Annotated in this window: 213 protein-coding genes, 1 tRNA gene, 1 pseudogene and 2 riboswitches (2 of these 217 running past the window's edge); of the genes and pseudogenes, 89 read left to right on the top strand and 126 right to left on the bottom strand. The window is 73.3% G+C overall.

Annotated features, from left to right (window positions below; genetic code table 11):
• Nucleotides 1-383 carry the 3' portion of a helix-turn-helix domain-containing protein gene (locus ABZ807_RS01595; protein ID WP_357151376.1) on the top strand. Its footprint begins 34 nt before the window's first position, so only the last 383 of its 417 coding nucleotides appear in the window; the start codon falls outside the window, past its left edge; it ends in the stop codon at nucleotides 381-383.
• A 94-nt stretch (nucleotides 384-477) separates the two neighbouring features.
• Here ABZ807_RS01595 and ABZ807_RS01590 read toward each other — a convergent pair whose 3' ends face one another.
• The 10 genes from ABZ807_RS01590 to ABZ807_RS01545 form a co-directional block, all read right to left on the bottom strand.
• Entirely contained in the window at nucleotides 478-1431 is a 954-nt protein-coding gene (locus ABZ807_RS01590) for a hypothetical protein (protein WP_357151374.1), read from the bottom strand.
• A complete protein-coding gene (locus ABZ807_RS01585) occupies nucleotides 1424-1651 on the bottom strand; it encodes a heavy metal-associated domain-containing protein (RefSeq protein WP_357151372.1) in 228 nt (75 codons plus the stop codon). The genes ABZ807_RS01590 and ABZ807_RS01585 overlap by 8 nt, the downstream gene beginning before the upstream one ends.
• Nucleotides 1652-1776: 125 nt before the next feature.
• On the bottom strand, nucleotides 1777-3897 hold the full coding sequence (locus ABZ807_RS01580) for a DEAD/DEAH box helicase (protein ID WP_357151370.1): 2121 nt from the start codon (nucleotides 3895-3897) through the stop codon (nucleotides 1777-1779).
• A 170-nt stretch (nucleotides 3898-4067) separates the two neighbouring features.
• Nucleotides 4068-4814: an SDR family oxidoreductase gene (locus ABZ807_RS01575; RefSeq protein ID WP_357151368.1), complete on the bottom strand. Its 747-nt coding sequence runs from the start codon at nucleotides 4812-4814 to the stop codon at nucleotides 4068-4070.
• Between the two features lie 80 nt (nucleotides 4815-4894).
• Complete coding sequence (locus tag ABZ807_RS01570) at nucleotides 4895-6022, bottom strand: branched-chain amino acid ABC transporter permease (RefSeq protein WP_357151367.1); 1128 nt, start codon at nucleotides 6020-6022, stop codon at nucleotides 4895-4897.
• Nucleotides 6019-6909, bottom strand: a complete 891-nt coding sequence (locus ABZ807_RS01565; RefSeq protein ID WP_357151365.1) for a branched-chain amino acid ABC transporter permease — start codon at nucleotides 6907-6909, stop codon at nucleotides 6019-6021. The genes ABZ807_RS01570 and ABZ807_RS01565 overlap by 4 nt, the downstream gene beginning before the upstream one ends.
• The gene (locus ABZ807_RS01560) at nucleotides 6909-7673 is read right to left on the bottom strand and encodes an ABC transporter ATP-binding protein (protein WP_357151363.1); all 765 of its coding nucleotides are present in this window, start codon (nucleotides 7671-7673) and stop codon (nucleotides 6909-6911) included. The genes ABZ807_RS01565 and ABZ807_RS01560 overlap by 1 nt, the downstream gene beginning before the upstream one ends.
• Nucleotides 7670-8413 carry an ABC transporter ATP-binding protein gene (locus tag ABZ807_RS01555; protein ID WP_357108487.1) on the bottom strand — a complete coding sequence of 248 codons (744 nt, stop codon included), beginning with the start codon at nucleotides 8411-8413 and terminating at the stop codon, nucleotides 7670-7672. The genes ABZ807_RS01560 and ABZ807_RS01555 overlap by 4 nt, the downstream gene beginning before the upstream one ends.
• Nucleotides 8414-8416: 3 nt before the next feature.
• On the bottom strand, nucleotides 8417-9622 hold the full coding sequence (locus ABZ807_RS01550) for a substrate-binding domain-containing protein (protein WP_357151361.1): 1206 nt from the start codon (nucleotides 9620-9622) through the stop codon (nucleotides 8417-8419).
• Between the two features lie 678 nt (nucleotides 9623-10300).
• The gene (locus ABZ807_RS01545; RefSeq protein ID WP_357151359.1) at nucleotides 10301-11422 is read right to left on the bottom strand and encodes a glycerophosphodiester phosphodiesterase; all 1122 of its coding nucleotides are present in this window, start codon (nucleotides 11420-11422) and stop codon (nucleotides 10301-10303) included.
• Between the two features lie 142 nt (nucleotides 11423-11564).
• Between ABZ807_RS01545 and ABZ807_RS01540 the strand changes: the two genes are divergently transcribed.
• Both ABZ807_RS01540 and ABZ807_RS01535 read left to right on the top strand, forming a co-directional pair.
• Entirely contained in the window at nucleotides 11565-12899 is a 1335-nt protein-coding gene (locus tag ABZ807_RS01540; protein WP_357151357.1) for a potassium transporter TrkG, read from the top strand.
• Nucleotides 12889-13557 carry a TrkA family potassium uptake protein gene (locus ABZ807_RS01535; RefSeq protein ID WP_357151355.1) on the top strand — a complete coding sequence of 223 codons (669 nt, stop codon included), beginning with the start codon at nucleotides 12889-12891 and terminating at the stop codon, nucleotides 13555-13557. The genes ABZ807_RS01540 and ABZ807_RS01535 overlap by 11 nt, the downstream gene beginning before the upstream one ends.
• Nucleotides 13558-13561: 4 nt before the next feature.
• On the opposite strand, the gene ABZ807_RS01530 is transcribed toward ABZ807_RS01535, so the two are convergent.
• The 7 genes from ABZ807_RS01530 to ABZ807_RS01500 all read right to left on the bottom strand — a co-directional run bounded on the left by ABZ807_RS01530 (nucleotide 13562) and on the right by ABZ807_RS01500 (nucleotide 22247).
• Complete coding sequence (locus ABZ807_RS01530; protein WP_357151354.1) at nucleotides 13562-15139, bottom strand: serine/threonine-protein kinase; 1578 nt, start codon at nucleotides 15137-15139, stop codon at nucleotides 13562-13564.
• 71 nt (nucleotides 15140-15210) lie between these two features.
• A complete protein-coding gene (locus ABZ807_RS01525; protein WP_357151352.1) occupies nucleotides 15211-16764 on the bottom strand; it encodes a fused MFS/spermidine synthase in 1554 nt (517 codons plus the stop codon).
• A gap of 35 nt (nucleotides 16765-16799) precedes the next feature.
• A complete protein-coding gene (locus ABZ807_RS01520) occupies nucleotides 16800-17768 on the bottom strand; it encodes a hypothetical protein (protein WP_357151492.1) in 969 nt (322 codons plus the stop codon).
• Nucleotides 17769-18039: 271 nt separating this feature from the next.
• Nucleotides 18040-18849, bottom strand: a complete 810-nt coding sequence (locus tag ABZ807_RS01515) for an inositol monophosphatase family protein (protein ID WP_357151350.1) — start codon at nucleotides 18847-18849, stop codon at nucleotides 18040-18042.
• Nucleotides 18842-19294 carry a response regulator gene (locus tag ABZ807_RS01510; protein WP_357151348.1) on the bottom strand — a complete coding sequence of 151 codons (453 nt, stop codon included), beginning with the start codon at nucleotides 19292-19294 and terminating at the stop codon, nucleotides 18842-18844. Before ABZ807_RS01510 ends, ABZ807_RS01515 begins: the two co-directional genes overlap by 8 nt.
• Nucleotides 19291-21048, bottom strand: a complete 1758-nt coding sequence (locus ABZ807_RS01505; RefSeq protein ID WP_357151346.1) for an ATP-binding protein — start codon at nucleotides 21046-21048, stop codon at nucleotides 19291-19293. Before ABZ807_RS01505 ends, ABZ807_RS01510 begins: the two co-directional genes overlap by 4 nt.
• Nucleotides 21045-22247, bottom strand: coding sequence for a fused response regulator/phosphatase (locus ABZ807_RS01500; protein ID WP_357151490.1), 1203 nt, complete (start codon nucleotides 22245-22247; stop codon nucleotides 21045-21047). The genes ABZ807_RS01505 and ABZ807_RS01500 overlap by 4 nt, the downstream gene beginning before the upstream one ends.
• A 284-nt stretch (nucleotides 22248-22531) precedes the next feature.
• Here ABZ807_RS01500 and ABZ807_RS01495 point away from each other — a divergent pair, with 284 nt between their 5' ends.
• Together ABZ807_RS01495 and ABZ807_RS01490 are read left to right on the top strand one after the other, a co-directional pair.
• Complete coding sequence (locus ABZ807_RS01495; protein WP_357151344.1) at nucleotides 22532-24922, top strand: M28 family peptidase; 2391 nt, start codon at nucleotides 22532-22534, stop codon at nucleotides 24920-24922.
• A 222-nt stretch (nucleotides 24923-25144) separates the two neighbouring features.
• Nucleotides 25145-25405: a hypothetical protein gene (locus ABZ807_RS01490; protein WP_357151342.1), complete on the top strand. Its 261-nt coding sequence runs from the start codon at nucleotides 25145-25147 to the stop codon at nucleotides 25403-25405.
• A gap of 117 nt (nucleotides 25406-25522) precedes the next feature.
• Here ABZ807_RS01490 and ABZ807_RS01485 read toward each other — a convergent pair whose 3' ends face one another.
• Nucleotides 25523-25651, bottom strand: coding sequence for a hypothetical protein (locus tag ABZ807_RS01485; protein WP_357151340.1), 129 nt, complete (start codon nucleotides 25649-25651; stop codon nucleotides 25523-25525).
• 949 nt (nucleotides 25652-26600) lie between these two features.
• Here ABZ807_RS01485 and ABZ807_RS01480 point away from each other — a divergent pair.
• The gene (locus tag ABZ807_RS01480) at nucleotides 26601-27737 is read left to right on the top strand and encodes a glycoside hydrolase family 5 protein (protein WP_357151488.1); all 1137 of its coding nucleotides are present in this window, start codon (nucleotides 26601-26603) and stop codon (nucleotides 27735-27737) included.
• Nucleotides 27738-28124: 387 nt separating this feature from the next.
• On the opposite strand, the gene ABZ807_RS01475 is transcribed toward ABZ807_RS01480, so the two are convergent.
• Together ABZ807_RS01475 and ABZ807_RS01470 are read right to left on the bottom strand one after the other, a co-directional pair.
• On the bottom strand, nucleotides 28125-29711 hold the full coding sequence (locus ABZ807_RS01475) for a glycosyltransferase family 39 protein (RefSeq protein ID WP_357151338.1): 1587 nt from the start codon (nucleotides 29709-29711) through the stop codon (nucleotides 28125-28127).
• Nucleotides 29701-30981: a glycosyltransferase gene (locus ABZ807_RS01470; RefSeq protein ID WP_357151336.1), complete on the bottom strand. Its 1281-nt coding sequence runs from the start codon at nucleotides 30979-30981 to the stop codon at nucleotides 29701-29703. The genes ABZ807_RS01475 and ABZ807_RS01470 overlap by 11 nt, the downstream gene beginning before the upstream one ends.
• Before the next feature lie 484 nt (nucleotides 30982-31465).
• Here ABZ807_RS01470 and ABZ807_RS01465 point away from each other — a divergent pair, with 484 nt between their 5' ends.
• Together ABZ807_RS01465 and ABZ807_RS01460 are read left to right on the top strand one after the other, a co-directional pair.
• Nucleotides 31466-31627 carry a hypothetical protein gene (locus ABZ807_RS01465; RefSeq protein ID WP_357151334.1) on the top strand — a complete coding sequence of 54 codons (162 nt, stop codon included), beginning with the start codon at nucleotides 31466-31468 and terminating at the stop codon, nucleotides 31625-31627.
• A 162-nt stretch (nucleotides 31628-31789) separates the two neighbouring features.
• On the top strand, nucleotides 31790-32713 hold the full coding sequence (locus tag ABZ807_RS01460; protein WP_357151332.1) for a transposase: 924 nt from the start codon (nucleotides 31790-31792) through the stop codon (nucleotides 32711-32713).
• 148 nt (nucleotides 32714-32861) lie between these two features.
• Here ABZ807_RS01460 and ABZ807_RS01455 read toward each other — a convergent pair whose 3' ends face one another.
• From ABZ807_RS01455 to ABZ807_RS01445, 3 genes are all read right to left on the bottom strand, one after another.
• Complete coding sequence (locus ABZ807_RS01455) at nucleotides 32862-33116, bottom strand: Smr/MutS family protein (RefSeq protein WP_030329768.1); 255 nt, start codon at nucleotides 33114-33116, stop codon at nucleotides 32862-32864.
• A gap of 133 nt (nucleotides 33117-33249) precedes the next feature.
• The gene (locus ABZ807_RS01450; protein WP_357151330.1) at nucleotides 33250-33618 is read right to left on the bottom strand and encodes a tetratricopeptide repeat protein; all 369 of its coding nucleotides are present in this window, start codon (nucleotides 33616-33618) and stop codon (nucleotides 33250-33252) included.
• A 91-nt stretch (nucleotides 33619-33709) separates the two neighbouring features.
• Nucleotides 33710-34480 (bottom strand): ROK family protein, encoded by a 771-nt coding sequence (locus ABZ807_RS01445; protein ID WP_357151328.1) that lies wholly within the window; start codon nucleotides 34478-34480, stop codon nucleotides 33710-33712.
• An 88-nt stretch (nucleotides 34481-34568) separates the two neighbouring features.
• On the opposite strand from ABZ807_RS01445, the gene ABZ807_RS01440 reads away from it, so the two are divergent.
• From ABZ807_RS01440 to ABZ807_RS01425, 4 genes are all read left to right on the top strand, one after another.
• Nucleotides 34569-36206 (top strand): ABC-F family ATP-binding cassette domain-containing protein, encoded by a 1638-nt coding sequence (locus ABZ807_RS01440; protein WP_357151326.1) that lies wholly within the window; start codon nucleotides 34569-34571, stop codon nucleotides 36204-36206.
• 94 nt (nucleotides 36207-36300) lie between these two features.
• Nucleotides 36301-37026, top strand: a complete 726-nt coding sequence (locus ABZ807_RS01435) for a methyltransferase domain-containing protein (RefSeq protein WP_357151324.1) — start codon at nucleotides 36301-36303, stop codon at nucleotides 37024-37026.
• 499 nt (nucleotides 37027-37525) lie between these two features.
• Nucleotides 37526-39211, top strand: coding sequence for a family 10 glycosylhydrolase (locus tag ABZ807_RS01430; protein WP_357151322.1), 1686 nt, complete (start codon nucleotides 37526-37528; stop codon nucleotides 39209-39211).
• Between the two features lie 173 nt (nucleotides 39212-39384).
• The gene (locus ABZ807_RS01425; protein ID WP_357151320.1) at nucleotides 39385-39924 is read left to right on the top strand and encodes a phospholipase; all 540 of its coding nucleotides are present in this window, start codon (nucleotides 39385-39387) and stop codon (nucleotides 39922-39924) included.
• Nucleotides 39925-39976: 52 nt separating this feature from the next.
• Here ABZ807_RS01425 and ABZ807_RS01420 read toward each other — a convergent pair whose 3' ends face one another.
• Together ABZ807_RS01420 and ABZ807_RS01415 are read right to left on the bottom strand one after the other, a co-directional pair.
• Complete coding sequence (locus tag ABZ807_RS01420; protein ID WP_357151318.1) at nucleotides 39977-42898, bottom strand: adenylate/guanylate cyclase domain-containing protein; 2922 nt, start codon at nucleotides 42896-42898, stop codon at nucleotides 39977-39979.
• Between the two features lie 149 nt (nucleotides 42899-43047).
• Nucleotides 43048-43269 (bottom strand): zinc ribbon domain-containing protein, encoded by a 222-nt coding sequence (locus ABZ807_RS01415; protein WP_357151316.1) that lies wholly within the window; start codon nucleotides 43267-43269, stop codon nucleotides 43048-43050.
• Between the two features lie 56 nt (nucleotides 43270-43325).
• Here ABZ807_RS01415 and ABZ807_RS01410 point away from each other — a divergent pair, with 56 nt between their 5' ends.
• The 3 genes from ABZ807_RS01410 to ABZ807_RS01400 all read left to right on the top strand — a co-directional run bounded on the left by ABZ807_RS01410 (nucleotide 43326) and on the right by ABZ807_RS01400 (nucleotide 49205).
• Nucleotides 43326-44744 (top strand): lytic murein transglycosylase, encoded by a 1419-nt coding sequence (locus tag ABZ807_RS01410; protein WP_357151314.1) that lies wholly within the window; start codon nucleotides 43326-43328, stop codon nucleotides 44742-44744.
• A gap of 72 nt (nucleotides 44745-44816) precedes the next feature.
• Nucleotides 44817-45833 carry a GNAT family N-acetyltransferase gene (locus ABZ807_RS01405; protein WP_357151486.1) on the top strand — a complete coding sequence of 339 codons (1017 nt, stop codon included), beginning with the start codon at nucleotides 44817-44819 and terminating at the stop codon, nucleotides 45831-45833.
• Between the two features lie 96 nt (nucleotides 45834-45929).
• A complete protein-coding gene (locus tag ABZ807_RS01400; RefSeq protein ID WP_357151312.1) occupies nucleotides 45930-49205 on the top strand; it encodes a lamin tail domain-containing protein in 3276 nt (1091 codons plus the stop codon).
• 60 nt (nucleotides 49206-49265) lie between these two features.
• On the opposite strand, the gene ABZ807_RS01395 is transcribed toward ABZ807_RS01400, so the two are convergent.
• The 6 genes from ABZ807_RS01395 to ABZ807_RS01370 all read right to left on the bottom strand — a co-directional run bounded on the left by ABZ807_RS01395 (nucleotide 49266) and on the right by ABZ807_RS01370 (nucleotide 55850).
• Entirely contained in the window at nucleotides 49266-49766 is a 501-nt protein-coding gene (locus ABZ807_RS01395) for a helix-turn-helix transcriptional regulator (RefSeq protein ID WP_357151310.1), read from the bottom strand.
• A gap of 381 nt (nucleotides 49767-50147) precedes the next feature.
• Nucleotides 50148-51131, bottom strand: coding sequence for a porphobilinogen synthase (hemB, locus tag ABZ807_RS01390; protein ID WP_357151308.1), 984 nt, complete (start codon nucleotides 51129-51131; stop codon nucleotides 50148-50150).
• A gap of 12 nt (nucleotides 51132-51143) precedes the next feature.
• On the bottom strand, nucleotides 51144-52724 hold the full coding sequence (locus ABZ807_RS01385) for a uroporphyrinogen-III synthase (RefSeq protein ID WP_357151306.1): 1581 nt from the start codon (nucleotides 52722-52724) through the stop codon (nucleotides 51144-51146).
• A complete protein-coding gene (gene hemC, locus ABZ807_RS01380; RefSeq protein ID WP_357151304.1) occupies nucleotides 52721-53716 on the bottom strand; it encodes a hydroxymethylbilane synthase in 996 nt (331 codons plus the stop codon). Before hemC ends, ABZ807_RS01385 begins: the two co-directional genes overlap by 4 nt.
• A complete protein-coding gene (locus ABZ807_RS01375; protein ID WP_357151302.1) occupies nucleotides 53713-55083 on the bottom strand; it encodes a glutamyl-tRNA reductase in 1371 nt (456 codons plus the stop codon). Before ABZ807_RS01375 ends, hemC begins: the two co-directional genes overlap by 4 nt.
• Entirely contained in the window at nucleotides 55080-55850 is a 771-nt protein-coding gene (locus tag ABZ807_RS01370; RefSeq protein ID WP_357151301.1) for a redox-sensing transcriptional repressor Rex, read from the bottom strand. Before ABZ807_RS01370 ends, ABZ807_RS01375 begins: the two co-directional genes overlap by 4 nt.
• 467 nt (nucleotides 55851-56317) lie before the next feature.
• On the opposite strand from ABZ807_RS01370, the gene ABZ807_RS01365 reads away from it, so the two are divergent.
• Together ABZ807_RS01365 and ABZ807_RS01360 are read left to right on the top strand one after the other, a co-directional pair.
• The gene (locus ABZ807_RS01365) at nucleotides 56318-57610 is read left to right on the top strand and encodes a sensor domain-containing protein (protein WP_357151299.1); all 1293 of its coding nucleotides are present in this window, start codon (nucleotides 56318-56320) and stop codon (nucleotides 57608-57610) included.
• 35 nt (nucleotides 57611-57645) lie between these two features.
• The gene (locus ABZ807_RS01360; protein WP_357151297.1) at nucleotides 57646-58299 is read left to right on the top strand and encodes a response regulator transcription factor; all 654 of its coding nucleotides are present in this window, start codon (nucleotides 57646-57648) and stop codon (nucleotides 58297-58299) included.
• Nucleotides 58300-58384: 85 nt separating this feature from the next.
• On the opposite strand, the gene ABZ807_RS01355 is transcribed toward ABZ807_RS01360, so the two are convergent.
• Genes ABZ807_RS01355 through ABZ807_RS01345 form a run of 3 tightly spaced genes read right to left on the bottom strand, consistent with a single transcriptional unit; the run spans nucleotide 58385 to nucleotide 60957 of the window.
• Nucleotides 58385-59035, bottom strand: a complete 651-nt coding sequence (locus tag ABZ807_RS01355) for an HAD hydrolase-like protein (RefSeq protein WP_357151295.1) — start codon at nucleotides 59033-59035, stop codon at nucleotides 58385-58387.
• Between the two features lie 19 nt (nucleotides 59036-59054).
• Nucleotides 59055-59309 carry a glutaredoxin family protein gene (locus tag ABZ807_RS01350; protein WP_357151293.1) on the bottom strand — a complete coding sequence of 85 codons (255 nt, stop codon included), beginning with the start codon at nucleotides 59307-59309 and terminating at the stop codon, nucleotides 59055-59057.
• Entirely contained in the window at nucleotides 59299-60957 is a 1659-nt protein-coding gene (locus tag ABZ807_RS01345) for an AMP-binding protein (RefSeq protein WP_357151291.1), read from the bottom strand. Before ABZ807_RS01345 ends, ABZ807_RS01350 begins: the two co-directional genes overlap by 11 nt.
• A gap of 431 nt (nucleotides 60958-61388) precedes the next feature.
• Between ABZ807_RS01345 and ABZ807_RS01340 the strand changes: the two genes are divergently transcribed.
• The 3 genes from ABZ807_RS01340 (at nucleotide 61389) to ABZ807_RS01330 (ending at nucleotide 64415) form a co-directional block, all read left to right on the top strand.
• Complete coding sequence (locus tag ABZ807_RS01340; protein WP_357151289.1) at nucleotides 61389-62324, top strand: ECF subfamily RNA polymerase sigma factor, BldN family; 936 nt, start codon at nucleotides 61389-61391, stop codon at nucleotides 62322-62324.
• A gap of 232 nt (nucleotides 62325-62556) precedes the next feature.
• Complete coding sequence (locus ABZ807_RS01335; RefSeq protein WP_357151287.1) at nucleotides 62557-63429, top strand: DUF5667 domain-containing protein; 873 nt, start codon at nucleotides 62557-62559, stop codon at nucleotides 63427-63429.
• 110 nt (nucleotides 63430-63539) lie between these two features.
• Complete coding sequence (locus tag ABZ807_RS01330; protein WP_357151285.1) at nucleotides 63540-64415, top strand: HAD-IB family hydrolase; 876 nt, start codon at nucleotides 63540-63542, stop codon at nucleotides 64413-64415.
• A gap of 34 nt (nucleotides 64416-64449) precedes the next feature.
• Here ABZ807_RS01330 and ABZ807_RS01325 read toward each other — a convergent pair whose 3' ends face one another.
• From ABZ807_RS01325 to ABZ807_RS01270, 12 genes are all read right to left on the bottom strand, one after another.
• The gene (locus ABZ807_RS01325) at nucleotides 64450-65307 is read right to left on the bottom strand and encodes a lysophospholipid acyltransferase family protein (RefSeq protein ID WP_357151484.1); all 858 of its coding nucleotides are present in this window, start codon (nucleotides 65305-65307) and stop codon (nucleotides 64450-64452) included.
• A 293-nt stretch (nucleotides 65308-65600) separates the two neighbouring features.
• Nucleotides 65601-66674 carry an NAD-dependent epimerase/dehydratase family protein gene (locus ABZ807_RS01320; RefSeq protein ID WP_357151283.1) on the bottom strand — a complete coding sequence of 358 codons (1074 nt, stop codon included), beginning with the start codon at nucleotides 66672-66674 and terminating at the stop codon, nucleotides 65601-65603.
• A 120-nt stretch (nucleotides 66675-66794) separates the two neighbouring features.
• Nucleotides 66795-66896, bottom strand: a complete 102-nt coding sequence (locus ABZ807_RS01315) for an AURKAIP1/COX24 domain-containing protein (RefSeq protein WP_007465623.1) — start codon at nucleotides 66894-66896, stop codon at nucleotides 66795-66797.
• 219 nt (nucleotides 66897-67115) lie between these two features.
• Nucleotides 67116-67325 carry a helix-turn-helix domain-containing protein gene (locus ABZ807_RS01310; protein WP_088960133.1) on the bottom strand — a complete coding sequence of 70 codons (210 nt, stop codon included), beginning with the start codon at nucleotides 67323-67325 and terminating at the stop codon, nucleotides 67116-67118.
• Nucleotides 67326-67579: 254 nt separating this feature from the next.
• Nucleotides 67580-68764, bottom strand: a complete 1185-nt coding sequence (locus tag ABZ807_RS01305) for an ABC transporter permease (RefSeq protein WP_357151281.1) — start codon at nucleotides 68762-68764, stop codon at nucleotides 67580-67582.
• The gene (locus tag ABZ807_RS01300) at nucleotides 68761-69672 is read right to left on the bottom strand and encodes an ABC transporter ATP-binding protein (RefSeq protein WP_357151279.1); all 912 of its coding nucleotides are present in this window, start codon (nucleotides 69670-69672) and stop codon (nucleotides 68761-68763) included. Before ABZ807_RS01300 ends, ABZ807_RS01305 begins: the two co-directional genes overlap by 4 nt.
• Nucleotides 69673-69727: 55 nt before the next feature.
• Entirely contained in the window at nucleotides 69728-71107 is a 1380-nt protein-coding gene (locus ABZ807_RS01295; RefSeq protein ID WP_357151277.1) for an efflux RND transporter periplasmic adaptor subunit, read from the bottom strand.
• Between the two features lie 94 nt (nucleotides 71108-71201).
• Nucleotides 71202-72503 (bottom strand): hypothetical protein, encoded by a 1302-nt coding sequence (locus tag ABZ807_RS01290; RefSeq protein WP_357151276.1) that lies wholly within the window; start codon nucleotides 72501-72503, stop codon nucleotides 71202-71204.
• A 628-nt stretch (nucleotides 72504-73131) separates the two neighbouring features.
• A complete protein-coding gene (locus ABZ807_RS01285; protein ID WP_357151274.1) occupies nucleotides 73132-73467 on the bottom strand; it encodes a YrdB family protein in 336 nt (111 codons plus the stop codon).
• Nucleotides 73467-74045, bottom strand: a complete 579-nt coding sequence (locus ABZ807_RS01280; RefSeq protein ID WP_357151272.1) for a WHG domain-containing protein — start codon at nucleotides 74043-74045, stop codon at nucleotides 73467-73469. Before ABZ807_RS01280 ends, ABZ807_RS01285 begins: the two co-directional genes overlap by 1 nt.
• A complete protein-coding gene (locus ABZ807_RS01275; RefSeq protein ID WP_357151270.1) occupies nucleotides 74038-74829 on the bottom strand; it encodes an alpha/beta hydrolase in 792 nt (263 codons plus the stop codon). The genes ABZ807_RS01280 and ABZ807_RS01275 overlap by 8 nt, the downstream gene beginning before the upstream one ends.
• 55 nt (nucleotides 74830-74884) lie before the next feature.
• A complete protein-coding gene (locus ABZ807_RS01270) occupies nucleotides 74885-75805 on the bottom strand; it encodes a proline dehydrogenase family protein (RefSeq protein ID WP_357151268.1) in 921 nt (306 codons plus the stop codon).
• Nucleotides 75806-75945: 140 nt separating this feature from the next.
• Between ABZ807_RS01270 and ABZ807_RS01265 the strand changes: the two genes are divergently transcribed.
• The 3 genes from ABZ807_RS01265 to ABZ807_RS01255 are packed head-to-tail and all read left to right on the top strand — an operon-like array spanning nucleotide 75946 to nucleotide 77984.
• Nucleotides 75946-76221 (top strand): hypothetical protein, encoded by a 276-nt coding sequence (locus ABZ807_RS01265; protein ID WP_357151266.1) that lies wholly within the window; start codon nucleotides 75946-75948, stop codon nucleotides 76219-76221.
• A gap of 1 nt (nucleotide 76222) precedes the next feature.
• Entirely contained in the window at nucleotides 76223-77389 is a 1167-nt protein-coding gene (locus tag ABZ807_RS01260; RefSeq protein ID WP_357151264.1) for a glutathionylspermidine synthase family protein, read from the top strand.
• 19 nt (nucleotides 77390-77408) lie between these two features.
• Nucleotides 77409-77984 (top strand): CGNR zinc finger domain-containing protein, encoded by a 576-nt coding sequence (locus ABZ807_RS01255; protein ID WP_357151262.1) that lies wholly within the window; start codon nucleotides 77409-77411, stop codon nucleotides 77982-77984.
• 19 nt (nucleotides 77985-78003) lie between these two features.
• Here ABZ807_RS01255 and ABZ807_RS01250 read toward each other — a convergent pair whose 3' ends face one another.
• Together ABZ807_RS01250 and ABZ807_RS01245 are read right to left on the bottom strand one after the other, a co-directional pair.
• Nucleotides 78004-78810, bottom strand: coding sequence for a sugar phosphate isomerase/epimerase (locus ABZ807_RS01250; protein WP_357151260.1), 807 nt, complete (start codon nucleotides 78808-78810; stop codon nucleotides 78004-78006).
• A gap of 76 nt (nucleotides 78811-78886) precedes the next feature.
• Nucleotides 78887-79831 carry a Ppx/GppA phosphatase family protein gene (locus ABZ807_RS01245; RefSeq protein WP_357151258.1) on the bottom strand — a complete coding sequence of 315 codons (945 nt, stop codon included), beginning with the start codon at nucleotides 79829-79831 and terminating at the stop codon, nucleotides 78887-78889.
• Nucleotides 79832-79905: 74 nt separating this feature from the next.
• Between ABZ807_RS01245 and ABZ807_RS01240 the strand changes: the two genes are divergently transcribed.
• On the top strand, nucleotides 79906-80715 hold the full coding sequence (locus ABZ807_RS01240; protein ID WP_357151256.1) for a hypothetical protein: 810 nt from the start codon (nucleotides 79906-79908) through the stop codon (nucleotides 80713-80715).
• 9 nt (nucleotides 80716-80724) lie between these two features.
• Here the strand turns inward: ABZ807_RS01240 and rraA are convergent, their stop codons facing one another.
• From rraA to ABZ807_RS01210, 6 genes are read right to left on the bottom strand one after another with little or no spacing between them, the layout of a single operon-like run.
• Complete coding sequence (rraA, locus tag ABZ807_RS01235; protein WP_357151254.1) at nucleotides 80725-81207, bottom strand: ribonuclease E activity regulator RraA; 483 nt, start codon at nucleotides 81205-81207, stop codon at nucleotides 80725-80727.
• On the bottom strand, nucleotides 81201-82439 hold the full coding sequence (locus ABZ807_RS01230) for an MFS transporter (RefSeq protein ID WP_357151252.1): 1239 nt from the start codon (nucleotides 82437-82439) through the stop codon (nucleotides 81201-81203). Before ABZ807_RS01230 ends, rraA begins: the two co-directional genes overlap by 7 nt.
• A 5-nt stretch (nucleotides 82440-82444) precedes the next feature.
• Complete coding sequence (locus tag ABZ807_RS01225) at nucleotides 82445-82837, bottom strand: universal stress protein (RefSeq protein WP_357151250.1); 393 nt, start codon at nucleotides 82835-82837, stop codon at nucleotides 82445-82447.
• Nucleotides 82834-84336, bottom strand: a complete 1503-nt coding sequence (locus ABZ807_RS01220; RefSeq protein ID WP_357151249.1) for a tripartite tricarboxylate transporter permease — start codon at nucleotides 84334-84336, stop codon at nucleotides 82834-82836. Before ABZ807_RS01220 ends, ABZ807_RS01225 begins: the two co-directional genes overlap by 4 nt.
• On the bottom strand, nucleotides 84336-85079 hold the full coding sequence (locus ABZ807_RS01215; protein WP_357151247.1) for a tripartite tricarboxylate transporter TctB family protein: 744 nt from the start codon (nucleotides 85077-85079) through the stop codon (nucleotides 84336-84338). The genes ABZ807_RS01220 and ABZ807_RS01215 overlap by 1 nt, the downstream gene beginning before the upstream one ends.
• Nucleotides 85076-86083, bottom strand: coding sequence for a tripartite tricarboxylate transporter substrate binding protein (locus ABZ807_RS01210; protein WP_357151245.1), 1008 nt, complete (start codon nucleotides 86081-86083; stop codon nucleotides 85076-85078). The genes ABZ807_RS01215 and ABZ807_RS01210 overlap by 4 nt, the downstream gene beginning before the upstream one ends.
• 99 nt (nucleotides 86084-86182) lie before the next feature.
• On the opposite strand from ABZ807_RS01210, the gene ABZ807_RS01205 reads away from it, so the two are divergent.
• A complete protein-coding gene (locus tag ABZ807_RS01205) occupies nucleotides 86183-87880 on the top strand; it encodes an ATP-binding protein (protein ID WP_357151243.1) in 1698 nt (565 codons plus the stop codon).
• Complete coding sequence (locus ABZ807_RS01200; RefSeq protein ID WP_357151241.1) at nucleotides 87877-88551, top strand: response regulator; 675 nt, start codon at nucleotides 87877-87879, stop codon at nucleotides 88549-88551. The genes ABZ807_RS01205 and ABZ807_RS01200 overlap by 4 nt, the downstream gene beginning before the upstream one ends.
• Before the next feature lie 4 nt (nucleotides 88552-88555).
• On the opposite strand, the gene ABZ807_RS01195 is transcribed toward ABZ807_RS01200, so the two are convergent.
• Together ABZ807_RS01195 and ABZ807_RS01190 are read right to left on the bottom strand one after the other, a co-directional pair.
• A complete protein-coding gene (locus tag ABZ807_RS01195) occupies nucleotides 88556-89239 on the bottom strand; it encodes a response regulator transcription factor (protein ID WP_357151239.1) in 684 nt (227 codons plus the stop codon).
• A gap of 20 nt (nucleotides 89240-89259) precedes the next feature.
• Entirely contained in the window at nucleotides 89260-90531 is a 1272-nt protein-coding gene (locus ABZ807_RS01190) for an ATP-binding protein (RefSeq protein WP_357151482.1), read from the bottom strand.
• Between the two features lie 232 nt (nucleotides 90532-90763).
• Between ABZ807_RS01190 and phoU the strand changes: the two genes are divergently transcribed.
• Complete coding sequence (gene phoU / locus ABZ807_RS01185; RefSeq protein ID WP_357151237.1) at nucleotides 90764-91417, top strand: phosphate signaling complex protein PhoU; 654 nt, start codon at nucleotides 90764-90766, stop codon at nucleotides 91415-91417.
• Between the two features lie 59 nt (nucleotides 91418-91476).
• On the opposite strand, the gene ABZ807_RS01180 is transcribed toward phoU, so the two are convergent.
• Nucleotides 91477-92244 (bottom strand): phosphoglyceromutase, encoded by a 768-nt coding sequence (locus ABZ807_RS01180; RefSeq protein WP_357151235.1) that lies wholly within the window; start codon nucleotides 92242-92244, stop codon nucleotides 91477-91479.
• Nucleotides 92245-92395: 151 nt separating this feature from the next.
• Here ABZ807_RS01180 and ABZ807_RS01175 point away from each other — a divergent pair, with 151 nt between their 5' ends.
• Nucleotides 92396-93799, top strand: coding sequence for an MFS transporter (locus tag ABZ807_RS01175; protein ID WP_357151233.1), 1404 nt, complete (start codon nucleotides 92396-92398; stop codon nucleotides 93797-93799).
• Nucleotides 93800-94159: 360 nt separating this feature from the next.
• Complete coding sequence (locus ABZ807_RS01170) at nucleotides 94160-95467, top strand: MFS transporter (protein WP_357151231.1); 1308 nt, start codon at nucleotides 94160-94162, stop codon at nucleotides 95465-95467.
• 394 nt (nucleotides 95468-95861) lie between these two features.
• On the opposite strand, the gene ABZ807_RS01165 is transcribed toward ABZ807_RS01170, so the two are convergent.
• The 3 genes from ABZ807_RS01165 to mshA all read right to left on the bottom strand — a co-directional run bounded on the left by ABZ807_RS01165 (nucleotide 95862) and on the right by mshA (nucleotide 98822).
• The gene (locus ABZ807_RS01165) at nucleotides 95862-96698 is read right to left on the bottom strand and encodes a hypothetical protein (protein ID WP_357151480.1); all 837 of its coding nucleotides are present in this window, start codon (nucleotides 96696-96698) and stop codon (nucleotides 95862-95864) included.
• A 186-nt stretch (nucleotides 96699-96884) separates the two neighbouring features.
• Entirely contained in the window at nucleotides 96885-97400 is a 516-nt protein-coding gene (locus ABZ807_RS01160) for a YbjN domain-containing protein (RefSeq protein ID WP_357151229.1), read from the bottom strand.
• Between the two features lie 57 nt (nucleotides 97401-97457).
• A complete protein-coding gene (gene mshA, locus ABZ807_RS01155) occupies nucleotides 97458-98822 on the bottom strand; it encodes a D-inositol-3-phosphate glycosyltransferase (RefSeq protein ID WP_357151227.1) in 1365 nt (454 codons plus the stop codon).
• Between the two features lie 179 nt (nucleotides 98823-99001).
• On the opposite strand from mshA, the gene ABZ807_RS01150 reads away from it, so the two are divergent.
• Both ABZ807_RS01150 and ABZ807_RS01145 read left to right on the top strand, forming a co-directional pair.
• Entirely contained in the window at nucleotides 99002-99769 is a 768-nt protein-coding gene (locus ABZ807_RS01150) for an SDR family NAD(P)-dependent oxidoreductase (protein ID WP_357151225.1), read from the top strand.
• Nucleotides 99770-99785: 16 nt separating this feature from the next.
• Complete coding sequence (locus ABZ807_RS01145) at nucleotides 99786-100580, top strand: class I SAM-dependent methyltransferase (protein ID WP_357151223.1); 795 nt, start codon at nucleotides 99786-99788, stop codon at nucleotides 100578-100580.
• Between the two features lie 18 nt (nucleotides 100581-100598).
• Here ABZ807_RS01145 and ABZ807_RS01140 read toward each other — a convergent pair whose 3' ends face one another.
• Nucleotides 100599-101690 (bottom strand): UDP-N-acetylmuramate dehydrogenase, encoded by a 1092-nt coding sequence (locus ABZ807_RS01140; RefSeq protein WP_357151221.1) that lies wholly within the window; start codon nucleotides 101688-101690, stop codon nucleotides 100599-100601.
• A gap of 70 nt (nucleotides 101691-101760) precedes the next feature.
• Here ABZ807_RS01140 and ABZ807_RS01135 point away from each other — a divergent pair, with 70 nt between their 5' ends.
• The 7 genes from ABZ807_RS01135 to ABZ807_RS01105 all read left to right on the top strand — a co-directional run bounded on the left by ABZ807_RS01135 (nucleotide 101761) and on the right by ABZ807_RS01105 (nucleotide 108983).
• Nucleotides 101761-102519 (top strand): maleylpyruvate isomerase family mycothiol-dependent enzyme, encoded by a 759-nt coding sequence (locus ABZ807_RS01135; RefSeq protein WP_357151219.1) that lies wholly within the window; start codon nucleotides 101761-101763, stop codon nucleotides 102517-102519.
• A gap of 268 nt (nucleotides 102520-102787) precedes the next feature.
• Nucleotides 102788-104095, top strand: a complete 1308-nt coding sequence (locus tag ABZ807_RS01130) for an extracellular solute-binding protein (RefSeq protein ID WP_357151217.1) — start codon at nucleotides 102788-102790, stop codon at nucleotides 104093-104095.
• A gap of 70 nt (nucleotides 104096-104165) precedes the next feature.
• Nucleotides 104166-105149 carry a sugar ABC transporter permease gene (locus ABZ807_RS01125; RefSeq protein ID WP_357151215.1) on the top strand — a complete coding sequence of 328 codons (984 nt, stop codon included), beginning with the start codon at nucleotides 104166-104168 and terminating at the stop codon, nucleotides 105147-105149.
• Nucleotides 105146-105979, top strand: a complete 834-nt coding sequence (locus tag ABZ807_RS01120; RefSeq protein ID WP_357151214.1) for a carbohydrate ABC transporter permease — start codon at nucleotides 105146-105148, stop codon at nucleotides 105977-105979. The genes ABZ807_RS01125 and ABZ807_RS01120 overlap by 4 nt, the downstream gene beginning before the upstream one ends.
• A 56-nt stretch (nucleotides 105980-106035) precedes the next feature.
• Nucleotides 106036-107418: a GH1 family beta-glucosidase gene (locus ABZ807_RS01115; protein WP_357151212.1), complete on the top strand. Its 1383-nt coding sequence runs from the start codon at nucleotides 106036-106038 to the stop codon at nucleotides 107416-107418.
• Between the two features lie 45 nt (nucleotides 107419-107463).
• Nucleotides 107464-108471 (top strand): LacI family DNA-binding transcriptional regulator, encoded by a 1008-nt coding sequence (locus tag ABZ807_RS01110; RefSeq protein ID WP_357151210.1) that lies wholly within the window; start codon nucleotides 107464-107466, stop codon nucleotides 108469-108471.
• A 110-nt stretch (nucleotides 108472-108581) separates the two neighbouring features.
• Nucleotides 108582-108983, top strand: a complete 402-nt coding sequence (locus ABZ807_RS01105) for a RidA family protein (RefSeq protein WP_357151478.1) — start codon at nucleotides 108582-108584, stop codon at nucleotides 108981-108983.
• Between the two features lie 66 nt (nucleotides 108984-109049).
• On the opposite strand, the gene ABZ807_RS01100 is transcribed toward ABZ807_RS01105, so the two are convergent.
• A complete protein-coding gene (locus ABZ807_RS01100) occupies nucleotides 109050-109844 on the bottom strand; it encodes an EI24 domain-containing protein (RefSeq protein WP_357151208.1) in 795 nt (264 codons plus the stop codon).
• Nucleotides 109845-109997: 153 nt separating this feature from the next.
• Between ABZ807_RS01100 and ABZ807_RS01095 the strand changes: the two genes are divergently transcribed.
• From ABZ807_RS01095 to ABZ807_RS01075, 5 genes are read left to right on the top strand one after another with little or no spacing between them, the layout of a single operon-like run.
• A complete protein-coding gene (locus tag ABZ807_RS01095; protein ID WP_357151206.1) occupies nucleotides 109998-110906 on the top strand; it encodes an ABC transporter ATP-binding protein in 909 nt (302 codons plus the stop codon).
• A 12-nt stretch (nucleotides 110907-110918) separates the two neighbouring features.
• Entirely contained in the window at nucleotides 110919-111653 is a 735-nt protein-coding gene (locus ABZ807_RS01090) for an ABC transporter permease (RefSeq protein WP_357151204.1), read from the top strand.
• Nucleotides 111654-111663: 10 nt separating this feature from the next.
• On the top strand, nucleotides 111664-112938 hold the full coding sequence (locus tag ABZ807_RS01085; RefSeq protein WP_357151202.1) for a sensor histidine kinase: 1275 nt from the start codon (nucleotides 111664-111666) through the stop codon (nucleotides 112936-112938).
• Entirely contained in the window at nucleotides 112935-113576 is a 642-nt protein-coding gene (locus ABZ807_RS01080) for a response regulator transcription factor (RefSeq protein ID WP_357151201.1), read from the top strand. The genes ABZ807_RS01085 and ABZ807_RS01080 overlap by 4 nt, the downstream gene beginning before the upstream one ends.
• Before the next feature lie 25 nt (nucleotides 113577-113601).
• Entirely contained in the window at nucleotides 113602-114594 is a 993-nt protein-coding gene (locus tag ABZ807_RS01075) for a YafY family protein (RefSeq protein ID WP_357151199.1), read from the top strand.
• On the opposite strand, the gene ABZ807_RS01070 is transcribed toward ABZ807_RS01075, so the two are convergent.
• Nucleotides 114585-115502, bottom strand: coding sequence for an SDR family oxidoreductase (locus ABZ807_RS01070; protein ID WP_357151197.1), 918 nt, complete (start codon nucleotides 115500-115502; stop codon nucleotides 114585-114587). The two genes, ABZ807_RS01075 and ABZ807_RS01070, sit on opposite strands and share 10 nt — an antisense overlap.
• Nucleotides 115503-115580: 78 nt before the next feature.
• Here ABZ807_RS01070 and ABZ807_RS01065 point away from each other — a divergent pair, with 78 nt between their 5' ends.
• Together ABZ807_RS01065 and ABZ807_RS01060 are read left to right on the top strand one after the other, a co-directional pair.
• A complete protein-coding gene (locus tag ABZ807_RS01065; RefSeq protein ID WP_357151476.1) occupies nucleotides 115581-116258 on the top strand; it encodes a nucleotidyltransferase domain-containing protein in 678 nt (225 codons plus the stop codon).
• Between the two features lie 54 nt (nucleotides 116259-116312).
• Nucleotides 116313-117272 (top strand): DUF4034 domain-containing protein, encoded by a 960-nt coding sequence (locus tag ABZ807_RS01060; protein ID WP_357151195.1) that lies wholly within the window; start codon nucleotides 116313-116315, stop codon nucleotides 117270-117272.
• Nucleotides 117273-117351: 79 nt separating this feature from the next.
• Here ABZ807_RS01060 and ABZ807_RS01055 read toward each other — a convergent pair whose 3' ends face one another.
• The 5 genes from ABZ807_RS01055 to ABZ807_RS01035 all read right to left on the bottom strand — a co-directional run bounded on the left by ABZ807_RS01055 (nucleotide 117352) and on the right by ABZ807_RS01035 (nucleotide 120224).
• Nucleotides 117352-117681, bottom strand: coding sequence for an alanine--tRNA ligase-related protein (locus tag ABZ807_RS01055; protein ID WP_357151193.1), 330 nt, complete (start codon nucleotides 117679-117681; stop codon nucleotides 117352-117354).
• A gap of 11 nt (nucleotides 117682-117692) precedes the next feature.
• On the bottom strand, nucleotides 117693-118580 hold the full coding sequence (locus ABZ807_RS01050) for an alpha/beta hydrolase (protein WP_357151191.1): 888 nt from the start codon (nucleotides 118578-118580) through the stop codon (nucleotides 117693-117695).
• Nucleotides 118577-118891, bottom strand: a complete 315-nt coding sequence (locus ABZ807_RS01045; RefSeq protein ID WP_088964374.1) for a DUF2516 family protein — start codon at nucleotides 118889-118891, stop codon at nucleotides 118577-118579. Before ABZ807_RS01045 ends, ABZ807_RS01050 begins: the two co-directional genes overlap by 4 nt.
• A gap of 71 nt (nucleotides 118892-118962) precedes the next feature.
• Nucleotides 118963-119643, bottom strand: a complete 681-nt coding sequence (locus ABZ807_RS01040; protein ID WP_357151189.1) for a hypothetical protein — start codon at nucleotides 119641-119643, stop codon at nucleotides 118963-118965.
• Nucleotides 119640-120224: a helix-turn-helix transcriptional regulator gene (locus ABZ807_RS01035; protein WP_357151187.1), complete on the bottom strand. Its 585-nt coding sequence runs from the start codon at nucleotides 120222-120224 to the stop codon at nucleotides 119640-119642. The genes ABZ807_RS01040 and ABZ807_RS01035 overlap by 4 nt, the downstream gene beginning before the upstream one ends.
• 116 nt (nucleotides 120225-120340) lie before the next feature.
• On the opposite strand from ABZ807_RS01035, the gene ABZ807_RS01030 reads away from it, so the two are divergent.
• A complete protein-coding gene (locus ABZ807_RS01030) occupies nucleotides 120341-121132 on the top strand; it encodes an alpha/beta hydrolase (RefSeq protein ID WP_357151474.1) in 792 nt (263 codons plus the stop codon).
• Between the two features lie 96 nt (nucleotides 121133-121228).
• Here ABZ807_RS01030 and ABZ807_RS01025 read toward each other — a convergent pair whose 3' ends face one another.
• The 4 genes from ABZ807_RS01025 to ABZ807_RS01010 form a co-directional block, all read right to left on the bottom strand.
• On the bottom strand, nucleotides 121229-122188 hold the full coding sequence (locus tag ABZ807_RS01025) for an asparaginase (protein WP_357151185.1): 960 nt from the start codon (nucleotides 122186-122188) through the stop codon (nucleotides 121229-121231).
• Between the two features lie 94 nt (nucleotides 122189-122282).
• A complete protein-coding gene (locus ABZ807_RS01020) occupies nucleotides 122283-123110 on the bottom strand; it encodes a 3-keto-5-aminohexanoate cleavage protein (RefSeq protein WP_357151183.1) in 828 nt (275 codons plus the stop codon).
• Between the two features lie 56 nt (nucleotides 123111-123166).
• Nucleotides 123167-124279 carry a folate-binding protein gene (locus ABZ807_RS01015; protein ID WP_357151181.1) on the bottom strand — a complete coding sequence of 371 codons (1113 nt, stop codon included), beginning with the start codon at nucleotides 124277-124279 and terminating at the stop codon, nucleotides 123167-123169.
• Nucleotides 124276-124704, bottom strand: a complete 429-nt coding sequence (locus tag ABZ807_RS01010; protein WP_357151179.1) for a Fur family transcriptional regulator — start codon at nucleotides 124702-124704, stop codon at nucleotides 124276-124278. Before ABZ807_RS01010 ends, ABZ807_RS01015 begins: the two co-directional genes overlap by 4 nt.
• Before the next feature lie 93 nt (nucleotides 124705-124797).
• Here ABZ807_RS01010 and ABZ807_RS01005 point away from each other — a divergent pair, with 93 nt between their 5' ends.
• Nucleotides 124798-125649 (top strand): aminotransferase class IV, encoded by an 852-nt coding sequence (locus ABZ807_RS01005; RefSeq protein WP_357151177.1) that lies wholly within the window; start codon nucleotides 124798-124800, stop codon nucleotides 125647-125649.
• Nucleotides 125650-125727: 78 nt separating this feature from the next.
• Here the strand turns inward: ABZ807_RS01005 and ABZ807_RS01000 are convergent, their stop codons facing one another.
• Both ABZ807_RS01000 and mtfM read right to left on the bottom strand, forming a co-directional pair.
• The gene (locus ABZ807_RS01000; RefSeq protein ID WP_357151175.1) at nucleotides 125728-126330 is read right to left on the bottom strand and encodes an FABP family protein; all 603 of its coding nucleotides are present in this window, start codon (nucleotides 126328-126330) and stop codon (nucleotides 125728-125730) included.
• Between the two features lie 3 nt (nucleotides 126331-126333).
• Nucleotides 126334-126438 (bottom strand): small membrane protein MtfM, encoded by a 105-nt coding sequence (gene mtfM / locus ABZ807_RS00995; RefSeq protein ID WP_357151173.1) that lies wholly within the window; start codon nucleotides 126436-126438, stop codon nucleotides 126334-126336.
• A 12-nt stretch (nucleotides 126439-126450) separates the two neighbouring features.
• Here mtfM and ABZ807_RS00990 point away from each other — a divergent pair, with 12 nt between their 5' ends.
• A complete protein-coding gene (locus tag ABZ807_RS00990; RefSeq protein WP_154941606.1) occupies nucleotides 126451-126825 on the top strand; it encodes a DsrE family protein in 375 nt (124 codons plus the stop codon).
• A gap of 47 nt (nucleotides 126826-126872) precedes the next feature.
• Here ABZ807_RS00990 and ABZ807_RS00985 read toward each other — a convergent pair whose 3' ends face one another.
• The 6 genes from ABZ807_RS00985 to ABZ807_RS00960 all read right to left on the bottom strand — a co-directional run bounded on the left by ABZ807_RS00985 (nucleotide 126873) and on the right by ABZ807_RS00960 (nucleotide 131392).
• The gene (locus tag ABZ807_RS00985; RefSeq protein WP_357151171.1) at nucleotides 126873-127718 is read right to left on the bottom strand and encodes a hypothetical protein; all 846 of its coding nucleotides are present in this window, start codon (nucleotides 127716-127718) and stop codon (nucleotides 126873-126875) included.
• A gap of 125 nt (nucleotides 127719-127843) precedes the next feature.
• Complete coding sequence (locus ABZ807_RS00980; protein WP_357151169.1) at nucleotides 127844-128173, bottom strand: DUF1416 domain-containing protein; 330 nt, start codon at nucleotides 128171-128173, stop codon at nucleotides 127844-127846.
• 1 nt (nucleotide 128174) lies between these two features.
• Nucleotides 128175-129050 (bottom strand): sulfurtransferase, encoded by an 876-nt coding sequence (locus ABZ807_RS00975; RefSeq protein WP_357151167.1) that lies wholly within the window; start codon nucleotides 129048-129050, stop codon nucleotides 128175-128177.
• A gap of 204 nt (nucleotides 129051-129254) precedes the next feature.
• On the bottom strand, nucleotides 129255-129332 hold the full coding sequence (locus ABZ807_RS00970; protein WP_323135737.1) for an Ms5788A family Cys-rich leader peptide: 78 nt from the start codon (nucleotides 129330-129332) through the stop codon (nucleotides 129255-129257).
• 118 nt (nucleotides 129333-129450) lie between these two features.
• On the bottom strand, nucleotides 129451-130239 hold the full coding sequence (locus tag ABZ807_RS00965; protein ID WP_357151165.1) for a DUF2993 domain-containing protein: 789 nt from the start codon (nucleotides 130237-130239) through the stop codon (nucleotides 129451-129453).
• A 106-nt stretch (nucleotides 130240-130345) separates the two neighbouring features.
• On the bottom strand, nucleotides 130346-131392 hold the full coding sequence (locus tag ABZ807_RS00960; RefSeq protein ID WP_357151163.1) for a hypothetical protein: 1047 nt from the start codon (nucleotides 131390-131392) through the stop codon (nucleotides 130346-130348).
• A gap of 250 nt (nucleotides 131393-131642) precedes the next feature.
• Between ABZ807_RS00960 and ABZ807_RS00955 the strand changes: the two genes are divergently transcribed.
• From ABZ807_RS00955 to pstB, 7 genes are all read left to right on the top strand, one after another.
• A complete protein-coding gene (locus tag ABZ807_RS00955) occupies nucleotides 131643-132356 on the top strand; it encodes a response regulator transcription factor (protein WP_357151161.1) in 714 nt (237 codons plus the stop codon).
• Between the two features lie 194 nt (nucleotides 132357-132550).
• Nucleotides 132551-133408, top strand: a complete 858-nt coding sequence (locus tag ABZ807_RS00950) for a polysaccharide deacetylase family protein (protein ID WP_357151159.1) — start codon at nucleotides 132551-132553, stop codon at nucleotides 133406-133408.
• Nucleotides 133409-133439: 31 nt separating this feature from the next.
• Nucleotides 133440-134366: a mycothiol synthase gene (gene mshD, locus ABZ807_RS00945; protein ID WP_357151157.1), complete on the top strand. Its 927-nt coding sequence runs from the start codon at nucleotides 133440-133442 to the stop codon at nucleotides 134364-134366.
• Between the two features lie 400 nt (nucleotides 134367-134766).
• On the top strand, nucleotides 134767-135867 hold the full coding sequence (gene pstS / locus ABZ807_RS00940) for a phosphate ABC transporter substrate-binding protein PstS (protein ID WP_357151155.1): 1101 nt from the start codon (nucleotides 134767-134769) through the stop codon (nucleotides 135865-135867).
• 39 nt (nucleotides 135868-135906) lie between these two features.
• A complete protein-coding gene (pstC, locus tag ABZ807_RS00935) occupies nucleotides 135907-136998 on the top strand; it encodes a phosphate ABC transporter permease subunit PstC (protein ID WP_357151153.1) in 1092 nt (363 codons plus the stop codon).
• Entirely contained in the window at nucleotides 136995-138083 is a 1089-nt protein-coding gene (gene pstA / locus ABZ807_RS00930) for a phosphate ABC transporter permease PstA (RefSeq protein WP_357151151.1), read from the top strand. Before pstC ends, pstA begins: the two co-directional genes overlap by 4 nt.
• Nucleotides 138084-138103: 20 nt before the next feature.
• Nucleotides 138104-138880, top strand: a complete 777-nt coding sequence (pstB, locus tag ABZ807_RS00925; protein ID WP_357151149.1) for a phosphate ABC transporter ATP-binding protein PstB — start codon at nucleotides 138104-138106, stop codon at nucleotides 138878-138880.
• Between the two features lie 325 nt (nucleotides 138881-139205).
• Here pstB and ABZ807_RS00920 read toward each other — a convergent pair whose 3' ends face one another.
• Nucleotides 139206-140039, bottom strand: coding sequence for an NUDIX hydrolase (locus ABZ807_RS00920; RefSeq protein WP_357151147.1), 834 nt, complete (start codon nucleotides 140037-140039; stop codon nucleotides 139206-139208).
• 71 nt (nucleotides 140040-140110) lie between these two features.
• On the opposite strand from ABZ807_RS00920, the gene ABZ807_RS00915 reads away from it, so the two are divergent.
• A complete protein-coding gene (locus tag ABZ807_RS00915) occupies nucleotides 140111-141079 on the top strand; it encodes a Gfo/Idh/MocA family oxidoreductase (RefSeq protein WP_357151145.1) in 969 nt (322 codons plus the stop codon).
• A 51-nt stretch (nucleotides 141080-141130) separates the two neighbouring features.
• Here the strand turns inward: ABZ807_RS00915 and ABZ807_RS00910 are convergent, their stop codons facing one another.
• From ABZ807_RS00910 to ABZ807_RS00900, 3 genes and pseudogenes are all read right to left on the bottom strand, one after another.
• Nucleotides 141131-142135 (bottom strand): inorganic phosphate transporter, encoded by a 1005-nt coding sequence (locus ABZ807_RS00910; protein ID WP_357151472.1) that lies wholly within the window; start codon nucleotides 142133-142135, stop codon nucleotides 141131-141133.
• Nucleotides 142136-142145: 10 nt separating this feature from the next.
• Nucleotides 142146-142772: a DUF47 family protein gene (locus tag ABZ807_RS00905; protein ID WP_357151143.1), complete on the bottom strand. Its 627-nt coding sequence runs from the start codon at nucleotides 142770-142772 to the stop codon at nucleotides 142146-142148.
• Nucleotides 142773-142902: 130 nt separating this feature from the next.
• Nucleotides 142903-143145 (bottom strand): annotated as a pseudogene (locus ABZ807_RS00900) (hypothetical protein); the annotation flags it as partial.
• Between the two features lie 148 nt (nucleotides 143146-143293).
• Between ABZ807_RS00900 and sigJ the strand changes: the two are divergent.
• Nucleotides 143294-144262 (top strand): RNA polymerase sigma factor SigJ, encoded by a 969-nt coding sequence (sigJ, locus tag ABZ807_RS00895; protein ID WP_357151470.1) that lies wholly within the window; start codon nucleotides 143294-143296, stop codon nucleotides 144260-144262.
• A gap of 6 nt (nucleotides 144263-144268) precedes the next feature.
• Here the strand turns inward: sigJ and ABZ807_RS00890 are convergent, their stop codons facing one another.
• Nucleotides 144269-144775, bottom strand: a complete 507-nt coding sequence (locus ABZ807_RS00890) for a DUF402 domain-containing protein (protein ID WP_357151141.1) — start codon at nucleotides 144773-144775, stop codon at nucleotides 144269-144271.
• Nucleotides 144776-144914: 139 nt separating this feature from the next.
• On the opposite strand from ABZ807_RS00890, the gene ABZ807_RS00885 reads away from it, so the two are divergent.
• A complete protein-coding gene (locus tag ABZ807_RS00885) occupies nucleotides 144915-147110 on the top strand; it encodes an ATP-dependent DNA helicase (RefSeq protein WP_357151139.1) in 2196 nt (731 codons plus the stop codon).
• 215 nt (nucleotides 147111-147325) lie between these two features.
• Here ABZ807_RS00885 and ABZ807_RS00880 read toward each other — a convergent pair whose 3' ends face one another.
• Nucleotides 147326-148678: an AI-2E family transporter gene (locus tag ABZ807_RS00880; protein ID WP_357151468.1), complete on the bottom strand. Its 1353-nt coding sequence runs from the start codon at nucleotides 148676-148678 to the stop codon at nucleotides 147326-147328.
• Between the two features lie 109 nt (nucleotides 148679-148787).
• On the opposite strand from ABZ807_RS00880, the gene ABZ807_RS00875 reads away from it, so the two are divergent.
• Nucleotides 148788-149135, top strand: a complete 348-nt coding sequence (locus ABZ807_RS00875) for a co-chaperone GroES (RefSeq protein WP_357151137.1) — start codon at nucleotides 148788-148790, stop codon at nucleotides 149133-149135.
• An 85-nt stretch (nucleotides 149136-149220) separates the two neighbouring features.
• On the top strand, nucleotides 149221-149388 hold the full coding sequence (locus tag ABZ807_RS00870) for a hypothetical protein (RefSeq protein ID WP_357151135.1): 168 nt from the start codon (nucleotides 149221-149223) through the stop codon (nucleotides 149386-149388).
• Between the two features lie 36 nt (nucleotides 149389-149424).
• Here ABZ807_RS00870 and ABZ807_RS00865 read toward each other — a convergent pair whose 3' ends face one another.
• Nucleotides 149425-150915 (bottom strand): PrsW family intramembrane metalloprotease, encoded by a 1491-nt coding sequence (locus ABZ807_RS00865; protein WP_357151133.1) that lies wholly within the window; start codon nucleotides 150913-150915, stop codon nucleotides 149425-149427.
• A gap of 23 nt (nucleotides 150916-150938) precedes the next feature.
• Nucleotides 150939-151060: riboswitch (SAM riboswitch) on the top strand.
• 50 nt (nucleotides 151061-151110) lie between these two features.
• Between ABZ807_RS00865 and ABZ807_RS00860 the strand changes: the two genes are divergently transcribed.
• Nucleotides 151111-152382 (top strand): aminotransferase class V-fold PLP-dependent enzyme, encoded by a 1272-nt coding sequence (locus ABZ807_RS00860; RefSeq protein ID WP_357151131.1) that lies wholly within the window; start codon nucleotides 151111-151113, stop codon nucleotides 152380-152382.
• A 37-nt stretch (nucleotides 152383-152419) separates the two neighbouring features.
• On the opposite strand, the gene ABZ807_RS00855 is transcribed toward ABZ807_RS00860, so the two are convergent.
• Nucleotides 152420-153682 carry an FUSC family protein gene (locus tag ABZ807_RS00855; RefSeq protein WP_357151466.1) on the bottom strand — a complete coding sequence of 421 codons (1263 nt, stop codon included), beginning with the start codon at nucleotides 153680-153682 and terminating at the stop codon, nucleotides 152420-152422.
• 66 nt (nucleotides 153683-153748) lie between these two features.
• On the opposite strand from ABZ807_RS00855, the gene ABZ807_RS00850 reads away from it, so the two are divergent.
• Nucleotides 153749-154384, top strand: a complete 636-nt coding sequence (locus ABZ807_RS00850) for a metal-dependent phosphohydrolase (protein ID WP_357151130.1) — start codon at nucleotides 153749-153751, stop codon at nucleotides 154382-154384.
• A 127-nt stretch (nucleotides 154385-154511) separates the two neighbouring features.
• On the opposite strand, the gene ABZ807_RS00845 is transcribed toward ABZ807_RS00850, so the two are convergent.
• Nucleotides 154512-154784, bottom strand: coding sequence for a DUF4031 domain-containing protein (locus tag ABZ807_RS00845; RefSeq protein WP_357151128.1), 273 nt, complete (start codon nucleotides 154782-154784; stop codon nucleotides 154512-154514).
• Nucleotides 154785-154819: 35 nt separating this feature from the next.
• Here ABZ807_RS00845 and ABZ807_RS00840 point away from each other — a divergent pair, with 35 nt between their 5' ends.
• Entirely contained in the window at nucleotides 154820-156220 is a 1401-nt protein-coding gene (locus tag ABZ807_RS00840; RefSeq protein ID WP_357151126.1) for an FAD-linked oxidase C-terminal domain-containing protein, read from the top strand.
• Nucleotides 156221-156285: 65 nt separating this feature from the next.
• Here the strand turns inward: ABZ807_RS00840 and ABZ807_RS00835 are convergent, their stop codons facing one another.
• Nucleotides 156286-158103 carry a glycerol-3-phosphate dehydrogenase/oxidase gene (locus tag ABZ807_RS00835; protein ID WP_357151464.1) on the bottom strand — a complete coding sequence of 606 codons (1818 nt, stop codon included), beginning with the start codon at nucleotides 158101-158103 and terminating at the stop codon, nucleotides 156286-156288.
• Between the two features lie 205 nt (nucleotides 158104-158308).
• On the opposite strand from ABZ807_RS00835, the gene ABZ807_RS00830 reads away from it, so the two are divergent.
• The 3 genes from ABZ807_RS00830 to ABZ807_RS00820 all read left to right on the top strand — a co-directional run bounded on the left by ABZ807_RS00830 (nucleotide 158309) and on the right by ABZ807_RS00820 (nucleotide 162105).
• On the top strand, nucleotides 158309-160732 hold the full coding sequence (locus ABZ807_RS00830) for a S8 family serine peptidase (RefSeq protein WP_357151124.1): 2424 nt from the start codon (nucleotides 158309-158311) through the stop codon (nucleotides 160730-160732).
• Nucleotides 160733-160779: 47 nt separating this feature from the next.
• A complete protein-coding gene (locus ABZ807_RS00825) occupies nucleotides 160780-161700 on the top strand; it encodes a GNAT family N-acetyltransferase (RefSeq protein ID WP_357151122.1) in 921 nt (306 codons plus the stop codon).
• 162 nt (nucleotides 161701-161862) lie between these two features.
• The gene (locus ABZ807_RS00820; protein WP_357151120.1) at nucleotides 161863-162105 is read left to right on the top strand and encodes a hypothetical protein; all 243 of its coding nucleotides are present in this window, start codon (nucleotides 161863-161865) and stop codon (nucleotides 162103-162105) included.
• A 59-nt stretch (nucleotides 162106-162164) separates the two neighbouring features.
• Here the strand turns inward: ABZ807_RS00820 and groL are convergent, their stop codons facing one another.
• The 3 genes from groL to ABZ807_RS00805 all read right to left on the bottom strand — a co-directional run bounded on the left by groL (nucleotide 162165) and on the right by ABZ807_RS00805 (nucleotide 165425).
• On the bottom strand, nucleotides 162165-163787 hold the full coding sequence (gene groL / locus ABZ807_RS00815) for a chaperonin GroEL (protein WP_357151118.1): 1623 nt from the start codon (nucleotides 163785-163787) through the stop codon (nucleotides 162165-162167).
• 277 nt (nucleotides 163788-164064) lie between these two features.
• Nucleotides 164065-165117, bottom strand: coding sequence for a hypothetical protein (locus tag ABZ807_RS00810; RefSeq protein ID WP_357151116.1), 1053 nt, complete (start codon nucleotides 165115-165117; stop codon nucleotides 164065-164067).
• A 104-nt stretch (nucleotides 165118-165221) separates the two neighbouring features.
• Nucleotides 165222-165425, bottom strand: coding sequence for a cold-shock protein (locus tag ABZ807_RS00805; RefSeq protein ID WP_088960044.1), 204 nt, complete (start codon nucleotides 165423-165425; stop codon nucleotides 165222-165224).
• Between the two features lie 222 nt (nucleotides 165426-165647).
• On the opposite strand from ABZ807_RS00805, the gene ABZ807_RS00800 reads away from it, so the two are divergent.
• Nucleotides 165648-166178, top strand: coding sequence for a GNAT family N-acetyltransferase (locus ABZ807_RS00800; RefSeq protein ID WP_357151114.1), 531 nt, complete (start codon nucleotides 165648-165650; stop codon nucleotides 166176-166178).
• Nucleotides 166179-166417: 239 nt separating this feature from the next.
• Here the strand turns inward: ABZ807_RS00800 and paaN are convergent, their stop codons facing one another.
• From paaN to ABZ807_RS00780, 4 genes are all read right to left on the bottom strand, one after another.
• Nucleotides 166418-168091 (bottom strand): phenylacetic acid degradation protein PaaN, encoded by a 1674-nt coding sequence (gene paaN / locus ABZ807_RS00795; RefSeq protein WP_357151112.1) that lies wholly within the window; start codon nucleotides 168089-168091, stop codon nucleotides 166418-166420.
• A 51-nt stretch (nucleotides 168092-168142) separates the two neighbouring features.
• Entirely contained in the window at nucleotides 168143-169162 is a 1020-nt protein-coding gene (locus ABZ807_RS00790) for a GNAT family N-acetyltransferase (protein ID WP_357151110.1), read from the bottom strand.
• Between the two features lie 494 nt (nucleotides 169163-169656).
• Entirely contained in the window at nucleotides 169657-170946 is a 1290-nt protein-coding gene (gene thrC / locus ABZ807_RS00785) for a threonine synthase (protein ID WP_357151108.1), read from the bottom strand.
• Nucleotides 170947-170956: 10 nt separating this feature from the next.
• A riboswitch (SAM riboswitch) is annotated at nucleotides 170957-171089 on the bottom strand.
• Nucleotides 171090-171109: 20 nt separating this feature from the next.
• Nucleotides 171110-171472: a DoxX family protein gene (locus ABZ807_RS00780; RefSeq protein ID WP_357151106.1), complete on the bottom strand. Its 363-nt coding sequence runs from the start codon at nucleotides 171470-171472 to the stop codon at nucleotides 171110-171112.
• 605 nt (nucleotides 171473-172077) lie between these two features.
• Between ABZ807_RS00780 and ABZ807_RS00775 the strand changes: the two genes are divergently transcribed.
• Together ABZ807_RS00775 and ABZ807_RS00770 are read left to right on the top strand one after the other, a co-directional pair.
• Nucleotides 172078-172530, top strand: coding sequence for a hypothetical protein (locus ABZ807_RS00775; RefSeq protein WP_357151104.1), 453 nt, complete (start codon nucleotides 172078-172080; stop codon nucleotides 172528-172530).
• A 13-nt stretch (nucleotides 172531-172543) separates the two neighbouring features.
• Nucleotides 172544-173338 (top strand): hypothetical protein, encoded by a 795-nt coding sequence (locus tag ABZ807_RS00770; protein WP_357151102.1) that lies wholly within the window; start codon nucleotides 172544-172546, stop codon nucleotides 173336-173338.
• A 103-nt stretch (nucleotides 173339-173441) separates the two neighbouring features.
• On the opposite strand, the gene ABZ807_RS00765 is transcribed toward ABZ807_RS00770, so the two are convergent.
• Nucleotides 173442-173681: a winged helix-turn-helix domain-containing protein gene (locus tag ABZ807_RS00765; protein WP_357151100.1), complete on the bottom strand. Its 240-nt coding sequence runs from the start codon at nucleotides 173679-173681 to the stop codon at nucleotides 173442-173444.
• Between the two features lie 282 nt (nucleotides 173682-173963).
• Here ABZ807_RS00765 and ABZ807_RS00760 point away from each other — a divergent pair, with 282 nt between their 5' ends.
• The 3 genes from ABZ807_RS00760 to ABZ807_RS00750 all read left to right on the top strand — a co-directional run bounded on the left by ABZ807_RS00760 (nucleotide 173964) and on the right by ABZ807_RS00750 (nucleotide 175084).
• Nucleotides 173964-174437: a hypothetical protein gene (locus ABZ807_RS00760; protein ID WP_357151098.1), complete on the top strand. Its 474-nt coding sequence runs from the start codon at nucleotides 173964-173966 to the stop codon at nucleotides 174435-174437.
• Nucleotides 174438-174593: 156 nt separating this feature from the next.
• A complete protein-coding gene (locus tag ABZ807_RS00755) occupies nucleotides 174594-174842 on the top strand; it encodes a DivIVA domain-containing protein (protein WP_357151462.1) in 249 nt (82 codons plus the stop codon).
• Nucleotides 174830-175084, top strand: a complete 255-nt coding sequence (locus tag ABZ807_RS00750; protein ID WP_357151096.1) for a hypothetical protein — start codon at nucleotides 174830-174832, stop codon at nucleotides 175082-175084. Before ABZ807_RS00755 ends, ABZ807_RS00750 begins: the two co-directional genes overlap by 13 nt.
• Nucleotides 175085-175088: 4 nt before the next feature.
• Here ABZ807_RS00750 and ABZ807_RS00745 read toward each other — a convergent pair whose 3' ends face one another.
• Nucleotides 175089-175997 (bottom strand): ABC transporter permease subunit, encoded by a 909-nt coding sequence (locus tag ABZ807_RS00745; protein WP_357151094.1) that lies wholly within the window; start codon nucleotides 175995-175997, stop codon nucleotides 175089-175091.
• A complete protein-coding gene (locus ABZ807_RS00740) occupies nucleotides 175997-178864 on the bottom strand; it encodes an alpha/beta fold hydrolase (RefSeq protein ID WP_357151092.1) in 2868 nt (955 codons plus the stop codon). Before ABZ807_RS00740 ends, ABZ807_RS00745 begins: the two co-directional genes overlap by 1 nt.
• A gap of 152 nt (nucleotides 178865-179016) precedes the next feature.
• Here ABZ807_RS00740 and ABZ807_RS00735 point away from each other — a divergent pair, with 152 nt between their 5' ends.
• Nucleotides 179017-181302, top strand: a complete 2286-nt coding sequence (locus ABZ807_RS00735) for an AAA family ATPase (protein WP_357151090.1) — start codon at nucleotides 179017-179019, stop codon at nucleotides 181300-181302.
• Between the two features lie 118 nt (nucleotides 181303-181420).
• On the opposite strand, the gene ABZ807_RS00730 is transcribed toward ABZ807_RS00735, so the two are convergent.
• The 8 genes from ABZ807_RS00730 to ABZ807_RS00695 all read right to left on the bottom strand — a co-directional run bounded on the left by ABZ807_RS00730 (nucleotide 181421) and on the right by ABZ807_RS00695 (nucleotide 188593).
• Nucleotides 181421-182560 (bottom strand): SRPBCC family protein, encoded by a 1140-nt coding sequence (locus ABZ807_RS00730; protein ID WP_357151460.1) that lies wholly within the window; start codon nucleotides 182558-182560, stop codon nucleotides 181421-181423.
• 2 nt (nucleotides 182561-182562) lie between these two features.
• Nucleotides 182563-182997 carry a hypothetical protein gene (locus tag ABZ807_RS00725; protein WP_357151089.1) on the bottom strand — a complete coding sequence of 145 codons (435 nt, stop codon included), beginning with the start codon at nucleotides 182995-182997 and terminating at the stop codon, nucleotides 182563-182565.
• A gap of 289 nt (nucleotides 182998-183286) precedes the next feature.
• Complete coding sequence (locus tag ABZ807_RS00720; protein ID WP_357151087.1) at nucleotides 183287-183796, bottom strand: GNAT family N-acetyltransferase; 510 nt, start codon at nucleotides 183794-183796, stop codon at nucleotides 183287-183289.
• A 164-nt stretch (nucleotides 183797-183960) separates the two neighbouring features.
• Entirely contained in the window at nucleotides 183961-184860 is a 900-nt protein-coding gene (locus ABZ807_RS00715) for a hypothetical protein (protein ID WP_357151085.1), read from the bottom strand.
• Between the two features lie 141 nt (nucleotides 184861-185001).
• Entirely contained in the window at nucleotides 185002-185529 is a 528-nt protein-coding gene (locus ABZ807_RS00710; RefSeq protein WP_357151083.1) for a DUF3263 domain-containing protein, read from the bottom strand.
• Nucleotides 185530-185663: 134 nt separating this feature from the next.
• Nucleotides 185664-186680, bottom strand: a complete 1017-nt coding sequence (locus ABZ807_RS00705; protein WP_357151081.1) for an ABC transporter permease subunit — start codon at nucleotides 186678-186680, stop codon at nucleotides 185664-185666.
• Nucleotides 186677-187687, bottom strand: a complete 1011-nt coding sequence (locus tag ABZ807_RS00700; RefSeq protein WP_357151079.1) for an ATP-binding cassette domain-containing protein — start codon at nucleotides 187685-187687, stop codon at nucleotides 186677-186679. The genes ABZ807_RS00705 and ABZ807_RS00700 overlap by 4 nt, the downstream gene beginning before the upstream one ends.
• Nucleotides 187688-187807: 120 nt before the next feature.
• Nucleotides 187808-188593: a DeoR/GlpR family DNA-binding transcription regulator gene (locus ABZ807_RS00695; RefSeq protein WP_357151077.1), complete on the bottom strand. Its 786-nt coding sequence runs from the start codon at nucleotides 188591-188593 to the stop codon at nucleotides 187808-187810.
• 198 nt (nucleotides 188594-188791) lie between these two features.
• Here ABZ807_RS00695 and ABZ807_RS00690 point away from each other — a divergent pair, with 198 nt between their 5' ends.
• The 3 genes from ABZ807_RS00690 to nagA are packed head-to-tail and all read left to right on the top strand — an operon-like array spanning nucleotide 188792 to nucleotide 191759.
• Nucleotides 188792-189721 (top strand): sugar isomerase, encoded by a 930-nt coding sequence (locus tag ABZ807_RS00690; RefSeq protein ID WP_357151075.1) that lies wholly within the window; start codon nucleotides 188792-188794, stop codon nucleotides 189719-189721.
• Nucleotides 189718-190650, top strand: coding sequence for an ROK family protein (locus ABZ807_RS00685; protein ID WP_357151073.1), 933 nt, complete (start codon nucleotides 189718-189720; stop codon nucleotides 190648-190650). The genes ABZ807_RS00690 and ABZ807_RS00685 overlap by 4 nt, the downstream gene beginning before the upstream one ends.
• A complete protein-coding gene (gene nagA / locus ABZ807_RS00680; protein WP_357151071.1) occupies nucleotides 190650-191759 on the top strand; it encodes an N-acetylglucosamine-6-phosphate deacetylase in 1110 nt (369 codons plus the stop codon). Before ABZ807_RS00685 ends, nagA begins: the two co-directional genes overlap by 1 nt.
• Nucleotides 191760-192170: 411 nt before the next feature.
• On the opposite strand, the gene ABZ807_RS00675 is transcribed toward nagA, so the two are convergent.
• Nucleotides 192171-193382 carry a DUF4032 domain-containing protein gene (locus tag ABZ807_RS00675; RefSeq protein WP_357151069.1) on the bottom strand — a complete coding sequence of 404 codons (1212 nt, stop codon included), beginning with the start codon at nucleotides 193380-193382 and terminating at the stop codon, nucleotides 192171-192173.
• Between the two features lie 111 nt (nucleotides 193383-193493).
• Here ABZ807_RS00675 and ABZ807_RS00670 point away from each other — a divergent pair, with 111 nt between their 5' ends.
• Nucleotides 193494-194261, top strand: coding sequence for a phosphatase PAP2 family protein (locus ABZ807_RS00670; protein ID WP_357151067.1), 768 nt, complete (start codon nucleotides 193494-193496; stop codon nucleotides 194259-194261).
• Between the two features lie 9 nt (nucleotides 194262-194270).
• Nucleotides 194271-195506 (top strand): APC family permease, encoded by a 1236-nt coding sequence (locus tag ABZ807_RS00665; RefSeq protein ID WP_357151065.1) that lies wholly within the window; start codon nucleotides 194271-194273, stop codon nucleotides 195504-195506.
• 26 nt (nucleotides 195507-195532) lie between these two features.
• Here ABZ807_RS00665 and ABZ807_RS00660 read toward each other — a convergent pair whose 3' ends face one another.
• Nucleotides 195533-197320 (bottom strand): NAD-binding protein, encoded by a 1788-nt coding sequence (locus ABZ807_RS00660; protein ID WP_357151063.1) that lies wholly within the window; start codon nucleotides 197318-197320, stop codon nucleotides 195533-195535.
• Between the two features lie 178 nt (nucleotides 197321-197498).
• Between ABZ807_RS00660 and ABZ807_RS00655 the strand changes: the two genes are divergently transcribed.
• Both ABZ807_RS00655 and ABZ807_RS00650 read left to right on the top strand, forming a co-directional pair.
• A complete protein-coding gene (locus ABZ807_RS00655) occupies nucleotides 197499-199025 on the top strand; it encodes an FAD-dependent oxidoreductase (protein WP_357151061.1) in 1527 nt (508 codons plus the stop codon).
• A 300-nt stretch (nucleotides 199026-199325) separates the two neighbouring features.
• Nucleotides 199326-199769, top strand: coding sequence for an HNH endonuclease (locus ABZ807_RS00650; RefSeq protein WP_357151059.1), 444 nt, complete (start codon nucleotides 199326-199328; stop codon nucleotides 199767-199769).
• Between the two features lie 115 nt (nucleotides 199770-199884).
• On the opposite strand, the gene ABZ807_RS00645 is transcribed toward ABZ807_RS00650, so the two are convergent.
• Together ABZ807_RS00645 and ABZ807_RS00640 are read right to left on the bottom strand one after the other, a co-directional pair.
• Nucleotides 199885-200652, bottom strand: coding sequence for an enoyl-CoA hydratase/isomerase family protein (locus ABZ807_RS00645; RefSeq protein ID WP_357151058.1), 768 nt, complete (start codon nucleotides 200650-200652; stop codon nucleotides 199885-199887).
• A 114-nt stretch (nucleotides 200653-200766) separates the two neighbouring features.
• Nucleotides 200767-203157 (bottom strand): M4 family metallopeptidase, encoded by a 2391-nt coding sequence (locus ABZ807_RS00640; protein WP_357151055.1) that lies wholly within the window; start codon nucleotides 203155-203157, stop codon nucleotides 200767-200769.
• Nucleotides 203158-203363: 206 nt separating this feature from the next.
• Here ABZ807_RS00640 and ABZ807_RS00635 point away from each other — a divergent pair, with 206 nt between their 5' ends.
• Nucleotides 203364-203870, top strand: coding sequence for a hypothetical protein (locus ABZ807_RS00635; protein WP_357151053.1), 507 nt, complete (start codon nucleotides 203364-203366; stop codon nucleotides 203868-203870).
• A gap of 108 nt (nucleotides 203871-203978) precedes the next feature.
• Here the strand turns inward: ABZ807_RS00635 and ABZ807_RS00630 are convergent, their stop codons facing one another.
• Together ABZ807_RS00630 and ABZ807_RS00625 are read right to left on the bottom strand one after the other, a co-directional pair.
• A complete protein-coding gene (locus ABZ807_RS00630) occupies nucleotides 203979-204404 on the bottom strand; it encodes an ASCH domain-containing protein (protein WP_357151051.1) in 426 nt (141 codons plus the stop codon).
• A gap of 29 nt (nucleotides 204405-204433) precedes the next feature.
• Complete coding sequence (locus ABZ807_RS00625; RefSeq protein WP_357151049.1) at nucleotides 204434-205048, bottom strand: histidine phosphatase family protein; 615 nt, start codon at nucleotides 205046-205048, stop codon at nucleotides 204434-204436.
• A 379-nt stretch (nucleotides 205049-205427) separates the two neighbouring features.
• On the opposite strand from ABZ807_RS00625, the gene ABZ807_RS00620 reads away from it, so the two are divergent.
• A complete protein-coding gene (locus ABZ807_RS00620) occupies nucleotides 205428-205877 on the top strand; it encodes a DUF1801 domain-containing protein (protein WP_357151047.1) in 450 nt (149 codons plus the stop codon).
• Between the two features lie 256 nt (nucleotides 205878-206133).
• On the opposite strand, the gene ABZ807_RS00615 is transcribed toward ABZ807_RS00620, so the two are convergent.
• Nucleotides 206134-206210 (bottom strand) — tRNA-Thr (locus ABZ807_RS00615).
• 367 nt (nucleotides 206211-206577) lie between these two features.
• Here ABZ807_RS00615 and ugpC point away from each other — a divergent pair.
• Nucleotides 206578-207669, top strand: coding sequence for a sn-glycerol-3-phosphate ABC transporter ATP-binding protein UgpC (gene ugpC / locus ABZ807_RS00610; protein ID WP_357151046.1), 1092 nt, complete (start codon nucleotides 206578-206580; stop codon nucleotides 207667-207669).
• Nucleotides 207670-207737: 68 nt separating this feature from the next.
• On the opposite strand, the gene rlmB is transcribed toward ugpC, so the two are convergent.
• On the bottom strand, nucleotides 207738-208865 hold the full coding sequence (gene rlmB / locus ABZ807_RS00605; RefSeq protein WP_357151044.1) for a 23S rRNA (guanosine(2251)-2'-O)-methyltransferase RlmB: 1128 nt from the start codon (nucleotides 208863-208865) through the stop codon (nucleotides 207738-207740).
• The gene (gene cysS, locus ABZ807_RS00600; protein ID WP_357151042.1) at nucleotides 208865-210280 is read right to left on the bottom strand and encodes a cysteine--tRNA ligase; all 1416 of its coding nucleotides are present in this window, start codon (nucleotides 210278-210280) and stop codon (nucleotides 208865-208867) included. The genes rlmB and cysS overlap by 1 nt, the downstream gene beginning before the upstream one ends.
• A 63-nt stretch (nucleotides 210281-210343) precedes the next feature.
• Between cysS and ABZ807_RS00595 the strand changes: the two genes are divergently transcribed.
• Together ABZ807_RS00595 and ABZ807_RS00590 are read left to right on the top strand one after the other, a co-directional pair.
• A complete protein-coding gene (locus ABZ807_RS00595; RefSeq protein ID WP_357151040.1) occupies nucleotides 210344-211111 on the top strand; it encodes a helix-turn-helix domain-containing protein in 768 nt (255 codons plus the stop codon).
• Between the two features lie 324 nt (nucleotides 211112-211435).
• The gene (locus ABZ807_RS00590) at nucleotides 211436-212443 is read left to right on the top strand and encodes a DUF559 domain-containing protein (protein WP_357151038.1); all 1008 of its coding nucleotides are present in this window, start codon (nucleotides 211436-211438) and stop codon (nucleotides 212441-212443) included.
• A 150-nt stretch (nucleotides 212444-212593) separates the two neighbouring features.
• Here ABZ807_RS00590 and ABZ807_RS00585 read toward each other — a convergent pair whose 3' ends face one another.
• On the bottom strand, nucleotides 212594-213283 hold the full coding sequence (locus ABZ807_RS00585) for an HAD family hydrolase (protein ID WP_357151036.1): 690 nt from the start codon (nucleotides 213281-213283) through the stop codon (nucleotides 212594-212596).
• A gap of 13 nt (nucleotides 213284-213296) precedes the next feature.
• A complete protein-coding gene (locus tag ABZ807_RS00580) occupies nucleotides 213297-214256 on the bottom strand; it encodes an EamA family transporter (protein ID WP_357151034.1) in 960 nt (319 codons plus the stop codon).
• An 84-nt stretch (nucleotides 214257-214340) separates the two neighbouring features.
• Here ABZ807_RS00580 and ABZ807_RS00575 point away from each other — a divergent pair, with 84 nt between their 5' ends.
• Nucleotides 214341-214886, top strand: a complete 546-nt coding sequence (locus ABZ807_RS00575) for a CGNR zinc finger domain-containing protein (protein WP_357151032.1) — start codon at nucleotides 214341-214343, stop codon at nucleotides 214884-214886.
• Here ABZ807_RS00575 and ABZ807_RS00570 read toward each other — a convergent pair.
• From ABZ807_RS00570 to ABZ807_RS00555, 4 genes are all read right to left on the bottom strand, one after another.
• A complete protein-coding gene (locus tag ABZ807_RS00570; RefSeq protein ID WP_357151030.1) occupies nucleotides 214846-215412 on the bottom strand; it encodes a GNAT family N-acetyltransferase in 567 nt (188 codons plus the stop codon). The two genes, ABZ807_RS00575 and ABZ807_RS00570, sit on opposite strands and share 41 nt — an antisense overlap.
• Before the next feature lie 226 nt (nucleotides 215413-215638).
• On the bottom strand, nucleotides 215639-216550 hold the full coding sequence (locus tag ABZ807_RS00565; RefSeq protein WP_357151457.1) for a 2-hydroxyacid dehydrogenase: 912 nt from the start codon (nucleotides 216548-216550) through the stop codon (nucleotides 215639-215641).
• A gap of 446 nt (nucleotides 216551-216996) precedes the next feature.
• Complete coding sequence (locus tag ABZ807_RS00560; RefSeq protein WP_357151029.1) at nucleotides 216997-217179, bottom strand: DUF397 domain-containing protein; 183 nt, start codon at nucleotides 217177-217179, stop codon at nucleotides 216997-216999.
• Nucleotides 217170-217982: a helix-turn-helix transcriptional regulator gene (locus tag ABZ807_RS00555; protein ID WP_357151027.1), complete on the bottom strand. Its 813-nt coding sequence runs from the start codon at nucleotides 217980-217982 to the stop codon at nucleotides 217170-217172. The genes ABZ807_RS00560 and ABZ807_RS00555 overlap by 10 nt, the downstream gene beginning before the upstream one ends.
• A 254-nt stretch (nucleotides 217983-218236) precedes the next feature.
• On the opposite strand from ABZ807_RS00555, the gene ABZ807_RS00550 reads away from it, so the two are divergent.
• Both ABZ807_RS00550 and ABZ807_RS00545 read left to right on the top strand, forming a co-directional pair.
• Nucleotides 218237-218593 carry a hypothetical protein gene (locus ABZ807_RS00550; protein ID WP_357151026.1) on the top strand — a complete coding sequence of 119 codons (357 nt, stop codon included), beginning with the start codon at nucleotides 218237-218239 and terminating at the stop codon, nucleotides 218591-218593.
• Nucleotides 218587-218859: a hypothetical protein gene (locus tag ABZ807_RS00545; protein WP_357151024.1), complete on the top strand. Its 273-nt coding sequence runs from the start codon at nucleotides 218587-218589 to the stop codon at nucleotides 218857-218859. The genes ABZ807_RS00550 and ABZ807_RS00545 overlap by 7 nt, the downstream gene beginning before the upstream one ends.
• Before the next feature lie 77 nt (nucleotides 218860-218936).
• On the opposite strand, the gene ABZ807_RS00540 is transcribed toward ABZ807_RS00545, so the two are convergent.
• Nucleotides 218937-220346 (bottom strand): class II fumarate hydratase, encoded by a 1410-nt coding sequence (locus ABZ807_RS00540; RefSeq protein ID WP_357151022.1) that lies wholly within the window; start codon nucleotides 220344-220346, stop codon nucleotides 218937-218939.
• Between the two features lie 156 nt (nucleotides 220347-220502).
• Here ABZ807_RS00540 and ABZ807_RS00535 point away from each other — a divergent pair, with 156 nt between their 5' ends.
• Nucleotides 220503-222041 carry a hypothetical protein gene (locus ABZ807_RS00535; RefSeq protein WP_357151020.1) on the top strand — a complete coding sequence of 513 codons (1539 nt, stop codon included), beginning with the start codon at nucleotides 220503-220505 and terminating at the stop codon, nucleotides 222039-222041.
• 52 nt (nucleotides 222042-222093) lie between these two features.
• Here ABZ807_RS00535 and ABZ807_RS00530 read toward each other — a convergent pair whose 3' ends face one another.
• Both ABZ807_RS00530 and ABZ807_RS00525 read right to left on the bottom strand, forming a co-directional pair.
• Nucleotides 222094-223761 carry a fumarate hydratase gene (locus ABZ807_RS00530; RefSeq protein ID WP_357151018.1) on the bottom strand — a complete coding sequence of 556 codons (1668 nt, stop codon included), beginning with the start codon at nucleotides 223759-223761 and terminating at the stop codon, nucleotides 222094-222096.
• 91 nt (nucleotides 223762-223852) lie between these two features.
• Nucleotides 223853-225120, bottom strand: partial view of a PQQ-binding-like beta-propeller repeat protein gene (locus tag ABZ807_RS00525; protein WP_357151455.1) — the 3' portion only. It continues 187 nt past the right edge of the window; the window shows 1268 of its 1455 coding nt (coding positions 188-1455); the start codon falls outside the window, past its right edge; its stop codon occupies nucleotides 223853-223855.

Genomic DNA, 225120 nt, shown 5'->3' with positions numbered 1-225120 from the left:
TCGCACGCTTCGTGCGACGTGCCATCGACGACGCCCGTGACGAGCGGGGTTGGACGGTGACCGACCTGGCGGCGCACACCGGGGTCGGCCGGTCCACCGTCTTCCGGTGGCTGGCCGGCGACTGGCAGGACTATCCGGAACTGGCCAAGGTGCGCGGCTTCTGCGCCGCGCTCGACCTTCCCGTCGCGGCGGCGTTCCGGGCGCTCGGGCTGCCCGACGCCGGACCGGCGCCGCGCCGACGCGCCGACGACGCCCCGGTCGAGGCGGACGTGCGGGTCATCCTGGAACGGCTGGCCGACCCGACCGTGCCGGCCGAGGAGAAGCACCACATCCGGGACCTGCTGCGCTACCTGGCCCGCCGGCCGGTCCGCCGAGCCGGCTGAACCGCGGATTTCGGGGGGCGCCGACATGATCGTCCGACTGGGGCCGCGCGCCTTCGCCGGCTTCCCCACCGGCTGACCGGAGGGCGGACCGCCGTCAGGGCACGGTGACGGTGAACTCGGCGGTCCGCACCACGCCCGCCACCTGGAAGTCCAGGTACATCCGGTAACGGCCCGGCCCGGGCGCGGTCACCCAGAAGGTGACCGTGTCGCCCGCCTGTGTCGCCACCGGGTGCACGTGCAGGTAACCCAGGTCGCCCTCACGGAGCGCGACCAGGTGGCCGTACGCGCCGAGGTAGCGCTCCAGCGCGGCGGGGGCACCACCGGCGCTGACGCGGAAGCGCAGCGGGAGGGCCCGACCGACCTCCGGGGAGCCCTCGTACCCGACGGTGAAGCCGTCCACGGTCGTGGTGGTGGCCGCGGCGGGCAACGGACGGGGGGTGTACCCGCCGGGCGCGACCAGGTCCACCCCGAGCGTCACCGCCGTCTGCCGGCCGTCGTCGGCGACCACGGCGAAGTCGGCGTACGCCCGCCAGACGCCCGGCTGCGCCAGGGTCAGCGGTACGGACCAGGTGCCGTCGGCCGCCATCGTCGGGTGCAGGTGCTGGTAGCCGGTGAGGTCCCGGCGCACCACGATCAGGTGCATCGGCTTGTCGTGCACGACGGCGAACCGGGTGACCGGCCGCCGCCGCTCGTCGCGTACCTGGAAGCGGAACTCGCCGGCCCGGCCGACGCCGAACTCCGCCGTCGACGGGGTGAGGGTGTAGCCGGCGGAGGTCACCGAGAACCCGCCGGCGCCGCTGTCGGCGGCCTGGTCGGTGCCGGCGCCGTGGTCGTGCGCGCCGGTGCCGGGGGCGTGGGTGTGGTCGCCGATGGCCGCGGCGGCCCCGGTCCCCGAGGGCGTGGTCGGGCCGGGGTTGGCCCGGCCGAGGCCGAAGCCGAGCAGCACGGCGAGCACCAGCCCGCCGACGGTCAGCGCCAGCCGCAGCGTGCTCCGGTCCGCCCCCGCCGGGTGCCCGTGGACCGGCGGGGTGGGCGGGTGCTCAGGCACCGTCGACGGCCAGTTCGTACCCCGCCTCGTCCACGGCGGCCCGGACCGACGCCTCCGGCAGCGGCGCGGCGCTGGTGACCGTCGCGGTGCCGGCGGCCAGGTCGACGCGCACCTCGTCGACGCCGGACAGCGCGGACAACTCCTCGGTGACCGCGCGCACGCAGTGCTCGCAGGTCATCCCGGTGACGGCATAGGTCTGCGTGACGGTTCCCTCGGCCATGCGCCCCACGGTACCGCCGACCCGGATACCGACCGCCGCCCGGACGGCGACCGTGGCGACGGTCGCATTCCGCCCACGCCGGGAACTTTCCCGCCCCGCGGGTGGCGAGCACCGGCAGCGAGCGCTCAGCCGGCGACGGCCAGGGCGATCGGCAGCACGTCCGGGGCGCCGGCCCGGCGCAGCAGCCGGCCCACCATGGTCAGCGTCCAGCCGGAGTCGACCAGGTCGTCGACGAGCAGCACCGGCCCGTCCAGTCCGGCCAGCGCGTCGACCAGCTCGTCCGGCACGGCGAACGCGTCGTGCAGCGCGCGTACCCGCTGGGCGCTGTTGCCGCGCGGGCCGCCGGCCCCGGCGGACCCGGTAGGGACCACCCGGCCGAGCAGCGGCAACCGGCCCACCGTGGCGATCCGCTCGGCCAGCGAGCCGACCAGCGCGGGGTGCGTGCGGGACCCGACGGCGACCACCCCGACCGGGCGGCGCGGCCACGGGTCGTCGCCGTGCGCCCACGCCTTCAGCACCTCCACCACGGCCGCCGCCACGTCGTCGGGGACTGGGCCGTCCGCCGCCTCCGGCCCGACCAGGCCGCGCAGCCGCCCACCCCAGCCCAGGTCCGACAGGCGTCCCACGGCCCGCCCGGGCAGCGCCAGCTCACTGGGCGGAATCCGCCCCTTGAGGGGTACGCCGACCGCGTCCAGCCCGGTCGGCCAGAGCTTCTTCGGCGGGATTTCCACACCGGGGCGGCCCAGGAAGGTCTGCGCGGCGGTCAGCGCGGCGTCGGAGACCTGGGGCGTGAACAGCGGCCCGGCGCACCGGTCGCACCGGCCGCAGTCACCCGCCCCGGTGTCGTCCAGGCACTCGCGCAGGTAGCGCATCCGGCAGCCGGGCGTGGTCGCGTACTCCCGCATGGCCTGCTGCTCGGCGGTGCGCGCCTGGGCGACGCGACGCAACCGGGCCTCGTCGTAGACCCAGGGCTCGCCGGTGGCGAGCCAGCCGCCGCGGACCCGGCGGACCGCGCCGTCGACGTCGAGCACCTTGAGCATCAGCTCCAGCCGGGCCCGACGCAGGTCGACGATCGGTTCGAGGGCCTGGGTGGAGAGCGGACGGTCGGTGTGCAGCGCGGCGAGCACCGCGCGGACCTGCTCCTCGGGCGGGAAGGCGAGCGAGGCGAAGTACCGCCAGATGGCCGCGTCCTCGACGCCGGGCAGCAGCAGCACCTCGGCGTGCTCGACGGCCCGGCCGGCCCGGCCGACCTGCTGGTAGTAGGCGATCGGCGAGGGCGGCGCGCCGAGGTGCACCACGAAGCCGAGGTCCGGCTTGTCGAAGCCCATGCCCAGCGCGGAGGTGGCGACCAGCGCCTTGATCTTGTTGTCCAGCAGGTCCTGCTCGGCGGCGCGGCGGTCGGCGTCGTCGGCCTGCCCGGTGTAGGAGGCCACCGACCAGCCGCGCGAACGGAGGAACTCGGCGGTCTCCCCCGCCGCCGCCACGGTCAGCGTGTAGACGATCCCGGAGCCGGGCAGCCGGTCCAGGTGGTCGGCGAGCCAGGCCAGCCGGTGCGCCGGGCTCGGCAGGTCAAGTACGCCCACCCGCAGCGACTCGCGGTCGAGGGTGCCGCGCAGCACCAGGGCGTCGCCCAACTGCTCGGCGACGTCGGCCGTCACCCGCTCGTTGGCGGTGGCGGTGGTGGCCAGCACCGGGGTGCGCTCCGGCAGGTTGCCGAGGAAGGTCCGCAGCCGGCGGTAGTCCGGCCGGAAGTCGTGCCCCCAGTCGGAGACGCAGTGCGCCTCGTCCACCACCAGCAGCCCGGTGGTGGCGGCCAGCTTCGGCAGCACGGTGTCCCGGAAGTCCGGGTTGTTGAGCCGTTCCGGGCTGATCAGCAGCACGTCCACCGCCCCGGCGTGGATCTCGGCGGTGATCTCGTCCCACTCGTCGAGGTTGGCGGAGTTGATGGTGCGGGCCCGGATGCCGGCCCGGGCCGCCGACTCCACCTGGTTGCGCATCAGCGCCAGCAGCGGCGAGACGATCACGGTCGGCCCGTGTTCACCGTGCTCCCGCAGCAGGGCGGTGGCCACGAAGTACACCGCCGACTTGCCCCAGCCGGTGCGTTGCACGCAGAGCACCCGACGCCGGTCCACCACCAGCGCCTCGATCGCCCGCCACTGGTCCTCGCGGAGTCGGGCGTGCTCGCCGGCCAGCCGGCGCAGCACCGCCTCGGCCCGCTCCCGTACCGCCGCCCGATCCTGGCTCATCCGGCATTTCTACCAGCGCCGCCGGACACCGCCGAACCGCCGGGCGGTTCTCCCGGTCACGGTGGCGCGGTCGACGGGGCCGGGGCGGGCGGGACGGGACTGATCGCGGACGATGGGCGGGGACGCGGCCACACGGGGAACCGCGTCCCCGCCCGCGTTCGCGCGGTGGGTCAGCGGCCGAGCACGGACCCGCCGTTGACCCCGAGCACCTGCCCGGTGACGTACCCGGCCGAGGGGCCGGCCAGGTAGCGGACCGCCCCGGCGATGTCGTCCGGCTCGCCGGCCCGCCCGACCAGGGTGGCCGCGACCCGCTTGGCGTGCCCCTCGGGGGTCATCCGGTCACCGAAGAACTCGGTGTCGGCGACGTAGCCGGGGCTGACCACGTTGACCGTGACCTGCTCCGGCCCGAGCTGGGTGGCCAGGTCGTACGCCCAGCCGTGCAGTGCCGCCTTCGCCGCCGAGTACGCCCCGCCGCCGCCCCGCTGAGCGGCGATCGAGCTGACCAGGATCACCCGGCCGCCGGGGCGGCGCAGCGCCGGTCGCAGCGCTTCGGTCAGCAGCACGGCGGTGAGCACGTTGGCGTCGAGGTTGGCGCGCCAGTGCGCCGCGACCCCGGCCAGCGTGTCGGTGTCCCCGCCGAGGTAGCCCCCGGCGTTGTTGACCAGCACGTCGACCGCCCGCTCCCCCACGGCCGCGCGGACCCGGTCGAGCTGCTCCGGGTCCGTGAGGTCGGCGACCAGCGGCGTGACCGCCCCGGCCCGCCCCACGGCGGCGTCGATCCGCCCGGCGGCCTCGGCGAGCACTCCCGCCCGCCGCCCCACGACGAGCACGTCGCACCCGTCCCCGGCCAGCCCCAGCGCCACCGCCGCCCCGATCCCGGTCCCTCCCCCGCTCACCACGGCCAACCGCTCGCCCACGCCACACTCCCTTGCTCAGACCCCGTCGATCATGAGGTTAGCGGCGGTCACGTCGGCGTGTCGCCCCGCCAGCTTCATGATCAACGGGGTGGGTGCGGGGAGCGGCCGGGGCGGAGGGCGGTCAGGAGGGGGGTCACGCGGGAGCGGAGGCTGGCCAGGCCGCCGGGGAAGAAGTAGACGGCCAGGATGAACATCGTGCCGAGGACGAACAGGGGCTGGCTCAGGGGGCGGCTGAGGAAGGCCGGGAGGCTCTCCACGGCGTCGCTGGTGCCGAAGGCGGTGAGCCGGTGGTCCAGGTACATGTAGAGGATGCCGCCGAGCACCGGACCCCAGCGGGTGCCGGGGCCGCCGAGCACCACCATCACCAGCAGCGACAGGGTCAGCTCCGAGGAGGTGATGTGCGGCGAGGCGCCACCGACGATCAGGCAGTAGACCGCCCCGCCGGCCGCGGCGAGGCCGCCGGCCAGCGTGAACGCCACCAGCTTGAACCGGTACGGGTCGAGCCCGAGCACCCCGATCCGCCGCTCGTCGTCGCGCAGCCCGGCCAGCACGCGGCCGGTGGGTGAGCAGGAGACCCGGTGCACCACGAAGACCACCACCGCCAGGTACGCCAGCGCCAGCCAGTACAGGTTAACCGTGTTGGTGACCCCGACCAGGGCCGGCGGCAGCCCGGAGACGTCCAGCGGCAGCCCCTCCTCGCCGCCGGTCCACCCGCCGAAGTCGCGGGCCACCAGGATCGCCCCGACCTGGGCAAAGGCGAGCGTCACCATGGCGAAGGCGATTCCGACGGTACGCAGCGCGATCGCGCCGAGCAGCGCGGCCAGGGTCGTCGCCCCGGTGACGGTGAGCAGCGCCGCCTGCCAGAGCGGCAGGTCGGCCCGGGTGACCAGGATGTCGGTGCCGTACACGCCGGCGGCGAAGTAGAGCGCGTGCCCGAAGGAGAGCATCCCGGTCCGGCCGAAGAGCAGGTCGTACCCGGCCGCCAGCCCGCCGAAGACCAGGCAGACGGCGAGCAGTTGCAGGGTGCCCGGCGAGTTCAGCGGCCCCTCGAAGATCCCCGGCAGGGTGAGCGTCGAGTACGGCAGGATCGCCGCCACCGCCAGCGCCACCAGCGGCAGCCACGGCCGCACCGCGTGCCAGCGCCGGGGCTGCGGGATCAGCTCGGCGGGGACCCGCGCCGGGGGCGCGTCGACCATGGAGTCGGTCATGCGTGTGCCACCTTTCCGGCGAAGCCCTGCGGACGCAGCAGCAGCACCACGGCGAGCAGGCCGACCACGCAGATGTCGCCCAGCCCGGACGTGCCGTAGTAGTTGACGAACTGTTGCAGCAGCCCCACCGCGACCGCCGCGTACGCGGACCCGAGCACCGAGCCCATCCCGCCGATCACCACCACGATGAACGCGAAGATCAGCAGCGAGCCGCCCTGGCCCGGCGAGACCGTGCCGTAGAAGGTGCTGCCCAGGGCGCCGGCCAGCGCGGCGGCCGCCCCGCCGATCGCGAAGACCAGGGTGAACGCCTTGCGCACGTCGATGCCGAGCGCGGTCACCATCTCCCGGTTCTCCACGCCGGCCCGGATCACCAGGCCGTAGCGGGTCCAGCGGAGGAAGGCGAGCAGCGCGCCGAGCACCACCACCGCGGCGACGATCAGCAGCAGCCCGCCGTTGGGCACGTTCGCGCCGAGGATCGAGGTCACCTGACGGGTCCACTCGGGGCGCGGGAACGGGCGGGCGTCGGCGCCCCACGTCGCCTGGAGCAGCGCCACCCCGGCCAGTGACAGGCCGACGGTGACCAGCACCTGCTCGATGGTGCGGGAGTAGAGCGGCCGGATCAGCACCAGCTCCACCAGCACCGCGACGAGCGCCCCGGCGAGCACGCCGAAGGCGACAGCCACCACGAACCCGAACCCGTCGGGGCCGGCGCCGGGCAGGTTGCCCGCGGCCCACCAGGTGGCGTACGCGCCGACGCCGAGAAAGAGCCCGTGCGCGAAGTTGAGCACGTCGGCCAGGCCGAAGACCAGGGAGAGCCCGGAGGCGACCAGGAAGTAGAGCGCCGCCAGGCCGAGCCCGGTCAGCGTCAGCAGAATGACCGTGTCCATCAGCGCCCTTCCTTCGCCGCCGCCGGGGCGGGTGCGGCCTCGTGTCCGCCGCCGGAGCCGACCCCGAGCAGCGACTTCGTCAGCCCGGTCTCCAGCAGCAGCTCCTTCGCGTCCCCGCTCCAGGCCACCTGGCCGGCGGCGAGCACCACCGCGTCCCGGGCCAGCCGCCGGACCACGGCCAGGTTCTGCTCGACCAGCAGCACCGGCACGGACTCGGCCACCCGTTCCAGCACCTCGGCCACCTCGGTCACCACCTTCGGCGCCAACCCCTTGGTCGGCTCGTCGACCAGCAGCAGCCGGTTGTCGTTGAGCAGCACCCGGCCGATGGCGAGCATCTGCTGCTGCCCGCCGGAGAGCGAGCCGGCCCGTTGCCGTCCGCGCCGGTCCAGCTCCGGGAAGAGCGCGAAGACCTTGTCGTACGCCGGGGTGGTGCCCCGCCGTTCGGCGAGCCGCAGGTTCTCCGCGACGGTGAGGCCGGCGAAGACGCAGCGGTCCTCCGGCACGTAGCCGAGCCCGCCGCCGACCAGCCGGTGGGTGGGGCGGGCGAGCAGGCTCTGCGCGCCCATCCGGATGGCACCCCGGACCTCGCCGCCCGGCGGCGTCAGGCCGACGATCGCGCGTAGCGTGGTGGTCTTGCCGACGCCGTTGCGGCCGAGCAGCACGGTGACCCCGGTCGGCGCGACCGTGAACGACACGCCCTGGAGGATGTGCAGCCCGGCGATCCGCACCGACAGGTTCTCGACGCTGAGCACCGGTTCACTCATAGCGACTCCCCCAGGTACGCCTCCTGGACGGTGGCGTTGGCCATCACGGTGTCCGGGGTGTCGCAGGCCAGCAGCGCGCCGTGGTGCATCACGGCGATCCGGTCGGCGAGTTCCAGGATCACATCCATGTGGTGTTCGACCATCAGCACCGCCCGGCTGCTGTCGCCGGTCAACGACTTGATCACCGCGACCAGCTCGGGCACGTCCTCGGCGCTGACGCCGGCCATCGGCTCGTCCAGCAGCATCACCCGGGGCTCCCCGGCGAGCAGCAGGGCGATCTCCAGCTTGCGCTTCTCGCCGTGGGCGAGGGTGCCGGCGAGCGCCGTACCCCGGTGGTGGAGGCCGACGCGGTCGAGCGCCGCGTCGGCGGCGGCGGCCACCTCCCGGTCGGCCGCCGCCCGCCGCCACAGCTTCATCGAGCCCCCGCGGTACGCCTGCACCGCAAGCCGGACGTTCTCCCGCACGGTGAGCGAGCCGAAGACCGAGGACGCCTGGAAGGTGCGTCCCAGCCCGAGGCGGGCCCGCCGGTGCGGCGGGAGGGCGGTGACGTCCTCCCCGTCCAGCAGGATGCGGCCCTCGGTCGGCCGGCGCAGGCCGGTGATCAGGTTGAACAGGGAGGTCTTGCCGGCGCCGTTCGGCCCGATCACGCCCAGAAACTCCCCGGGCGCCAGGTCGAGGTAGACGCTGTCGACAATGGCGACCTCTCCGATCCGCCAGGTCAGACCGCGGGTGGCGAGCACGGTTCAGCCCTTCATCTGGGTGACCGGCGGCGCGGTCTCGTCACCGGTCAGGCTCTTCTGGGCGGCGGCGGTGAACTCGGTGCCGCTGCCGGAGAGCTTGGCCTGGTACATCGGCTGGAGCAGGGCGTGGTCGGCGGCGCGGATGCTCATCGGCCCCTTCACCCCGTCGAACGTCCAGCCTTCGAGGGCCTTGATCATCTTGTCGACGTCGTCGCCGCCCTCCTGCGCGGCGCGGACGACCATCTGCGCGGCGGCGAACCCGTCCGGGTGGAACAGGTCGAGCGTCCCGCCGGGGATCTTCGCCTTGGCGGCCTTCGCGGCCTCGGTGTCGCTGGCCCCGTCGAAGTAGTGCGACAGGAAGGAGATCTTGCTGCCGGCGGCGCCGAAGGTCGGCCAGGAGGCGCGGATGTCCAGGCCGGTGACGACGGTGGTGGAGGCGAGCACGCCCTGCTGGTCCAGGGTCTGCCACATGGCCGGGGCGGTGGTGCCGGCCCAGGCGACGAAGAGCAGGTCCGGCTTGGCGGCCTTGATCTGGCTGGCGAACGGGGTGAACTCGGTGGCGCTGGCCGGGGCCCGGACGCTGCTGACGCTGGCCCCGGCGCCGCCGATGACGGCCTTGACCGCGGCCTCGTTGGCGTCGCCGAACGCGCCGTCCTGGGCGAAGACGACCACCTTCTTGCCGGACGGGTCGCCGATGAACGACTTGGCGGTCACCACGTCCTGGTAGGACTGCCGGCCCGAGCGGAACGTGTACTTGTTGGCGCCGGTGATCGCGTCGGTGGCGGCCGGGCCGGAAATGAAGAGCACCTTGTTCTGCGCGGCGATCGGGGCGACCTGGAGCGCCACGCCGGACGCGGTCGACCCAGCGATGATCTTCGTACCCTTGCCGATCAGGTCCTTGGCCGCGGAGACCGCCTTGGCCGGGTCACCCGCGTCGTCGACCTCGGTCACCTCGATCTTGCGGTCACCGACCTTGCCGGTGCCCTTGGTGGCGTGGTCGAGGCCGGCCTTGAACCCCTCGATGTACTGCTTGCCGTAGCTGGCCAGCGGGCCGGACTGGGAGTACACCAGGCCGACCTTGACCGGGGCGGCGGAGTCACCGCCGCCGGAGGCGGTGTCCTGCGGGCTGCCGCAGGCCGTGGCGGCGAGCGCCGCGGCCATCATCGTGGCGGCGGAGAGGAACGCCCGCCGCGTGTGCCGGACCGTCATCGCGACTCCAGGTGAGGAGGACAGTATGCATGTGTCGGCTCACGCTAGAAGTGACGTCACGCACGGGCTATGTGGTGCCGACACACAAGTGATACGGACCGGGTGGCCGTCCGTGACAATCACCGGGCGGGTCCGCCCGCGACACCGGTCCACGATGGCTGTCGCCGCCACCCTCCGACTCCACGCTGTGTCGCCCCCCACCATCGCCGCGTCAGCAGCAACACCGCCCAACCAGCGCTCGTCATCCTGCACGACCGCGGGCTCATCGTCGGCCAGCAGGGGCGCGGCACCTACGTCGCCGAGCGCCCAGCCCAGTAGGGAGCTCCGACGCTTTGGAGCTGATGACGTGAACGACTCAGGCCATCGGGTCCGACGCGGCCACCCCGAGATCACGCTGGTTCCTGGAAGTAGTGGCCTCGGCGGCCGGTGAGACCACTACTTCCAGGAACGAGCACGATCTCCGATGATCCCGCCGCCCTGCCGCGCTTGATGCGACGTGCTGAATCGTTTACGACATCAGCTCCAAAGGACTCCGACCACACTGCCCGGTCCCGGCCCCGGCTGATCGACTCCGTTGCGCCGGAACGGGGGTGCCCGGAGACCGGACACCCCCGTTCCGCGTACTCGCGGTCGGTCTTCAGCCACCGCGAGCCGTGCCGGCCCGACGCGGCGCTGGGGTCAGCGGGCGGCGAGGCCCGCGCGTGTGGCGACGGCGGTGTCGGGCTGGTCGGCGAAGACGCCGTCCAGACCGAGCCCGTAGAAGAGCTCGTACTCGGCGGTGATGTCGCCGCGGGCGTTCGGGTCGGCGCCGATCCGGAAGTCGGCCGGCAGGAACTGGTTCTCGGCGCGGAACGTCCAGGCGTGCACCACCAGGCGCTCGCGGTGCGCGTCCCGGATCACCGTGGTCGGCGCGGCCAGCTTGCCGGTGGCGTCCCGGGGGACGATCAGGTTCTTGTTCAGGCCGACGCCGTCGGCGTAGTCGGCGATCCACGCCAGCCCGGCCGAGGTGGCCAGGTCGGCGTAGGTGCGGGTGTCGCCGGCGGCGGCGAAGTCGTACGGGCGGCCGGCGGCGTCCATGAGCTGGACCAGCGGCACGTCGATCATCGTGTCGAGCTTGCGCAGGTTGGCGGTCTCGAAGGACTGGACGAACACCGGGTCGTGCCGGTGCGTCAGCTTGTTCTTCCGGAGCACCGCCACCAGCGGCTCCTCCAGCGCCAGCCCGATGGCGGCGAAGTAACTGGGGTGCTTGGTCTCCGGGTAGACACCGATGGTGCGGCCCCGCTGGCGGCTCTCGGTGCGGGCCAGGTCGATGACCTCCTGGAAGGTCGGCACCTCGAACCGGCCGTCGAAGGCGGTGTTGGCCACCCGCACCTGCGGCAGCCGCTCCTTCGCCCGCAGGGTCTTCAGCTCGGCCAGGGTGAAGTCCTCGGTGAACCAGCCGGTGACCGACACCCCGTCGATGGTCTTCGTCACCTTGCGGGCGGTGAACTCCGGCCGGGCCGCCACGTCGGTCGTACCCGAGATCTCGTTCTCGTGCCGGGCGACCAGCACGCCGTCCTTCGTCGAGACCAGGTCCGGCTCGATGTAGTCGGCGCCCATCCGGATCGCCAGCCGGTAGGCCTCCAGGGTGTGCTCCGGGCGGTAGCCGCTCGCGCCGCGGTGGGCGATCACGATGGGCCGGTGGGTGGCCCGGTCCGCGCGGTCCGCGTCGTCCTCCCGGGCGGATGCCGAGCCGGGCACGGCCACCGCCACCGCGAGCAGCGTGCCGGCCAGGCCGAGAGCGGAAAGGGTACGTCGCAACGCCGTCTCCTGTCGTCGATGGGTCGCGCCCAGCAGACCGGCCCCGGCTGACCACCAGTTGGTCGGCGGCTGGCCAGCGGATGAACCCTCCGGGATACGCGATTCACCGACCGGACGATGCCGGAAAACGGAAGATTGTCTGGTGCGCCGGTTCCTCCGCCATCCCGTCCGGCTGGTGCCGTTCGGCTTCCTGGTGGCGATCGCGATCGGCACCGGCCTGCTGATGCTGCCCTGGGCGACCAGCGAGCACCGCTACACCCCGCTGGCCACCGCGCTGTTCACCGCCACCTCCGCGGTGTCGGTCACCGGCATGGCGGTCAACGACACCCCGCACTACTGGAACGACTTCGGGCTCGCCATGATCACCGTGCTCACCCAGCTCGGCGGCCTCGGCATCCTCACCGGCGCGGCCCTGGTCACCCTCGCGGTGTCCCGGCAGCTCGGGCTGCGCAACCGGCTGCTGGTCCAGGCCGAGACCGCCGAGTACGGCGTCGGCGACGTCCGCTGGCTACTGGTGCGCATCGCCACCACGGTGGTCGTCACCGAGGCGCTGATGATCCTGGTCACCAGCGGGCGGCTCTGGCTGGCCTACGGCTACCCGCCCGGCCGGGCGCTCTGGTCCGGCACCTTCCACTCCGTCCAGGCCTTCAACAACGGTGGCTTCACCCTCTACTCCGACGGTCTGCTCGGCTTCTCCCGGGACCCATGGGTGGCGTTGCCACTGGCGTTCGGCGCGATCATCGGCGGCCTCGGCTTCCCGGCCCTCTTCGAGGCGGTACGGCACTGGCGCCGTCCGGGGCGCTGGGCCATCGCCACCAAGCTGACCATCTGGGGCAGCGTGGTGCTGCTGTCCGGCGGCTTCGCCGCCCTGCTGGCCACCGAGTGGACGAACCCCCGCACCATCGGCACGTACGGCGCGCCCGGCAAACTGCTCGCCACGTTCACGCAGATCGCGCTCAGCCGCACCGGCGGCTTTGATGTGATCAACACCGAGTCGTTGACCGAGGAGAGCTATCCCCTGCTCACCGGGCTGATGTTCATCGGCGGCGGCAGCGCCAGCACCGCCGGCGGGATCAAGGTCTCCACCTTTTTCCTGCTCGCCTTCGTCATCTGGACGGAGCTGCGCGGCGAGCCGGACGTCACCGTCGGCCACCGTCGGGTCGCCGAGGCCAGCCAGCGCCAGGCGCTCACCGTGGCGCTGCTCAGCGTCGCGCTGGTGGTCGTCGGCACGGTCGGGCTGATCGTGATCACCGAGGGGGTGCGGTTCAGGGACTCACTCTTCGAGGTGACCTCGGCGTTCAGCACCACCGGCCTCTCGGTGGGGCTCGCCCCGCGGCTGCCCGAGCCCGGCCAGTACGTGCTGACCATCCTGATGTACATCGGCCGGGTCGGGCCACTCACCCTCGGCTCGGCGCTCGCGTTGAACACCCGACGTCGGCTGTACCGCTACCCGAAGGAGCAACCCCTTGTCGGCTAGAGACGCGGGCGACGGGGACGTCGCGGTAATCGGGTTGGGCCGGTTCGGCTGCCACCTGGCCGAGGCGCTGACCCGGCTCGACCATCAGGTGCTCGCCGTGGACCGGAACCCGGACCAGGTCCAGCGCTGGGCGCCGTACCTGGACCGGGTGGTGCAGGCGGACGCGACCGAGGAGGCCGCGCTGCGCCAACTGGGCGTGAACGACTTCCGCCGGGTGGTGGTCGCGATCGGCGCCTCGGTGGAGGCGAGCATCCTCACCGTACTGGCGCTGACCGAGGTCGGCGTGCCGCAGATCTGGGCCCGGGCCACCTCGAACAAGCACGCCAAGATCCTGGGCTCGGTCGGCGCCCACCACGTGATCTTCCCCGAGGCGGAGACCGGGGAACGGGTGGCACATCTGATCGTCAGCCGGATGCTCGACTTCATCGAGTTCGGCGACGACTTCGCCATCGCCAAGGTGCCGGTGCCGCCGTCCCTGGTCGGCCGGTCGCTGCGCGAGCTGACCGTGCCCGAACGCTACGGCGTGATGGTGGTCGGCGCGAAGCTGCCCGGGGAACGCTTCCGGTACGCCACCCCGGACACCGTGATCAGCGCGCAGAGCGTGCTCATCGTCGAGGGCGCGATCGCCCAGGTGCAGTCGTTCGCCGCCCTCGGCTGAGGGCTCACTTGCCCTTGCCCTTGCCGGACTTCGCCGTGGTCTTCGCCGGGACCTTCTTCGGCGGGGCCTTCTTCGTCGGGGCCTTCGTGGCCGGCGCCTTCGCGGCCGGGGCGGTGCCCGGCGTCGCCCCGGCCACCCCGGAGACCCGTACCCCGCAAGCGTCCTCGCCGACCTTGAACTCCAGCGGCAGCGGGTTGCCCCCGGTGTACCGGCCGGACAGGGCGATCTTCTCGGACGCCCCCGGCGCCAGCGACTCCCGGCCCACGGCCGGGCCCACCCGCACCGTCCGGCCGTCCTGTCGCACCGTCGGGCCGGCGGTGGTGACGGTCTGCTGGCCGGGGAAGGCGAAGCTCATGATCCAGCCGCGGAGCTCGTGGGCGCCGGTGTTGGTGAGGGTGAGCTGGGCGGCGAAGTCCTTGCCGGAGTCGCTGCGCAACGCGTACTCGACCGCGCAGGGGCTCGGCTTCGCCAGACCCATCCGGGCCTCGGTGGGATGGTCGACGCCACCGCTGGCCGGGGTCCTGGAGGTCACCCCCCACATCGCCGCGGTGACCGCGACCAGGCCGGCGGCGGCCACCCCGGCCTCCACCCGACGCCGCCGGGTCGCCGCCCGCCGGGTGCGGGTCCGGCCGGAGAAGGGCAGCGAGTCGGTGTCGGCCGACCAGGGCAGGATCGTGGTGCCGGCACAGGCCAGCAGCGCCGGGTCGAGCGTGCCCGGCGCCGGGGACACCCGCACGGCCGCGATCATCCCGGCCGCCTCGGCCAGGGTACGGGCCAGCTCGGCGGTGGTCGGCCGGTCCGCCGGACGCTTGGCGAGGCAGCGGTGCGCCAGTTCGGTCACCTCGGCGGGCAGCCCCGGCACCTCGGGCATCGGCTCCGGGTCGTTGTACATGTGCGCCCGCAGCATCTCCGTGGTGGTGCTGGCCTGCCAGGGCAGCCGGCCGGTCAACATCCGGTAGAGCAGCAGGCCGACGGCGTACACGTCGGTGGCCGGGGAGACCTGGCCGTTGTCCAGCCGCTCCGGCGCCAGATAGGCGGGGGTGCCGAGCAGCGTGCCGTCCGGGCCCTTCTCGCTCTCCCCGACCAGCGCGGAGATGCCGAAGTCGACGACCTTCACCCCGGTCGGGGTCAGCATCACGTTGCCGGGGGTGACGTCCCGATGGACCACGCCACGGGTGTGCGCGGTGGTCAGCGCCGAGGTGACCTCGGCCGCGATGGCCACCGCCTCGCGCCAGGGCAGCTTCCAGTCCCGGCCGAGCCGGGCGGTCAGCGGGCCGCCGTCGACCAGCTCCATCACGACGTACGGCACGGTCAGCCCGGCCTGCTCGGACTCGCCGTAGTCGTACACGTTGGTGATGTTGGGGTGGCACAGCCGGGCCGCCGCCTGGGCCTCGATCCGGATCCGGTGCCGGAACGCCTTGTCGCTGGCGAGCCGGGAGGCGAGCACCTTCACCGCGACCTGCCGGCCGAGCACCTCGTCGTAGCCCCGCCACACCACGGACATGCCACCCGCGCCGAGCTGCTCGATCAACCGGTACCGCTCACCCAGCAGCTGTGCGCCGTTCCGGATTCCTCCACCCATGGTCGGACGTGTTGCCCCGGACTGCCCCGGCTACACCTGGCTGGTCGAAATCGGTCAGCAAAGTCACCCGTTCAGGCGGTCGCGAGCAGTTGGTCCACCGGGGCGTAGTCGTCGGTGAGGACCAGCGCGTCGTCGACGAACGCGGCCAGCTCGGCTCCGGCGAGCAGGTCCGGCACCGCGTCGAGGCGGCCCAGCCGCTGGGTGAGCGCGTCCAGCGGCAGCGGCGCGTCCGAGGCGACGATGAGGAAGTTGGAACCCTGCTGGCCGGCGATCGCGCCGGGCGGGGCGACCAGCGCGACGTGGCGGAACTCGGCGGCGACCGTGGCGAGTTCGCTGCGGATGAAACGGTCCGGCGGGTAGTCGATGACGTTCTGCACGTACATCCCGCCGGGCCGGAGCACCCGGCGGACCTCGGCGGCCATCTCCCGGGTGGCCAGGTGCCAGGGCACCACCAGGTGGCCGAAGGCGTCCCCGACGACGAGGTCGCGGCTGTCGGTGGCCTCGCCGCCGACCAGCATCCGGGCGTCGCCCACCACCGCCCGCAGCCCCGGCCCCGGCCGGACGCCCAGCAGCCGCCGGTCCAGCTCGACCAGCTCACCGTCGATCTCGAACACCACGTTGTCGGTGCCCGGGCGGGTGGCGCTCAGGTAGCGCGGCATGGTGAAGCCGCCGCCGCCGAGGTGCAGCGCGTCCAGCCGCCGCCCCGCCGGCGCGGCCACGTCCGCCGCCGCGCCGATCCACTGCGTGTACGCGTATTCCAGATGGGTCGGGTCGGCGAGGTCCACGTACGAGTGCTGGGCGGAGTTCAGGTAGAGCACCCGTCCGCTGGCGCGGGACGGGTCGTCGGCCACCCGCGCGCAGTGGTACGCGGTCTCCACGTCGCACGGGTTCGGGGCGACCGCGCCGAGCCCGGCCCCGACCAACCCGAGCACCGCCAGCGTCGCCTTCGTGCGGGTCGCGCCGGGCAGCCCGGTGCCCTCCCGCCGGCGCAGGTACAGCCCGAGCGCGAGGCCGGTGACCCCGAGCAGCGCCGCCAGCGCGATCAGGATGACCGTGCTGGGCAGCGCTGCCACCAGCACGAAGCCGGTGCCCAGGGTGGCGGTGATGCCGCCCAGCGTGCCGATACCGGAGAGCCGCCCAACCACCTGCCCGGTGCGGCGCAGGTCGGCCAGCTGAAGCTTCACCACCAGCGGGGTGACCGCCGCGAGCAGGGCCGCCGGGACGAAGACGGCGAGCGCGGTGAGCAGCAGGATGCCGCTGGTCGCGCCGCCGCGCAGCACCTCACCGGCATATCGGACCACCGGCAGGGTGACCGCCGAGGCGATGCCGGCCAGCACCAGCGCCGGGGCCAGCAGGCCGCGCGGGTCCCGCCGGTCGGCCAGCCAGCCGCCGGTCCACGCCCCGTACGCGATGGCGGCCAGCGCGATGCCGATCACCGAGCTGGTGACCTGGAGGGTCACCCCGACGTACGGGCCGACCAGGCGGAGCGAGACCGTCTCCAGCACCAGCACGGCGCCGCTGGAGAGGAAGACCAGGAACGCGGCGAGCCCATTGGGCAGCGCGCGGACGGTGGCCGGCGCGGCGGGCGCCCGGGTGACCGCGACGTCGGACGATGAGCTGCTCACCGTCGCGATGCTACGCAGCGTTCCCGGCGTTCCGGTCAGTACATCGAAAGATGAACATGGTTTGTGTGGTCGGCGGCCGGGCTGCCACCCCCGCTGTACGACCGCCAGCCGGTGTTCGGCATCCAGATCTGCCGGTACCAGATCACGTACATCACACCGAGCCGGCTGGCGTTGTTCTTGAGGTAGTTGGCCAGGCTGTCGCCGTACGCCTTGTCCCCGCCGGTGGCCGAGACGTCCTCGAATCCGCCGGTGGCGGCGGAGAAGTCGCAGGCCCGACCCTTGGGGTGTTCACCGTCGCCGCCGCTGCGGAAGCAGGAGACGTGCCGCTTGTAGCCGGCGGCCTGGGCCTGCTTGAGGGCGTGCAGAGTGCGCGGGGTGATGCAGCCGCTTGTGGTGGGGTCGCTGACCGAGCAGGACTCCGACGGCCAGGACCCGTCCGAGTTGCGCGGCGCCGGGCTCGCCGAACGCGACCCGCCGCTGAAGCCGGCGCTCGCGCCGGAGCTGACCGTGGCGAGCGCCCGCTCGGCGTCCCGCTTCCGCTTGGCCAGCGCGGCGAGCTGCTTCTGCTGCTCGCGCACCTCGTTGTCGATGGCCGCCTTGGCCTGCGCAGCGGTCTGCTTGGCCTCGGTGAGCTCGCGCAGCCGCCTGGCGTCCCGCTGGCCCATCACGTCCAGCTCGGCGGCGCGTTGCAGGAACACCTCCGGGCTGGCGCTGTTGAGCAGCGCCGAGGCCGCGGTGAGCCGACCCAGCCGGTACGACTGCGCGGCGACCTCGCCGACCTGGGCGTTCAGCCCGACCAGCCGCCCCTCGACCACCTTCAGCTCGCTGGTCAGGGCGATCTGGCGGCGCTTGGAGTTGTCCAGCTTGGCCTTGGCCTCGATGTGACCCTTGGCGGCGGCCTCCAGCGCCTCGCGGAGCTTCTTGGTGCCCCCCTCGTTGGGCTCCGCGGCGGCCGGCGCGACGCCGGCGCCGAGCAGCAGCGCCACGGCGGCGAGCAGCACGATCAGCGGCCGGCGGGCGCGCGGCCGGGTGAGGCTGGTCCTCGGCACGACAGTGTCCTTCCCTCGGCCGCCGGTCACCGGTGGACGGCGGCGCGGCGGCGGCCCCGCCGGCCCCGGTTGACGGGCCTGCGGGCGGCGACCGCCGGACACGATACCGGACTCAGACCGGTTGACCAGGCTCGCGACCACCGGAGGCATAGATCGTCGACACAGCGTGCCGGCCCGGTCGCGCAGCGCCGCGAGAGTTCAGCCGCCGCGGCGCGGCGGGCGGGGCTCAGCCGCCGAGCAGGGCGTCGCGGACCTCGTGCCAGGTCCGCTCGTCGGCGGCGACCAGCAGGCCCTCGTCGTCGTCGGCGGGGTGGTACTCGGTGCCGTCGAACCGGCGGGCCACCCCGCCGGCCTCGCGCACCAGCAGCACCCCCGGGGCGTGGTCCCAGGGCAGGGTCCGCCAGAAGAGCACGAACTGCTGGTCGCCGGTGAGCAGGTCGAGGTACTCCCGGCCCGCGCAGTGCTGCCCGGACAGCAGCTCACCGATCCGTTCCCCGCCCGCCTCGGCGGCCCGCCGCGTCGCCGGCGGCAAGAACCAGGTCATCGCGGTGCCGCGCAGCGCGCCGAGCGGCGGCACAACATCGGCGATGCGCACCGGCCGGCCGTCGAGCCGGGTGCCCTCCCCGGCGACGGCCGCCGCCAGCGTCTCCGCCAACGGGTCGAGCACCCAGGCGGCCGCCAGCTCCCCGTCGGTGAGCAGCGCGACCATCAGCGCGAACGGGCGCCGACCGGCGGCGAAGTTGCCAGTGCCGTCGACCGGGTCGACCAGCCAGACGTCGCCGTCGTCGCGCAGGTGGCGCAGCAGGGACGAGTCGTCGGCGACCGCCTCCTCACCGACCACCACCGAGCCGGGCCGCAGCCGGCGCAGCGCGTCGGAGATCTTCTCCTCCGCCCGCCGGTCGGCCACCGTGACCAGGTCACCGGGGGCCTTCTCGGTGACGTCGGCGTCGTCCAACCGGCGGAACAGGGGCAGCACGACCTGCGCCGCGGTCTCCCGCAGCAGGTCGCCGACGTCGTCCCGCAGCTGGTCAGCCACGCGGCGGGAGCTTGACCACGCTGACGAAGAACTCGTCGATCTGCCGGACCACCGAGATGAAGCGCTCGAAGTCGACCGGCTTGGTCACGTAGGCGTTGGCGTGCAGCTGGTAGCTGCGCAGGATGTCCTCGTCGGCCTGGGAGGTGGTGAGCACCACGACCGGGATGGGGCGGAGCTGCTCGTCCTCCTTGATCTCCTCCAGCACCTCCCGGCCGTCCCGGCGAGGCAGGTTCAGATCGAGCAGGATCAGGTCCGGCGTCACGGCGTCGGCGTACCGGCCCTCGCGGCGCAGGTAGGCCAGCGCCTCCGCGCCGTCGGAGACGACGGTGAGCCGGTTGCGCAGCTTGTGCTCCTCGAACGCCTCCTGGGTCATCAGCACGTCACCCGGGTCGTCCTCGACCAGCAGGACCTCGATCGGGCTCTTGCCGTCCGCTGGCGCGGTCATCTCGCCGTCTCCTTCATGCCACCCGTTGTAGCGTGCTCCGGCGCCGCCCCGGGCGCAGCTGTGCCCGGTGGCCCGTCCGGCTGCCGGCCCACCGTCGGCGCGGCGGTCTCCGGATCACCGGCGTCGGTCACCGTGGTCGAGGCGTCCCCGGTCGGCTCGACGCCGGCCGGCTCCTCGCCGGTTGCCGCGCCGGCCTCCGCCGTGGCCGCCTCGACGTCCGCCGGCAGGGTGAAGCGGATCGCGGTGCCCTCGGCGGTGTCGGTGTCCACCCAGACCCGGCCACCGTGGTACTCGACGATCTTCTTGACGATCGCCAGGCCGATGCCGGTGCCCGGGTAGGCGTCCTTCGCGTGCAGCCGCTGGAAGATCACGAAGATCTTGTCGGCGAACTCCGGCTCGATCCCGATGCCGTTGTCCTTGCAGGTGATCTCCCACTCGTCGTCGACCAGCCGGGCCGAGACGTGCACCTTCGGCGTGACGTCCGGGCGGCGGAACTTGATCGAGTTGCTGACGAGGTTGGCCAGCAGGTTGCTCAGCAGCGGCTCCTCGCCGCGGATCACCGGCAGGTCGTCCCAGGTCAGCTCGGCGTCGGCGTACTGGCGGGCGGCCTCGGTCTGCCCGGCCACGTCGCCCATCACCTTGTTGAGGTCGACCTCGGTGAAACCGGTGGTGAGCCGGCCGATCCGGGAGAAGGCCAGCAGGTCGTTGATCAGGCGCTGCATCCGCTGCGCGCCGTCGACGGCGAAGGCGATGTACTGGTCGGCGCGCTCGTCGAGCTGCCCGGCGTAGCGGCGCTGGAGCAGCTGGCAGAAGCTCGCCACCTTGCGCAGCGGCTCCTGGAGGTCGTGCGAGGCCACGTACGCGAACTGCTCCAGGTCGCGGTTGGAGCGGGTCAGTTCCTCGGCCTGCTTCTGCAGCTGGCTGTTGACCCACTCGATGCTCTCGCGCGCCTCGCGCACCTCGGCGAGCTCCCGGGCGATCTTCTGCCGCATCGCGTCCACGTCGCCGGCGAGCCGCTGGAACTCCGGCGGGCCGGAACCGGCGATGTGGTGCTGGTAGTCACCCTCGGCGACCTCCCGCACCTGCTCCGCCAGCCCGGTGAGCGGCCTGATCACCATCCGGTCCAGGGAGAGCAGCAGCACCGAGCCGGCCACCGCCACCACCACCGCCGCGACGATCAACAGGACCACCAGCATGTTGCTGCTCTGGTAGACCTTGTCGGCGCTGCGCTCCCGCTCGGCCAGGATCTCGGTCTGGAGCGCGTCGGCGGAGGCACGGATCTGCTCGAACTGCTGCCGGGCCTGATCGGTGATCAGCGCCTGGCCGGCCGCCGTGCCGTCCCGCTCGGTCGTGGTGATCACCGGCTGGGCGACGGCAGTGCGCCAGTCGGCCGCCTGCTGCTCCACGACCCGCAGCGCCCGCTGGACGTCCGGATAGTCACCGATCAGCTCGTTCATCCTGCCGACGGTGTCCCGCTCCTGCTGGACGCCGCTCTCGTACGGGGCCAGGTCGGCGCGGTCGGCGCTGACCACGTACCCCCGGACAGCGGTCTCCTGGTCGAGCAGGGCGTTGAGCAGTTCCTGGCCCTGCACCCGCAACGGACCGGTCTTCACCAGCACCGCGTCCATGTTCTGCCGGGTCTTGGCGGCGAGCGCGGCCTCGGCCCCGGCGAGCCCGAGCAGCAGCGCCACGACCACGGTGAGCAGCACGCTCACCCGCCGCCGCAGGGTCCAGCCCTGACGGTACGAGTTCACCAGCCACCGCCCCGGGTGACCAGCAGCATGGCGACGTCGTCGGCGAGCGGCCCGCCGTTAATCGCCTCGGCCCGGCCGACCAGCCAGGCCGGCAGCTCGGCCAGCGGCACCGCCTGGTTGGCCGGTTCCTCCAGCAGACCGACCAGCCCCGGCACGTCCAACCGGTCGTCGCCGTTGCCCACCCGTCCCTCGATCAGACCGTCGGTGTACATCAACAGGGACCAGTCATCGGTGTCGAACTCAAGGTCGAACGCCACGGGCCGGCGGGGTCGTACCCCGAGAAGCAGGCCACCGGGCGCCGGGACCGGCGCGACCTTGCCCCCGGAGAGCAGCAGCGGCGGCGGGTGCCCGGCCAGCCGGACGGTGGCCCGGTTGCCGTGCAGGTCAAGCCGGATCGTGGCGACGGTGGCGAAGATCTCCTGGAGCCGGCGCTCGCTCATCAGCACCTGCTCCAGGGCGGGCAGCACGTCGTCGTCGGCGACCCTGGCCAGGATCAGCGCCCGCCAGGCGACCCGCAGTTCGACGCCGAGCGCGGCTTCGTCGACGCCGTGCCCGCAGACGTCGCCGACGATCAGGTCGACCCGGTCGGGCCGGGTCTGCACGACGTCGAAGAAGTCCCCGCCGATCAGGGCCGCGTGCCGGCCGGGGCGGTAGAAGGTGTGCACCGCCACCTCGTCGGTGCTCATCAGCGGCTGGGGCAGCAGGCCGCGCTCCAGGCGGGCGGACTCGGCCTGGCGCAGCTCCACCTCGCGCAGCCGGCGGGCGTTCTCGTCGGCTCGCTTGCGTTCCACCGCGTAGCGCAGCGCCCGGGTCAGCAGTACCCCGTCGACCTGGCCCTTGACCAGGTAGTCCTGGGCACCCTCGGCGACCGCGACGGTGCCCAGGTGCTCGTCGGAGCGGCCGGTCAGCACGCAGACCGCCGCGCCGCTGGACATCTCCAGCACCTTGCGCAGCCCGTCCAGGCCCTGGGCGTCGGGCAGCCCGAGGTCGAGCAGCACGCAGTCGACGCCGGCCACTCGCTGCCGCGCCTCGCTGAGGCTGGTGGCGACCAGCAGGTCGATCATGGAATTGGTCTCGGCGAGCAGCTCGCCGACCAGGAAGGCGTCGCCCTCGTCGTCCTCGACCAGCAGGACCCGCAGCCGCTCGCCCGGCGGCAGGTTGGGGTTCGGCCCGAGGCCCCCCTGCGGGTACGGCACCACGGAGGGACCGGCCACGCCGGACCCCCGGTGCGGCCAGGTCACCGCCGCGAGACGCGGGAGTTCGCTGGTGATGTCGGGCTCCTTCCGAGTGCCCCGCTGATCCTGTATCAGACAACGGTCGCACACAACACGGCCGCAGCGGCACGGGCGTACCCGGACAAGGCCGTCATCCGGTAAGCGGTCGGGCGGGGGCGAGAGTCACGGATCAGTCCCGGGGTGTCGCGGCTCACCCGGGTCCGGTGCAGGATGGTGCCCACCCTCCGCCCCACCCCGAGGAGTCCGCCGTGGACGCACCCGGAGTCCCCGCCGCCGAGCGTGCGCTGGCCCGGCCGCGCCGCCGGCCGGTCGCCGCCGTCGCCGCGCTGGTCGCGCTGCTCGCGGTCGGCGCCGCCGTCCTGGTCGACCTGCGCACCCCGGCACCCCGACCGGCGGACGCCCCGGCCGGCGAGTTCAGCGCCGCCCGGGCGTACCGGACCGTGCAGACCGTCGCGGCCCGGCCGCACGTCGCCGGCAGCCCGGCCAACGACCAGGTACGCGAGCACCTGGTCGGCGCGCTGCGCGGCCTGGGGCTGGAGACCGAGGTGCAGGACACCGTCGCCGAGGAGGCGGGCCAGCTCAGCGGGGCCGCCGGCGGCACGACCCTGGCCCGGGTGCGTAACGTGGTGGCCCGGCTGCCCGGGACCGCCTCCACCGGGCGGGTCTTCCTGGTGGCGCACTACGACTCGGTGCAGTCCGGGCCGGGCGGCAACGACGACGGCGCCGGCACCTCGACCGTCCTGGAGGTGGCCCGGGCGCTGACCAACGGCCCCCGCCCGCGCAACGACATCATCTTCCTGCTCACCGACGCCGAGGAGGCGTGCCTGTGCGGCGCGCAGGCGTTCGCGTCCAGCCACCCGCTGGCCGCGGACGGCGGGGTGGTGCTCAACCTGGAGGCGCGGGGCGCCACCGGCCCGGTGATCATGTTCGAGACCTCGCGGGACAACGCGCGGCTGATCGACGTCTTCGGCCGCGCGGCCCCGCACCCGGTGGGCACCTCGTTCGCGGTGGAGATCTACCGGGCGCTGCCCAACGACACCGACTTCACCGCTTTCCTGGACGCCGACTTCGTCGGGTTGAACTCGGCGTACATCGACGGGGGCGCGATCTACCACACCCCGCTGGACACCCCCGCCGCGATGGACCGGGGCAGCCTCCAGCAGCACGGGGACAACGCGCTCGGGCTGGCCCGGGAGTTCGGCCGCACCGACCTGAGGGCCCTGCGCGCCGATCACGACGCCACCTACTTCCCGGTCCCCGGCGGGCTGGTCCGCTACCCGGGTTGGCTGACCTGGCCGCTGGCCGCGCTGGCGGTGGTGGCGGTGCTGGCGCTGGCCTGGCTGGCCCGGCGGCGGGGAAGGGTCGGCACCGGCCGGCTCGCCGCCGGCTTCGGGCTGGCGCTGACGCCGATCGTGGCCGCGCCGCTCGCCGCCCAACTGCTCTGGGCCGGGATCACCACGCTGCGCCCCGGCTACGCCGAACTGCTCGATCCGTACCGGCCGACCTGGTACCGGCTCGCCGTGGTGGCGCTCGCCGCCGCGATCCTCACCGCCTGGTACGCGCTGACCCGTCGGTGGGCCGGTCCGGCGGCGCTGGCCATCGGCGGGCTGGGCTGGCTGGCCCTGCTCGGGGTGCTGCTGGCCGCGCTGGTGCCCGGCGGGGCGTACCTGGCGACCCTGCCGGCCCTGGCCGGCGCGGTGGCCGGCCTGGTCGCCCTGCGCACCCGGGTCGACGGCCCGTGGCCGGTGCTGGCGGTGACCCTGGCCGGCGCGGTCGCCGTGGTGACCCTGCTGCCGACGGTGGTGCTGCTCTTCCCGGCGCTCGGCATGGCGATGGGTGGCGTCGCCGCGCTCTTCGCGGTGCTGCTCGGCCTGGCCGCGCTGCCCGTGCTGGACCTGCTGCACCCGGCCGCCGGCGGCCAGCGCGGGATGGTCGCCCTGCGCGCCCGCCGGCTGGGCGCGCTGCCGGCCGTCGCCGCCGGGCTCGCGGCGGTGGTGCTCGCCGGGGTCGGGCTGCGCGTGGACCGCTTCGACGCCGCGCACCCGGTGCCCACCCACCTGATGTACGCCCTGGACGCCGGCACCGGCCAGGCCCGCTGGCTCAGCCACGAGGAGGACCCGCAGCCCTGGACCGACGGGTACGTGGACGGGGTCGCCGACGTGTCCGACGACTTTCCCGGGCTCGGTGACGCCGAGCTGCGCGCCGGCCCCGCCCCGGCGGCGGACCTGCCGGCGCCGAAGCTGGACGTCCTCTCCGACACCACCATCGGCCAGCAGCGCACCCTGCGGCTGCGCCTGGTGCCGCAGCGGTCGGTCCGGCTGGCCTCGCTGCACGTGGAGACCGCCGGTCTGGGCGGCGCCGGCATCGAGGCGGCGACGGTGGCCGGGAAGCCGGTGGAGATCGAGGAGCGGCACCTGGACGACCGCTGGTGGGGCGTCGTGTTCCACGCACCGCCGCCGGAGGGCGTGGAGATCGCCCTCACCCTGGACCCGCGTGGCGGCCAGGTGCTCCTGCGGGCAATGGACGCCAGCGACGGCCTGGACGGACTGCCCGGCTTCCGGCCGCGCCCGGCGGACGTCGGCGTGGTCGGCTCGCACAGCTCGGAGATGCTGGCGGTGGCCCGCACGTATCCGCTGTAGTCCCCTCGGCCGGTCCGCTGTAGCCCCTCGGCCGGCGGGAGGGCCGGGTCTGCCGGTCAGGCTCTTTGGAGCTGATGTCACAGACGATTCAGGCAGCCCGCCGATCCGGCGACGTCGACCGACCACAAGGGACCGCGGACCGGAACGTCGCGTGGCACGATCCGCGGGACGTTGAGCGATACTTCCGGAAGGACCAGCGATCTGAGCGCGACGGCGCAAGTCGTGGATACCCGGATCTACCGCCATGCCTCCGGACTTTTCGACGGCAACCTGACCCTCGCCGCGTCTGCGCCGGATCAGGCAGACGAACGGACCTTCTACGCCGGTGTCGTGCGTACCCCGCGGGTGGTCGCCGGCGGCCTGCTGGCGCTGGCGGACATCGCGGGCGCGGACTTCCGGCAGAACCGCAGCACCACGCGCGGCCGCGACCCGGCGGTCACCGGCGATGGTGAACGGCTGCGGCACGCTCGGTGTCGACGGTGACCGACACCCGTGCGGCATGGCCTGCCATCAGGTCGACCGCGGCCAGTAACCCGGCGGCGGCCAGCAGCCCACCAGCCGTGGTGGCCGGTGTGGGGCTGGGCGGTGGTGTCTGCCGCATCAGGCCACCTCCGCCCACTCGGCCTGCTGCTCGTCGGTGATGCCGAACAGGCGGTCGTAGTCGGTCAGGTCCCGACGGGCCACCTCGTCCCCAGCGCGGGGGCGGGGAGCCTGGTATACCTTCCGCATCGCGGCGGATGGCCACCGTGTGCAGGTCGGCGGTGACCTCGACCCGGTGCCCGACCGCTGCGGGGTGCACCGAGTAGTCGCAGGAGTCCAGCCGCACGTAGTGATCGCGCGGCAGACGCCGCCTAACAGCTCATCGGCGAGCGACTCGTCCACCGGCGGCGGTTTCGACGCCGGCTCTCGATCGGAGTCGCCGGGGCACGGTCTTAGTGTCGGTCATCACGTGGTCCCTTCCCGAGTCGATCACGACTCAGAATCAGGCCACCACCACTTACACAGCCGATCTGAACACGCCCTGGCCTCCGCCTAGATTCACCAGCTGGGCGAACGCCTCGAAGTGCAGGGCCGACGAGCTCTCCCGGCGCGGGCGGCCCGTCGACGGCGACATCGAAGGGCTGCCGCTCTGATGCGAGAGATCGTCCCAGATTAGGGCCGCTTGGGGCGTTGAATGGTGCGGTTGTGCGGTGACGGTTGGGTGAGGGTCGTAGGCGGGATTAGTGCCAGGCCCGAGTTGGTTACATCCCTTAAGCGGGTCGGCTGGTGGTGCTCCTGTCGCCCACCCCCGCGGAGCCTGGCTGATGCTGTGCCCTGGATAGGTGGCACGGCTGCATGATGTCTGGCCGTTGAATTTGAGCACACCCGTCGAGACTCTGGAGGAGATATTGTAGGTAGCCCGATCGTCGTCGACAGCAATCCAGAACTCATGGAGCTGATCGCTCACGAAGTCGACCTTTTCTAATCCAAGAGCCGACTGATCGCATTGTCGAGCTACCACGACGGGGCGAGGGTCCGTTACACCTCGGTGTCGGATTTCACAACCACGCCCGCAAGGGTTCCGGCATCTCTGATCTACTTTTGATTCTTTTGGGGGATCATGTCTACGTGGCTTAGCACTCGATTCCGAAATACCCCCCGGCCCCGCCGGGTCGTCGTTATCCTCGTTTCTGTGCTGATGGTCGCCATGGTGTCACTTGCCGGTATCGTGGCCAGCGCTGGCAAGACACCGGACGGACCCCTGCGCAACGGACCCCTGCACACCGAGGGCGCGAACCTGGTCGACGCGCATGGCGATAAGGTCACCCTCACCGGGGTGAACTGGTTCGGGTTCGAGACAGGCACGTTCGCGCCCCATGGGCTGTGGACACGCAACTGGGAGAGCATGCTTGACCAGATCAAGGCATCTGGGTTCAACACGATCCGGCTGCCATACTCGAACGAACTCTTCACGCAGACCGCCCCGCCGACCGAGGGCATCGACTACGACAAGAATCCGGACCTCAAGGGCCTGTACGGGCGCGACCTGATGGACCGCATCGTCAACGGTGCTACCGATCGCGGCCTGATGGTGCTGCTTGACCAGCACCGCCCGGACTCGAATGGCCAGAGCGAACTGTGGTACACCAGCACCCTCAGCGAGCAGCAGTGGATCGACGACTGGACCATGCTGGCAACCCACTACCGGGGCAACCCGTTGGTGATCGGCGCGGACCTGCACAACGAGCCGCGCGGCCAGGCGACGTGGGGCGACGGTAACGAGAAGACAGACTGGCGGCTGGCGGCCGAGCGTGCCGGCAACGCGGTGCTCAAGGCGAATCCCGACTGGCTGGTCATTGTCGAGGGCGTCGAGAAGGTCGGCGACGACCAGTACTGGTGGGGTGGCAACCTGATGGGCGCCAAGGACAACCCGGTGCGACTATCCCAGCCCGACAAGCTCGTCTACTCCGCGCACGACTACGGCCCAGGGGTGTACCGGCAGAATTGGTTCGACGCACCCAACTTCCCCGAGAACATGCCTGATCTGTGGAACAAGCACTGGGCCTACCTGAACACCGAAGGCATCGCCCCGGTCCTGCTCGGCGAGTTCGGCGGGAAGTCCATCGATCCCAGCACCACCGAGGGCATCTGGCAGCGCAAGCTGTTCAGCTACCTCAAGGAGCACGGGATGAGCTACACCTACTGGTCGTGGAACCCCGACTCCGGCGACACGGGTGGCGTGCTGCAGGACGACTGGAACACCATCGACCAAGCGAAGCTGGACGTGATGAAGCAGTACCAGGCGCCTCGGCTCGAGGCGACCGATGCCCGGTAACTCCAATCTCATGACACGACGCGTGGGCGGCCCCGAGCGGGGTCGCCCACGCGTCGTTTTGGCCAAGCCGCGGCGGCGTCATCACGTCGCATCCGGTGGGGCCGGGCAGGCCTGGGCCCTCGGGGCCCGCGACGGTTCGGCCCTGGCCGCGGGTGCGCTGGTCGGGCCGGGGTTCCATCCCGCCATGGCAGAGGAGCGGGCAGTCCACGGCCCGCCGCCGATCACAGCACGCGCGACCGGGAGGACGACCAACAGCCCGCCGCCGTCAACGCGGCGCGCTTCCAGGTCAGTCTCGGCAGCCGTGGCTGCTTCCAGAATGGCTTCTTCTGCCCTGGCTCGTGCATGTTGTTCTCCCGCCCCGATGTCGTCACTGCTCAGCGAGTACGCCTATTGATCTTGCGTATGGATCTTGTAGACGCCGAGTTGAACGTTGCCCCGTTTGGCGTGCCAGACTTGTTCGCTGTGTTTGTCGACCGCCTCGAGGATCCATGACTCGCGGCCGCCGGCATTGTTGTCCACCATCGACTGATGCATACGGTTGGACATCACGACGTAGTCGATGTTCCGCCAATCCGACCGGAACAGCTTGTCGCGTACATACGGGTCCGACGATGCCTTGAAGTGAGAGTGCGCATTCGGAAACACTGGCTGTCGGTCGTGTAGCGCGGTCCAGATGTCGTCGTCCATGATGATCCGGGCATCCGGCGAAATGTTGGCCCGGACAAAGTCGATCTGCCGTTCCTGCATGGTCGTCAGCTGCAGATGGTATAGGTCCTGGAACTGCACGCGTCCATGGGTGTCGTGGTGCAACACGTAGGCACCCGGGACGAGCAGTGCCGCCACGACCAAACTCGCGGCCGCGCCGGCCCGGACCGGCACCGCCACCCGGGAGGCGAGATGCCCAAATAGGACACCTACATTGAGGGCGAGGAGCGGCAGTATCGGCGCGACGTAGAAGTCCAGCAGCTGGCTCCCGCGCACCAGGTAGAAGGCGTACCCCAGTACGAGCAACGCGGCGACCAGGTAGCCGGGGCGGTGCGCCCGGTCCCGAAACCACAGCCACAGTACGGCTAGGACCGCAGCGCTTCCGCCGATCAGGAGCATAGGGTCCTTGGGTAACCAGCTACCCTGCATCATTTCGAGGAACACGCTGTGCCCCTTCGGGGAGGTGCGGTTCAGTTGCCACCAGATGCTGTAGAGCAGCGAGACGTGGTCAGCCGGCGGGTTGTGGCGGTCGAAGTTCAAACGGGTGGGGAAAAACTCATGGTTGAATAGCGCGAACAGAACATACGCAGCCACCGGAACCGTCACCGCGATCCACCAGAAGCTCGTCACGAAACGTCGATTCTGCTGCCCCTTGACTTGTCGGTGCGCCAGATAGCCGAGGGCGGGGACGAAGAAGATGGCGTTTTCCTTGGTGATGACCGAAACGCCGAACGCGAACCCCGCGATCATCGCCGTCCCGATACGTCCTCTCGCGTTAATCAGCAGGTAGATGGCCAGCAGCAGCCAAAAGACCATCAGGTTGTCGAGCAGAACCATTCGCTGGTAGTAGATCGCGAGCGGCGAGAAATTGACGATGAACGCGGCGATGAACGCGCCCGCAGCGCTGTTCGTAACTGTCCGGACGATGCCGAACAGGAGCCCGACACTTGCCACATGCGCCACCAGCATCAGGATCCGCATGGTGCCGACCTCATTGCCGAAAGCGTGGAACCCTCCGGGCAGGACGCCTGCCCATCCGGCCATTACTATCCATCCGCCGGGTGCGTGATCATAGAAGTACGTGTAGGGAGACAACCGGCCATCGTTGACCAGTGACCATGCCTGCTGGACGTAGATGCCCTCGTCGGTGAGGAACAGCGGGTACTGGGAGAGGTTGTAGGCGTGCGTGAACAGGCCGCTGACGAGGGAGACCACCAGCAGGGCCGCGGCGGCCGGACCACCGACCGAGGAACGCCACCTACGGAACATCCTCGGCCTCCTTGGCCGGGCCGGCTACGGCAGTGTCGGAGCCCGTCCGGTGGGCGCCTACGTGCTCGGTCTTCTCCCATTCCCCTCGGCGAGCCACCTGCCGCCGGAAGGCCCGAAGCGCTGCGTACGAGAGGACCAGCTGGTATGGCAGCCAGGTGACGGCCATCTTCACCACGGTCCACGGCGTCACCTTCATCTGGTGGGCGTCGGCGAACTCGTACAACCCCACGACCCCGACCAGAAAGTGCGCGACCAGGAACAGGATCGGCACGACTGACAGCATCGCCACCGGCATCGGCGCGTCCACCACGAACACCATGCACAGCGCCAACGGCAGATACAGCGCGAGCCACGCCTGGGCGTGCGGAAACGCGAGGGTATAAAGCGCCAGTGCGCGCTGCCGCCTGGTCGGCAACTGCTTCCAAACGCCCTTGCGCAGAGTCTGCATAAAACCCTGGCTCCACCGGGTCCGCTGCGTGATGAACTGGCGGAATGTCGGCGGCGTCTCCTCCTTGGTGACGTAGCGGTCGTCGTAGATCACCCGGATGCGTTCGCCTATGCTACTTATCCGGAGGCTGATCTCCGCGTCCTCAGTGAGGTTGGACTCGTCCCAGCCGCCGATCCGATCCAGCAACTCGCGAGAGAAGAACACCGTGTTCCCGCCGAGCGGTAAGAAACCGAGCCGAGCTTGATGGTGGAGGCGGCTCTTGAACCAGAAGAAGTACTCGAGGACGTTGAAGGCGGAATACCAGCTGGACCAGAAGTTCATGAGCTGAACGCCGGCCTGGACGACCTTGACTCCCTCGTTCACCATCACCGTGTTGACGATGTTCACGATGTCCGGGTGGATCTCGTCCTCGGCATCGAAGACGGCGACGACGTCGGAGTTCGCGTATTGAAGTGCGTAGTTCAGAGCGTGCGGCTTGCTGATCGGGCCGTCGTCGAAAACCACCAGCCTTACGCTCGTGATGCCGTTCGCCTTGAGATCAGCGATCCTCCGGGCAGTCTGGTCGATGGTCCCGTTGTCGTCCGCGGAGCAGACGACGATGACTTGCAGAAGTTGCGCAGGGTAGTTGCTGTGAACGACTCGGTCCAGGGTCCTCGCGATGACCGCCTCTTCGTGGCGTGCAGGCAGGATGGCAGTGAAGGAAAGGGCTGGGGCGGCAAGTTGGTCTGGCGCCCGGCCGAGATCGTCCAGGTCGGGCTTCCTCCATGCATAGACCATCGTGTAAAGCGCGTACGCAGCCTGAACGCTGAGCAGGGTGGACACCAGTACCACGAAACCAAGCAAAAACTGCATTGAATACGCCTCCCCGAATCCACTTCGTGCTTGCAGCGAAGTCGACGGCCAGCAGCAGGGCGCTCACGACGTAAGGTTGAACTTCAGTAACTGCCAGACCTCCCCGCGAACCGGACATTCACAACTCGTTGGGCAGGTAGGTGTGTGTGACGGCCACCTCGGCCGCCGGGATGGGTGCAGCGAACGGCTGCATCCGCACCTCCCAGTGGAGCAGGAACAGGACGAAGCCGTTGGCCCCCGCCGCCGACGAGGCCGGGGAACCGCCACAGCCGGGAGCTATAGAGTGCCGCCGTGCTGCGTGCGAACAATGCTGGCTCGGGCAGGTGTGGGCTCATGGGAGCACCGAATTCGCAGGTCAGGTCGTTACCCCACAATTTATCGTGTCGGGGCGCCGCTATCTCCTCCATGGCAAATTTGATCAGGCCCCGATTCAGGGAGGCCGCACCCGTTACCCATGAGGGGGGTGGCCGGCCTGCGCGTGGTGGCCGGCCTGCGCGTGGTGGCCGGCCTGCGCGTGGTGGCCGGCCTGCGCGTGGTGGCCGGCCTGCGCGTGGTGGCTCGCCCGCCGCCCGCCCGGACACGCTCGCTAGTACGGCAGCCGCCATTGGCGGTCTGACCTGGCGGGATGCGGTGGGGGCGTGCGAAGTGGACGCAGCCGCCTGTCGATCATGTGTTTGTGAGGACTACAAGATCGAAGGCGGCTGCTGCTGCCAGGGTAGCGGCCAGGCGTGCGGTGCGGGCACGGGCCGAGCTGTTGGAGGAGCTGCGGTCGTGTTTCGTGCGGACGCAGACGTGGCAGCACGCGGGCCGGTACATCTCGGCGCTGGTCAGTCGGGTACCGAAGCGCAACGGGTGGAGCATCGCCGAGCAGGTCGGGGACGCCACGCCGGACCGCACGCAGCGGTTGTTGAACCGGGCGGTGTGGGACACGACGGCTGCGATGGGTCACGTTCGGCGGTTCGTGGTCGCTGGTCTGGACGCGGCGGCCACGCACCGGCGGCGGCGTGGGTTGGTCGTCGGCGCGTTGGACGAGACGGGCCAGGCCAAGCAGGGTGTCGCGACGTGTGGGGTGAAGCGGCAGTACATGGGGTGCGCGGGTCGGGTCGCCAACGGGATCAACACCGCGCACCTGTCATATGTGCGCGAGCGGACCGGACACGCGTACGCCTGGGCGTGGATCACCACCGCCTCACCGCGGCATCACCTGCTCGTGCGCCGCCACCTGCGTACCGGCGAGCTGGCCTTCCACTACTGCCACCTGCCCGAAGGGCAACCGGTGACCAAGACGAGACTGATCCGCGCCGCCGGACTGCGCTGGCTGGTCGAGGAGTGCTTCGAGTTCGGCAAGGACCACTTCGGCCTGGACCAGTGCCAGGCCCGCCTCCACACCGCGATCGCCCAGCACACCGTACTGGTCAGGGCCGCCCTCGCGGTCTGCGCGGTCACCGCCGTCCACCTCCGCGACCGCACCGACAGCCAGGCCCCACCACCGAGCACACCCGACCAGCCACCACCGCCCGAGCCCGGACTGATCCCGCTGACCGTGCACGAGGTCAAACGGCTACTCGCCGACGCCCTCCACCATCCGACACCTCCCGGTCACGCCACCCGCTGGCTCACCTGGCGACGCCGCCACCAGGCCCGCGCCCGCTGGTTCCACCAACACACACGACTCAACCGCGACTACGCCCTGGTCAGATAGCAAATGGCGGCTGCCGTACTAGGTCGTCATGATCACCGGCACAAGTGAGCGCGGGTAACGGCGGAAGATGCTGGAAACCGACCGAAGGCGTTTTGGCAGGTCAAGAGCCATGCCGGCGGTAGCGCGGGAGGTCGGAGAGTCGGGGCTCTTACTTCCACCGAAAGTGCACGAACAGCCGGCCGAAGTTCTTCGAGTCCTTCTCGACCCGGTGGTAGAGCTGCTTGACGTCCTTCTGGTCGAGGAACCGCAGCACCCGCTTCTTGAGCTGACCGGAGCCCTTGCCCGGGATGATCTCCACGAGGGTGGCCTTCTTCGCCACCGCCTCGTCCATGATCCCGCGCAGCGCCCGGTCGATGTCGTGACCCTTGTTGAAGATCTCGTGCAGGTCCAGCTTCAGCTTCATGCCGCGCCCACCGCCAGGTCAGCTCCCATGCCCGCAATGGTAGGCGGGCCGGCCGCCGGGCCCGCGGACACGCATCGGGGCAGCCCCGCGGGGCTGCCCCGTCCGTGCGTCCCGCCCGCCCGGCGGGTCGGGATCAGCGTCCGAGCCCCACCCGGGTCTCCACCCGGCGCAGCGCGGTCGCGTAGTCGTTGTTGGTCGAGTGCATCGCCGCGGCGATCCGCAGGTGCCGCAGCGCGTCCGCGTGCTGGTTCAGCCGCTCCAGCGTGCGCCCCAGCACGTGGTGCGCGTAGTGGTCGCTCGGGTCCCGCTCGACCAGCTCGCGCAGCTGCTCCTCGGCCCGGCTGAGCTGGGCCGACTGGAAGTACGCCCGGGCCAGCAGCTGGCGTACCGAGGAGTTGCCAGGCTCGGCCGCCACGATCGGCTCCAGCAGCTGGGCCGCGCCGTTCGGGTCACCCGCCTCGAAGAACATGGTCGCCCGCCGGTACTCCGCCAGAAGATCCATCCCGACCCACCTCCTCGTGTCGAGCCGCATCTCGTCCGACGCTGACACAACACCGACCGCGCCGCGAATGTTCCTTGGTCGGGAATCGCGCTCACGGGGCCGGGTCGTACCGGCCGGCGACCAGGTCCCAGGCCCGGACACCGCCCACGATCCCGGCCGTGTTCGGGACGACCACGACATCCTCGCCCATCCGGGCCAGCTGCTCCGGCCGGATCAGCCGCGAGTTGCCCCCGCCCAGATAGAGCCGGTCCCAGCGGAACACCGGCCGCAGCCCCTCCACCACCTGCCGGATCCGGCGGGACCAGAACGCGTCGCCGAGCCGACGCCGCTCCGGCTCCCCCACGTACGTGTCGTAGGTGGTGCCCCAGCGCACCGGGGCGTGCGACAGCTCCAGGTGCGGGGCGAGCAGCCCGCCGTCGAAGAGCGCGCTGCCCAGCCCGGTGCCGAGGGTCAGCACCAACTCGCAGCCGGTGCCGGCGACCACCCCGGCCCCGTGCACCTCCGCGTCGTTGAGCACCAGCGCCGGCACCCCGAAGGCGTCGGCGAGCGCGCTGCGGGCGTCGTACCCGGACCACTCGGCGACCAGGTCCGCGTCCACGCGGCTGCGCGGCCCGGATCGGGTGACGTAATGCGGGGTGGCGACCACCACACCGTGCCGGATCATGCCGGGCATCCCGACGGTCACCCGGTCCGCCGCCGGCAGCCGCCCGCCGAGTTCCAGCAGCGTCTTGACGAAGAGCGCCGGCGGCAGGGGGTACGGCGTGGGCACCCGCAGCGGCCGGGCGCGCATCGTGCCGGCGGCATCCAGCACGCTGGCCTTGATGCCGCCACCGCCGCAGTCGATCGCCAGTGTGGTCATCACGGGAGTGAGTCTGCCTCGGGTTCCGCGCCCGCGTACCGCGGGTCGCCCGATCCGCCACGCGCGGCGGCGACGGTACGCTCGGCTCCTCATGAGCGCCACGCTGATCGTCAAGAATCTCGCCGCCGGGCACGGTGACCGGCTGCTCTTCTCCGACCTGGAGCTGGTGGTCGCCCCCGGCGACGTGGTCGGGCTGGTCGGGGTCAACGGGGCCGGCAAGTCCACCCTGCTGCGCACCCTGGCCGGGCTGCTGCCGGTGGAGCTGGGCAGCGTCTCGCTGAACCCGCCCACCGCAACCGTCGGCTACCTGCCGCAGGAGCCCGAGCGCCGGCCGGGCGAGGCGGTCCGCGACTTCCTGGCCCGGCGTACCGGGGTCACCGCGGCGCAGGCCGCGCTCGACGCGGCCACCGAGGCGCTGACCGCGGGCGGGCCCGGCGCGGACGACGCGTACGCGGAGGCGCTGGAGCGCTGGCTCGGCCTCGGCGGCGCGGACCTGGAGGAACGCGCGGAGCAGGTCGCCGCGGAGCTGGGGCTGACGGTCGACCTGAACCATCCGATGACCGGTCTCTCCGGCGGCCAGGCGGCCCGGGCCGGGCTGGCCTCGCTGCTGCTCAGCCGGTACGACGTCTTCCTGCTCGACGAACCCACCAACGACCTGGACCTGGCCGGCCTGGAACGGCTGGAGCGGTTCGTCACCGGGCTGCGCGCCGGCACAGTGCTGGTCAGCCACGACCGCGAGTTCCTGACCCGGACGGTGACCCGGGTGCTGGAGCTGGACCTGGCCCAGCAGCAGGTCCGGCACTACGGCGGCGGGTACGCGGCCTACCTGGAGGAGCGGGAGGTGGCCCGCCGGCACGCCCGCGCCGGCTACGAGGAGTACGCCGACACCCGCGCGGCGCTGGAGGCCCGGGCCCGCACCCAGCGCGCCTGGATGGAGAAGGGCGTGAAGAACGCCCGGCGCAAGGCCACCGACAACGACAAGATCGGCCGCAAGTTCCGGGCCGAGTCGACCGAGAAGCAGGCGGCGAAGGCGAAGCAGACCGAGCGGCTGATCGAGCGGCTCGAGCCTGTTGACGAGCCGAGGAGGGAGTGGGAGCTGCGGATGGAGATCGCCGCCGCGCCTCGCGCCGGCGCAGTCGTGGCCTCGCTGCGCGGCGCGGTCGTCCGCCGGGGCGGCTTCACCCTCGGCCCGGTGGACCTCCAGGTCGACTGGGCGGACCGGGTGGCGATCACCGGGGCGAACGGCTCCGGCAAGAGCACCCTGCTCGCCGCGCTGCTGGGCCGGCTGCCGCTGGACGCCGGGCACGCCGCGCTCGGCCCGGGCGTGGTGGTCGGCGAGGTCGACCAGGCCCGGGGGCTCTTCCTCGGCGACCAGCCACTGGTGGACGCGTTCGGCGCCGCCGTACCTGAGCTGGCCCCGGCGGACGTGCGGACGCTGCTGGCCAAGTTCGGCCTGCGCGCGGAGCACGTGCTGCGGCCGGCGGCGACCCTCTCCCCCGGCGAGCGGACCCGGGCGGCGCTGGCGCTGTTGCAGGGGCGCGGGGTGAACCTGCTGGTGCTGGACGAGCCGACCAACCACCTGGACCTGCCGGCGATCGAGCAGTTGGAGTCGGCGCTGGCCGGTTACCCCGGGACCCTGCTGCTGGTCACCCACGACCGGCGGATGCTGGACGCGGTGAGCGTCAACCGGCGGCTGCGGGTGGACGCGGGACGGATCGCCGAGGATTGATCCGCCGACCGCCCGGCGGACCAGCTCCGGCTGAACCGGGCGTCGGCCACGCATACCGGGCGGCGATGTGGGTAACGGCCGGCGGGAGGTGGCCATGGTCGCGCTGGCTCAGACGCCGCCCTCGGCCGAGCGGCTGCGGGCAATCGACGGATTCCTCGCCGAGGCCTGGGCCGACCAGGTCCGGCACGACGAACGGCTGCGGGGGCTCGCCGTGGACGTGCGGTTCGACCGGGGGGTCGCCCACCTGACCGGTGAGGTGGCCGGGCCGGAGGAGCTGCGGCTGGTCCGCGACCTGGTCGGCCGGCTGGCCGGGGTGTACGGCGTCTGGTGCCGGGTCGGCGTGGACGGCCGCGAGCCGGTGGTGGTGGACCTGGGCTGCGGCGGCCAGAAGCAGTACCCGACCAACCTGGGGCTGGACATCTACCCGGCGCCGGGGGTGGACGCGGTGGCGGACCTGTCCGGCTCGCTGCCGCTGGCCGACGACTCGGTCGACGTGCTCTTCGCGGTGCACATCCTGGAGCACCTGATCGACTTCCTGCCGCTGGTGGACGAGTGCCACCGGGTACTCCGTCCGGGCGGCGTGCTGCACGTGATGAGTCCCTGGTGGGGGCACGTCAACGCGGTCGCCGACCCGACCCACGTACGCCTGCTCGACGTGCAGACCGTCAAGGGCATCTGCGGGCAGCGTCCACCAGGCACCCCGCGCTGGTACCCGCTGCACGCCGGCTGTGACGGCGCCTCGATCTTCGCCGACCTGACCCCGCTCCCGCCCGACGCGCCGCCGCCGACCCACTCCCACCTCGCCCGCTTCTTCGCCTGACCCGCACCCCCACCCGCCCGCGCACCGGAGCCTGCCCGCCCCACCGCGAGTAGATCAAGAGGTTTCGCGTCGGGATCCCCCGCCGTCCCGACGCAGACTTCTTGATCAACGGAGGCGGGGCGGGGCAGGCCGGGGGTCAGCGGGGGCGGGTGCTCTCGCGGGGGGCGAGGCGGTAGGGGGCGGTGAGGTCGCGGGGCGGGGTCTCGCGGTCGCCGTCGACGCGGGCGGCCAGCAGCTCGACCGCGAGCCGGGCGATGCGCTCCTTGTCGGCGCGACGGTGGTCAGGGTGGGCACGTCTTGACCGACAGCCCGGCCCGCTCGGCCACGTCCTTGAGCCGGTGTCGCACGGTCCCGTCCCTCCCCGTGGGGTCGTCGTCCCGGGTCGGACCCTTGCGGAAGCCCACCAGATGTGAAAATTTCCTACCAGCGGTAAATAGCTGATGGCGAATCTTGCCACGGACGCCGCGACAACCGGGAGCCCGACGAAGGGACACACCGCATGAAGGCAACTCGGCTCCGAGCCGCCGGGCTGGCCGTGGCACTGCTCGGCGCGCTGGTCGCCGGCACGCCCGCGAGCGCCGCTCCGGACACGGCCGCCGCCGGATCCACCACCGACTGCAGCACCGACCCGGCCACCCCCAAGCGCCAGTTCCGCGCGATGTGGATCTCCTCCGTGGTCAATATCGACTGGCCCAGCAAGGCCTCCCATACCGCACCCGACCGGGTCGCGGCACAGCAGGCCGAATACCTCGGCTGGCTCGACCAGGCGCAGAAGCTGCACCACAACGCCGTGGTCGTCCAGGTCCGGCCGACCGCCGACGCGTTCTGGCCCTCGCCGTACGAGCCGTGGTCGGAGTACCTCACCGGGGTGCGCGGCCAGGACCCCGGCTGGGACCCGCTGAAGTTCCTCGTCGCCGAGTCGCACAAGCGGAACCTGGAGTTCCACGCCTGGTTCAACCCGTACCGGATCTCGATGCCGGCCCCGGGCGCCGGCGCGGACCTCGCCAAGCTCGCGCCGGACCACCCGGCGCGGCAGCACCCGGAGTGGACCTTCGCCTACCCGCCGGCCAACGTGGCCGGCAGCCGGCTCTACTACAACCCCGGCATCCCCGAGGTCCGCGAGTTCGTCCAGACCGCGATGATGGACGCGGTCAACCGGTACGACATCGACGGCGTGCACTTCGACGACTACTTCTACCCCTACCCGAGCGGCACGCACCAGGTGCCGGACGACGCCACCTTCGCGGCCCACAACCGGGGCTTCACCAGCAAGGCCGACTGGCGGCGGGACAACATCAGCCTGCTGATCCAGGAAATGAACGGCAAGATCAAGGCGGCCAAGCCGTGGGTGAAGTTCGGGGTCAGCCCGTTCGGCATCTGGCGCAACGCCTCGGCCGACCCGCTCGGCTCGGACACCACCGGCAGCCAGTCGTACGACATCATCTCCGCCGACACCCGCAAGTGGGTCAAGCAGGAGTGGATCGACTACGTGGTGCCGCAGCTCTACTGGTACATCGGCCAGTACCCGGCCGCCGACTACTCCCGCCTCGTGCCGTGGTGGGCCGAGACGGTGCGCGGCACCCGGGTACAGCTCTACATCGGCCAGGCGGACTACAAGAGCGGTGACCCGGCGTACGGGCCGTTCTGGCAGAACCCGCGCGAGCTGTCGGACCACCTGACGCTCAACCGGTCGCACCCGGAGGTGCTCGGCAACGTGCACTTCTCGGCCGTGCAGGTCAAGGCCAACCGGCTCGGCGCCACCGACATCTACGCCGCCGAGCACTACTCCCGGCCGGCGCTGGTGCCGGCGATGCCGCACCTGCCCGCCAAGCCGCTGCTGCACCCGGTGGTGACGCGGGCGGAGCGGTCCGACGACGGGGTGCGGCTGAGCTGGCGGCAGCCGGCCGACGGCCGGGGCCCGTTCGGCGAGGCCACCTCGTACGCGGTGTACCGGTTCGACGGGGCCTCACCGGTGGACCCCTGCGGCTTCGCCGACGCGTCCCACCTGGTCGGCACGCTGCGCGCCGACGCCGCCGCCGCCGTGCAGTCCTTCGTGGACGCCACGGCCGAACAGTCCTTCGTGGACGCCACGGCCGAGCCGGGCCGGACGTACACGTACCACGTGACCGCGCTGGACCGGCTCTGGAACGAGGGACCGGCCAGCCCCGCGCGGGTGGTGCGCTGAATCAGCCGCGAATGCCCCGGGCGGTCACCGCCCGGGGCATTCGTCTGTTTCAACGCATGTCATCAATACTTCACGCGAGTCTCACATCGAAGTGCGGCGATTGATTGAGACTGTTCCGACACCTGGTGATCCACCGGTCGCCGGCCGTACGTCATCCCCTCGGAGGAACCCGAATGCCCAGACGACTCGCCACCCTCTTCGCCGCCGGCGCGTTCGCACTGCTCGCCATGCTCGGGGTGAGCTCGCCCGCGTTCGCGGTGACCACGACGCAGAAGCTCTCGGTGCTCTCCAGCTGGACCCAGACCAGCGCCAGCAGCTACAACGCCTGGAACTCCGCCCGGCTGAACAAGGCCGCCTGGTCCGACTACAACTTCGACTGGTCCACCGACTACTGCTCGTCCAGCCCGGACAACCCGCTCGGCTTCAAGTTCACCCTCTCCTGCGCCCGGCACGACTTCGGGTACCGCAACTACAAGGCGATGGGCCAGTTCTCGGCCAACAAGTCCCGCCTCGACAGCGCCTTCTACGAGGACCTGAAGCGGGTCTGCGCCACGTACAACATCGTCGTCCGGCCGGCCTGCTACAGCCTGGCCTGGACGTACTACGAGGCGGTCAGCATCTTCGGCTCCGTCGCCGCCGTCCAGCAGTCCGACATCGACCGGGCCGCCCGGATGAAGGCCACCGCCGAGCACCGCGCCGCCCTGCGCGGCTGACCCCACCGCGATCGAATCCGCCGGGTGCCCCCGACCGGGGCGCCCGGCGGCGTCAGGCCCGCTCCCGGCGGTCCAGCTCCTGCCGGCCCGGACCGCCCTGCCGGGGCGCCGAGGCGCCAGCACCGCCCTGCCGGGGCGCCGAGGCGCCAGCACCGCCCTGCCGGGGCGCCGAGGCGCCAGCACCGCCCTGCCGGGGCGCCGAGGCGCCCGCGGCGCCGAACCGGACCGAGTCCGCCCCCAGGTCGGGGTGCTCCACCGCCAGCGCCAGCGCCGCCGCCTCCTCCAGGCCCAGCTCGCCCCCCTCGCCGTACGCGGCGTCGAAGGCCGCGTCACCGAGCACCCGACGCAGCTCGGCCTGCCGCTCCAGCCAGTAGCTGCCGTAGATGCCCGGGGTGGCCCGCAGCTGCGCCCGGGTCGCCTGCGCCGCGCCGAAGAGCCGGGCGGCGGTGGCCAGGTCCCCACCGGCGGCGCAGCGCACCGCCACCGCGTTGACCGTGTCGCAGGCCCGGCCGTGGTAGCCGTGACTCATCCGGGACCGCAGCGCCACCAGCAGGTGCTCGTGCGCGGCGACCAGGTCGTCCCGGGCCAGCGCGACCATGCCGAGGAGCATGTCCACCGACCGCCGGCCCCGCTCGACCGGCCGAGCCGCCTCCACCGGGCGGGCCGCGCCGAGCAGCTCCGCCGCCTCGTCCAGCGCGCCGCGCCGCCACAGCAGCTCGGCCAGGTTGTAGACGGCGAAGAGCGCGTCGCCGGTCACCTGCTGCTCCTGCGCCCAGTCGATGACCTCCCGGCAGACCCGCTCCGCCTCGGCGAACTGCCCCATGTCGACCAGCGGCGCGGCCCGCCCGGCGAGCACCCGGACAAGCAGCCCGGCGTCACCCGCCTGCCGGGCCGCCGCCTCCGCCCGCTGCGAGTAGCGCAGCTCCTCGGCGAACTCGCCGTCCGCGCCGGCGTGCAACGAGTGCAGGTGGTACGCCGCCGCCAGCTCCGCCTCCGGGATCACCTCGCCGGTCTCGGCGATCCGGCCGTAGAGCCGGAACAGCCACAGCCGCGCCTCCCGGGACAGCCCCCGCTCCCGCCACCACTGGTCCAGCCCGCCGGCCAGCTGCAACCCGGCCCGGGCGCTGCCCCCGGTGGCACACCAGCGCAGGGCGGCCCGCAGCTCCCCGGCGAGCGGGTCGAGCACGTACAGCGAGAGGGTCACCGGGTGCCCGTCCGGCCCCAGGTGGGCCTGCTCCAGCGCGTGCGCCGACCAGGCGACGTGCCGGTCCCGCGCGACCTGCTCCTCGCCGGTCTCCACCAGCCGGCGGGCCGCGTACGCCCGGATCGGGTCGAGCATCCGGTAGGTGCTGCCCGCGGCGCGCGGCTCGGCCAGCACCATCGACTTGTCCACCAGCACCGACAGCGGGTCGAGCGGGTCGTCGTCGAGCAGCCACTCCACCGTGGACAGCTCCACCGGCCCGGCGAAGACCACCAGCCAGCGCAGCAGCCGGGACGCGCGCGCCCCCAACGTCCGGTACGACCAGGTGACCGTCGCCTGCATGGTGCGGTGCCGCTCGGTGGCGGAGCGCTGCACCGCCCGGTGCGCCGGGGACGGGGGCACGGCCCCCGCCGCCGCGGCGGCCAGGTCCACGGTGTCCTGCTGGTTGCCCGTCCAGCCCCCCTCCGTTGGCGGCCCCGGCTCGGCCCGCCCCGCGTCGAGAGTGCCGAGCATGTCGTCGAGGCGGGCGGCGAGCTGGCCGGCGGAGAGCACCCGGAGCCGGGCGGCGGCCAGCTCGATCGCCAGCGGCAGGCCGTCCAGCCGCTGCACCACCCTGCACAGGTCACCGGCCTCCGCCCCGTCCGGCGGCCGGCCGCCCCGCGCCGCCGACGTGCGGTCGAGCAGCAGCGCCACCGCGTCGCTCTCGGTACGCCCCGGCTGCGGGTCCACCGAGAGCGGCGGGATGCGCCAGACCACCTCGCCGGGCAGGCCGAACGACTCCCGGCTGGTGGCCAGCACCCGCACCCCGCCCCCGCCGGCGAGCAACCGGGAGATCACCGCCGCGCACGCGGCGGGCTGGGCGTCGCAGGTGTCCAGCACCACCAGCATCCGCCGGGCGGCGGCGTACTCGACCAGGGTGTCCAGCATCGGGCGGCCCGGCTCGGGACGCAGCCCGAGCACCGCGGCGACCGCGAACGCCACCAGACCCGGGTCGGTGACCGTGGCGATGTCGACGAACCACACCCCGTCCGGGTACGCCTCGACCATCCCGGAGGCCAGCTCAACGGCCATCCGGGTCTTGCCGGCGCCCCCCGCGCCGAGGACGGTGACCAGCCGGTGCCGGCGTACCAGCAGGTGCAGCTCCGCCCGCTCGGTCTCCCGGCCGATGAAGGAGGTGACCTGGGTGGGCAGGTTGTGCGCCACCGCGTCGGCCGTGCGCGGCCGGGGGAACTGCCGTTCCAGGCCGGGCGCGACCAGCTGGAAGAGCCGCTCCCGGTCGTCGAAGCCGCGCAGCCGGTGCAGGCCGAGGTCGAGCAGGGACGCACCGCCCGGCAGCGGATCGGCGTGCCGGGCGGTCGACGCCGAGCAGAGCACCTGCCCGCCATGGGCGGCGGCGGCCACCCGGGCGGCCCGGTGCACCTCGGGGCTGGCGTACTCGCCGTCACGCGGCTCCGCGTAGCCGGTGTGCAGTCCCATCCGGACCCGGGGGGTGGCCTCCGGGGTGGGCCAGTCGTGGGTGGACAGCGCCCGCTGGGCGGTCAGGCACGCGGTCAGCGCCGCCGCCGCGTCGGGAAAGGCGAGGAAGAACGAGTCGCCCTCGGTCAGCAGCTCCGCGCCGTCGGTGCCGGCGAGGGTGTCCCGGAGCAGCCTGCGGTGCTCCCGCAGCACGGGGCGGTAGCCCGACCCGAGCAGCTGGGCCAGCCGGGTCGAACCCTCGATGTCGGTGAACACGAAGGTCACCCACCCGCTCGGGAGGTGGATCCGTGGCGACATGCGTGGAACCTCCGCCCCTGACGTCGGCTCCATGCTGCCCTATGGTCGAGCCGTCACGCATCGTGAGAACGGACGGGCGGCGTCCGACCCAAGGTGCCACTCGCCCACCGGTCACCGGCGAGTTCCGCGCCGCCGAAGAGGCCGGCCGCTCAGCAGCAGCCGCCACCGCCACAGCAGCCGCCGGCCGGCGCCGCCAGGGCGCCACCCGCCGGGCCACCGCCGCTGCGGCCGGTCACCGCGACGGTGGAGAGCAGCTTGACCGTGTCGGCGTGCCCCTGGGGGCAGGATGCCGGATCACCGGCCCGGGCCATCGGGCGGTTGACCTCGAAGGTGTCGCCGCAGGCGCGGCAGCGGAACTCGTACCGGGGCATGCTCCCAGCGTACGGCCGGGCCTGACGACCGCACGGGGATGGGTGATACTCGACGGGTGGTGAGCGGCGAGGAACGATCAACGGTACGGCCCCTGCGACCGGCGACGCCGCCCGACGGGCCGCTCGGCAGCTCCGGCGCCGCGCCGGAGCCGACCCCGGTCCCCCGTCCCCGGCGCCCCTTCCTCGCCCGGGCGCGGGCCGCCGCCGAGCCGGCGACCACGACCGCCGCCGGCGCCGGGCCGGGCGCTCCGGCCACGGTGGAACCGACCGACGGCAGCGCGGCGGCACCGTCCGCCGCACCCTCGGCCGCCGACGAGGCCGCCGGCACCGGGGCGACGAGGTCCGACAGCGACCCGACGACGGTCGAGAGCAACGCCGGCGCGCCGCAGGCCGAGCCCGCGGCGGACAGCGCGACAACGGCCGGGCCGGCAAAGGACGGCCCGGACAAGGCCGACGCGCAAGAGGGCGACAGGGCGACGGCCGACTCGACAGGAACCGGGCAGACCGCCGACGCGGCGGCCCGGCCGGGACGGCGGCGGCGGGTGCCGTTCGCACACGCTGTCCGGCTCCCCCTGCCCCGGCAGGCGGTGGTCGGCGCGGCCCGGGCCACCCGGGCCTGGTCCCGACGTCCGAGCGGCCGGCTGACCCTGCCCGGGGTGTTCCTGTTCGCGCTGGTCGCCGCCACCGCGGCGGTGGGCGCCGTGGTGGTCCCGTCTGCCGTCCGGTCGCCGAAGCCGGTCGCCGTGGACGCGACCGAGGGCGGCGTCGTCGTGCCGGCGCCGGGTGCGCTGCCCGACGCGACCGCGCTGCCGGTGATGCCCGGTGCGACCGCGCTGCCGCCCGCCACCGCGCTGCCCGGCGGCGTGACGCCGACCGGTCCGGTCGCCCCGCCCGTCACCGGCCGCCCGGCGGACGCCCTGGCCGCCTGGGCGCAGACCACCGGCGCGCGGGTCGGCATCTCGCCGGTGGCCATGCAGGCGTACGGCTACGCCGAGCTGGTGCTCGCCGAGACCAACCGGAGCTGCCAGCTGAGCTGGACCACGCTCGCCGCGATCGGGTACGTCGAGTCCCGGCACGGGCAGGCCAACGGTGCCAGCCTCCAGTCCACCGGGCGGGCCGAGCCGGAGATCATCGGCGACCCGCTCGACGGGCAGGGCGGCCGGTCCCGGATCACCGACACCGACCGGGGGCTCTTCGACCGGGACACCGTCTACGACCGGGCCATCGGGCCGATGCAGTTCATCCCGACCACCTGGCAGGAGATCGGCGTCGACGCCGACAACGACGGCCGCAAGGACCCGCACAACCTGAACGACGCGGCGCTCGCCGCCGCACGGTACCTCTGCAAGGGCGGCCGGAACATGACCATCCCGGGCGACTGGTGGGGCGCCATCCTCTCCTACAACGACGTGCGCCGCTACGCCCAGGACGTCTTCGACAAGGCCAACCAGTACGGGACGGCCAGCCGTACGTGAAGTGATCGTCCGCATACATTCCCGGACCAGACACTTCCCCCGGGCAGCCGTTGACGGCAAGCTAGACGGGTGATGGTGCGCGAGTGGGATCCCCGGACCGCGTCGTCCGACGAGGTCGCGTCCGTGCTGGACACGCTGAACGCGGTTCTGGCGGCTGATCTCCCCCAGGACCCGCCCTGGCGGGAGAGTTCCCTGCGGGAATACCTCTCCGAGGTGATGCCGGGCGAGCGGCGGATCTCCTGGGTGGCCCAGGCCGAGCCGGGGCAGGACGGCCGGCCCGGCCCGATCCTCGGTCACGTGCACGCGCTGCTGCTCGGTGACATCGGCGTGCTGGAGGTGCTGGTGCACCCCGCGGTCCGGCGCACCGGGCTGGGCCGCGAGCTGGTGCTGACCGCCGCCCGCCGGGTCTACCAGGAGGGCTTCCAGTCGATCGGCGTCGAGGTGGTCGGGGACACCCCGGCCATCGCCTTCTACGAATCGCTCGGGTTCACCCGGGAGTACGTCGAGACCCGCAGCGTGCTCGACCTGCGCGCGGTGGAGTGGCCGACGCTGGCCGAGACGTCCACCGGTGTGAGTGCCGGGTACCACCTGGAGTTCTGCCCGGGCGGGCCGCCGGACGACCTGATCGAGGCGTACGCGCGGGCCAAGGCCGAGGTGCGCGACGTTGACGACGGCGAGCTGCGCCCCAGCTCGTACGACCCGCAGCGGCTGCGGGACAGCCTGGACACGCTGCACCGGCGGGGCATGAAGCCCTACATCGTGCTGGCCCTGCACGAGCACTCCGGCGAGGTCGCCGGGCTGACCGAGGTGGTGGTGCCCGCGCAGCACCCCACCCGGGCCGACCAGTACGACACGATCGTGGTGCAGGACCACCGCGGCTACGGCATCGACCGGGCGATCAAGGCCCGGATGCTGCTGGAGCTGCGCTCGGCCGAGCCGACCCTGACCGAGGTGCAGACCTGGAACGCCCAGGCCAACGAGGCGATGCTCAAGGTGAACGCCGAGCTGGGCTACCGACCCGACCGGGAATGGTGCGAATACAGCGTGGATGTCGCCGAGCTGGTGCACCGGCTGGACGCCACCCGCTGACCCTCGAATTCACCATCCGGCCTACCAAGGGATGGACGGGGGCCAGCAACGACCCTTAACGTGCGTTAGTTCACGTCCACCCATCGTGGAGGCCCCATGCGCCCGCGCCGCAGATACGCCGCGCTCGCAACCGCCGCCGCCGTCACCCTTCCGGTCATCGGCGTCGCACCCACCGCGGCCAGCGCCGCGCCCACCGACCTGTTCATCTCCGAGTACGTCGAAGGCTCGTCGAACAACAAGGCGATCGAGCTGTTCAACGGCACCGGCTCCCCGGTCGACCTCACGGCCGGCGGCTACCAGCTGCAGCTCTACTTCAACGGCTCCACCACGCCGACGAACATCGCGCTGAGCGGCACCGTCGCCGCCGGCGACGTCTTCGTCTTCGCCGCCTCCACGGCCGCCCCGGCGGTGCTCGCCCAGGCCGACCAGACCACCGGCGCGTCGCTGTTCAACGGCGACGACGCGATCGTGCTGCGCAGGGCCGGCACGGTGCTCGACTCGATCGGCCAGGTCGGCGTCGACCCGGGCACCGAGTGGGGCACCGGGCTGACCAGCACCGCCGACAACACCCTGCGGCGACTGCCGTCGATCTCCATCGGGGACACCGACCCGTCCGACGCGTTCGACCCGGCCGCCCAGTGGGCGGGCTTCCCGACCGACACCTTCGACGGCCTGGGCACGCACACCGTCGACGGCGGCGGCCCGGTCGACCAGCCCGCCACGCTGAACTGCGGCGGCGCCCTGACCACCACGGCCGGCACCGCGGTGAGCCGCGAGGTCACCGCCACCGACACCGACGACACCGTCGTGGACCTGGCCGTCACCGCGGTCACCCCCGCGCCCGCCGCCGGCTCGGTCAGCCGTACGGCGTTCACCCCGGCCGACGCGGTGGGCGGCACCGCCCGGGCCACCGTGACGGCGAGCGCCGACCTGCCCGCCGGCGCGTACACGGTGACGCTGACCGCGACCGACGCCGAGGGCGGCACCGCCACCTGCACGCTGGCCGTGCAGGTGACCCGCGAGCTGACCGTCGGCGAGGTGCAGGGCCCCACCACGGACGCCGAGTCCGGCCCGGCCGACCGCTCGCCGCTGGCCCCCGCCTCCGGCAACGGCACCAGCAGCGCCCTGTACGACGTGCGCGGCGTGATCACCCAGCTGTCGCTGTCGCTCACCTCGGCCGGCGCCGAGCAGCGGGGCTTCTGGCTGCAGAGCCGCGTGGGCGCCACCGACGGCGACCCGACCAGCTCAGACGGCATCTTCGTCTTCACCGGCTCGTTCAGCACGCTGATCGGCGGCTACCCGCCGACCGTCGGCGACGAGGTGGTGCTCCGCGCCCGGGTCTCCGAGTACTTCAACTCCACCCAGCTGTCCAGCGCCTCGCTGGTGCGCAAGGTGGCCTCCGGCCTGGACGTCGACAGCGAGGTCGAGGTGGCCGTCGCGGCGCCGCCGGCCGACCTGGTCGAGGCGCAGCGCTGGTGGGAGCGGCACGAGGGCGCCCGGCTGAAGGTCCGAGCCGGCAGCGGCGCGGTGAGCGGCCGGGACGTCTTCTCCTCCACGGCCGACGCGGAGACCTGGGTCGTCGACCGGGACGACCCGCTGCTGGACCGCGCCGACCCGTACGCCCGCCGGGTGTTCCGGGACACGCACCCGCTGGACAACGACCCGAGCCGCCCCTTCGACGACGGCAACGGCCAGCGCGTCCTGCTGGGCAGCACGGGCGTCAAGGGCCGCACCGGCGACAGCGCCGCGATGCTGCCACCGGCGCACACCTTCGACACGCTGAGCGCGGACGCGTACGGCGCGGTCGGGTACTCCTTCTCCAAGTACGGCGTGCAGGTCGAGTCGGCCGAGTTCGCCGCCGGGGCCGACCCGTCGAAGAACAACCCGCCGCAGCCGGCCGACCGGTCGCGGGAGGTCGCGGTCGCGACCTACAACGTGGAGAACCTGTACGACTACCGGGACGACCCGTTCGACGGCTGCGACTTCGCCGGCAACCCCGGTTGCACCGGGGTCCGGCCGCCGTTCGACTACGTGCCCTCCTCCGAGCAGGACTACCGGCTGCACCTGACCTCGCTCGCCGACCAGATCGCGAAGGACCTGCACGGCCCGGACCTGATCCTGGTGCAGGAGGCCGAGGACCAGGACATCTGCTCGGTCAGCGGCACCGAACTGGTCTGCGGTGACACCGACGACGCCGATGGCGCCCCGGACACCATCCAGGAGCTGGCCCTGGCCGTCGCGGCTGCCGGCGGCCAGGAGTACGCCGCCGCGTACGACCGCACCGGCGCGGACGCGCGCGGCATCACCGCGGCGTTCCTCTACCGCACCGACCGGCTGTCGCTGGCCGGGGTGACCGCCACCGACCCGCTGTTCGGCGCGGCGCCGACAGTGCAGTACCGGTCGGCGGGGCTGGCGTCCAACGCGGACGTGCAGAACCCGAAGGCGCTCAACGCGGTGCTGCCGGCCGACACGGACACCTCCACCGGCAAGGACGGCGACAACGTCTTCACCCGCGCGCCCCAGCTGGGCAAGTTCGTGGTGAAGGCCGCGCCGGGCGCGACCGAGCAGTTCACCCTGTACGCGCTGAGCAACCACTACTCCTCCGGCCCGGACAGCCGGATCGGGCAGCGCACCGAGCAGGCCGCGTACGGGGCCGCGATCGTCACGGCGATCGAGAAGTCCGACCCGGACGCCCGGGTGGTCTACGGCGGGGACCTGAACGTCTTCCCCCGCCCGGACGACCCGATCGCCACCGGCGGGGATCCGACGCCGTCGGACCAGCTCGCCCCGCTCTACGAGGCCGGCCTGCACAACCTGTGGGACGACCTGGTCGCCGACGTCCCGGCGTCCGCGTACTCGTACAGCTTCAGCGGGCAGGCGCAGACGCTGGACCACCTCTTCGTCAACGGCAGGCTCCACGACGACCTGGTGCAGGTGCGGGCGGCGCACATCAACGCCGACTGGCCGGCCGAGTTCACCGGTGACGGGTCGCGCGGTTCCAGCGACCACGACCCGCAGGTCGCCCGGTTCCGTGCCCAGCCGTCGCTGCGCGTCGGCGACGCCTCGGTGGTCGAGGGCGACAAGGGCACCCGCACGCTGACGTTCACCGCGACCGTCTCGCGGCCGCTCTTCGTGCCGACGACGATCTGCGCGGCCACGGTGGGCCTGACCGCCACGGCCGATTCGGACTTCGAGCCGTACGTCGGCTGCCGGGTCCTGCCCGCCGGGCAGACCTCGCTGGTCTTCCCGGTGACCGTGCGCGGTGACCGGAAGGTCGAGGCGGACGAGACGATCGCGTTCGCGGTCGCCGGCCCGCTGGACCTGCGGTTCGCCGACCCGCTGGCGATCGGCACCATCACGAACGACGACTGATCGTTCGAGGTACGGACGACGGCCCGCCGGCCCGGGTTCTCCCCGGGGCGGCGGGCCGTCTCAGTACCGTTCCCGCATGTCCTTCGGCGGCGGCAGGTGGCGGTGCTGCGCCACCCGCACCTCCCACTGGCTACGGCGCCGGCGGGCCTCCCGGTCGACGGGGCAGCGGTGGAAGGTCTCCGGCGGCCGGGCCAGGCCGTAGATGTCCCCCCACCACTCCCCGGGCTCGGGGTCGAGAATGGTGTCCAGGTGCGAGGGGTAGCGCCGCCCCGCGCCGTCGCGGGTGTCGTCCCAGTCCGCCATCGGCTGGATGACCCGGCCGTCGGGGTCGACCACGGCCAGATAGAGGCCAGCCACGCCGAGCAGCCGTTCCAGCACCGCGAGGCTGGGTGTCATCTCGCCCGTCTCCACCCGGCCCACGGTCGACGGGGAGACCTTCGCGAACCGGGCCATCTGCCGCTGCCCCAGGCCGGCGATACGCCGCGCCTTCCGGACCAGCCCGGCGATCGGAAACTGGCCGACGGTCGGGCCGGTGGGTGGCGGGTCGAGCGCGGAAGCCATGCCGGCAGCCTGCCCGCCGTCCTCCACCGTCGGCAATCCCTGTGGACAGCCCTGTGGAAAACCCGCCCCAGCTGTGGTGGAAGCGTGACCCGACCCACTCTGTCCCGCACGCTTTGCTCTGCTGCGGCGACGGCAACACTGGAAGCGCTCCATCGTTGCCTGGGCAGCAGCAGCGCAAAGCGTGCGGGACAGGCATCTGGGGGGCGGCCGACGGTGGCATCTCGCGGCGACACAGCGCGGGGACACAGCGCCACGGCACCTCGCGGGGACACAGCGCCACGGCACCTCGCGGCGGCACAGCGCGACGGTGCCACGCGGTGCCGCCGGTCACGGCCACCGGGTGGAGCAGGTGCGGCGGGGTGCTGCGCTGCCCGCCGCCGCTCAGTAGCTCTGGCGGAGCAGCTGGGCGGCCTCGACCGCCCAATAGGTGAGGATGATCTGCGCGCCGGCCCGGCGGATCGAGGTGAGCGTCTCCAGGATGACTCGCTCGCGGTCGATCCAGCCGTTCGCGGCGGCCGCCTCGACCGTCGCGTACTCGCCGGAGACCTGGTAGGCGGCGACCGGGACGTCCACCGCGGCCCGGACCGCCGACACCACGTCGAGGTAGGGCAGCGCCGGCTTGACCATCACCATGTCGGCGCCCTCGGCGATGTCTAGCTCGACCTCGCGCAGCGACTCGCGCAGGTTGGCCGGGTCCTGCTGGTAGGTGCGCCGGTCGCCCTCCAGCGCCGACTCCACGGCGTCGCGGAACGGGCCGTAGAAGGCCGAGGCGTACTTGACCGCATACGCCAGCACCGCCACGTCCTGGTGACCGGCGGCGTCGAGCGCCCGGCGTACCACGCCGACCTGGCCGTCCATCATCCCGGACGGCCCGACCACGCCGACCCCGGCGACGGCCTGGGCCACCGCCATCTCGGCGTACGCGGCCAGGGTGGCGTCGTTGTCGACGCCGCCGTCCGGGGTGAGCAGGCCGCAGTGCCCGTGCGAGGTGAACTCGTCCAGGCAGAGGTCGCTCATCACCACGGTGGCGTCGCCCACCTCAGAGACGACGTCCCGGATGGCGACGTTGAGGATGCCGTCCGGGTCGATGCCGCCGGAGCCGGTGGCGTCCCGCGAGGCCGGCACCCCGAAGAGCATGATCCCGCCCACCCCGGCCTGGACCGCCTCGACGGCGGCCTTGCGCAGCGAGTCCCGGGAGTGCTGGAGCACCCCCGGGAGCGACGCGACGGCCCGTGGCTCGGTCAGCCCCTCCTTGACGAACATCGGCACGACCAGCTCGGCCGGGTCGACGCGGGTCTCGGAGACCAGCCGCCGCACGGCCGCGTTACGACGCAGCCGGCGGGGCCGGATGTCGGGGTACGGCACGGGAGCCTCCTGTCAGCGGAACCTCAGGGCGGTCGGCCCCTGCACCTTCGAGCCGCGGCGCTGCTTGGCCGGCATGGCGGCGAGCCTCTCGCGCAACTCGACGGCGTAGGCGGCGAGCGCCTCCACCAGATCGGGCACCGAGGCGTGCGCAGGCTGCACGTCGACCCGCAGGCCGAACTCCGTCGCGGTCTCCGCCGTCTTGGGCCCGATGACTGCGACAACGGTACGCGCGTGCGGCTTCCCGGCGATGCCGACCAGGTTCCGGACGGTGGAGGACGAGGTGAAGAGCACCGCGTCGAACCCGCCCGACTTGATCGCGTCCCGGATCTCGGCGGGCGGCGGGGCGGCCCGGACGGTCCGGTACGCGGTCACGTCGTCGACCTCCCAGCCACGCTCGGTGAGCCCGGCGGCGAGCGTCTCGGTGGCGATGTCGGCGCGCGGCAGCAGCACCCGGCCCACCGGGTCGAGGATCTCGTCGTGCGGCGAGAACTCGGCCAGCAGGCCCTCGGAGGACTGCTCACCGGACGGGATCAGCTCCGGCTGGATGCCGAAGGCGCGGACCGCGTCGGCGGTCGCCTCGCCGATGCAGGCGATCTTGACGCCGCCGAAGTGGCGGGCGTCCAGGCCGTGCTCGGCGAACTTCTCCCAGACCGCCCGGACGGCGTTGACCGAGGTGAAGATCACCCAGGCGTACCGGCCGTCGACCAGGCCCTTGACCGCCCGCTCCATCTGCGCCGGGGTGCGCGGCGGCTCGACCGCGATGGTCGGCACCTCGCACGGGATCGCCCCGTACGCGCGCAGCCGGGCGCTCATCACGCCGGCCTGCTCCTTGGTGCGGGGCACCAGCACCTTCCAGCCGTACAGCGGGCGGTTCTCCCACCAGCTCAGCTTCTCGCGCTGGCCGACGCCCTCACCGACCGTGAGCACCACCCGGCCGGTGAAGCCGAGCGCCGCCGCGACGAAGGAGTCGACGGTCGACGTGGTGGTGTACTGCGTCTCGCCGGTGCCGTCGCCGGTCACCCCGACGCCGGTGGTGCCGTCCACCCCGGCGGCCAGCAGGCCGTCCCGGACGGCGGCCAGGTCGCCCGCGTCCACCGCGAGCGCCAGCGAGCCCCGGCCGACGGCTGCGGCGAGCGCGTCGAAGTCCAGCGTGCTGACGTCCTCGACGTCGGCGGCGGTGCGTACGCCCGGCAGCGGCACCCCGGCGTAGGTGGCCACGCCCTCGGCCTGCCCGACCCCGGGGACCACCTCGAAGTGCGCGGCGGTACGCGCCACCGCCTGCACCTCCTTGACCACCGAGTCGTGGCCGAACGGGTCGCCGGCGACCAGGTGCACCGCGTTCAGCCCGGAACGGGCGGCGGAGATGAGCACCTTGGCCACGTCGCCCGGCACACCCTCGGCGGGCGTGAACTGGGCGTCGGACCTGGCCTGGGCGCGGACGGCGGTGAGCAGCGACTCGGGGACACCCCGGTCGTACACCACCTGGTCGGCATCGACCAGGGCGTCGTGGGCCCGACGGGTCAGCAGGCCCGGGTCGCCGGGACCGGCCCCGACGAACGCGATACGGCCTACGGGCTTACGGGTGCGGGTCATTCTGTGCTCCCAAATTGCTGGGTCCCCGGGCCGGTGTGTCCTTCGTGGCCGAGGATCGAGTCGGCGCCGAGTTCGAGGAGTTCGGCGGCGAGTGCCTTGCCGATCTCCGCCGCGTCGGCGGGCGTACCGGTGCGGGACAGCCGGAGGTCTCGGGTGCCGTCCGGGCTGATCACCGCCCCGCGCAGGTAGATCTCCTGAACAACATCGCCCTCGGCACCCGAGCCGGTCGGCTCGCCTTCGGCGACGACGGCGTAGGCGGCGACCGGAGCGGAACATCCGGCCTCCAGGGTGGCCAGCAACGCCCGTTCCGCGGTGACCGCAGCCCGGGACGGTGCGTGGTCGAGCACCGCGAGCAGCTCGACCAGGTCCGGGTCGTCGGCCCGGCACTCCACCGCCAGCGCGCCCTGAGCGGGCGCGGGCAGCATCAGCATCGGGTCGAGCGTCTCGGTGATCACGTCGGTCCGGTCCAGCCGGGCCAGGCCGGCCCGGGCCAGGACGACGGCGTCGAGATCGGCGTCCGGGCCGAGCACCCGGCGCAGGCGGCTGTCCACGTTGCCCCGGATCGGGGTGACCTCCAGCTGCAACCCGAGGGCGTGCAGCTGGGCGATCCGGCGCAGCGCGCCGGTGCCGACCACGGCACCCGGCGGCAGCTCGGCGAGGGTACGGCCACCCGTGGCGACCAGCGCGTCGCGCGGGTCCTGCCGGGCCGGCACCGCCGCGATGTGCAGCCCGGCCGCCCCGGCGGTGGGCAGGTCCTTGTACGAGTGCACCGCGAGGTCGATGGTGCCGGCGGTCAGCGCGTCCCGCAGGGCGGAGACGAAGACGCCGACGCCGAGCCGGTGCACGGGAGCCGCCGAGCGGTCCCCGGCGGTGACCACCTCGACCAGCTCGACCTCGCGGCCGGTGGCCGCGGTCAGGGCCTCGGCGACGTGGCCGGACTGGGCCATCGCCAGGGCGCTGCCCCGGGTACCGAGGCGCAGGGGCGTGCTCATCGCTCACCTCCGGTGGACGGGACGTCGACGACGTCGAAGGACGGCCGGCCGTCGGCGTTCCCGACGACGTCGGGGACGGTGTCGACCGGGGAGGTCTGCGGCACCTGGAGGTCGAACAGCTCCCGCAGCAGGGCCGCGTACTGGTCGCCGCCGGGCTCCGCGGCGAGCTGGCGGACCCGCACGGTGGGCTGGTGCAGCAGCCGCTGCACGACCCGGTGCACCGTCCGGGCGACCTCGGCGCGCTGGTCGTCGTCGAGGTCGGGGCGGCGCTGGGCGAGCCGGCGCAGCTCGGCGCTGACCACGTCGTCGGCGCGGCCCCGCAGCGCGGCCACGGTGGGTGCCACGTCGGCCCCGCGCAGCCAGCTCAGGAACGTCTCGACCTCGCCGGTGACGATCCTGGTGACCTCGGTGGCGTCCGCGGCGGCCGGGCCGCCGGCGAGCAGCGCCGCCATCCGGCCGATGTCGATCACCTCGACGCCGGGCAGTTCGGCCACCCCGGGCTCGACGTCGCGCGGCACGGCGAGGTCGAGCAGGACCAGCGGGCCCCGGTCGGCGTCGCGGCCGGCGAGCGCCCGGGTCACCACGTCGAGGGTGAGGACCGGTTCGGTGGCCGCGGTGGCGGCCACTACGATGTCCACTGTGGATAGCGCGTCGACGAGTTCGGCCATCGGCACGGCGCTCGCCCCGTACGACTCGGCCAGACGTACGGCCCGGTCGGCCCCGCGGTTGGTGACGGTGAGCGGCCCGGCGCCCAGCCGGGACAGCGTCGCCACGCCGAGCGCGCCCATCGCGCCCGCGCCGACCACCATGGCGGGGCGGCCGGAGAGGTCGCCGTCGAGGTGACCGGCGGCCAGGTCCAGCGCGGCGGTGACCACACTCTGCCCGGCGCGGTCGATGTTGGTCTCGGCGTGCGCCCGCTTGCCCACCCGCAGCGCCTGCTGCATCAGCTCGTGCAGCAGCCGCCCGGCCGAGTCTGCCCCGGTGGTCCAGTGGTACGCGTCCCGCAGCTGGCCGAGGATCTGCGACTCGCCGACCACCATCGAGTCCAGCCCGGCGGCGACCCGGAAGACGTGGTCGACCGCGGCGGCGTCGTAGTGCACGTAGAGGTGCTTGGCGAGCGCAGCCGGCGGGGTGCCGGCCTGCTCGGCGAGGACGGCGCAGATGTCGCCGAGCCCACCGTGGAAACCGGACACGGCGGCGTAGACCTCCACCCGGTTGCAGGTGGAGACCAGCACCGCCTCGGAGACGTACGGCTGGGCGACCAGGCGGTCCAGGATGCGGGTGAGGTCGGCGGGGGCGACCGCCAACTGCTCCAGGGTGGCGACGGGAGCGGTGCGGTAGGACGCGCCGACGGCGAGCAGTTTCACGTGCCGATCGCCTCCTGGGTGTCGGTGGCCGCGAGCCCGCCGGGCAGAGCGGTGAGGGCGGACCCGCCGGTGGCGGGAAGCGCGGTCAGCGACGCCTTGCGGTGCTCGTGGAAGGACAGGATCTGCAGCTCGATGGCGAGGTCGACCTTGCGCACGTCGACCCCCTCCGGCACCGAGAGTACGCACGGAGCGAAGTTCAGGATGCTCGTCACGCCGACGGCGACGAGTTGGTCGGCGACCGGCTGGGCGGCCGAGGCCGGGGTGGCGATCAGGCCGATCGAGATCAACTCCTCGGCGGCCACCCGGGCCAGGTCGTCGACGTGCTGCACGATCAGGCCGTTGATCACCTCGCCGACCCGGGACGGGTCCGCGTCGAAGAGCGCGGCGATCCGGAAGCCCCGGCTGGCGAAGCCGTCGTAGCCGGCCAGGGCGTGACCGAGATTACCCACCCCGACCAGGGCGACGGCCCGGCCCTGGGTGAGCCCGAGCACGTACTCGATGTGGTCGACCAGCAGCGCGACGTCGTAGCCGACGCCCCGGGTGCCGTACGAGCCGAGGTGGGAGAGGTCCTTGCGGAGCTTGGCCGAGTTGACCCCGGCGGCGCTGGCCAGCCCCTCGCTGGAGACCGTCTCGTGACCGCTTTCGGCGAGATTGTGCAGCGCCCGGAGGTACTCGGGGAGCCGCGCGACGGTCGCCTCCGGGAGATCCGGGAGCGCCGGTACGGCACCGGCGCGCTTGGGCGCGCCAGGGTGACGGTGCTGACTCATGAGACTCCGTGCGGTGCGATCCTCGGCCAGCTCCGGTGCCCGGCCGTGTCGGGACCCCCGCTGGCAACCGAGAGTGCCGGTCGTGCTAGCAGGGCGCGTCGGAACTACAGAGTAGGCGCTTGTGAAGACGTGCACAAATCGCGATCTTGCTGACCTGCGACGCCGCCCCACCAGGCCCTCCATTCCGCAAGATCGATCCGGCGGCCGCCGCCGGCGCCGCACGGCGATTATTACTCAATTCCGACTTCTCTGACCAATCACGCGAGGCCCGGCGGACACGTGGCGTACCCCCCTCACCAGCCGCCGCGAGGGCTCCGCCGGATCCGGGACGGCCTGGCTGAGCGGCGCGGCGCGGCGCGGCCCGGCGCGGCCCGGGCGCGGCCCGGCGGGCGGTAGGGCCAACCCGACCGGCGAGAGTGCGGCCCGCCGGATGGGCGTCCGGGGCCCGGCGTCCCTAGCCTCAGAGCATGACCACCGCCACCGTCGCCTCGGCCACGCCGGCGCCGAGCGTCAGCCGGCAACTGCTGCGCGACACCGGGTACGTCCTGCTCGGTCTCCCCCTGGCGCTGTTCGGCCTGGTGGTCCTGACGGCAGGACTCGCGCTGGGCGTCGGGCTGGCGGTGCTGGTGGTGGGCCTGCCGATCATGACCGGCACCCTGTACACCGCCCGCGGCCTGGCCGACGTGGAGCGGCTGCGGCTGCCCACGGTGCTCCGGATGCCCCGGATCCGCCCCCGCTACCTGACCCCACCCCCGGCGGCCGGTGCCTGGCGGCGGATCTTCACCCCGATCCGGGACGGGCAGTCCTGGCTCGACCTGGCGCACGGCATCTCCCGGTCGGTGGTGGCGGTCGTCACGTTCGGGAGCACCGTCACCTGGTGGGCCTTCGCGCTGGCCGGCACCCTCTACCCCGCGTACGACTGGGCCCTGGCGTACGTCCCCGACAACCGCAGCCTCGCCGAACTGCTCGGCCTCGGCGGCGGGCCCGTCGCCCGGATCGGCCTGAACACCGCGATCGGCCTGATCTTCCTGCTCACCCTGCCGATCGTGGTCCGTGGCAGCGCGCTGCTCCAGGCCGGCTTCGCGCGCGGCCTGCTGACCGGGGTGGCCGAGATGCGGGACCGGATCACCGTGCTGGAGGAGCAGAAGCGGGCGGCGGTGTCGGCCGAGGCGGCCGCGCTGCGCCGGCTGGAGCGGGACATCCACGACGGCCCCCAGCAGCGACTGGTCCGGCTGGCGATGGACCTGAGCCGGGCCCGGCAGCAGCTCGCCACCGACCCGCAGGCCGCCGCCCGGACCTTGGACGAGGCGATCGCCCAGACCCGGGACACGCTGGCCGAGCTGCGGGCGCTCTCCCGGGGCATCGCGCCGCCGGTGCTGGTCGACCGGGGCCTGCCCAGCGCCGTCGCCGCCCTGGCCGGCCGGAGCCTGGTGCCGGTCGACCTGACCCTCGACGACCGGCTGGGCAACCCGAAGGGCCGGCTCGACCCGCTGGTGGAGAGCACCGCCTACTTCGTGGTCGCCGAGGCGCTGACCAACGTGGCCAAGCACAGCGGCGCGACCGGCTGCGCGGTGACCGTGCTGCGCGGTGACGACCGGCTCGAGGTCACCGTCGGTGACGACGGGGCCGGTGGCGCGCACGTGGCGAAGGGGCACGGTCTCGCCGGCATCGCCGACCGGGTACGCGCCGCCGGCGGCCTGCTCCACGTGGACAGCCCGGTCGGCGGGCCGACCACGGTGCGGGCCGTGCTGCCGCTGTGACCCGGTAGGCGCCCGGACGTGGTAGACACCGCAGCATGCGAGTACTGATCGCCGACGACGCCGTACTGCTCCGGGAGGGCCTGGTCCGGCTGCTCACCGAGCAGGGACACGAGGTGGTGGCCGCCGTCGGGGACGGCGAGGCGCTGGTGGACGAGGTGGTGGCGCACCGGCCGGACGTCTCGATCGTGGACGTACGGATGCCGCCCACGCACACCGACGAGGGACTGCGCGCGGCCGTACGGGCCCGCCAACTGGTCCCCCGTACGCCGATCCTGGTGCTCTCCCAGTACGTCGAGGTGTCGTACGCCGACGACCTGCTGAGCACCGCGGGCGGGGGCGGCGGCGGGATCGGCTACCTGCTCAAGGAGCGGGTGGCCGCGATCGACGAGTTCCTCGACGCGCTGGCCCGGGTGGCCGCCGGCGGCACCGTGCTCGACCCGGAGGTGGTCGGCCAGCTGCTGGTCCGCCGCCGCCGGGACGAGCCGCTGCGCGAGCTGACCCCGCGCGAGCGGGAGGTGCTGGCGCTGATGGCCGAGGGCCGCTCCAACACCGCCATCGCGAAGTCGCTCGTGGTCACGGACGGCGCGGTGGAGAAGCACGTCCGCAACATCTTCACCAAGCTCCACCTGCCCCCCGACACCGACCACCACCGCCGGGTCCTCGCCGTCCTCACCCACCTCCGCGCCTGACCGCCCACTCGCCCGCACCCGCACCGGTGGGAGGGTTCGGCAGCGCCGTCCACCTCATGATCGACGGGAGCAGGGCCCCGGGAGGTCAGCGGAGGATGGTGGCGAGGATCACCGCCTCGGCGAGGGTGTCGGCGGTGGGATGGGCGGTGGCGCGGAGGGCGGCGGGGTCGGAGAGGCCGCCGGTGTAGAGGACGCAGCGGGCGCCGACGCTCTCCGCGGCGTCGGCGTCGTCGACCGAGTCGCCGATGAGCACCACCGAGTCGCCGGCCAGCCCCAGCTCGGCCAGGTGTTTCTCCAGCCACTGCGCCTTGTGCCCCCCGCCGACCGTGGCGCGCAGCCCGTCCACCCGGTCGAAGTGCGGGGTCAGGCCGTAGGTGTGCACGGTCGGCACCAGCTCGTCGTGGAACCACATGGACAGCAGCGACTGGCTGCCCGGCCAGGCGGCGATCGCCGCCAGCGCGTCGTCGGCCAGCCCGCAGCTGGTCAGCCCGGCCCGGTAAGCGTCGTGGAAGATCCGGTCGAGCGCGCCGAACGCCTCGGCGTCGACCGCCCGCCCCAGCATCTCGGCGTAGTAGTCGACGATCGGCCGACGGAAGCGCACCCGGTGCTCCTCGGCGGTCACCGACGGGCCGCCGACGCTGGCGAAGGCCACGTTGGTGGCCTCCACCACCAGGCTGAGGTCGTTGAGCAGGGTGCCGTTCCAGTCCCACACCAGGTGGTCGCGCGCAGGGGTCATCGCAGCACAATAAGCCCGGTCACAGCTGCGGGGTGGTCAGGTCCCGCAGCAGCCGCTCCTCCTCGACCCGCCAGTAGCCGTGCTCCTTGCCGTCGAGCAGCACCACCGGCAGCCGGTCGCCGTACTCCCGCTCCAGCTCGACGTCGCCGGTGACGTCCTTCTCCACCCACCGGTCGCCGGTGACCGCCACCACCCGGTCCAGCGCGGCCTTGGCGTCCTCGCAGAGGTGGCAGCCGGGCCGGGTGATCAGGGCGAGCCGGGCGTCACTGGACATCGGGGACCTCCGCGCGTCGGGGCCGGGGCGGCGCCGCCGGGGACGGCGCCGACCGCAGCTGGGTCTTGCGTACCTTCCCGATCACCGAGTACGGCAGCTCGTCGACGAACTCGACGGCGGTCGGGCACTTGAACCGGGCCAGGTTACGCGCGCAGTGGGCGAGCAGTTCCTCGCGGGTGACCGGATGCCCCGGCGCCGGCACCACGTACGCCCGCACAGTCTCGCCCGTGCGCGGGTGCGGCGTACCCAGGACGGCCGAGCCGGCCACCCCCGGGTGCGCGTCGAGCACCAGCTCGACCTCGCGCGGGTAGACGTTGAAGCCGTTGACCAGGATCAGCTCGCCCAGCCGGTCGACCAGGAAGAGGTCCCCGTCGTCGTCGGCGTAGGCGACGTCGCCGGTGGCCCACCAGCCGTCCGCGTCCGGGCCGTCCCGGCCGTCCGGCCAGTAGCCGGCGAACAGGTTCGCCCCGCGTACCACGATCTCGCCGGGGTCGGTGCCGGGCGAGGAGTCGACGAGCCAGGGGTCGTCGTCGGGGTCGTCGTCCGGCTCTGCGACGCCGTCCCGCCACAGGTCGCCCCCGTCGCCGCCGACCAGGCGCAGCTCGACGCCGGGCAGCGGCCGGCCGATCGACCCGGGCTTCGGCTCGCCGCCGACCAGGGTGGAGGTGAGCACCGGGGCGGTCTCGGTCAGCCCGTACCCGACGTGGACCGGACGGCCGGTGACCTCGGTGAAGCGCGCCGCGGTGGCCGGGTCGAGCGGCGCCGCGCCGCAGACCGCGACCCGGACCGACGCCATGGCCGCGGCGACCGCGCCGGCGTCCGCCGTGGACCAGGCGAGAAACATCGACGGTACGCCGACCAGCACGCTGACCCGGTGCCGGGCGATCTCGTCGAGCGCGCAGCCCGGGCCGGGCTCGTCGACGAGCACCCCGGTCGCGCCATGGTGGACCACCGCCCCCAGCCCCGAGTTCAACCCGTACGCGTGGAACAGCGGCAACGCGAGCAGCACGGTGTCGCCGGGGCCGACCACCGGCGGACAGATCCGGCCCACCTGGTCCTGGTTCGCGGCCAGCGCCCGGTGCGGCAGCATCGCGCCCTTGGGCCGCCCCTCGGTGCCGGAGGTGTAGAGCAGCACCGCGAGGTCGCCGCCGGACCGCGCCGGTGGCTCCCCCGCCTCCTCGGGCAGGGTGGTGTGCACGGCGGTGAGCGCCGGCAGCTCGTCGGCGAGACCGGCGACCCGGTCCCGGACGGCCTCGGTGCCGCAGAGCAGCGTCGCGCCGGAGTCGGCGAGCACGTGCCGCAGCTCCCGGGCGGTGAGGCCCGGGTTGACCGGCACCGCGACCAGCCCGGCGCGCAGCGTGGCCAGGTAGGCGACCACGAAGTCCGGCGTGTTCGGCCACGCGATCGCCACCCGCGCGGGCGGGTCGGCCGAGCCGGCCGGCACCGCGCGGGCCAGGGCGCGGGCCACGGCGGTCACCCGGGCATCCAGTTCGGACCAGGTCAGGGTCACCTCGCGCCAGTGCAACGCGGGGCGGTCACCGTGGTCGGCGGCCGCGCGGCGGAGCCGGTCGGCGAGGTCGGGCGCGGAGCTGTCGGAGGCGTCCTGCACGGTCGCTGAGTCTGGCACAACGGCACCCCGGCGGACCATGCCCGCGGCCCGGACGCGCCGCCCACCTGCGACACGCCGACACGCCGATGGCCGGGGTATTTCGACTCCGACCAGGACTTTCCACTCGGGATCAAGTCACGACGTGAAAGTCAACCGCACACGACGGACAACCGGTCCGCCATCGGTGCGACGCGGGGGGAAATACTTCGGCCCTGTGTAACGGACTTGCCACGCGTGGGTGACGTTGGCCCTATCATCACTCGGGTCGGCTCACCCCATTTGCCGTGAGTCGACACCCCTCAGCCCGAGGAGGCCCCCGTGCCTGTGAGCGCATTGGACCAGCACCTCAAGGGGGTCTGCCGTACGCCGGCACACCCCGACCCGGCCGTGCCCGCCCGGGGCAGACCCGACGCCACGGCAACCCGTCGCCGTCCCGCCCGGCCGGCCGCGGAGCGGACCGGGGAGGCACGGTGACCACCTTCGGCTACGCGGAACGGCCCGCCGGCCTGACCGGCCCGACACCCCGGACGTCGCCCAACGAGCGGCTGGACCCGGGCCTCGGCTCCGATCGGCTGCGCAACCGGCACAACGAGGCCCCGGCCCGGCCGGCCGTACCCGGTGGCAACGCGAAACCGGCCGGTGGCCGGATCGCGTCGCCGGCCCGCCCCACCATGCCGGCGCAGAGCCGGCGGGTCGGCGAGCCGCCCGCGGTGGCCGACCCGTCCGGCGCCGAGACCGCGGTGCTGCCGGCCGTGCCCGCCGCCGACACCGCCGTCCTGCCCGCGGTCCCGGCGACCCCGACGCCGGCCACCGGCTTCCCCAGCCGGCCCGACCCGTCCGACCCGGCCATCGAGGTCTGGGCGCTGGTGGAACGCGCGCAGGCCGGCGAGGCCGAGGCGTTCGGCCTGATCTACGACCGGTACGTCGACACCGTCTTCCGCTTCGTCTACTTCCGGGTCGGCAACCGCCAACTGGCGGAGGACCTCACCTCGGACACGTTCCTCCGGGCCCTCAAGCGGATCGGCAGCTTCACCTGGCAGGGCCGCGACCTCGGCGCCTGGCTGGTCACCATCGCCCGCAACCTGGTGGCGGACCACTTCAAGTCCGGCCGCTACCGGCTGGAGGTCGCCACCGGCGACGTGCTCGACGCCGACCGGGAGGACCGGGGCCCGGAGGGCAGCCCGGAGGCGGCGGTGGTCGAGCACATCACCAACGTCGCGCTGCTCACCGCGGTCAAGCAGCTCAACCCGGAGCAGCAGGAGTGCATCGTGCTCCGCTTCCTCCAGGGCTTCTCGGTGGCCGAGACGGCCCGCGCGATGGGCAAGAACGAGGGTGCGATCAAGGCCCTTCAATACCGCGCCGTCCGTGCCCTCGCCCGCCTGCTCCCGGACGGTTTCCGGCCCTGATCTCCCGGTGACGACGATCACTCTTCGTGATTTCGGCTGCGGCCGCCCCGTAACCCGTGCCCGGCGCGGACCGTTTCTCCGGGTGCGACCGGTGGTTGCCCCGGCGCCCCCGGACCGATCCGGTCCGAGCAGCGCGGCCGGCCAACACCTTCGTCCGTCGGCGTACGCCGCCGCCGGTCGCTGGGAACCACCGCGGCCGACCGGCCGTGATCAGCGAGAGGGGGTGCCTGCGGTGGACAGTGACCTCTTCTCCCGTCGTCGGGCCGCACGTTTCGCACAGCTTCTCGACGAGGCGAACGGCGCCCGGCGTCACCACGTCCGGTCCCGCGCCGACGACCAGCTCACCGCCCTGGTGGCGGTCGGCCAGCGGCTCGTCGCCGAGCGGCCGGCCGTCGAGGTCGACGCCAAGTTCCGCACCGGGCTCCGCGCCATGCTGGTGGCGACCGCGGAGCGGCAGGGCATGGACGCGGCGGCCGGGACCACACCGGCCGGCGGGACCGAGGCCGCCGCGCGCGGCTCGCTGCTGGGCGCGGTGACCGCGCGGCAGGTCCGCGCCCGGGGTGCCATCCTGGTCGGCATCGCCGCCGGCGCCGTCGCCGTGTCGGGCATCTCCGCCGCCAGCGAGGACGCGGTCCCCGGCGACGCGCTGTACGGCATGAAGCGCTCCACCGAACGCGCCCAGCTCGCCCTGGCCAGCTCGGACCTCAGCCGGGGCCAGCTCTTCCTCGATTTCGCCCGCACCCGGCTGAACGAGGCCGGTGCGCTCCGCGGCGACCTGGCCGGGTTCGGCGCGGTGATGGACGACATGGACGCCGACACCCGGCAGGGCGTACGGCTGCTCACCACCACCGCCGCCCAGCGCTCCGACCCGGCCGGGCTGGACGCGGTGAACACCTTCGTGACCGGGCAGCGGAAGGCGGTCGGTGGGCTGCTCGACGGGGCCACCCGCGCCGAGCGGGACCGGACCCGGCGCTCGCTGGCCCTGCTGGACGCGATCCACACGCGCTCCGAGGCGCTGCGCGACGCCATCGCCTGCGGCCTGCCCGCGCCGGTCGGCAGCGACGCCCTCGGCCCGGCGCCGACCGCCTGCCCGAGCGACCGCTGAGCGGCGAGGCCGTTCACGCCACAGTTGCGCATTCGGGCGATCGCCCGTGACCGACCCCCGACTAGGCTCAGGGGCGCAGGCACTCGCGGTCGTCGAGGGAGGGAGGTCGCATGGCCCGCACCCGCAAGGTCACGGTCAGCACCGACGTCCACGGGCACACCGCCGGGTGGGCCGACGCGGAGGCCGACCCACCCGTCCCCGGAAAGCCCGACCCCACTGCCGCGGCCTTCTTCGACGTGGACAACACGATGATGCAGGGCGCGTCGATCTACTGGTTCGCCCGCGGGCTCGCCGCCCGCAAGTACTTCACCACCGGCGACCTGGCCCGGTTCGCCTGGCAGCAGGCCCGGTTCCGGCTGCTGGCCACCGAGAACGCCGTCGACATGTCCCAGGCCAAGGAGGCCGCGCTGGCCTTCATCGAGGGCTGGCGGGTGGACGAGATCGAACGGCTCGCCGAGGAGATCTTCGACGAGCTGATGGCCCCCCGGATCTGGGCCGGTACCCGCCGACTCGCCCAGCGGCACCTCGATGCCGGCGAGCGGGTCTGGCTGGTCAGCGCCGCCCCGGTGGAGATCGGCCGGGTGATCGCCACCCGACTCGGCCTGACCGGCGCGATCGGTACGGTGGCCGAGGTGGTCGACGGCGCGTACACCGGCCGGCTGGTCGGCGACCTGATGCACGGTCCGACCAAGGCGGACGCGGTCGGCCAGCTCGCCGCGGTCGAGGGGCTGGACCTCAGCCGCTGCGCGGCCTACAGCGACTCGGCCAACGACCTGCCGATGCTCACCGCGGTCGGGCGGGCGGTGGCGATCAACCCGGACGCGGCACTGCTGCGGCAGGCACGCGAGCGGGGCTGGGAGGTCCGGGACTTCCGCACCGGGCGCCGGGCGATCAAGATCGCCGTACCGTCGACCGCCGCGGCCGGGCTGCTCGCCGGCGCGGTCAGCGCCGGCCTGGCCCTGCACCGCCGCCGCCGCATGCCGTAAGCCCGCCGTCCGGTGGCCCAGCGACCTGCAACGGTCAGGGGCCGAACGGGTCGGGGCGGCGTTCCAGCAGCTTGTGCAGGGTGTGCTGGATGGTCTCGCGGACCTGGTCGGCGAGGTTGAACACGACCAGCGGGTCGTCGGCGGAGTCGGTGGGGTGCGCCGTCGGGATCGGCGGGCAGAACTCGATCAGCCACTTGCTCGGCAGCGGCACCATGCCCAGCGGCCCCAGCCACGGGAAGGTCGGCGTGACGGGGAAGTACGGGAGTTTGAGCAGCCGCGCGAGCGGCTTGATGTCGGCGAGCATCGGGTAGGTCTCCTCGCCGCCGACGATGGCGACCGGCACGATCGGAGTGCCGGTGCGCAGCGCCGCCGAGACGAAGCCGCCCCGGCCGAAGCGTTGCAGCTTGTAGCGGTCGGAGTAGAGCTTGCCGACGCCCTTGAAACCCTCGGGGAAGACCCCGACCAGTTCCCCGTTGCCGAGCAGCCGTTCCGCGTCCGGGTTGCAGGCGACCGTGCCCCCGGTCTTGCGGGCGATCTCGGAGACGACCGGCATCCGGAAGACCAGGTCGGCGCCGAGCAGCCGCAGGTAGCGGCGCGCCGGGTGCTGGTCGTGCAGCGCGGTGGAGAGGATCAGCGCGTCCAGCGCCACCGTGCCGGAGTGGTTGCCGACGACCAGGCCCGCCCCGTCGGCCGGCACGTGTTCCAGCCCGGTGACCTCGGTGCGGAACCAGTCCCGGTAGAGCAGCCGCAGCAGGGGGTGGAAGACCGAATCGGTCAGGTCCGGGTCGAAGCCGAACTCGTCGACCTCGTACTCGCCGGAGAGCCGCCGGCGCAGGAAGGTCAGGCCGGCCGCGACCTTGCGGTCCCACTGGTCTCCCGGCCGGTCCGGCACCGCCGGCCCGACCGGCGCGGTCGCCGGGACCCACCCGGCCTCGTCCGCGTCACCGCCGGTCGACCGGTCCCGCGCCCCGGTGCCCGGCTCGTCGGTGCCGGACGGGGTCGACCCCTCGGGAGCGGACGGGACCGGCTCGTCGGTGGCTGAGGTGTCCGGCTCGTCCAGGGCCGCCGGATCCGGGGCGGCGGCCGGGGTGGGCCGGTGCCCGTTGCGCCGCGCCGGCTGCGCGTCCGGTCCGGTCACGGCCAGCGGTACGTCGTACCGGCCGTCGGGGCGCTCCTCCGATCGACTCACGACCGGTCCCGGACGGCGGACCGCACCTGCCGGATGCTCTCCAGCACCAGCTGCTCGGCGGCGGCCAGGGTGTCCCGGGTGACCACCACCCCGCCGTGGTGGGCGTGGATGAAGTCCTCGAAGGCGGCGGCGGTGGAGCGCGGGGTGAAGCCGTACTCCCGCTCCAGCCGGCCGGTGTCGACCACCCGACCGTGCACGAAGAGGTCGACCTGGTCGAGGCCGTACCGGCCGAAGCCGAGGTTGCGGGCGAGCGCGGCGGCCCCGGACAGGCCGGGCTCCAGCACCGGTACGGCGACCCGACCGGCCCGGCGGATCGCCTGGGAGAGCGAGAGCACCCCCGGCCCGGCGACGTTGTAGGTGCCCGGGTGGTCCTCGGCGATGGAGCGGTGCAGCACCTCGAGGGCGTCGTCGAAGTGCACGAACTGCAACCGTGGGTCGCGCCCGAAGACGGTGGGCACCACCGGCTGGGAGAAGTAGCGGGTGAGCGTGGTGTCGGCGGTGGAGCCGATGAACGGCGCGAAGCGCAGCACCGTCGCGGTGACGTCGGGACGGCGGCGGCGGAACCCGCGGACGTACCCCTCGATGTCGAGGATGTCGCGGCCGAAACCGCCGCGTGGCACCTCGCGCGGCTCGGTCTCCTCGGTGAAGACCGCCGGGTCGCGGAAGGACGCGCCGTACGCGGCGGTCGAGGAGCGGACCACCAGCTTGCGCAGCCGCGGCGCCCGCTGGCAGGCGGCGAGCAGCTGCATGGTGCCGATGACGTTCTGCTCCTTCATCGCCGCCCGGCCGCCGTGCTGCGGGTCGAGGGCGCTGACCAGGGCGAGGTGCACCACGACATCGACGTCGAGGTCGGCGAGGAGCCCGCCGAGCGAGCCGAGGTCGAGCCGGATCCGCTCGACCCGGTCGAGCAGGTCGGTGAACTCGGGGCCGGGGGTGGCCGGGTCGACGCCGATCACCCGCTCGATGCGCGGGTCGGCGGCGAGCCGGGCGGCGACGTGCGCGCCGAGGTACCGGCCGACCCCGGTCACGACGACGACCCCCGGAGCACCTGGGGTGCCACCGGGGGTCATCTCGCACGCCCTGACCGGCAGGCGGGATCGAGCCGGGACATCCGCGGCCTGATCACCTGAGCCTCCGAGGGTCGACAGTTGGCAAGTGGTGCCGGTGCCGGGCCGTGGGCCCGGCACCGGTCACTTGCCGAGACGGCGACGCTGGACGCGGGTCTTGCGCAGCAGCTTGCGGTGCTTCTTCTTAGCCATGCGCTTGCGGCGCTTCTTGACCACCGAGCCCATACGACAGCCTTTCAATGCAAACGTGCGGGGCGGATCAGGGGCGCCATATCGGTGGCGCCGGTGACCGCTTGCGGACAACGGACCGGACCAGTTTGGTGGCGTCGGGGCTCACCGGCGAGGGTCACGATCGGGTCCAGGGTAGCGGGAGTGCGTCAGCAGGACCAACGCGCCCCCGTCGATGCCCGTTACGTCGCACTCGGCGGACCGCCTCGGGGCGGGTCAGGCGGTCTCCTGAAACGCGCCCCGGAGATAGTCGTGCACCGCGTGCTCGGGCACCCGGAACGACCGGCCGACCCGTACCGCGGTGAGCTCACCGCTGTGCACCAGGCGGTAGACCGTCATCTTGGACACCCGCATGACCGACGCCACCTCGGCGACGGTCAGGAACTTGACATCCGACAGCCGACCGTCGGACTGCGACCCGGCCATGGCTCACCCGACCCATCCCATGCCCGGCACGTGCCGAGCGACCGGAGCTTCCGTCCGGGCCGGCAACGCGCGTGTTACCAGTACGGTAGCGGGGCCGCTGTGACCGGCGCGATCCCTTCGTACAACTGATCATGCAGGGGCCGCCGTTCACCCGACCGTGACCTGCCGTTTCACCCCCGTACGCGCCGCCCGTCCCATTCCCCGGACCGGTGGCAACGCAGCCCCGCGGCGGCCGGCGGACACGGCGGGCGGGCTCACTCGGCGCGGAGGGCGACCACCGGGTCGAGCCGGCCGGCCCGCTGCGCCGGCACCACGCCGAAGACGATGCCCACCGCCGCCGACACCCCGAACGCCAGCGCCAGCGACCACCAGGTGATCGCGGCCGGGATCGGCGAGAAGGCGTCCACCAGCAGCGCGGCGCCCACGCCGAGCGCCATCCCGGTCAGCCCGCCGAGCGCGGTGAGCAGCACCGCCTCCAGCAGGAACTGCACGCCGATGTCGCGGGGGCGGGCGCCGACGGCCTTGCGCAGGCCGATCTCCCGGGTCCGTTCGCGCACGGAGACCAGCATGATGTTGGAGACGCCCACCCCGCCGACCAGCAGCGAGATGCCGGCGATGGCGGCGAGCACGCCGGTGAGCACCCCGAGGATGTCGCCGAGCACGCCGAGGATCTGCTGCTGGGTGACAGCGCTGAACTCGGTGTCCGGGTGCCGGCGGGACAACTCGGCGACGATCCGGTCCCCCAGCTCGCCGATCCGCTCCCGGTCCGGGGCCTTGACCGCGATGCCGTCCACCCGCTGGGTGCCCCAGAGCCGCTGCGCCGCGGTGACCGGCACGTGCACCTCGTCGTCCCGGTCGACGCCGAGGCTCTGCCCGAGCGGGGCGAAGACGCCGATCACCCGGAACCGGACGCCGGCGAGCGCGACCTGCTGGCCGAGCGGGTCCCGGTCGGGAAAGAGCGCGCGGGCGACCGACGCGCCGAGCACGGCCACCCGCCGGCTGGTGTCCACGTCGGCGCCGGTGAGGTAGCGGCCCCGGGCGAGCGAGCGGGTGAAGACCGCCGGGGTGGTCTCCAGCACCCCCTGCACGGTGGTGAAGTCCGAGCGGTTGCCGGCCCGGGCCGTCGCGCCGGAGGCGACGGTGACCGCCACCCGGCCGGGGTCGCCGACCACCCGGGAGACCGCGTCGACGTCGGCGAGGGTCAGCGGGGAGACCACCGGGGCGGTGCCCACCTCGATCCGGCCCGGCACCACCAGCAGCAGGTTGGAGCCGAGCCCTTCGACCTGCTGTTCGACCTTCTGCTTCGTACCGGTGCCGATGGCCACCAGCAGCACCACGGACGCCACCCCGATGATCACGCCGAGCATGGTCAGCGCGCTGCGCATCCGGTTGGCCCGCAGCGCGTCCAGCGCCACCCGCCACGCCTCGGCGACCCTCACGACGCCCCTCCGGCCCGCTCGCCGCCCGCCCGGTCCGCGGTACACCCGTCGGCCGCCGGATCGCGCGGAAGGCGTCCGGTGGCTCCGGCGGCGCCGCCGGAGCCACCGGACGGGTGCCCCGGGCCGCTTCCGGACGCGGACCGGGGCTCCGCGCTGGGAGCGTCCCCCAGTGTGTCAGGTCCGTCCGCGCCCCCGGACGGCGGTCGATCATGAACGGTCGAGGCGGTGTCGGAGACCACCGCCCCGTCGCGCATCGCGATCCGCCGCCGGGCCCGGGCCGCCACCTCGTTGTCGTGGGTCACCAGCACCAGGGCCACTCCGGACTCGGCGTTGAGCTGCTCCAGCAGGGCCAGCACCGCCTGGCCGGTCACGGTGTCCAGGTTGCCGGTCGGCTCGTCGGCGAGCAGCACCGTCGGATCGGTGACCAGCGCCCGGGCGATCGCCACCCGCTGCTGCTCCCCGCCGGAGAGCTGGTTGGGACGGTGGTGCAGCCGGTGCCCAAGGCCGACCCGGCCGAGCATCGCCGCCGCCCGCTCGCGCCGCTGCCGGGCCCCGACGCCGCGGTAGACCAGCGGCAGCGCCACGTTGTCCACCGCCGACGTCCGCGGCAGCAGGTGGAACGCCTGGAAGACGAAGCCGATGGTCTCGTTGCGCAGCGCCGCCAGCTCCGCCGCCGAGCGGGTGCCCACGTCCCGGCCACCGATGACCAGGCGTCCGCCGGAGGGCTGGTCCAACCCGCCGAGCAGGTGCATCAGCGTCGACTTGCCGGAGCCGGACGGTCCGACCACGGCCACGTAGTCCCCCGGCGCCACGGTCAGCGACACGCCGCGCAGCGCCGGCACGGTGACACCGTCGAGCTGGTACGTCCGGGAGACGTCCACCGCCTCGATCGCCGCCGGGCCGCTCACGGGTTGGCCTTCGTTCGCGACTGCGCGGCTCGCAGAACTGGCTCACTCCTCGCGCTCACCGGACTTCCTGGCCCTCGCGGACCTGGTCGGTGCCGCGCACCACGACCCGGTCACCGGCCCGCACCCCGTCGAGGATCTGCACGAGGTCCTGCCCCTGCACGCCCACCGTCACCGGCGCCCGGTCCGCCTTCCCGTCGCGGACCAGCCAGACAACGTCCCGCCCGTCTGCGGAGAAGACCGCCGAGGCGGGGACGGTGACCGCGTCGGCGGCCTCGCGTACCCGCAGGTGCACCACGGCGCTCATGCCGGGGCGGGGCGCCGGGGCGGCCTCGCCCTCGCCGAGCCGGCCGGGGCCGAGGGCGAGCCGCACCCGGTAGGTGACGCCGCCCCGGGCGGAGCTGGTGGGCAACACGTCGACCGAGCGGACGGTCGCGTCGTACGTGGCGCCGCTGACCGCGTCCAACTCGACGGTGGCGACCAGGCCGGGGCGGACCAGCAGCACGTCGGTCTCGTCGACCTCGGCGAGCAGGCCGAGCGCGCCGGTGTCCACGATGGTCAGCACGGGCGTGCCGGCGGTGACCCGGCCACCAGCGGGCACCGTGTCGTCCACGCCCGGCGGTGGGCCGGACCGGGACGGGGTGAGCGCCGACGGGTCGATCCCGGCGGGCACCTGACCGCCGCCGAGCAGGGCGGACAGGTCCGTGCCGCCGCCGGCCGGGGTGCCGCCGGGCTGCACGACCCCCCCGATCGGGGCGCGCAGGGTCAGCGCGTCGACGGTCGCCTTCGCCAGGTCGTACGCCTGGCGGGCCTGGAGCCGTTGCGCGGTCGACAGCGCGCCGACCGCCGAATTGAGGCCGGCGACGCCCCGCTGCACCGAGCGGACGGCCTGGTCGGCGGTGCGCGCGGCGGCGGCGTACTGCTGCTGGGCGGAGGTCACCTGGGCGAGCAGCGCGTCCCGTACCTTCGGGTCGGCAATCTTCCCGGCCGCGTCCCGGGCGGCGTCGAACGCCTCGTCGGCGGCCTTGTCGGTGCCGCGACGGCGGGTGCCCAGGTCGCCCACGCCGACGCCCCGGCCGGACCGGTCGGCGGCCCGGAGGGCGTCGCGGGCCTGGCGGAGGCGCTCCTGGGCGGACGGTGAGCTGATCACCGCGAGCACCTGACCGCGCTTGACCTGTTGGCCGGGCTGGACGCGGAGGCTGGTGAGGGTGCCGTCGGCGGGTGCGGTGAGGGTGGCCGCGGCGCGGGCGGTGACGGTGGCCGGCGCGTCGATCACCTCGGCAACGGCGGCCCGGCTGGCCGGGGCCAGCGCGACTGTGGACTCGTCGTCCCCGCAGGAGGCGGCGGTGGTGCCGGTGAGGACGACGACGGCGAGCAGGGCGGTGAGCAGGCGGGGCCGCGTGGCTACGGGGGGCCCCGGCGGATCGGAGCGGCGCACGGGCCAACCCTAGCCGGGCGTCGATGCGCCGCCGAACGGCCGGCCGGCTGCCCGACCCGTTCGGCCAGCGCGGCGACGAGTCCGGCGGCCACCGTCACCTGACGGTCGCCCGGACGTAGCCGACGCACTCGTCGTGCAGGGCCGTCCAGGGATCACCGAGGACCTGCTCGGACGCGTCGTCCAGCGACCGCCGGTCGTGCACCACGGCCCGGAAGAAGTCGAGCATCCGCTGCTCGCCGTACCGGTCGACGAGGTGGCGGACGGCCAGGTAGCCGACGCCGTAGCTGCCCCCCACCTGGTCGGCCGGGGCGGCGTCGGCCGGGGCGAGGGCGTCCAGCCGGCCGTTCCACCCACCGGCGACCAGCTCTGCGGCCTCGTCCAGCCCCTCGTAGCGGCTCACCTGCGCCCCGTCGGCGCCGGCGTACTCGGCCAGCCCCTCCACCAGCCACCAGGTCTGCTTGCCGGGGTGACCCCGGTCGGGCAGCGAGGCGGCGTGGGTCAGCTCGTGCCGCAGCAGCTCACCGGCACCGGCCGCGGGCAGCGCGTCGGCGTTCAGTACCACCTCGTGGTGGCCGCCGCCGACGGTCACCGCGTACCCGGCGGTCCACTTCGGCCGTCCGCCGCCGTACCAGCGCCGCCACTCCGCGCGGCCGGCGTAGAAGATCTGGTAGTGGCCCGGCGGCGGGCCGGCGACCGCGTACCGGTCGGCGACCTTCGCCGCGGCCTCGGCGTCGGCGAGCAGGCCGGGCAGCTTCCCGCGCAGCGCCGGGGTGGTGGCCACCGTGGTGCGCGGGCCGACGGCGACGGCCAGCTCACTGACCTCCCAGGGCCGGACGCCGGCCTGCGCGGAGCGGGACTCCTCGACGGCGAGCAGCAGCGGCGCCGCACCGCCCGCCCGCCAGCGGGTGCCGACCAGGACCGGGCTGGGCGCGCAGTCCGGCGCCAGGAAGCAGTACCGGAAGGTGACCAGCTGCCGCCACTCCCCCGCCCGCCCGGCGACCGGGGTGGGCAGCCCTCCCGGCTCGGCCCGCCACACCGTCACCCGCAGCGCGCGCAGCGCGGCGAAGCGGCGGCTCAGGTCGGCGCGGGCGGCGGGGTCCGCGACGGCGAGGAACCCGGACCGGTCCCCGTCGAGCAGGGCGCCGGCCTGCCGGTCGAGCTGGGCGGAGAGCTGGTCGCCCACCCGCCGGGCGGTCGCCGTGGCCGGATCGCCCCGCCCGGCGGCGGGGCGGTCCGCCGCGGCGCGGTCGGCGGCCCCCCGGTCGGCGGTGCGGTGGGGCAGGCCGGCCAGCAGCGCCGCCGACACACCGCAGGTCAGCACCGCCAGGACCACCGCGAGCGCCGTCCAGAGCGGCCACCGGGGGCGCGGGCGCGGCTCGTCCACCCCGTCAGTCACCGGCGAAGGGTACGACCAATCGGGCGATCCGGCCAGAGCCACCCCGCGCGTCGAGGCGGCGGGTGACGCTGGTCGCGCACGGAGCCGACCCGGGCCGGCGAGCGTGGGCGGCGGGCTGGCTTTCGGCCCGACCCGGGACCGGACGGGCCGGGACCGGACAGGCCAGGACCGGACAGGCCAGGACCGGACAGGCCAGGACCGGACAGGCCAGGACCGGACGTGGTGCTGGCGTCCTTTGGAGCTGATGACGTGAACGAATCAGCCCCGGACCGCAGCGACAACGAATCGGCCGTACACCGCAGCGACGCGGTGGGAAGGCACCAATGGCAGTGGAAAGGCGCCGAGCAGTGGGAACGCGCCGATAGCAGTGGCTGGCTGGTGGCGGCGGTCGATGTCCGGCGGCGGCGACCATGCCCGGCGACGGGCGCGTGAAGCGGTGCGGGCGAGGCAGCTCTGCTTTCCCGCAGGACCGACTGAATCGTTTACGACATCAGCTCGAAAGGACCGGAACACCACAGGTGGGCACGGCAGCCGGAGGGCCCCCGGCCCCGGCCCCGGCAACGGCAACGCAGCGGCGGGGACCGAGGCCGGACCGGTCGTCCGGCTCGGCCGCGCGGCAGGGCAGGGATCAGACCGGGTCGCCCGCGAGGCGGAGCAGGACGCTGTCCGCCACCCACAGCACCACCAGCAGAACCGCCGGCACCGGCCGGCCGGCCAGCGCGAGCAGCACGCCGCCGGTAACGAAGCAGGCCGCCTGGGCGGCGTACTTGGCGGCGGCCGGGAGCGGCACGGTGGCCCGGGGCGAGCAGAAGGTCCCCCACACGACCGCGATCAGCAGGGGCGCGCCGAGCCCGGCGAGCAGCCGCACCGGCAGGCCGGCGTCGAGGGTGAACCCCCACCAGCCGGCGGCGACGAGCGCCGCCAGCTCCAGCAGGAAGGCGAACGCCAGCAGCACGACCGTCATCACGACCTCCCCGGTTCGGGCCAGTCCCGCAACGCGATGTCCAGGGCGGCCACCAGTTGATCGAAGGAACGGTCGATCTCCCGAGGCATCCCGAATCCGCCCGCCGCCTCCAGGGTCACGAACCCGTGCACGGCGCTGCGGAAGATCCGGGCCGCGTCGACCGCGTCGTCGCCGGTCAGGCCGTACCCCCGCAGGATCGCGTAGACGGCGTCGAGCGCCCGCCGGCCGGCCTCGACGTGCTCGGGGTCGCTCGCGTCGGGCACCTGCTGGGCCGCGGAATAACGGCCGGGGTGCCGGCGGCCGTATCCCCGCCAGGCATCGGCGACCGCGCGCAGCGCGTCTCGACCGGCCCGCCCGGCGGTCGCCGAGGTCATCTCGGCCGCCAGTTCGGCGACAGCCAGCGCGGCCAGCTTCTGGCTCAACGCAGCGGCGCCCTTGACGTGCTTGTAGAGGCTGGGCAGCGCGACGCCGAGCCGGCCGGCCAGCGCGGCCAGGGTCAGCCGCTCGTAGCCGACCTCGTCGGCGAGGCGGGCCGCCTCGCGGACCACCGTCGACGGAGTGAGCCCGGCCCTAGGCACGGGAGGTCACCGTCAGGAACTCGACCAGCTGGGCGGCGGTGGCCGCCGGCTGGTCGGCGTGCGGGTAGTGGCCGGAGTCGGCGATCATGCGGGCCTCGGCGGTGGCGAAGAGCCGGCGGGCGGCGCGCGCCTCGGCTCCCGGGTCGGTGAAGTCGGGGTCCTTCGCGCCCATCAGCACCAGCACCGGCTGCCGCACGTCGGCCGCCCGGGCCGTCCAGTGCGGGGCGACCGGCGCGATCACCCCACGGACCGCCGCCATCCGGCCGCGCAGACCGGCGACCAACTCCTTGCGGTACGCGGCGTCGTCGGCGGGCCGGTCACCGGGAAAGAGCGTCCTGTGGAACATGCCGAACAGCCGGGGGCTGCGCAGCACCGCCGCCTGGGCGAGCCGCATCGCCGGGTTGGGCCTGGGCTCGGCGACGAACGCGCCGATCTGCACGATGCCGTTGACCAGCTCGGGCGCGTCGCCGGCGGCGAAGACCACGGCCGCCGCGCTGGACGAGCTGCCGACCAGGGTGGCCGGGCCGCCGAGGGTACGCACCACGGCCAGCAGGTCGGCGCCGACCTCGGCCGGGGCGTACGACGGCCAGTGCGCGCTGGAGTCGCCGTGCCCTCGGACGTCCACCGAGGCCACCCGGTAGCCGGCCTCGACCAGCAGCGGGATCAGGTGACGGAAGGACCGCCGGTTCTCCCCCATGCCGTGCGAGAGGACCACCAGCGGCCCCTGGCCGTGCACCTCGTACGCGATGGTGCCGCCGTCCCGCCGCACTTGGCTAATCGTCATAGCCAGAAAGCTAATGCCATTAGCTTCGTTGGTCAAGGGCGGGACTTGGCCTGAGTCACTTCCTGGAGACCAGGGCCCGGCCGAAGAACATCAGGTTCGCGGGGCGCTCGGCGAGCCGGCGCATCAGGTAGCCGTACCAGTCCTCGCCATAGGGCAGGTAGGTGCGCACGGTGTAGCCCTCGCCGACCAGCCGGGCCTGCTCCTCCGGGCGGATGCCGTACAGCATCTGGAACTCGAAGCGGTCCGGACCGCGGTCGAACCAGCGGGCCCGGTCCTCGCCGATGGCGATCAGGCGCGGGTCGTGGGTGGCCAGCATCGGGAAGCCGTCCCCGGACATCAGCACGTTCAGGCAGCGGACGTACGACTTGTCCACCTCGCGGGCCGACTGGTACGCCACCGACTCCGGCTCCTTGTACGCGCCCTTGCAGAGCCGTACCCGGGATCCGGCCCCGGCCAGCTCGCGGCAGTCCGACTCGGTCCGCCGCAGGTACGCCTGGAGCACCGCGCCGGTCGACGGGTAGTCCTTGCGCAGGTTGGCCAGCACGCTCAGGGTCGAGTCGGTGGTGGTGTGGTCCTCCATGTCGAGGGTGACCGTGGTGCCCGCCTCGTCGGCCGCCGCGCAGATCGCCCGGGCGTTGTCGTACGCCAACTGCTCGTCGAACTTCTGGCCCAGCGCGGAGAGCTTCACGCTGACCTCGGCGGCCGGGGTGAGCCCGGCGGCGGAGAGCAGCTTCAGCAGTTTGAGGTACTCGTCGCGGGTGGCGTTGGCCTGTTCGGGGGTGACGGTGTCCTCGCCGAGATTGTCGAGGGTGACCGCGAGGCCGTCAGCGACGAGTTCGCGGGTCGCGCGCAACGCATCGTCGGTACCGGCGCCGGCGACGAACCGGCGGACGACGTCCCGGGTGAACGGGGCCGTCGCGATGAGCCGCTCGACCTGGGATGACCGGGAGGCGGCGAGGATGACGGAACGGAGCATGAGCCGAGCGTAACGCCCGTGCGTCGGGCTCCGCCGGGGGGCGGCCGGGCCGCCGGGACCACCGGTGGCAGGCGTCCCAACAGCATCACGAGCATCGTCCGGGGGCGACGGAAGTGGTGTCGATCAGCTACAACGATGCCGTGGATCGACACCCCCGCCGACGGCTCCGGTCGGCCTCCGTGCAGCTCGGCGCGCTCACCGCCCTGGCGCTCGCCCTCTCCGGCTGCAACCTGACCTCCGACGACGACGATGACGACTGCGCCCTCGGCCCGAGCGGCGGCGGGGACACGGTCGCGCTGGCGATGCGGGTCCCGGCCGTCGCCATTGGCGCGGGCAGCGCCGAGCCCCGGCCGGTGGCCGCGGCCCTGCCCGAGCGCGGCGGCTTCGGCACGCACCTCGCCTCCTGCGGCGGCTGAGGTGCGGCGCGAGGCGGCCACCCCCCGGCCGGACTGGGACGCCACCATCCGCGCGCAGGGCCTGGTGTACGTCGACACCGAGCTGCCCGGCGGCGGGACCATGTCGTACTGGGACGAGACGGCCGCGTACGCCTTCGACCTCGACGAGGTGCTGCGGTTGGAGGAGGCGACGGAGGAACTGCACCGGATGTCGGTGGCCGCGGCCGAGCACGTCGTCGCCCGCGGCCGGTACGCCGAGTTCGGCATCCCGGCCTGGGCCGCGGAGGCGGTCGCCCGGTCGTTGCGCGAGCGGCCGCCGACCCTCTACGGCCGCTTCGACCTCTGGTACGACGGCAGCTGGCCGCCGAAGCTGCTGGAGTACAACGCCGACACCCCCACCGCCCTGGTCGAGGCGAGCATCATCCAGTGGTACTGGCTGGAGCAGACGCACCCGGACGCCGACCAGTGGAACAGCCTGCACGAGCGCCTGGTGGGCGCCTGGGCCAAGATCGGCGCCGGCCTGCACGACAGGCGGGTGCACGTGGCCTGGTCGAACGAGGAGGAGTCCGGCGAGGACCAGATCACCGCCGGGTACCTGGCCGAGACCGCCCGCCAGGCCGGGCTGGACGTCACGCTGCTGCCGATCCAGCACGTCGGCTGGGACGGCCGGCGCTTCGTCGACGCGGACGACCGGCCGGTGACCACCTGCTTCAAGCTCTACCCGTGGGAGTGGATGCTGGCCGAGCCGTACGGGCCGGCGGCGCTGGAGCCGGGCACCCCGACCACCTGGATCGAGCCGGCCTGGAAGCTGCTGCTGTCCAACAAGGCGCTGCTCGCCGTGCTCTGGGAGTTGTACCCGGGCCACGAGTACCTGCTGCCGGCGTACCTGGACTCGCCGCGCGGGATGCCGGAGTACGTGGCGAAGCCGCTGCTCGGCCGGGAGGGCGCAGCGGTGCGGATCGTCACCGGCGACACCGAGATCACCAATCCGGGCAGCTACGGCGACGAGGGCTTCTGCTACCAGGAGTTCCGGGCGCTGCCGGAGTTCGCCGGCCACCGTACGGTGCTGGGGAGCTGGATCGTGGACGGCGAGGCGGCCGGCGTCGGCGTCCGGGAGAGCGCAAGCCTCATCACCGATGGTTACGCGCGGTTCCTTCCGCACTACATCGACGCGCCGCGCACCCCGTGAGTCGTCTACCGTTGGTGTCGTGAACTTCGACGCGTACGCCCGGACCGGCGTTGATCTCGTCAACGCCCGTTTGGACGACCTCGACGACCTGCGAGCCCTTTTCCCGGACGACAACGCGTGGATGCGCGACGAGGTCGCCGACCGGGACCTGACGATCTTCCGGCGGGCGCAGAAGCGCCTGCGTGACGTGTTCGAGTACGGCACCTCGGGGCGGGACATCCAGGCGGTGGCCGAGCTGAACGCCCTGCTGGAGGCGTTCCCGGTGCAGCCGCGGATCTCCGGCCACGACTCCAGCGACTGGCACATGCACGTGACCAGCCGGGGTGCGTCGGTGAGCGCGGAATACCTGGCCGGCGCGGTCTGGGGCCTGTCGGTCTGGCTCTGCGAGTACGGCAGCGCCCGGTTCGGGGTCTGCGCGGACGAGCGCTGCGGCAACGTCTACCTGGACACCTCGTCCAACTGCTGCCGCCGGTTCTGCTCCGAGCGCTGCGCCACCCGCTCCCACGTGGCCGCCCACCGCGCCCGCAAGCGGGCCGCCGTCGGCGACCAACTCTCCGTGCCGGTCCAGGCCGACTCCCTCACCCCCGCCCGCTGACCCACCCCGGCGGGTGGGGTCAGGCGTCGATCGGGGAGGGGGCGGTCAGGTGGGCGCGGGCGAAGGCCAGGGCCTCGCGGAGGTCGGCCTCGCGGACGGGGCGGCTCTTCGCGCCCCGGGTGGTCACCTCGACGGCGACGGAGCCGGTGAAGCCCCGGCCGGCCAGCGAGCGCAGCAGCTCGGCGCAGGGCTGGCTGCCGCGCCCGGGCACCAGGTGCTCGTCGCGTCCCCCGCCGGTGCCGTCGCCGAGGTGCACGTGCGCCAGGCGGTCGCCCATCCGGTCCGCCATGGCCAACGAGTCGGTGTGCGAGGCGGCGCAGTGCGACAGGTCGAGGGTGTAGGAGGCGTACCCGCTCTCGGTGGGGTCCCAGCCCGGCACGTACGGCACGAACTGCCGGCCGGCCATCCGCACCGGGTACATGTTCTCCACCGGGAAGCGCAGGTCCGGGTACTCGCGGGCGATCGCGTCGAGACCGTCCGCGAAGGTGCGCGCGTAGTCCCGCTGCCAGGTGAACGGCGGGTGCACCACCACCGTCGGCGCTTCCAGGGTCGAGGCCAGCTCCGCCGACCTGCGCAGCCGCTCCCAGGGGTCGGGGCTCCACACCCGCTGGGTCACCAGCAGGCACGGCGCGTGCACCGAGAGGACCGGCACGCCGTAGTGCTCGGAGAGGCCGCGCAGCGCGCCGGCGTCCTGGCTCACTGCGTCGGTCCAGACCATCACCTCTACGCCGTCGTAGCCGAGCGCCGCAGCCAGCTGGAACGCCGCCGCGGTCCGCTCAGGGAAGACCGAGGAAGTGGACAGGAGCACCGGGACACGGAAAGTCACAACCCTCAGGTTAGCCCGACCGGTCACCACGCTTCAGGACGAGCGGCGTCAAATGGCGCAGAACGGCCGACGCGGATCACATCGGCTCGAGCTGATCCAACCGTCTGAGGATGACGCCCTCTCGCAGTGCCCACGGGCAGACGTCCAGCGACGGGACGTCCAGGCGGCGCATCACCGCCTCCGCCACCACCGCCCCGCCGAGCAGCTGGTGCGCTCGCCCCGCGCTGACCCCCTCCAGCTCGGCCAGTTGGGCCGGCGGGATGTGCCGGATGAAGCCGAGCACCTGCCGCAGCCCGGTACGGGTGAGGCTGCGCCGGGCCCAGAGCCCGGCGCCGGAGGGCGCCGCGCCGGCCAGGCGGGCCAGCATCCGGAAGGTCTTGGAGGTGGCGACGGGGCGTTCCCAGCCCACCCCGGCCAGCTTCTCCACCACCGGGTCGAGCAGCGCGTCGACGTACTCCCGCAGCTCCTGCACGGTTGCGGCGGACGGCGGCACCTGCCCGGCCGGGTCCACCCGCAGCCGCTCCCGGCTCAACCGCCCCGCCCCGAGCGGCAGGGAGACCGCGACGTCCGGGTCCTCGTCGATGCCGGCCGCCAGCTCCAGCGAGCCACCGCCGATGTCCATCACCAGCAGCCGCCCGGCCGACCAGCCGAACCACCGCCGGACCGCGAGGAAGGTCATCCGCGCCTCGTCCGCGCCGGAGAGCACCTCCAGCCGTACGCCGGTCTCGTCGCGGACCCGGGCCAGCACGTCGGCGGCGTTGGTGGCGTCGCGCACCGCGGAGGTGGCGAAGGCGAGCAGGTCGTCGACGGCCAGCCCGATGGCGGCGGTACGCGCCATGCTGACCGCCTTGACCAGGCCGTCGGCGCCCTCCTCGGTCAGCGCGCCGTCCGGGCCGATCTGCTCGGCCAGCCGGAGCACCACCTTCTCCGAGTGCGCCGGCCAGGGGTGCGCCCCGTGGTGGGCGTCGACCACCAGCAGGTGCACCGTGTTGGACCCGACGTCGAGGACACCCATCCGCATGCTGTCGACCCTAGGGCCAACCGGTTTTCGTGGCTCGCCGGCCGGTGCCGGTCACCCCGCGTACGCTGGTCGGGGTGACGAGCCAGGTGGAACTGCACGTGCTGGTGGACGACCCGGGCGACCCGCGCAGCCGTGAGGTGGAGCTGGACTTCCCCCGCGAGTGGATCGAGTTCGTCGACCCGGCCGACGAGCGGCACCTGGTCCGGGCCGACCTGACCTGGCTGCTCTCCCGGTGGACCTGCGTCTTCGGCAAGGGCTGCCATGGCATCATCGCCGGCCGGGCCGCCGACGGCTGCTGCTCGCACGGCGCGTTCTTCACCGACTCCGACGACGAGAAGCGGGTCCGGGCCGCGGTCAAGCGGCTCACCCCGCAGACCTGGCAGCACTTCCGCCGGGGCTTCAAGAACTGGACCGAGAGCGACACGATCGACGGCAAGAATCCGGCCCGGCGCACCGCCACCCGCGAGGTCGACGCGCCGTGCGTGTTCCTCAACGACGCCGACTTCCCCGGCGGTGGCGGCTGCGCCCTGCACGGCCAGGCGCTGCGCGACGGGGTGCACCCGCTGGACTACAAGCCGGACGTCTGCTGGCAGTTGCCGATCCGCCGGGACCAGGAGTGGAGCAAGCGGCCCGACAACACCAAGGTGCTGGTCTCCACGCTGACCGAGTTCGACCGGCGGGGCTGGGGCGCCGGCGGGCACGACCTGGACTGGTGGTGCACCTCGTCCACCGACGCGCACGTCGGCACCGAACCGATGTACGTCTCGTACGGCCCGGAACTGACCGCGCTGATCGGCGCGCCCGCGTACGCGAAGCTGGCGGAGCTGTGCGGGGCGCGGCTGCGCCAGGGCCAGGTCGCCCCGCACCCGGCCAGCGAGAGCTGACCGCCGGCGCTACTCCCGCGCGTCGGCCGGCAGGACGACCACGCCGTCTTCGTCGCTGTGCACCTCGGCCCCGGGCGTGAAGACGCAGTTGCCGAACGACACCGGCACGTCCCGCTCGCCGGCTCCCGTCTTTGCGCTCTTGCGCGGGTTGGCGCCGAGCGCCTTGATGCCGATCGGCAGGGCGGCCAGCGCGGTGACGTCCCGGACCGCACCGTTGATCACCACCCCCGCCCAGCCGTTCTGCACCGCGCTGCCGGCGATCAGGTCGCCCATCAGGGCGGTGTGCACCGATCCACCGCCGTCCACCACCAGCACCCGGCCCTCCCCCGGCTCGGCGAGGATCGACTTGACCAGGGCGTTGTCCTCGAAGCAGCGCACCGTGACGGCCGGCCCCGCGAAGGCGCGCACGGCGCCGAACTGGCGCAGCTGGGTGTCGCACGTGCCGAGCACGTCGCCGTGCCGGTCGTATAGGTCGGCGGTGGAAGTCAGCATGGTTCTTCCCTCTCTGGTTCGGCCGCCGGATCGGCGGGCGGGGTCTGGTGCAGGCCGGTCGCGGCGGCGGCCGCGCCGGCCAGGCCGGCGGCGGTGCAGGCGAGCACGCCCGCCGCACCGGCACCGGCGGCGAGCGCACCGGCGGCGCTCGGGATGATCACCTGGCCGAGCCGGTTGCCGGTGAGCCGCAGCGACATCGCCCGGCCGCGCAGCCCGGACGGGGCGGACTCGGCCAGGAACGACATGGTCAGTGGTTGCCCGGCGCCCAGGCCCAGCCCGGAGACCGTGACCACCACGGCCATCGCCCAGAGCGGCAGGGGCGGCAGCAGCAGCCCGAGACCGGCGGCGGAGAGCGCGACGGTGCCGACCAGCAGCCGGCGCCGGCCGACGGCGGCGACCAGCCGGCCGAGCAGCAGCCGCGAGGCCATCGACGCGACCGCCCGCAACCCCAGCAGTACGCCGATGGAGCCGGCGGCGATGCCCCGCTCGGCGCCGAGGGCGGGCAGGTAGACCAGGGTGATGTCGACCGCCGCCAGGACGACGCAGCTGACCGCGAGGGCGCGCACCAGTCCGGGCTGGCGGAGCAGGCCGGCCAGTCCGCCGGCGGCCGGCCCGGCCGCCTGCCGGTGGTGCCCCGACGGGCGGAGGAACACGGCGGCGACCAGCAGCGGCAGGGTGAGCGCGGCGGCGCCGAGGAAGATCGCCCCGGTGTCCGGGATCGGGCGGTCCCCGCCGAAGGCCACGATCAGGCCGGGACCGAACGCCTGGCCGAGCGAGGCGGCGAAGGTGTAGTAGCCGAACGCCGCGTCGTACCGGTCCGCCGGGGTGCGGTTGGCGACCAGCGCCTGCTGGCCCACCACCGCGCAGAGGTGACCGGTGCCCAGGACCATGCTGGCCACGACCAGGCCGGCGACCGAGTCGGCGAAGAGCACGAAGCAGGCGCCGGCGGCGACGAGCAGACCCGACCCGGCCAGCACGATCCGGCGCTCGCCGAACCGGTCGACCGCGTGGCCGGAGGGCACGGCCAGCACCAGCGGCACGGCGGCGAAGCTGGCCCCGAGCACGCCGAGCCAGGCCGCCGGCACGTCCAGGTCCAACGCCTGGTACGCGGACGCCGGGCGCAGCATGAAGGTGACCGCCTGCACCACGACGGTGTGCGTGAGCAGCAGGCCCGTCTGGGTACGTGCGGGGACCCCGGTCAGCCCGGGGCCCCCGTGGACGGCGCCGGACATCCCACTCAGTCGGCCTTCACCGCGAGCACCGGACAGGGCACCCGGAGCAGGATCTCCTGCGCGGCCGAACCCATGATCAGCTTGCCCACCGGGGTGCGGTGCCGGATGCCGATCACCACCAGCGAGATCTCCTCCGCCTCGACGATCTCAACGATCTCCTCGGCCGCGTCCCTGCCCCGGACGAGCTGTCGGACGGTGTGCGGCACCCCTTCCGCGGTCAGCTCGCTGACCACCCGTTCCAGGTCGCCCTCCTGGGCGAACCGCGGGTCGACGTACGCGTCGCCGCGCGAGGTGTTCACCACCAGCAGCGCCTCGTCGCGGAACCGGGCCTGCTCGACGGCGGCACGCAGCGCCGCCTCGCCGAGCGCCGAGGGGACGTACCCCACCAAGATGGTCATCGGGTCACCAACCTTCCACGCAGCGGACGGACCACGAACCGGCCGACCAGCGGCCAGAGGAGCACCACCACGATCGCGGCGTAGATCAGCCAGGACACCCAGCCGCCGATCAGGCCGTGCAGCTCACCGCCGGAGAGCTGCAGCGCCCGCCGGCCCTGGAGTTCGGCGCGCGGGCCGAGGATCACCCCGACGATCAGCGGCAGGATCGGCAGGCCGAAGCGCCGCATGCCGAACCCGAGCAGGCCGAGGGTGAGCAGCAGGAACAGGTCGAACGGTTGGGCGTTGACCGCGTACGCGCCCATCGTGGCGAAGAAGAGGATCCCGGCGTAGAGGTACGGGCGCGGGATCCGCAGCAGCCGCGCCCAGGCGGGGGCGAGCGGCAGGTTCAGCACCAGCAGCAGCAGGTTGCCGATGAAGAGGCTGGCGATCAGCGTCCAGACCAGGCCGGACTCCCGCGTGAGCAGCAACGGGCCGGGCTGGATGCCGTACTGCTGGAAGGCGGCCAGCATCACCGCGGCGGTGGCGTTGGTGGGCAGGCCGATCGCCAGCATCGGCACCAGCGTGCCGGCGGCGGAGGCGTTGTTGGCCGCCTCCGGCCCGGCGACGCCCTCGATCGCGCCCCGGCCGAACTCCTCCTTGTGCTTGGAGAGCTTCTTCTCCGTGGCGTACGACAGGAAGGTCGGGATCTCCGCCCCGCCAGCCGGCAACGCGCCGAACGGGAACCCGTAGGCGGTGCCGCGCAGCCAGGGCTTCCAGGACCGCTTCCAGTCCTCCCGCCCCATCCACGGTTGGCCCACCGGGATCACCTCGCCGGACTTGCGGCGCAGGTGCGCGGCGATCCAGAGCGCCTCACCGACGGCAAAGATCCCCACCGCCACCACGACCACGTCGATGCCGTCGGCGAGCTGCGGCAGACCGAAGGTGAGCCGTTGCTGACCGCTCTGGTCGATCCCGACCAGGCCGATCACCAGGCCGATCAGCAGCGAGGCGAAGCCGCGTACCCGGGACGCGCCGAGCACCGCGGTGACCGCGACGAACGACAGCAGCATCAGCGCGAAGTAGTCCGGCGCACCGAGGCTGATCGCGAACGCCACCACCGGCGGCATCACCAGGACGAGCGCCAGGGTGGCGATGGTGCCGGCGACGAACGAGCCGATCGCGGCGGTCGCGAGGGCCTGCGCCGCCCGGCCCGCCTTCGCCATCTTGTTGCCCTCGATCGCGGTCACCACCGACGACGACTCGCCCGGGGTGTTCAGCAGGATCGAGGTGGTCGAGCCGCCGTACATGCCGCCGTAGAAGATGCCGGCGAACATGATGAACGCCTGGGTGGGCTCCATCCCGTAGGTGACCGGCAGCAGCAGCGCCACCGTCATCGCCGGGCCGATCCCGGGCAGCACGCCGACGGCGGTGCCGATGGTCACCCCGAGCAGCGCGATCAGCAGGTTCATCGGGGTCACCACGTTGGCGAACCCGTCGAGCAGGTTTCCGAGGTTGTCCATCACAGGATCCCTTGCAGCACGCCCGCGGGCAGGTTCACGCCGAGCCCGATGGCGAACGTGTAGAAGGTGATCAACGACAGCGCGACGGCGATCAGCAGGTTGCGGACGTAGTGCCGGTTACCCAGCGCGTAGGCCGAGCCCCAGAAGAGCAACGTCCCGCTGATCACCCAGCCGAGCCGTTCGATGAGCACCGCGTTGACCAGGAAGGCGCCGATCAGCAGCAGCACGGTCCGCCAGTCGATCGGGGTGGTCAGGTCGACGTCCTCGCCGGCCTCCGGCTCACCGGCGCCGCCGCGGGCCACGTCCACCGCGTAGACCGCGGCGACGATGAGCAGCAGCACGCCGAGCAGGATCGGCACCGGCTTCGGGCCGATCGGGTCGGCGCTGTTGATCGCGTGCCCGATCCGGGTCGCGTCGACGATGACCAGCCCGCCGACCAGGGCGAGGAAGGCGCAGACCCCGTACTGCGCCCGGTCGCCGCCCCGGGCCGGCGTCGCCGCCGGCTCCGCGTCGGGCGGCGCCACCTCCGCGTCGGGCGCGCTGACCGGCGCCGGCCCGGTGGACGCCGCCGACCTGGCGGGTCGCCCCGCCAGGTCGGCGGCCGGCGGGGTCGGGTCCGAGGCGGCCGGGGGCGGGCCGCCCTTCTCCCGGTCCGGCGTCCCCGCCTGTTCGGGCAACGTCGGCACGGCCGGGCGGGGCGGCCGGTCGCCGCCCCGCTCCGGTCGGGTGGTCCTGCCGGTCATGCCAGTCCGAGCTGGCTGAGCAGGTCCGCCACCGACTTGTCCTGCTCGGTGAGGAAGGTGGCGAACTCGTCGCCGGTGATGAAGGCGTCGGTCCAGCCGCGCTTGGTCAGCTCGGCCTTCCACTCGGCGGACTCGTGCATCTTCGTCAGCACGTCGATCCAGACCTTCTTGTCGGCGTCGCTGATGCCGGGCGGCGCGACGATGCCGCGCCAGTTGGTGAAGACCAGGTCGATGCCGGACGACTTCAGCGTCGGCACGTCCTTGAGCGCGTCGATCGGCGCCTCGCTGGTGACCGCGAGGACCCGGATCTGGCCCGCCTCGACCTGGTCGAGGAACTCACCGAAGCCGCTGGCGCCGAAGGCCACCTTGCCGCCGAGCACTGCCGGCAGCAGCTCGCCGCCGCCGTCGTACGAGACGAAGTTGACCTGGCGCGGGTCGATGCCGACGGTCTTGGCGAGCTGCATCGGCAGCAGGTGGTCCGGGCCGCCGGGGGACGAGCCGCCGCCGACCGCGATGCCCTTGGGGTTGGCCTTCCAGGCGGTGACCAGGTCGCCGATGGTCTTGTACGGGGAGTCCTTCGGCACCACGATGGCGCCGGCCTCCTCGATCAGCTTGGCCAGCGGGGTGGTCTGGGTGAGCGTCGCCTTCGACTTGGAGGTGTACGAGGCACCGACCACGCCCAGCCCCATCTGCATGGCGAGCTTGCCGTTGCCCTTCTCGTTCACCGTGCGCTGGAGGCCGACGGTGCCGCCCGCGCCAGGCAGGTTGAAGACCTGCACGCCGGTGGCGATCTTGGCGTCCTCCATCACTTTGGCCGCGGTGCGGGCGGTGGTGTCGTACCCGCCGCCGGGGGTGTTCGGCACCATGATCCGCAGTCCGGTGGCGGGCTTGCCGCTGTCTCCGGACCCACCCTCGTTCTTGTCGGCGGTGGCGCCGCAGGCGCCCAGCGCCAGCGCCGTGGCGGCGGCGACGCCCATGACCAGCACGTTCCTACGAGTTGCCATCATGTTTCTCTTCCGTTTCGAATGAGTCCGGCCGCAAGATGATGGCCCCGGTGCCGGCATACAGTCAGCCTTCTGTCACCAGCGGAAATTGAGGTCTTTGTGGTCGCGATCACGTCCCGTCGCCGCACGCTGGCCGGGCAGCTGCTGGTCCTCCAGCTCGCGATCATCGTGGTCGTGCTGGTGGCGGTGGCCGCCGTGTCGCTGGCCCAGTCCGCGGCGACCTTCAACCGGGTCGAGGGACGGCGGGTGGCCGCCCTCGGCGAGCAGCTCGCCAGCAACGCCCTGCTCCGGGACCGGCTCAACCGGCCCGCGCCCGCCGAGGCGGTCGCGCCGCTGGTGCAGAACACGCTGACCCAGTCCGGGGTCACCTCGGTGACCGTGGCCGACGCCCGGGGCCGGGTGGTCAGCTCGACCAACCCCACTCTGGTAGGCAGCCCGGTGAGGCTCGGCGACCCCCAGGTGGCGCAGGGCCGGAGCTGGTTCGGCGAGCTGGAGGTCGACGGGTCGCGGGAGCTGGTCGCCCAGGTGCCGGTGCTGGGCGAAGAGGATTACAACCTCGGCCGGTACCTCGGCGTGGTGGTGGTCGGTGAGTTGTCGCTGACCTGGTCGCAGCGGCTGGTCGGTGCCTCCTCGTACCTCTTCACCTACCTGGGCATTGCCTGCGCCCTGGGGGTGGCGGGCTCCTGGCTGCTGGCCCGGCGGATCAAGCGGCAGACCCTCGGCCTGGAGCCCCGGGAGATCGCCGGGCTGGCCGAGCACCGCGAGGCGCTGCTGCACGGCATCGCCGAGGGGGTGGTCGCGCTCGACCCGCAGCAGCGGGTCACCCTGGTCAACGCGGTCGGCCGGCGACTGCTCGACCTGCCCGAGCACTGCCTCGGCCGCAGCCTCGCCGACCTGGGCATCTCCGGCCGGCTCCGGGACGTGCTGGCCGGGGTCGACGCCGGCGCGGAGGCCCGGGACGAGGTGGTCGTCCGGGGCGGCCGGGTGCTGGTGATGAACCGGATGATGGTACGCAAGGACGGCCGCCGGCTCGGCTCGGTGACCACCCTGCGGGACCGCACCGAGCTGGCCCGCCTGGAGCAGGAGATAGGATCCTTCCGCAGCACCACCGAGCTGCTGCGGGCCCAGACCCACGAGTTCGCCAACCAGCTGCACACCATCTCGGGGCTGATCCAGATCGGTGAGCACGACGAGGTGGTCCGGTACGTCGACGCGCTGAGCCGGCACCGGGCCTCGCTCGACCTCACCGTGACCAGCCGGATCCACGACACGGCGGTGGCGGCGCTGCTGATGGCGAAGTCGGCGCTGGCCGCCGAGCGCCGGGTGGAGCTGCGGATCTCCGAACGGACCGGCCTGGACCGGCTGGAGCCGGCGGTCGCCGCGGACGTCGCGACGGTGCTGGGCAACCTGGTCGACAACGCCGTCGAGGCGGTGGCCGGCAGCCGGGAGGGCCCCATCCCGACGGCGTCCGGCACCCCGGACGGCGCCGCACCGGACGGCGGCGACCTCCCGGACGAGCCGGCCTGGGTGGAGGTCGAGCTGCGCCGGGACGCCTCCTCGGTGGAGATCGTGGTCCGCGACTCGGGGCCGGGGGTGGCTCCGCAACTGGCCCAGGAGGTCTTCGCCCACGGCTTCACCACCAAGGCGGCGCGGGGCGGCGAACGGGGCATCGGACTGGCGCTCACCCGGCTGGTCTGCCACCGGCGCGGCGGCGAGGTCGCGGTGACCAACACCGAGGAGGGTGCGATGTTCACGGCCCGGATGTCGGTGACCGGGGCGCTGGAGGCGAGCCGGTGATCGACGTACTGGTGGTCGACGACGACTTCATGGTGGCCCGGATCCACCGCGGCTTCGTCGAGCGGATCGACGGCTTCCGGGTGGTGGGCACGGCCAGCACCGGCGAACAGGCGGTCGCCGCCGTCGAGGAGCTCCGCCCCGACCTGGTGCTGCTCGACCTCTACCTGCCGGACATGTTCGGCCTGGACGTGGTGACCCGGCTGCGGGCCGCCCGGCACGACTGCGACGTGCTGGTGATCAGCGCGGCCCGGGAGGCCGAGGCGGTGCGCCGGGCGGTCCGCTACGGCGCGGTCAACTACCTGCTCAAGCCGTTCGGCTTCGACGAGCTGCGGACCCGGCTGGAGCAGTACGCCGCCCGGCGCAACTCGCCGCGCGCCACCGTGGTCAGCGACCAGGCCGACGTGGACCGGGTGCTGTCCCGCAGCGGCTCGCACATCGCCACCTCGGCGCTGCCCCGGGGCCTCAGCGCGGAGACCGCCGAGCTGGTGGAACGCGCCCTGCGGGGGCACTCCGGGACGTTCTCCGCCGCCGAGTGCGCCACCGCGGTGGGCATCTCCCGGGTCAGCGCGCGGCGCTACCTGGAGCATTTCGCCGACACCGGGCGGGCGGAGGTCAACCTCCGGTACGGCTCCGCCGGCCGCCCGGAGCGTCGCTACAGCTGGGTCTCCTGACGGCCTACGGCTCGAACTTGTAGCCGAGGCCGCGCACGGTCACGATGAACCGCGGCGCGGACGGCTCCGGCTCGACCTTGGAACGCAGCCGCTTGACGTGCACGTCCAGCGTCTTGGTGTCGCCGACGTAGTCGGCACCCCAGACCCGGTCGATGAGCTGCCCCCGGGTGAGCACCCGACCGGCGTTGCGCAGCAGCAGCTCCAGCAGCTCGAACTCCTTCAGCGGCAGCTGGACCGGGGCGCCGTCGACGGTCACCACGTGCCGCTCGATGTCCATCCGGACCGGGCCGGCGGCCAGCGTCGGCGCGCCCGACTCGGTCACCTCCGGGCTCTGCCGGCGCAGTACGGCCCGGATCCGGGCCACCAACTCCCGGGGCGAGTACGGCTTGGTGACGTAGTCGTCGGCCCCGAGCTCCAGGCCGACCACCTTGTCGATCTCACTGTCCCGGGCGGTGACCATGATGATCGGCACGTGCGAGCGCTGCCGCAACTGCCGGCAGACCTCCGTCCCGGACATCTCGGGGAGCATCAGGTCGAGCAGGACGATGTCCGCGCCGGTCCGGTCGAACTCGGTGAGGGCGGAGGGACCCGTCGCGGCGACGGACACCTCGAAACCCTCCTTGCGGAGCATGTACGACAGGGCGTCGGAGAACGACTCTTCGTCCTCGACCACCAGAACGCGGCTCAACGGTGCTTCCTCTCATGCGGTCAGACCTGGCGGAGTTCGGACGGGCCAGCCTTGATCCCAGCCGACGGCAGTATCGTCTCCAGGTCGGCCGGGGGGCGGGCCGGTAACCGGAGGGTGAACGTCGAGCCCCCTCCGAGTGTGCTCGCCACCTCCACCCGACCGCCATGGTTGCCGGCGATGTGCTTGACGATGGCCAGGCCGAGACCGGTGCCACCGGTGGAACGCGAGCGGGCCTGGTCGGCCCGGTAGAACCGTTCGAAGATCCGGTCCACGTCGTTGGGCGCGATGCCGATGCCCTGGTCGGTGACGGCGATCTCGACATGCTCGTCGACGGCGCGGGTGGCGACCCGGACGCTGGTGTTCTCGCCCGAGTAGTTGATCGCGTTCTCCACGAGGTTGGCCACGGCGGTGGCGAGCTGGGCGTCGCTGCCGTAGACGGTCAGCCCCTTCTCCCCCTCGATCACCACCTGGATCTGCCGGGCGGCGGCCGGGGTACGGGTCCGGTCGACCACCTCGGCGATCACCCAGTCGACCGCGACCGGCTCCGGCGCGGGCTGCGGCTCCGCGCCCTGGAGCCGGGTCAGCTCCAGCAGCTCCTGGACGAGCCGGCCCAGCCGGGTCGACTCGTGCTGGATCCGCTCGGCGAAGCGGCGGGCCGCGACCAGGTCCTCGGAGAGGTCCGGCGGGCCCGCCCCGGCGGGCTCGGTGGCGTCGAGCAGCGCCTCGGCCAGCAGCTGCAGCGCCCCGATGGGGGTCTTCAGCTCGTGGCTGACGTTGGCGACGAAGTCCCGGCGGACCCGGGCCAGCCGGTGCGACTCGGTGACGTCGGCCGCCTCGATGGAGATGTAGCCGGCACCGATCCCCATCGCCCGCAGATGCACCCCGAGCGGGTTCACCCCGGCGCTGTCGCGACCGCGCGGCAGGTCCAGCTCGATCTCGCGCCGCACGCCGGTGCGGCGCACCTGTCCGGCGAGGGTACGGATCAGCGGGTGGGCGGCGATGGAGCCGGCCGTGGCGCCGGTGCGGAGCAGGCCCATCGCCCGGGCGGCGGGGTTGACCAGGACCGGCACGTCGTCCGGGTCGAGCACGACCACGCCGGCGCGCAGCGAGTCGATCGTCTTGCGGCCGAGCCCGGAGAGGCGGCCCTGCTGGTCGTCGGGAATCGCGAGCCTCCCTGAGCTCCGGCGGGAGCCATCGCTCCCCGACGACGCCGCCCGGCGCCGCCACCCGCGGACGGGTCGGGACAGCAGCAGGCCGGCGACCAGGCCGGTCGCCAGCGCCACGGCCACCACGACCGCCACCACCCATTCCACCTGGCGATCGTAGGGTCATCGTTCACCTGGCTACCATCCATAACGGGACGAATCGTCCTCACTTCCGGAGAAGTTCACTCGTGGGTCCCGTGTCGTTCACCGGAGTTCACCTCGGGTCCGCTCCCCCCGCCTACGGTGGGCGCGCACCTGCTCGACCCGTACGCCGACGCCCCAGCCGGGGGCCCGGCGGCACCGACCTCAGGAAGTGACGATGCGCGACGAGTTCCGGGCCGACCTGCAGATTGTCAGCCAGCTGCTGGTGGACATGGCGGAGGGGGTGCGCGCCGCGATGCGCCAGGCAACCCGCGGCCTGCTCACCGCCGACCATGAGGCGTCCGAGGCCGTGATCGCGCGGGACGCCGAGATCGACGACCTCTACCAGCACGTCGAGGAGCGGGTCTGCGACCTGCTCGCCCGGCAGGCGCCGGTCGCCTCCGACCTGCGGGCCATGATCACTGCGCTGCACGTGGCGGCGGACCTGGACCGGATGGGTGACCTGGCCGAGCACGTGGCCAAGACGGCGCTGCGCCGGCACCCGTCGCCGGCCGTGCCGGCCGAGCTGCGTCCGGTCTTCACCGACATGGCCGCGATCGCCGACCGGATAGCGGAGAAGATCGGCGCGGTGCTGGCCAGGCCCGACGCCGACCTCGCCGCCGAGCTGGACCGCGACGACGACGCCATGGACGACCTGCACCGAAGCCTCTTCGGCGTGCTGCTCGGCGACGACTGGCCGTACGGGGTGGAGACGGCGATCGACGCCACCCTGCTCGGCCGCTTCTACGAGCGCTTCGCCGACCACGCGGTCAACGCCGGCAAGCAGGTGGTCTACCTGATCACCGGCGAGACCACTCCCGCGGCGAGCTGACCCGACGTACCGCGAAGGCCCCGGTCCGGCGCGCGGACCGGGGCCTTCTGCGTGGTGCGTCAGCGGCCCTGGTTGGCCACGGCGGCGGCGGCCGTCCTGGCGGCGGCCGGATCGAGGTAGGTGCCGCCCAGGGTGAGCGGGCGCAACTGCGGGTCGAGGTCGTAGCGCAGCGGGATGCCGGTGGGGATGTTCAGCTTGGCGATGGCCTCGTCGCTGATCTGGTCGAGGTGCTTGACCAGGGCGCGCAGCGAGTTGCCGTGCGCGGCCACCAGCACCGTACGGCCGGCCAGGATGTCCGGCACGATCGAGTCGTACCAGTACGGCAGCATCCGCTCGACGACGTCCTTGAGGCACTCGGTGCGCGGCATCAGCTCGGTGGGCAGCAGCGCGTAGCGCGGGTCACCGACCTGCGACCACTCGTCGTCGTCGGCGATCGGCGGCGGCGGCGTGTCGTACGACCGGCGCCAGAGCATGAACTGCTCCTCGCCGTACTCATCCAGGGTCTGCTTCTTGTCCTTGCCCTGCAGGGCGCCGTAGTGCCGCTCGTTGAGCCGCCACGACCGGCGCACCGCGATCCAGTGCCGGTCGGCGGCGTTGAGCGCCAGCTCGGCGGTACGGATCGCCCGGCGCATCACGCTGGTGTGCACCACGTCGGGCAGCAGGCTGTGCTCGCGCATCAGCTCGCCGCCGCGCCGCGCCTCGTTCTCGCCCTTCTCGGTCAGGTCGACGTCGACCCAGCCGGTGAAGAGGTTCTTGGCGTTCCAGTCGCTCTCGCCGTGCCGCAGCAGGACCAGCGTCCCGACGGTGGGCCCCTCGCTCGCAGTCATGCCGATCATCCTGCCGCACCCCGCCGACGGACACGCGGGCAGTGGCCGTGACGACCACCACGTGGAAAAACCGGTGACCGGCGTTCCGGCCCGGCACTAGGTTGTAAGGCGCTTTGAACTTTGCGGTCATTACCTGAGCGGGGGCGCGGGCGTGCGGACGGTGCGGAGTTGGTTGCGGGACACCACCGGGGGACTGCCGAGGACCTTCTGGTACCTCTGGACCGGCACCCTGATCAACCGGCTCGGCTCGTTCGTCCTGATCTTCCTCGCCATCTACCTCACCAGGGAACGCGGCTTCTCCCCCGCGCAGGCCGGCCTGGTGCTGGGCCTGTGGGGCGTCGGCGGCGCGGTCGGCACCACCGTCGGCGGCACGCTCACCGACCGCTGGGGACGGCGACCCACGCTGCTCACCGCGCACCTCGGCGCGGCCACCATGATGCTCGCGCTCGGATTCGCCCGGCCGCTCTGGGCGGTGGCGACGGGCGCGCTGCTGCTCGGCATGTTCGCCGAGGCGGCCCGGCCGGCGTTCGGCGCCATGATGGTCGACGTGGTGCCGGAGAAGGACCGGCTGCGCGCCTTCTCGCTGAACTACTGGGCGATCAACCTCGGCTTCGCCTGCGCCGCGGTGCTCGCCGGGTTCGCCGCCCAGGCCGGCTACCTGCTGCTCTTCGTGGTCGACGCGGTCACCACCGTGGTCACCGCGCTGATCATCTTCACCCGGGTGAAGGAGACCCGCCGGCCCTCGGCCGCCCCCGCCCGCCCGGCCGGCGCCGCTCCGGCCGGTGCGCTGCGGACCATCCTCAGCGACCGGGTCTTCCTCGGCTTCGTGGCGCTCAACCTGTTCGCCGCGCTGGTCTTCCTCCAGCACATCTCGATGCTGCCGATCGCGATGGGCGACTCCGGCCTCACCCCGGCCACGTACGGCTCGGTGATCGCGCTCAACGGCGTCCTGATCGTGGTCGGGCAGCTCTTCGTGCCACGGCTGATCAAGGGCCGCAGCCGGTCCCACGTGCTCGCCCTGGCCTCGCTGGTGATGGGCGTCGGTTTCGGCCTGACCGCGTTCGCCGACGCCGCCTGGTTCTACGGCCTCACCGTGTTGATCTGGACCCTCGGCGAGATGCTCAACTCACCGTCCAACGCCACCCTCATCGCCGAGCTTTCCCCCGACGAACTGCGCGGCCGCTACCAGGGCGTCTTCTCGCTCTCCTGGCAGATCGCCGGGGCGGCCGCGCCGATCCTCGGCGGCCTGGTCCGGGAGCGGGCCGGCAACACCGAGCTCTGGCTCGGCTGCGCGGCCATCGGCGCCCTGGTGGCGGTGGCCCACCTGGTCTCCGGGCCGGCCCGGGAGCGGCGGGCCACCCAGCTGCGTCCGGCGACGCAGCCGGCGACGCAGCCGGCGACGCAGCCGGCGACGCAGCCGGTCACGCCGGTGACCGCCGGCCGGCCGCCGGCCCTCGAGGCGGCAGAGGCCCCCGAGGCGGCAGAGGCTTCCGAGGCGGCCGAGGTCGCGGCCACCGCCCCGGCCGAGCCGGTCCCGGCCCGCAGCCCTTCCTGAGGTACGCCCAGCGCCGCCTCGCGGGCGGGCATCCCAGCGGACCCCCTCCGCGTGCCCTTTCGAGCTGATGTCGTAAACGAATCAGCACGGGCGGATGCCGGCCGGGGAGATCAGCGCCAGCGGGAAACGCGGCCCGAGCCGCCACCCGTCCGCCTCCCGTCTGCCGCCCGTGAGTCGTTCACGACATCAGATCCAAAGGACCCGCGACCACCATCCGCCTCCCTGCCGCGCAGACTCGCCACGTGGAACCGGGGCGCTGCCGACGGGCACCACACGGTGATCACGAACACGCTGGCGCGGCAGCGCGGCCCTGCATACGGTCGGGAAACCAATCGGTTAACAAAGCTTTCTGGAGGACGGGTGCGGGGGCTGCGACGGTGGTGGGACGGGACTGCCGGGGGCCTGCCCGCCACCTTCTGGTACCTCTGGGCCGGGCTGCTGGTCAACCGGGCCGGCGCCTTCGCCGTGCTCTTCCTGTCCCTCTACCTCACCGCGGCGCGCGGGGCGAGCGAGGCGCTGGCCGGCGCGGTGGTCGGGGCGTACGGGGCCGGCGGGGCGGTCGGGGTGCTGCTCGCCGGGGTGCTGGCGGACCGCTGGGGCCGCCGGGCCACCCTGCTCGCCGCGCACCTGGCGGCGGCGGGGCTGATGGTGGGCCTGGCGTTCAGCCGGCACCTCGCGCTGATCGCGGCGCTGGCCGCGCTGGTCGGAGTCGCGCACTCGATGCCGAGCCCGGCCTTCGTCGCGGCGATCGTGGACGTGGTCCCCGAGCACCGCCGCTCCCACGCGTTCAACCTCCAGTTCTGGGCGTTCAACCTGGGCATGGCGGTGGCCTCGCTGCTGGCCGGGCTGCTGGCCGAGGCGAGCTTTCTCGCGCTCTTCCTGGTCGACGCCGCCGCCACCCTGGCCGCCGCCGCGCTGATCGCCTGGAAGGTCCCGGAAACCCTGCCCCGCCGCGCCGAACGAGCGGGGAGCCAGCCGGACCCGACCCGGTCCGGGCGGACGGCCGGCGACCCGGAGGCGGACCGGGCCGGACGGTCCCGGCCGCCGGGGCTGCACACCGCGCTGACCGACCGGACCTTCCTGGTCTTCGTCGGGCTCACCTTCGTGCTGGCCGTACTCACCATGCAGACCTCGACGATCATGCCGCTGGCCATGCGAGCGGACGGCCTGACCCCGTCGGCGTACGGGACGGTGGTGGCGCTGGGTGGCGCGCTGATCGTGGTGGGACAGCTCTTCGTACCCGGGCTGATCGACGGCCGTCGCGCGCACCGCGTGCTGGCCCTCTCCACCGGGTTGCTCGCGGTGGGTTTCGGGATGCTGGCCCTCGCCGACCACCTCTGGGTCTACCTGGCTGCCGCCGTGGTCTGGACGGTCGGCTCGATGCTGGCCGCACCGCCGAACGCGCAGATCAACGCCGACCTGGCCCCGCCCGAGCTGCGGGCCCGCTACCAGTCGGTGTTCTACCTGACCTTCCCGGCCGCGTCCTTCGTCGCGCCGACGCTCGGCGGGGTGAGCCTGCAGTACCTCGGGGAGCGGCACTGGCTGGTGGTGGCGGCGCTGGGCCTGCTGGCCGCGGGTGGACACCTGCTGGCCGGGCCGAGCCGGGAGCGCCGGGTGGCGGCGCGGCGGGTCGGTCAGCCGGGACGCGCCGCGCAGCCGGTGGGCTGAGGGGCGACGGCTAGGCTGAGGGGCGACGGCAGAACGCCCACCGCGACCGTGGTCGTGGTGGGCGTTCACACCGCTTGCCCGGCGGCGGCGGGCGACACTCACCCCCGTAAGCGTCGCCCGCTCGCGCCGCCGGTTCCACGGGTGGCACCGTCCCCCAACGATGTGCTCCACCCGTTTCGTGCGCCTCGCTCGGTGCACGGATCTGATCGATCCGCCGCTCCCCCGAACGGTTCCGAGCGCGGCGCGGTGCAATAAAGTTAGTTCGCCCGGATTCCGGATTCAACCTGGATCACTGTTTCGCCGGTCACAGCTTCGGGTCGGCGATCCGGCACCCCTGCTCCCGGCCTCGGTGCTGGTCAACATGGCATTCCCGTAGACCATTCCCGTAAACCCCTCAGGCGTCCTCCCGATCGGGTGACTCGGTACGGAAGAAGTTGCTCTGCCGACCATCGCGCAACTGCTCCTGGTAGATCAGGTTCAGCCGCCGGAGGTCGAACGTCCGGAACCAGTCGTCCCAGCTGATCACCTGGACCCGGCTGCTCTCCCGGTAGCCCGGGATCTCGAAGGTCAGCACCCCCGGCCGGCCCTCCCGCTCGGTGCCGGCGATGGTGGCCGGCCGGGCGCCACGGGCCCGCGCCCAGTTCTGGATCACCTCGTGGTTGCTGGTGACCAGGCTCCGGCCGGGACGCTCGGGGCGGTCCGCCGGCGAGGAGATCACCTGCGACGACCGTACCGAACGGGCGCTGGACCGGCCGGTGCGCGTGCCGGTGGTTCCGGCGGCGGCCGCCGCCTTGGCGGGCGCGGCCTTCGCCCGAGCACCCGCCTTCGCCGGCGCAGCCTTCGCCCGAGCACCCGCCTTCGCCGGCGCAGCCTTCGCACGGGTGGCCGTCGACCGCCGGGCGGCGGCCGGGGTGGCCTTGCGCGCCGGCGCCGCCTTGCGGGCCGGCGCCGGCGCCGCCTTCGCCCGCGCGGACGCGCTCTTCCGGGCGCTCGTCGCCTTCTTGGTGGCGGCCTTCTTGGTGGCGGCCTTCTTGATGGTGGCCTGCTTGATGGCGGCCTTCTTGGCAGGTGCCCGGCCCGCCGGACCGGTGCTGCGCCGCGCCGCGCCGCCGGCGCGGCCCTCGGCTCGCAGGGTCCGCGCCAGCGTCTTCACCAACTCGGGCTTGCGCAGCGCGGAGATGCCGGAGACACCGCGACGCCGCAACTGCCCCCGGATGTCGTCCACCCGCATCCGCGAGATCTCGGACTCGGAGATCCCCGGGGTGTTCGGCGTCTGGTTACCCGCCTGCTGTCTGGTCCTGGTCGCAGTTCCGCCGCGACCTGAGCTGTTCCGCTGAGCCATCGCACGCTCCTCGACAGTCCGTCTCGGCCTGCGGCGGGTCCCGTTTTGCCACGCCGCAGTGGTGCGGCATACCCGTCAGGACCGGTCCGAACCTCCGGCGGACGGCTCGAAGAGGTGGGCGAAGGCCGCGAGGTTGGCGGTGGACTCGCCCCGCTTGACCCGCCACTCCCACTCCCGGCGGATCGAGCTGCCGAAGCCGATCTCCAGCATCGTGTCGAAGGACTCGTCCGCGTACGTCAGCACCGCGCCGAGCAGCCGGTCCAGCTCGTCGGCGTCGATCCCGGCCGGGTTGACCCGGCCGGTGAGGTAGACGTCGCCCACCGCGTCGATGGAGAACGAGACGCCGTACATCCGGGCGTTGCGCCGCAACAGCCAGGCCCACAGCTCCTCGCGACGCTCGTCGGGCTGGCGCATCACGAACGCCTCGATCCGCAGCGCGTGCTCCCCGACGATCAGGTTGCAGAGCGTCTTGAGCTTGTGCGTGCCGGGCAGGGTGACCGCGTACGAGTCCTCGCCGGTCGACTCCCAGTCCAGCTCGCGCTCGGCGCAGACGGACTCGATCAGGGCGGCCAGATCGCTCTTCGCGCTCATCGCACCCACTCTACGGGCGTACGCGAGGACGCACCGGACAGCGCGGGCGTGCCCGGGTCACCAGGAACAGGACATCGCCGGGTCCCCGGCGAGCTGGGCGGCCAGCCGGCCCCGGTGCTCGGCGATCGCCTCCCCGTAGACGGCGAGCAGGCCGGAGACGGTGCGCTCCCAGGAGAAGTTGCGGGCGTGCCGGGCCGCGCCGTGGGCCAGGTCGGCCCGCAGCGCCCGGTCGGGCAGCAGGCGGGCCAGCGTACCGGCCCAGTCGACCGGGTCGTGGCCGTCGACGAGCACCCCGCTGATCCGGTCCTGGACGGCGGTGACCAGGCCGCCGACGGCGGCCGCCACGACCGGCGTACCGCAGGCCTGGGCCTCCAGGGCGACCAGGCCGAACGACTCGTTGTACGACGGCACCGCGACCAGGTCGGCGGCCCGGTAGAGGGCGGGCAGGTCGTCGCCGGTGCGCGGGGGAAGGAATCGCACCCGGTCGGTGACGCCGAGCGAACCGGCCAGCTCCATCAGCGAGGTGGGGCGGTCCAGCCCGCTGCCGCTGGGGCCGCCGCAGATCACCACGGTCAGTTCCTCGGCGAGGGCCGGGTCGCGCTCGCGCAGCGCGGCGACCGCGCGGACCAGCACGTCCGGCGCTTTCAGCGGCTGGATCCGGCCGACGAACGCCACCACGTACCCGTCGGTGGGCAGCCCCAGCCGGCGGCGGGCGGCGCGGGTGGCCGCGGCCCGGTCGCCGGCGGCGGGGCGGAAGCGGTCCAGGTCGACGCCGGGCTCGACCACGGCGACCCGGGCCGGGTCGGCGTCATATCGGCCGATCAGGTCGGCCGCCTCGACCCGGGTGTTGGCGACCAGCCGGTCGGCCTCGGCGACCACCTGGTCCTCGCCGATCACCCGGGCCTTCGGCTCCGGGCGGTCACCGGCGGCGAGCTGGGCGTTCTTCACCTTGGCCAGGGTGTGCGCGGTGTGCACCAGCGGCACCCCCCAGCGCTCCTTGGCCAGCCAGCCGACCTGACCGGAGAGCCAGTAGTGGGAGTGGATCAGGTCGTAGTGGCCGGGCGGGCGGGCCGCCTCGGCGCGCAGCACGCCGGCGGTGAAGGCACAGAGCTGCCCGGGCAACTCCTCCTTGGTCAGCCCTTCCAGCGGGCCGGAGGTGACGTGCCGGACGTGCACGCCGGGGGCCATCTCGACCACCGGGGGCAGGTCGCCGGAGGTCGCCCTGGTGAAGATCTCCACCTCGACGTCGGCCTCGGCGAGCCGCCGGGCGACCTCCAGGATGTAGACGTTCATCCCGCCAGCGTCACCGGTGCCGGGCTGGTGCAGCGGGGAGGTGTGCACCGACAGGGTGGCGATCCGCCGCGGGCGGGGCCACGGCCGGGCACCTCGCTGACGACCGACGCCGGTGTGCATTTCCGCCACGTCCGCTCCCTCTGTCACGGTTTATGCCGTCCGCACGACCGGCGCTTCTTGGTCAACTCGCACGCCGCGTGTCATCTTCCCCATCGGGCCCCGGAAATGCGTCCGCGCTCTCCCCCGGCGTGACGGACCTCATCGCACCCGGCCGGTCGGGGCGTCGGCGCGGGCGCGACAATGGCCCGATGACCTCTGTCGCGATCGTCACCGGGGCGTCCAGCGGGATCGGCGCGGCGACCGCCCGCCGGCTGGCCGCCGAGGGCTTCCACGTGCTGGCCGCCGCCCGGCGCACCGACCGGCTGGCCGGGCTGGTCGCGGAGATCGAGGCGGCCGGCGGCACGGCCGGCGCCGTCGCCTGCGACGTCACCTCCGACGAGTCGGTGGCCGGGCTGGCCGCCGCGGCCGAGGCCGCCCCCGGGCCGGTCACCCTGCTGGTGAACAACGCCGGCGGGGCGCGCGGGCTGGACCGGGTGGAGTCCGGCGCAATCGGCGACTGGCAGTGGATGTACGACGTCAACGTGCTCGGCACGCTCCGGGTCACCCAGGCACTGCTGCCCGCGCTGGAGGCCTCCCGCGCCGGCACCATCGTGATCGTCTCCTCCACCGCCGGCTTCACCGTGTACGAGGGTGGGGGCGGCTACACCGCGGCCAAGCACGCGCAGACCGCGATCGCCGGGACGCTGCGGCTGGAGCTGTGCGGGCGACCGGTCCGGGTGGTCGAGATCGACCCCGGCATGGTGAAGACCGACGAGTTCGGGCTGGTCCGGTTCGGCGGGGACGCCGACAAGGCCAGCGCCGCGTACGCGGGGGTGCCCGAGCCGCTGGTCGCCGAGGACGTGGCCGACTGCATCGCCTGGTGTGCCACCCGCCCGCACCACGTCAACGTGGACCGACTGGTGGTCCGCCCGCTGGCCCAGGCCGCCCAGCACAAGGTGCACCGGGTCGGGCTGTGAGCCGGGCCGGTCACGGATGAGGGCCGGGCCGGTACGACCCCAGGGTGTGGTGACCCGGGGGACGACGAACCCGAACCGGCTCCGGCGGGTGGACAACTGGATCCTGGCGACCTGCGGCGACCGGATCCGCGCCGCCACCGACCCGCTGGTCGTGGACCTCGGTTACGGCGCCACCCCGGTCACCGCCGTGGAGCTGCGCGCCCGGCTGGCCGCCGGGGTCCGCGCCGACGTGCGGGTGATCGGGCTGGAGATCGATCCGGTACGCGTGGCCGCCGCCGCGCCCGCTGCGGACCCGCCCGGGCTGACCTTCGCCCGGGGCGGCTTCGAGCTGGCCGGCCTGCGTCCGATCCTGGTCCGCACGTTCAACGTCCTGCGCCAGTATGACGAGAGCGAGGTCGCCGCGGCCTGGCGTACGGTCACCGACCGGCTCGCCCCGGGCGGCGCGCTGGTCGAGGGAACCTGCGACGAGCTCGGCCGGCTGGGCAGCTGGGTGCTGGTCGACGCGGACGGCCCGCGCACGCTGACCCTGGCGGCCCGCCTGGCGACCCTGGAGAGCCCGGCCCAGCTGGCCGAACGCCTGCCCAAGGCGCTGATCCACCGCAACGTCCCCGGAGAGCGGGTGCACGAACTGATCCGCGCCCTCGACGACGCCTGGCAGGCCGCGGCCGGCTACGCCCCCTTCGGCCCCCGCCAACGCTGGCTCCGCGCCGTCACCGCCCTCCGCGAGTCGGGATGGCCCGTCCTCGACCGCCCCGCCCGCTGGCGCCTCGGCGAACTCACCCTCCCCTGGCCCGCGGTAGCTCCCACCTGACCCCGGGGTGCGGGTGGATCAGATGGTGCAGTTGATGAGGACGGGTTCGGGGTGGAGGGTGACCGCGAAGCGGGCGTGGACGGTGTCGCGGATGTCGCGGGCGAGGGCGACCAGAGCCGCGGTGCTCGCCGCGCCCGTGTGGTTGGTGAGGGCCAGGGTGTGCTTGCTGGAGATCGCGGTGCCACCGGGGCCGGGGTGGCCCTTGGTGAAGCCGGCCTTGTCGATCAGCCAGGCGGCGCTGACCTTCACCTTGTCACCGGCGCAGGGCCAGGAGGGCGGCTCACCGCGGTCGGTGGCGCGCTCGCGCAGCAGCTCGTACGCCTCCCGGTCGAGCACCGGGTTGGTGAAGAACGAGCCCACCGACCAGGTGTCCGGGTCGGTGGCGTCGAGCACCATGCCCTTGCCGGCGCGCAGCTTCAGCACCGCCGCGCGGGCGTCGGCCAGCGGCACCCGGTCGCCCACCTCGACGCCGAGCGCCCGGGCCAGCTCGACATAGCGCACCGGGCCGGACAGGCCCGAGCGGCGCAGCCGGAAGTCGACCGAGAGCACCACCCAACGGTCGCTGTACTTGAAGATGCTGGCCCGGTACGCGAAGCCGCAGTCCGCCGCCTCGACGCGGTCGAGGCGGTCGTCGGCGCGGTCGTACACCTGGACGCCGATGATGCTCTCGGCGACCTCCTGGCCGTACGCGCCGACGTTCTGGATCGGAGTGGCCCCGGCCGAGCCGGGGATGCCGGAGAGGCACTCCAGCCCCGACCAGCCGCTGTCCAGGGTGGCGGCAACCAGGTCGTCCCAGGGCTCGCCGGCCTCGACCCGTACGGTGACGGTGTCGGCGTCCTCGGCGACCACCCGCAGCCCCCGCGACCGGACCAGGACGACCGTGCCGGGGAAGCCCTCGTCGCCCACCACGACGTTGCTGCCGCCCGCGAGGATGAGGACCGGCTCGTCCCGCTGCCGCGCCTGGCGCACCTTTCGTACGATCTCCTCGGCGCTGGTGGCGGTCTCCAGCCGTCCGGCGGGGCCACCGAGGCGCAGCGTGGTGTATCTCGCCAGGGTGGCCGGGTCGGCGGGGTCGGCTCCGGTTGTCGGCTGGGCGTAGACGTCTGACACGTCTCTCACCCTAGGCTGAGGGGTAGCCGCGGCACCCACTGGTGGCCCGGTCACCCCCGGGAGGATTGCGATGGGCAGACTGCACGGCACGAAGGACTTCTGGATCGGTGCGCTCCGGGTGGACGGCCCGGCGTTCGCCGCCGCTGTCGGGGAGGCGCCGCCCGAGACCCCGGTGCTCTCCTGTCCGGGCTGGACGGTCGCCGACCTCACCCTGCACCTCGCCGGCGTCTACCACTGGGTGCACTCGTTCGTCGGCTCCGGGGAGACCGCCCGGCCGGCCCGCCCGGACCGCGCCGAGCTGCCCAGCGGGGTGACCCCGCTCCAGCTCTGGCAGCACGGGTACGACCAGCTGATGACCCTCTTCGACACCCTGGACCCGGAGTCGCCGGCGTGGAACTGGGCGCCGCAGCCGAAGAAGGCCGGCTTCTGGCCGCGCCGGATGGCGCACGAGACGGCGGTGCACCGCTGGGACGCCCAGCTCGCCATCGCCGCCGGTGAGCCGATCGAGGCCAAGCTCGCGGCGGACGGGATCAGCGAGGTGCTGGACACCTGGCTGCCGGCCGGCCGGCGGGCGGTGTCGGGCCAGTGGCACGGGGTGGTGCACCTGACCGCGACCGACGCCGCCCAGGACTGGTACCTGCGGCTGCGCGGCGAGGGGGTGGCCCTGCTGGACACCGCCACGGTCTTCGGCCACGAGGACCACCACGCGCGGGTGCAGGTCACCGGCACCGCCAGCGACCTGCTGCTCGCCCTCTGGGGCCGGATCGGCTACGACGCCCTGACCGTCACCGGCGACCCCTCCCTCCTGACCGGCCTCCGCACCGCCTGACCCCCCGGACCTCCCGGTCCTCGTCCGCCCTTTTCACGGAAGAGTGGCCATTCCGCGTGGAATGGCCACTCTTTCCGCGTTCGAGGGCCCTCAGGTCACGTCTCGGGCGCGATGAGAGCGCTCTCTTGACAGCGGGCCGGTGGGCGGCGACGCTGGCGGGAGAGCGCTCTCTCAGCCCTCACGATCGCGTCAGGACCGGGCTGCGGCTCGCTCACCAGCAGGTCCACCCGCTCCACCACCGATTGACCTGAGAGGAATCCGAGGAAAGATGGGTACCTTTTCGCGCCGCCGTCTGGCGGCGGTGGCCCTGGTGGCCACCACAGCCCTGCTCGGCACGGCCGCCTGCGCTGGCGACGACGAGTCCGCCAAGGGCGGACCGGTCACGCTGACCGTCGACGTCTTCGGACAGTTCGGCTACGAGGAGCTGTACAAGGAGTACATGGCCAGCCACCCCGACGTGAAGATCGTCGAACGGGGCACCGGCAGCAACCTCGACGAGTACTCGCCGAAGCTCACCCAGTGGCTCGCCGCCGGCAAGGGCGCGGGCGACGTGGTGGCCATCGAGGAGGGGCTGCTGGTCGAGTACAAGGCCAACCCGCAGAACTTCGTCAACCTGCTCGACCACGGGGCCGCCGACCTCAAGGGCAACTTCCTGGACTGGAAGTGGAACCAGGGGCTCACCGCCGACGGCAAGCAGCTCATCGGCCTCGGCACCGACGTCGGCGGCATCGCGATGTGCTACCGCAAGGACCTCTTCGCCAAGGCCGGCCTGCCCACCGAGCGGGACCAGGTCTCCAAGCTCTGGCCGACCTGGCAGGACTACGTCGCCACCGGCGAGAAGTTCAAGGCGGCCAACACCGGCGCGTCGTTCATCGACGCGGCGACCAACATCTTCAACACCATCCTGCTCCAGACCGCCGGCAACACCGCCGGCTACAGCTACTACGACACCAGCAACAACCTGGTCGTCGACGGGAACCCGGCGGTGAAGCAGGCCTACGACACCACTGTCGACATCATCGACTCCGGCCTCTCCGGCAAGTACGGCTCCTGGTCGGAGGAGTGGGTCTCCGCCTTCAAGCAGTCGAAGTTCGCCACCATCGCCTGCCCCGCCTGGATGACCGGCGTCATCGAGGGCAACGCCGGCCCGGCCGCCAAGGGCAAGTGGGACATCGCCCAGGTCCCCGGCAACGGCGGCAACTGGGGCGGCTCCTTCCTCGCCGTGCCGAAGCAGAGCAAGCACCAGGCCGAGGCGATCGAGCTGGCGAAGTTCCTGACCAGCGCCAAGGGGCAGATCGGCGCGTTCAAGGCCAAGGGCCCGCTGCCCTCCTCGCCGCAGGCCCTCGACGACCCGGCGATCACCGACTCGACGAACGCGTACTTCTCCGACGCCCCGGTCGGCAAGATCTTCGGCTCCGGCGCCAAGAGCCTGAAGCCGGTCTACATGGGCCCGAAGAACCAGGCCGTCCGCACCGAGGTGGAGAACGCGGTGCGCACCGTGGAACTGGGCCAGCGCAACCCCGAGCAGGGCTGGAACGACGCCGTGACCAACGCGAAGAAGGCCGCCGCCAAGTAGCCCGAGCCAGGCGTGCGGGCGGGCCCGGCATCGCCGGTCCCGCCCGCACGGCGGAGAAGGAGTCCACGGCATGGCCGTCCAGCTCGACGCGCGCCCCCCGGTCGTACCGGCGCCGCGCCACACCTCCCGGGGCAACCGGCTCGCCCGGTTCGACACCCGGTACTCGCCGTACCTCTGTGTGGCCCCGTTCTTCCTGCTCTTCGCGGTCTTCGGGATCTACCCGCTGGCCTACACCCTCTGGGTCTCGCTGCACGACTGGGACCTGCTCGGGGTCGACCCCGCCTTCGTCGGGGCGCAGAACTACACCCAGCTGATGGCCGACCCCGACTTCTGGCACTCGGTGGTCAACACCCTCGGCATCTTCGTCATCTCCACGGTGCCGCAGCTGCTCCTCGCGCTCTGGCTGGCCAACCTGCTCAACCGCCAACTGCGGGCGCGCACCGGCTGGCGGATGGCGGTGCTGATCCCCAACGTCACCTCCACCGCCGCGGTGGCGATCGTCTTCGGGGTGCTCTTCGGCCGCGAGTTCGGCATGATCAACTGGCTGCTGGACCAGGTCGGGATCGACGCCATCAGCTGGAAGTCCAACCGGATCGCCTCCTGGGTGGCCATCTCGACAATGGTCGACTGGCGGTGGACGGGCTACAACGCGCTGATCTTCCTGGCCGCGATGCAGGCCATCCCGCGCGACCTGTACGAGTCGGCCTCGATCGACGGGGCCGGCCGGGCCCGGCAGTTCTGGTCGATCACCGTGCCGCTGCTCAAGCCGACGATCATCTTCGCGGTCATCATCTCCACCATCGGCGGCCTCCAGCTCTTCACCGAGCCCCGCCTCTTCAACTCCGGCACCAACGCGATCCGCGGCGGGCCGCTGCGTGAGTCGCAGACGGTGACCATGTACATGTTCGAGAACGCCTTCGCGCCGCATTACAACTTCGGCTACGGCTCCGCCATCGCCTGGCTGCTCTTCGCGCTGATCGCGGTGGTCGCGGCCATCAACGTGCTGGTCCTGCGCCGGCTCGGCGGCGGCGGGCGCAAGGAGGAATCCCGATGACCCGACTCTGGTCGGCCGGCCGGCTCACCTACGCGGCGCTGGCCCTCACCGCCCTCCTGTCGATCTTCCCGATCTACTGGATGTTCGTGGTGGCCAGCCGGACCAGCGACGCGATGGGCGAGGTGCCGCCCCCGGTCACCCCCGGCGGCAACCTGGGCACCAACATCGCCCGACTCTTCGCCAACACCGACGCGTACTTCCTGACCGGTCTGGTCAACTCGACGATCGTGGCGGTCTCGGTCACCGTCTCGGTGGTCTTCTTCTCCACCCTGGCCGGCTTCGCCTTCGCCAAGCTGCGGTTCCGCGGACGCAACGCGCTGCTGATGGTCATCATCGCGACGATGATGGTGCCCACCCAACTCGGCGTCATCCCGCTGTACATGCTGATGACGAAGCTGAACTGGAACGACCGGCTGCCGGCCGTGATCGTGCCCGCGCTGGTGACCGGCTTCGGGGTGTTCATGATGCGCCAGTACGCCGCCCAGGCGGTCAGCACCGAGCTGATCGAGGCCGCCCGGATGGACGGCTGCAACACCGCTCGGATCTACTGGAACGTGGTGCTGCCCGCGCTGCGCCCCGCCGCCGCCGTGCTCGGCCTGCTCACCTTCATGACCACCTGGAACGACTTCCTCTGGCCGTACGCCGTGCTCAACGACCCGGAGAACCCGACCGTGCAGCTGTCGTTGCGGGCGTTGTCCGACGGGTACTACCAGGACATGTCGCAGGTGTTCACCGGTACGGCCATCGCGACCCTGCCCCTGCTGCTGGTGTTCATCGTGTTCGGCCGCCAGATCATCGGCGGTATCATGGAAGGTGCGGTCAAGGCGTGAGCGCGAGGAGTGAGCCGGTCCTGCGAGCCCCGCAGTCGCGAACGGAAGATGGCAACGTGAGCGAGCTCCGTTTCCCCGAGAACTTCGTCTGGGGCGCCGCCACCGCGGCGTACCAGATCGAGGGCGCGGTCCACGACGACGGTCGCGGCCCGTCGATCTGGGACACCTTCAGCCGTACGCCGGGGAAGGTGTTCCAGGGGCACACCGGCGACGTGGCCTGCGACCACTACTTCCGGTACGCCGACGACGTGGCCCTGATGGCCGAGCTGGGGCTGCGGGCGTACCGCTTCTCGGTGGCCTGGCCCCGGATCCAGCCGGACGGGACCGGCCCGGTCAACCCGCGCGGGCTGGACTTCTACGACCGGCTGACGGACGCGCTGCTCGACCGGGGCATCGACCCGATCGTCACCCTCTACCACTGGGACCTGCCGCAGGCTCTCCAGGACCGGGGCGGCTGGACCAACCGGGACACCGCCGAGCACCTCGCCGACTACGCCGCCGCCGTGCACGCCCGGCTCGGCGACCGGGTCCGCACCTGGACCACGCTCAACGAACCCTGGTGTTCGGCGTACCTGGGGTACGGCAACGGGGTGCACGCCCCCGGCGAGCGGGACGCCGGGGCCGCCTTCACCGCCGTACACCATCTGCTGCTGGGGCACGGCCTGGCGGCCCGCGCGCTGCGCGCGGCCGGCGCGCCGACCCTGGGGATCACCCTCAACCCGGCCGACGTGCAGCCGGCCGACCCGACCAGCGCCGCAGACGCCGCGGCCGCCCGGCTGGTCGACGGCCTGCACAACCGGATCTTCCTCGACCCGCTGACCGGCGCCGGCTACCCCGAGGACGTGCTGGCACACCTGGGCCGGCTGGTGGAGCCGACGTTCATCCGGGACGGCGACGAGAAGGTCATCGCCACGCCGATCGACCTGCTCGGGGTCAACTACTACGCCCCGACCTACGTCGCCGGCCGACCGGGCGGGGCCGGGGGCGGCGGGGCGTACCCGGGCACCGAGGGCGCGGTGGAGTTCCTCCCGCCGACCGGCCCGCTGACCGAGATGGGCTGGATGATCGAGGCGGCCGGGCTGACCCGGCTGCTGGAGCGGATCGCCCGGGACTACCCCGGGCTGCCAATGCTGATCACCGAGAACGGCGGCGCCTTCCCCGACAAGACCGGCGATGAGGGCCCGGACGGCCTCGGCCAGGTGGTGGACAGCGACCGGGTCGCCTACCTCGACGGGCATCTGCGGGCGGCGCACGCGGCCATCGCCCGGGGCGTCGACCTGCGCGGCTATCTCGTATGGTCGTTGCTGGACAACTTCGAGTGGGCCGAGGGCTACCGTAAGCGGTTCGGGATCGTCCACGTCGACTACCTGACCCAGCGGCGCACACCGAAAGCCAGCGCCCGGTGGTACCAGAAGGTGATCTCCCGGAACGGGTTGTGAGGTGATCTCCCGGAACGGGCTGTGACGAGGTGGGTGGTGACGGGGATGATGACGGCACAGCGACCGACCCTGGAGGCGGTCGCCCGCCGGGCCGGTGTGTCCCGGGCGACCGTGTCCCGGGTGGTCAACGGCTCCACCACGGTCGCCGAGCCGATCCGGGAGGCGGTCCGCCGGGCCGTGGCCGAGCTGGGGTACGTGCCGAACCTGGCCGCCCGTAGCCTGGTCACCCAGCGGACCGACTCGGTCGCCCTGGTCATGCCGGAGGAGGCCACCCGGGTCTTCTCCGACGACCAGGTGTTCCCGGGGATCATCCGGGGGGCGGCCCAGGAGCTGGAGGCGGCCGACAAGCAGCTGGTGCTGATGCTCGCCGGGTCGGCGGCCGGGCACGAGCGGGTCGAGCGGTACACCACCGGGCGGCACGTGGACGGGGTGCTCTTCGCCTCGCTGCACGGGGCGGATCCGCTGCCGGGCACGCTGGCCCGGCTCGGCATCCCGGTGGTCTGCGCCGGCCGGCCGCTCGACGGCGCGCAGGTGCCGTACGTCGACGTCGACAACGTCGGTGGGGTGTCCCGGGCGGTTCGGCACCTGATCGGAAACGGTCGCCGCCGGATCGCCACCATCGCCGGCCCGCAGGACATGATCGCCGGGATCGAACGGCTCACCGGCTACCGCGAGACGATCACCGCCGCAGGCCTGCCGGAGCTGGTCGCGTACGGCGATTTCACCCGGGAGTCCGGTGCGGCGGCGATGCACCAGCTGCTCACCGCGCACCCCGACCTGGACGCGGTCTGCGCCGCCTCCGACCTGATGGCGCACGCCGCCCTGCGGACGCTGCGCGAGGCGGGGCGGCGGGTGCCCGACGACGTCGCGGTGATCGGCTTCGACGACATCGAGACGGCGGCGTACACCGAGCCGCCGCTCACCACGGTGCGGTGGGAGATCGTGGAGCTCGGCCGGGAGATGACCCGGCAGCTGCTGCGGCTGGCCGCGGGCGAGGCGATCGAGGAGGCGGTGATCCTCCCGACCGAGCTGGTCGTCCGCGAGTCCGCCTGACTCGCCACCGGGCCGGACAATGCCCGGTCATCCGTTCGACGCTGATCCGCCGGTGGGAATAATCGATCGCCCCTCCTCGACTCCGGCGATAGCGTCGCCGCGTGTCCGGCATCCACCTGATTCACGTGCCCGAGCTCTCCGACGTCGCCGAGTACGCGTACGCCGCCACGGTCACCCCGCCGGCCCGGCTGGTGTTCACCGCCGGCGCCTGCCCGCTCGACGCCGACGGCCGTACGGTGGCGCCGGGCGACCCCGCCGCCCAGGCGCGGCAGGCCATGGCCAACCTCGAGACCGCCCTCGCAGCGGCCGGCGCCCGCCTCACCGACGTCGTCAAGACCACGGTGTACGTGGCGTCGCCGCGTCAGGCCGACCTGGTGGCCGCCTGGGAGGTGGTCCGGGACGCGTTCGGCGACCACGACCCACCCAGCACGCTGCTCGGGGTGGCCGTGCTCGGCTACACCGACCAGCTCGTCGAGGTGGAAGCGGTCGCCGCCGCCCGGCAGGTGGACTGAACGGGCACCGCGCTACCGGCCGGTGGCGTCCGGTTGGTCGTGCCTGCGCGAGCTGCGCTGAACCGGTCAGCGCTCCTCGACGGACTGGCCGAGTGATCGGCGGGTGAGCAGGGTGGCCCCGGCGACGGCGGCCGGCATGACCAGCACCGCGCCGAGCGGGATCAGGAAGCAGAGGAAGACCGCCACGCCGAAGCCCAGCGTGGTGGGCCGGTCCGCCTTCAGGATGGACCGCCGGTCGGGCAGCCGCAGCCCGCGCCGGGAGAACGGCGCCCCCACCAGCTCGACGGCGAGCAGCCAGCCGCCCACCGCGGCCCCGATCACCGGCACCACCGTCTGGCCGACCACCGGGATGAACCCGGCGGCGAAGAGCGGGACGCCGAACAGCACCGACAGCCCGACCAGCCGCAGCGAGTCGGCGACGCTGCGGCGCAGCGAGGCCCAGAACGGCACGTCCACCGCGCCCGGGGTGCCACCGAGCCGCTCCTCGACCCGCTCGGAGATCTTCTCGTAGAACGGGTCGCCGATGACCAGGGTGACCGCGGTGAAGCTGACCACCGCGAGCAGCCCGCCCAGCCCGAGGAGGGCCAGCCCGGCGATCACCCGGACCACACTGCGGACGGTGGTCGACCAGTCGTCGGCGAACGGGGTGACCAGCGCGGCCAGGTCGTCCACGAAGTACACCAGGGCGGCGAACGCGGTCAGGAAGACCGCACCGGAGACGAGCGCCGGCACGACGCCGAGCAGCATCAGCCCGGGGCTGCGGACGTAGAGGCCGAGGCCGCGCAGGAGCAGCCCGACGCCGGAGAAGAACCGACCGACGGCGCCGGTCACGGGCGCGGCGATGCTGCGGGATGCGTTCACGACCGCAGCCTAGTCACCGCCGGCACATCAACCAGTTGGTGGACGTCCGGGGTCGACCGCCGCCGGTGGAGATCATCTCCGGCCGGTCGATCCGCCGCCGGGCCGCCGTCGCGACCCTTGGAGGGTACGAGCGAAACGGCGAGAGGCGGCGCGATGCCGGTCATCGAGGTGACCAACCTGCACAAACGGTACGGCGATCTGGTGGCCGTGGACGACGTGTCGTTCACCGTGGAGGCCGGGGAGATCTTCGGCGTACTCGGACCGAACGGGGCCGGCAAGACCACCACGGTGGAGTGCGTCTCCGGGCTCCGCGTCCCAGACGGGGGCGGGGTGTCGGTCCTCGGGCTCGACCCCCGCCGGGACCAGGCCCAGCTTCGGCAGCGGGTCGGGGTGCAACTCCAGGAGAGCCAACTGCCCGACCGGCTGAGGGTCGGCGAGGCGCTGGAACTGTACGCGTCGTTCTACCGCGATCCGGCCGACCCCAGCCGCTTGATCGACGAGCTGGGGCTCGCCGACAAGCGGAACACCCCGTACAAGAAGCTCTCCGGCGGCCAGAAGCAGCGGCTGTCCATCGCGCTGGCGCTGGTGGGCAACCCGAAGATCGCCATCCTGGATGAGCTGACCACCGGTCTGGACCCGCAGGCCCGGCGCAACACCTGGGAACTGATCGAACGGGTCCGGGACAACGGTGTGACGATCGTCCTGGTCACCCACTTCATGGAGGAGGCCGAGCGACTCTGCGACCGGTTGGCGGTGATCGACCGCGGCCGGGTCGTGGCGCTGGACAGCCCGGCCGGCCTGGTGTCGAAGGTGGCCCCCGAGCAGCGCATCCGGTTCCGGCCGTCCGTCCCGATGGACGACCGGCTCCTCACCGCCCTGCCCGAGGTGGACACGGTCGACCGCATCGGCGGTCAGGTAGTGGTGAGCGGCACCGGTGACCTGCTGCACGCCGTCACCTCGGTGCTGGCCCGCAATCAGATCGTCGCCGCCGACCTGCGGCTGGAGCAGTCCTCCCTCGACGATGCCTTCGTCGAGCTGACCGGGCACCGGCCCGCCGACTGAGGGAGAAACGGAATGCACGCCTTCGGGCAGATCCTCAAGATCGAAGCGAGACTCTACCTACGGGACCTGCCGACCCTCCTGTCCACCATCGGGTTGCCAACCCTGGTCCTGGTGGTGCTCGGGCTGATCCCCGCGCTGCGCAAGCCGGACCCGCTCTTCGACGGGCAGTCCTTCGTCGCCTACTTCGCCCCGTCGCTGCTGGTGATCACCCTGGCGATGGCGGCATTGAACGTCCTGCCCACCGTGCTGGCCACCTACCGGGAACGCGGGGTGCTGCGGCGGCTGGCCACCACCCCGGCCAGCCCGGCTGCGCTGCTCGCCGCTCAGCTCGTCATCACCCTCCTCGCGATCCTGGCCAGCGCGGTGCTGCTCGTCCTGGTCGCCCGGCTCGCGTTCGGGGTGCCGTTGCCCCGGCGTCCGCTCGGCTTCGCGGCGGCCTTCGTCCTGGGCACGGCGGCGCTGCTCGCGCTGGGGCTGCTGGTGGCGGCAGTCGCCCGGACGACCAAGGCGGCACAGGCCCTGGCCGTGCCACTGTTCCTGTTGGCCATGTTCTTCGGCGGGGTCTACCTGCCCCGTTTCCTGCTGCCCGACTTCCTGGTCCGGATCGGGGACTACACGCCACCCGGCGTGCAGGCGCTGCTCGACGCCTGGACCGGCACCGCGCCGCAGCCCCTGCACCTGGTGGTGATGGCGGTGGTCGCCCTGATCGCGGGTACCGTGGCGGCGAGACTGTTCCGCTGGGAGTGAGCCGACACCGATGAGCAGCATCGCCGAACAGGTCGACCGGCTGGCCGCCTGGGAGGCCCGCGAGGCGAGCCTCTACCGGGTCCTGCCGTACCTCGGGCTGGCCGTCGGGATGCTGCTGGCCGCGTTCGCGCCGGCACCCGGCGGCCTCCCGGTCGCGCCCAGCCTGGCCGTCGCCGCAGCCGCCGGGTGCTGGGTCGCCTGGTTCGTCACCCTGCATCCCGGATGGGTGGGTCGGCGGGCGCTGATGGCGGTCTACTACGTCGGGCTGCTCGCGTTCGCCGCCGTGCTGGTGGTCGCCAGCCCGTGGTACGGCTTCTTTGCCTGGATCGGTTTCCTGCACGCGTTCTTGGTGCTGCGCGGCAGGTGGCGGTTCGCCGGGGTGGCCGCCACCGCCGTCCTGGTCGCCACGGCGCAGAGCGTGGGCCCGCCCTCGTCGCCGTCGCACTGGCTGCTCTGGTCGGTGCTGGCGCTGTTCAACTTGGGAGCGGCTGGCGGGGTCAGCTGGTTCAGCGCCATCACCGAACGGCAGAACGCCAACCGCAAACAGCTGATCGAGGAACTCGCCGAGGCCAACCGCCGACTGGCCGAGACGGCGCGGGAGAACGAGGGACTGCACGCCCAACTGCTCACCCAGGCCCGGGAGGCCGGGGTGCTGGACGAGCGACAACGGATGGCCCGGGAGATCCACGACACGCTGGCCCAGGGGTTGACCGGCATCATCACCCAACTGGAGGCGGCCGAGCAGACCCGGGACCGGTCGGCCGACTGGCGACGGCACGTGGACAACGCCCTCGCCCTGGCCCGGGAGAGCCTCAGCGAGGCCCGGCGCTCGGTGCGGGCCGTACGCCCGGAGCCGCTGGAGACGGCCCGGCTGCCCGACGCACTCGCCGAGCTGACCGCACGCTGGTCGACGATCAACGGGGTACGGGGCGAGGCCAGCACCACCGGCGACCCCCGCCCGCTGCACCCGGAGATCGAGGTGACCCTGCTGCGAGCGGCCCAGGAGGCGCTGGCCAACGTGGCCCGGCACGCCGGGGCGTCCCGGGTCGGGCTGACCCTGTCGTACATGGCGGACATGGTCACCCTGGACGTCCGCGACGACGGGGTGGGCTTCGACGTCACCGAGTGGCCCGGGATGCCGCGGCAGCCGGACGGCGGGTACGGGCTGACCGCAATGCGGCAGCGGATGACCCGGGTCGGCGGCCGGCTGACCGTCGAGTCCGAACCGGGCTGCGGCACTGCCCTCTCGGCGTCCGTTCCCGCGCTCTCCGGAGGTGCCGATTGACCGCCCCGGTCCGGCTGCTGATCGTGGACGACCACCCGGTGGTGCGGGACGGGCTGCGCGGCATGCTCACCGGCGACCCGGGGTTCGAGGTGGTCGGCGAGGCCGCGGACGGGGCCGAGGCGCTGGCCCTGGCCGCGACGCTGCGCCCGGACGTGGTGCTGATGGACCTGCGGATGCCCGGGATGGACGGGGTGACCGCGATCGGCCGGCTGGCCCGCTCCGGCAGCACCTCCCGGGTGCTGGTGCTGACCACGTACGACACCGACGCGGACGTGCTGCCGGCGATCGAGGCCGGCGCCACCGGCTACCTGCTCAAGGACGCACCCCGCGAGGAGCTGGTCCGGGCGGTACGGGCCGCCGCCCGGGGCGAGGCGGTGCTCTCGCCCAGCGTGGCCAGCCGGTTGATGGGGCGACTGCGCGCCCCCGCCGAGGAGCCGCTGAGCCAACGGGAGCTGGAGGTGCTGACCCTGGTGGCGCGGGGCGCGTCCAACCGGGAGGCCGCCGCCCGGCTGTTCATCAGCGAGGCCACGGTGAAGACCCACCTGCTGCACGTCTACGCCAAGCTCGGGGTCAACGACCGGGCAGCCGCCGTGGCCACCGCGTACGACCGGGGTTTGCTCACCCCCGGCGGGCGGTGAGCGACGCCGGGGGGAGGATCGACGGGTGCGCGCGTCCCGGCTGATCTCCCTGGTCCTGCTGTTGCAGTCCCGCCAGACGATGACCGCCGCCGAACTGGCCCGGGAGCTGGAGGTTTCCGAGCGGACGGTCTACCGGGATGTGCTGGCGCTCTCCGCCGCCGGGGTGCCGGTCTACGCCGACCGGGGCCGGGCCGGCGGCTACCGCCTGCTCGGCGGCTACCGGACCCGGCTGACCGGGCTGACCCGGGATGAGGCGGAGGCGCTCTTCCTCTCCGGCCTGCCCGGACCGGCCGGCGACATGGGGCTGGCGGACGCGGTGGCGGCCGCCGAGCTGAAGGTCCTCGCCGCGCTGCCGCCGAGCCTGCGGGACGCCCCCGCCCGGGCCGGGCAACGGTTCCACCTGGACGTGCCGGGCTGGTTCCGCGAGTCCGCGCCCCCACCGTGGCTGGCCGAGCTGGCCCGGGCGGTCTGGCGGGACCGGGTGGTCGAGCTGCGCTACCGGCGCGGCGACCACGAGGTCGCCCGGCGGGTCGAGCCGTACGGGCTGGTGCTCAAGAGCGGGATCTGGTATCTGGTCGGGCGGGTCGGCGACGCCATGCGCACCTATCGGGTGGACCGGGTGGTCGGCGTCGAGGCGGGCGGGGAGACCTTCGCCCGGGACGAGGGCTTCGATCTGGGCGGCCACTGGCGGGAGCAGGCCGAGGCGTTCCTGCGGAGCATGCTCCGCGACGAGATCACCGTCCGGCTCAGCGCCGTCGGCCTGCGCGCGCTGCGCGGGGCCGCCGAGGCCCCCTTCGCGTACGAGGAGGCGGTGGCCGCCGCGGGCGAGCCCGACGGGCAGGGGTGGACGGTCACCCGGCTGCCCGTCGAGTCGGTCGAGGTGGCGTACGGCCTGCTGCTCCGGCTCGGACCGGAGGTGGAGGTGCTCGACCCGCCCGAGCTGCGGGCGCGGCTGGCCGAGGCGGCGGCCCGGCTCGCCGTCCTGTACGACGAGCCGGGCCACCCCGGTCAGCGGTAGCCGGTGTCGTCGGCCGGCTTCCCGGTGAGGTGGACCTCGTCGTGGTAGCGGGACCAGTGCGGGCGGGTGCCGTCGAGGTCGGTGAAGCCGTACTCCTGGGCCAGGCCGCCGCTGTCCACGGACTTCCCGTTCCAGCGGGCCCGGTCCGGGTCGGCGGCCAGGGCGGCAACCGCGCGCCCGACGAACGCCGGCGTCTCCGACATGACGAAGTGCGGATCCTTGGCGGCCCCGTCACGCCAGTTGGCTTCGGTCACCCCGAAGTGCTCCAGCATCGCCTCCGACCGGATCCAGCCGGGGGTGAGCGCGACCGCGGTGCAGCCGTGCGGCTCCAGCTCGTGGGCCTGGGTGAAGGCGAGCCGGTTCACCGACACCTTGGCCAGGTCGTAGAAGACCGAGAGCCGGTAGTTGGCGTCGTTGTACTCCTTCGTCCCGTCGCCGATCTCGACCACCAGGCCACCCGGCTGGCGGATCAGCAGCGGCAGGGCGTGGTGGCTGGTGATGATGTGGGTGTCCACCGCCAGCCGCAGCGTGCGGAAGCCGGCCTCCAGGGGCTGCTCCCAGACCGGCTTCTCCCAGGTGATCAGCGGATCGGCGCCCCAGATGTCGTTGACCAGCACGTCGAGCCGGCCCTGCTCGGCGTCGATCCGGGCCACCAGGTCCCGGACCTGCTCGGGCACCAGGTGGTCGACCCGTACGGCGATCCCGGTGCCGCCGGCGGCGGTGACCAGCTCGGCGGTCTCCTCGATGGTCTCCGGGCGGTCCATCTCCGAACGGGCGGCGCGGCTGCTGCGACCGGTGGCGTAGACGGTCGCCCCGGCCGCGCCGAGCTGGATGGCGATCTGTCGGCCGGCGCCCCGGGTCGCCCCGGCGACCAGCGCGACCTTCCCTGTCAGCGGTGTCGTCGTCATGCCGTCGAGCCTGGCACCGATACCTGACAGCCGAAGTCCGGTTTTCCCAGGGCGGTGGTGTGCGTCATGCTCGCCGGCATGCACCTGCTGCTCTCCGGGATCGTCGGCTCGGTCGCGTACGGCCTGGCCGGGCCCGGCTCGGACACCGACCGGATCGGGGTCTTCGCCGCGCCGACAGTGGCCTTCCACGGCCTGCACCCGCCCCAGGAGTCGGTGGTCACCACCGACCCGGATGTCACCCTGCACGAGGTGGGCAAGTACGCACGACTCGCGCTGAGCGGCAACCCGACGGCCACCGAGCTGATGTGGCTGCCCGACGACTGCTACGAGACGCGGACCGAGTTCGGCGAGCGGCTGATCGCGATCCGGTCGGCGTTCCTCAGCGCGCCCCGGGTCCGCGCCGCCTACCTCGGGTACGTCACGCAGCAGTTCCGCAGGCTCGCCTCGCGGGACTCGTCGGTGGGCGGCCGGCGGCGCTCGGCAAAGCACGCCAGACACCTGGCCCGGCTGCTGCACCAGGGGCGGGTGCTCTACGCGACCGGGTTCCTGGAGATCCGGCTGACCGACCCGGAGTGGTTCCAGGCCTTCGGCGAGCGGGTGGCCGGCGGCGCACTGGACGAGGCGCAGGCGCTGGTCGCCGCGGCGGAGCGGGACTTCGACACCATCCGTACGCCGCTGCCGGACCGGCCGGACTCCGCGACGGTGGAGCGCTGGCTGCTCGACGTCCGCGCCGCCCACCTGCCGCCGGCCGGCTGAGCGAGATGGAGGCGGCCTATATGATCTCCGGCCTGACACAGGGAGGAGTTCCACATGTGGCCGTTCAGGAAACGCCGGCAGCCAACCGGCCTCGTCATCGATCCGGCTTACGGGGACCCGCAGGCGCGGGCAGTCGTCGACGCGCTGGGCAGCCAGGACTGGCGTACGGCCCGGGACATCCTCGTCGCATCGACCGATCCGGACACTCGCGCATTTCTGATGGAGGCCGCGGCTACGGTCGACGGCGTACAGGACTGGATCGGCGAGTGGGTCGATGCCGAACCGCATTCGACGCTTCCGGTGCTGGTCCGCGGCTGCCACGCGGTGCATTGGGCCTGGCAGGCCCGAGGCGGGAAGGGTGCCGAGCACACCAGCCAGGACCAGTTCCGTGAGTTCGCCCGCCGACTCCGGATCGCCGAGAACCTGCTCGACGAGGTCGTCGCCCGGGACCCGGACGACCTGACTGCCCGGACCTGGCTGGTCACGTCCTCGCGGGGCCGCCAGGTCGACGGTGACGAGGCCCGCGCTCGCTTCGACGAGGTCGTGAAGCGGCACCCGGCTCACGTCGTCGCGCACGAACAGCGGCTGCAGTACCTGTGCCCCAAGTGGTTCGGCAGCGACGAGCAGATGTTCGCCTTTGCCCGGGAGGCCACCGCGGCCGCACCGGACGGCAGCCTGTTGCCGGAACTGCTGGCCGTCGCGCACATCGAGAAGTGGCTTGAGTTACCGGCCGATGAGAGCGACGCGTACATGCAGTCCGCTGAGGTGTGCGCGGATCTGTTGGCCGCGGCAGAGAAGTCGATCTTCCATCCAGCCTTCCGGCCGGCCTTCGGCTGGGTGCCCCGGGGGACGGCGTTCGCGCTGGCACTGGAGTTGGCCCACGAGTTCAACGCGGCAGCGCGGGTCTTCGAACTGCTCGGTGACCATGTCAGCGAGTGGCCCTGGAACTACGTTGGCGATCCCGTCACGGCATTCACGAGGTCCCGGGAGTGGGTGTACGAGAACCTGTCCTGATCTCGTCTGTCGGTCTTGGACGGGGCAAGTCCGGCTGGATCCCCGGCACCGGCCCGCCGGTGCTGGGGACTCCATCCGCTCAGTCCGCGAGCCGGACGCGGACCCGGCGGTTGGCGCGGCCCTTGCTCTCCACCTTGACCACCTGCACCTTGCCGATCTGCGCGGTCGAGGCGACGGGGACCAGCCAGAGGTCGTCGCCCTTGCGGGTGCCGACGATCCGGGTCTGCACGCCCTGCCAGAGCAGCACGCCGTGGTCCGGCGGCTGACCGCCGCCGCCCGGGTAGAACGCCGACCGGTCCAGCACGACGCCCTGCTCGGGGTCGGTGGCCAGCACCGTGCACTCCCACTCCCGCAGGGTGGGGTCGGCGAGGTCCAGGCGGTGCGTACGGCCGTGGTGTGTGACGCCCATGACAGCAGACGTTACCCGTTGAGGAACGTCGAGATCCGCTCCCGCAGGTCGGCGCGCTCCGACCAGAGCACGCCCGGCCGGTCGTAGAGGTGCAGGGTCGCCTGCGGCAGCGCGGCGGCCAGCTCCTCGGCGACGTGCGCCGGGTGCAGGTCGTCGCCGGCGCAGCCGATCACCAGCGCTGGGGCGGTGACCGTGGCGAGCGCCGAGACGTCCCGCAGCGGGGCCTGCTCCGGCAGGTCGGCCAGCCCGGGGGCGAGCCCGTCGCGGAGCAGCTGGTCGAGCCGCTGCCGCAGGTACGCCCAGCCGGCCGGGGTGTTGCGCACCGCCGTCGGCAGCTCCAGCGAGACCGCGTCGGCGACGGCCGAGGCGTCCCCGCCGGCCACCGCGTCGAGCAGGTCGGTCAGCCGTTGCCGGGCGACCGGCCCGCGCGGGGTGTCGAGCACCGCCGGCAGGAAGAAGACCAGCTTCTCGAAGCGGTCGGTGCTGTCCGCCAGCAGCCGGCAGAGCGCCCCGGCGCCGAGGCTGGCCCCGAAGGCGCGGGTGGCTCCGCCGAGGTCGGCAACCGCCCGCAGGTCGCGGGCGAGGTCCAGGTAGCTCCACGGGCCGGGCGGCGCGTCGGAGCGCCCGTGCCCCCGGAACTGGAAAAAAATCTTGCGGCCGGTGACCGCACTGCCGAACGGGCGGGTGGTGGCGATGCCGTTGCCCAGCCCGTGCGCGAAGACGGTGACCGGGTCACCGGCGCCGGTGACCAGCCGTTCCAGCCGTACGTCGTGCGGCGTGGTGACCAGCTCGGTCTCCGGCTCGGGCAGGGCCGGGCGCCCGGTACGCGGGGCGCCCGGGCCGGGCCCCCAGGTGCGGGGTCCGCCGTCGGGCGGCGGGGGCCAGCGGAATCCCCTCACCAGAACCCTTTGCCGTCGTGCAGGTCACGCAGCCCGACCCGGACGTCGAGCAGGTAGATAAGGCCCGCCGCGATGCCGATCAGCCCGAAGATGCTGAGCGCGCCGAAGCCGAGCAGGGTGAGCACCAGACAGACCGCCAGGATGGCGATCCAGCCGCCCTTGGGCAGGGTGCCGATCGCCGGGAACGCGTCGGCCCGCTGGGTGATGGCGTGCACCAGGGCGACGCCCTGCACGATCAGCGCGAAGACGAGCAGGATCCGGTCGATCACGAAGACGACATCGAACACGAAGATCGGCGCGGCGATGGCCATGCCGGCCAGCATATGCCGACGACCCCGGAACGTCCCACAGGACGCTTCGGGGTCGTACCGATGGTGGCCGGTTACTCGGCGGCCGGGCGGGTCCGCTTGGTGGCCTTCGGCAGCTTCGCCGACGGGGTGGCGGTCGGCCTGGCGGCCCGGGCGGCCCGCGGCCGGGTGGTCTTCGCGGTGGCCGGCTTGGCGACCTCGGCGACGTCGGCCGGGGTGGGGGTCTCGGTCCCCGCCTCGGCCGGGGTGGCGGCCTGCGCGACCTCGGTCTTCACCTCGGCCGGGAGGGTGGCGTCGGTCGCCTCGATGTCGGCGTTGACGGTGTCGGCGGCCTCCAGCACGCCGGCGCCGACCACGCGCTCGCCGCGGGCGATCAGCGCACCGTACGCGGCCAGCGCCCGCTCCTGGGCGGCCTGCGCGCCGACCAGCAGCGCGGCGGCGTTGCGGGTCGCGGCCTCGCGCAGCTTGTCCAGGTCGAGGTCGGCCGGGACGGCCTTCTCGCGCAGGCCGGTGGCGCTCAGGTTGGCGGTCTTGAAGGTCTCGAAGGTCTCGGTGGCCTTCTGGCGCAGCTCGACACCGGTGACGACGGCCTTGCCGCCGATCTCGGTGACGGCCTTGGTGCCGTCGGCGACGACCTTGGTACCCAGCTCGCTCACCACGGTGGGGAGCTTGCGGAGCTGCTGGTACGCCAGCTCGCCGGCGCCGGCGGCGGCGTAGATCGGGGCCGGGATGCGGTTGGTCTTCGGCTGGGTCATGACTTCTCCTCCTCGGCCGCTCCCGCGGCCTTGCTGTCGGCGGTGCCGGGGGCGGGCGCCGGGCCCGCCTCGGTGACGGCGACCGATTCGAGGACGGCCTCGGTCGGGGTGCCGTCCGGGGTGGTGGGGCCGGTCGCGGCCGGCGTGACGGTGGCGGCCGCCCCGGTCGGCTCCGCCGGTGCGGTGGGTTCCGCCGGCGGGGTGGCGACCGGGCCGGCCGCGGCGGTCGCCTCGGCGAGCCGGACGTTCTCCCGGCGGAAGGTCTCGTAGATCTGGCTCAGCGACTGCTTCTGCGCCATCGTCAGGTCGGGGTCGACGGCGATCGCCGCGAGCACTCCCTGACCCTCCTTGTCGTCGAGCAGCCCGGCGCGCAGGTACATCGCCGGGGTGGAGACCCGCAGCGCGCTGGCGAGCTGCTGGAGCACCTCGGCGCTCGGCTTGCGCAGCCCGCGCTCGATCTGGCTGAGGTACGGGTTGCTCACCCCGGCCTGCTCGGCGAGCTGGCGCAGCGAGATCTTGGCGTTCCGGCGCAGGTCACGGATGAATCCGCCGACGTCGGGTAGATCCTTGGGTGCGGCCATGAGCCCAACGGTAGCCCGCAGTGCTAACTACAGCAAGCAAAATGCTAGCCAGAGTTAGCAAGCCAACAATGGCGGTTGCGCGCCGGGTGTCCGGTCCGTAGCTTGCATGCGTGACGATGATCGAGATCAACGGCGCGCGGCTCGCGTACGACGACCTGGGCAGCGGCAGCCCCGTGCTCCTGCTGCACGCCGGCATCGCCGACCGGCGGATGTGGCGGGGCCTGCTGCCCACCCTCGCCGAGCGACACCGGGTGGTCGCGCTCGATCTGCGCGGCTACGGCGACTCCGAGCTGCCGCCGGCCTCCTTCGCCCACCACGACGACGTGGTCGCGGTGCTGGACGCGCTGGGCCTCGACCGGGCCGCCCTGGTCGGCTGCTCGTTCGGCGGGGCGGTGGCGATCGACACCGCGCTGACGCACCCGCAACGGGTGTCGGCGCTCGCGCTCTTCGGCTCGGCCGTCTCGGGCAACCAGTGGTCCGAGGAGGCCGAGCAGCTCTGGGAGACGCTGGTCGGCGAGGTGGACCCGGAGGACTTCGCGGCGAGCGCGGCCGGCGAGGTGCGGTTCTGGGTGGTCGGGCCCGGCCGCCGCCCGGAGGACGTCGACCCGGGCCTGGTCGCCTTCGCCGAGGAGATGGACCAGCGGGCGCTCGCCGCCGAGCAGGCGCTCAGCGCGGTGGAGGTCGACGACCTCGACCCGCCGGCGATCGACCGCCTCGGCGAGCTGCGGCTGCCGGTGCTGGTCACCGCCGGCGCGGCCGACGTCCCGGACATCTCCCGGCTCGCCGACCGGATCGCGGCCGAGGTGCCCGGCGCGGTGCGCCTGCCCGACGTGCCGGACGCCGCCCACCTGCTGCCGCTGGAACGCCCCGACGTGGTCGACGCCGCCCTGCGCGACTTCCTGCGCTGAGCCAGGCGCCGCCCGTCCGACCATTCCGGCGTGTCGCGTCCGAACATTCCGGCGTGTCGCGTTCGGGCGGACGGGCGGCCCGGCGCACGCCCGGCTTCACCAGACCGCGCGTACCGCACCGACCGGCAGGCCGCCGCCGAGCAGCGGCAGCTCGGCGTACTCGATCAGCACCGGGGCCTCGACGCCGAGCCGGCGCAGCGCGGAGACCAGCACCGGCATCCGGGCCCGCGCCGCGCCATCGTCGATCTTGAGGGCGACCGCGCCCACGCCGGGGACGGCCGCGGCGATCACGCCCTCCGCGCCCACCTTGGCCAGTGCCCCGGGTACGCCCCGCATCAGCCGGGTGTCGTCGGCCCCGGTCCCGCCGACCAGCTCCGGGTACGCCCGCATCGCGTCGGACACGGTCCGCTCCATTGAGCCCGGCTCGGCGGAGACCAGCCGCAGGTACGCCCGGGCCAGGCCGGTCAGCGAGACGGCGAGCACCGGGGCACCGCAGCCGTCCACCCCGACGGCCGCCGCCTCCTCACCGGTGAACTCCTCGATCGCGGCGGTCAGCCGCTGCTGCAACGGGTGCTCCGGCCGCCAGTAGCCGTCCAGCGGCCAGCCGGCGGCCAGGCAGGTCAGCAGCATTCCGCTGTGCTTGCCGGAGCAGTTCATCTGCACCCGGGTCGGCCCGCCGCCGGCGCGCAGCACCGCCTCCCGGGCGGCGTCGCCGACGGGCAGGTCGGGCGGGCAGTGCAGGGCCGAGCCGTCCAGCCCGGCCCGGGCCAGCAGTGCCTCGACCCGGGCCAGGTGGAACTCCTCGCCGGCGTGGCTGGCCGAGACCAGCGCCACATCGGCCGGGTCGGTCAGCGGCAGGCCGGCACGCAGCATCCCGATCGCCTGCATCGGCTTGCTCGCCGAGCGCGGAAAGACCGGCGAGGTTACCTCCCCCGCCCCGGCCACCGGCGCGCCACCGGCGTCGAGCACCACCACCGAACCGCGGTGGACGCCCTCCACGAAACCGGACCGGACCACCTCGACGAGCGGCACGCCGCCCACGTACGTCTTTCCCACGAAGTGGACGGTACCGACGCCCCCGGCGGGCCCGACAGCCGGGTGACCAGGGACCTAGGCCGTGCCCGCACAGGGGCGCCCGGCGGGGCCGGCCTTACAGGCCGAGCAGCGCGCGGGCCTCGGCGGTGGTCAGCGGCGGACGCTGGGCGAGCTGGGCGAAACCGACCGCCCGGGCGACCAGCTGCATGTTGGACTCCACCGGCTGACCCTTGGCGTACGTGACCGTGTCCTCCATGCCGACCCGCAGGTGACCGCCGGTCGAGAGCGAGGCCAGCATCACCGGGAGGGTGCTGCGCCCGATGCCGGTGGCCGAGAAGGTGGCGCCCTCCGGCAGGTCGCGCAGCGCCTGGTGGGCGGCGACCAGCGCCTGCGTGGTGCCCGGCATGCCACCGGGCACGCCCATCACGAAGTCGACGTGCACGTGACCGCCGTGCGGCAGCCCGTACTTGCCGAGCAGCCGCTGGAGGGCGGTGAGGTGGCCGAGGTCGAAGATCTCGTACTCGGGGACGATGCCGCGCTCCTGCATCCGGGTGTGCAGGCCGACGATGAACTCCCACCGGTTGAGGAAGACGTCGTCGCCGAAGTTCAGCGTGCCCATGGTGCAGGAGGCCATGTCCGGCCCGGCGTCGAGCACGGCCAGGCGGGCGGACTCCGGGTCGGTCACCGCGCCGCCGGAGGAGAGCTGCACGATCAGGTCGGTGCCCTCCCGCAGCGCCGCCACGGTCTCCCGCAGCCGGCCCTGGTCCAGGGTCGGCTTCGCCCCGTCGTCGCGGATGTGGACGTGGATCACGGCGGCACCGAGCGCCTCGCACTCCTTGGCGGTCAGCAGCAGCTCGTCGAGGGTCACCGGCAGTGCCGGTACCTCCGCCTTGGCCGACTCCGCGCCGGTGGGGGCAACCGTGATCAACGTACCTGTCGTCATGCCGGCGATCCTAGACGCCCCGCTCGGCCGGGTCGACCGCCGGACTGAACGCGGGTTCAGGACGGGTCGATCGCCGCGGCGGTCTCCCCCACCAGCAGGCGGGCGTCGTCGGGGACGTTGCGCTTGACCACGGCGAGGGCGACCTGCCCCAGCTCGTAGTGGTGCACCGCGGTGCCGACGAAGCCGACCGCGCGGCCGTCCCGGGTCACCGGCGTGCCGGCGGCCGGCGGCTGGTCGGTGGTCACCCCGTCCAGGTGCAGCAGTACGAGCCGGCGCGGCGGCCTGCCCATGTTGTGTACCCGGGCCACCGTCTCCTGCCCCCGGTAGCAGCCCTTTTCCAGGTGCACCGCCGGGGCGATCAGACCCACCTCGGCGGGGATGGTCCGGTGGTCGGTGTCCACCCCGACCCGGGCCCGCCGGGCGGCCGCCCGCACCGCCTCGTACGCCCACAGCCCGGCGACCGGCACCCCGTTGCCGCGCAGCTCGGCGACGACCTGGTCCATCGCCGGCCGGGGCACCAGCAGGTCCACGCCGAGCGGGCCCCGACGGGCCCAGCCGCCGACGGGCAGCGGCCGCACGTCGTACACGGCGGTGGGCCGGGACGGCAGCTCGCCGGAGCGGAACTTGGGGCCCGGCACCGCGACCACGTCGGGGTCGGCCAGGCCGGTCACGCCGAGCGCCGCGACGGCGCCGGCCGCCTCCGGACCGACCAGCGAGAGCAGCGCGTGGTCGGCGGTGGCGTCGCGCGGCTCGACCCGGCTGAAGAACCGCATCCTCTCCAGGTACGACAGCAGCCCCTCGGTGGCGCCCGGCTCGGTGTCGAGCCAGGTCGTCTCGCCGTCCTCGGCGACCATGGCGTGCTGCTCGACGTGCCCGTGCGGGCTGAGCACCAGCAGCTCCGTGCCCTGCCAGGGCTTCAGCGCGGCCAGGTGCTGGCTGGTCAGCGTGTGCAGCCAGCCGATGCGCTCCTCGCCGGGCACCGCCAGCACGCCCCGGTGCGACCGGTCGACCAGGCCGACTCCGGTGGCCAGGGTGCGCTGCTCGCGCATCGGGTCGCCGTAGTGCGCGGCGACGCCCCGGACCCCGGCCGCACGGTGCGCCGGCTCCGGCTGGTCGCGGCTCTCCTCGTCGATCGCCTCGACGACCACCGCTCCCGCGATGTCGATCATTTTGGCTCCCCGTCCTCGCAGTGGCCGCAGACGCCGAAGAGCGCCACGTGCCCGATGTCGACCCGGAACCCGCGCTCGGCCACGAGCTGGTCGGCGAGGGGGCGGAGCAGCTCGGGATCGATCTCGTCGATCGCCCCGCACTCGCGGCAGACCAGGTGGACGTGCTGGTGCTCACCCGCCGCGTGGTAGGTCGGCGACCCGTGCGACAGATGGGTGTGGGTCACCAGCCCGAGCCGTTCCAGCAGCTCCAGGGTCCGGTAGATGGTGGTGATGTTGACGCCGGCGGCGACCTCCCGGACCGCCGTGTGCACCTGCTCCGGCGTGGCGTGGCCCAGGTCCAGCACGGCCTGGAGCACCAGCTGCCGCTGCGCCGTCAGCCGCAGCCCACGGGAGCGGAGCATTTCGGCGAGGGAGGATTCGGACATCGTCCGATCATAGTTCGGCGCCGGCACGTCATTCCGGGTCCGCCCGGCCGGGCGGCGGCCGGGCGCCCGGCCCGCTGGCTAGGCTCGGCGGTCATGGAGGCAACGAGGATCGCCGTGCTCGGCCGGGACGTCGTACCCGGCGGGGAGCCGGTGCTGCGCGGCGACGACCTCGGCGTGCTGCACGGCGACGGCCTCTTCGAGACCATGCACCTGCGCGGCGGGCAGCCCTGGCTGCGCGAGGCGCACCTGGCCCGGCTGCGGGCCGGCGCCGCCGCCCTGGCGCTGCCGCTGCCTGGCGAGGACGCCCTGGTGGAGCTGCTGGAGAGCGTGGCCGCCGGATGGCCGGCGGAGGTGGAGGGCGCGCTCCGGCTGGTCTGTACCCGGGGCCCCGAGGGCGGTGGCCTGCCGACCGTCTACGCCACCCTGGGCGAGGTCGCGCCGTCCGTCCGCCGGACCCGACGGGACGGCGTCACCGTGGCCACCCTGCCCCTCGGCGTGGCCGCGGCGGCCCGGCCGGAGCTGGGCTGGCTCCCCACCGGCGTCAAGTCCACCTCGTACGGGGCGAGCAGCGCCGCCCGGCGCTGGGCGGCACGCAACGGACTGGACGACGTGCTCTGGGTCTCCACCGACGGGTACGTGCTGGAGGGGCCGAGCGCGAACGTGATCTGGCTGGAGGGGCGGACGTTGTGCACCGTCCCGGCCGACACGACCGGCATCCTCCCCGGCACCACCTGCGCCTGGCTGCTCGCCCACGCCGGGGAGGTGGGGTTCGCCGCCGCCGAACGCATGACCACGACGCAGCGGCTGGTCGAGGCCGACGCCGTCTGGTTCACCTCGGCGGTGCGCGGCCTGGTGCAGTTCCGCACCCTGGACGCCACCCGCCTGCCCCACTCCCCCCACACGGCGACCCTTCAGGCCCTCCTGGCCCACCCCCTCCCCGGTTGATCGAGAAGTTCTGGTCAGCGGCCGCGCTCTCCGGGACGCAACTTCTTGATCATCGTGGGGAAACGGGTCGGGGTGGGGTCAGCCGGCCACCCGGGTGAGGCGGGCGGAGAGGTGGGGGGAGAGGGCGTGGCCCATGCCGGCCATCTCCTGGGCGTACAGCAGCGCGCCCTCGACGATGCCGAAGAGGCGAGCACCGGCGGTGACCTCCTTGGCGGTGGAGGTCCGCACGACCGCGTCGGTGGCGAACTCGATCTGGGTGCCGGTGCGCTTGCCGAGGTAGAGCTCCATGATCCCGGTGGGGCTCATCATCAGGGCCTCCAACTCGTCGGTGGCCCGCTCGCCGCTGAGCACCGGACGCCACCAGCCGACCTCACGCCCGGCGGGCCGGACCGGCCGGCTCTGCTCGTCGAGGATCCACGCCCGCGACTCGTAGAACAGGAACGGCCGGCCGTCGTGGCTGATCCGGATCTCCTGGGCGAAGTCGAAGTCCTCAATGGTGGGAAACCCGCCCCGGCCCCGACCACGCCACACCCCGACGTACGGCAGCAGGCCGTCGAGCGTCGGGTGCAGCTTCGGGCCGACCCGCAGGTCATGGCTCTCCTCGTACGGGTACTCCGCCACCGCCGGCGCGTTCAGCCACGGCGGCTGCAGCGGGTTCTCGTCCGACGGGTTCGCGCTCACCGGCTACCAACGTCCTCTCGATATTCGTACAGCAAGGTAGGCCAGGCCACCGGCGAGCGCGCCCAGGCCTGCGACCAGCAGGCTGACGAACCCGATCTCGGTAACCATCATGGTCATCCTATGCTGGGGGTCATGGCCCGCACTCTCGTCGTCAAGGCCACCGCCGGGGCGGACGCGCCGGAGCGGTGCGCCCAGGCCTTCACGGTCGCCGCCACCGCCGCCGCAGCCGGGGTGGAGGTGTCGCTCTGGCTGACCGGCGAGTCGACCTGGTTCGCCCTCCCCGGTCGCGCGGAGCAGTTCGAGCTGCCGCACTCGGCGCCCCTGGCCGAACTGCTGCACGTCATCCTCACCACCGGCCGGGTCACCGCCTGCACGCAGTGCGCCGCCCGGCGGGACATCGGCCCGGGGGACGTGCTGCCCGGCGTACGCATCGCGGGCGCGGCCGTCTTCGTCGAGGAGGCGATGGCCGAGGGGGCCCAGGCGCTGGTCTACTGACCGCAGCCGCACCCCGCACGACCACCGACCACCTCCGGGCCGGGAGGTCAGCAGCCGGTGGAGGCGGAGACCCGTACCTGCTCGCCGGTCGCGTCGGCCAGGACGACGACCGCGCCGCGCCGGTAGGCGTACACCTCGGGGGTGTCCACCACCGCGACACCGGCGGCCAGCGGCTTCAGCCCGGCCAGCGACACCGGCGCGGGACCGGCGGCGACCCACGCGGTCCGGGCGACCCCGCCGCCGGGGCAGGGCGCGACCACCTGCTCCGGCGGGGTGCCCGCCGGCCGGCCCAGCGCACGCAGCGCCTCGTCCAGGGTCGGCTCGCCGGGATACCCGGGCAGGAGCGTCGCGTACTCCACGTCGTCCGGCCGGCAGCCGCTGTCAGCCGTCAGCCGGACCCGGCCGGGGCTGACCACCCGGCCCTGCACCGCGACGAACTCACCAGCGTCGGCCCGCAGCCGTGGACCGTTCGAGCTGGGGTGGACCCCGGCCCGCCAGTCCGCCGGAAGCCGGCCGGCGATCGCCTCCAGCAGCGCCCGCTCGCCGCCGTCGGCCACCACCACGTCCAGGTCCCGGACCAGCGTCGCGCCGTCGTCCATCGGGGTGACCCGGCAGCCCCGGTCGAGCCGGGGCGCGGCCAGCTCCCACGCCCCGTCGCCGGTGGCGGCGACGAGCTGTCCGAGCGCCCGGTCGACCACCGGGCCGGCCTCGGCGAGGGTGCGCTGCTCGCGCACGGTCGGTGGGTCGTGCCGCACGGACCACCAGGTGAGCGCGCCAAGCAGCACCGCCCAGAGCACGGTCGCGGCCAGCAGCCAGCGCGGCCACCCGCGGGTGGGCGCCGGCTCGGGAGGACCAGTCGGCGGGGCCCACCCCGCCTGGACAGCACCGCTCACCCGCCCATCGTGTCACGCACCCGCCGCCCCCTCCGGCCGGCCCCGATCACGGTCCAACCATGGCAGACGGGCGGGGCCGGTCACCCCGGGTGGGGTGACCGGCCCCGGGCCGATCAGAGGGTGGGTCAGGCGACCGTCACGGAGACCTCGTTGATCCCCCGCCCGGCGATCACGGCGGTGTCGCCGTTGCCGTGCCGGGACAGCGCCCGCAGCGTCCAGCTGCCCGGCGCGGCGAAGAAGCGGAACTGCCCGGCCGGGGAGGTGACCACCTCGGCGGTGAACTCACCGGTCGAGTCGAGCAGCCGGACGTACGCGCCCGGCACGGCCTCGCCCGCGTCGGAGCGGACCACACCGGTGATGACGGTTTCCTTCTCCAGGTCCAGGCTGGCCGGCAGCGGCGCGGCCTGGTCCGGAGCGGCGCAACCCGCGGCGGTAGGGGCGGTGGGAGCAGTCATCTCAGGCCTCCCCGCCAGAGCTGTCCGACCCGGCTCCGCCGGGAGTATCGCCGAGTGCCACCGGCACGCCGACCAGCGAGCCGTACTCGGTCCAGGATCCGTCGTAGTTCTTCACGTTGCGGTGGCCGAGCAGCTCCTGCAGCACGAACCAGGTGTGCGAGGAGCGCTCGCCGATCCGGCAGTAGGCGATGGTCTCCTTGCCGTCGTCCAGCCCGGCGTCGGCGTAGATCCTGCGCAGCTCGTCGTCGGACTTGAAGGTGCCGTCCTCGTTGGCCGACTTGGACCAGGGCACGCTGATCGCGGTGGGGATGTGCCCGGCCCGCTGCGCCTGCTCCTGGGGGAGGTGGGCGGGGGCGAGCAGCCGGCCGGCGAACTCGTCGGGGCTGCGCACGTCGACCAGGTTCTTGGCGCCGATGGCGTCGACCACCTCGTCGCGGAAGGCGCGGATCGAGGTGTCCGGCTCCTGCGCGACGTACTCGGTCTCCGGGCGGGTCACCGGGTCGGTGACCAGCGGGCGGGCGTCCAGCTCCCACTTCTTGCGGCCGCCGTCGAGCAGCTTGACGTCGCGGTGGCCGTAAAGCTTGAAGTACCAGTACGCGTACGCGGCGAACCAGTTGTTGTTGCCGCCGTACAGGATCACGGTGTCGTCGTTGCCGATGCCCCGCTCGGAGAGCAGCGCCTCGAACTGGACCTTGTTGACGAAGTCCCGGCGGACCGGGTCCTGGAGGTCGGTCCTCCAGTCCAGCTTGATCGCACCGGCGATGTGGCCGGTGTCGTACGCCGAGGTGTCCTCGTCGACCTCGACGAAGACGACGCCCGGGGCGTCGATGTTCTTCTCGGCCCACTCGGCCGAGACGAGTGCGGTGTCGCGACTCATCAGATCACTCCCTGGTGAGGTGGATGGTGAGCCAGCGCGGGATCGAAATCGGTGATTGTCGCACCACGCGCGGGACCCATAGAGGAACGGATCACGGGTTCGTGCGACGGCGCCGCTGCCGGGCGTACGGTGGGAGAGCACCGGGGAGGGTACGCGGACCCTGAAAGCCGGTTGGCCGCTAGGCGGCCGGAGACAGCCCCGCCGTCAGATGACGGAGCGACACAGGCAGGTGGCCACGCGGCACAGGTCGACCGCGCGCCGTTTGGTGAGGTGCGTCCCCATGAGTAGGGAGCCTAGCAGCCGTCCCGGAGAGCGCCATCGATCCGACCAGCATGCGGGACACGCAGCAGGACACGGCGACGGCCCGGCCGTGCGGCCGGGCCGTCGCCACGCCACCGACTCAGCCGGCGGAGTTGATCGGTACGTCCGTCGCGTCGGCGGTCACCGCCAGCCCCTCCGGCCTCGGCTCGACCTTGCGGACGTTGAGCTGGAACGGCAACTTGGGCAGAGGCACATCGATCGAGATGCTCTTGGCGTAGTTGCTCAGCAGCGTCCGGGCCAGCGGCACCGCCGGCAGCCCCTCGGCCGTCAGGTCGTTGAAGCGCAGGGCCACCTTGTTGCCCTCGGCGACGGTCACCTCGGCGGTGCCGGTGACGGTGAGCCTCTGCCCCAGGATGTCCACCGGGGCGGTGACGACGAGCTTGCCGTTCTGCTCGCCGAGCTTCAGCCCGGGGCGGTCCAGCAGGGCGGCGAGGCTGTCGTAGGTGACGGTGCCGGTGCCGTCGACCCTCTCGGCGATCACGTCGCCGTTGCCCGAACGGAGGGTGTCCAGCGAGGCCCGCACGTCGCGGGCGGCCACGTCCAGCCGGGGCAGACGGACCGCGTTGCCCTCCACCGAACCCCGCACGTCGGTCAGCACGATGGAGATCCGCTCGTAGCGTCCGTCGAGCACCTGGGTCAGGAACGGGAAGCCGCCGACGTCGACCTTGGGCGGGGCGGACTGGGCCTTCTGCTTGGCAACCTCCTGCTTCACCTGGTCGGCGATGGCCCGCTCGGCCACCCCGGCCGCCACCCGGTCGGCCACGACCAGCAGCCCGACCAGGAGCAGCCCCAGGACGGCCAGCGTGACCAGCACCTTGCGCCCCCGCCGCCGGGGACGCTCCTCGTACGCGGGGTACGCCTCTGCCACGCCGCCTCCTTGTCCGTCGCCGTCGCGGTCCCGCGACGCCCGTCTCCACCGGCGCCACCACGCGGCGCACCGTTGGTACCCGACGGGTGGAAGGCTCAACCGTAGGTCAGAGGAAGAGCACGGACATCGCGTACGCGGCCGGCGCGGCCAGCGCGAACCCGCCGAGCGGCCCCTGCATGTGCCGGGCGATCCACAGCGTCGGCGGCTCGCCGGCCATCAGCCGGCCCGCTTCGGCGTACCCGACGGCGAGGTCGGCCAGCACGGCCGTGGCGGCGGTGACCAGGCCGATCAGCGCCGCGCTGGTCGGGGTGAAGCCGACCAGGTAGCTGCCGAGCACCGCGCTGGTCAGGGTGCCGATCATCGCGCCGGCCACCACGCCGGCCGCGCCGCGTGGCACCTGCGGGGCGAGCCGGGGCCAGGGCAGCACCGCGTCGGTGAGCCGGGCGACGGTGAGCGCGACACCGGTGGCGGCCAGGCAGACGGTGATGGCCTGGGTGCCGGCCGGGATCCGGCTGAGCGTGATCAGCGTGGCGAACGCGACGACCCCGACCACGATGAGCAGGGTGGTGCCGAGCGAGTCGGTGACCCGGATCCGGTCCACCCGGCGGACGAGCTGACCCAGCACGCCGAGGACGAAACCGCCCGCGGCGACGTATCCGAGCGGCGCGAGGCCGGCGATGTCGGACTGTACCGCGGCGACGTCCGCCGCCCCGGCGACGGCGGCGCTGACGACCGCGACCAGCATCAGGGCGGGCGGGCGCATGGCCATCGTCCAGGCGAGGACGAAGAGCAGCTGCACGCCGAAGACGATGAAGGCGAAGGGCAGCCGGTGCCCGGGCCCGGCGGTCTGCGCGCCGAGCACCAGACCGACGCCGAGCAGCGCGGCGAAGCCCGCGACGGTCAGCGAGAGTGGCTTGCGCACGTCGACCGGCTCGACGACCTCCTCCTCCGGCTCCGCCGCCTCGTCGTCGGGCCGGCGGGGCGCGCCGCCCTTGCGGGCCCGGCGCGGCCCGCGCTCCCGCCGCTGCTCTCCGTCGTCGGCCGGGCCGGTACGCGGGCCGGGCGGAAGGCCACGGGCGGGGCCGGCCGGCCCCGGGCGGGCGTCGTCGGCCCACGGGTCGCGGCCGGTCTCGGGCGAGGTGGAGGGAAACACGCCCCGATCGTGCCAGACCAGGAGGCTCCGGCGGAGGTCGCGGTTTCAGCAACGTTAAAACCTGCGGCACGATCATGGGCAGAACCGACAAAGGGTATAGGACGAACGGGTCCCACCTGGGCAATCCGTTAGGCTCAAGCCGTTACCCGCCCGTCAGCGACGCCGGGACCCACGCTAGTTCGCAGCGCCACGCCCCTCGGGGCTGCCGCTGGTCGCGCGCGGCTTCGGCCGTCGGGACGGAGGTGATCGTGTGGAGATCCTGTTGCTGGTGACCGCGCGCGCAGGTGAACCATCGGCAGTGCTGCCGGCGCTCGACCTGCTGCCGCACTCGGTCCGCACCGCACCCCGCGACGTCCGCACCCTGGTCGCCGGGCCGAGCCCGGACACGGTGCTGGTGGACGCGCGTTCCGAGCTGAGCGAGGCGCGGGCGACCTGCCGCATGCTGCACGCCACCGGCCTCGGGGTGCCGCTGGTGGCGGTGGTGACCGAGGCGGGGCTGATCGCGCTGAACGCCGACTGGGGCGTGGACGACGTCATCCTGGCCAGCGCCGGTCCGGCCGAGGTGGAGGCCCGGCTGCGCCTCGCGGTCGGCCGGCTGAGCAACGCCACCGCCGGCGCCGGCGGCTCGATCCGGGCCGGCGAGCTCACCATCGACCCGGACACCTACGCGGCCAAGTTGAAGGGCCGGCCGCTCGACCTCACCTACAAGGAGTTCGAGCTGCTGAAATTCCTGGCCCAGCACCCGGGTCGGGTATTCACCCGGGACCAACTGCTCCGCGAGGTCTGGGGGTACGACTACTTCGGCGGCACCCGGACGGTGGACGTGCACGTCCGGCGGCTGCGGGCCAAACTCGGCTCGGAGTACGAGTCGATGATCGGCACGGTCCGTCAGGTGGGCTACAAGTTCGTGGTCCCGCCGTCGCGGTCGCTGCCCGAGGCGGAGCCCGCCCCGCTGCCGGTCTGAGCGGAGCACGTCTGCCGCCGGTCTGCGCCCGACCGCCGCAGTTCCACCCGTCTGGAGCGCCCTTTCCGATACGCCCTTTTTGCCCCTCTCGCCGGTTCTAGTCTCATTGACGAGTTGGCGGCGAGAGGGGCGACGGTGATGACCACGGGGGCGACGAGGGTGCCGGTTCGCGGTCCACACCGGCGGTGGCGCTGATGGGCCCCCGGACCACCGGCCGCGCCGTCGGCGTCGTCGTCCTCGTGCTGGCCGCCCTGCTCGGCTCCGCGTACGCGCTCGGCCGGAGCCTGCTCGACGACCCACCGCGATCCGGCACCGGCACCACGGCCAGCGTTCACGGCGCCGAGTACGGCGAGCAGTCGGCCGGGGGCCCCTCCCCCGAGGGCACGCCGTCGGGCCGCGCCGAGGCCGGGCAGGACGGCCACCGGGCGGCCGAGAGCCTGGACGACGGCCTGTTCGGCAGCCGGGTGACCACCGGCTCCTCCGAGGTGGCGCTCACCTTCGACGACGGGCCGGACCCGCAGTACACCCCGCAGGTGCTGGAGGTGCTCCGCGAGTTCCACGTCCGGGCCACCTTCTGCGTGGTCGGCGAGAACGTGCAGAACCACCCGGACCTGATCCGGGCGATCGTGGCCGACGGGCACACCCTGTGCAACCACTCCTGGAAGCACGACGTGCAACTGGGCCAACGCTCCCCCAACACGATCCGCGCCGACCTGCTGCGGACCAACCAGGCGATCCGGGACGCCGTGCCCGACGCCCCCATCGCCTGGTACCGACAGCCCGGCGGGGCCTGGACGTACCCGGTGGTGTCGGTCGCCGAGGAACTGGGGATGACCCCGCTGCACTGGAACGTCGACCCGTCGGACTGGCAGGCGCCCGGCGCCACCCGGATCACCGCCCTGGTCACCCGGGGCGCCGGGCCCGGCTCGATCGTGCTGATGCACGACGCCGGCGGGAACCGGCAGGGGACGGTCGACGCGCTGCACCGCATCCTGCCCGACCTGACCAGCCGGTTCCGCCTGGAGGCGCTGCCGGTCGACGGCATCACCTGAGCCTCGCCGTCGATCGGGCTACGGTGACGGGGTGAGTAGCGCGGAACCGACGACCGACCGGGTGGCCCGGGCCGACCGACTCGCCCCGGCCGAGGTGGCCGAGGCCCTGGCGCTGGCCCGCCTCGTGGGTGACGCCGACGGCGCGGACCCGTTCGACGAGCACACGCTGCTGCGGCTGCGCGACCCGGAGGCGGCCGCCGTGCACCTGACCGCCCGCGCCGCCGACGGCACCCTGACCGGGTACGCCCACCTGGACACCGCCGACCCGGCGGCCGGCGTCGGGGCGGAGCTGGCGGTGCACCCGGCGTACCGGCGGCGGGGCACCGGCCGGGCGCTGGCCCGGGGCGTGCTGGCGGCGGCGTCCGGACCGCTGCGGGCGTGGGCGCACGGGGACCACCCGTCCGCCGCGGCGCTCGCGGTCGACCTGGGCTTCGTCCGGGCCCGGGTGCTCTGGCAGTTGCGCCGCCCGCTGGCCGCCGCGCTGCCCGCGCCCCGGTTGCCGGACGGCGTCGCGCTGCGCGCCTTCCGCCCCGGCGCGGACGACGAGGCCTGGCTCGCACTGAACGCCCGAGCCTTCGCCACGCACCCGGAGCAGGGCCGGTGGGCCGCGGCCGACCTGCGGACCCGGCTGGCCGAGCCGTGGTTCGACCCGGCCGGCTTCCTGCTCGCCGTCGAGGAGGCCAGCGGCCGGCTGCTCGGCTTCCACTGGACCAAGGTGCACGAGCGCCCGGGCTCGGCCCGGATCGGCGAGGTCTACGTGCTCGGGGTGGACCCGTCCGCGCACGGCGGCGGGCTCGGCCGCGCGCTGACCACCGCCGGGCTGGCCCACCTGCGGAACGCGCGGGGGCTGGACCGGGTGATGCTCTACGTCGACGAGTCGAACACGGGCGCGATGGCACTCTACGAGCGGCTCGGTTTCGCCCGCTGGTGCGGGCACGTCAACTACCGGCTGGGCTGAGCCGACGGGCGGACGTCCGCCGGGCCTCGTCGTCGGCGGCGACGAGGCCCGGCGGGTCGGCCGCGGCCGCAGGTGGGTCGACGGGCGGCCGCCGGCCTTTGCCGCCCTGGACGCCCCTGCCGAGGCCGCCCGCCTGGTCACCGCACGGTAACGGCAATGCATCGGCACGATAACGCCGGACCGGGAAAGTCGGATAAATGGCGATAGCAGGACGGCAGTTCACCTATCGGACAACCGTCACTCAGGCAGCGGCCACCCCTCCGGTCGTGCTTGTTCATCCTCCGTTCACTTCTGACCGGCAAATCGTCTACCTGGCACTTCTAGCTTTCGTGTCAGCCGGTCAGCGCCGGAACCCGGGCCCCATCCGGGTGGACCAAAGACGTGAAGGGAAACCCCTCAGGTGAAGCTCCAGCGGCACGGCACCATCGCCTGCCTCGCTCTTACCGCGGTGCTCGGCCTCAGTGCATGCGGGTCGGACAACAACGACTCGGCCGGCACCTCCGCCTCGGCTTCCGCCAGCGCGGACTGCGCCAAGGGCACGCTGAACGCGCAGGGCTCCTCCGCGCAGAAGAACGCGATGGCCGAATGGATCAAGGCGTACCAGCAGAAGTGCGCCGGTTCGACCATCAACTACGAGCCGACCGGCTCGGGCGCCGGCATCCAGGCCTTCATCGCGGGCACCGCCGACTTCGCCGGCTCGGACTCCGCCCTGAAGGAGGAGGAGAAGCCGCAGGCCGACGCCAAGTGCGTCGGTGGCCAGGCGCTCAACCTGCCGATGGTGATCGGCCCGGTCGCGGTCGTCTACAACGTCGGTGGCGTGGACAACCTCCAGCTCACGCCGGCCACGCTGGCGAAGATCTTCGCCGGCCAGGTCACCAAGTGGGACGACGCGGCGATCAAGGCCGACAACCCCGACGCCAAGCTGCCGTCCACCGCGATCCAGGCGGTGCACCGCTCTGACGAGTCCGGCACCACGGACAACTTCACCAAGTACCTCTCGAAGACCGCCGCGGCGGACTGGACCTTCGGCAACAACAAGGCGTGGAAGGCCCCGGGTGGCGTCGGCGCCGCAAAGTCCGACGGCGTGGCCGGCAAGGTCAAGAGCACCGAGGGCACGATCAGCTACGTCGAGTGGTCCTACGCCGAGAACTCGGGTCTCAAGAAGGCCAAGATCCAGAATGGCGCGGGCGAGTTCACCGAGCTGACCGCCGAGTCGGCCGGCAAGACCATCGCCGGGGCCAAGGTCGAGGGCCAGGGCGACGACCTGAAGATGTCGATCGACTACAACACCAAGGAGGCTGGGGCGTACCCGATCGTCCTGGTGACCTACGAGATCGTCTGCAGCAAGGGCACCCCGGCCGACAAGCTTCCGCTGGTCAAGGGCCTGCTCGGCCACGCCGCCAGCGCGGAGGGCCAGGCCGACCTGGTCGAGCTGGGCTACGCCCCGCTGCCCGACTCGGTCCGCACCAAGGTCGAGGCCGCGGTCAAGAACCTCTCCTGACCCGCACCACCACCTTCTCAATTCGAAGCGAGCGAGCAGATGGGTGAAACCCCTCCGCGCTCGGCACACGCCGGCACCGGCGGGACCAGCGTGACCTCCGGTCACGACTGGCCCGCCGGTGCCTCGGCGCGTCTGGCCGAGACCTCAGTCAGCACCGGCACCCCGGGTGGGAACGGGATGGGCGGCGGTGGAGCGCTGCCCCGGGCCCGTGCCTTCGGCGCGGAACGCGCGTTCCGCGGGCTCACCCTGGCCGCCGGCATCGCCGTGCTGGTCATCATCGCGGCGATCGCGGTCTTCCTGATCGCCAAGGCCGTCCCGGCGCTGCGGGCCAACACCGAGAACTTCTGGACCTTCGAGGGCTGGTTCCCCAACGAGAACCCGCCCACGTTCGGCATCGGCGCGCTCGCCTTCGGCACCGTGCTCACCGCGCTGCTCGCGCTGCTCATGGCGGTGCCGGTGGCGTTGGGCATCGCCCTCTACCTCTCCCACTACGCGCCGCGCCGGCTGGGCAACGGCCTCGGGTTCCTGATCGACCTGCTGGCCGCCGTCCCCAGCGTGGTCTTCGGCCTGTGGGGTCGGGACTACCTGGTCGGCCCCATCTCGGACCTGTCGGCGTGGCTGAACAAGTACTTCAGCTGGATCCCGATCTTCGGCGGCGACGGGCCGTTCGGAAACTCGATCCTGCTCGGCTCGGTGGTACTGGCGATCATGGTGCTGCCGATCATCACCTCGCTCTCCCGTGAGGTGTTCCTGCAGACCCCGACCGCCAACGAGGAGGCCGCGCTCGCGCTGGGCGCCACCCGTTGGGAGATGCTGCGCACCGCGGTGCTGCCGTACGGGCGGCCGGGCATCATCGCCGCCGTCATGCTCGGCCTCGGCCGGGCGCTCGGCGAGACCATCGCGCTGGCGCTGACCCTCGGCTCCACCTACGCCATCTCGTTCAACATCCTGGAGAGCGGCGGCAACACCATCGCGGCGAACATCGCGAACCGGTTCGCCGAGGCGAACGACACCGGCCGGGGCGCCCTGATCGCCTCCGGTCTGGTTCTCTTCGCCATCACCCTGATCGTCAACATCACCGCCCGGGCGATCATCTACCGCCGCCGCGAGTTCACGGAGTCGGCCGCATGACCACCACCATCACCTCACACCGTCCCCGCCCGCCGGCGCAGCCGGACACCCTCCGGGCCCGGCGGCTGCCCGCGTACGCCGCCCCCGCCATCGCGGTGGCGGCCCTGCTGCTCTCGGCGGGCATCGTCTACGGCGCGGGCATCGGCGGCCCGGTCCTCGTCGTGGTGGTCGGCGCGCTGCTCTACCTGGCCGGTCTCTTCGCTGCGGCGAACGCCGTCGAGGGGCGCCGCTCGGCCCGCAACCGCACCTGGAGCGCGCTGATCCACTCCGCCTTCGTGCTGGCGGTGCTGCCGCTGGCCTCGGTGGTCTGGACCCTGGTCAGCAAGGGCGCGGAACGCCTCGACGGGGACTTCTTCGGCACCTCGATGAACAACATCGGGGCCCGGGACGCCGGCGGCGGCGCGTACCACGCCATCGTCGGGACGCTGGAGCAGGTCGGCATCGCCACCCTGATCACCGTCCCGCTCGGCATCCTCTGCGCCATCTACATCGTCGAGTACGGCCGGGGCCGGTTCGCCTTCGCGATCCGGTTCTTCGTCGACGTGATGACCGGCATCCCGTCGATCGTCACCGGCCTCTTCGTGCTGGCGTTCTGGGTCCTGATCGTCTCGCCGATCTTCAACGACGGCCGGCCCGGTTTCTCCGGCTTCGCCGCCGCGCTCGCGCTCGGCGTGCTGATGCTGCCGACCGTGGTCCGCTCCACCGAGGAGATGCTGCGTCTCGTCCCGGCGCCGCTGCGCGAGGGCGCGTACGCCCTCGGCGTGCCGAAGTGGAAGACCATCCTGCGGGTCGTACTGCCGACGGCACTTCCGGGCATCGTCACCGGCGTCATGCTCGCCGTCGCGCGGGCCGCCGGCGAGACCGCCCCGGTGCTGCTCGTCGCCGGTGGCGGCGCGGCGATCAACTTCAACCCGTTCGAGAACAACCAGTCGTCGCTGGCCCTCTTCGTCTACCAGCAGGCGGGCGAGGCCTCGAAGTACTCGCCGGCACGGGCGTGGACCGCGGCGCTGACCCTGGTCGCCCTCGTGCTCGTCCTGACCATCGCGGCGAAGTTGCTGGCCCGTCGCAACCGGCTCGGCCGATGAACCCTGGAGGTACCACCACCATGGCCAAGCGCATCGACGCCACGAACGTGACCGCCTACTACGGCGCCTTCAAGGCGATCGAGAACATCAACCTGACGGTCGAGCCGAAGACGGTGACCGCCCTGATCGGGCCGTCCGGCTGCGGCAAGTCGACCTTCCTGCGCTCGATCAACCGGATGCACGAGGTGCTCCCCGGCGCCCGGGTCGAGGGCAGCCTGACCATCGACGGTCAGGACATCTACGACCGGGACGTGGACGTCACCGCGGTCCGGCGGACCATCGGCATGGTCTTCCAGCGCCCCAACCCCTTCCCCACCATGAGCATCTTCGAGAACGTGGTGGCCGGGCTGCGGCTCAACGGCGTACGGAAGAAGTCCATCCTGGACGAGGCCGCCGAGAAGGCGCTGCGCTCGGCCAACCTCTGGGACGAGGTGAAGAACCGGCTGGGCAAGCCGGGCGCCGGCCTCTCCGGCGGTCAGCAGCAGCGGCTCTGCATCGCCCGTACCATCGCGGTCGAGCCGCAGGTGGTGCTGATGGACGAGCCCTGCTCGGCGCTGGACCCGATCTCCACGCTGGCCATCGAGGACCTGATGTTCCAGCTCAAGGACAAGTTCACCATCATCATCGTCACGCACAACATGCAGCAGGCCGCCCGGGTCTCGGACCGGACCGCCTTCTTCTCCATCGAGAAGACCGGCGACCCGGGCCGGCTGATCGAGTACGACTACACCCAGAAGATCTTCAGCAACCCGAGCGTGAAGAAGACCGAGGACTACATCACCGGCCGCTTCGGCTGAGCCGCTGGTTCCCGGTCCGTGAGGGGCGTCGGTCGCGCTGACCGGCGCCCCTCGACGTGTCCGGCCCTCGGTCCGTCCGGGCCTCGGCGAACCCGGCGAGGAACGCCCAGACGTCCCCCGCCCCGCCGTCTGGCGGGCGCCGTGGGCCGCGCGGGGGCTCCACCTCGTGGGTCGCCAGCGGCCACGCCGCCTGCGGCACTTCGCGATTGCGGCGAGTCGCGCCTACCAACTGTCGAGGACACCGCGACACGCCGCAAACGGCGGGCAGCGGACCGAACCGGGTGGCGGACCGGACCGCGGGTGCGGCTGGCGGTGGGGCGAGGCGTCAGCCCAGCACGAAGCGGGGTTCGCCGTCCTCGGGGAGGTCCAGGCGCGGGGCGACCGGGGTGGCGGCGTCCCGGTCGGCTGCCGCCCCCGCCACGCCGGCCAGGTCACCGGCGGCGACCACCTGGGCCAGGGTGACCAGCGTCGGCGGCAGCATGGTCAGCTCGCCGGCCTCGGCCCGGGCCAGGGCGTCCGCCGGGCGGACCCACATGGTGTGGTCGGCCTCGCCGGAGACGTCCCGGGTCCGCTGCCCCTCCGGCAGCAGGGCCACGAAGAAGTACGTGTCGAAGCGGCGCGGCTCGAACTCCGGGGTGATCCACCGGCTCCACGGCAGCAGCAGGTCCGACCGGAGCGTCAGCCGCCGCCCGGCGAGCAGATCGGCGAAGCCCACCCGGCGTGCCTCCAGGTCCTGCCGGGCGGCCTCCCAGTCGTCGCCGCTGACGTCGCCGACCACGGTCGAGGCGTCCGGGCCGGCCAGCAGCACGCCGGCCTCCTCGAAGACCTCCCGGGCGGCGGCGCAGACCACGGCCTGGGCGGCCGCCGGGGCCACCCCCAGCCGGCCGGCCCACTCCGCCGGCTCCGGGCCGGCCCAGTCCAGGTGCGCCTGGGAGTCGGAGCGGTCCACCCCGCCACCGGGGAAGGCGTACATCCCGCCGAAGGCCATCGCGGCGACCCGGCGGATGACGTACACCTCGAAGTCGGGGCCGGCCGGGCGCAGCAGCAGCACGGTGGCCGCGACCTTCGGCACCGCGGGGGTGCCGCCCTCGGCGCGGAACCGGCGGGCGTGCTCGACCAGGGCGGCCGGGGCGGCGAAGCCGTCACTGTCGATCGTCATCCCGCGAGCCTAGTTCCCGACCGGCGGATCGCCCGTCCGGCCTGGGGTCGATCTTCGTTAGCCTGGCCGGCATGACGCGTTGGGGCATCCTGGCCACCGGGCACATCGCCGGCCGCTTCGCCGAGGACCTGCGGCTGGTACCGGGGGCCGAACCGGTCGCGGTCGGCTCGCGGACCGCCGAGAGCGCGGAGCGGTTCGCCGCCCGGCACGGCATCCCGCGCGCGTACGCCTCCTGGGCGGAGTTGGCCGCCGACCCGGACCTCGACGTGGTCTACGTGGCCACCCCGCACGCCGCCCACCACGAGGCGACCCGGGTCTGCCTGGACGCCGGCCGGGCGGTGCTGGTGGAGAAGCCGTTCACCCTCGACCTGGCCACCAGCACCGCGCTGGTCGGGTCAGCCCGCGCCCGTGGGGTCTTCCTGATGGAGGCCATGTGGATGCGATGCAACCCGGTCATCCTGCGGATGGTCCAGCTGATCGCCGATGGGGCGATCGGCGAGGTGACCAGCGTACGGGCCGACTTCGGCGCGGCCGGGCCGTTCCCGCCGGAGCACCGGATGCGGGCCCGCACCCTCGGCGGCGGCGCCCTGCTCGACCTCGGCGTCTACCCGGTGAGCCTGGCCCACCTGCTGCTCGGCGTGCCCCAGCACGTGCACGCCTGGGCGAAGCTCGGCCCGGAGGGCGTGGACGAGAACACCGGCATCGTCCTCGGGTACGACTCGGGCGCGGTCGCCACGCTCAGCTGCGGCATGGTCGGCGCGACCGCGATCACCGCCTCGATCACCGGCACCCTCGGCCGGATCGACCTGCCCGAGCCGTTCTACCGGCCGGGCGCGGCGGTGCTGCACCGGGCCGGCGCCGAGCCGGAGACGATCCCCGCCGACCTCACCGGCGGCGGCTACCAGTACGAGGCCGCCGAGGTGCAGCGCTGCCTGGCGGCGGGGCTGACCGAGAGCCCGCTGGTGCCGCACTCCGCCACTCTGGAGGTGATGGGGCTGCTGGACGGCATCCGGGAGCGGATCGGCGTCGACTACGCGTGAGGGGCTCCCTGCCAGTGGCGGGGAGCCCCTCGACGGGCGGTGCGGCCGGGATCAGAACAGCGGCCGGACCACCAGGTAGGTCAGGCAGGCGATCAGCGCGGCCGCCGGGAAGGTGATGATCCAGGCGAGCACGATGTTGCCGGCGACGTTCCAGCGCACCGCGGAGAGCCGCTTGGTGGCGCCCACACCCATGATCGCCGAGGTGATCGTGTGGGTGGTGGAGATCGGTGCCTTCAGCACCAGGGCGTTGAAGTAGAGCACCGCGCTGGCCACCGTCTCGGCGGCGAAGCCCTCCGGCGGACCCAGGTCAATGATCTTGCGGCCCAGGGTGCGGATGATCCGCCAGCCACCGGCGTAGGTGCCCAGCGCCAGCATGGTCGCCGAGGTCCAGAACACCCAGCCGGGGATGTGCGTCTTGTCGCTCTGGAAACCACCGGTGTAGAGGGCCAGGACCACGATGCCCATGGTCTTGGCGGCGTCCTGCATGCCGTGGCCGACCGACATGGCCGCCGCCGAGGCGGTCTGCGCCCAGCGGAAGCCCCGGTTGAGCTTGCCCGGCTGCCCCTTCCGGAACAGCCACAGGATGGCCAGCATCACCAGGTAACCGAGGGTGAGGCCGACGATCGGCGACAGGATCATCGGGATGATGACCTTCTGGCCGATGTTGGCCCACTGCACGATGCCGCCGGTGGCGAGCAGGGTCGCCCCGACCAGGCCGCCGAAGAGGGCATGCGAGGAGGACGACGGCAGGCCGAAGTACCAGGTGATCAGGTTCCACGCGATCGCGCCGAGCACCCCGGCGAAGACCACCCCCAGGCTGGCCACGCCGGTGGGCAGGGTGACCAGGCCGTCGCCGACGGTCTTGGCCACGCCGGCGCCGAAGTGCGCGCCGACGAAGTTGCCGACCGCGGCCAGCAGAAGGGCGATCCGGGGGGTCAGCGCCCGGGTGGAGACGCTGGTCGCGATCGCGTTGGCGGCGTCGTGGAAGCCGTTGGTGTAGTCGAACACCAGGGCCACTCCGATCACCGCCAGCACAGCGATGAGTTCGGGTGTCACAGTCACCGGATCAGGACTCCTTGACCGCGATGGTCTCGACGGTGTTGGCCACGTGCTCGAAGGCGTCGCAGGCGGCCTCCAGCTCGTCGGCGACCTCCTTCATCTTCAGCACGGTGAGCGCGTCGTACTCGCCGGAGAAGAGCCGGACCAGCAGCATCCGGTACGCCTGGTCGCCGTCGTTCTCCAGCCGGTTGCACTCGATCCAGTAGTCCTCGAGGTCCTTCATCGACTTCAGCCGGGGCATCGCCTCGGCGGTCAGCTTGGCCTGCTGGTCGAGGACGTTCACCAGCTCGTGCAGCTCGCGCGGGAGCGCCGGCAGCTTGGTGAGGCCGTACAGGTAGAGCAGGTTGCCGACCGCCTCCAGGTGGTCCATCACGTCGTCGAGCAGCGAGCCCAGCCGATAGATGTCCTCCCGGTCGAACGGGGTGATGAAGGTAGAGTTGATCTTCTTGTACAGCTCGTGGGTGATCTGGTCGCTGTCGTGCTCGACCTCGGTCAACCGCTCGCTGACCGACTGGACGTCGACGCCGGGCAGGGCCAGCTCGTTGAGCAGCTCGGTACCCCGCACCAGGTTCTGCGCGGCCCTGGTGAAGAGCTCATAGAAAGCGCCCTCGGTGGGACGGAAGGAAAACTTCACAGCACGGACCTCGTCGTGTCGGTGGAAGGGTGGCCGACGCCGCCGGGACGTCCGCTCTGGGCATGCTAAGGACACGGCAGAACCGGGAATTCCCCGGCCCACCCCTGGTCAGACCTCATTTACCGGCCGTTCACCCGCCGTTAACCTTCACGCCTTCGTCCCCGGTTCGCAACCGCTCGCGCTCCCGCGCCACGTCGAAACCGGCAGCCGGACACCCCAGCCGCAGATCGACGAACGTCTCCCGCAGCAGGTGGGCCACCGCCCAGTCCCGGTACCACTTGCGGTCCGCCGGCACCACGAACCAGGGCGCGGCCTGCGTGCCGCACCGCTCCAGCGCCTCGGCGTACGCGGCCTGGTAGTCGTCTTTCCGAGAAAGAGTGGCTTCCGGGGCCGGAATGACCCCTCTTTCGCTGAAAGTGCGGCCACTCGGAGGTGCGCGGGTTCTCGCGCGCCAGAGGGTGGCGGGTTCTGGAGCTGTGGGGAGGGGGGAGGATGTGGCCGGGTGGGGAGGGGTGAGTGGTGTGGCGGGGGACCGGGTAAGCGAGTTCGAGGCCGAGCGTGGACGGCTGATGGCGGTGGCGTACCGGATGCTGGGCAGCCGGAGCGAGGCCGAGGACGCCGTCCAGGAGACCTGGCTGCGCTACGCCGGCGCGCTCGGCGACCCGGCCGCCCGCGCCGAGGTGCGGCACCTGGGCGGCTGGCTCACCACCACCTGCGCCCGGATCTGCCTCGACGTGCTCCGCTCGGCCCGCGTACGGCGGGAGACGTACCCGGGGCAGTGGCTGCCCGAGCCGCTGGTGACCCCGCTGGGCCCGGCCCCGGAGCCGGACGGCTTCGCCCCCGACCCGGCCGAGCGGGCCGTCCGCCGCGACCAGCTCGGCACCGCCCTGCTGGTGGTGCTGGAACGGCTCACCCCCGAGCAACGGGTGGCCTTCGTGCTGCACGACGTCTTCGCGGTTCCGTTCGGCCAGATCGCCGAGGCGCTCGGCACCAGCCCCGAGGCGGCCCGGCAGCTCGCCAGCCGGGCCCGCCGCGCGGTCAACGCCCCGGGCGCGCCCCGGCACACCGCCGACCCGGCCGAGCAGCAGCGGGTGGTGTCCGCCTTCGTGGCCGCCACCGAGTCGGGCGAACTGGACGCGCTGATGCGGGTGCTGGCGCCGGACGTGGTGCTGATCGGCGACGGCGGCGGGCACTTCCCGGCGGCCCGCCGGCCGATCGCCGGGGCCGACAAGGTGGCCCGGTTCACCCTCGGCCTCTTCGGCCAGGCCGGCCGGTACGGCCAGCGGGTGCGTGCCCGGCCGGTGCTGGTGGACGGCGCGCTCGGGCTGCAGTTCGAAGCCGCCCGGGACGACGGGCAGGTCCTACGGCTGGTCAGCGCGTTCGCGGTGGACAGGGGCCGGATCACCGGCATCTTCAACCAGCTCAACCCGGAGAAGCTGACCCGGCTGGCGGACATCGACGCCGGGGACGGCTGGCCGCCCCGCTGGTGAGCCGGCTCAGACCACCAGGGCCAGCCACTTCCGGTAACACGTGGCGAACGGCTCGGTGCCGTCGCCCAACGCGCCGAGCAGCCAGCGCGACGCCGCCTCCGCCTCGGCCACCAGGGCGGCGGGATAGCCGAATCGTTCCCGGTGCTCGGCGAACTCGTCCTCGTCGCGCAGCTCGACCGCCCCGGTGGCGCGCCGGCGCACCACGTCCAGGTCGAGGTCGAACAGGTGCACGGTGTCGTCGCCCTCCCAGCGGGCCGGGCTGGTGATGTCGCAGTAGACCTCGCTGGTCCGCGGCGGCGGGTTGAACATGCCCGTCCACCAGGCATGGTGCGGCACCAGGAGCACGAACGGGATCTGCTCGACCGAGGGCCGGCCGTGGTAGACCGACTCGGTGCCGGCCGGTATGCCCAGCCAGACCCCGAGGTCGTCCTCGGTGAGGCGGCGGGCGCGGTAGTCGCGGTGGGCGCTGCCGTCGTACTTGCGGTAGATCACACGGACCACATCGCTCGGCATGAGTCGCACCCTAACCGATTCCGCCCAATGGTCGCTGCGGGGAAGTAACCGGACCCGGTGAATGGGATTCCGTACCGTCACCACGCCACACCGGGGCGGGGGCACGCCCGGCGTCGGGGCCGGCGGGTACCGTCGCACGGTGACTCCGCCCCGCACCGCCACCGGTTCCGCCACCCCGTCGGCCCGTGGCGGCCGGCGTCGGGGCGCCCGGCCCAGCGGCGGCGAGCTGCTGGCCGCCGCGGTCGGCGCGGTGCCCGGCGGCGCGGCCCGCCCGGGCCAGCAGCAGATGACCGAGGCGATCGAGCGCAGCACCACCTCCGGCGAGCACCTGCTGGTGCAGGCCGGCACCGGCACCGGCAAGTCGCTGGCCTACCTCGCCCCGGCGCTGACCGTGGACGGCCCGGTGGTGGTCTCCACCGCCACCCTGGCGTTGCAGTCCCAGCTGGTCGACCACGACCTGCCCCGGCTGGCCGACGCGGTGGAGCCGCTGCTCGGCCGGCGGCCCACCTTCGCGGTGCTCAAGGGCCGGCACCACTACCTCTGCCTGGCCCGGCTGGACAACTCGACCGAGGACGAGCCGGAGGACACCCTCTTCGACGCCCCGGCGGCGCGGCCCGGCGGCGGCACGAAGTGGCTCGGCGAGGCCGGCCGGCTGGGCAAGCAGATCCAGCGGCTGCGCGACTGGGCCGACGAGACCGCCACCGGTGACCGCGACGAGCTGGACCCGGGCGTCGACGACCAGGCCTGGCGGCTGGTCTCCATGCCGGCGCGGGAGTGCGTCGGGGCGGGCCGCTGCCCGTTCGGCGCGGAGTGCTTCGCCGAGGCGTCCCGGGCCCGCGCCCGGGAGGCCGACATCGTGGTCACCAACCACAGCCTGCTCGCGGTCGACATGATCGCCGGCCGGCACATCGTGCCGCCGCACAAGCTGCTGATCGTGGACGAGGCGCACGAGCTGGCCGACCGGGTCTCCTCGGCGGCCCAGGCCGAGCTGGTGCCGGAGCTGGTCGACCGGTCCGCCCGACGGGCCCGGCCGCTGCTGAAGCCGGACGTGGCCGAGCGGCTGACCGAGGCCGGCGACGCGCTCGCCGTCGGGCTGGCGGAGGCGCCGGCCGGGCGGATCACCGCGGGCCTACCGGCCCCGCTGCGGGAGGCGTGCACGCTGCTCGACGCGGCGACCCGGGCCGCGCTCGACGCACTCGGCGACGTGAAGGCCGACGACCCGGACCCGGTACGCAAGCAGCAGGCCAAGGCGGTGCTGGACGAGCTCTCCACCACCGCCCAGCGGCTGCTGGAGGAGGCCGACCACGACGTGGCCTGGGTGGAGAAGCCGGAGAACGGCACCCGCCGGGCGCTGGTGGTCGCGCCGCTGTCGGTCGCCGGCACCCTCGCCACCCACCTGTACGACGAGCGCACCGTGGTCGCCACCTCGGCCACGCTGGCGCTGGGCGGACGCTTCGACACGGTGGCCCGGGCGTTGGGGCTGGACGCTCCCCCGCCCGCCCCGCCGTCGCCGGCCGCCGCCGCGCTGGCCGCCACCGCCACCGCCTCCGCCGCAAGGCGGGCCGGCACACCGGGCACCGGAGCCGAGGCCGGCGCGACCGACGGGGTGGCGGTCGCCGCGGGCAGCCGGGCCGCAACCGGCACCGTGCCGGCCACCGAGGGGCCGGGCTGGCGGTCGATGGACGTCGGCTCCCCGTTCGACTACGCCCGGCAGGGCATCCTCTACGTCGCCGCGCACCTGCCCCGCCCGCGCGTGTCGGGGCTGCCCGAGGCCGCGGGCGATGAATTGCTGGGGCTGGTCGGCGCGCTCGGTGGGCGTACCCTCGGGCTCTTCTCCTCCCGGCGGGCCGCGCAGCAGGCCGCGGAGCTGCTGCGCGCGCGGACGGACCTGCCGGTGCTGCTCCAGGGCGAGGAGGCGCTGCCGCTGCTGGTCCGCCGGTTCCGGGAGGAGCGGTCGAGCTGCCTGTTCGGGGTGATGTCGCTCTGGCAGGGGGTGGACGTCCCCGGCGACTCGTGCCAGCTCGTGGTGATCGACCGGCTGCCCTTCCCGCGCCCCGACGAGCCGCTGGCCGCGGCCCGGGCGGCGGCGGTGGACGCCGGCGGCGGCTCCGGTTTCGCGGCGGTCAGCGTGCCCATCGCGGCGGTCCGGCTGGCCCAGGGGGTGGGCCGGCTGATCCGGGCGACCGGCGACCGGGGCGTCGTCGCGGTGCTCGACTCGCGGCTGGAGACGGCGCGCGGCTACGGCCCGTTCCTGCGCCGCTCGCTCCCCCCGTTCTGGTACACGACGCGCCCCGACGTCGCCCGCGGTGCCCTCGAACGCCTCGCCAGGGCCTGACCCCCACCCCGTCCCGCGCCCGGCCGGGCCGGGAAGCCGCAACATGCCGCAAGTGGCGACATGGCCCGCCCGGGAAGTCGCGACACGCCGAAAGTGGCGACCTGGCCCGCCCGGGAAGGCGCGACATGCCGCGAACGGCGGCAGCAGGGTGACCGCACGGGACGGGCCCGCCCCGCGTGGTGGCGCGGGCGGGCCCGGTGGTGGCGCGGGCCGGGTCAGGGGGCGTGGGAGGCGACCACCACCGCGTCCGGCGGGGTGTCCGGGACGGTACGGGCGGCGAGGCGGCGGACGGCGGTGTTGAGCACCGCGATCAGCGGCACCGCCACCAGCGCGCCGGTGATGCCGGCCAGGACCACGCCGGCCGCGATCCCGATGATCACGGCGAGCGGGTGGATGGCCACCGCCCGGCCCATGATCAGCGGCTGGAGCAGGTGCCCCTCGACCTGCTGCACGCCGATCACCACGCCGAGGATGATCAGCGCGGTCACCGGCCCGCTGTCGACCAGCGCCACCAGGACCGCCACGCCGCCGGAGAGCGCCGCGCCGACGATCGGGATGAACGCGCCCAGGAAGACCAGCGCGGCCAGCGGGAAGGCGAACGGGATGTCGAAGATGACCAGGAAGATGCCGATGCCCATCGCGTCGATGAAGGCGACCAGCACGGTGGCCCGCACGTAGGCGCCGAGCGTCGCCCAGGAGGCCCGGCCGGCGTCGTCGACCTTCCAGCGGGCGGCCACCGGCAGCAGCCGCACCAGGAACCGCCAGATCTTGTTGCCGTCCCGCAGGAAGAAGAAGGTGGCGAAGAGCACGAGGACGGCGCCGGTCAGCAGTTCCGCCAGGGTGGTCGCGGTGGAGAGCGCACCGCTGGTGAACTTCTCGGTGTTGCCGTTCACCCAGCCCTGCGCCTCGTCGATGTAGCGGTTGAGCTGGCCGTCCGAGAGATGCAGCGGGCCGGTCTTGAGCCAGTTCTGGATCTGCCGTACGCCCTGCGACGACCTCTCGCTCAGCTCCGGCACGCCCTGGATGAACTCGTTCACCACCAGGGTCAGCGTGCCGATCACCGCGGCCAGGCCGCCGACCAGCACCACCGCCGTCGCCAGCGACCTCGGGAACCGGGCCTTGAGCAGCCAGCCGACGGCCGGCGCCAGCAGCGCCGAGAGCAGCAGCGCCACCGCCAGCGGGATGATCACGATGCTGATCGTCCCGACGATCTTCAGCAGTGCCCAGGCGACCACGCCGATCACGATCAGCCGCCACGACCAGGCGGAGGCGATCCGCAGCGCGTGCGGGACGTCCGCGTCGTCGCGGCTGCTGGTCGAGTTGTGCATCGCCGCGGGCGGCTCCGCACCGACCACCGTCGCCGACGTCGGCGCCGCCGGACCCGGGGACGTCGGCGAGGCGGCTCCGGCCTCCTCCGGCACGTCGCCGGCGGCACCGGAACGACCGGAGCGCACCGACTCCCGCCCGGACTCGTAAGCGCGGCGGAGCCGGCCGCGTACCCGCTCGAAGCGGCTCAAGCGCACCTCCTCAGGAAGAAAACGGGCCGCCCAGGACGACGGTCCGGACAGGGCACGTCCGACAGCGCCCACCGTATGCCAGGTCCGCCACCCATTGCCCCTGCCCACCACCGCTCAACCACGCCGACGACCACCTCCGGGCACGCGGTAGCGTCTTCGCGTGACCGCCGACCAGATCCTCGACTCCGGCCTGCCGATCCGTCTGCTGCACGACCGCGTGCTGGTGCGGGTGGAGGGCAGCGAGGGTGAGCGCCGCTCCACCGCCGGCATCGTGATCCCGGCCACCGCAGCCGTCGGCAAGCGGCTGGCCTGGGCGACCGCGGTGGGGGTGGGCCCCCACGTCCGCGCGATCGTCTCCGGCGACCGGGTGCTCTTCGACCCCGACGACCGCTCCGAGGTCGAGCTGCACGGCCGGGGGTACGTCCTGCTGCGCGAGCGGGACGTGCACGCCGTCGCCGCCGAGCGGGTGGAGACCGACTCCACCGGCAACACCGGCCTCTACCTGTAGCGGCGCCCACCGACCGCCGGGCGCCGCCGTTTGTGGCGCTGCCCGGTGGGAAGCCAGGCAACGTCCAGCGCCCTGGGGAGGGACGATGCCGGTACTCGTGAAGAAGCTGCTGCTCTGGGGCGGCGTCGCCTTCCTGATCTACTTCATGGCGTTCCGGCCGGACGGCGCCGCGCAGATGTGCAAGAGCATCGGGGCGGGGCTGATGGCGATGGCCCAGGGGCTCGGGGACTTCCTCACCAGCCTGATGACCTGACCGCGCCGCCGGGGACGCCGGCGGCGCGTCGCCGGGTCAGACCTGGCCGGGCGGCCAGGGCGCGGCGGGGCGCGGGCCGTACCAGCCGGGTGGGCCGTAGCCGACCGGGTAGGCCGGGGGCGGCGGCGGAGCCAGCACCACCGGGATCGGCACCACCGGGGAGTCCGGGGCGTCCACCGCGCGCTGCGACCCGTCCGGGAAGCGCAGGTGGTAGCGCTGCCCGTCCCAGACCCCGACCGGCGCCTGCGGGTCGCGCCCGACGAAGTACGCCCGGTACGCGGCGATCGCCTCCAGCAGCTCCCGCTCCTCCCGGACGGTCCGCTCCCGGTCGGCCGCCTTGCGGTCCAGCCCCCGGCGCATCCCGTCGCGCAGCAGCGCCAGCCGGGTGGCCGCGAACTGGTAGCCGCGCATCGCCCGCAGGCCTGCCTCGCCGCCGACCCGGCGGGCCCAGACCCGGGCCGCGTGCCGCCGGCCGAGGCTGCCCAGGGCCGCCACCTCGGGCGGGGTGAGCCAGCCGGCCCGGACGTAGTCCGGCAGGGTCCGCTCGGTGAGCCGCCCCTCCCAGGCGCGCAGCCAGACCGCGAAGCCGACCATGCCGAAGAAGATCGGCACCATCAGCCCCACCATGCCGTACAAGAAGATCACCAGCTCGCCGGTGGCCTGGACCAGCGTCGGGATCAGGTTCCACGTGCCGTGCAGCATCATCGCCAGCAGCAGGCCGGCGGCCGGCGCGAGCACCCGCACCCGCCGGTCGGCCGTCCGGGCGGCGATGCCCAGCCCCACCCCGGTCATCGAGGTGAACAGCGGGTGGGCGAAGCCGAAGAGCAAAATCCGGGTGATGAAGATGGCGAACACCTGCCGGAAACCGGTCGCCGGGCCCCACTGGTCCGCGCCCGAGGCGTAGCCGTAGCCGCCCAGGTAGAGGATGTTCTCCACCATGGCGAAACCGACCGCGGAGAGCCCGCAGTAGACCAGGCCGTCGGTGATGCCGGACCACTCCCGCCGCCGGAAGACCAGCAGCAGGATCGGGCCGAGCGCCTTGGTCAGCTCCTCGATGAACGGCGCCACCAGCACGCCGGTGAGCGCCGACGGCAGCCCCCAGTCCTTGAACAGCCTGGCGAAGGTCTCGTTGACCGTCAGCGACGCGGCGGTGGAGACGAACGCGCCCCAGGCGAAGCAGAAGATCAGGTACTTCAGCGGCTCCGGCTCGTACCGGTCGAGCCAGAGGAAGCAGGCGACCAGCACCGGCACCGGCAGGATCGCCGCGACCACGCCGACGAGCAGCGCCTGCGGCCCGAGGTTGGAACCGAGCACGAAGAGCATGTAGACCGCGCAGGCCGCGATCAGCAGCACCACCCCGGCCAGCGCCAGGATCCGCCGCCAGCCGAGCCGGCGCAGCGGCATCCGGGGCACGCCTCCCCCCGTCGGCGGGACGGCGGGCACGGTCGGCGGCGGCGCGGGCGAGCCGGGCGGTGTGGCGGCCATGCGGTCAGCGTAGTCATCCGCGGCCCACTGGTCCGGGCGCATCGGTGGTGGTTATGCTGCCGTCAGGTCACGAGCGCCAGCGTCAAGCCCCGGCTTGCTGGCCGGCAACCCTCGTCGAGGTTCGCGGTGGGGTGCCCCGGGTGATGACCGGGCCCAGCCCGTTCCGTGTGCTGGGCAAGCGCGGACCCCGTCCCGGTGTGCCCACACGCGGGGTCCGTGGACCCCGGAGGCCCCGCCATGACCCTCACTCTCGTACCGCCCGCCGCCCCGGCCACCACCGGGCCGGCGCCGGCCGGGCCGGACCCGCTCGGCGTGCTCGGCGTACCCGGGCAGGTGAACCTGGACCACGCGGCCAGCGCACCCTGCGCGCGGGCCGCGGCCGACGCGGTGGCCGAGCTCCTGCCCTGGTACGCCAGCGTGCACCGCGGCGCCGGGGCGCTGTCGCGGCGCTGCACGCTGGCCTACGAGCAGGCCCGGCAGACGGTCGGCGACTTCTTCGGCGCCCGCGACGGCGACCACGTGGTGTTCACCCGCAACACCACTGACGCGCTGAACCTGCTGGCGCGGGCGCTGCCGGCCGGCACCACCGTGGTCACCTTCGCCGGGGAGCACCACGCCAACCTGCTGCCCTGGCCCCGCGGCTCGGTACGCCTGCCGGTGCCCGACAGCCCCGCCGGCGCCGTACGCGGGCTGGACGCCGCCCTGGCCGAGCTGCGCCGGGGCGCGACCTCGGGGCCGCCGGTGCTGGTCGCGGTGACCGGGGCGAGCAACGTGACCGGCGAGCGCTGGCCGGTGGCCGAGCTGGCCCGGGTGGCCCGCCGGCACGCCGCCCGGATCGTGCTCGACGCCGCCCAGCTCGCCCCGCACGCGCCGGTGGACGTCGCCGCGCTGGACGTCGACTACCTGGCCGTCTCCGGACACAAGCTGTACGCCCCGTTCGGCGCGGGGACCCTGCTCGGCCGGGCGGACTGGCTGGACGCCGCCCCGCCGTACCTGGTCGGTGGGGGCGCCACCAGCCACGTCGGCGCGGCCACCCACGAGGTGCGCTGGGCGACCGGCCCGGCCCGGCACGAGGGCGGCACGCCCAACCTGCTCGGCGCGGTGGCCCTGGCCGCCGTCTGCGCCGCGCTGGCTGGGGCGGACCGGGAGGCGCTGCACGCCCACGAGCAGCGGTTGGTGGACCGCCTGCGGGACGGGCTCGCCGCGCTGCCGGACGCCGTCGAGCTGCGCACCTTCGGGCCCGCCGCACCCCGGGTCGGCATCGTGTCGTTCGTGCTGGCCGGCCGGGACTCCGCCGAGGTTGCCGCGTACCTGGCCCGGGAGCACGACATCGGGGTGCGGGACGGCCTGTTCTGCGCGCACCCGCTGGCCCGGCGGCTGCTCGCCGAGGCGGCCGCGCGCGCCGGGCGGGACGACCTGCCGCCGACCGCGCTGCGGGCCAGTCTCGGGCTGGGCAGCACGGTGGCGGACGTGGACCGGCTGCTGGCCGCGCTCGCCGGCCTGCGGTGAGCCGGTCCCCGGGTTGGCCGGGGCGCGGGCGGGCGGCTCAGCCCACCGGCGGGGCGCTGGGGGGCTGCTGCCGGGCGCCGACGCGCTCGGCCGGCTCCCCGACCGGCTTCTCCTGGTCGCCGAAGGACTTCCGGACCAGCCGGTTCGCCTCCTCCTGTTCGAGGCCGGAGGCCACCAGAAGGTCGCTGGCGGTGGTACGCACCTGGGCGATCACCACGCTGCCGGAGAAGCCGACGCCCTGCGCGTAGGCCCGGCCGGCCTCGCTGACCGCCCGCAGCGAGCGTTCCCGGGCCTTCGCCGGCTCCTCGCCGACGGCGAACTCGTGCCGGAGCAGGCGTACCGACTCGGCGAGGTGGGCCACGGCGTCCGGCATCGGCTCCGGGATCGGCTCCTCGTCCTCGATCAGGGTGACCGACCGCCGGATGAGCGTGCCGCTGTTGCGCATCGCCCGGTCGATCGGGTCGGCGGCGTCCGCGTAGTGGACCAGCTCGTTGCGCCGGTGCCAGCGGGCCGGGGAGAGGGTGCTGGTCTCCTTCGCGCCCTCGATCGCCTCGGTGAAGGTGTTCAGCTCCTCCTTGTTCTCACGGAGCCGTTCCAGGGCCCGTTGGGCGGTGCCGCGATCCCGGTTGCGCAGCGCCTCGGCGGCGATGTCGAGCTGGCCGGCGAGCAGGTCGAGCGCCGGCCGAGCGGCCCGGTTGATCACCCGCAGCGGGTTGAGTGGCAGCAGGATCGCCGTCACCAGCAGCGCGATGCCACCGCCGACGGCCGCGTCGACGAACCGGGGTATCTCCAGGTTCTTGGTGGAGGGGCTGAGCGTGACGATCAGCACCGCGGTGGCCGCCGCCTGGATCACGATGGCCACGCTGCCGCCGAAGAAGATGGTCAACAGGATGGCCAGGGTCACCACCAGCCCGAGCTGCCATCCGCCGGTGCCGAGGAGGTAGATCAGGCCGTCGCCGAGGAACACCCCGACCGCCACCCCGACGATCAGCTCCACCGTGCGGCGCAGCCGCTGCCCGACCGAGGCGGCCAGCGTGCCGACCGCCGAGATCGGCGCGAAGACCGGCTGCGCGTTGTGCAGGAATTCGTGCGAGACGATCCAGGACAGCGCGGCGGCGAGCCCCGCCTGGACGGCGAGGCCCGTGGTCATCCAGACCCGGTGCAGCCGGTCGTGCAGGGTGGCCCGGCTGCGCCGGCGCAGCTCCTCCACCGCGTCGGCGATGCGGGCGGAGTCGACGTCGGAGGCACCGTCGCGCAGCCCGATCCGGCGTATCAGCGACGATCGTCGGTCCCGGGCCACGGCCATGGCCCGGGACTACCCGTACCGGCGCGGTTCATCCCCGCCTGCTCGGGCAGACTCGACGGGGTGACGGAGCTGATCGACCGCTGGCGGTCGGCCGCGCGGGACGCCGGTGCCCCCGACAGCCCGGCGCTGGCCGGGGCCGGGGAGGAGCTGCTGGCCCGCTGGCGGGAGCCGCAGCGGCGGTACCACACCGTGCGGCACCTGACCGCCGTGCTGGACGTCGTCGACGCGTACGCGGAGCTGGCCGACCGGCCGGACCTCGTGCGGCTCGCCGCCTGGTGCCACGACGCGGTCTACGACCCCCGCGCGACCGGCGAGGCCAACGAGCGGGACAGCGCCGCGCTGGCCGGCGCGCTGCTGGCCGGGCTGCGGCTGCCGGCCGCCGCGGTGGCCGAGGTCCGCCGGCTGGTCCTGCTCACCGCCGGGCACGCCACCGCCGCCGGCGACCGCGACGGCGGGCTGCTCTGCGACGCCGACCTCGCCGTCCTGGCCGCGCCGCCTGCTGAGTACGACGCGTACGCCGCCGCGATCCGCGGGGAGTACGCGCACGTGCCGGAGCCGGACTTCCGGGCCGCCCGCGCCCGGGTGCTGGACGCCCTGCTGGCCCTGCCCGCCCTCTACCGCCTTCCGCCGCTGGCGGCCCGCTGGACCGACCGCGCCCGCGCCAACCTCACTCGCGAACTCACCGCCCTCCGCTGACGCCGCGCGCCCGCTCGCACGGGCCGCCCGATGATCCACCCGTGGTGCGGCAGGTCGCGGTCTCCCCGCCGCCGGACCCGCGCCACGCCGCGAACGGCGACCACACGGCCAGCGGCGGGCGGGAGCGTCAGCGGGCGGGGCGGGTCAGGTGTTTCGGCCGGCGGAGGCCGGCGTCGCGGAGCAGGCGTACCAGCTCGCGGCTGGGGACCACCCGGGCGCCGAGCCAGACGGCGACGGTGAAGCGTTCGGCGGGGATGTCGTAGTGGTCGCGGTCGAAGCCGCGCCGGGGGGCGCCCAGCGCCTCGGCGAAGACGTGCAGTTCGGCGGGGGAGACGTCGCTGATCAGGTGGGACCAGAGCCGTCCCCGCCACGGCCAGGCGGGCCGGTCAAGGTACAGCATGGCGGCCAATCTAGCCGCCGGTTAGCCTCTCCCGCATGACCGGATCCCCCCTCCTCGACGACCTCCGTGCGGCGCTCGGCGACGACGCCGTCCTCACCGACCCCGATCTGCTCCGGATGCACCAGCGCGACGAGGCGGACCTCTGCCCGGCCGGTACGCCGCTGGTGGTGACCCGGCCACGCGACACCGCGGGGGTGGTGGCGGTGGTCCGGGCCGCCGCCCGGCACGGCGTACCGGTGGTGCCGCAGGGCGCGCGGACCGGCCTGGCCGGCGCCGCGAACGCGGTCGACGGCGCGGTGGTGCTCAGCACGGTGGCGATGGACGCGATCCTGGAGATCGACCCGGTCAGCCGGATCGCCGTGGTGCAGCCCGGGGTGGTCAACGCGACGCTGGCGGCGGCGGTGGCGAAGCGCGGGCTCTACTACCCGCCGGACCCGGGCTCCTGGGAGTCCTCCACCATCGGCGGCAACGTCTCCACCAACGCCGGCGGCATGTGCTGCGTCAAGTACGGCGTGACCACCGAGTACGTGCTCGGCCTGGAGGTGGTGCTCGCCTCCGGCGAGGTGCTGCGCACCGGCCGGCGCACCGCCAAGGGCGTCGCCGGGTACGACCTGACCCGGCTCTTCGTCGGCTCGGAGGGCACCCTCGGGGTGCTCACCGAGATCACCGTGTCGCTGCGCCCGGCGCCCGAGGAGTCGCTGACCATGGTGGCGGTCTTCGGCTCGACCGCCGAGGCAGGCACAGCGGTGGCCCAGATCGCCGCCCAGGGGCTCACCCCCAGCCTGCTGGAACTGCTCGACCGGACCCACCTGCGGGCGATCGAGGCGTACCGGCCGATGGGGCTGCGGACCGACGCGCAGGCGCTGCTGCTGGCCGCCGCGGACACCGGCGCCCGGGCCGCGGACGACCTGGCCCGGCTGGCCGAGGTCTGCGAGGCCGCCGGCGCCGAGGAGGTGTACGCGGCCACCGACGCGGTGGAGGCGGCGGCGCTGCTCCAGGCGCGCCGGCTGGCGCACCCGGCGATGGAGAAGTTCGCCGCGGACGCCTTCCCCGGCGGCAACGGCGGTCTGGTGATCGACGACGTGGCGGTGCCGCGCGGCTCGCTCGCGGCGCTGCTCGACGGGGTGGCCCGGATCGCCGACGAGTGCGACGTGCCGATCGGCGTGGTCGGGCACGCCGGGGACGGCAACATGCACCCGAACATCGTGGTGGACCGGGCCGACCCGGCCAGCCTGGAGCGGGGCCGGCGGGCCTTCGACGAGATCATGCGGCTGGGCCTGGACCTCGGCGGCACCTGCACCGGCGAGCACGGCGTGGGGCTGCTCAAGCGGGACTGGCTGGCCAGGGAGATCGGCCCGGTCGGGGTCCGGGTGCACCAGGCGATCAAGGCGGCGCTGGACCCGACCGGGCTGCTCAACCCGGGCAAGGTGCTCTGAGGCCCCGGCGCTCAGCCGCCGCCGACCGTACGGCCATCGACGGGTGTGCGTTCGGCCCCGATCGGTCAGCGGGACGAGGTGGGCAACCCGGCGCTGTCCCCGTCCACGCCCCGGTCGGCGGCGAATCCCCGCACGTCCGGCGCGCCGAGGCGGGCCGCGTCGGCGGTCGCGTCGTCCGGCATCAGCTGGGACTCCCGCTCCGCCTCGACCCGGGCCCGGTAGTGGGCGATCTCGCGCTCGCGGGTGGCCGCGTCCCAGCCGAGCACCGCGCCCATCAGCTCCGCGGTGTGCCCGGCCGACTCCAGGCCCCGGTGGGGGGTCTCGAAGGAGATCCGGGTACGCCGGGTCAGCACGTCCTCCAGGTGCAGCGCCCCCTCGGCGCGGGCCGCGTACGTCACCTCGGCGGCCAGGTACTCCGGGGCGCCGGCCAGCGGCGAGGCGAGCAGCGGATCGGCGTCGACCAGGGCCAGCAGCTCCCGGGTCAGCGTGCCGTAGCGCTCCAGCAGGTGCTCGACCACGCCGACCGGCACCCCGTGCCGGCGGGCCAGGTCGGCCCGGTCCCGCCACATGGCCGCGTACCCGTCGGCGCCGAGCAGCGGCAGGTCGGCGGTGCGCGAGGCGCGGCCGCCCCCGAGCCGGCGGACCGCCCGGTCCACCACGTCGGAGGCCATCACCCGGTACGTCGTGTACTTGCCGCCCGCGACCAGGAGCAGCCCCAGCATCGGCTCGAAGACGGCGTGCTCGCGGGAGAGCTTGGAGGTGGAGTCGGCCTCGCCGGCGAGCAGCGGACGCAGCCCGGCGTAGACGCCCTCGATGTCCGCCGTGGACAGCGGCCGGTCGAGCACCGTGTTGACCTGGTCGAGCAGGTACTGGATGTCGCGGGCGGAGGCGGCCGGGTGGGACCGGTCCAGCCGCCAGTCGGTGTCCGTGGTGCCGATGATCCAGTGCCCGCCCCAGGGGATGACGAAGAGCACACTGGTGGCCGTCCGCAGGATCAGCCCGGTTTCGCCGGTGATCGCCGAGCGGGGGACGACCAGGTGCACGCCCTTGGAGGCCCGCACCCGGATGCCGGGGCGCAACCCGACGTCGTTGAGCATCCGCGACATGTCGTCGCTCCACACGCCGGTGGCGCCGATGACGGTGCGCGCGCGTACCTCGAATTCGGCGTCCGGGGAACCGGCGGGCGCCTCCAGGTCGCGGACCCGGACCCCGGTCACCTCACGGGCCTGCCGGATCAGCCCGACCGCGCGGGCGCTGCTCACCACGGTCGCACCGAGGCTGGCCGCGGTGCGGGCCAGCGTCACCACCAGCCGGGCGTCGTCGACCTGGCCGTCGTAGTAGCGGATGGCGCCGGCCAGCGAGTCGGACCGCAGGCTGGGGAAGATCCGGCGGGCGCCCTCCCGGGTCAGGTGCCGGTGCAGCGGCATCCCCCGCCCACCGCCGAAGACACCGGCAAAGGCGTCGTAGGCCGCCACGCCGGCCCCGTAGTAGGAGCGGCGCAAGGCCCGGGCCGGCAGGTCGCGCAGCCCCCGACCGGCGGGCAGCGGCACCAGGAACGGCACCGGCCGGACCAGGTGCGGGGCGAGCCGGGTGGCGAGCAGGCCACGCTCGGTCAGCGCCTCGTGGACCAGGTGGAACTCCAACTGCTCCAGGTAGCGCAGGCCGCCGTGGATCAACTTGCTGGACCGGCTGGAGGTGCCGGCGGCGTAGTCGCGGGCCTCCACCAGGGCCACCTTGAGCCCTCGGGAGGCGGCGTCCAGCGCGGCGCCCGCCCCGGTCACGCCACCGCCGATGACCAGCACGTCGAACCGTTCGGACCGGAGCCGGCGCAGGTCCGCGGCGCGGCGCTCCGGGGAGAGCTGGCCGGCGGCGGATCTGGTCACGTTGGGGTCGCGCACCCGTCCACCGTAACCGCCCGGGGTCCCGGGCAGCAGGCCCCGCCCCCGCCCGGGCCGGGAGCGGCCGGATCACCCACCGTCCGGCACCGGCCCGGGCCCCGCCCACGGACCGGGCAGCGAAAAGCCGGATCCGGGCACGCCGGGACGGTACAGACGCCGGGGAGCGGGCCGGGCGTCGTACTGTTTCCAGATGCGGGCCGAGCCACCTCTCACCGGAAGCGACGGGACCGGCCGGTCCGCCAACCCCTGGGCGGTGGTGGCGGCCGTGCTGGCGGGCGGCTGGACGGTGGCGGCCACCGTGCTGCTCCAGGTCGTCGGCTGGTCCGTCGACCAGGTGCTGCTGGCCAGCGGGCTGCACCGGTGGCCCTGGATCTGGCCGGCGGTCTCCCTGGCCACCGTCCTGCTGGTGGGCCTGCCGGCCCTGCTGGTGGCGCTGCTGCCCCGGTCCGCGGCGGTCCGGGCCACCGGCCGGGCCTGGCTGGCCGGGGTGCTCGCGTTCGGCGCGCTCGGCGCGCTGCGGGCGCTCCCGCCCGTGCACCACGAGCTCTACCTGGCCGCGCTGGCCGCCACCGCCGCCGTGCTGGCGCTGGTCGCCGCCCGGCTGCCGGACCGACGCCGCATCCCCGGCGACACCCCGGACGCGCCGGGCGGCCGCCGGCCGGATCCGGTCACCCTGCTCGCGGTGGCCGCCGGGCTGGCGCTGCTGCTCCCCTGGGCCTGGCTCGGCGCGCTGGGCGGGCTGCTGGAGACCGTGCTCGCCGCGCTCGCCGCCGCGGCGGTGGGCGCGCTGGCCGGGGTGCTGCTCGACCGGCGGTTCTGGTCCCCCCTCGGCGGCGGCGAGCCACCCCGCCCGGCCCGGCTGGTGCTGGTCGGCGGCCTGGCCTGCGGGGTGACCCTGCTGCTGCTCGCCGCCGGCACCGGGCACTCCGGGGCCCAACTGCCCGCCCTGCTCGGCGTGCCGCCGGTCGCCTTCACGCTCGCCGCCCTGTACGCGGCGACCCGCCGGACCGGCACCCCGGTCGCCGGACCCGCCCGCTGGCTGGTCGGGCTCGCGCTGTTCGGCCCGCTCGCCTTCGCCGACCCGGAGGAGATCTCGGTCCTCCTGACCACCAGCCGCGACGTGCCGTTCTGGGTGGCGGCCGCCGCGGTCGCCGGGCTCGCCGTCGCGGTACTGCTCGCCGTCGGGTACGGCGTCCTGCTCGCCCGACCCCGGGGGGTCACGCCGAGCCGGCGGGTGGCCGCGCTGGTCGCCGGCGTACTGCTGGTCGCGGTCGGGGTGGTCGACGTGGTCCCCGGACAGCCCGGGCTGCACGGCGACCGGCTGCTGGTGGTGCTACGCGAGCAGGCCGACCTCGCCGGCATCCCGGCCGGTACGCCGGGCCGGGCCGGTCGTGACGCGCGCGCCGTCGAGGTATACCGCCGGCTGGTCGCCACCGCCGAGCGGACCCAGGGCGACCTGCGCCGGGAGCTGACCCGGTTGCGCCTGCGCCCGACCCCCTACTACCTGGTCAACGCGATCGAGACCGACGGCGGCCCGGCGGTGCGGGCCTGGCTCTCCGGCCGCCCCGAGGTGTCCCGGGTGCTGGTCAGCCAGCGGGTACGCCCGCTGCCCGCTTCCGCGCCGACCACCCACGGGGACGCGCCGGCGCCCGCCGGTCCGGCCTGGAACATCCGGATGATCGGCGCCGACCGGGTCTGGTCGGAGCTGGGAGTGACCGGTTCGGGGGTGGTGGTCGGCAGCTCGGACTCGGGCGTGGACGGCCACCACCCGGCGCTCGCCGACGGCTTCCGGGGCGGCGACGACTCCTGGTACGACCCGTGGGACCACACCCGCACCCCGAACGACGCCAACGGGCACGGCACCCACACGGTGGGCAGCGCGGTGGGTCGGGACGGCGTCGGGGTGGCCCCGGACGCGCGCTGGGTGGGCTGCGTCAACCTCGCCCGCAACCTCGGCAGCCCCGCGCGCTACCTGGACTGTCTCCAGTTCATGCTGGCCCCCTTCCCGCCCGGCGGCGACCCTTTCACCGACGGCCGGCCGGCGCGGGCACCGGACGTGCTGACCAACTCCTGGGGCTGCCCACCGATCGAGGGCTGTGACGTCGGGGTGCTGCGCCCCGCCACCGGGGCGCTGGCCGCCGCCGGCATCCTCGTGGTGGCTGCCGCCGGCAACACCGGCCCGTACTGCGGCTCGATCGCCGACCCGCCCGCGCCGTACCCGGACGTGGTGACCGTCGGCGCGGTGGACAACAGGAGGCTGGTCACCCGGTTCTCGAGCCGTGGCCCGGCCCCCGGCGGAGCCGCCAAACCGGACCTGGTCGCCCCGGGCGCGGGCGTGCTCTCCGCGATGCCCGGCGGCGGCTACGCCACCCTGGACGGGACCTCGATGGCGACGCCGCAGGTGGCGGGCGTGGTGGCGCTGATGTGGTCGGCGAACCCGGCGCTCGTCGGCGACCTGGAGCGCACGCGGCGGATCCTGCGGGAGACGGCGAAGCCGGCTTCGACGAACTACCCCTCGCATGCTCCGCAGGACACCTGCGGCGCGGAGGAGCGCATCGACGGCGCCGGCATCGTCGACGCGTACGCGGCGGTGCGGGCGGCCCGGGCCGGCTGAGCGGGGTCTTGCGCCGACCCGTGGTGGTTGATCTAGGGTCGGCCACCATGGAGTTCATCCTCGCCGATCTGCCCGCCGACCGGGTTCCCGCCGTGGTCGCGTTCTGCGGCCGCGCGCTCGACCTGCCCGAGGACGCCGCCGAGGCGGAGTCCGTGGTGACCGCCCTCTGGCCCCGGGCGGCGGCGGACCGGACGGTGCTGCCGCTCGGGGCGTACGCGGGGGACGAACTGGTCGGGGTGCTGATCGGATCGGTTTCGGCGGCGGACCCGCGGCTCGGGCACGTCGACCTGATCGCGGTCGCGCCGCAGCGGCGTCGCCGGGGTGTCGGCCGGGCCCTGGTCGCCGAGGCGGAACGGCGACTCGCCGGTCTCGGCGCGGCCGAGCTGCTGCTGGCCGGGAACCCGCCGTACTACGCCTGGCCGGGCATCGACGTGCGGTACACCCCGGCGGTCTGCCTGGCGCTGGCGCTCGGCTACCGGCAGGACCGGACCGGGTGGAACATGACCGCCGACCTGTCGTACGACGGATCACCGGCGCTGCGCACGACGGAGCCGGCGGAGGCCCGGCTGGCCAGCCAGGGCGTGTCAATACGCCGGGCGGAGCCGGCGGACCTGCCGGCGCTGGCCGGCTTCGCCCGGTCCACCTTCGGCGGCGCCTGGGACGGCGAGCTGGCCGGCTCGGTCGGCCGCGACGGCGCGGGCTGCCACCTCGCGGAGCGGGCCGGGGAGATCATCGGCTTCGCGGCCTGGGGTTCGTCCCGGCCGAGCTGGTTCGGCCCGATGGGCACCGCGCCGGCGGCGGAGGGTTCGGGCATCGGCGGGGTGCTGCTGCGCCGCTGCCTGCGCGACCAGCACGAGGCCGGGATCCCGGCGGCGCAGATCGGCTGGGTGGGGCCGGTGCCGTTCTACGCCGGCAGCGCGGGCGCGCGGATCGAGCGGGTCTTCTTCCTGTACCGCCGGACGCTCTGAGGCCCGCTCTGACCGGCACCGCCGGACGCTCTGACGATCCTGCCGGACGCTGCCGGACCCGGGACGGATCGACAACCGGGCGAATAGGATATAGACCCTGATAATGCCATTCGCCCACGTGAGTGATCGACGCCCCCTACCGTTTTGGTAGAGGAGGCGGCCATGACCACGGACAACGAACAGACCGACGACGCGGTGCCCCACACCTGGACACCGGTCGGTGACCCGCCCATCGGAGTGCCGTTCGACCGGCGGGACTACGGCGACGCCGAGCAGCTCGTCGAGATGGCCGGGGTCGACGAGTCGGAGGCCGACGACCCGGTGACCGTGGTGGACGAGCCGGTCGCCGTCCGCCCGCCGTACGACCGGGCGCAGAAGCGGCGTAACCAGCACACCCTGCCCTGACCGACGGAAAGGGGCGGACCGCTCGCGCGGCCCGCCCCTTTCGGCGTTCGGAGCTGGACTCAGAAGTCCATGTCCCCGCCACCCGGACCAGCCGGGGCGGCCGGGGTCTTCTCCGGCTTGTCCGCCACGACGGCCTCGGTGGTGAGGAAGAGCGCCGCGATCGAGGCGGCGTTCTGCAGCGCCGACCGGGTCACCTTGGCCGGGTCGATGATGCCGGCGGCCAGCAGGTCCACGTACTCGCCGGTCGCGGCGTTGAGGCCGTGACCCGCCTCGATGTTGCGGACGCGCTCGACGACCACGCCACCCTCGAGGCCGGCGTTGACGGCGATCTGCCGCAGCGGGGCGTCCAGCGCGATCTTGACGATCTGCGCACCGGTGGCCTCGTCGCCGGTCAGGTCCAGCTTGTCGAAGGCAGACTTGCCGGCCTGCACCAGCGCGACGCCACCACCCGGGACGATGCCCTCCTCGACGGCGGCCTTCGCGTTGCGGACGGCGTCCTCGATGCGGTGCTTGCGCTCCTTGAGCTCGACCTCGGTGGCCGCGCCGACCTTGATCACCGCAACGCCGCCGGCCAGCTTGGCCAGCCGCTCCTGCAGCTTCTCGCGGTCGTAGTCAGAGTCGCTCTTGTCGATCTCGGCCCGGATCTGGTTGACCCGACCCTGGATCTGCTCGGCGTCGCCGGCACCGTCGACGATGGTGGTCTCGTCCTTGGTCACCACGACCTTGCGGGCGCGGCCCAGCATGTCGAGGCCGACGGCGTCCAGCTTGAGGCCGACCTCCTCGCTGATGACCTGGCCACCGGTGAGGATGGCGATGTCGGCCAGCATGGCCTTGCGGCGGTCACCGAAGCCCGGCGCCTTGACGGCGACCGACTTGAAGGTGCCCCGGACCTTGTTGACGACCAGGGTCGCCAGGGCCTCGCCCTCGATGTCCTCGGCGATGATCAGCAGCGGCTTGCCCGACTGCATGACCTTCTCCAGGATCGGGAGCAGGTCCTTCACGGACGCGATCTTGCTGTTGACGATCAGGAGGTAGGGGTCGTCGAAGACGGCCTCCATGCGCTCCGGGTCGGTCATGAAGTACGCGGAGACGTAGCCCTTGTCGAAGCGCATACCCTCGGTGAGCTCGAGCTCCAGGCCGAAGGTGTTGCTCTCCTCGACGGTGATGACGCCTTCCTTGCCGACCTTGTCCATCGCCTCGGCGATGATCTCGCCGACGGTGTTGTCACCGGCAGAGATGGAGGCGGTGGAGGCGATCTGCTCCTTGGTCTCCACGTCCTTGGCGAGCTTGAGCAGCTCCTCCGAAACGCTGGCCACGGCGGCCTCGATGCCCCGCTTCAGGGCCATCGGGTTGGCGCCGGCGGCCACGTTGCGCAGGCCCTCGCGGACCAGGGCCTGGGCCAGGACGGTCGCCGTCGTCGTGCCGTCACCGGCCACGTCGTCGGTCTTCTTGGCGACCTCCTTGACCAGCTCGGCGCCGATCTTCTCGTAGGGGTCCTCGAGCTCGATCTCCTTGGCGATGCTCACACCATCGTTGGTGATGGTGGGGGCACCCCACTTCTTCTCGAGCACGACGTTGCGGCCCTTGGGGCCGAGCGTCACCTTCACGGCGTCGGCGAGCTGGTTCATGCCCCGCTCGAGGCCGCGGCGCGCCTCTTCGTCGAACGCGATCATCTTGGCCATACGGCGTTGTCCTCCTGGACACTCACGGGCCACCCGAGTTTTTGTGCCCCGGATGGGCCGCCTGGTGTACGCACCTTGGGACGTCGCCACCTGGCGACGACGACGTCCTTCGGCCGGGCCGGACAGCCCGCGACGACCGGCCATGTGCCGCCCCGGCGCCATCGAGACGCCCGTGCGGCCGTGGCCCTACCGCCCCGACCATTGGCACTCACGGTATGCGAGTGCCAATGACTTGTTTAGCACTCTCCCCTGTCGAGTGCAAGCACGATCGGGCCGGTCAGCCGAGTTCCGTCGCCAGTCGCGCGACGTTCACCGGAGCCTCGTGGGCCCGCTGCTCGGCGTAGGTCACGACCAGCCCGACCAGCTGCACCAGGTAGACCGGGACGACCAGCACGGCGGTCACCACGACCACCGCGACGGCGCCCACCGTGGAGCCCGGCGCCGCGAACGGGTCGGTGCCCAGCGGCGCCTTGCCCACGACCTCCAGCACCGCGCCGACCACGCTGCCGAGGACGACCGCCACCGCCACCAGCGCGACCCGGCCCAGCACCATGCCGAGCCGGTCGTGGAAGAAGCGGAACGAGCGGCCGATCGGGTTCTGCCGCTCGAAGAGATAGACCGGTCCGGCCAGGGCGAGCGCGAAGGCGAGGTAGACGCCGGGCAGCACGCAGAAGGCGAAACCGACCGTGAGGATCACACCCATCAGCAGGCTCCAGGCGTACAGGCCCGGCGCCCGGCGCAGGCCGTAGCGCAGCGCGCCGCCGAGGTCGGCCGGGACACCGGCCGCCTGCCGGGTGAGCACCCACGTCCCCGCCGCCCAGCCCACGCTCTGCACCACGAGGAGGAGCAGGCTGGCGACCAGCATCCAGGCCCCGAACGTGACGAGGTCGCCCAGGTAGCCCTCGGGCAGCGAACCGTCCGCGGGCCTCGACTCCAGCCGCGGCGTCGGGTCCAGCCCGAGGCTGATGATCGAGATCACCGCGGCGGGGAGGGCCTGGGTGAGCAGCATGACCGGCAGCAACGTGCGCCAGCTGCGGCGCAGCGCCCCGGCGCACCGGGCGAACCAGCCGTTGACGCCGGCGTACGGCGGGTTCACCAGCGGGTCGGCCGGGTCCCACCCGCCGGCGGCCGGCCAGCCGTACGGGAGGTGACCGCCGTACGGCGGGTAGCCCGGAGGGAAGCCGGCGTGCGGGCCGGAGCCGGGCGGGAACCCGCCGGTGGGCGGGAAGACCCAGCCCTGGTGCGGACCGGCGGGCTCGACCGGGCCGGTCGGCGCGGGCGGACCGACGGGACCGGGTTCGGGCGGACCCGACGGGGACTGGTCGGACATGGACCCTCCTCAGTGACGGCGGGATCGGCCCATGATCTTCCCTGGCGCCCGCCCGCGCCGCTGCCCCGCACGGGGGCCGACCGGCGAGCGGGACCGGGCCCGACTCAGGCGATGACGCGGACCCGCTCGGCCTGCGGGCCCTTCTGGCCCTGGGCGATGTCGAACTCCACCCGCTGGCCGTCGTCCAGCGCCTTGTAGCCGTCCATCTCGATGGCGGAGAAGTGGACGAAGACGTCCTGGCCGCCGTCGACGGCGATGAAGCCGTAGCCCTTCTCGGCGTTGAACCACTTCACGGTGCCCTGTGCCACGGTGCACTTCCTCACTCTGCGCGGCGTTCCACGACCCCGGAGGCCGGCGGACCGGCACCGGAGGACCACCGCTTCGGCGATCGGTGAGGGCCGCTGAATCGGTGACCGAAATCGCACGCTACACGAGGCGTGACGGTCGTGCACGACCCCAAATCGGGCATATTCCGGCGCTCCGCCGACCGTTCGCCCATCGGTGGTCGTCGCTGCGGTATGCATGCGGACATGACAGCTACCCCGGCCCGGTCGGAAGCCCGGAGAGCCACCGTCCGCCGGGTACGCCCCGAGGACGCCGCCCGGATGCGGGCGCTGCGGCTGGAGATGCTCGCGGACGCGCCGCTGGCGTTCCTGGAGACCGTCGCCCAGGCCGCCGCCCGCCCGCACGCCGACTACACGGCCCGGATCGCCCACGTCTCCCGGGGCGACCACACCGCGCAGTTCGTCGCCGACCCCGGCGGCCGGCTGGTCGGCCACGCCGGCGGCATCGCCGCCCCGGACGAGCCCGGCCTGACCGTCGTCTACGCCGTCTACGTGACCCCGGCCTGGCGGGGCAGCGGCCTGGTCGGCGAACTGATCGACGGGGTGGCCGCCTGGTCGCGCGCGTGCGGCCGGCCGGAGCTGATGCTGGAGGTGGTGGTCGGCAACGAGCGCGCCTACCGCGCCTACCGCCGGCTGGGCTTCACCGACACCGGGGTACGCGTGCCGCACCCCACCGTCCCGGCCCTGCGCGAGCTCCAGATGCGCCGCCCCGCATGACCACCCGAGGGCCAGCACACCGGGCAGCACCCCGGACTGCCGCCCCGGACTGCCGCCCCGGACCATCAGAACCATCACGCAGGGCAGCACCCCGGTGAGACACACCCCCGACCCCGGCAGCGGCGCTCGCCAGCGCACACCGCACGGGTTTCCGGGGGAGCCCGCCCGCGGAAGGATCAAGCCTGACCGCCTGGAGCGGGTGGGCTCCCCCGGAAACCCAGACCTCGACCTGCCGAGACCTAGACGTGCCGCCGGCTCTGCACGATCCGGAACCGGTTCGCCACGTACGCGCCGTCGGTCAGCGCGGCGTTGGCGGCCGGGTTGGCGCCACTGCCGTGGAAGTCCGAGAACGCGGCCGACTGGTTCACGAAGACCCCGCCGGTCAGGTTGCAGGACAGGTGCACGCCGACGTCGACCGCGGCGGCCTCGGCCGCGTCCAGCACCGAGGGGTCGGTGGAGTAGACGGCGGCGGTCAGCGCGCCCTTCTCGCCCACCGTCGCGCGCAGGATCTCCAGGCTGTGTGCGGTGGAGTCGGTGGCGATGACGAACGAGATCGGCCCGAACCACTCGCGGCCGTAGGTGGCGGTGTCGTCGGCGGCGAGTTTCACGATGGCCGGCGTCCGCACCACCGCGCCGGGCAGCGCCGGGTGCTCGACGGTACGCGACTCCAGCACCGGCTCGCCGACCTTGGTGACCTCGTCCAGCCGCTCCAGCACCCCCTCGTTGACGATGGCGCCGGTCAGCTCGACCCCGCGCGCCGGGTCGGCGGTGAGCTTGCCGACCGTGCCCGCGATGCCGGCGGCCACCTCGTCGAAGCTCTTGTGCCCCTGGTCGGTGGCGATGCCGCCGGACGGGATGAGGATGTTCTGTGAGGTGGTGCACATCTGGCCGCTGTAGAGGACCAGCGTGAAGCCGAGGTTGCGGCACAGCCCGGCGAAGTCGTCGGTGGAGTCGATCACCACCGTGTTGAGGCCGGCCTTCTCGGTGTAGACGGCCGCCTGCCGGGCGTTCGCCTCCAGCCAGTCGCCGTACTCGGTGGAGCCGGTGAAGTCGACGATCTTGACGGCCGGGTGCAGCGCCAGGGTGGAGGCGAGCTTTTCGCCCGGCGCCTCGGGGGCGAGCAGCACCAGGTTGGGGTCGAAGCCGGCCTCGGCCAGCACCTCCCGGGCGTACTTCACCGTGATGGCCAGCGGCAGCACCGCGCGCGGGTGCGGCTTGACGACCACCGGGTTGCCGGTGACCAGCGAGGCGAAGAGCCCCGGGTACGAGTTCCAGGTGGGGAAGGTGTTGCAGCCGATCACCAGGGCCACACCCCGGGGCACCACGTGGAACGTCTTGGTCATCCGCAGCGGGTCGCCCTTGCCGGCCGCCTTCTCCCAGCCGGCCGTCCCCGGGTGCCGGGTCATCTCCGCGTACGCGTAGGCGAGCGCCTCCAGCGCGCGGTCCAACGCGTGCGCGCCGCCGGCCTGGAAGGCCATCACGAACGCCTGGCCGCTGGTGAACTGCACCGCGTTGGCCAGCTCGAAGATGTGCTTGTGCAGCCGGTCGAGGATCTCCAGGCAGACGCCAACCCGGGCCTGCGGGCCGGCGTCACGCCAGGCCGGCAGGGCGGCGGAGGCGGCGGCGACCAGTTCGTCGGCACCAGCGTGCGGGTAGCGCACGTTCAGCTCCAGCCCGAACGGGCTGGACTCGGTGGCGACCGGGTCGCCCGAGCCGGGCTGGTCGAGGGGGAAGTCGCCGTTCAGGTACGCCTCGAAGGCGGCCTTACCGTCGGCGGCGGCGGTCTCGCCGTACACCCGGGGGCTGGGTGACTCGGGATAGGCGGACCAGTATCCCCGCTCCGTGATCGCGGTCAGCGCGCGGTTGAGGGTGTCGGCGTGCCTGTCGTACAGGGGGTGCGGGGTCTCCGTCATGCCGCCATCATGCAACAGCAAGCCACCAGATCAGTAGGGGCGTGTCACAGGTCAGATCGTCAGCTGCCAGTCCGTCGAGCCGTCCACCGGGCGGAAGCCGAGCTGTTCGTTGATCGCGGTCATGTGGGAGTTGTCCGCCGCGTTGTAGGTGTCGACCGCGCGCAGCTCCGGCTCGTGGGTCAGGATGTGCCCCAGGTTCTCGATCTTGCAGAGCAGGCCGAGCCGGTGACCGCGGTGGTCGGGGTCGACGATAGTGGTCTGCTGCCAGGCGTGCCAGGTGGTGTTCGCGGCCATGCTGAGCATGCTCCAGGCGACCATCCCGCCGGACGCCTCGTGCACCGCGCCGAGGTTGTACACGCGGACGCCCCGGGCGTCGAACGCCCGCTCGGTGCCCCGGATCCGATCGGCGTCGAACTTCTCCTGCTCCCACTGCAGGTCCCCGGTCGGGGCGTCGGTCATCAGCCGCCCCTCCAGATAGGCGACGTCGGCGACGTACGCCTCCGGGGTGCGCTGCCGCCAGCGGACGGTGCGGTAGCCGGCAGCGGCCGTGCGGGCCTCGAGCAGCAGCGCCGCCAGCCGGGGCCGGTCCAGCGCGGTGGTGTCGAGCCGACGGCGGACGTCGGCGAGGGCCGGGTGGGCGCCGACCGCGGCGGCGAAGGCGGCTCCGGCGCCGTCCCGCGCCGGCCCGCCCGGCAGGGTGGTGACCGTCGACCCGACCACCCGCTTGCGCCCGGCCTCGCGCAGCAGGCGCAGGCCGTGCTCGTGCAGCGCCCGGCCCACCCCGCGCCGCCGGTGCGCCGGGTCCACCACCAGCTCGGCGCTCGCGTTCTCGGTGTTGTCCAGCAGGTGCAGGTGCAGGCGGATCCAGCCGGCGGGCGCCCCGTCGAGCCGGGCCAGCACCCAACGGGTGTCGATGCCGGGCATCGGGTGACGCAGCGGCGCCTCGAACCGGCGCCGGCACAACGACGGGAAGTCCGGCAGGTCCGCCGCTTCGGCCGCCACACCGATCCGGTACGCCGCGTCGAGCGCCGCCTGGTCGGCCGGGTCGAGCGGGGTGATGGAGATGCCCATGCGGTGAGCCTGCGTCATGCACAGCGAAGGGGCCAGCGGTTTTCCCGCTGGCCCCTTCGGACGTTGGTCGGGAGGGACGTCCGCACAACGCCTCCGGCGTTGGGTCGTAAGAACTGAAAGTCTCCGGCGGAACGCCCTCCCGCACGGAGCATCTTGCGCCGTCCGGTTCCTGCCGTCAAGTCCTTGTCGGCGGGTTTTCCACACTCACAGCGAAAAGCCAGTTACCCGGCGGATCGACCCGATCCCCCGTCCGGGCGATCCGCCCGTCCTCCTCCCGGCCAAGCTGCCGATCCGCCGGTTGCGGCAGGTCGCGGTCTCCGAGCAGCCGGGAGCCGCGACACGCCGCCGCCGCGCGCCTCCGTTTGCGGCATGTCGCGGCTTCCGAGCGGCGGGAAGGCCGCGACACGCCGCACATGGAGTGGATCAAGCGGACCTCGGCCCGCGGACCGGGCGTCGAGGGGCGGCGGAACGGGATGGCCAGAGCGGGCGGGCCGTCAGGCGAGGAGGCCGGCGTCGCGGGCGGCGCGCAGCGAGGGCTTGATCCGGTGGGTCGGGCCGACCTGGCCGGCGATCGCGTCGATGGTCTTCAGGCCCTCGCCGGTGTTGAACACCACGGTCTCGGCGGTCGGGTCGAGCCGTCCGGACTCGACCAGCTTGCGCAGCACCGCCACGGTCACCCCGCCGGCGGTCTCGGCGAAGACCCCGGTGGTACGGGCGAGCAGCCGGATCCCCACGCGAATCTCCTCGTCGTCGACGTACTCCATCCAGCCGCCGGTACGGCGCACCGCCTCCAGGGCGTAGAGGCCGGCGGCCGGGTCGCCGATGTTGAGCGACTTGGCGATGCCGGTCGGCTTGACCGGAACAATGGTGTCCCGGTCGTCGTGCAGCGCGGTGGCGATCGGGTTGCAGCCGGCGGACTGGGCGCCGAAGACCTTCCAGCCTCCGGCCGGCGCCTCGACCAGGCCGATCTCGACCAGCTCGGAGAACGCCTTGTCGATCTTGGTGAGCAGCTCGCCGCTGGCCATCGGGATGACCACCTGGGCCGGGATCCGCCAGCCCAGCTGCTCGGCCACCTCGTACCCCAGGGTCTTGGAACCCTCCGCGTAGTACGGGCGGACGTTGACGTTGACGAACGCCGTGTCCTCGAACTCGTCGGTCTCCACCAGCTCGCCGCAGAGCCGGTTCACGTCGTCGTACGAGCCGTCGATGGCGACCAGGTCGCCGGCGTAGACCGCGGTGGTGACCACCTTGCCCTGCTCCAGGTCCCCGGGGATGAATACCACCGACGGCACGCCGACCCGGGCCGCGTGGGCGGCCACCGAGTTGGCGAGGTTGCCGGTGGAGGCGCAGGCGAACCGGGTGAAGCCGAGCGCCCGGGCGGCGGTCAGCGCCACCGAGACCACCCGGTCCTTGAACGAGTGGGTCGGGTTGGCGCTGTCGTCCTTGACCCAGAGCGGCGCGGTGATGCCCAGCTCGGCGGCGAGGTGCGGGGCGGCGACCAGCGGGGTCAGCCCCGGGTCCAGGGTCACCCGGGTGGCCGGGTCCTGGCCGGCGGGGAGCAGGGCGGCGTACCGCCAGATGTTCTGCGGACCGGCCTCGATCAGCTCGCGGGTGACGGCGGCCAGGGCGGCGGCGTCGTAGTCGACCTCCAGCGGCCCGAAACACTCGTAACAGGCGTGCTGGGCAACGAGCGGGTAGCGCGCGGAACAGGCGCGGCAGACCAGGGCGCGGGCCGGGCTGGCGGTGATGTCGATGCCGGGGGCGGCGGGAAGCGTCGACGTCATGTCGAGAGTCCTCTCATCTTTCCCCACATCGCACCCTGCGGCGGGGACGGAATTGGCACCTGCCCGCGCCGGCTCGTCATCGAGCGTGCGGGTGGTTGCCGGGGCGTCGTCGGGCCGTATCCCTCAGCCCCTCTGGATGAGGTATGCAGTTGTGCCACCGATTCTAGGAGGTCGCACCGCGGATGCCGAGCCCGGTTCCCACGCTGTGAGCCACCCGGCCGGCGGCGCCGCCGGGGCCGTGGGGAGCGGCTCCGGCGGCGAGCTCACCGCCGTTGCGTATCGGCAGCAGGCCGTCCGGCTGGTGCACGGTGAAGCAGGCGTACGCCATCGAGCCGGAGGCGATCAGCGCGGCGGGCCGGGTGAAGAGCCCGACCAGGACCAGCGCGCCGCAGACGGCCTGGATCAGCGCGGCCCACCAGCCCGGCCACTGCCCGACCGGTACGGACTGGCCGGTGCCGCGGCTGCCACCGAGCACGCCGAGGAGCGACGACAGGCCGCGGCAGAGGAACAGCAGGCCGACGACCATACGGAACAGGGACAGGGGGGCCGTGGAACCGGTCGGAATTCATGGCTACCTCCGATGAGTGGGATGAGCCCACCCAGGATCAGCAATAGAATGATCTAGATTCATAGCTTTTCTATCAACGGGAAGTCGCTCGGTGGGAGCGGGGTCAGCTGTGACGTCCTTGCGGGTGAAGCGCCAGCAGGCCAACCCCCAGAAGAAAATCGCGTAGCTCACTGCCGGTTGCGGCGCAACTTCTGCACGGCCACGTGATCTTCGTGGGTACGTAGCCCCACCGTCTTGATGCCGTCTCGTCCGAGCCTGTGAGGCTACGACGCCGTTGGCAGCCCACGAAATCGGGCGCTCACCCCGCCGACGACGATGTCAACTTCCCGACTCGGCGCGACTGCCGGGACTGCGTCGACACGACCATGTCCGATAGTGTCCGACCCGACACGCCAAGCGAGGGTTTTGTGCGCCGGCACGCTGAGGCCGCCCGCAACTACATTGACGTTTTCGGTCGAGCCGCTGACCACCCACCGCACGAACATCCCTACACCCTGAGTGCGGGTCTGACTTCTCCTCGACGACAAGGGGACGCGATTGTGAGTCGGCAAGTGTCCCACTTGATGACGGCTGCCAATCTCGGCGCCCTGCTGTCGCCGCTCGCAGCGGCGGTGACCTTGGGCGGCATCACCTGGACCACGAAGAACCGCGTGGTCAGAGAGGGCAGCGTCCGAGTCGGCACCGCCATCAGGGCGCTCGCTCCGTGTCGGCTTCGTATGACCGTCAACGAGCTGAAACCTAGCGAGCCGGCGCTCCAATATCTCGCTGGTGATGGTCGGATGGGCTTCTCCGCCCGCCGGCTCTGCCTGAACACCCCACATCGCCCCTTTCCCGGCACCCACAAACACCGGAGCGAGCCCGGCGGAGGCGACGAGGGGGCCTACGAACCAGACGATATCCCCGCCGTTCCGCTGCAACCGAGGGTCGCACCCGGCACCTACCGTGCGATCCTGGAAGCGTTCGCTGCGGAGTGTTTCATCGCGATCGGGGACGACTTCATCTGGCGAGAGCCGTGAGGAGGAGATGATCGTGGATGCCACGACTGTCATCGGCGCTGTCCTCCGGACAGTCAACGACAACACCGTCGTGCACCCATACGGCGATGGCCTGCTGGTCGACCTGCCCCTGACCTACGGCGACGGCGACGGCGTACGGGTGCTCGTCGAACCAATGGGCTCCGGCTATCGCGTCACCGACCGCGCCGCCGCAGCATCCCTGCTGTCCATGGCGGGAGTAAACCTGTTCGCTGGCCGGGCAGCCGAGGCGTTCGCCGAGATCATGGCCGGCGGCGGTCTCAACGGCGTCAACGCGGCCCCCGGTGAAATCGCGACCTTCGGGGCCGCCGAAGATCTGGGCAGGCTGGTCCTGGGTGTCGCCCAGGCTTCGTTGCGTACCGACCAACTCCGCTGGCTCGCTCCTCGTCAAGCGGGGATGAGGTTTGTCGATCGAGTCACTGATCGGGTCACCGTCTGGGCTGGTCGCAGCCGCAACCTCCAGCGAGACGCCCCGATTCCACTGGAGTCAGGGCGCAGCCGCTCGGTCACCCTACGGGTCGCCAACGACGGCAAGGCGGCATACGTTCAGGCCGTCAGCCTGCGTGACCCCGACCAGGCCGCCGAGCACTGCTACCACGTCTTCGGCTTGTCGAAGATCGCACGAGAGAGCCGAGTCGCGGCGCTGGACGGCTCGGCGCGAGACTGGCCCCCAGCAATCGTCGCCGAACTCCGAACCGTCAGCGACGTCGAGTTCTTCGACGATCCACTCAGCCTTGAGCGGCAGCTCGACAAGGTAGTGCCGCCTCCACAGGCCGCCCTACGGCCATAGCGGAAACCACTCACACCGAACGATGGGCGGCGCCGGGCGCCGGATCGAACACGCCCGTGAGTCACCAATGGAAGCCGGGCATCCGAAGGATGCATGGGCTCTGCTACTTCTGAGCGTCTGGAACGAAGACGCCCAAGCCTTGATGGCCATACAGCTCGCCGGTCTCGATCAGGATCGTAATGGCCTGCCGGACGGTCGACTGGCTGCCCACTTCGTACAGGTCAGCCAACTCCTTGGTGGAGGGCAGCTTGTGACCGGGCGGCCACTCACCTTCAGCGATACGTCTCCTGATGTCAGCGATGATCCGCCGGTAGTGCGGCTCGAACTTGCGAGGTGTGGACATGCGAAGTACTCCCAGCTAGGCATGTCCATCTGATCACGAAACCCGGAAGCGCCTCAAGCGCATCGTTGACTTTACCGGCATTATCGGTAAAGCTCGTGAAGGACCGCCCCAGCTAGGCACTGGTCGATCCCCCTTGCCGGGGCAGCGCGCCCGGCGACCGACTCCCCCTCCGGACCGGTCGGCGTGCTGCCTCGGCCCCACCGACGACAAGGAGGTCTGCACCGTGACGGACTCCGAGATTCCCGCCGCGAGCGCGATCTGGGCGGCCGAGCAGGTGGCCGGGTGAGCTGCGCGAGACGTACCTGGCGGTCGCCGCCGCCACGGTGCTGCTGGAACGCACCGGCGCGGGCTGCGCGCAACCCGGCAGTCCGGCACGCCCGGCGCAACGGCGAGGACGCCCTCGACCTGGCCGGCGACGCGGAACGGCAGCTCAGCGACGGGGTACGCCGGCTCCGCGCCGACGCCGGCCACCAGGAGTCCGGCACCATCGGCGGCCTGATCGAGGTGCTGGACACCGCCCGGGACCAGTTGGACGCGGCAGCCGCCCGGATCGGGCAGCTCCCGGCCCGGATCACCACCGCCGGGCAGCAGCTCCTCGACGCGGACCGGGCCGACCCGGCCACCGAGACGGCGGCCGGGCAGTGGCACCGCGCCGCCGAACAGCTCGACCTGATGACGGAAAGCCTGTCCGCTGCCGTCGCCGCGCTGGCGTCGTACACCGGCGGGTTGTCCGGCGCGGAACCCACCACCACCTGAAACCTGCTCGCGGACCTCCGTGGGAAGGAAAGGGCCCGGGGCGGGTGCCGGGCTCCGGCCGGTACGCCACGCGCGGTCGTGCCGGTCGACCCCGCCCGCCCCGGTGCCGCCACCCGGCGAAATCGGAAAGGCGAGACAACCGTGATCTACCGAGCCATGCAGCGTCTACTCCCGCAGCACGTCCGCGTCGCCACCTTCGGCACCCGCCGGTGGCGGGGCCTCGACCCCGACCAGGTGTACGCCTACCTCGACCAGCTCGCCGACGAACTGGAACGACTCACCCGCGACCTGGTCACCGCCAACACCGAGGGCGAACGCATCCGGCAGGCGCTGCGCCAGTGGCAGTCCCGGCACACCGGCTGCCGGCACACCACAGCGACCCCGAACAGCCGGTGGCCCCGGTGAACGAACCACACTGGATCATCCACCTGCCGACCACCCTGACCCAGGCCGGCGACGCCGCCCTGGCCATGGCGCTACGCCGCTCCCTCGGCCACGTGCTCGCCATCGATTTCGGCGAGACGACCCTCTCCGAGGAGGACCGCCAGTTCGTGCGTACCCGGGTCTGGTGCGACGCCCGGCTCGACGGAACCGGTCGCTGCCGCCACCCGGCCGGCCACGACGGCGGCTGCGCGCCCGGCCGGTGACCCGTCAGCTGGTGACGTCCTTGCGGGTGAAGCGCCAGAAGGCCAGCCCCCAGAAGATCGTCGCGTAGCTCACCGCCGAGATCGCGCCCCGCACCACGTCGTCGGTCTGCACCGGGGTGGAGAGCAGCCCCAGCCAGGCCGAGCTGTAGTGGGTCGGCAGGAAGTCGCGCAGCCCGCCGAGCGCGGTGATCTGGTCCAGGATGCTGGAGAGGATCCAGAGCAGCACCGCGCCGCCGACCGCGCCGAGCGCGGCGTCCGTGCTCACCGACAGCAGGAACGCCAGCCCGGCCACCACCAGCAGGACGACGGCCAGGTAGCCGAGCACCGCCAGCAGCCGCACCAGCCCCTCGCCCGGAGCCAGCTCGGCGGAGACCTGGCTGCGCAGCGGCGCCCAGCCGTACCGGAGGGTGCCGGCGAGCAGGGCGGTGCCGGCGAGCAGCAGCAGGGCCAGCGCCGAGTACGCGAGCGCGACCAGCAGCTTCACCGCGAGCAGCCGGGACCGGGGCACCGGCACCGCCAGCAGGTAGCGCAGGCTGCCCCAGCTCGCCTCGCTGGCCACGGTGTCCCCGCAGAACAGCGCCACCACCACGACCAGCAGGAACGACGACGAGACGAAGATCGAGAAGAGGGTGAAGTTCAGCCCACCCGAGACGGCCAGGTCGACCAGGCTGCCGAACTCGTTGTTCCGGTTCCGGTCCTCGTTGCCGGAGTTGAACTGGAACGCGATCAGGATGATCAGCGGCAGCGCCACCATGAACCCCAGCGCCAACTGGGTACGCCGCCGCGACGCCTGCCGGCGGAACTCGGCCGCGAACGGCAGGGTCGCCGACGGCCGGTAACCGGCGGCCGCCCCGCCCGGGCCGACCCGGCCCGGCTCGCCCGGACCCGCCACGTCGATGGATGAGCCCGCCATCACCGGTCCCCGCTTCCCCGAGAGTTCTCGCCCACCAGGGCGAGGAACGCGTCCTCCAGGCGCCGCCGCGGCACCACCCGGTCCACCCCGATACCGGCCCGGACCAGCTCCGCCACCACCTCGCTGCGGGCGGTGCCGTTGGTGTCCACCACCAGGCCGCCGTCACCGTCGGGCAGCACCCGGACCCCCTCCAGACCCTCCAGCACGACCCGCGCGGCGGCCGGGTCGGTCACGTCGAAGAGCACGCTCGGCGACTCGCCGACGATCTCCTCGACCGGCCCGGAGGCGACGATCCGGCCCTTGTTGACCACCACCGCGTGGGTGCAGGTCTGCTCCACCTCGGCGAGCAGGTGGCTGGAGACCAGCACCGCGCGGCCGTCGGTGGCGTAGCGCTGGAGCACCCGGCGCATCTCGGCGATCTGCGGCGGGTCGAGCCCGTCGGTCGGCTCGTCCAGCACCAGCAGCTGGGGCAGGCCGAGCATGGCCTGCGCGATGGCCAGCCGCTGCTTCATGCCGTGGCTGTAGTTCTTGATCCGCCGGTGCACCGAGTCGCCCAGGCCGGCGATCTCCAGGGCCTCCTCGAAGTGCGCGTCGGCCGCCGGCCGCCCGGTGGCCCGCCAGTACGCCTTCAGGTTCTCCAGGCCGGACAGGTGCGGCAGGAAACCGGGCCCCTCGACCAGCGCGCCGATCCGCGACAGCACCGGCGAGCCGGGCACCAGCCGGTGCCCGAAGACGTAGATCTCGCCGGCGGTGGGCTGGGTCAGCCCCATCAGCACCCGCAACGTGGTCGTCTTGCCCGCGCCGTTCGGCCCGAGCAGGCCGACCACCTGACCGGGGTGCACCTCGAAGTCCACGTTCGAGACGGCGACGAAGCCGTCGGCGTACTCCTTGCGCAGCTGGCGGACGGCGAGCGGAACGCCCGCGTACTCCGGGTGGACGGAGCTGTCCTGGCGGCGGTGCCGGCGGCGGACGACGGCGACGACCACGGCGAGCCCGACCGCGATGGCGGCGAGCAGCCCGACCAGCACCCAGCGCCACACCGTGGCGGTGGTGGGGATCGGCTCGGCGTTCACCGTCGGCAGGCTGACCGGGTCGCCGCCGGCGGCCACCGTGTAGACGGTGGGCTCGGCCGGCGTCGTGTACGCCTGGTCGGAGGTGGCGACCACGACCCGCAGCCGGTGCCCGGCCTCGATCCGGCGGACGATCGCCGGCAGCGTGACGGTGACCGGCTGCGCGGCGTCGAGGGTCTTCGGCAGGCCGGTCAGCCGGACCGGGGCGACCAGTCCGTCGGGGAGCGTCGCAGCGCCCTGCGGGTCGACGTCGTAGAGCTTGACGAAGAGCACCGCCTCGCCGGTCGGCGAGGCCGCCCGGAGCGAGAAGGTGGGCGACCCGGCGACGTCCACCGCGTCGGCCAGTGGGTCCGACTCGAACCGGGCGTGCTGGCCGGGAACGTCGCCGGCCACCCTGCCGAGCAGCGAGCCGAGTGCGCCGGCGAAGGGCACCGACGAGATCGCGGCGGGGTTGCCGTTCGGCGGGTTGGCGATCGGCTGGGCCGGGCCGGTGACCGCGACCGCACGCCGGGCGTCCCCGGTGACGCCGGGGTAGTCGGCGGCGCGGTAGCCGGTGGCCACCAGCCCCCGACCGAGGGCGTCGAAGCCGGCGATCCGGGAGAAGGTGAAGCTGTCACCGGGGGCTTCCCCCGCGCCCTTGACGTAGTGGTCGAGCCACTGCGCGGTCAGGAACTTCACCCGATCGGAGTCGCTGGTCGGCCCGGCGCCGCCGTCGTGGCCGCCGGTGAACCAGGCCACCCGCACCGGGGTGCCGGCGGCGGCGATGCCGCGCGCGTTGGCGTCCGCCTCGGCCAGCGGGAAGAGGGTGTCCGCCTCGCCCTGCACGAGCAGGGTCGGCGCCTTGATCCGGTCGAGGACGCCGGCCGGGGAGGAGTGGCGCAGCAGGTCCACCGCCGCCTGATCGGCCCGCCCGGTGGTGGCGATCCGCAGGTACGCGGCGCAGACGTCGGCGGCGAACCGGCCACAGGACGGGTCGGCGGCCGCCGCCGGCGCGCCCCCCGGACCGGTGCCCGGCCCCGCGCCCGGCCCGGGGCTGGGCGGCCCGGCGGAGGCGGGGGCACCCTCCGGCTGCGCGGCCGAGGTGCCGGAGAGCCCGGCCGGCCCCGAGCCGGTGTTGCCGCCGCCGCCGAAGAAGATCCCGGCCCAGCCCTTCTTGAACACGCCGTCGGTGGCCGGCCGGCCGGTGCCCTCCGGGAGGAAGGCGCGGGAGAGGTCGTTCCAGGTGATCATCGGGACGATCGCGTCGACCCGCTGGTCCTGGGCGGCGAGGAGCAGGGCGAGGCCACCGCCGTACGAGCCGCCGACCACGCCCACCCGGGGATCGCCGGCGGCGTCGGTGCGGATCTCCGGTCGCTCCGCGAGCCGGTCCACCAGCCGCTGGGCGTCCCGGATCTCGTAGTCGGGGTGGTCCAGGTGGATCTCGCCGCCGCTGCGGCCGAAGCCGCGCGCGGTCCAGGTCAGCACGGCGTAGCCGCGGGTGACCAGGTCCTCGGCGTCGGACCGGACCGAGTCCTTCGTCCCGCCGAAGCCGTGCGCCAGCAGCACCGCCGGCACCTTGTGGTCGGACGAGGCGTCGTCGGGCAGCCAGAGCGTGGTGTCCAGCTCGACCGGCTGGTCGCCGGAGGGTCCGGAACGGACCGTGACCAGGGCGGACTCGGTACGGAAACCGGGCCGGTCCGGTCGGGCCGCCCAGACGACGGCGGCGGCCAGCAGCACGACGACCACCGACGCGACCGCGATCCGGCGCCGGCTGGACAGGACGCGCCGCAGCCGCGCGGCCGACAGCGGTGATCTCATGTGGCTCACGGTACGGCCCGGTTGCTGAATGTTGGCTGGGATCCTCCGTACGTCCTGGCCGAGATGATCCGCCGGGACCCGTCGCTGCTCACCGGCGACGAGGGAGCGTGACAGCCGGGCGGGGCCGTGTCGGGGGCCGCTACTGTCGGGCGATGGCCGAACCGGACCTGACCCTCACCGCCAGCCTGCGGCCAGCCGCGCTGGACGCCCGACGCGGCATCGTACGGCTGCACCCGGAGGTGCTGACCGCGCTCGCGCTGCGTCCCGGCGACCCGGTCCGGCTGGCCGGCCGGCGGGTGACCGCCGGCATCGTGGCGCCGGCCGAGCCGACCGCGAGCACCGCCCTGCTCTACGCCGACGACCTGGTGCTGGGCAACCTGGGACTGCGCGACGGCGGTCGGGTGACGGTCGGCCCGGCGCCGGTGGTCCCCGCCCGCCGGGTGATGCTGAGCGGCCCGGTGCCGGTGGTCGCCGCGGTGTCGCCGGAGATGCTGCGGCTCGCCCTGCTCGGCAAGATGGTCACCCCCGGCGACGACGTCTCCCTGCTGCCGCAGGACGTGCTCCCGGACGCCTCGGTGCGCAGCCTGGTCGAGGCCGCGCGGCGCAGCCTCGCCAACACCGTCGGGTACGCCTGGACGAGCACGCTGCTCTCCGTCGTCGACGCCGAGCCGGACGCGGGCGCGCTGGTCACCATGGACACCGTGGTCGGCTGGGAGCACGGCCCGGCCACCCACGGCTCCCCGGGACCGGCCCGCCCCACCACAACCCGACTCGCGCCCGGCTCGGGGCCGGGCGGTCGCCCTGGACCCACCGCCACCGCCGGGACGGGCGGGACCGGGCTGGACGACACCGGTACGGGCGCGGCGGACGAGGCGCCGCACGTGGACGAGCTGCCCGGGCTGCGGACCCAGGCCGAGGAGCTGACCGAGCTGCTCGACCTCGGCTTCCACCACCGCGAGGTGCTGGGCCGGCTCGGCACCACCGTCTCGCTCGGCGTGCTGCTCAGCGGGCCGGCCGGCTCGGGCAAGTCGGCGCTGGTCCGGGCGGTCGCGGCCACCGTCGGCGCGCGGGTGCGCCCGCTCTGGGCGCCCGAGCTGGCCGCGCTGAGCAACGACGCGGCGGCCCACCGGCTCCGCGAGGCCGCCACCGACGTACGCGCCGGCGGACCGGCCGTGCTGCTGGTCACCGACGTGGAGGCGCTGGCCCCGGCCGAGGAACCGGGCCCGCTGGCCACCGTGTTCCGCCAGGTGATCGCCGAGACCGTCCGCGCCGGGGCGGCGGTGGTCTGCACCACCTCCCGTCCCGAAGCGGTCGACCCGGCGCTGCGCGCCCCGGACCTGCTCTCCCTGCGGATCACCGTGCCGCTGCCCGACCCGGCCCTGCGCCGGGAACAGCTCACCGTGCTGACCCGGCAGGTGCCGCTGGCCGAGGACGTGCGGCTGGACGAGGTGGCCGGCCGTACCCCCGGCTTCGTCGCCGCCGACCTGGCCGCGCTGGTCCGCGAGGCCGGGGTGCGCGCGGCCCTGCGGCAGAAGGCCGCCGAGCAGCCGACGGTGGCGATGGCCGACTTCACGGCGGCGCTGGACGTGGTCCGGCCGACCACGATGGCCGCGTCCACCCTGGAGCTGGCCTCGGTCACCCTGGACGACGTCGGCGACCTGGTCGAGGTGAAGCAGACCCTCACCGAGTCGGTGCTCTGGCCGCTGACCTACCCGGACACCTTCGCCCGGCTGGGCGTGCAGCCGCCCCGGGGCGTGCTGCTCTACGGCCCACCCGGGTGCGGCAAGACATACCTGGTGACCGCGCTGGCCGGGTCGGGCCGGGCGAACGTGCTGTCGGTGAAGGGTGCGGAGCTGCTCTCCAAGTGGGTCGGGGAGAGCGAACGCGCCGTCCGCGAGCTGTTCCGCCGGGCCCGCGAGGCCGCGCCGACGCTGGTCTTCCTCGACGAGGTGGACGCGCTGGCCCCGGTGCGCGGCCAGGCCAGCGACGGGGGTACGACCGACCGGGTGGTCGCCGCGCTGCTCACCGAACTGGACGGGGTGGAGGCGCTGCGCAACGTGGTGGTGGTCGGCGCGACCAACCGGCCGGACCTGATCGACCCGGCGCTACTGCGCCCCGGCCGGCTGGAACGGCTGGTCTACGTGCCACCGCCGGACGGCCCCGCCCGGGCGGAGATCCTGCGCGCCGCCGCCCGGACCGTGCCGCTCGCACCGGACGTGGACCTCGCCGCGCTCGGCGGGGAGCTGGACGGCTTCTCGGCGGCGGACTGCGCGGCCCTGGTCCGGGAGGCGGCGCTGGCCGCGATGCGCGAGTCGCTGACCGCGTCCACGGTCACCGCCGCGCACGTGGCCACCGCCCGGCGGCGGGTCCGCCCGTCGCTGGACCCGGCGCAGGTGGCCTGGCTGGCCGCGTACGCGGAGAAGCAGGCGGCACGCTGACCGCCGCCCGCCGCGGGCACCTCCGCTGCGGATCGGCGGGCGTTCAGTCGGTGGGCAGCAGCGGGCCCAGCGGGCCGAGGTCGAGGTTGAGGTTGAGGTCCTCGGGGGCGAGGCCGGCTCATCCCTCGTCGCGCTCCGCACGGCGACGGCGGACCACCGGCCGGCGGGGCGGCTCCGGCACGCGGCGGGCCGCCGGGCGAGGCCGCTGCGGCTCCTCGCGCGGGGGCTGCGGCCGACGGGCCCGCTCCGGCTGGCGCCTGCGCGGCGGGGGCGGTTCCTCCTCGGGTTCCTCCTCGTCGTACCCCTCGTCGTAGTCCTCCCCCTCGTCGTACGCGTCGTACTCGTCCTCTCCAGGCCGGCGGCGCACCGACGGGCGACGGCGGCCGCGCTCGGCGGGCCGGCGCTCCTCGCGGGCCTCCTGCTCCTCGCGGAGCGCGGTCTCGTGGTCCTTGACCACCTGGGAGTCCTCGATCTCGCCGCGCCAGCCCTCGACGGAGTCAGGGTCGAGCACGGTGCTGGTCATCACGTGCCGGACGAAGTGCTTCAGCTCCAGCCGGACCCGTCGGCCCTGGGCCCGCCAGAGGTTGCCGGTGTGCTCGAAGAGCCCCTGCGGGTGGTACTCCAGGACGACCAGGATGCGGGTCAAACCGGGCGTCAGCTCGTGGAAGCTGACGGTGCCGTCCACCGATCCCTTCTCGCCCTTGGACCGCCAGTGGATGAGCCGGTCCGGGATCTGCCGGACGATGATCGACTCCCAGGTCCGGTGCGACCAGAAGACCTGTGCCTTCCAGGTCATCTTCTCGTCGGAGTCGTTCCCGGCCTGCTCGACCTTCTTCATGAAGCTGGGGAAGTCGCCGAACTGGGTCCACCGGTGGTAGGCGACCCGGACCGGCACGCCGACCTCGATCGTCTCGACGATGTTGGTGACCTTGAGCTTCCTGCCGCCCTTGCCACCCTTGCCGCCGCCACCACCGAACGCCGACATCACCTTCTCCCTACCGCCGGCCAGGCCTGCATGGAACATGGCCTTCACCGGGGAGTGGCCCTCGGCGAGCTTCTGCGCGCCGGCGGCGACGGCGATCAGGCCCGGGCCACCACCGGACCGGGCGTACTCGCTGAGCCGTCCGGTGGCGCCGGTGATCCGCTCGCTGACTACCGCGACGGCCCGCTCGCCGATCGCGGACGCCAGGTCCCGAAGGTCGGCACCGAGCTGCTCCCTGGCCCGGCCTGCCAGGGCGCCGGGGTCGTTCGCCGCCATGGTCACCGCCCCCGCTTCGACGCCGCCGGGTCCGCGCCCCAGTCGCGGCCGGGCGGCTCCGGCTGGTCGCCCAGCTCCTGCTCCTCGTCAGGCGCGGACCGCTGGGCGTCGCCGCCACCACCCCCGCCGCACCTGCGGCGCAGGGCGTCCGCGCTGCCCCGCAGCTTGCCGCTGATGGCGTCGATGCCGCTGCCGGCGGCGGCGGTCGCGGCGGCCTTGCCGGCCGAGGCGAGCGGACCGCTCAGCTTGCCGAGGTTCGCCAGTTGGGGGGACGAGTTCAGCAGGTCCCCGCCGCGCTTGAGCAACTGATCGGGGTCGCGGCTGGCCCGCCCGACGGCGACGGCGGCGGCCAGGGTCAGGGCCGAACGCAGCTTCCTCCGCCGGCCGAGGACATATCCGAGGCCGACCGCGAGGCCGACCCGCAGTCCGCTCTTCATCGGCTCTCCTTCACTCCGCGGTGAGTCGGACGACCCGATCCACCGAGGGGCCGGAAACCAGCAACCCGGGAAATGCGCACGGCAGGCCTGCGATCGGGACGACCCGTATTGGCGGACCCGGCGGGCAATACCCTCAGGCCCATCCGCAAAACATTTCCATGCAGCTGCCGGGCCGATTACCGACATCGCGGAAAGGTGTCGCCCAACAACCGGCTAAAGCCGCAGATCGGGCAGACAAAGCGCTTCGACCAGCAAGGACCCGGGAAGGGTCAAACCCCGCGAAGAATTGTCAGAATGCCGGCGGAATGGCGTCAAGGCAGATTTCAGCGCGCACTTTGCCGCCATTTTCGAGCAGTTTGGCGCCGCATTTCCTCAACACCTGGACGGCCCCGACGTTGTCGCGGGTGGTGTCCGCGACGACGCCGTGCATACCGGCGGCCGCGGCCTCGTTCAGCAACTCCCGCAGGGCGCCGACGCCGAGGCCCTGGCCCCGGGCCGAGCGCCCGAGCCACATCCCGGTCTCCACCACCCCGGGCTCCTCGCAGCGCTTCATCCGCACCGCGCCGACCACCTCGCCGCCGGCCACGATCGCGTACATGCGGGTGCGGGTGGGGCCGTCCAGGCCGGCGAAGCTGGCCCGGTGGAACTCCCGGAACGCCTCGCGACGGGCCAGCGACCAGCCGGCCGGGGCTTCGACCGGGGGCATCACGTCACCCGGTTCCGCCTCGGCCACCGCTACGGAGAGCAACGGCTCCAGATTCCGCTCGTCTACCAGCTCCAGTCGTACCGCACCCGTCACAGTGCCGCAGTCTGCCGGCACCGCCGCCGGTCGTCCAGCCCTTTGGGCGGCGATTGGCCCTCCGGTCGGAGGTACCGGCCGGTCGTCCCATCGGAGTGTTCCGCGTCACGCTCCGCTGTCAAGGGCGCGACGGCCGGGTCCGGGCCGGGCCGGGCGGCGACGGCTCACATCCGCGGCGGAAACTCGCAGAGCACCGCCGAGGCGTCGTCGGCGCGCTTGTGCCGACGCAGCCGCTCCGGATGGTCGCGTTCGGCGGCGCGTACCCGCTCGATCAGCGCGCCCGGCCCCTGCACGGTCACCAGGTCGAGCAGCCCGGCCCAGTCGAGGAGGCCGAACTCCTCGACGACGCTGGACGCGCCGTCGGAGAGCAGCACCGCCCGGCGGACCGCGTCCGGGCCGCCCAGCGGCAAAGTGCCGGTGACCGCGTGGTACGCGGCATCCGGATCCGCCGCGGCCACCCAGTAGCCGTGGGTGCGGTTCATCCGCTCCCGCTGCACCTGCACCGCCTGCCGGAACCGGGTCTCCGGGTCGACCTCCCCGACCGGCAGTCCCGCCACGATCCGGCGCAGGTCGGCCATCGCGGTGTCCAGCCGGTCGTCGGAGACCACCTCGACCCGGCCGCCGACGTCGAGGACCAGCGGGCTGTCGCAGAGCACGAGGTAGTCCACCTCGTCGCCGCCCTCCCTGAGCAGGCAGACGGTCGCCGAGGGGGTGCCGGGATGGTCCAGGTCGCAGGCGTCACCGTGGTCGGCGCGGACCGCCAGCAGCGCGGCGGCGAGGCTGCTCACCAGGGTCGCCGCCGGCCGGGCGGCGACGGCCAGCCCGATCCGGGCGGCCAGGTGGCGGACGAACCACGCCGGCCCGTGCACGCACCCGGTGTCGAACCCGTCCGGCACGGTGGCCCCGTCGAGCACACCCACCAGCGGGCCGAACCGGAAGATCACATCCTCGTTCTCCGGGCGCCCCGGCGCGGCCACCGAGACGGACCGGACCCGCATCGCGTACGCCTCGCCGACGGTCCGCACAGTGTGCCCCGCCGGGTGTCGCGCCTCCGGTCCCACCACCAGCCCGCTCCCCTCGCCGTCGTCCAGGATCCCGGCTACCCGGCCCGGCCGGCGCCATGCCCGTCCCGGCTGCCGCCGGGATCGGACGAACCCCACGGTACGTGGCGGTCACCGACGGTAGCGTCAGGAGGGCCGAAGTGATCAGCGCCGGCGGTTGCGGGTGCGCGAGGAGCGCAGCCGGCGCAGCCGCCCGATCAGCACCGGCTCGGCGGCCAGCGCGGCGGGCCGGTCAAGCAGGGCGTTGAGCAGCTGGTAGTAGCGGGTGGCGGAGAGGCCGAAGGTGTCCCGGACGGCCTGCTCCTTGGCCCCGGCGTGCTTCCACCACTGCTGCTCGAAGGCGAGGATCCGCTGTTCGCGCTCGGTCAGGGTGTCCGCGGTGGCCCGGTCGGCCGGTCCGCGCTGCGCGGGCACCGGTTCGCCCGCCGTGCCCACGGGCGGCCCGTCGGGCCCCGGGGCGTAGTCCGCCGCGTCGGCGGGGACGGTCGCGGTGTCGCCGGGTTCCGGGGCGTCCTGCACCGGGGTGTCCTCGACCGGCGGGGCGCTGCGCGGCGGGGGGACGACGGCGCCGGGCCGCTCGTCGGTGGTGGCCCGCCCGGACGGCTCCGGGGTGGTGGCCCGGCCGGACAGCTCCGGCCGGTCGGTGGCGGCCGCGGACGCGTCGGCGGGCATGGTCGCTCCTCACACAGCGCGGGCGGCCGGCAACTCCGACGCCGACCGGGGGGACCCCCAGCGTAACCAGGGCCGCGGCCCGACGCACCCGACGCCGGCGGGCCCCGCGCGGTGGCGCGGGACCCGGCCGGCGGTCAGGAGATGTCGCGCCGCCGCATCGTCCAGAAGGCCGCCCCGAGGATCACCGTCAGCCCCACCGCCAGCAGCACCGAGGACTGCTGCCAGGTGACGGTGAGGGTGTCCGGCTTGCACTCCCCGAAGTAGGTGGCCTGGCAGGACTCCCAGTCCTCCAGTTTGACCTCCTTCTGAATCCAGGCCAGGGCGTACGTGGGCAGCAGCCACGCCTCGACGAAGCGCACACCCGCCATTCGCAGGAGGATCCCGAGGCCGAACTGGCCGACCACCATCACCGCGATCACCCCGCCCAGAGCCATCGCGGTGTGCCGGCCCAGCGAGGCGAGCGCGAAGCCGATCGCCGCGGTGACCAGCGCGAGCACCACCCCGCGCAGCCCGGTGAGAGCGAACGACTGCCAGGTGCCGGAGGTCATCTTCTCGGTGCTCCCGCGCAGGGTGGCCACCAGCCAGAAGCTGCCGAACCAGAGCGCCGTCGTGGGCAGCGCGACCGCGAGCAGGCCGGTGAGCAGAGCCGCCAGCTTGGTCAGGAGTACGGTCAACCGCTTCGGCCGCCACAGCAGCAGGTTCATCATCCCGCCGGTGCTCCACTCCGCGCCGACGAAGGAGGCCCCCACCACGAACCCGACCAGCGCCAGGATGGCCGCGAGCGGCAGCAGGGTGTTGCCGAAGCTGGTGCGGAAGTCGAAGGTGGAGGGGAGGAACCACTCCGCCTGGATCGCCTCCCGCGGCGGCGGCTGGATCGCCGAGCAGTCCTCGGGGAACTGGCCGGCCTGGGCGCTGCCGCCCGCCTTCGCCTTGTCGCACTCGACGCGATACTGCTCGTTGTTGCGGACGTCCCGCTGCCACTGCTGCTCGGCGGCGCGCTCGGCCTTGGCCCGCGCACCCGCGTCGATCTTCTGGTTGGTGAAGAAGACCCCCACCACCACGGCCACCAGGACCAGCAGTCCGAGCAGGGCCGACCAGCGGGTGAAGCGCCGCTTGGTCAGCCGGCGCAGCTCCGTACGGTAGAGACTCATGCTCCCCAACCTCCCCCGGCGGTGCCGGCCTGCTCCGACCCACCGACCTTCGTGGACTGGTCGACCTGGCGGTGCTGACCGGGCACCGGCGCGGTGGCGGTCAGCTCCAGGAAGACGCTCTCCAGATCCACCGCGACCGGCGTCAGTTCGCTGACGTACAGGTGCTGCTCGGCGAGGAGCCGGCTGACCGAGGCGGGCTTGTCCACGCCGGCGAGCATCAGATGGTCGGGATGCCGGGTCACCGGCACGCCGGCCCGGTCGAGCAGCTCGGCGGCGCCGGCCAGGTCCTCGGCCGCCTCCAGCCGGACCCGGACCGCGCCGTGCGAGTGCGCCGCGAGCACCTGGTCGACCGGGCCGAAAGCGACCCGCCGGCCCAGCGAGATGATGGTGACCGAGTCGCAGATGAGCTGGATCTCGCCGAGGATGTGGCTGGAGAGCACCACGGTCATCCCGGATTCGGCGAGGGTACGCACCAGGGTGCGCATCTCCCGGATGCCGCCGGGGTCGAGGCCGTTGGCCGGCTCGTCGAGGATCAGCAGCTTCGGGTTCTTGAGCAGGGCAGAGGCGACCGCGAGCCGCTGCTTCATGCCCAGCGAATACGTCTTCACCCGCTCGCCGGCCCGGTCGCGCAGGCCGACCAGCTCCAGCACCTCGTCGACCCGGGTGACCGGCACCTCGCCGGCGCCGGCGAGCAGCGACAGGGTCTCCCGCGCGGAGAAGTGCGGGAAGAACTGCGGGCTCTCCACGATCGCGCCGACCTGACCGGCCACGGTGGGCAGCGCCGCGGGCACCTCGTGCCCGAAAATGGTCATCCGGCCGCCGTCGGGCCGGATGAGGCCGAGCAGGGTCCGCAGCGTGGTGGTCTTGCCCGACCCGTTGGGGCCGAGGAAGCCGTGCACCTGACCGGCCTCGACCCGCATGTCGAAGCCGTCCAGCGCGTTGCGGGTGCCCCGCCGGCGGCTCTTGTACGTCTTACGTAGACCTTCGATCTCCAGGACAGCCGACAAGCTGCGCCTCCCCCGATGGTGGCTGATGACAGCGGTCACCATACTTGGTATGCCCCGTTAGGCAATACCCGGTATGCATCGGGGCGCCGATCCGCTACCGACGGTGTATCAACGAGGGACTCAGGCGCAGATGACGGTGACCCCGGCGGCGCGGAACGCCTCCACCACCTCGGTCGACGCGCCCGAGTCGGTCACCAGCGTCTCGACCCGGTCCACGGAGCAGATCCGGGCGAAGGCGTGACCGCCCAGCTTGGACGAGTCCGCGATGATCACCACGCGCTTGGCGCGGGCCACCATGAGGTTGTTCATCGCCGCCTCCCCCTCGTGGTGGGCGGCGGCGCCGAGCTGCGGGTCGACGGCGTCCACCCCGAGCAGGGCGACGTCCAGGGTGACCTCGCGCAGCAGCGCCCCACCCAGCGGGCCGACCAGCTCGAACGACTTCGGGCGCACCACCCCGCCGGCGACCACGACCTTCATCCGGGACCGGACCAGCAGCTCGTTGGCGATGTTCAGGGCGTTGGTGACCACGGTCAGCTGGGCGCCCTCGGCGCTGGTGTTCAGGTCGGGGCGCACGGCCAGGGCGCGGGCGACCTCGGTGCTGGTGGTGCCGCCGTTGAGGCCGACCACGGTGCCCGGGGAGACCAGGGCGGCGGCGGCGGTGCCGATCCGCTGCTTCTCGGCGGAGTGCTTGGCGGTCTTGTAGCGCAGCGGCAGGTCGTACGAGACGCCGTTGGCGACCGCGCCGCCCCGGGTGCGCGTGATCATCTGCTGCTGGGCGAGCTGGTCGAAGTCACGCCGGATGGTGGCCTGCGAGACGTCCAGCCGGTCGGCCGCCTCCTCGACGCTGACCCGGCCGCTGTCGGTCAGCATCTCGAGCAGAGCGTTCCATCTGGCGTACCGGTCCACCGTGGGGCCTCCGTTGACTCTGCACGAACGGTGATTGATTGCGTGCACAATAGTGCGCGAAACTACGAGGGCGCAAAACCACCACCTGCGCAATCCGGCGGCCGGTTGCCACGGCCACCCGACTTCGCGCAGAATAACGCGCGAAAGACGGCTGTAACGAGCCGTATTGCGCACCGCTGCCCTGTGCGAGGAGTTCCGATGGCGTACGTCGACGCGGAGATCGCGAGCCAGCCCGACTGCTGGCGGGAGGCGGCACAGCTCGCCGGCACCGTCGCCGCCGACCTCCCCCGCCCCGGCGAGCGGGTCGCCGTCGTCGGTTGCGGCACGTCCTGGTTCATGGCGATGGCGTACGCCGGGCTGCGCGAGGCCGCCGGCCACGGCGAGACCGACGCCTTCCAGGCCAGCGAGTTCCCCACCGGCCGCCGCTACGACCGGCTGATCGCGATCACCCGCTCCGGCACCACCACCGAGGTGCTCGACCTGCTCGCCGCGCTGCGCGGGCAGACCCCCACCACGGTCCTCGTCGGCGACCCCGCCTCCCCGGCCACCGGGCTGGCCGACGCGGCGCTGACCATGCCCTTCGCCGACGAGCGGTCGGTGGTGCAGACCCGCTTCGCCACCACCGCCCTGGCGCTGCTCCGCGCCCACCTCGGCGACAACGTCGAGGCGCTCGCCGCCGACGCGGAGGTGACCGTCCGGGCCCCGCTGCCGATCGACCCGGCCCGCATCGAGCAGGCCACCTTCCTCGGCCGGGGCTGGACGGTCGGGCTGGCCCAGGAGGCCGCGCTGAAGTGCCGCGAGGCGGCCACCTTCTGGGCGGAGGCGTACCCGGCGATGGACTACCGGCACGGCCCGATCTCGATCGCCGCCCCCGGCCGGCTGGTCTGGGCGTTCGGCGCGCTCCCCGACGGCCTGCCCGAGGACGTGGCGGCCACCGGCGCGGCGTTCGTGCACAGCCGCCACCACGGCTGCCGCACGGTGCTGGGCAGCTGGGCGGCGGGGCGTACCCCGGTCGACCCGATGGCCGACCTGATCCTGGCCCAGCGCTTCGCGGTCGCCCTGGCCACCAGCCGCGGCCTCGACCCGGACGCCCCCCGGCACCTGAGCCGTTCCGTGGTCCTCGCGTGACCGACGTCCCCGACGGTGCGCCGGTCGTCGTCGCGCTGGACGTCGGCGGCACCGGGATGAAGTGCGCGCTGGTCCGCCCGGACGGCGACGTGGTGCACGTCGAACGGCATCCCACCGGCGCGGAGCGCGGCCCCGCCGCCGTGGTCGACACCATCCTCGACGTGGCCGAGGGGCTGGCCGGCAAGGCCCGCGCCGACGGCCTCACCCCGATCGCCTGCGGCATCGGGGTGCCGGGGCTGGTGGACGAGGTCGCCGGGGTGGCGGTCTGGTCGTCCAACGTCGGCTTCCGGGACGTACCGCTGCGGGAGCTGGCCCGGACGCGGCTCGGACTGCCCACGGCGCTCGGCCACGACGTGCGCGTCGGCGGCCTCGCCGAGAGCCGGCTCGGCGCCGGCCGCGGGGTCGGGCACGTCCTCTTCGTCGCCGTCGGAACCGGCATCGCCGCCGCCCACGTGGTCGGCGGGTCGGCCGCCGCCGGGGCGCACGGCGCCGCCGGCGAGCTGGGCCACATCCAGGTACGCCCCGACGGGCCACGCTGCGGTTGCGGGCGGCCCGGCTGCCTGGAGGCGGTGGCCTCGGCATCGGCCATCGGCCGCCGGTACACCGAGCTGGCCGGCACGCCGCTGACCGCCGCCGAGGTGGCCGACCGGGCGGCGGCCGGTGAGGAGCTGGCCGGGCGGGTCTGGCGGGAGGGCGTCGAGGCGCTCGCCGACGGGCTCGTCACCGCCCAGGCGCTCTACGACGTGGAGACCATGGTGATCGGCGGCGGACTGGTCCGGGCCGGTACGCAACTGTTCGGACCGCTGCGGGCGGCGCTGCGGGAACGGATCACCTTCCACCGGGAGCCGCGTCTGGTCGCGGCGGCCCTCGGCGACGAGGCGGGCTGCCTCGGCGCCGCCCTGCTCGCCCTCGACAGACTGGAGCAGTGATGGCCCTGCGGGTGAACGGCAAGGTGGTGACCCCGACCGGCGTGGTCCGGCAGGGGTGCGTGGAGATCAGCGGGAACCGGATCGCCGCGGTCGCCGAGTACCCGGCGAAACGGGACGGGCACTGGATCGTGCCCGGCTTCGTGGACATGCACACCCACGGCGGCGGCGGGCACACCTTCACCACCGGCGACGCCGACGCCGCCCGCGAGGCGGCCGCCTTCCACCTGCGGCACGGCACCACCACCCTGCTGGCCAGCCTGGTCAGCTCCCCGCTCGACCTGATGCGGGCCGCGACCGCGGCCTTCGCCCCGCTGGTGCGCGAGGGGGTGCTGGCCGGCGTCCACTTCGAGGGGCCGTACCTGTCGGCGGCGCGCTGCGGCGCGCAGAACCCGGAGTATCTCCGCGACCCCTCCACAGACGAGCTGGCCGAGCTGATCGAGCTGGGCGCGGGCGCGGTGCGGATGGTGACGCTGGCCCCGGAGCGGGCCGGCGCGCTGGAGGCGATCAAGCTGCTCACCTCGCACGGCGTGGTCGCCGCGGTGGGTCACACCGACGCCACGTACGACGAGACCCGGGCCGCCGTGGCGGCAGGCGCGAGCGTCGGCACCCACCTGTTCAACGGCATGCGGCCGCTGCACCACCGCGAGCCCGGCCCGGTCGTCGCCCTGCTGGACGCACCGAGCGTGGTGTGCGAGCTGGTCGCCGACGGCGTGCACCTGCACGACGGCATGCTCACCTTCGCCAGCACGACCGCCGGCCCGGAGCGGACCGCCCTGATCACCGACGCGATGGCCGCGGCCGGGATGCCCGACGGCGAGTACGAGCTGGGCGGCCAGGCGGTCACCGTGGCCGACGGGGTGGCCCGGCTCGCCCGCGACGGCGCGATCGCGGGCAGCACCCTGACCATGGACGCCGCGCTGCGGCACGCCGTCTCCGCCGGCATCGGAATCGCCGACGCGGCCCGCATGGTGGCCACCACCCCGGCCCGGGCGATCGGCCTCGGCGACCAGGTCGGCGCGCTCCAGGTCGGCCTCCGCGCCGACCTCGTCGTGCTCGACGACGAGCTGAACGTGGTCCGGGTGATGCGCGGCGGCTCCTGGCTGGAGTGATCCGCCTCCTTTCGCGGCCGGCGCCCCGCGCCCGGCCATCACCCTCCTTTCGCGGCCGGCGCCCCGCGCCCGGCCATCACCCTCCTTTCGCGGCCGGCGCCCCGCGCCCGGCCATCACCCTGCTTTCGCGGCCTGGCGCCCCGCGCCGGCCATCACCCTGCCGGCTTCCTTTCGAGCTGATGTCGTAGACGAATCACCTCGCCCCGGGCCGTGCTGTGGGCTGAACCATGGGGTGTGCCGTGGGTTGAATCGTTTGCGACGTCAGCTCCAAAGGACGAGCACAACACCCTGCGTCGGGCCGACGTTTCCCGGAACCGGCCGTGGCGGCGCGCGGAGGCGGGCTGGCGGCTGGTCGGGCGCCGGTCGGCGAAGGCCGCCCCGACCCAGCGGCACGGCACCGTGCCCGGACGGTCAGCCGGCGGTGGGCACCTCGACGCCGAGCACGGCCTGCTCGTCGGGGCGGTGCACCAGCACGTCGGCGAGGTACGACTGCACCGCCGGACCCATCCCGACATCCCGGCCGGCCTGCTCGGAGAGCAGCCACTTGTGCTCGATGATCTGCGCGAAGAGCTCCTGCGGTTCCAGCTTGCGGCGCAGGTGCGCAGGCACCGCCCGGACCACCGGCTCGAAGACCTCGGTCAGCCAGCGGTGGGCCGCCTGCTGCTCGTCGGTCAGGTCGCTCTCCACCCGGTAGGCGTCCAGGTCGTTGAGCAGGCGGCGGGCCTGGTTCTCCTCGGCGTCCAGGCCGGTCAGCCGCAGCAGCCGCCGGGTGTGGTAGCCGGCGTCGACCACCTTCGGGCGGACCAGGTACCGCCCGTTGTCGACCGTCGACATGGCCACCTCGGCGACGTCGAAGCCCAGCTCGTTGAGGCGGCGGATGCGCCGCTCGATGTCGTGCCGGGCCTCCCGCTCGACCTGCTGCTCGTAGGTGACCTCATGCCAGAGCCGCTCGTAGCGCTGCACGACCTCCTCGCAGACCAGCTCCGGGTCGATCGACTCGTGCAGCAGCCCGGCGGCCTGGAGGTCCAGCGCCTCGCCGAAGATGTTGACCCGGGCGATCTCCAGGTCCTCGCCGCGCTGGCCGTTGGAGAGCGAGTGGTGCAGCGCCCCGGTCTCCGCGTCCACCAGATAGGCGGCGAACGCGCCCGCGTCCCGGCGGAAGAGTGTGTTCGACAGCGAGCAGTCGCCCCAGAAGAAACCGGTCAGGTGCATCCGCACCAGCAGCGCGGCGAGCGCGTCGAGCAGCCGGCCCATCGTCTCCGGGCGCAGGGTGTGCGAGAAGAGCGCCCGGTAGGGCAGCGAGAACTGCAGGTGCCGGGTGATCAGCACCGGGTCGAGCGGCGCACCGTCGTCGGTCTGCCGGTCGGCCACGACCGCGATCGCCTCCACCGACGGGAAGTCGATCCGCTCCAGCGCGCGGAGCAGGTCGTACTCCCGCTCGGCGACCCGCTCGCCGGTCTCCTTGACCGCGTACACGTAGTCGCCGAGCCGGACGAAGCGGACAATGTGCCGGGAGATGCCCTGCGGCAGCGCCACCAGGTGACGGGCAGGCCACTGCTCCAACGGCGTCGACCAGGGGAGGTCGAGCAGCGCCGGGTCGACGAGGGCCGAGGTGATCCGCACGGGGACAAGTGTGCGGGTTGCCCCCCGTCGGACGCTTCCCTTCGTGGCTCGGCACACAGCCGCCGCGGCCCGCGCCGGCCGGCCGCCGCCGGCGGCCGGTAGCGTGATCGCGTGCGGGAGACCACGGCGGTACGCGGCGCGGCCCGGCCACGGCGGGTACGCCCCGCCGGCTGGTGGTGGGACGCGCTGCTGCTGGCCGGGCTGGTCGGGCTGACCGTGGCGCTCGCCACCGGCCACCTCTTCGCCGTCGACCGGGCGGTGGCCGACTGGGCCGGGGACCACCGGCCGGCGGTGGCGTACTGGGTGGCGCGGGTGTTCAACTTCCTCGGCCAGGGCACCCCGTTGACGCTCCTCGCCGCCGGGCTCGGCGTGCTGCTGGCGGTCCGGCTGCGCTCGGTCCGCCCGGTGCTGCCCCCGGTGGCCGCCTTCGCGCTGACCAACCTGACCATCGGCCCGCTCAAGGTCTGGACCGCCCGCCCCGCGCCCAGCGCGAGCATCAAGGAGCCGTTCCTGCCGCCCGAGCAGACCCTGCCGCTGTTCCAGCACGAGCTGCCGGTCAGCTACGCGCAGTCCTACCCGTCGGGCCACGTCGCCAACGCGATCGTCTGGTACGGCGTGCTGGCGCTGTTGATCGCGCCGCTGCTGGGCAACTTCGGCCGTACGGTACCGGGCTGGCTGGTCACCGTCGTCCGGGTGGCGCCGCCGCTGGTGGTGCTGACCACCACCACCTACCTGGGTTGGCACTGGCTGACCGACTCGGTGGCCGGGCTGCTGCTCGGGCTGGTGCTGGACCGGCTGCTGCACCGGGTGCCCTGGGACGACCTGCCGCTTCCCGGCCGGTTACGGAGCTGGGACCGGCCGTTCACCTCGGTCACCTAGCCTGCGCCCGTGCAACGACTGAGGCGACGGCTGGGCGTACCCGACGCGGTGGTGATCGGCCTGGGGTCGATGCTCGGCGCGGGCGTCTTCGTGGTCTTCGCCCCGGCCGCCGCCTCGGCCGGGGGCGGCGGACTGCTGGTCGCGCTGGCGGTGGCCGGCTTCATCGCGTTCTGCAACGCGACCAGCTCGGCCCGGCTGGCCGCGCGCTACCCGGAGTCGGGCGGCACGTACGTCTACGGGCGGGAGCGGCTCAACCCGTTCGCCGGCTTCCTGGCCGGCTGGGGGTTCGTGGTCGGCAAGACGGCGAGCTGCGCGGCGATGGCGCTGACCATCGGGGCGTACCTCTGGCCCGGGCAGGCCAGGGTCGTCGCCGTCGCCGCCGTGGTCGCGGTGACCGCGGTGAACCTGCGCGGCATCGCCAAGACCGCCGCCACGACGCGAGTGCTGGTGGTCGTGGTGCTGGCCGTGCTGGCCCTGATCGTGGTGGCCGGGCTGGCGGCCGGCGACGTCCGGCTGGACCGGCTCGCCGGGTCCGGTGGCTCCACCCACGGGGTGCTGACCGCGGCGGGGCTGCTCTTCTTCGCCTTCGCCGGGTACGCCCGGATCGCCACCCTCGGCGAGGAGGTACGCGACCCGGAGCGGACCATCCCCCGGGCGGTGCCGCTGGCCCTCGGCGTGGTGCTGGCGATCTACCTGCTCGTCGCCGTGGTCGCGGTCGGCGTGCTCGGGGCCGACCGGCTGGCCGCCTCCGCCGCGCCCCTGGTCGACGTGGTGACCGCCGCGGGGCTGCCCGGCCTGGCCTGGGTGGTCCGGGCCGGGGCGACCGTCGCGGTGACCGGGGTCCTGCTCTCCCTGGTCGCCGGGGTCGGCCGGACCCTGCTGGCGATGGCCCGCCGTCGGGACATGCCCGGCGCGTTGGCCGCGGTGCATCCCGTCCACCGGGTGCCGCACCGCGCGGAGCTGGCGGTGGCCGCCGTGGTGGTCGTGGTGGTGGCGCTCGGCGACGTGCGCGGCGCGATCGGCTTCTCCAGCTGCACGGTGCTGGTCTACTACGCGATCGCCAACGCGTCGGCGCTCACCCTGGGCCGGGACCCGGCCCGGAAGCTGCCCGTCCAACTGCTCGCCGCGCTGGGGCTGGTCGGTTGCCTGCTGCTCGCGGTCGGCCTGCCGCTGACCAGCGTGCTCGCCGGCTTCGGTGTGCTCGCCCTCGGCGCCGCCTGGTACGCCGTCCGCCACAGGGTTTAAGACCTACCCACGGCGCGCCGCCGAGGTCATTCCTCCGGCCCTCGGGGCGCGGGCACGCCGTCCGGACCCGGGGGCAACGGCGGCGGAGTCGTCTCGCGCAGCAGTGCGCTCAGCCCGGCCCGCCGGGCCACCACGGTCAGCCGGTCCCCCGCGTTGATCACCATCCGCGGGTCGCCGGACCAGTCCGTCCGCTGCCCGGCCCGGGTGTGCGCGAGCAGGCGCACCTCGCCCGGGCGGGCCACGGCGGCCAGCGGCCGGCCGTCCAGCGGCGCGCCGGCCACCACCGGCACCTCCACCACCAGCAGCGCGTGCCGGTCGACCGGGATGGTGGCGATCACCGCCCGGTCCAGCAACGCGGCCGCGAACGCGGGCGCGGCCAGGTACGACACGCTGCGCGAGATGCCGATGTCGAACGCCTGCTGGATCCGCTCGGCGAAGTCGCCGTCGAAGAGCCGCAGCACCACCCTCAGCTCGGCGTTGAGCGCCCGGGCGTTGAGCGCGGCGCGCAGGTTGGCCCCGTCGTCGGTGGAGGCCACCACCAACGCCTGGCAGGCCTCCACGGAGGCGGAGCGCAGGGTCTCCTCCCGGGCCGCGTCCCCGACGATCAGCGGTACGCCCAGCCGGCGGGCCAGCGCCGCGCCGCGCGCCTCGGCGGTCCGGTCGATCGCCACCACCTCCACGCCGAAGTCGCGCAGCTGGGCCATCACCCGGGTGCCGATGTTGCCCAGCCCCACCACCACGACGTGCCCGGTGCGGTCGGGCTGGATCCGGCCGTCGTGCAGGGCGAGCCGGGCGTTGACGACGCCGTCCACCACCACGGCGGTGATCAGCGGGATCAGCGCCAGCCCGGCCAGGTTGAGCACCACCTGCATGATCTGCGCGGCGGCCGGCTTGGTGACGTCCGGGTCCTGGCCGGTGAGCGTGGTGACCAGCGTCAGGTAGAGCGCTTCGGCCCAGCTCACGTCGACCGCGCGGGCGTTCAGCCAGCCGAGCACCGCGATCACCGCCAGCAGCACGATCACCGCGATCCCGATCTTGCGGGTGGCGAAGCTGCGGACCGCCCGGAGCAGCACCGCGAGCGGTTGCCGGCGGCGTCGGGCCCGGACCAGCCGGCGGGCGGCCAGCTCGGTGCCGGCCGGCTGGCCGCTCGCCTCGGCGAGCACCACGTCGGCCGCCGGTTCGTCGGCCGGCAGCACGCGGACCAGGGCCGGATCCGTGGTCACGGCCAACCCGCAGACGACGTCGCCGGGGCGGACGTCCTCGCGGCGGGCCACGTAGAGGGTGCGCCCGGCGTGCCGGAAGTGGGTGGGGGCCACCTCACCGAGGGCGGCGGCCACGAACGCCGGGGCGGCGATCGAGGCGTCGGAGAGCACCGCCGAGTCGGGGAAGAGCTCGCGCAGGCCGTTGGCCAGGCTGGTGTTGAACATGCGCACCACCAGGCGCAGCCGGGGCTCGACCTCCTGCGCGCAGAGCGCGGCGTGCATGTTGCCCACGTCGTCCTGGTGCAGCAGCGCCAACCCGTCCGCCCCGGCCAGGCCGGCCCGCCGGAAGGTGGCCTCGTCGAGCCGGTCGGCCCGGACCACCTGGATGCCGTCCACGTCGCGGCCGTCCGGCCCCTCGGAGCGGCGGCGCTCGGGCACCACCAGGGTGATGCGTACCCGGCCTTGCGCCAGCTCGGTGGCGAGCAGCGCCTTCACCACCCAGTAGGCGAGCGGATCGTTCCCGCAGACCACGTAGTGCGGCCGCGTATCGCCGTTGGCCCGTAACCGCCAGCCGGTCGCGCGACGCGCGCGATCGCGCAGGGGTTCCGCCATGACCGGATCGTAGTCAGTCGATCGCACCGGGCGCAGCCCCGCCAATCATGAGCGCATGTCGCCCCGTCCCGCCCGACCTGGAGTACGTCTGGCCCGCCTCTGACCGCGAACGGCGCTGCCTGCTGCCGTCGGAGGGCTGACCGGGGCAGACTGAGGCTACATCGGCGGGAAGGTGCACATGGCGCTGTCGCAGCTGCTGGGCCGGCTCATCGGCGTACGGGAGCAGGTGGTCGACCCGGGCGGCGGTGGCAGCCCCCGCGTGCCGCGCCCGGTGGCGGCCGTGGTGGTCGGCGGCGGGATCGCCGGCATGTCCGCGGCCGTGGTGCTCGCCGAGCGGGGGGTGGCGGTGACCGTGCTGGAGACCGCGCCGACGATCGGCGGCCGGCTCGGCGCCTGGCCGGAGGCCCTCGCCGACGGCACCCAGGTCAACGAGCACGGCTTCCACGCGTTCTTCCGGCAGTACTACAACTGGCGCGCGATCCTGCGCCGGATCGACCCGGGCCTGGGCTTCCTCAAGCCGGTCCCCGGGTACCCGATCCTGAGTGGACGGTGGCCGACGGAGGAGTTCGGCCGGCTGCCGGCGGCCCCGCCGGCGAACCTGCTCGCCCTCCTGCTGCGCAGCCCCAGCCTGCGCCTGGCCGACCTGCGCAGGATGGACCGGGACGCCGCGCTGCCGCTGCTCGCCTACGACCCGGTCCGCACCTACGCGGAGTTCGACACCACCACCGCCGACGAGCTGCTCACCTCGTTGCGGCTGCCGGACCGGGCCCGGGCCATGCTCTTCGAGGTCTTCTCGCACTCGTTCTTCAACCGCGAGGCGGAGATGTCGGCCGCCGAGCTGATCGCCCAGTTCCACTTCTACCTGTTGGGCAACCCGGAGGGGCTGGCCTTCGACTGCCCGGACGAGGACTACGCGACGGCGATCTGGCAGCCGCTGACCCGGCACGTGGGCGAGCACGGCGGCCGGGTGGTCACCGGCGCCGCCGCCATCCGGCTGGACCGGGAGCCCGGCGGCTGGCGGGTGCGGACCGCGGACGGCTCGTCGTACGGCGCCGGGCACGTGGTGCTCGCCGTCGACCCGCCCGCGCTCGCCGCGCTGGTCACGGCGTCCCCCGGCCTGCCTGGGGCGGCGCCCCGGCTGGTGGCCCGGATGCCCGCGTTCGGCCGGCCCGGTCCGCCGTACGCGGTGGCACGGTACTGGATGGACGGGGACGTCCGCGCCGACCGGGCGGTGTTCAGCGGGGTGTCCCGGCAGCCCACCCTGGACTCGGTGACCCTCTACCACCGGCTCGAGCACGAGTCCCGCCGGTGGGCCGAGCGGACCGGCGGTTCGGTGGTGGAGCTGCACGCGTACGCCTGCGGCGTGGGCGTGCCCGCCGAGGAGCTGGCCGAGCGGATGCGGGTCGAGCTGGCTTCGCTCTGGCCGGAGGCGGCCGGGCTGCGGGTCCGCGAGCTGCGCGCCCGGGTGGAGGCCCGGGCCCCGGCGTTCACCCCGGGCAGCCACGCCGACCGGCCGGGGGTACGCACCGACGCCGCGGGCCTCTACCTGGCCGGCGACGGTATCCGGACCGGGTTCCCGAGCGCGCTGATGGAGCGCTCGGCGGCGACCGGCATCATCGCCGCCAACCACATCCTGCGGGCCGAGGGCACGGCGGCCGAGCCCGTACGGTCCATCCGGCCCCGCGGCCTGCTGGCCCGACGCTGAGCGGCGTGTCCGGCGCTGAACCGCCCCGCGCGGGCATCGAAATGCGTTGCCTGCCCCGTCGGCCCCGCCCTACCGTGGTCGCGCAAGGTCAACCAGCCCGCCGGGAGCCAGCCATGTCGTTGTCGCACGTCACGTGCGCGTGGTCGACGCTGCCGCTCGATGGTTGCCGAGCCGAAGGTCCCCGGGACGGGTGGCCCGACTGACGCGTGCCCGCACGCGTTCCAGCCGCCCGTCCCACCCCGGACCGGGCGGCTTTTCGCCGTCCGGCCCGATCCACCGCCGACGTGAAGGGAGAGCCCGGTGGACGCCGTCCTCGTCATCAACGCCGATCTCGGCCCGCTGCACCGGGTCACCGTCCAGCACGCGATCCGGATGCTCTGCCGCCGGGTCGCCGAGATCCACGAGGCCGAACCGGACCAGGTCATCGGGGTCTTCCCGGTCCCCCGGGTGGTCCGCCTCGTCCGGTACGTCGTCACCCGCTGGCGGTTCCACGCCGGGCCCGCCTGGTCCCGGGCCGGCGTGCTGCGCCGCGACGCCCGGTGCTGCGCGTACTGCGGCGGCCCGGCCAGCACCATCGACCACATCCTGCCCCGCTCGCGCGGCGGCCGGAACACCTGGAGGAACACCACCGCCGCCTGCTACGCCTGCAACCAGCGCAAGGGCGACCGGACGCCGGCCGAGGCGGACATGCCGCTGCGGCGCGAGCCGGTGACGCCGAGCTGGGCCGCGTTCGCCGGGCGGTGACCGGCCGGCCGGCGGGCACAGGGGGTCGCGTCGGGGTACGCCTCCGGCGCGGCGCCCGCCGGTCCTCTCCGCCGGCCGGGCGGAGCCGCCCCGGTCAGTCCGGTGGACGCGGCGGTCAGGGGCGGTCGGACGGCGACCAGGCGAAGTTCGGCGCGCGGCGCTCGTGGTGGGCCGCGACCCCCTCGCGGGCCTCGCCGCTGTCCCGCACCTTCCGGTGCCACCAGGCGATCCGCGCCGGCCCGGCCCGGTCGTCCACGATCTCCTTGGCGGCCGCGACACTGAGCTGCGAGCGCTGCACGATGGCGGTGGTGATCGCGTCCACCCGGGCGGCGAGTTCGTCGACCACCTCGTCCACCAGGCCGACCCGCAGCGCCCGCTCGGCGTCGATCAGCTCGGCGGTGAAGAGCAGGAACTTCGCGGTGGCGGGGCCGACCAGCCGGGTCAGCCGGCGGGTGGTCGGCGCCGGGTAGACCAGCCCGAGCCGGGCCGGCGGTACGCCGAAGCGGGCGCCCGGGGCGGCGATGCGCAGGTCGCAGGCGACGGCGAGCTGGCAGCCGCCGCCGACGCAGGGCCCCTGAACGGCGGCGACGGTCGGCTTGGCGAAGGCGGCCAGTCGCTCCTCGGCGACGACCGCGATGCTGTGGTCGCCGGCGTCCAGCAGCTCGCCCAGGTCGCCCAGGTCGGCGCCGGCGCAGAAGGTGCCGCCCGCGCCGGTGAGCACCAGGGCGCGCACCGCGGGGTCGGCCTCCAGTCCGTCGAGCAGCACCGGCAGTTGCCGCCACATGTCCGGCGTCATCGCGTTGCGCCGGGCCGGGTTCCGGATCGTCACCGTCGCCACCGCGCCGGTCATCTCGACGGTCAGCTCCGCGTCCGACACCGCCACCACCCCTTCCCCGCCGGCCGGCACCCGCCGAGCCCGGTCCGGCGACCATAACGGCGCGGGCCCGACGACCACCCGCGAGGGGTGGCCGCCGGGCCCGCCGACGGTGAGGTCAGGTCAGGAGACGTCGACCGCGGTGTCGTCGACCACGAAGGACGTCTGGAGCGAGATGTCCTCGGTGCCGGTGAACTTCAGGGTGACGGTCTGGCCGGCGTACGAGGCCAGCGAGAACGACTTCTGCGAGTACCCGGCGGCCTTGTTCAGGTTCGAGTAGGTCGCCAGGGTCGCCAGCACCGTCCCGGTGGAGTTGAGCACCTGCACCTTGAACGTGTCGTACGCGGTGCTGGTGGTGGTCTCCGCCGAGTCGATGTGCAGCCAGAAGCTGAAGTTGTACGACGTGCACCCGGCCGGCAGGCTCACCGACTGGGAGAGCGTGTCGGTGTGGGTGATGCCGTAGCCGTCCATCCAGGCGTTGCGGGTGCCGGTACGGGCGGGCTGGCCAATGAACGAGCCGATGACGCCCGAGGTCGACGCCCACGGGGTGGTGCCGGACTCGAAGCCGGGGTTGCCGAGCTTCTGGCCGGGACTGGTGCAGCCGCCGCCGGTGCCGTTGACGGTCAGCGTGTAGGTCGCCGTCCGGTTCACCGAGCCCGCGCCGGTGACGGTGACCGGGTAGGTGCCGGCCGGGGTGCTGGCCAAGGTGGAGATGGTGAGGGTCGACGAACCGCCCGAGGTGACCGAGGTCGGGTTGAACGTGGCGGAGGCGCCGGTCGGCAGGCCGGACGCGGAGAACGTCACGGTCTGCGCGGTGCCACCGGTGGTGGCGGTGGTGACGGTGGTGGAGACCTGGCCGCCCGCGGTCACCGAGCCGGAGGTCGGGGAGAGCGAGACGGAGAAGTCGTTACCGGTCGAGCAGGGCGCGTCGTTGCCGGAGACGGCCACCGCGGTCCACGCCGCCTGGACGGCCTTGTACTCGGTGGAGCAGGTGCCGTACAGGTCGGTCGCCGCGCGGAGGCTGTACGCCCGGGAGGTGTTCGACGGCGTGGTGGTGTTGACGTACGAGGTGTTGGAGGTGAAGTACACGTCCAGGGCGCGGAACCAGATCTTCTCGGCCTTGTCGCGGCCGATGCCGGTCACCGCCGGGGCGGAGCCGCAGACCGGCGAGGTGCCGTACGCGGTGGAACCGGTGCCCTCGGCCAGGTTGAAGAAGAAGTGGTTGGCCGGGCCGGACGAGTAGTGCACGTCGACGTTCTTGGTGCTGGTGGACCAGCAGGTGTGCGACGCGCCGTCCAGGCCGGGGTTGTACATGTAGCGCAGCGGGGTGCCGTTGCCGTTGATGTTGATCTTCTCGCCGATGTCGTAGTCGCCCGGGTCGCTCGGCGCGGCGGCGTAGAACTCGACCATCGAGCCGAAGATGTCGCTGGTGGCCTCGTTCAGGCCGCCGGACTCACCGGAGTAGGTCAGGCCGCCCGGCACCACGTTCTCGGTGACGCCGTGGCTCATCTCGTGGCCGGCCACGTCGAGGGAGACCAGCGGGCGGGAGTTGCCCGAGCCGTCACCGTACGTCATCCGGGAGCCGTCCCAGAAGGCGTTGACGTAAGCGTTGCCGTAGTGCACCCGGCTCGGCACGCCGGTGCCGTTGCCGAAGATGCCGTTACGGGCGTGCACGTTCTTGAAGTAGTCGAAGGTCTTGGCGGCGCCGAAGTGGGCGTCGACCGCGGCGGACCGCCGGTCGGAGTTCGTGCCGTTACCCCAGGTGTTGCTGGTGTTGGTGAACGTCGTGCAGGTCGACGTGCCCTGGTTCATGTCGCAGGTGGAGCCGTTGCCGTGCGACGGGTCGATCATCTGGTACGTGCTGCCGGAGAGCGTGGTGTCGATGCTGACCGAGCCGGAGTAGATGCTGTTGCCGGTGCCGGAGACCGTCTCGATCTCGTCGTACGAGCCGATCACCTTGCCGGTGGCGGCGTCGGTGATGACGTGCAGCCGGGACGGGGTCTGCTTGTCGGCCTTCCAGCCGGCGGCGACGGTCTCATAGGCGAGGCGGCCCCTGCCGGAGCTGGCATCGACGAAGAGCTCCGGGGCGCCCACGGAGGTGAGCCTGCCGGAGAACGTCTTGCGCGCGGTCGCCTTGGCGGCGGACGAGGAGACCTTGGCGGTGGTGCCGAGGGTCAGCGGGGCGGCCAGCCCGACCGAGGAGCCGGCGTAGCCGCCGGTGGGCGTCGTGTGGATGACGAAGTCGCCGCCGTAGACGCGGAGGCCCTTGTAGGTACGGGTGTAGCGGGTGTGCGCCGCACCGCTGGCGTCCACCTTCGTGCGGACGGCCTGGTAGGACTCTCCGCTGACGCCCTGGACGGCGCCGGGGTTGCTGCGGAGCAGGCTCTCAGCACGAGCTGCGGGTGAGGTGTCCGGGGCGGGGGTGCTGGGGGCCGCCTGCGCTGCGGTGGCGACGCAGGTCAGCATGCCGCTGGTGAGCAGCACTGCGCTGACGGCGGCGAGGGATCTTTTCACGTGCCCTCCTGACAAGGAAGTTGTGACGCGGGTAGTCACGCATGTAGATATAGCGATACACCGGGGAAAAGAGAAGAGGGGAAGCGCTTCCAGCGCGCGACACTGGCCGAACGGGGGAGGCGGCCCTGGTGACGGAACCCGGCGGCGACGACGCACGTCCGAACGGCATGAGATCACCCGTCCTGGCCGTTGTCAAGATCGTAACTGTGGCCGGCCTGCTGACCGGCTGCTCAGCAACCGACTCCGGTTCACCTGCGTCGACGCCGAGCACCCCCACCGCCAGCGCCGCCACGGCCACGCCGGGCGACAGCGCGCAGGGCACCGCCACGCAGGGCACCACCACGCCGGGCGCCACGGCCACCGGTTCCGCCACCGCGACCGCCTCCCGGGTGGTGCTGACCCGCACCGGCGGCTTCGCGGGCCGCGCGGACACGGTGACCGTGGAACCGGACGGCCGATGGACGGCGACCGACGTTGCCGGGGCGACCCGGACGGGTCAGCTCGCTCCGGGCGAACTCGACCGCCTGCACGGGCTGGCGGGCACTGTGACCATGAGCGGCGGCGCTGCCGACACCGGCTCCTGCGCGGACGCCTTCACCTACCGGGTGGCCGTGGGCGCGAACACCGTCAACTGGACCGACTGCGGTCCGCCGCCACCGGCCGCCGCGCCCGCCGTGGCCGACCTCCTGCTCAGCGCCGCCGCCCTGGACTGACGGCCGGACCACCAGCCGGCCGTCTCCAGCAGCGCCGGATGCCCGAGCAGCTCCGCCCGATGTCGTTCGAACGCAGCCGTGATCGGGCCGCGTGGAATGACCGGACCGTCACCACCGGCGGAGCAGCCGGAACCGTAGGACCACCGCGAGGGTGTCGTCGTCCACGGTGAAGTCCGGGTCGCCGAGCCAGCCCCGGTAGTCCGGCCCGTGCCAGTACGTCTCGTGCCCGGCGCGCCAGGCGGCGACCGAGTCGTACCCCTCGCCCTCGTCCCGGGCGTGGTCGAGATCGATGTCGCGGAGCGGGACGACGCGTACCTCGGTCACCTCGATGATCGCGACCGGGCGGTCGGCGGAGTCGACCACGACGGAGCGGTTGCCGACCACCGGCAGTGGCTCGCCGTCGAGCTCGTGGTCCTGAAGCAGGCCGGTGGTGGACGTCTTCGCGCCGGAAAGGACGGCGGCGACGAGCTGGTCGCGCAGCGGCCCCGGAAAGGCGAACTCGGACTTCGGCAGGTCGGGCGGCGTCGTCGTCATCCGGCGACCGTAGCCGGCACCGCGCGCGGTCACACCCGATAATCGCTGGGCAGTCCGGTGCCGCGCAGCTCGGGCGGCAGGTGGGCCACGTCGTTGAAGGCGATCAGGCTGGGCGGCCCGGCCGAGCTGTAGCGGATCACGGTCAGGCCGGCGTTGTGGTGGTTCGACCCGAGCCAGCGCCGCTCCGGGGCGTCCAGGGCGTGCCGGACCAGCCAGGCGATCAGGAAGTTGTGCGTGATCACCAGCTCGCGGACGTCACCGTCGGCCGGGGCGGTGGCGAACCGTGCGACGGCCTCCGCCGCCAGTCGCGGCCCGTCGGCCCGCTCGCGCGCCGAGAAGCCGGCCAGGAAACTCGCGTACGCCGCGGGCAGGCCGGCCGGATCGGTGTCGTGCGGGAGGTGGTCGCCGGCCAGCTCGGTCGCGTACACCGGGACCCCCGGAAGTGACCCGGCGACCAGCTCGGCGGTCTCGACGGCCCGGCGCAACGGTCCGTGGTGGACGGCCCGCAACGGTACGGCCCGCAGCCGCTGGCCGAGCAGCGCGGCCTGGCGGCGGCCCCGCTCGGAGAGCCCCACCTCGGGCGACTCGACCTCCGGGCGGTCCTGCTCGCCGTGCCGGGCCAGGTAGAGCAGTCGGGTGGCCATCGTCGTCTCCTCGTGCGGCCGGAAGGCGCGATGCTAACCCGCGCCTTCCGGCCGTCGCCGCCCGGCCGCGGTCAGCGAGACGGCAGCCGCAACGCCCCGGCGAACGTCCCGGCGACCCAGGCCCAGCCGTCGTCGATCCCGTACGGGCGCTCGGTCGGCTCGTCGGTGATGTTGCGCCGGGATGTCCAGCGGTTCGGCGTACGCCCGGTCCATGGCGTCCCGGGCGCGCAGCATCGCCCGGTTCGACTGGCACCCGCTCACCGTCTACTTCCCCGAGGAGTCGACCGACGGCGAGTGACGCGGCCCGATCGCGGGCGGCCCGCTCCGAAAGCCGGCGACGCCCGACCGTGGTGAGGTACTCGCGTGGGAGCATCACGTCATGGCGAATTCGAAGCAGCCGGTGACGGTGCCGACCGACGCCAGCATCGAGGACTTCCTGGCCGCGGTCCCCGACGAACGGCGACGGGCCGACGCGGAGCGCCTCTGCACGATTCTGCGCGAGGTGACCGGCGAGCCCGCGGTGATGTGGGGCACGAGCATCGTGGGCTTCGGCAGCTACCGCTACACCTATCAGAGCGGGCGCACGGGCGACTGGCCGCTGGCGGGCTTCTCGCCACGCAAGCAGCAGCTCGTCGTCTACCTGGTGGGCGGGTTCGAGGAGCGGCACGCGTCGGTGCTCGCCCGGCTCGGGCCACACAAGACCGGAAAGGGATGCCTCTACCTGAAACGACTCAACGACGTCGACGAGAGCGCGCTGCGCGAGCTGATCGACCGCACGGTGCGGGTACACAAGGGCGTCGACCGAGCAACTGATCGATCAGCTTCGTAGGGATTTCTCGTCCCCCGCCGGCATCGCTGGAGTGGAGATGCCGCCACCCGGATCTCGGCAGGAGTGGCAGGACGACCAGGTACGACTACGCGTTGGCACGCTCGCCGACAGCCCGACGACGTGCTGAGCCTTCCGTGCCGAATCCACACGGAGTCCCACACCAACCTCAGCCGCTCGTTCGCCCAACTCCGCGAGACCGCCGGCTGTCCGCCTGCACGACTCGCGGCGGTGTCCGCCGCGAAACGCCTGATGGAATTGGAGCCCCCGGCCGGGATCGAACCGGCGACATCTCGCTTACAAGGCGAGTGCTCTGGCCAGCTGAGCTACAGGGGCGCGTGCGTCGACGTCAGCATAGCGACTGACGCCCGGAAATCCCGCTTGGCAGGCATCCCGAGCACGGAAAACGTCAATTTCCCGACCGCACCGGCCAAGAGCCCGGCACCGCGCGCCCGGACTTCGGTGGTGATTGATGCCTGGCCGTGCCCGGCTGACCGGAATGTGCAAGGGGTCCGTCCCACCCGGTGTCCCCCGTCTTGGCAGGGTGGAGAAAGCCGTTTACCGTGCAGTAGCACGGACGACACCCACGATCGGCTTTGGCCGCCCCCAGGGACGTCGCCCGTGGACCGGCACCGAAGGTGCCGGTGGCTCCTTCACTCGGATCGTCCGGCACGTTCCTGCCGGTGAAAGGAAGCGCACCACCATGGCTACGGTCACCTACGCCAAGGCGTCCCGGATCTACCCGGGTACCGAGCGCCCCGCGGTCAACCAGCTCGACCTCCAGATCGGCGACGGGGAGTTCCTCGTCCTGGTCGGCCCGTCGGGTTGCGGCAAGTCCACCAGCCTGCGGATGCTCGCCGGCCTGGAGGACGTCGACGACGGCGCGATCTACATCGACGACCGCGACGTCACCCACCTGCCGCCGAAGGCCCGCGACATCGCGATGGTCTTCCAGAACTACGCCCTCTACCCGCACATGTCGGTGTACGAGAACATGGCGTTCGCGCTGAAGCTGCGCAAGACCCCCAAGGACGAGATCGACCGGCGGGTCAAGGAGGCGGCGGCGCTGCTCCAGCTGGAGGAGTACCTCAACCGCAAGCCGAAGGCGCTCTCCGGTGGCCAGCGCCAGCGGGTCGCCATGGGGCGCGCGATCGTCCGCGAGCCGCAGGTCTTCCTCATGGACGAGCCGCTGTCGAACCTCGACGCCAAGCTCCGCGTGCAGACCCGTACCCAGATCGCCTCGCTGCAGGCCAAGCTCGGCATCACCACGGTCTACGTCACGCACGACCAGGTCGAGGCGATGACCATGGGTCACCGGGTGGCGGTCATGCTCGACGGCGTGCTCCAGCAGGTGGACACTCCCCGCGCGCTCTACGACACCCCGGCCAACGTCTTCGTCGCCGGCTTCATGGGCTCCCCCGCCATGAACATCAAGACCGTGCCGCTGAACGAGCAGGGCGCCGCCTTCGCCGAGCTGCACATCCCGCTGACCCGGGAGCAGGTCGCCGCCGCGCAGGCCGAGAACGGCGACGGCAAGGTTACCGTCGGCTTCCGTCCGGAGGACTGCGACCTGGTCAGCCCGACCGAGGGCGGCATGCCGGTCGTGGTCGAGCTGGTCGAGGACCTCGGCTCGGACGCCAACGTCTACGGGCACGCCGCGCTGCAGGGTCACGACGAGCGCTTCGTGGTCCGCACCGACCGGCGCACCATGCCGAACATGGGTGACACCGTGTTCGTCAAGCCGCGTACCGGCCGCAGCCACGTCTTCCACGCCACCACCGGCAACCGGATCTGACGTACGCGAAGAAGGGGCGGTCCGCTGTCGGCGGGCCGCCCCTTCTCGTCGGTGCCTGCGCGGGTCAGTCAGACCTCGACGGCGCGGCGGCGGGCAACCTCGGCGAGGGTGACCGCGGCGGCGACGCTGGCGTTGAGCGACTCCACGTCGGAGATCATCGGGATGCTGACGGTCAGGTCGCAGGTCTCCCCGACCAGCCGGGACAGCCCGCGCCCCTCCGAGCCGACCACCACGACCAGCGGGCCGACGGCGGCTTCCAGGTCGTACAGGTCGGTTTCGCCGTCGGCATCCAGGCCGACCACCATGAAGCCGGCGTCCTGGCAGGCCTTCAGCGACCGGGTCAGGTTGGTGACCTGGGCGACCGGCACCCGCGCGGCCGCGCCGGCGCTGGTCCGCCAGGCGGTCGCGGTGATCCCGGCGGCCCGCCGCTCGGGTACGAAGACACCCTGCGCGCCGAACGCGGCGGCGGAGCGGATCACCGCGCCCAGGTTACGCGGGTCGGTCACCCCGTCCAGCGCGACCAGCAGCGGGGCGGTGTGCTCCACCGACGCGGCGATCATGTCGTCGAAGGGCTGGTAGGCGAACGGCGGCACCTGGAGGCCGACGCCCTGGTGCAGCACCCCGCCGGTCATCCGGTCCAGCTCGGCCCGGCTGATCTCCAGGATGGCGATGCCCCGGTCGGCGGCCGTCCGGACGATCTCGTTGATCCGGTCGTCGGCGTCCATGCCCTGCGCGGTGTAGAGCGCGGTCGCCGGCACCTGCGTACGCAGCGACTCCAGCACCGGGTTGCGGCCGACCAGCAGCTCCGGGGTGTCCTTGGACGGGTTGGACTTGCGGCCCGGCGCGACCCGGGGGCCGGTACGACCGGTGGGCTTGCCACCTCGGCCGCCGGCGCCACCGCGGCTCGGGGCGACGCCCCGGGTGCCCTTGCCCCAGGTGGTGTCCTTGCTGCCCGGCTGACCAATCTTGGGGGCGCGCCCCTCCTCGGCCGCCGCGCGGCGCTCCTTGTCCTGCTTCCAGGCGGTGCGCTGCGGCAGCTTCTCGGTGCCCGAGTACGCCTTGTGCCAGGGCCGCTCGTCGGCGGGCAGGGTTTTGCCCCGGCCCGCGAGGGAGTCCTTGTTCTTGCCGCCGGAGCCCTTCGGGGCGCCCGCCTTCGGTGTCAGTCGCCGGCCACGGCGCTGCGAGTTGCCGGCCATCAGTCCTGCTCTCCAATAGTCCAACGGGGGCCCTGGGGGGTGTCCTCGACCACCACGCCGGCCTGCTTGAGCTGGTCGCGTACGGCGTCGGCGGCGGCCCAGTCCTTGCGGCCGCGGGCCTGGGCACGCTGCTCCAGGGCCAGCGCGACCAGGGAGTCCACCACGCCGCGCAGGTCTCCCGCGCGGTCGCCGCCGGTCCAGGCCGGATCCAGGGGGTCGACGCCGAGGATATCCAGCATGGCCCGGGCGGCGGCCAGGGTCGTGCGGACGGTCACATCGTCGCCGGCGGTCAGCGCGGTGTTGCCGTCCCGGACCACCTCGTGCAGCACCGCGAGGGCGGCCGACGTGTTGAGGTCGTCGTCCATCGCCGCGACGAAGCCGACCGGCAGCTCGCCGAACTGGCCGCCGCCGACCCGCTCGGCGGCCCGCTGGACGAAGCCCTCGATCCGCCGGTACGCCACCGCGGCTTCGCGCAGCGCGTCCTCCGAGTAGTCGATCCGGGACCGGTAGTGCGCCGCCGCGTAGTAGTAGCGCAACTCGACGGGACGGACCCCGAGCGAGTCCACGTACGTCAGGTCGAGGGCGTTGCCGAGCGACTTGCCCATCTTGGCGCCGCCGATGCTGAGCAGCCCGTGGTGCACCCAGTACCGGGCGAAGGGCAGCCCGGCGGCCTGCGACTGGGCGATCTCGTTCTCGTGGTGCGGGAACGTCAGGTCCAGCCCGCCGCCGTGGATGTCGAACTCGGCGCCCAGGTAGCGCCAGCACATCGCCGAGCACTCGATGTGCCAGCCAGGCCGGCCCCGGCCCCACGGCGACGGCCAGTACGCGTCGGCCGGCTCGTCCGGCTTGGCGCCCTTCCAGAGCGCGAAGTCGCGCGGGTCGCGCTTGCCGCGCTCGGGGGCGTCCCCGGCGGACTGCATGTCGTCCGGCGACTGCCCGGACAGCGACCCGTACGCGGGCCAGGAGGCCACGTCGAAGTAGACGTCGCCGGAGCCGTCGGTGGCCGGGTAGGCGTGCCCGTCGGCGATCAGCCTGGCGATCAGCTCGTGCATCTCCGGGATGTGCCCGGTGGCACGCGGCTCGTACGTCGGCGGCAGCACGTTCAGCGCCCGGTACGACTCGGCCAGGATCAGCTCGTTGGCGTACGCGATGGTCCAGAACGGCCGGCCCCGCTCCATCGCCCGGACCAGGATCTTGTCGTCGATGTCGGTCAGGTTGCGGATGAAGGTGACCTCGTAGCCGGCGACCAGCAGCCAGCGGCGCAGCACGTCGTAGTTGACGCCAGAGCGAAGATGACCGATGTGCGGCGGGGCCTGGAGGGTGAGACCACACAGGTAGACCCCCACCTTGCCGGCTTCCCGCGGGACGAAGTCCCGCACCGATCGGGCGGCGGTGTCATACAGGCGTAGCGTCACCGTACAAGGGTAGCCGTCCATGCTTTCCGGGGTCGCGCGGAGCCGGGTCGTACGCTGCGTGCTGTGGAGACGACGGCGAGGTCCGGCGAGCCCGGGGACGCGGCGGCCCGGGCCGGGGTCCGCGCGGCGGCCCGGGACCGGGCGGAGGCCGGCGAGCCGGCGGCCCGGGACCGGGCGGGGGCCAGCGAGGCGACGGCCCGGGCCGGGGAGACGGCGCAGACCCTGGACCGGGGCCTGCGCCTGCTGCACCTGGTGGCCGACGCCCCCGCCGGGCTGACCGTGACCGAGGCGGCGAACCGGCTGGGCATCGGCCGGGCGGCCGTCTACCGGCTGGTCGGGGCGTTGACCGGGCACGGGATGCTGCGCCGGGACGGCGACGGCCGGCTGCGCCTCGGCGCCGGCGTGCTGCACCTGGCCCGCAGGGCCCAGCCACTGCTCGCCGAGGGGGCGCTGCCGGCACTGCGCCGGCTGGCCGAGCAGGCCGGCGCGACCGCGCACCTCACCGTGGTCGAGGGCGGTGAGGGGGTGGCGCTGGCGGTGGTCGAGCCGAGCTGGACGTCGTTCCACGTGGCGTACCGGACGGGGGCGCGGCATCCGCTGGAGCGTGGGGCGGCCGGCCTGGCCATCCTCGCCGGCCGGGCGGGCGTCGCCGACCCGGTGAGCACCGTCGGGGAACTCCAGCCCGGGGCGTACGGGGTGGCCGCGCCGGTGCTCGGGGTGCCCGGGCTGGAGGCCAGCGTCGGGGTGGTGGCCCTGGCCCCGCTGGACGCCGGCACCGTCGGCGCGCAGGTGCTCGCCGCCGCCCAGTCGATCGCCGCCGCCCTCTCCTGACCCCGCCCGCGCCAGCCTTGACCGACCGATCCGGCCCTTGATCGACTCGGTTTTGGCCCCTTGATCGACTCCGCCGGGCCTTGATCGACTCCGCCGGGCCTTGATCGACTCCGCCGGGCCTTGATCGACTCCGTTTGCGGCGAGTCGCGCTGTCCCGAGCGCACCGACACCACCACACGCCGCAAACCGAGTGGATCAAGGCCCGGCGGCCCTAGCAGAGCCGGACTGCTGGGTGGGCTTTTTCCACAGGGCGGCGAGGCGAGGGGCCGGCTGGTTGTCCACAGGGGTGTCGGGGGTCACCTCGCGACCCACACGCTGGTCGGTATGCCTTCCCTCGCACACCGGCCCAGCCTTCTGGCCTGGCAGGTCTTCCGCGGCTCCGACGCGGTCCGGCACGGCCTGCTGAGCCCACAACAGCTGCGCAGCTCCGCCTGGGTGCGGCTGCGTCACGATGTCTACGCCGACGCTCGCCTGGACCGGGATCACCGCCTGGCCTGTCGCGCAGTGTCCCTGCGGATGCCCGCGGGGACGGTGCTCGCCGGGCCATCGGCGGCGCACCTGCACGGCGTCGAGCACGCGGCGGGCTTCACCGACGACGTCCACGTCCTCGCCCCGTGGGCGACGAGCGTCCGCAGTCAACGAGGCGTGCGGGTACACACGACGTTGGTGCCACGACGGGCAGGCGACGCCGTCGCGTCGGGCCTGCTCGGGCGACGACTCATACGGACTGCGGTGGTCGGCGGCCTGCCCACCGCGCCCTGTCGGCTCCCGCCGAGCGACGCGCCGCCCTTCAGGACGGCCGACACGTGGCCCTGGTCGCATCCGGCCATTGCCGCCTGGGAGACGGCCGCGTGGCTGGATCCGGTGCGGGCGGTCGGCATCGTCGACTCCCTACTCGCCGACTGCCTGACCACTCCTGCCGCCCTCGCCGAGGTCGGCGAGCGCTTCGCCGATCGGCCCGGTGGCCGGCGGGCGCGCCGGGTCTTCGACCTGGCCGACGCAGGAGCGCAGTCGCCGCCGGAGTCCCACCTGCGGGTACGCCTGGTCTTGGCCGGCCTGCCCCGACCGGTCACCCAACACCCGGTCCGGCTGCCGTCCGGCCTGGTGCTGCACCCCGACCTGGCCTGGCCTGAGTTCCGGGTGGCGGTGGAGTACGACGGCCAGTGGCACTCGGACCCGGACCAACTGCACCGCGATCGCCGCCGCCTCAACCAACTCGTGGCCGCCGGCTGGGTCGTGCTGCACGTGACCAGCCGCCGCCTCCGCGACGACCTTCCGGCCGTCCTCCGCGAGATTCGCGCCGCCCTGGCCGCCCGGGGCTGGCGGCGATGACCGCTGCGGCTGACCCCGGGGCCGGGCGGCGTCGCTCCCCGGTTTGCGGCATGTCGCGCCCTCCGCTCACCAGGACACCGCGACACGCCGCAAACGAGGGAGGGGCAGCCCGGCCAGAGGCGCCAGATGCAAGTCCGGTCTGGAGAGCAATCAGGCATTCGCGGGTTGCAGTGCCCGCAGTGCCCCGGGGAGGGCCGCCAGGCTGGTCACCTCGGCGTCGGGGCGTACCCCGGGCGGGCAGGGGAGGCCGTGTCGGTTGAGCCAGATCCCACGCAGGCCGGCGCGCTGCGGGCCGACCACGTCGTGGGCGAGCGAGTCCCCGACGTACGCGATCTGTTCCGCCGGCACGCCCGCGGCCTCGACCACCGCCGAGTAGAACCCGGGGTCGGGCTTCTTCGGCAGGCCGTTGTCGTGCGCGTACAGCTCGAAGGCGAACTCGCCGGCCAGCCCGCAGCGTTCGGCCCGGCTGTTGCCGTTGGTGGCGTAGCCCAGGCGGAATCCGGGCCGCAGCGTGGCCAGCGCGGGGAGCACGTCGGCGAAGGGCCGGGTCAGCGCGAACCGGCGGGCGAAGAAGAGCGCCGCCAGCTCGTCGAGACGCTCCGCCAGGCCGGCTCGTGCCAGCGAGCGGGCCAGCGCGGCCCGCCGGATCTCCTGCACCGGGGCCGCGCTCATCGCACCGAAGACCGCGCCCCAGTCCGACTCCAGGTCCGCGAGGGACACCTCGGCCGCCGCCGGGGTCAGCCGCCGCATCTCCTCGAGTACGGCCACCAGCCCGCCGGTGACCGCCGGGCGCAGGTCGAGCAGGGTCTCGTCGGCGTCGAACACCAGCACGGTCAGCATGGCCCCGACCGTCTCACGTCAGGGCGGGCTGCTCGGCCGGGGTGTCCGACCGTTCGGCGCGGGTGCCGCGCAGCTCGTCGAGGCGGACCAGCGCCACCCCGGCGACGATCAGCGCACCCCCGAACAGCTGCACCACGCTGGGCAGTTCGGCCAGCACCAGCCAGGCGATGAGCACCGCGAACATCACCTCGGTCAGCCCGACGAAGGACGACAGCCGGGCACCGAGGATCCGGGTGGCCGCGATGCCGGCCTGGTACGCGACCACCGCGGCCACCAGCGACAGCCCGGCGATCGGGACCAGCCAGCTGGTGCGCTGCCCGGCAAAATCGACCTCGCCGAAGGTGGCGTGCAGCGGCAGCACCCCGACCAGCCCGAGCAGGGCGAGGACCGCCGCGCCGATGGCCATGCCACCGCTGGCCATGGCGACCGACGGGAGGTCGGCGTCGACCCGGGCGGCGAGCACGAAGTAGCCGGCCAACCCCACCGCGGCCCCGAGCCCCCAGAGCACGCCCACGGGGTCGAGGCGACCGGCGCCGGTCAGGTCGAGCACGAAGGCCAGTCCGGCCAGCGCCGCCACCGAGCCGACCACGGTGAGCCGTCGGGGGCGCTGGCCGTGCACCAGCCACATCCAGGCCACGACCAGGATGATGCCGAGGTATTCCAGCAGCAGGGCCACGCCGACCGGCAGGTAGCGGACGGCGTTGAAGAAGCACGCCTGGGCGGTGGCGACGCCGAGCAGACCGAAGACGCTCACCGGGCCGAGGTTGCGACGCAGCACGGCGCCCTTGCCGCGCAGGGCGAGCGCGGTCGGCACCGCCAGCACCAGGGCGGCGATCCCGACCCGGGCGAGGACGACAGCCTCGGCCGACCAGTCGGCCTCGATCAGGGAGCGGGCGAAGGTGCCCGAGGTGGCGAAGGTGACGGCCGACAGCAGGGCCAGCCCCAGGCCCGCGCCGGCGGATCGTTCGTGCATCGGGCTCTCCTCGCCGGCACAGTGGTCATGACCGAACCACGCTTATGCTGGTGACGCTAACGGCCCGCTCTGACAGGAGTCAAGTTGCTCTTTGCTCATGACACAGAATGTGGGTTGATCGCCACGACCGCCCTGGTCAACACCGACGGCCCGGACGGCGAAGGGCTGCCCGACGTCGCCGCGCTGGACCGGCTCTTCGTGGCGCACGGCTGGACCGGCCGGCACGAACACACCGAGGCCGAGCTGCGATCGGTACGCGAGCTGCGCCCCCGGCTGCGCCAGATCTGGTACGTCGATGTCGACGGGATCGTCACCATCGTCAACGAACTGCTCCGCGAGTCCCACGCGCTGCCCCAGTTGATCCGGCACGACGACGAGCCGTACCACCTGCACGCGGTGCCCCGGGACGCGCCGCTGGCCACCCGGATGGCCGTCGAGGCGGCGATGGCCCTGGCCGATCTCGTCCGCCTCGGCGAACTGGACCGGCTGCGGATCTGCGCCCACCCGGACTGCGACAACGTGCTGGTCGACCTGTCGAAGAACCGGTCCCGCCGGTTCTGTGAGGCGGGCTGCGGCAACCGGGCCGCGGTCAGCGCGTACCGGGCAAGGAGGGCGACCACTCGCTCCTGAGCAGCTCGTACTCCACCTCGCCGTGTTCGGTCCCCGGGACCGGATCGTCGAAGTGCAGGTGGAAGGTGCGGACGTACCGCAGGCCGGCCTTCGCCATCACCTGGCGGGAGCGGGTGTTGACCGTCATGGTCTCGGCCCAGACCCGCCGCACGCCCACCGTGTCGAAGGCGTGCCGGAGCAGCGGCCGGGAGCCCTCGGTGGCCAGCCCGCGTCCCCACACCGACCGGCGCAGCCGGTAGCCCAGCTCCGCCTCGGTCCCGTCGTCGGACGGGTCGAGCGCGAACCAGCCCAGGAAGTCGCCGCTCTGCCGGTCGAGAGCCGCCCAGCGGCCCAGGCCAGGGTGGCGGTCGTACTGCGCGAGGATCCGGGGCAGCTGCTCATCGCGGACGGTGGCGCGCGGGGTGGGCCGGCCGAGGAAGCGCATCACCTCCGGGTCGCTGTCCAGGTCGACCAGGTGGTCCACGTCGTCCGGGGTGAACCGCCGCAGCCGCAGCCGCTCGGTCTCCAGCAGCACGTCGGCGGTCATGCCGGGATCATGCCGTCAGCCCACGCACCGGTCGACGGGTTATCCCGTCACCGCCCCACCGCAGCGGCCCGGGCCGGGCAGTCCCCATGATCGGGTAGCAATTTCCGACACGACACGCCGCTCAGAGTGTCGGCCACTGTGATGTCCGATACGGATAGAGCCGTAGCCAGTTCCGTCGTCTCTGGCGCCGGACGCACCGGAGTTGGCCCGCTGGTGGGACCGAAAGTTACGGCCCGATAACGACGTTCGCGAGCGGCTCGCCCGCGGCGTACCGCCGCACCTGGTCGACCAGCAGTCGGCGGGCCCGGGGTGCCAACGCGGCGGTCAGGCCGCCGACGTGCGGGCTGATCAGGACGTTCGGCGCGGACCATAGCGGGTGGTCGGCGGGCAGCGGCTCGGGTTCAGTGACGTCCAGGGCAGCGTGCAGCCGGCCCGCGTTGAGCTCGGCGAGCAGCGCCTCGGAGTCCACCACCCGGCCCCTCGACACGTTCACCAGCAGGGCACCGTCGGCCATCCTGGCGAGGAAATCCTTGTTCACCAGGCCCTCGGTCTCCGGGGTCAGCGGGGTGGTCAGGATAACAACATCCGCTTGTGGCAACATTTCCGCAATTTCGGAAACCGGACGCACGCCGGGGCGGGCGCTCCGGGCCACCCGGCTGATTTCCACCTCGAACCCAGCGAGCCGGCGCTCGATCGCGGCGCCGATCGAGCCGTACCCGACGATCAGCACCCGGGCGTCAGCCAGCCCGGTCGACCAGCCCGAGGCCCAGCGGCCCTCGCCCCCCGCCCGGACGAAGTCCGGCAGCCGGCGCCGGGCGGCCAGGGTGAGCGCCACGGCCAGCTCGGCGGTGGCCGCGTCATGCACGCCCCGGCCGTTGGCCAGGATCAGACCAGGCCGCAGGAACGGCAGGACGTGGTCGTAGCCGGCGGTCACGGTCTGCACCACTTTGAGCCGGGGCATCCGGGCGATCGGCTCGCAGAGGCGCGGATCAATAATCCCGTACGGAACCGCGTAAAACTCGACATCGTCCAGGTTCTCGGGCAGGGGCTGAGCGCCGTCGTACAGCGCAACATCGAGATCGCCAAGCTCGGCCACTGCGTCGGGGTGAGAGATCAGGTAGCGCACGGCGACAAGCATGCCGTAGTCCTCGCCTGGCTGCGCACCGCCTTCGCCCTGGTCGGTGGCGGGGTTGGCCGTCGAGCAGGCCGTAGCCACTCCAAGGGCACCCCTAATCCAGGACGTGATCGCCGTCCTTGCTCCTGCTGTTCGACGCAGGTAGCGCGATCCGGCCCTTGGGCCGCTGGGTCCGCTGCGAGCTGGCGATGCGGCTTGGCGAGCGACTTGCCACCACCAAATCGAGCCGGAGCTGGCGGCTCGACCGGCGGCCGGACGTGTCCAGCTGAGGTAAACCCCAACACCACGTCCAAGACGTCATCGAACGGCGTCAGAATAGAGTCGTCTACAGCTACCTACGAGCCGAACTCGCCGCAAGCTGAAAGTGCCAGCCATTTAGGTCAAATCAAGATCACCCTTACCGCCGTTTGGCAAGCGCTAGTCCCCGAGCCCCGTGCAAGGCGGTCACGTCAGCGCGGCGGCGCGGCCACGAAGGCGCGCCAGGCGTACGGGTCGAAGGCCAGCACCGGACCGCGCGGGTCCTTGCTGTCCCGCACCCCGACCACCCCCGGCAGATTCGTCGCCACCTCGACGCAGTTGTTGTCCTGGCCGCTGCGGCTGCTCTTACGCCAAGCAGCGCCGGTCAACTCCATGACTCCGCCACTTCCCTCATCAACTCGATGGACTCCTGCGGGGGCAACGCCTCGCCGAGAATAGTCTCCCAGACCCTTTGCAGGCGTCGCAGATCCTCCGGTCGGTCCAGCTCCTGACCCCTGATCTGACTGTCCAGATAGGCCACCTCGGAGTCGTCCGTCAGAACGGCGAGGATGAACGGGCCACCGAGCCCCGGGTGCTCACCTGCGGAGCGAGGCACCACGAGGAGCCGAACACGGGGGTGTTCAGTGGTGAGCTGGGCCAGGTGCGACACCTGGTCACACATTGTCTTCCGGCTACCCACCGGCCTTCGGAGCGCCGCCTCGTCCATGACCGCCACGATCTTGGGTGGTCGGTCACCGTAGAGGATGTCCTGCCGCTCCATTCGGTCGGCGAGGCGTCGATCCACCTCTTCGGGATCGAGCAGGCAACCGGCCTCGAATACCGCTCGGGCATACGCCTCGATCTGGAACAGACCGGGCACATGCAATGGCTCGTACCAACGCAGTGCCTTGGCTTGCTTCTCGATCGCCCGACCGCCTCGTAGCCAGACCTGTGCCTTGTCGAGGGCTACCAGCTCGGTGAGCATGCGGCCGAAGATGCCGCCGGTGTCCAGGGCCTTGTCGACCAGTTCCAGGTACTTCGCCGTGGGCTGCTGCTGCCCCAACTCCACCGCGCTCACCATGGACGCCGAGTAGTTGACGGCCTTGGCGAGGTCGTCCTGGCTCCAACCCCGACGCATCCGCGCCCGGCGCAGCTCGGCGACCAGGAAGGCCGCCGCCGTCATCCGCCCGTCCGCCATCCCCAGCCGCCCTCCAGCGCCCTGATGATCGACTCCAGTGCCGCGCCAGCCGGGGGACCCACGAACGCAGGGCGTCTCCCAGCACGGGCGCAAACCCTTCACACCGTAGTGGTGTCGTCAGCAGACTGTGAAGCGTGACATCGAGCGCCCACCCTCCGGGCGCGTCGGTGTCGCGGTGGGACCGCCCGCTCCCCCGGCCGGCGGTCCCACCCCCGGGGGAGATCACGCAGCCGACCCACCTTGGAGACGACGCGATGCCCCGGCCCACCTGGAGAAACCGTCCCGCCCTGCCGCCCCGGCCCACCGAAGGGTCGGTGCCGACCCCGGTCACCCGCCCCGGCCCGGTCGGGTGGGCCCGCAACGAACGGCCCGTACCCCTCGCGCCCCGGCACCGGCGGACCTGGCGGAACCTGGGCCGGCGGTGCTCGTGCGGGCTGCGGTGGCGCGAGTGCCCGGACCGGCACGCCACCGTGCCGACCGAGCCGGTCGCCGGCCCGCCCACGTCCCCGCGTCCGGAGTGGGCGGACGCCACGCTGGCGTACCCGCAGGTGGGACGCGCCGGTTGGCTCACGCTGGCGCAGCAGTGGCGGGCCAACGGCGGCCGGTGGTGACCGACCGCCCGCACCTGCCGCTGCGTCCGCTCTGGCTCTGCCGGGTCTGCGCCGCGCCGTGGCCCTGCGCCAACGCCCGCCTCGCCCTGGTCGCCGAGTACGCCCACGACCGGGTCGCGCTCAGCGTCTACCTCTGCACAGTCCTGCACGACGCCGCCGCGGACCTGCACCGGCTCAATCCGCAGGACGGGCCGGACCCGGCGACGCTGTTCCGACGTTTCCTCGCCTGGGTACCGCGTGGCCACGGGACGCCGGAGGACCGGTGATCCACCCCGTTTGCGGCATGTCGCGGTGTCCGGGGCGGCGGGACACCGCGACACGCCGCAAACGGGGCGAGAAGTGATCAGGGGTGGGTCATCCGGAGCAGGTCCAGTGCCTCGTCGAGCTGGGTCTCGGAGAGCTTGCCGGAGTCCACGTGGCCCCGGGCGATCACCACCTCGCGGATGGACGTCTGCTTGGCCAGCGCCTCCTTGGCGATCGAGGCGGCCTCGTCGTACCCGAGGTGGCGGTTGAGCGGGGTGACGATCGACGGCGACCCCTCCGCGTACGCCAGGCAGACCTCGGCGTCCGCGACCAGGCCGACCACCAGCCGGTCGGCGAAGAGCCGGCTCGACGCGGCCAGCAGCCCGATCGACTCCAGCAGGTTGCGGCCCATCACCGGGAGCATCACGTTCAACTCGAAGTCGCCCTGCGAGCCGGCGAAGGCAACCGTCGCGTCGTTGCCGATGACCTGCGCGCAGACCTGCCGCATCGCCTCGGCGACCACCGGGTTCACCTTGCCCGGCATGATCGACGAGCCGGGCTGGAGGTCGGGGATGCGCAGCTCACGCAGGCCGGCGCGCGGCCCGGACCCCATCCAGCGGATGTCGTTGGCCATCTTGTAGAGCCCCACGGCGATCGTGCGCAGCTGGCCGGAGGTCTCCACCAGCGCGTCCCGGGCACCCTGCGCCTCGAAATGGTTGCGCGCCTCGGTCAGCGGCAGCCCGGTCGAGGCGCGCAGCTTCTCGATCACCTTCGCGGCGAAGCCGAGCGGGGTGTTGATGCCGGTGCCCACGGCGGTGCCGCCCAGCGGCAGCTCGGCCAGCCGGGGCAGCGCCGCCTCCAGCCGCTCGACGCCGTAGCGGACCTGGGCGGCGTAGCCGCCGAACTCCTGGCCCAGGGTGACCGGAGTGGCGTCCATCAGGTGGGTACGCCCCGCCTTGACCACGGTCTCGAATTCGGCTGCCTTATCCTCCAGCGCCCCGGCCAGGTGCTGCAACGAGGGGATCAGATCCTCCACCACGAACTGGGTGGCGGCCAGGTGGATGGAGGACGGGAAGACGTCGTTGCTCGACTGCGAGGCGTTGACGTCGTCGTTGGGGTGCACCGCCCGGCCCAGCTCGCGGCCGGCCAGGGTGGCGATCACCTCGTTGGCGTTCATGTTGGACGACGTCCCCGAGCCGGTCTGGAACACGTCGATCGGGAACTGGTCGTCGTACCCGCCGTCGGCCACGTGCGCGGCGGCGGCGGCGATCACGGCGGCCACGTCCGCGCCGATCACGCCCAACTCCCCGTTGACCTGCGCGGCGGCACCCTTGATCTGGGCCAGGGCCTTGATCTGGGCCGGTTCGATGCCGCGCCCCGAGATCGGGAAGTTCTGCACCGCGCGCTGGGTCTGCGCCCGCCACAACGCCTCGGCGGGCACCTCCACCTCGCCCATCGAGTCGCGTTCGATCCGGTAGCCCGCCGCCTCTGGAGTCGTCACGCGTACCATCCTGCCGCGCTGGTCGGCGACCCGCAGGGAAAGCCGCGGCCCGACGCGGCCTCACCCGTCTCCCCGTCTCCCGGGCACGGCCCGAAAGCCCGACGCCTCCCATTGTTCGATGAGCTTAAGATCACAACACCTTTCCGTACACCACTCGGAGGTTTCATGTCGATCCGACACGGGGGCTCGGCACGCCGGACGGTCGCCACCGCCGGCGCTCTCCTGCTGGCAACGGCCGGTCTGGTGGCCGTGACCGGACAACCGGCGGCGGCCATGCTCGACTACGCCACCCCGACCAGCGTCACGTGGACCGACGCCTGGCAACCGGCCAGGTCCTTCTCCGCTTCCGACGACACCGTGCCGGTGGGCACCTGGGAGTCCGACGGGGCCAAGCACACCGCCCGGGCGTACTTCACCTTCGACCTGACGTCCTACCGAGGGCAGCGGATCGTCTCGGCCCGCGCCATCACCGGGGAGACGAAGGTCAACGACTGCGACAAGCCGCGCGAGATCGAGCTGTGGCGGACCGACCCGCCCACCAGCGCCCCGACCTGGAACACCGCCCCGAAGGCACGGGAAAAGGTGGCGGACGTCGCCTACCCCAACCTGCCCTGCGGAAGCAGCTTCATCGGGGTGATGATCACCGAGGCGGTGCGCCAGGCGGTGGCGGACGGGCGGGACCAGCTCACGCTGATGGCCCGGATCGCCGGCGACCACGAGGCGAACAAGCACTACGGTCGTCAGATCAAGAGCGTCGGGATCTCCCTCGACCACAACACGCCGCCGAACGTTCCCGACCAGCTCACCGTCGAGGGCATGGCGTGCGACAGCGCGCTGACGATCCGCACCACCACGCCGATACTTCGGGCCGCGGTCTCCGACCCCGACGTCAACGAGACCGGGGGCCACGACCAGGTGGCAGCGACCTTCGCCTGGTGGCCGGTCGATCGGCCGGCGGAGCGGACGGAGGTGACCTTCGACGGTCAGTCCAGCCCGTCCCGGTACGTGTATCTACTCGAGCGGGGCACGCTCAGCCACGGGAACACCTACGCCTTCTCCGTGCGGGCATCCGACAAGTACGACAGCTCGGACTGGTCGCCGGAGTGCCGGTTCACCGTCGACACGGTGGCGCCGGCCGCCCCGACCGTCTCCTCCACGGACTACCCGGAGCAGGGCGGCTGGCCGGGCACCGGTGGGCCCAGCATCCCGGGCAGCTTCACCTTCACCGCCGACGCCGACGACCTCGCGGGCTTCAGCTATGGGGAATACGGTTCGGCCACGCACTTCGTCCCGGTGGACGCGTCGGGCCGGTCGGCGACGGTGAGCTACGCGCCCCAGCAGGACGGACCGAGGCGGCTCTTCGTGCAGAGCGTCGACCGGGCCGGGAACTTCTCCGAGGGCACGTTCTACCAGTTCATCGTCCGGTCCACCGCGCCGACGATCAACGACGAGGACCCGGAGGCACCGGCCGGTACGCCCCGTCGGTTCACCTTCGCTCCCAACATGGAGAACGTGGTCGAGTACACCTACCGGCTCAACGAGGGCGAGGAGACCACCGTCCGCGCCGACGCGGACGGCACCGCGCGGGTGACCATCACGCCGGAGGTCTCCGACGTGTACTTCCTGTACGTCCGTAGCAGGACCGCGGACGGATTGTCCTCGGGCGAGGCCTGGACTTTCCTCTGGGTGCCGGAAGCGGAGTGACGACCAAGGGGCGCCGGGCTGACCGCCCGGCGCCCCTTCGGCATCGTCAGGGTCAGCGGCGACCGACGGTCAGCACCGGCTTGGTGACCTCGGCGAAGAAGTCGTCGCCCTTGTCGTCGACCACGATGAACGCCGGGAAGTCCTCGACCTGGATCTTCCAGACCGCCTCCATGCCCAGCTCCGGGTATTCCAGGACCTCGACGTGCTTGATGCAGTCCTGGGCGAGCCGGGCCGCCGGGCCGCCGATCGAGCCGAGGTAGAAGCCGCCGTGCTGCTGGCAGGAGCGGGTGACCTGGGCCGAGCGGTTTCCCTTCGCGAGCATCACCTGGGAGCCGCCGGCGGCCTGGAACTTCTCCACGTAGGCGTCCATCCGGCCGGCCGTGGTCGGGCCGAACGAGCCGGAGGCGTACCCCTCGGGGGTCTTGGCCGGGCCGGCGTAGTAGACGGCGTGGTCGCGCAGGTACTGCGGCATCGGCTCACCCGCGTCCAGCCGCTCGGCGATCTTGGCGTGCGCGATGTCCCGGGCGACGACCAGCGGGCCGGTCAGCGACAGCCGGGTCTTCACCGGGTACTTCGACAGCTCGGCCCGGATCTCGTCCATCGGCCGGTTGAGGTCGACCTTGACCACCGTCTCGGCGTCCAGCGTCTCGTCGGTGACGTCGGGCAGGAAGCGGGCCGGGTCGGTCTCCAGGCGCTCCAGCCAGACGCCCGACGGGGTGATCTTCGCGACCGCCTGCCGATCGGCCGAGCAGGAGACGGCGATCGCCACCGGGCAGGACGCGCCGTGCCGGGGCAGCCGGACCACCCGCACGTCGTGGCAGAAGTACCGGCCGCCGAACTGGGCACCGATGCCGAAGTTGCGGGTCAGCTCCAGCACCTCCGCCTCCAGCGCCAGGTCGCGGAAGCCGTGCGCGGTCATCGAGCCGGAGGTGGGCAGCGCGTCGAGGTACTTGGCGGAGGCGTACTTGGCGGTCTTCAGGGCGTACTCGGCGGAGGTGCCGCCGATGACGATGGCCAGGTGGTACGGCGGGCACGCCGCGGTGCCGATGAGCCGCAGCTTCTCCTCCAGGAACTGCATCATCCGCGTCGGGTTCAGCAGCGCCTTGGTCTCCTGGTAGAGGTAGGACTTGTTGGCCGAGCCGCCGCCCTTGGCCATGAAGAGGAACTTGTACGCGTCCGGGTGCCCGTCCGGGTCCTCCGCGTACAGCTCCACCTGGGCCGGCAGGTTGCTGCCGGTGTTCCGCTCGTCCCACATGGTCAGCGGGGCGAGCTGCGAGTAGCGCAGGTTGAGCCGGGTGTACGCCTGCCAGACGCCGCGCGAGATCGCCTCGGCGTCGGTACCGTCGGTGAGCACGTGCCGGCCGCGCTTGCCCATCACGATCGCGGTGCCGGTGTCCTGGCACATCGGCAGCACGCCACCGGCGGCGATGTTGGCGTTGCGCAGCAGGTCCAGCGCGACGAACCGGTCGTTCGGCGAGGCGGCCGGGTCGTCGATGATCGACCGCAGCTGAGCCAGGTGCGCGGGGCGCAGGAAGTGGGCGATGTCGTGCATCGCCTCGGCGGTCAGCGCGGTCAGCGCGGCCGGCTCCACGGTCAGGAACCGGCGGCCCCCCGGGCCGTTGACGACGTCGACGCCCTCGTCCGTGACCAGGCGGTACTCCGTCTGGTCCGGACCGGTCGGCAGCAAGGGGGAGTACGAGAACGCGGCGGCACTGCTCATGAGGGGGAAGCCTAGGGCAGACCCGTCGATCGGTGGCACCCGACGGGTGGGTCATAGGACCCCGCTCTCATCCGGGGCGGACCCGCCGCGCTCAGCTGTCCTTGTCCTGCGGGTCGGGGCAGCGTTCCCGTTTCGGCCCGCAGTCGCCCTGGTCGCCGGGGACGCCTCCGGTGCCGCTCCCGGTGTCGCCGGGGACGGGGACGCCGCCACCGTCGCGGTTCGGCGGCGGTTCGGCGCCGCCACCGCCGAACCGGACGTACCCGATCTCCCGCCCCTCTCCGATGATCATGCCGTCCGGCCCGACGGCGAGCGCGTTCGCGCTGGTCCGCAGGACCACCAGTTCCCGACCGGTACGCGGGTCGAGCACGATCAGCCGGTTCGGCTTCTCCTCGGTGACGATCGCCGCGTACGGGGTGAGCGCCGCGCCCGCCCGGCCGCCGGCGGGGCGCTTCCAGCTCACCCGGTCGACGCCCAACTCCCGGCCGACGACGGTGCGCTTGTCGGCGGTACGCACCAGCGCGTACCGGTCGTCGACGGCGAGCAGCTTCTCGCCGTCCGCGTCGACCAGGAGCAGCCGCCCGTTGTACCCGTCGATGACCGCCTCCCGGCCGTCCGGTGCCACGCCGATCAGGACGTTCCGGGCGCCCTGCGGGTCCTCCCGCTGCACGCAGCCCGCACTGTCGGCGGTCCGCAGGTTGACCCCGGCCTTTCGCCACGCCTCCTGGCCGGTGGCCGGGTCGCGGGCGGAGATGGCGTACTGGCAGGTGCCGTCCCGGGAGACGGCGGTGATCCGGAGCATCCGGCCGCCGATCACGGCGAGCCGCTCGTCCCGCCCGGGCTCGACGTTCTGCACCACCCGCCCGGTTGCGGTGTCCACCACGTGCACCCGGCCGTCGACGGGGAAGCCGAGCATCGGCGGTACCGACTCGGGGCCGGCCACCCCGCCGTCGATCCGGGGCGCGGTGAGCCGGCGGGTGCCGAGCAGGTGGGGATTGTCGGCGAAGAGCCCGGCGCTCACGCCGGGCAGGAACGCCGTCCAGAGCGGCCTGGTGCCGCGCGGGTCCCAGGCGGTCAGCGTGCAGTCGGTCGGCTCGACGCAGTGCGCGTCGAGCAGCATGTTCCGGTACGTCCAGACGGCCACCGCGTCGTCGTCGCGCCGGCGTACCGCCCCGGTCGTCGGGTCGAGCAGTTCGTACCCCTTGACCAGCAGCTTGCCCACGGCGACGACCGGGTCCCGGGCGCCGCCGGCCACTGCCGCCCAGTCCGCCTTGCGTTCCCACAGCTGCGTCCCGGTGGCCAGGCTGCGCGCCTCGACCCGGGTCCGCTGCTCGACCACGACGGTGTCCCCGGCGATGGTCA

It is taken from the genome of Micromonospora sp. NPDC047548 (genome assembly GCF_040642975.1).
Taxonomy (GTDB): domain Bacteria; phylum Actinomycetota; class Actinomycetes; order Mycobacteriales; family Micromonosporaceae; genus Micromonospora.
This window is presented reverse-complemented; position numbering and strand designations above follow the sequence as displayed.

Coding starts and splice junctions, on each gene's coding strand:
- ABZ807_RS01585 (WP_357151372.1), bottom strand. CDS start 1,651: ATGGCCGAGGGAACCGTCACGCAGACCTATGCCGTCACCGGGATGACC.
- ABZ807_RS01580 (WP_357151370.1), bottom strand. CDS start 3,897: ATGAGCCAGGATCGGGCGGCGGTACGGGAGCGGGCCGAGGCGGTGCTG.
- ABZ807_RS01570 (WP_357151367.1), bottom strand. CDS start 6,022: ATGACCGACTCCATGGTCGACGCGCCCCCGGCGCGGGTCCCCGCCGAG.
- ABZ807_RS01565 (WP_357151365.1), bottom strand. CDS start 6,909: ATGGACACGGTCATTCTGCTGACGCTGACCGGGCTCGGCCTGGCGGCG.
- ABZ807_RS01560 (WP_357151363.1), bottom strand. CDS start 7,673: ATGAGTGAACCGGTGCTCAGCGTCGAGAACCTGTCGGTGCGGATCGCC.
- ABZ807_RS01550 (WP_357151361.1), bottom strand. CDS start 9,622: ATGACGGTCCGGCACACGCGGCGGGCGTTCCTCTCCGCCGCCACGATG.
- ABZ807_RS01530 (WP_357151354.1), bottom strand. CDS start 15,139: ATGGGTGGAGGAATCCGGAACGGCGCACAGCTGCTGGGTGAGCGGTAC.
- ABZ807_RS01510 (WP_357151348.1), bottom strand. CDS start 19,294: ATGACCGCGCCAGCGGACGGCAAGAGCCCGATCGAGGTCCTGCTGGTC.
- ABZ807_RS01485 (WP_357151340.1), bottom strand. CDS start 25,651: ATGCGGAAGGTATACCAGGCTCCCCGCCCCCGCGCTGGGGACGAGGTG.
- ABZ807_RS01480 (WP_357151488.1), top strand. CDS start 26,601: ATGGTCGCCATGGTGTCACTTGCCGGTATCGTGGCCAGCGCTGGCAAG.
- ABZ807_RS01475 (WP_357151338.1), bottom strand. CDS start 29,711: ATGTTCCGTAGGTGGCGTTCCTCGGTCGGTGGTCCGGCCGCCGCGGCC.
- ABZ807_RS01465 (WP_357151334.1), top strand. CDS start 31,466: ATGAGGGGGGTGGCCGGCCTGCGCGTGGTGGCCGGCCTGCGCGTGGTG.
- ABZ807_RS01455 (WP_030329768.1), bottom strand. CDS start 33,116: ATGAAGCTGAAGCTGGACCTGCACGAGATCTTCAACAAGGGTCACGAC.
- ABZ807_RS01450 (WP_357151330.1), bottom strand. CDS start 33,618: ATGGATCTTCTGGCGGAGTACCGGCGGGCGACCATGTTCTTCGAGGCG.
- ABZ807_RS01440 (WP_357151326.1), top strand. CDS start 34,569: ATGAGCGCCACGCTGATCGTCAAGAATCTCGCCGCCGGGCACGGTGAC.
- ABZ807_RS01435 (WP_357151324.1), top strand. CDS start 36,301: ATGGTCGCGCTGGCTCAGACGCCGCCCTCGGCCGAGCGGCTGCGGGCA.
- ABZ807_RS01430 (WP_357151322.1), top strand. CDS start 37,526: ATGAAGGCAACTCGGCTCCGAGCCGCCGGGCTGGCCGTGGCACTGCTC.
- ABZ807_RS01425 (WP_357151320.1), top strand. CDS start 39,385: ATGCCCAGACGACTCGCCACCCTCTTCGCCGCCGGCGCGTTCGCACTG.
- ABZ807_RS01420 (WP_357151318.1), bottom strand. CDS start 42,898: ATGTCGCCACGGATCCACCTCCCGAGCGGGTGGGTGACCTTCGTGTTC.
- ABZ807_RS01415 (WP_357151316.1), bottom strand. CDS start 43,269: ATGCCCCGGTACGAGTTCCGCTGCCGCGCCTGCGGCGACACCTTCGAG.
- ABZ807_RS01405 (WP_357151486.1), top strand. CDS start 44,817: ATGGTGCGCGAGTGGGATCCCCGGACCGCGTCGTCCGACGAGGTCGCG.
- ABZ807_RS01400 (WP_357151312.1), top strand. CDS start 45,930: ATGCGCCCGCGCCGCAGATACGCCGCGCTCGCAACCGCCGCCGCCGTC.
- ABZ807_RS01395 (WP_357151310.1), bottom strand. CDS start 49,766: ATGGCTTCCGCGCTCGACCCGCCACCCACCGGCCCGACCGTCGGCCAG.
- ABZ807_RS01385 (WP_357151306.1), bottom strand. CDS start 52,724: ATGACCCGCACCCGTAAGCCCGTAGGCCGTATCGCGTTCGTCGGGGCC.
- hemC (WP_357151304.1), bottom strand. CDS start 53,716: ATGAGCACGCCCCTGCGCCTCGGTACCCGGGGCAGCGCCCTGGCGATG.
- ABZ807_RS01370 (WP_357151301.1), bottom strand. CDS start 55,850: ATGAGTCAGCACCGTCACCCTGGCGCGCCCAAGCGCGCCGGTGCCGTA.
- ABZ807_RS01365 (WP_357151299.1), top strand. CDS start 56,318: ATGACCACCGCCACCGTCGCCTCGGCCACGCCGGCGCCGAGCGTCAGC.
- ABZ807_RS01360 (WP_357151297.1), top strand. CDS start 57,646: ATGCGAGTACTGATCGCCGACGACGCCGTACTGCTCCGGGAGGGCCTG.
- ABZ807_RS01355 (WP_357151295.1), bottom strand. CDS start 59,035: ATGACCCCTGCGCGCGACCACCTGGTGTGGGACTGGAACGGCACCCTG.
- ABZ807_RS01350 (WP_357151293.1), bottom strand. CDS start 59,309: ATGTCCAGTGACGCCCGGCTCGCCCTGATCACCCGGCCCGGCTGCCAC.
- ABZ807_RS01345 (WP_357151291.1), bottom strand. CDS start 60,957: ATGGTCCGCCGGGGTGCCGTTGTGCCAGACTCAGCGACCGTGCAGGAC.
- ABZ807_RS01330 (WP_357151285.1), top strand. CDS start 63,540: ATGGCCCGCACCCGCAAGGTCACGGTCAGCACCGACGTCCACGGGCAC.
- ABZ807_RS01320 (WP_357151283.1), bottom strand. CDS start 66,674: ATGACCCCCGGTGGCACCCCAGGTGCTCCGGGGGTCGTCGTCGTGACC.
- ABZ807_RS01315 (WP_007465623.1), bottom strand. CDS start 66,896: ATGGGCTCGGTGGTCAAGAAGCGCCGCAAGCGCATGGCTAAGAAGAAG.
- ABZ807_RS01310 (WP_088960133.1), bottom strand. CDS start 67,325: ATGGCCGGGTCGCAGTCCGACGGTCGGCTGTCGGATGTCAAGTTCCTG.
- ABZ807_RS01285 (WP_357151274.1), bottom strand. CDS start 73,467: ATGACGGTCGTGCTGCTGGCGTTCGCCTTCCTGCTGGAGCTGGCGGCG.
- ABZ807_RS01275 (WP_357151270.1), bottom strand. CDS start 74,829: ATGACGATTAGCCAAGTGCGGCGGGACGGCGGCACCATCGCGTACGAG.
- ABZ807_RS01270 (WP_357151268.1), bottom strand. CDS start 75,805: ATGCTCCGTTCCGTCATCCTCGCCGCCTCCCGGTCATCCCAGGTCGAG.
- ABZ807_RS01245 (WP_357151258.1), bottom strand. CDS start 79,831: ATGCGGATGGGTGTCCTCGACGTCGGGTCCAACACGGTGCACCTGCTG.
- rraA (WP_357151254.1), bottom strand. CDS start 81,207: ATGCTGACTTCCACCGCCGACCTATACGACCGGCACGGCGACGTGCTC.
- ABZ807_RS01230 (WP_357151252.1), bottom strand. CDS start 82,439: ATGTCCGGCGCCGTCCACGGGGGCCCCGGGCTGACCGGGGTCCCCGCA.
- ABZ807_RS01225 (WP_357151250.1), bottom strand. CDS start 82,837: ATGACCATCTTGGTGGGGTACGTCCCCTCGGCGCTCGGCGAGGCGGCG.
- ABZ807_RS01220 (WP_357151249.1), bottom strand. CDS start 84,336: ATGGACAACCTCGGAAACCTGCTCGACGGGTTCGCCAACGTGGTGACC.
- ABZ807_RS01215 (WP_357151247.1), bottom strand. CDS start 85,079: ATGACCGGCAGGACCACCCGACCGGAGCGGGGCGGCGACCGGCCGCCC.
- ABZ807_RS01210 (WP_357151245.1), bottom strand. CDS start 86,083: ATGGCAACTCGTAGGAACGTGCTGGTCATGGGCGTCGCCGCCGCCACG.
- phoU (WP_357151237.1), top strand. CDS start 90,764: ATGCGCGACGAGTTCCGGGCCGACCTGCAGATTGTCAGCCAGCTGCTG.
- ABZ807_RS01180 (WP_357151235.1), bottom strand. CDS start 92,244: ATGACTGCGAGCGAGGGGCCCACCGTCGGGACGCTGGTCCTGCTGCGG.
- ABZ807_RS01165 (WP_357151480.1), bottom strand. CDS start 96,698: ATGCGGGTGGACGACATCCGGGGGCAGTTGCGGCGTCGCGGTGTCTCC.
- ABZ807_RS01160 (WP_357151229.1), bottom strand. CDS start 97,400: ATGAGCGCGAAGAGCGATCTGGCCGCCCTGATCGAGTCCGTCTGCGCC.
- ABZ807_RS01150 (WP_357151225.1), top strand. CDS start 99,002: ATGACCTCTGTCGCGATCGTCACCGGGGCGTCCAGCGGGATCGGCGCG.
- ABZ807_RS01145 (WP_357151223.1), top strand. CDS start 99,786: ATGAGGGCCGGGCCGGTACGACCCCAGGGTGTGGTGACCCGGGGGACG.
- ABZ807_RS01135 (WP_357151219.1), top strand. CDS start 101,761: ATGGGCAGACTGCACGGCACGAAGGACTTCTGGATCGGTGCGCTCCGG.
- ABZ807_RS01130 (WP_357151217.1), top strand. CDS start 102,788: ATGGGTACCTTTTCGCGCCGCCGTCTGGCGGCGGTGGCCCTGGTGGCC.
- ABZ807_RS01125 (WP_357151215.1), top strand. CDS start 104,166: ATGGCCGTCCAGCTCGACGCGCGCCCCCCGGTCGTACCGGCGCCGCGC.
- ABZ807_RS01120 (WP_357151214.1), top strand. CDS start 105,146: ATGACCCGACTCTGGTCGGCCGGCCGGCTCACCTACGCGGCGCTGGCC.
- ABZ807_RS01110 (WP_357151210.1), top strand. CDS start 107,464: ATGATGACGGCACAGCGACCGACCCTGGAGGCGGTCGCCCGCCGGGCC.
- ABZ807_RS01095 (WP_357151206.1), top strand. CDS start 109,998: ATGCCGGTCATCGAGGTGACCAACCTGCACAAACGGTACGGCGATCTG.
- ABZ807_RS01090 (WP_357151204.1), top strand. CDS start 110,919: ATGCACGCCTTCGGGCAGATCCTCAAGATCGAAGCGAGACTCTACCTA.
- ABZ807_RS01085 (WP_357151202.1), top strand. CDS start 111,664: ATGAGCAGCATCGCCGAACAGGTCGACCGGCTGGCCGCCTGGGAGGCC.
- ABZ807_RS01070 (WP_357151197.1), bottom strand. CDS start 115,502: ATGACGACGACACCGCTGACAGGGAAGGTCGCGCTGGTCGCCGGGGCG.
- ABZ807_RS01065 (WP_357151476.1), top strand. CDS start 115,581: ATGCACCTGCTGCTCTCCGGGATCGTCGGCTCGGTCGCGTACGGCCTG.
- ABZ807_RS01060 (WP_357151195.1), top strand. CDS start 116,313: ATGTGGCCGTTCAGGAAACGCCGGCAGCCAACCGGCCTCGTCATCGAT.
- ABZ807_RS01055 (WP_357151193.1), bottom strand. CDS start 117,681: ATGGGCGTCACACACCACGGCCGTACGCACCGCCTGGACCTCGCCGAC.
- ABZ807_RS01045 (WP_088964374.1), bottom strand. CDS start 118,891: ATGGCCATCGCCGCGCCGATCTTCGTGTTCGATGTCGTCTTCGTGATC.
- ABZ807_RS01040 (WP_357151189.1), bottom strand. CDS start 119,643: ATGACCCAGCCGAAGACCAACCGCATCCCGGCCCCGATCTACGCCGCC.
- ABZ807_RS01035 (WP_357151187.1), bottom strand. CDS start 120,224: ATGGCCGCACCCAAGGATCTACCCGACGTCGGCGGATTCATCCGTGAC.
- ABZ807_RS01030 (WP_357151474.1), top strand. CDS start 120,341: ATGATCGAGATCAACGGCGCGCGGCTCGCGTACGACGACCTGGGCAGC.
- ABZ807_RS01020 (WP_357151183.1), bottom strand. CDS start 123,110: ATGACGACAGGTACGTTGATCACGGTTGCCCCCACCGGCGCGGAGTCG.
- ABZ807_RS01015 (WP_357151181.1), bottom strand. CDS start 124,279: ATGATCGACATCGCGGGAGCGGTGGTCGTCGAGGCGATCGACGAGGAG.
- ABZ807_RS01010 (WP_357151179.1), bottom strand. CDS start 124,704: ATGTCCGAATCCTCCCTCGCCGAAATGCTCCGCTCCCGTGGGCTGCGG.
- ABZ807_RS01005 (WP_357151177.1), top strand. CDS start 124,798: ATGGAGGCAACGAGGATCGCCGTGCTCGGCCGGGACGTCGTACCCGGC.
- mtfM (WP_357151173.1), bottom strand. CDS start 126,438: ATGGTTACCGAGATCGGGTTCGTCAGCCTGCTGGTCGCAGGCCTGGGC.
- ABZ807_RS00990 (WP_154941606.1), top strand. CDS start 126,451: ATGCTGGGGGTCATGGCCCGCACTCTCGTCGTCAAGGCCACCGCCGGG.
- ABZ807_RS00980 (WP_357151169.1), bottom strand. CDS start 128,173: ATGACTGCTCCCACCGCCCCTACCGCCGCGGGTTGCGCCGCTCCGGAC.
- ABZ807_RS00975 (WP_357151167.1), bottom strand. CDS start 129,050: ATGAGTCGCGACACCGCACTCGTCTCGGCCGAGTGGGCCGAGAAGAAC.
- ABZ807_RS00970 (WP_323135737.1), bottom strand. CDS start 129,332: ATGGGGACGCACCTCACCAAACGGCGCGCGGTCGACCTGTGCCGCGTG.
- ABZ807_RS00950 (WP_357151159.1), top strand. CDS start 132,551: ATGGGCCCCCGGACCACCGGCCGCGCCGTCGGCGTCGTCGTCCTCGTG.
- pstC (WP_357151153.1), top strand. CDS start 135,907: ATGGGTGAAACCCCTCCGCGCTCGGCACACGCCGGCACCGGCGGGACC.
- pstA (WP_357151151.1), top strand. CDS start 136,995: ATGACCACCACCATCACCTCACACCGTCCCCGCCCGCCGGCGCAGCCG.
- pstB (WP_357151149.1), top strand. CDS start 138,104: ATGGCCAAGCGCATCGACGCCACGAACGTGACCGCCTACTACGGCGCC.
- ABZ807_RS00920 (WP_357151147.1), bottom strand. CDS start 140,039: ATGACGATCGACAGTGACGGCTTCGCCGCCCCGGCCGCCCTGGTCGAG.
- ABZ807_RS00915 (WP_357151145.1), top strand. CDS start 140,111: ATGACGCGTTGGGGCATCCTGGCCACCGGGCACATCGCCGGCCGCTTC.
- ABZ807_RS00890 (WP_357151141.1), bottom strand. CDS start 144,775: ATGCCGAGCGATGTGGTCCGTGTGATCTACCGCAAGTACGACGGCAGC.
- ABZ807_RS00870 (WP_357151135.1), top strand. CDS start 149,221: ATGCCGGTACTCGTGAAGAAGCTGCTGCTCTGGGGCGGCGTCGCCTTC.
- ABZ807_RS00865 (WP_357151133.1), bottom strand. CDS start 150,915: ATGCGCCCGGACCAGTGGGCCGCGGATGACTACGCTGACCGCATGGCC.
- ABZ807_RS00860 (WP_357151131.1), top strand. CDS start 151,111: ATGACCCTCACTCTCGTACCGCCCGCCGCCCCGGCCACCACCGGGCCG.
- ABZ807_RS00845 (WP_357151128.1), bottom strand. CDS start 154,784: ATGCTGTACCTTGACCGGCCCGCCTGGCCGTGGCGGGGACGGCTCTGG.
- ABZ807_RS00840 (WP_357151126.1), top strand. CDS start 154,820: ATGACCGGATCCCCCCTCCTCGACGACCTCCGTGCGGCGCTCGGCGAC.
- ABZ807_RS00830 (WP_357151124.1), top strand. CDS start 158,309: ATGCGGGCCGAGCCACCTCTCACCGGAAGCGACGGGACCGGCCGGTCC.
- ABZ807_RS00825 (WP_357151122.1), top strand. CDS start 160,780: ATGGAGTTCATCCTCGCCGATCTGCCCGCCGACCGGGTTCCCGCCGTG.
- ABZ807_RS00820 (WP_357151120.1), top strand. CDS start 161,863: ATGACCACGGACAACGAACAGACCGACGACGCGGTGCCCCACACCTGG.
- groL (WP_357151118.1), bottom strand. CDS start 163,787: ATGGCCAAGATGATCGCGTTCGACGAAGAGGCGCGCCGCGGCCTCGAG.
- ABZ807_RS00810 (WP_357151116.1), bottom strand. CDS start 165,117: ATGTCCGACCAGTCCCCGTCGGGTCCGCCCGAACCCGGTCCCGTCGGT.
- ABZ807_RS00800 (WP_357151114.1), top strand. CDS start 165,648: ATGACAGCTACCCCGGCCCGGTCGGAAGCCCGGAGAGCCACCGTCCGC.
- paaN (WP_357151112.1), bottom strand. CDS start 168,091: ATGACGGAGACCCCGCACCCCCTGTACGACAGGCACGCCGACACCCTC.
- ABZ807_RS00790 (WP_357151110.1), bottom strand. CDS start 169,162: ATGGGCATCTCCATCACCCCGCTCGACCCGGCCGACCAGGCGGCGCTC.
- thrC (WP_357151108.1), bottom strand. CDS start 170,946: ATGACGTCGACGCTTCCCGCCGCCCCCGGCATCGACATCACCGCCAGC.
- ABZ807_RS00780 (WP_357151106.1), bottom strand. CDS start 171,472: ATGGTCGTCGGCCTGCTGTTCCTCTGCCGCGGCCTGTCGTCGCTCCTC.
- ABZ807_RS00775 (WP_357151104.1), top strand. CDS start 172,078: ATGACGGCTGCCAATCTCGGCGCCCTGCTGTCGCCGCTCGCAGCGGCG.
- ABZ807_RS00765 (WP_357151100.1), bottom strand. CDS start 173,681: ATGTCCACACCTCGCAAGTTCGAGCCGCACTACCGGCGGATCATCGCT.
- ABZ807_RS00755 (WP_357151462.1), top strand. CDS start 174,594: ATGCAGCGTCTACTCCCGCAGCACGTCCGCGTCGCCACCTTCGGCACC.
- ABZ807_RS00745 (WP_357151094.1), bottom strand. CDS start 175,997: ATGGCGGGCTCATCCATCGACGTGGCGGGTCCGGGCGAGCCGGGCCGG.
- ABZ807_RS00740 (WP_357151092.1), bottom strand. CDS start 178,864: ATGAGATCACCGCTGTCGGCCGCGCGGCTGCGGCGCGTCCTGTCCAGC.
- ABZ807_RS00735 (WP_357151090.1), top strand. CDS start 179,017: ATGGCCGAACCGGACCTGACCCTCACCGCCAGCCTGCGGCCAGCCGCG.
- ABZ807_RS00730 (WP_357151460.1), bottom strand. CDS start 182,560: ATGGCGGCGAACGACCCCGGCGCCCTGGCAGGCCGGGCCAGGGAGCAG.
- ABZ807_RS00725 (WP_357151089.1), bottom strand. CDS start 182,997: ATGAAGAGCGGACTGCGGGTCGGCCTCGCGGTCGGCCTCGGATATGTC.
- ABZ807_RS00710 (WP_357151083.1), bottom strand. CDS start 185,529: ATGCCCGCCGACGCGTCCGCGGCCGCCACCGACCGGCCGGAGCTGTCC.
- ABZ807_RS00705 (WP_357151081.1), bottom strand. CDS start 186,680: ATGAGTCTCTACCGTACGGAGCTGCGCCGGCTGACCAAGCGGCGCTTC.
- ABZ807_RS00690 (WP_357151075.1), top strand. CDS start 188,792: ATGGCGTACGTCGACGCGGAGATCGCGAGCCAGCCCGACTGCTGGCGG.
- nagA (WP_357151071.1), top strand. CDS start 190,650: ATGGCCCTGCGGGTGAACGGCAAGGTGGTGACCCCGACCGGCGTGGTC.
- ABZ807_RS00660 (WP_357151063.1), bottom strand. CDS start 197,320: ATGGCGGAACCCCTGCGCGATCGCGCGCGTCGCGCGACCGGCTGGCGG.
- ABZ807_RS00655 (WP_357151061.1), top strand. CDS start 197,499: ATGGCGCTGTCGCAGCTGCTGGGCCGGCTCATCGGCGTACGGGAGCAG.
- ABZ807_RS00630 (WP_357151051.1), bottom strand. CDS start 204,404: ATGACGACGACGCCGCCCGACCTGCCGAAGTCCGAGTTCGCCTTTCCG.
- ABZ807_RS00625 (WP_357151049.1), bottom strand. CDS start 205,048: ATGGCCACCCGACTGCTCTACCTGGCCCGGCACGGCGAGCAGGACCGC.
- ABZ807_RS00620 (WP_357151047.1), top strand. CDS start 205,428: ATGGCGAATTCGAAGCAGCCGGTGACGGTGCCGACCGACGCCAGCATC.
- ugpC (WP_357151046.1), top strand. CDS start 206,578: ATGGCTACGGTCACCTACGCCAAGGCGTCCCGGATCTACCCGGGTACC.
- rlmB (WP_357151044.1), bottom strand. CDS start 208,865: ATGGCCGGCAACTCGCAGCGCCGTGGCCGGCGACTGACACCGAAGGCG.
- ABZ807_RS00590 (WP_357151038.1), top strand. CDS start 211,436: ATGCCTTCCCTCGCACACCGGCCCAGCCTTCTGGCCTGGCAGGTCTTC.
- ABZ807_RS00585 (WP_357151036.1), bottom strand. CDS start 213,283: ATGCTGACCGTGCTGGTGTTCGACGCCGACGAGACCCTGCTCGACCTG.
- ABZ807_RS00580 (WP_357151034.1), bottom strand. CDS start 214,256: ATGCACGAACGATCCGCCGGCGCGGGCCTGGGGCTGGCCCTGCTGTCG.
- ABZ807_RS00570 (WP_357151030.1), bottom strand. CDS start 215,412: ATGACCGCCGACGTGCTGCTGGAGACCGAGCGGCTGCGGCTGCGGCGG.
- ABZ807_RS00565 (WP_357151457.1), bottom strand. CDS start 216,550: ATGCTTGTCGCCGTGCGCTACCTGATCTCTCACCCCGACGCAGTGGCC.
- ABZ807_RS00560 (WP_357151029.1), bottom strand. CDS start 217,179: ATGGAGTTGACCGGCGCTGCTTGGCGTAAGAGCAGCCGCAGCGGCCAG.
- ABZ807_RS00555 (WP_357151027.1), bottom strand. CDS start 217,982: ATGGCGGACGGGCGGATGACGGCGGCGGCCTTCCTGGTCGCCGAGCTG.
- ABZ807_RS00550 (WP_357151026.1), top strand. CDS start 218,237: ATGCCCCGGCCCACCTGGAGAAACCGTCCCGCCCTGCCGCCCCGGCCC.
- ABZ807_RS00540 (WP_357151022.1), bottom strand. CDS start 220,346: ATGGTACGCGTGACGACTCCAGAGGCGGCGGGCTACCGGATCGAACGC.
- ABZ807_RS00535 (WP_357151020.1), top strand. CDS start 220,503: ATGTCGATCCGACACGGGGGCTCGGCACGCCGGACGGTCGCCACCGCC.
- ABZ807_RS00530 (WP_357151018.1), bottom strand. CDS start 223,761: ATGAGCAGTGCCGCCGCGTTCTCGTACTCCCCCTTGCTGCCGACCGGT.